Origin of the sequence: Tepidimonas sp. HKU78, assembly GCF_049860815.1 — a bacterium.
In the GTDB taxonomy this organism is placed as follows: domain Bacteria; phylum Pseudomonadota; class Gammaproteobacteria; order Burkholderiales; family Burkholderiaceae_C; genus Tepidimonas.
On sequence record NZ_CP187547.1, the window covers coordinates 2,058,201 to 2,285,899 of the forward strand.

Sequence of the window (227,699 nt, forward strand, 5' to 3'; positions counted from 1 at the left end):
CGCCAGCACGTCACCCTTGGTGACGCGACCATCCTTGCCGGTGCCGGCCACAGAGCCCGGTGCCAGGCCATGGTCGGCCATCAACTTGGCGGCAGCAGGCATCGCCACCCCGACCATACGACCGCCCTCCGCGGCAGGCGCGGCGGCAGCCGGCGCCTGCGCTGCGCTCGGGGCCGGTGTCGCGGCGGGCGCGGCCGCCGGTGCCGCGGCGGCTGCCTTGCCCTCGGTATCGACGCGGGCGATCACTTGCTCCGACACGACCGTGCCGCCGTCACCGACCACGATTTCGGCCAGCACACCGGCAGCGGGCGCCGGCACTTCCAGTACGACCTTGTCGGTCTCGATTTCGATCAGGATCTCGTCGGCAGCCACGAGGTCGCCGACCTTTTTCTTCCACTGCAACAGGGTGGCCTCCGCAACCGACTCCGACAGCTGCGGCACTTTCACATCAACGATGGCCATGGTGTGTTCTTCCTCGATCAATGCTTGAAAAGGGGGATGACAGGACCGGCGCACCCACGACGGCTCGGGCGCGCCATTGCGCCGTGACGTCTCACTTGGTCAGGATGAAGCCCTTGAGTCGGCCGAAGGCGGCTTCGACCAATGCCTTTTGTTGCTCCTGGTGCAGGTGCGCGTAGCCCACCGCCGGCGACGCCGATGCGGCGCGGCCCGCGTAGCCCAGGCGCTGGCCGTCGAGCATGTTTTCGTGGATGTTGTGCTGCACGAAAAACCACGGCCCCTGGTTTTGCGGCTCGTCCTGGCACCACACGATGTCGGTGGCGTTGGGGAAGCGCTTGAGCTCGGCGGCAAAGGCCCGATGGGGGAACGGGTAGAGCTGCTCGATGCGCACGATGGCGACGTCGTCGGCCCCCTTTTCTTCGCGTTTTTTGGTCAGGTCGTAGTACACCTTGCCCGAGCAGACGATGACGCGCTTGACACGCTGCGCGTTTTTGATCACGTCGGCGTTTTGCTCGGGGATGACGGTCTGGAAGCCCCCCTTGGTGAACTCGGACAACGGCGACGCCGCGTCCTTGTGCCGCAGCAGCGACTTGGGTGTGAAGACGATGAGCGGCTTGCGCAGGTTGCGCACCATTTGCCGGCGCAGCACGTGGAAAATCTGGCTGGCTGTGGTGGGCTGCACGATCTGCATATTGGTGTCGGCAGCCAGCTGCATGAAGCGCTCGATGCGCGCCGAGCTGTGCTCGGGCCCCTGTCCTTCATAGCCGTGCGGCAGGAACAGTGTGATGCCGTTGACGCGGCCCCATTTGACCTCGCCCGAGGCGATGAACTGGTCGATGACGACCTGCGCCCCGTTGGCGAAGTCACCGAACTGCGCCTCCCAAATCACCAGCGTGTTCGGGTCGTTGGACGCATAGCCGTATTCGAACCCGAGCACCGCTTCCTCGGACAGGATGGAGTCGATGACGACGAACGGTGCCTGGTTGTCGGCGACGTTTTGCAGCGGGATGTAGGTCCCTTCGTCCCACTTCTCGCGATTCTGGTCGTGGATGACCGCATGGCGGTGCGTGAACGTACCGCGGCCGCAGTCCTCACCCGACAGCCGCACGCCGTAGCCACTGGCGACCAGGGAGGCAAACGCCATATGCTCGCCCATGCCCCAGTCGACGGGGATCTCGCCGCGTCCCATGGCGGCGCGGTCGGCCAGCACCTTCTTGACGAGCTGATGCGGCGTGATGTTGTCCGGTACCGTGGTAATGCGCTCGGCCAGGCGTTTCCACTCCGACAACGGGATGGCAGTGTCGGCCGCGTCGGTCCACTTCTTGCCAAGGAACGGCGTCCAGTCCACCGCGTATTTGCTCTTGTAGTTGGTCAGCACCGGATCCACGGTACGGCGCCCTTCATCCAGCATGGCACGGTACGCCTTGACCATTTCGTCCGGCCCTTCCGGCGGCAGGATGCCCTGCGCCACCAGCTTGTCGCCGTAGAGCTTGCGTGTGCCGGGGTGCTGCGCGATCTTTTTGTACATCAGCGGCTGGGTCAGCGACGGCGTGTCTTGCTCGTTGTGGCCCAGCTTGCGGAAGCACACGATGTCGATGACGACGTCCTTGCGGAACGTCTGGCGGTATTCGATCGCCAGTTGCGTCGCCAACACCACGGCCTCCGGATCGTCACCGTTGACGTGCAGCACCGGGGCTTCGATCATCTTGACGACGTCGGTGCAGTACAGCGTCGAGCGGCTGTCGCGCGGGTCCGAAGTGGTAAAGCCGATCTGGTTGTTGATGACGATGTGCACCGTGCCGCCGGTGTAGTAGCCGCGCGTTTGCGCCAGTGCCAGCGTCTCCATCACCACACCCTGACCGGCAAACGCGGCGTCGCCGTGCACGAGTACCGGCAGCACTTGGTCGCCGCGCTTGTCGCCGCGCCGGTCCATACGCGCGCGGGCCGATCCCTCGACCACGGGGTTGACGATCTCGAGGTGCGACGGGTTGAACGCCAGGCTCAGGTGCACCGGGCCGCCAGGTGTGGAGACGTCGGAACTGAAACCCTGGTGGTACTTGACGTCACCGGCCGGCAGGTCTTCGGGCGCCTTGTGTTCGAACTCGGCAAACAAGTCCTTGGGCATCTTGCCCATGACGTTGACCAGGACGTTGAGGCGCCCGCGGTGGGCCATGCCGATCACGACCTCCTGCACGCCGGCAGCGCCCGCCTGCTGAATGAGCTCATCCATGGAGGCAATGAAGCTCTCGCCCCCTTCGAGTGAGAAGCGCTTTTGCCCGACGTACTTGGTGTGCAAGTAGCGCTCCAACCCTTCCGCCTTGGTGAGGTTTTCCAGGATGTGCTTCTTTTGTTCGGCGGTGAAGTTGGGCTTGCTGCGGATGCGCTCGAGCTTTTCCTGCCACCAGCGCTTTTGCGCCATGTCGGTGATGTACATGTACTCGGCGCCGATCGTGCCGCAGTACGTCTCGCGCAGCGCGTTGAGCAGCTCGCGCAGCGACATCGTCTCCTTGCCAAAGTAGGTATTGGAGACGTTGAATGTGGTTTCGAGGTCGGCGTCGGTGAAGCCGTAGAACGAGGGTTCGAGCTCGGGGATCTCGGGGCGCTCGGAGCGCTTGAGCGGATCGAGGTTGGCCCAGCGCACGCCGATGTTGCGGTAGGCCGCGATCAACTGCTGGGTAGCCACCCGCTTGCGCGCGATGTCGGAATCCGCCCCCTGGGCCGCCACGGGATGCACGACGCCCTGCTTGGCCATCTCGGCAAACGCCGCGATCACCGGCATGTGCGGGATGTCGCGAGCGTCGCTGCCATCGACCGCCGGCACGTGCTGCAGCGCATCGAAGTAATCGCGCCACGATTCGGGCACGCTGGTAGGGTCGGTGAGGTATTTCTCGTACATCTCCTCCACGTACGGCGCGTTGCCGCCAAAGAGGTACGAGTTGCCATTGAAGGCCTGGTAGACGCTCGTCGTCTCGCTCATGGAATCGCTGACCTCCGTCTCCCTGCAGGAGACTTGCTGGTTGGAACAACCTTCCGCGACACGGCTGAACCGGTTGGCGGACGCGACAGTGACACTGGAAGGAACTGTGCAGGCCGCATTGTGCCACCAAAGCTCGCGGGCCTGTCAAAAAAAAGACAACTTTTCCCGCCGCCAACGGCTCCAGCGGGTATCGCAATCGTCAAGTTCGCCGCGGTGACAGCCGCTGCTCGGCCGGCACACCCCCCGGCTCATCGAGCTCGATCGCGATCTGCGTGCAGACGGTGCGACACAGGGCAACTGCCTGCTCGCTCTGAACCCGGTAGTAGACCTGGGTGCCCTCTTTGCGCTTGGCCAAGACGCCCGCGCGGTACAGCAGATTGAGGTGCTGCGACAGGTTGGGCTGCGTCGTGTCGATTTCGGCCAATAGCTCCGACACCGACTTCTCCTTGTCGCACAGGGCGTTGAGGATGCGCAGCCGGGTCGGCGTGGCCAAGATCCCGAAAAGCTCGGCCGCTAGCTCGAAAACCCGGTTTTTGTCAACGGTGGCGTCTGTATCAGTCGATGTTTGCATCTTGAAGCAACAGGTCGGATCGTTTCGATCATACCCACGAATCGCACAAACACCAACAACATCAGACCAGGCACACGTGCACTGTGGAAGTCACCGTGAAAGACCAGGGCCGCACGCGCCGGTACATCGCCCCGCGTCACGCGATTCAGCTATCTTCTACTGGACGCACGATAAAACCGGCATATGACCTATGCGCGTCCCAATGGCCGTGGTAGACCTTAGGTGTCAGGTCCCGGACGATTACGTGGTTTGAAGATGAAAAGATCGGGGCGTTGAGGGTACCACTTTTTCAAGGCCTCCAGAGGTGTTATGTGTCCGATTGCCTTCTGGGGTAAATGATGGTTGTACAGCCAAACATAACGGGTCAAGGTAGTCTCGAGGTCCTCGGCGCTGTTGAAGTGATGGGTGGCAAGGACCTCGGCAATACGGCCGTTGAAGCGTTCGACCATGCCATTGGTCTGAGGGTGTCTGGGCTTGGTGAGGCGATGCTCGATGCCAAGGGCCTGGCAGAGCTGATCGAACTCGTGCTTCCCGGACGGTGCGCGCGCGCCTGAGGCGAAGAGGCGATCCGTGAACTCCTTGCCGTTGTCGGTGAGGATGTGCGTGATTCTGACCGGGCAGGTCTTGTGCAAGGCCTTCAGGAAGCTTCTGGCCGCGGCTGCGGTCTTGTTTGGCTTAATCTGGATGAAGACCCAACGGGTGGCGCGGTCAATGGCGACGAAGAGATAACGCCTCTGATGTTCGTCGGGCATCTGCGGCAGGTACTTGACGTCGATGTGCAGGTAGCCCGGCATGTAGGTCTTGAATGGCTTGGAAGCAGGCGCATCCTTGGCTTCACTGGGCAGTTGGGATAGGCCATGGCGCTTGAGCAGACGATACAGCCCAGAACGTGAGGCCCGGGGGTTGATGAACTCCCGTGTGACCACCAGCAGATCGTCAAGGGGTAGCTGGAGGGTCTTGCGCAGCTCCACCACCAAAAGCTCCTGCGCCGGGGTGAGCGTCGTCTGCAAACGATGCGCGGTATGCGGGCGATCTTCCACAAAGTCCCGACGCTTCCAGCGGCGGATGGTGTCTTCGGATACGCCCAACTCGGCTGCCAAGGCCGCAACCGACAAGGACGAGGACTGGATGTAGGCGCGGGTGGCGGGGGTTGTGGTGGCGTTTTTGTGTAGGCGAATAATCATGGTTGAGCGCTCCGGAGGTTGTCGATCAGCTCTCGCATCACTGCGCGACTAACGAAGAGTGCACGACGCGAAGGATCTATGCAATCGTCCGGAACCCTACACTTAGGCAAGCGGGCACGCCTCGTCTCAGCGGCCGCTGGTTCTGAACCAGCCGACTCCGGCCCTCTTTCAGGTGTTTGGCGTCTGAACCAGGTCACGAATCTGCTGCAGGGCGCTGGGATCATCCAACGTGGTCAGGTCGCCGGGGTCCCGCCCCTCACACACCGCCTGGATGGCCCGCCGCAGCAGCTTGCCGCTGCGCGTCTTGGGCAACAGGGAGACGAAGCGCACACGAGCCGGCCGCGCCACTGCCCCGAGCTGTTCGTCCACCACCTTCATGATCTCGCCCTCGAGCCGCAGCGCGTCGGCCTCGGTCGCGGCCAGCGTCGGGTCCTTGAGCACGGCAAACGCCATGGCCACCTGACCCTTGAGCGCATCGGCCACCCCAACGACGGCCACCTCGGCGACGGCGGGGTGGCTGGAGATGCTCTCCTCGATCTCGCGCGTGCCCAGGCGGTGCCCCGCGACGTTGATCACATCGTCGGTGCGCCCCAAGATGTAGTAGTAGCCATCCGCGTCGCGCACGCCCCAGTCGAACGTGCTGTACATCTGGCGGCCGGGGATGCTGGACCAATACGTCTTGACGTAGCGCGCATCGTCCCCCCAGACCGTCTGCAGGCAGCCCGGCGGTAGCGGGTACTGCACCGCGATCACGCCCTTGCGGTCGGGCTCGGAGATCTCTTCGCCGGTGTTTTCGTCGATCAAACGCACGTCGTAGCCATAGACCGCTTTCCCCGGCGAGCCGAATTTGGTGGGCGCGGGCTCGACGCCGTTGCAGATGGCCAGGATCGGCCAGCCGGTCTCGGTTTGCCAATAGTTGTCGATGACGGGTTTGCCGATCGCCTGCGCCATCCAGGTGGCCGTCGGCTCGTCCAGCGGTTCACCCGCCAGGAACAAGGCGCGCAGGCTGCTCAGGTCGTAGCGTGTCAGGTAAGCCGGGTCCTGTTTTTTGAGCACACGCGCGGCCGTCGGCGCGGTAAACATGATCGAGACGCGGTAGTCCTGCACCAGCCGCCACCAGATGCCGGCATCGGGCCGGATGGGCGTGCCCTCGTACATGATGGTGGCCATGCCGTTGATCAGCGGCCCATAGATGATGTAGCTGTGCCCGACCACCCAGCCGATGTCGCTGGTGGAGAAATAGGTCTCACCGGGCTGCGCCATGTAGATGTGGCGCATGGAGGCGGCCAGCGCCACCGCGTAGCCGCCCGTGTCCCGCTGCACGCCCTTGGGCTTGCCCGTCGTGCCACTGGTGTAGAGGATGTAGCTGGGGTGCGTGCTGTCCACCCACTCACAAGGCACCTGCGCATCCCGGTGCTGCTCGCGCAGCGCGGCGTAGTCCACGTCGCGGCCGGCCACCGGATCCAGCGCCGCCAGCCCCCGGTTGACCATCAAGACGCGCTCGGGCTGGTGGCGCGACAGGCGTATCGCCTCGTCGAGCAGGTGCTTGTACGGCACCACCTTGCCGGCGCGCATGCCGGCATCGGCGCTCACGATGACCTTGGGCATCGCGTCGTCGATGCGCGTGGCCAGGCTGTGGCTGGCAAAGCCGCCGAACACCACGGAGTGGATGGCACCGATGCGCACGCAAGCCAGCATCGCAAACGCCGCTTCCGGGATCATCGGCATGTAGATCAAGACCCGGTCACCCTTGGCCACCCCCAGCGATTGCAAAATCGCCGCCATGCGCTGCACCTCGGTTTGCAGCTCGCGGTAGGTATAGACACGCTCGGTGTTGGTTTCGGTGGAGACGTAGATGAGCGCGTTTTGGTCACCGCGGGTGGCGACGTGCCGATCCACCGCGTTGTGACACAGATTGGTCAGCCCGCCCTCGAACCAACGCACGAACGGCGGATGGTCGGTGTTGCACACGCGCGACCAAGGCTGGTGCCAGTCGATGAGGCGGGCCTGCTCGGCCCAAAAAGCATCCCGGTCATCGATCGACCGGCGATAGAAATCGGCATAGCGCTCGGCCATGGGGGTCTCCTCGCGAGGCGTTGTCAATCGCGCATCATTATGGCGTCACGCCTTGCGCGGGACTGACACACACCGCCTCCCCGCCGACGGAAGGTGCGGCAGCCGACCTTGCTGCCGCACCATCCGATCACGCCTTGGCCTGCGGCTTTCGGGGCAGAATGGCGATGTCCGACACCAGCGCCTTGATGCGGTAGCCGCCGCGCATGAGGCGATCGATCTCCTCCAGCGTGCGCTGCAGCCGCTCCTCGGACATGATGACGTAGATCACGACGTTGGAGTCACAATCGAAAAAACCCATCTGCAGCCCGTTGGACCCCGCGCCCGTCGCCGGAACGACGGTGTAGCCGCCGACACCACAGCCGCGCAGTGTTTCGACGACCAAGCGCTGCAGGTCACCGGAGGTAATGAGCGTCAACAGTTTTTTGTGTTCCAAGGGTCTCATGGGTTGGCTCCACGTGAGGGATTCCGGTGATTTCGTGCCGATCGGGGACTCACTGCCCCACGATCCAGCCGGAGAGGGCAAAGTACAACGGGATGCCCAGCAAGATGTTGAACGGGAACGTTACGGCCAGCGCCATTGTGAAGTAAATGCCCGGGCGCGCCTCTGGGATTGCATAGCGCACGATGGCCGGCACCACGATGTACGACGCGCTGGCCGACAACGCAGCCAACAAGGTCGCGTCGCCCCGAGGCAAGCCGAGCACGGCCGCCAAGCCCAGTGCCACGCACGCGTTGACCGGGGGCATGATCGCGGCGAACGCCAGCAGCCCACCGTTCAAGCGGGCCTGCGACTCACGCAGCTGCCGCGCCACCAGCAAGCCCATCTCCAGCAGGAAAAAGGCCAAAATCCCCTTGAAGATATCGATGGTGAAGGGGGCCATGATCTCTTTGCCACGATCGCCCGTGGCCCAGCCGATCAGCAGGCTGCCGATGAGCAACAGGTGCGCCCCGTCGGTAAACGCCTCGTGCAAAACTTTGCGCATCGACAGTGCGGGCAGCGGGCCATCGCTTGCCCCCTGATGCGCAGCGCGGGTACGCACCGCACTGGCGAGCAAAACCGCCATGATGATGGCAGGAGACTCCATCAGAACCATGGCCACCGTCATGTGACCGCCGAAAGCCACGCCCTGCTGCGTCAGAAATTGCTGGCTGGCGATGAAGGTGACCGCGCTGACCGAGCCGTATGTGGCGGCAACGGCCGCTGCGTCGAAAGGCGAGACGATGCGCCGCAAGATGACGAAGCTGTACGCCGGAACCAAAGCCGCCATGATCACCGCCGCCATCAGCGCCATGATCGCCGTGGCATCGAGCCCCCCTGCGGCCAAGCTGGCCCCGCCCTTGAGGCCCAGCGACACCAACAGGTAGAGCGAGAAAAACTTGGCGATCGCAGGTGGGATCTCCAGGTTGGATCGGATCAGCCCTGCGGCCACGCCAAAAACGAAAAACAAGATGGCGGGATCGAGAAGGTTTTGAAACAGTCCGCTGCTCATGGTTGCACTCCGAGGGATGGGCAGACCGCCCCACCCGTGCGGGCAGGCGGCTGTGTCGCAGCGGAGTCTAGAAAAAACCCGACAAAAACACTAATGAATTATCGACGTCCGTACCATAGCCGAAAGGCTATACATGACCAAAAACATGCCACTCCCATCCGCCGGAATGCGACACGTCACCCTGCGCCAACTGCGCACCTTCGAAGCCGTGGCCCGACTGCGCAGTTTCACGCGTGCGGCGCAGGAGCAACACGTCACGCAGCCCACGGTATCCAAGCAAATCCGCTTGCTGCAAGAAGCCGTGGGTCTGCCACTGATCGAGCAGATCGGCAAGCGCATCAGCCTGACCGAGGCTGGCGAAGCCTTGTACGCCGCCTGCACGCACTGGCTGGAGGGCTGGAGCCGCTTCGAGCAAACGGTCAGCGAGCTCAAGGGGGTCAAGCGTGGACGGCTGCGCATCGCGAGTGTGACCACCACCACCCACTTCATGCCGCGCGTGCTGGGGCCGTTTTGCGCGCAGTATCCCGGTATCGACGTGGCCCTCGAGGTGGTCAACCGCGACCGTGTGCTGGAGCGGCTGGCGCACAACCAGGACGATTTGTACGTCATGGGCGTACCGCCCGATGACTTGAACATTGTCTGCACCCCGTTTCTGGAGAACCACCTGGTGATCCTGGCGGCCAGCAACCATCCATTGGCACGGCAGCGCAATATCCCCCTGACCGGACTGGCCGGTCAGTCATTCGTGCTGCGCGAGCGCGGCTCGGGCACCCGACTGACGGTGGAGCGCGTGTTTCGGGAGCGCCAAGTGTCCTTGGACGTGCGCATGGAGCTCGGCAGCAACGAGGCGGTCAAACAGGCGGTGGCAGGGGGACTGGGATTGGGCATCCTGTCGCGCAGCACACTGTCCGCCGACCCCAGCCAAGAAGGAATTGCCATCCTCGACGTGCAGGGCTTTCCAATCCGCCGCCACTGGTATCTGGTGTGGCCCCGTGGCAAGCAGTTGTCGGTGGTGGCAAAAACCTTCTTGGATTTTCTGCAAACACGCCGCGACTGGCTGGAGACCAGCGCGCACTGACCGCGCACCCCACGAGCGCCGGTGGCGCGCGGTGAATGTGGCGTCACTGGCGTCTGCGAGACGCCATGAAAAAGCCAGCACATAGGCTGGCTTTTAAGAGGGGGTTGGTGGGTGATGCAGGGTTCGAACCTACGACCCCTGCCGTGTGAAGGCAGTGCTCTACCGCTGAGCTAATCACCCGGTCGTTATGTCGATAGGCGTGATTATAGCCGACTTTTTCAGCCACCCGCGGCCGGTTGGGCGGCGGGCTCCAGGCGACGCCACACCGTGCGGCCCTTCGACTCTTTGTCCAGCGCAGTCAGCACCGCCTCGTGCTCGGCACACTCCGCATCGCTGGCGCGCAGCACCGGCAGGGCAAAGGTGGACAGGTCGCGGCGTGCCAGCGCATCGCCACCCGCCCCGGGCATCGGCACCTCGATGACAAGTGACTCCTGCCCGCGCGTCATGTAGATGTACACGTCGGCCAGCAGCTCGGCGTCGAGCAGCGCGCCATGCAGCTGACGGCCGGAATTGTCCACGCCCAGGCGGTCGCACAGGGCATCGAGCCCGTTGCGTTTGCCCGGCCACATCTCCTTGGCCATGACCAGGGTGTCGATGACCCCGCGCACCAGGCGGCGCGTCGGCCCGAGCCCCAGGCGGCCGAATTCCGCGTCCAGAAAGCCGAGGTCGAACGGGGCGTTGTGAATGATCAGCTCGGCGCCCTGCAGATAGTCGGCCAGCTCGGCCGCGATGTCGGCAAAGCGTGGCTTGTCGGCCAAAAACTCGAGCGTGATGCCGTGCACGCGCAGCGCGTCCTCGTGGATGTCGCGCTCCGGGTTGAGGTAGAAGTGCCGGTTGTTCCCGGTGAGCTGGCGGTTGACCAGCTCGACGCAGCCGATCTCGATGATGCGGTCCCCGTCCTGCGGCGACAGGCCGGTCGTTTCGGTATCGAGCACGATCTGGCGCATGGGTCACACCAAGGTCAGTGCCGCTCGCGGGCGTGGTTGATGGAGTAGCGCGGGATCTCGATCGTGACGTCCTGCGTGCCCAGGCGTGCCTGACAGCTCAGGCGCGAGTGGGGCTCCAGCCCCCACGCCTTGTCGAGCATGTCCTCTTCCTCTTCGCTGGGCTCGTTGAGGGATTCGTAGCCCTGGCGCACCACGACGTGGCAGGTGGTGCAGGCGCAGCTCATCTCGCACGCATGCTCGATGGGGATGTCGTTGTCGAGCAGCGCCTCACAAATGGAGGTGCCAGTGGGCGCCTTGACGGCGGCGCCCTGCGGGCAGCACTCGGGATGGGGCAAGACGGTGATGACGGGCATTCAAAGATTCTCCACATGCCGGCCCGCCAGGGCCTGGGCGATGCTGCGGTTCATGCGACGGGCAGCGAAGTCTTCCGTGCCTTTGGCCAAGGCTTTGGTGGCGGCCTCGATCGCTCCCGCATCCGTGCCGGAGCGGGCCGACTCGACGGCTTGCAGCAAGCCCTCGATCGCTTGGCGTTCGCCTTCGTCCAACAAATCGCCATCGGCGGCGAGCGCGCTGCGGGTGGCCTCGAGCATCCGTTCCGCCTCGACCCGGGCTTCGATCAGCGCGCGTGTCTGCATGTCCTGCTCGGCGGTGGCGAAGCTGTCTTGCAACATACGGGCGATCTGGTCTTCGCTGAGGCCGTACGACGGCTTGACGTCGATGTGCGCTTCCACACCCGAGGTGAGCTCGCGGGCGCTGACGGTCAGCAGACCGTCAGCGTCCACGGTAAACGTCACGCGGATGCGCGCCGCGCCCGCAGCCATCGGCGGGATGCCGCGCAGCTCGAAGCGGGCCAGGCTGCGGCAGTCCTGCGCCAGATCACGCTCGCCTTGCACCACATGCAGCGCCAGCGCCGTCTGGCCATCGCGGTAGGTGGTGAAATTTTGCGCTCGGGCTGTGGGGATCGGCGTGTTGCGCGGCACGATGCGCTCGACCAGCCCGCCCATCGTCTCGATGCCCAGCGACAGCGGGATGACGTCGAGCAGCAGCAGCTCGCCGTTCGGGTCGTTGCCGGCGAGCTGGTTGGCCTGGATGGCCGCGCCGATGGCCACCACTTCGTCGGGGTTCAAATCGATCAGGGGCTCGCGTCCAAAAAACTGCGCGACCGCCTGCCGCACGACCGGCATGCGGGTCGAGCCCCCCACCATGACGACGCCCTGCACCTCGTCGGGGGCAACACGCGCATCGCGCAAGACGCGGCGCACGGCCGCCATGGTTCGCTCGGTCAACGAACGGGTCAGATCGGCGAACTCGGTCATCCCCAGCGCCAGTGTCTGCGCGGCAGCCCCACGGGGCACCAACAAGGTCACGCGCTCACCTTGGGCGCAGGCGCTCAGGGCTTCTTTGGCGCGCCGGGCCTCGGCCAGCAGCGCCGCGCGCTGCCCGGCGGGCAGTGCCGCCAGGGCCTTGCCCGGCTCGATCTGCTGCAGTGCCCAGTCGGCCAGGGCGCGGTCGTAATCGTCGCCGCCCAGGGCCGAGTCGCCGCCCGTGGCCACGACCTCGAACACGCCGCGGGTCAGGCGCAGCAGCGACACGTCGAACGTGCCGCCGCCTAGGTCATAGACCAGGTACAGTCCCTCGGAGCCGTTGTCGAGGCCATAGGCGATGGCGGCGGCCGTCGGCTCGTTGAGCAGGCGCAGCACGTTCAGGCCCGCCAGCCGCGCCGCGTCTTTGGTGGCCTGGCGCTGAGCATCGTCGAAATACGCCGGCACGGTGATGACCGCGCCGTACAGGTCGGCGTCAAAGGTGTCTTCGGCGCGCTGGCGCAAGGTCGCCAAGATCTCCGCGCTGATTTCCACCGGCGTCTTGTCGCCGGCGACGGTACGCACCACGATGCCGCCGGGCCCATCGGCCAACGTGTACGGCAGACGCGCGGCAACACCCTGAGCCTGCAGGTCGGCCAGCGAGCGCCCCATCAGCCGCTTGACCGAGCTGATGGTGTTGGCCGGATCATCGACCTGGGCCGCCAGCGCCTCGTACCCGATCTGGCGCGACGGCTGGCTGCCCGCTGGCAGGTAGCGGACGACGCTCGGCAGCAGTACCCTGCCCTGCGCATCGGGCAGGCATTCGGCCACGCCGTGGCGCACCGCGGCCACGAGCGAGTGGGTGGTGCCCAAGTCGATACCGACGGCAATGCGCCGCTGGTGCGGGTCGGGCGACGCGCCCGGTTCGGAAATTTGCAATAAAGCCATGGGTGTATTCCGGTGGTGCGGCGTCCATCAGGCCGACTCCAAGCGCGCCTGCAGCGCATCGGCAAACCGCTCGATGAACATGAGCGCACGCACCTGGCTGACGGCTGCGCGTGCATCGCCACGCTGATCGATGGCTTCGGCCAGCAGGGCCAGACGCCGCGCGCGTTCGTCTTCGACCTCCTGCAGCAAGCGGTGGAGCTGCGCTGGCGTTTGCGCTTCGTCGAGCGCCTCGCGCCATTGCATTTGCTGCATCAGAAAGTCCGCCGGCATCGCGGTGTTGGACTCGGCATCGACGGGCACGCCCTGCAATTCGCACCAATAGGCGGCACGCCGCAAGGGGTCGCGCAGACGCTGATACGCCTCGTTGATGCGCACCGACCACTGCATGGCGATGCGCTGTGCGGCAGCAGCCTGGTGGGCAAAACGATCCGGGTGCGCCAGCCGCTGCAGCTGTTTCCAGCGCTCGTCGATCTGGGCGCGATCCAGCGCAAAGCGCCGCGGCAGCCCGAACAGTGCGAAGTCGTCGTCGTGCAGCGACGGCGCGGCCTCAGACACGGAACGACTCGCCACAGCCACAGCGATCCCGCTCGTTCGGGTTGTTGAACTTGAATCCCTCGTTGAGCCCCTCGCGCACGAAATCGAGCTCGGTGCCATCGAGGTACGGCAGGCTCTTGGGATCGACCAGGATCTTGACCCCGTGCGCCTCGAACACCACGTCCTCGGGCGAGATGTCGTCGGCATACTCCAGCTTGTAGGCCAAGCCGGAGCAGCCCGTGGTCTTGACCCCCAGGCGCACGCCCACCCCTTTGCCCCGACGGGCCAAGTATTTGGAGACGTGCCGCGCGGCGGCTTCGGTAATGGTGACGGCCATGTCGTGATGGGGTATTCGATGCGGTCGAAAAAAACGCTGCCAGAGCGCGCCGCGGCACGCCCGGCGTTTGGCAAGCGCGCTCAGGCGGTGGTGGCGTGCTTCTTCTTGTAATCCTCGACCGCCGCCTTGATGGCGTCTTCGGCCAGGATCGAACAGTGTATCTTCACCGGCGGCAATGCCAGCTCCTCGGCGATCTGGCTGTTCTTGATTTGCACCGCCTCGTCCAGCGTCTTGCCCTTGACCCATTCGGTCACGAGCGAGCTGGAAGCGATGGCCGAGCCGCAGCCATAGGTCTTGAAGCGCGCGTCCTCGATGACGCCCGTTTCGGGATTGACCTTGATCTGCAGCTTCATCACGTCACCGCAGGCGGGCGCGCCCACCATGCCGGTGCCGACGTTGTCGTCGCTCTTGTCGAAGCTACCGACGTTGCGCGGGTGTTCGTAGTGGTCGATGACCTTGTCGCTGTATGCCATGGTGTGTTCTCCTGGAGGGTATACCGCGGACTCAGTGCGCGGCCCACTGAATGCTGTTGAGGTCGATGCCTTCTTTGTACATCTCCCACAGCGGCGAGAGTTCGCGCAGTTTCTCGACGTTGGCCTTGATGGCCTCGATGGCGTAGTCGATTTGCTCCTCGGTCGTCCAGCGACCGATGGTCATGCGCAGGCTGCTGTGGGCGAGTTCGTCGCTGCGGCCGAGCGCGCGCAACACGTAGCTGGGCTCGAGGCTGGCCGAGGTGCAGGCCGAGCCACTCGAGACGGCCACGCCCTTGATGCCCATGATGAGCGACTCGCCCTCGACGAAGTTGAAGCTCATGTTGAGATTGTGCGGCACACGCCGGGTCGGGTGACCGTTGAGGAAAGATTGCTCGATCTGGCTCAGGCCGGCGTAGAGCCGATCGTGCAGGCGCTGGATGCGGGGCAACTCGGTGGCCATTTCAGCCTTGGCGATGGCGAATGCCTCCCCCATGCCCACGCACTGGTGGGTGGCGAGCGTGCCGGAGCGCAGGCCGCGCTCATGCCCGCCGCCGTGCATCTGTGCCTCCAGCCGCACGCGCGGTTTGCGCCGCACGTACAAGGCGCCAATGCCCTTGGGGCCGTACGTTTTGTGCGAGGCCAGGCTCATCAGATCCACCGGCAACGTCTGCAGGTCAATGGGCAGCTTGCCCGTGGCCTGGGCCGCATCGACGTGGAAGATCACACCCTTTTCGCGGCAGATGCGCCCGATGGCCTCGATGTCCTGGATGACGCCAATTTCGTTATTGACGTACATGACGCTGGCCAAGATGGTGTCAGGCCGGATCGCATCCCGAAACGCGTCCAAGTCCAGCAAGCCGTACTGATCGACGTCCAGATACGTGACTTCGAAGCCCTCACGCTCGAGATGGCGACAGGTGTCGAGCACCGCCTTGTGCTCGGTCTTGACGGTGATGATGTGCTTGCCCTTGCCTTGATAGAAGTGCGCCGCCCCCTTGAGGGCGAGGTTGTTCGATTCGGTGGCGCCACTGGTCCAAACGATCTCGCGCGGATCGGCCCCGATCAAGTCGGCCACCTGCTCGCGGGCGTGTTCGACGGCCTTTTCGGCCTCCCAACCCCAGGCGTGGCTGCGCGAGGCGGGGTTGCCGAAGTGCTCGGTCAGCCAGGGCACCATCTTGTCCACCACGCGCGGGTCCACCGGGGTGGTGGCGCTGTAGTCCAGATAGATGGGAAAGTGCGGGGTCTTGCTCATGGAAAACTCCAAAAATCGGTTACTCGGCCAACCGCGGTCACTTCGCACCGGCCGTGGCCAGCGCAAACACGGAGTTGGGGGCGTTGACCCGCAGCGGCTTGACCACGGGGTTGGGCGAGATGGCCCGCTTGATGGACGGCGGCGGCTCCACCGCCACCCCTTTGGCGAGCTGGTCATCGACCAGCTTTTGCAGCGTGACCGAGCGCAAAAACTCCACCATACGGTCGTTGAGCTCGGCCCACAAATCGTGCGTCATGCAACGCTGGCCGTCGCCGTGGCAGTTTTCCTTGCCACCGCACTGGGTGGCGTCGATCGGCTCATCGACCGACAGAATGATGTCGGCCACCGTGATTTCGGACGCCTTGCGCCCGAGCGTATAGCCGCCACCGGGGCCGCGCGTGGACTCCACGAGGCGGTGCCGACGCAGTTTGCCGAACAACTGCTCTAAATAGGACAGCGATATGTGCTGACGCTGGCTGATGGCAGCCAGCGTCACGGGACCGCTGGCCTGGCGCAGTGCCAGATCGATCATCGCCGTGACGGCGAATCGGCCTTTGGTGGTCAGGCGCATGGCAAACTCCTGGTGAGACCCGACGGATGAGGGAATGTGCGTGCATTCCCGACTGTTTCGCTCGAGTATACCAAAAGCCGAATGTTTTGGTCGGGAATCGACCCTACCGCCAGCCGGGGCGATCGGTGGCGTCAGGCGCTCGGCTGCAGCCAGTCGGTATCCACCTCCGCGGGGCGGGCGTGCACCGCAAAGGCAAACTCGATTCCGGTGCCGGGATGGGCATCGTAGAAGCGCACGCTCGCGCCGATCTTGGCCGCGCGCGTCAAGACGTTGCGCAAGCCGCGGCCAGTGCTGTTGCGCACCTCTGGGGGCGGCAAGCCCACCCCGTCGTCCTCGATCGAGAGGATGACCTGGTCGTCGCGCTGCCAGGTGCTGACCGTGATGCGGCGGGCTTTGGCGTGTTTGACGACGTTGGCAAAAATCTCCTGCAGACAGCGAAACAGGTGCAGCACGCCGCGCGCGTCGAGCTGCTCCAGGGGGGCGACTTCTTGCACCTCCCAGCGCAGCTCGATGCCCACCCCTTCTAGTGCGGGGGCGAGGCGCCGACGCAAGGTGCCCAGAATGGCGGGCAGATCCCCCTCCATGGGCTCGAATGAGTCCAACGTCAGCCGTAGCTCGTCGAGCGCTTGGCGCAACATGGAGGCCAACGCCTCTCGGTCGAGCTGGGCAGACGGGTTACGCACCAGGTTGAGCGTCTGCACCAACTGGCTGCCCAAACCGTCGTGCATATCGCGCATCAGGCGCTGGCGCTCGGCCTCGACGGCGCGCTGACGTTCGGCCGCCTGCAACTGCATGAACGCCGCACGCAGCTCGTTTTCGCGCACCGACACGGTCTGCGACAACGTCTCGTTGAGCCGGTGCACCGTGCGCGCCCAAGCCGTGGCACGCTCGACCAGCACCCACCCCATGGTCAGGATCAGGGCGGCGCCTCCCACCGACATCCAGCGCAGGTCCCCATCGCCGGGAAAGTTCAGCTGCACGACCAGAAAGTCGCGCACGCCAGTGGCCAGCGTGAACAGTGCCGCCAGCGTCACCAACCTTTGGTTGTCGTCATAAGCGCGCCGCCGCGCCACGTCCACCACCCCCGCCAGCAGCGCGAGCGCGGCAAACACCGTCAACGCCCCCGCCCAGAGGCGAACATAGTCGTAATCCTGCGTCCACAGCGCCCAAATGATCCACAATGGCGTTGCGGCAATGGCGAGCCACGCCCCCACCCGAACCCAGCGCAGGCGATGCCCGAACAGATGCTCCACCGTCAGGATGAAAAAGCCGACGAAGGCGGCAAACATGACGCGGTGCCAGAAGAACACCATTTCGTGCGACAAGGGTGGCTCGACCACCGCGAGCAACACGGTCCGCATCGCATGCGCCAGGGCCGCCAGCGCGATGAGGATGAACAGCCGTTCACGCAGCGCGCGCCACAGAAACAGCGCCAACCCGCCCACGAAGAATGACAGCGCCGCCATGATCCACGACCCCGTGGACTGCCACAGCATCAGCACGCGGTGGCGCTGCATCAGTGCGTCGTGATCCCCCAACTGCACGGCCGACAGTCCGCTGCGCTCGAGAAAACGCCCCTGCACCTCGACACGCAAGACGTTGTCGCGTGCGCCGGACGCCAGCAAGGCCGATGGCAACGCAACCAGGTGCGGCTGCGATGCCGCCAGCACGGTGCGATCCCGGGGGGCGTACCAGCCGAACTGAAACACCTCGTGCCCGTTGAGCAGGACCCGAAACCGCGTGCCCACGCGCGGCAGCAGCAGTGCCAACCGCGTACCCTCGGGTGACGCATACGCGAGCCCCTCGGGCCACTCGAGCTGGTAATCGACCCGTTCGCGCCAGGCGGGGCTCTCGTCATCCAGCACGTGCGGCAGGGCAATGGCCCGCGGGGGCACGTGCGGATCCAGCGGCAAGCTGGCCTGTGCGTGCGCGATTCGATAGACCCCCGGCAGAGGCACCGGCTGCGACACCCAGTGCAGCGCCCCGAGCAACAGCAAAAACACCAACCCCACCCACCACGCCACACTGCCCTGGGCGGCGTCTGCGGTCGGGCGAGGTGGCTGCCCGGTGGTGGCACTCACAGCAACCCCCGGGCCTGCGCGGCGCGCACCACTTGTACGCGCGTGCGTACCGCCAGCTTGCGGTACAGGTTTTTAATGTGGGTACTCACCGTCGCCACGCCGATGCCCAGCCGTTGCGCGATTTCCTTGTTGACGTAGCCTTGCGCCACCAGGCGCAGCACGTCCGTCTCGCGCTCGGACAGCACGGGGGCAGGCCCTTTGGTGGCCGTGGCATCGCTGTCGATGGCGCGAAACTGTTTGAGCAGCATGCGCGCCAGCAACGGCGAGATGGGCGCGCCCCCCTCGCGGATCTGCTCAATCGCCGCGATCAACTCGTCTTCGGTGCAGCCCTTGAGCACATAGCCGGTGGCGCCCATCTGCAAGGCGCGAATCAGACGCGACTCGTCACCAAAAACGGTCAAGACCAACAGCTCGGCCTCGGGTTTGACCTCGGCCAGCAGGCGCAATATATCTTCCCCGCGCCCATCCGGCAGTCCGAGGTCGACCAGAAAAACGTCGGCCAGGCTGCGCGGAGCCATCATCTCGGCGTGGGCGAAGGTATCCGAATACCCCACCAGCCGCCACTGGGGCCGCTGCCGCAGGGCGCTCTCGACGAAGCGCAGAATGGTGCGGTCGTCCTCGATCAGATAGATCCTCGTGATGTCCGACATGCGTGCATTGTGGACAATTCGGCGCCGCCTTCGCCTCCCCCAAACGGGGGAGGCTGCCATCAGACGGTGGGCGGCGTGACGTTTTCCGTCCCGTGCGCGCCCAGCACCCGATCTTTCAGCCGCGCCAGTTGGTCGCGCACCCGCGCCGCCGCTTCGAACTCCAGGTTGCGCGCGTGCTCGAGCATTTGCTTTTCCAGCCGTTTGATTTCGCGCGCCAAGGCTTTTTCGTCCATCTCCTCCACCCACGCCTCGGCGGCGTGCACCGCGGCTTCCTGGCGCGCCGCCTCCATCGCCTTGTCGCTCATGACGCCGTCGATCAGGTCCTTGATGCGCTTGGTCACCCCGCGCGGCGTCACCCCGTGCGCGGCGTTGTAGGCCAGTTGCTTGGCGCGGCGGCGCTCGGTCTCGTCGATGGCGCGGCGCATCGAGTCGGTGATGGTGTCCGCGTACAAGATCGCCATGCCATTGAGGTTGCGCGCCGCGCGGCCGATGGTTTGGATCAGACTGCGCTCGGCACGCAAAAACCCTTCCTTGTCCGCGTCCAGAATGGCCACCAGGGAAACCTCTGGAATATCAAGCCCTTCCCGCAACAAGTTGATGCCCACCAGCACATCGAACGCGCCCAGGCGCAAATCGCGGATGATCTCGACCCGCTCGACGGTGTCGATGTCGGAGTGCAGGTAGCGCACGCGCACGCCGTTTTCGGTTAGGTAGTCGGTGAGCTGCTCGGCCATGCGCTTGGTCAGCGTGGTCACCAGCACCCGCTCGTTGCGCTGCACGCGCAGGTGGATTTCGTGCAGCACGTCGTCGACCTGGTGCGTGGCCGGCCGCACCTCGACCACCGGGTCGAGCAAGCCGGTCGGTCGCACCACCTGCTCCACCACCTGCGAGGAGCGGCGCAGTTCGTAGTCGCCCGGCGTGGCTGAGACGAAGATGACCTGCCGCATGCGCTGCTCGAACTCCTCGAACTTCAGCGGCCGGTTGTCCAGCGCGCTGGGCAGGCGAAAACCGTAGTCCACCAACGTCTGCTTGCGCGCGCGGTCGCCGTTGTACATCCCGGCGAGCTGGCCGATCATGACGTGGCTCTCGTCCAGAAACATCAGCGCATCGCGCGGCAAATAGTCGGTCAGCGTGCTGGGCGGCTCCCCGGGTGCGGCCCCCGAGAGGTGCCGGGTGTAGTTTTCGATGCCCTTGCAGTGGCCCACCTCGACCAGCATCTCCAGGTCGAAGCGCGTGCGCTGCTCCAGCCGCTGGGCCTCCAGCAGCTTGCCGGCGGCCACCAACTCTTTCAGGCGGGCGTCGAGTTCGAGCTTGATGCTCTCGACGGCCTGCAGCACCTGTTCGCGCGGCGTCACGTAGTGACTGCTGGGGTAGATGGTAAAGCGCGCCAGCTTTTGCCGCACGTGCCCGGTGAGGGGGTCGAACAGCGCCAGCGACTCGACCTCGTCGTCGAAGAGCTCGATGCGCAACGCCAGTTCGGAGTGTTCGGCCGGGAAGACGTCGATCGTGTCGCCGCGCACCCGAAATTTGCCACGCACGAACTCCTGCTCGTTGCGCTGGTACTGCATGCGCACCAACTGGGCGATGATGTCGCGCTGTCCCAGGCGGTCGCCCCGGCGCAGCGTGAGGATCATGCGGTGATAGTTCTCGGGCTTGCCGATGCCGTAGATGGCACTGACCGTGGCGACGATGACCACGTCGCGCCGCTCCAGCAAACTTTTGGTGCACGACAGGCGCATCTGTTCGATATGCTCGTTGATGGCGCTGTCTTTCTCGATGTAGAGGTCGCGCTGGGGAACGTAGGCCTCGGGCTGGTAATAATCGTAATAGCTGACAAAGTATTCGACGGCATTCTTCGGAAAGAACTCGCGAAATTCGCTGTAAAGCTGTGCAGCCAAAGTTTTATTGGGCGCAAAGACGATGGCCGGGCGCCCCAGGCGGGCGATCACGTTGGCCATGGTGAAGGTTTTGCCCGACCCCGTCACCCCCAGCAGGGTCTGAAATACCTCGCCTTCACGCACACCTTCGACCAACCGCTCGATCGCCTCCGGCTGGTCACCAGCGGGCGGATAAGGCTGGTGCAGCACGAATGGCGAGTCTTCGAAGGTGACGAGCTGGCCAGTAACCGGGGCATTCAAGGGGGCACTCCTGGCGAAATGAACGATCGATGGCGGCAAGTGTACGGGCACACCCCGATGGTCCAGACGCACGCGCAGTGCCCGTCTGCCCGATACAATGAGGGGTTTGTCCCAACCACCCAGGTGTTGCTGTCATGTCCCTGTTTGCTGCCGTCGAAATGGCCCCGCGCGACCCGATTCTGGGTCTGAACGAACAGTTTGCCGCCGACCCCCGGCCCAACAAAGTCAACCTCGGTGTCGGCGTGTACTACGACGACGATGGCAAACTGCCGCTGCTGCGCTGCGTGCAGACGGCAGAGCAGCGCCTGATGGAAAAGCCGACGCCGCGCGGCTACCTGCCCATCGACGGCATGCCCGCGTACGACAACGGGGTCAAGGCCTTGGTGTTTGGCGCCGACAGCGCGGCGGTTCGCGACGGCCGTGTGGCCACGGTACAGGCCCTGGGCGGCACGGGCGGCCTCAAAATCGGGGCGGACTTTCTGCACAAACTCAACCCCGGCGCACGCGTGCTCATCAGCGACCCGAGCTGGGAAAACCACCGGGCCCTGTTCACCAATGCCGGCTTCACGGTCGACACCTACGCCTACTACGACGCCGCGCGCCGCGGCGTGAACCTGGACGGCATGCTGGCGAGCCTTCGCGCCGCCGAGCCTGGCACCATCGTCGTGCTGCACGCCTGCTGCCACAACCCCACGGGCTACGACCTGACGCCCGCCCAGTGGGACGACGTCATCGCCGTGGTGCGTGAGCGCGGATTGGTGCCCTTCTTGGACATGGCATACCAGGGCTTTGGCCACGGTATCGCAGAAGACGGTGCAGTGGTGGGCAAGTTCGTGGCAGCGGGGCTGGATGTCTTCGTCGCCACGTCGTTTTCCAAGAGCTTCAGCCTCTACGGCGAGCGCGTGGGGGCGCTGTCGGTCGTGTGCGCGAGCAAAGACGAAGCCGAGCGTGTGCTGTCGCAGCTCAAGATCGTGGTACGCACCAACTACTCCAATCCCCCGACACACGGCGCGGCCGTGGTGGCCACGGTGCTCAACACGCCCGAGCTGCGCGCCCTGTGGGAGCAAGAGCTGGGCGAGATGCGCACCCGCATCAAGGCCATGCGGCAGCGGCTGGTCGATGGGCTTGCGGCCGCTGGTGTGCGGCAGGACATGTCCTTCATCACGCAGCAGATCGGCATGTTCAGCTACTCCGGCCTGAGCAAGGAGCAAATGGTGCGCCTGCGCACCGAGTTTGGCGTCTACGGCACGGACACCGGCCGCATGTGCGTGGCCGCGCTCAACAGCCGCAACATCGACCACGTCTGCCAGTCGATCGCGGCGGTGCTCTGACCCACCAAGTCGCGCCGACGGCTGTCCCCGATGTGACCCGCCATCGGGGATGAGCCGTATGGCAGGCGGAGGCACTTCCTGTTATATTTGCTGCACCGCAACAATTCCGAGCGACGGCCATGCTGTATCACCTCTACGAAGCCCAGCGCGCCCTGATGGAGCCTTTCTCCGACTTCGCGCAGGTGGCAGCCAAGCTGTTCGCCAACCCCAGCTCTCCGCTGGCGCAGACGCCGTTTTCGCAACGCATCGCTGCAGGCTACGACCTGCTGCACCGTCTGGGCAAAGACTACGAAAAGCCCGAGTTCGGCATCCGTCACATCGACATCGACGGCGTGCACGTCGCCATCCATGAGCGGGTGGAGATCGAAAAGCCGTTTTGCGAGTTGCGACGTTTCAAACGCTACGCCGACGACCCGCAAACCCTGCTGCGTCTGAAAGAGCAGCCGGTGGTGTTGATCGTGGCCCCGCTGTCGGGTCACTACGCCACGCTGCTGCGCGACACGGTGCGCACCATGCTGCGCGACCACAAGGTCTACATCACGGACTGGAAAAATGCGCGCATGGTCCCGCTGTCGCAGGGGGATTTCCACCTCGACGACTACGTCAACTACGTGCAGGAGTTCATTCGTTACCTGCAAAAGACCTATGGCCAGTGCCACGTCATGAGCGTGTGCCAGCCGACGGTGCCGGTGCTGGCGGCGGTGTCGCTGATGGCCAGCCGCGGCGAAAAAACCCCCTTGTCCATGACGATGATGGGCGGGCCGATCGACGCCCGACGCTCGCCCACGGCAGTCAACAATCTGGCCGTGCAGCGCAGCTACGAGTGGTTCGAAAACAACGTCATCTACCGCGTGCCGCCAGGGTTTCCCGGTGAAGGACGGCGCGTGTACCCGGGCTTTTTGCAGCACGCTGGCTTCATCGCCATGAACCCGGACCGCCACGTCAACAGCCACTACGACTACTTCCAGCATCTGATCCAGGGTGACAACGAAAGCGCCGAGGCGCACCGCCAGTTCTACGACGAGTACAACGCGGTGCTGGACATGGACGCGAACTACTACCTGGAGACCATCCGCACGGTGTTCCAGGAGTTCAAGCTGGTGCACGGCACCTGGGACGTGCGCGCACCCGATGGCACGCTGGAGCGGGTGCGCCCGCAGGACATCCGGAACACGGGGCTGCTGACGGTCGAAGGCGAGCTGGACGACATCTCCGGCAGCGGGCAGACGCGCGCGGCGCACGACTTGTGCACCGGTATCGCCGCGTCGCAGCGCGCGCACTTCGAAGTCGAGGGCGCCGGGCACTACGGCATCTTCAGCGGCCGACGCTGGCGCGAGAAGGTCTACCCGGTAGTGCGCGATTTCATCCTGGCGCACCAACCCAGCAGTGGTGGGGCCGATCTAGCAGCGGTTCGGGCCGAAGCGGACCTGATGGCCGCCGCCATCCGGCGTGACGACGCCGCCGAGACGCGCAGCCGCCACCGCAAGGCGCTGCCAGACGCATGAAGCCGGGGGCGCCGGTGGCTGACCCCGCCCCCGTCGCGTGGGTCGACCGCATCGACGACGCGCTGCCACAAACGCAATGCACGCGCTGCGGCTACCCGGACTGCCGCCACTATGCGCAGGCCATCGCCAGCGGTGAGGCGGACATCAATCGGTGCCCACCCGGCGGTCAAGAGGGCGTCGCCCGCTTGGCCCGTCTGACGGGGCGCGCACCCAAGCCGCTGGACCCGTCGTGCGGAAGCGAAGGGCCATTGGGGGTCGCGGTCATCGATGAGGACTGGTGCATCGGCTGTACGCTCTGCATCAAGGCCTGCCCAACCGATGCGATCGTGGGCACCAACAAGCGCATGCACACCGTGATCGAGCCCTATTGCACGGGTTGCGAGCTGTGCATTCCCGTGTGCCCTGTGGACTGCATCAGCCTGGAGAACGTGAGCGGCGCGGCCACGGGCTGGGCAGCGTGGTCGCCCAAGCAAGCGGACTTGGCGCGTTCACGCTACCAGTGGCACTTGCAGCGCACCCAGCGCGACGCTGCCGAACACCAGGACCGGCAGGACAAGAAGGCCCAGGACAAACTGGCCAACCTGGAAGAACATTCCAAGCACACCGATCCGGCCATGCTGGACAAGAAACGCGCCGTGATCGAAGCAGCCCTGGCCCGTGCGCGTGCGGCGCGGCAGGCCAAGAGCTAAACCATTTGTGGCGCGCCCGAGCCGATTCGGGCGCTTGGGCTGCGTCAGGCCACGCGCAAAGGCAGCGCGGCCAGCCCCCGGTAAAGCGGGTTGCGGTTGCGCAGCGGCACCCCATCGAGTTGCAGCCCGGGCTTGTGCACGGCCAGCGCGCGCAACACGGCTTGCGTTTCCATTTGCGTGAGCGCAGCCCCTATGCAGATGTGCGCACCGCTGCCGAACGACAGGGCGCCAGGGTTGGCGCGGTCGATTTGCAGGGCGTCAGGGTTGCTGTGGCGGGCAGAGTCGCGGTTGGCGGAGCCGATCAACGGCAGGATCAGGTCGCCCCGCTGAACGGCTTGGCCGCACAGCGTCATGGCGCGGGTGGCACGGCGGCCGGTCCACTGCACGGGGCTGTCGAAGCGCAGCAATTCACGCACGGCGTTGCCCGCCAGTTCTGGTTGCTGGCAAAGCAGGCGCCATTGGCCGGGGTGCGAGAGCAAGGCGTGTAGGCCGTTGCCCAGCAGGTTGCGGGTGGTTTCATACCCGGCGAACAGCAGCATGGCGCACTGGGCCAGCAGTTCCAGGCTGGATTCGATCTGCCCCTGCGCTTCAGCTTGCAACAGGCGGCTCACCAGGTCGTCGCCCAGGTGCTGGCGGCGCCAGGGCAACAGTTCGCGCTCGAAGTACGCGGTCATCTCCAGCAGCCTGCGCTGGGCACGCAGCAGCTGGGCATGCTCAGGCTGCGCAGCGCCAATGAATACCGCGATGTCGTCGCACCAGCGCATGAAGGTGGCGTCCAGCGCTGGGTCCACGTTCATCAAACGGCCGATGACGCGCGCGGGCAGCGGCCGCGCTATCTGCGCCATGAAGTCGAACGGGCCATCGAGCGCAAGCACACGCTCGGCCACGGTAACGTCCATCCAGGCTTGCATCTGGGCCAAGGCATCAGGCCGGAAGGCGGGCATGAGGATCTGGCGCAGACGGCCATGGTCGGGCGCGTCCAGAAAGAGCATGGCGCGCGCGAACAGGCTTTGGAAGGGGCGCAGTTCGGCCCGGCCTTGCTGCGCGGCGGCCATGACCCAGCCGCCCGTGCGCTGTGCGGAAAGCGCCGGGTCGCGCAAGGCCGCCTCAACATCGGCATGGCGGGTGAGCAGCCACGCGCCGCCAAAGAATTCGTCGCTCCACAGCATGGCGCCCTCTTCGCGCCACGCCTGGTAGGCGGGGTACGGGTTGTCGAGGAAGGCTTCGTCTATCGACGGTGCCGTGACGGCCTCGGCCAGTGTCATGCTTCGGCGCCCGCTACCTCGGTGCCCTTCACTTCGGGGCGCTCGCCCAGGGGTTTGAGGCCCAGGCGCTCGAACAGGCGGCGGTCACGCTGGGCCTGGGGGTTAGTGGTGGTGAGCAGGCGGTCACCGTAGAAGATGGAGTTGGCACCCGCCGCGAAGCACAGGGCTTGCAGGGCGTCGTCCATCTGTTCGCGGCCTGCCGACAGGCGCACCATGGTGGTGGGCATGGTGATGCGCGCCACAGCGATGGTGCGCACGAACTCGAAGGGGTCGATGGGTTCGGCGTCGGCCAGCGGGGTGCCAGGCACGGCGACGAGGTTGTTGATGGGCACGGACTCGGGGTACGGGTCGAGGTTGGCGAGCTGGGCAATGAGGGCTGCGCGCTGGGTGCGCGTCTCGCCCATACCCACGATGCCGCCACAACACACGTTGATGCCCGCCTGGCGGACGTTGTCGAGCGTGTCGAGCCGGTCCTGGTAGGTGCGGGTGCTGATGATGCTGCCGTAGTGGTCTGGCGAGGTGTCTAGGTTGTGGTTGTAGTAGTCCAAACCGGCGTCCTTGAGCTGGCGGGCCTGGTCGCCGTCGAGCATGCCCAGCGTCATGCAGGTTTCCAGGCCCAGGCCGCGAACGCCTTCGATCATGGCGGCCACGCGTTCCATGTCGCGCTCCTTGGGGCTGCGCCAGGCTGCGCCCATGCAGAAGCGCGTGGCGCCCTGCTCCTTGGCGGCGCGGGCTGCGTCAAGCACCTCGTCCAGCGGCATGATCTTGCTGGCTTGCAGCCCGGTGTCGAAATGCGAGGACTGGGGGCAATAGCCGCAGTCTTCGGCACAGCCACCGGTCTTGATGGACAACAGTGTGGAGAGCTGGACTTCGTTGGGATCGAAGTTTTCACGGTGCACCTGCTGGGCGCGGAACAGCAGGTCCATGAAAGGCAGGTCGTACAGCGCTTCCACGGCGGCCACGGTCCAGCGGGTTTCGGGCACGCCCACGTTGGCGCGGCGCAGGGACGACAGAGAGATGGGTGCGACGGTGGTCATGGTGTCACTTCAAAAGAGGGTTGCTTCAGGCCGAACAGGGTTTGCAGGCCAGCGGTAGAAAGATGCGGTGCGACGGAGGCCGCGTCTGGGCTTTCCAGATGGGGAACGACACCCAGGCAAGGCACGTGAAAACGCCGCTCAAACTCTTGCGTGAGGGTGTGGATGTTGTCTTGCAAGTGCAGCATGGCCGGGTCCAGCGTGTTGCCCACCCAGCCCGCCAGGTGCAGGCGGCGGGCAACGATGGCCTCTGCCGTGAGCAGCGCGTGGTTGATGCAGCCCAGCCGCAGCCCGACGACGAGCACCACCGGCAGGTTCAGCGCGCACATGAGGTGCGAGCTGTCCCAGTTGGGGCCTAGCGGCACACACAGGCCGCCCGCACCTTCCACCACGATCAGATCAGCGCGCTGGGCGAGTTGGCGGGCGCCTTGCTCCAGCGTGTCTCGATCGATCACACGCCCTTCGGCCTGGGCGGCCAGATGCGGCGCACAGGGTTGGCGCAACTGGCAAGGGCCCACCTCTTCAGGTTGCAGTTCGATATTGCTGGCAGCCCACAGGGTGTGCACGTCTTCGTTGACCCATTGCCCGGCGATGTTGTCCATGCCTGCTGCCACGGGCTTGTAGCCGGCCGCGCGCAGGCCGGCCTGCGCGGCACGGTGCAGCAGCCCGGCACTGACGCGGGTCTTGCCCACTTCAGTGTCGGTGCCGGTGACGAAACAGCCTTTCATGTTTGCTCCTCGTTCAGGGTTTCGGTGAGCGCGCCCAGCAGTTGGTCCACATCGGCTGCGGTGTGGCTGGCAGAAAGCGTCAGGCGCAAACGTGCCGTGCCCACGGGCACGGTGGGCGGGCGAATGGCGGGCACACGGATGCCACGCGCTTGTAGCGCGGCCTCCAGTGCCAGTGCGCGTGCGTTGTCGCCCACGATGAGGGGTTGAATGGGCGTGAAGGACGCTGGCAGCGACAGGCCCGGGTGGCGCTCTGCCAAGGCAGCCAGACCGGTGCGCAGCTGGGTGATCAGCTCGTTGAGCCGCCCGCGCCGCTCCACGCCTTCTGGGCCTTCGATCAGCGCCAGTGAATGCCCCAGCGCATGCGCCAACGCGGGCGGCATGGCCGTGGTGTAGATGTAAGGTCGGGCGCGCTGCACCAGCCATTCGACGATGACGGGGTGCGCGGCCACGAAGGCGCCCGACACCCCGGCGGCCTTGCCGAGCGTGCCCATGAAGATCAGGCGTTCGCTGCAAAGGCCGAAATGTTCCAGGCTGCCGTGGCCGTGCGCACCCAGCACACCAAAGCCATGTGCATCGTCAATGACCAGCCAGGCGTCGTATTGCTCGGCCAGGCGCAGCAACGCTGGCAGGTCGGCCACGTCGCCATCCATGCTGAAGACGGCGTCGGTGACGATGAGCTTGACCGGGGTGGTGCAGGCACGCAGTTGGCGCTCCAGCGCGTCGAGCTGCCCATGGGGGTAGCGCAACAGCTTGGCGCGGGCCAGCAAGGCGCCGTCGATGAGCGAAGCGTGGTTGAGCTTGTCGGACAGGATGGTGGCCTGCTCGTCGCCCAGTGCCGTCATCAACGCCACGTTGGCCATGTAGCCGCTGCAGAACAGCAGCGCACGTGCACCGGGAATGTGTGGTTCCAACCATTGCGCGAGGGTGGATTCCAACGCGGCATGCGCCTGGCTGTGGCCGCTCACGAGGTGCGACGCGCCGCTGCCCGCGCCCCACAGGCGGGCGCCTTCGGCCAGCGCTGCGGTCAGGGCCGGATGGTTGGCCAGACCAAGGTAGTCGTTGCTGCAGAAGGCGAGCATGCTGCCACCGCCTTGCCATTGCTGGTGCGGGCCGCACGGCGACGCACCCACCCTGCGGCGCCTGCGCAGGGCGGCAGCGTCGATGTCAAGCAGTTGACGGTTGATGTGTTCGATCAGCATCGGGCTGTTGCAACGTGTCGTGCAGGGTGGCCTGCAAGCGCTCGGACAACCAGCGCGAGAGGTCCCCGTCGAGCACGTAGGGGGGCATCAGGTACACGGTGCGCCCAATGGGGCGAACCAGCAGTTCGTGGCGGCGACCCGCCAGGTGAAACGCCTCGGCAAAGCGGCCCTGGGCAAGCTCTGCCTTGACGTCAAAGGCCCAGATCATGCCACGGCGGCGCGGGTGCTCCACCCCGGGGTATGCCATCAGCGGTGCCAGCGCCTGGTCGAGCAAGGCCGCTTGTTGGGCGTTGCGGCCCAGCACGTCCTGGGTGTCGAAACGGTCGAGCACGGCCAGCGCCGCCCGGCAGGCCAGCGCGTTGCCGGTGTAGGAATGCGAGTGCAGGAAGCCGCGCGCCACGTCATCTGACAGGAAGGCGCGGTAGATGGCATCGCGGCACAACACCAGCGACAACGGCAGAAAACCGCCAGTGATGCCCTTGGACAGGCACACGAAATCGGGCCAGATGCCCGCCTGTTCGCAGGCGAAGAAGGTGCCCGTGCGGCCACAGCCCACGGCAATCTCGTCGGCTATGAGGTGCACGCTGTACCGGTCGCACAGCGCGCGCACCCGTTGCAGGTAGGACGCATGGTGCATGGCCATGCCTGCGGCGCATTGCACCAGCGGCTCCACGATGACGGCGGCGATGTGCGCGTGGCGTTCGGCCAGCAGCGCCTCCAGATCGGCAGCGGCGCGTTGGGCCACAGCCGCAGCGTCCTCGCCTTCAGCGGCCTGGCGGTCGTCGGGCGAAGCTACCTGGTGCGAGCGCATCAGCAGCGGGTCGTAGGCGTCGCGGAAGACGGGCACGTCCGTGACGGCCAGGGCGCCCAGCGTTTCGCCGTGGTAACCCTGGCGCACGCAGATGAATTCGCGCTTGCCGCCCTGCCCCACGTTGCGCCAGTGGTGGAAGCTCATCTTGAGCGCGATTTCCACGGCGGACGCACCGTCGCTGGCGTAGAAGGCGTGGCCCAGCACGCCACCCGTGCGGGCCGACAGCCGTTCGGCCAGTTCAATGGCGGGCGCGTGGGTGCACCCGGCCAGCATCACGTGGGGCAATACGTCCAGTTGCTGCTTGAGCGCGTTGACGATGCCCTCGTCGGCATGACCGAACAGGTTGACCCACCAGCTGCTGTTGGCGTCGAAGTAGCGGTTGCCCTCCTGGTCGTACAACCAGGGGCCATGGGCGCGGGCGATGGGCAGCGGCGGCACCACGGCCGCGCGTTGCATTTGCGTGCAGGGGTGCCACACGCTGGCCTGGCTGCGGGCCTGCCAGTCGGCGTTACCTTGTACCACGTCAGCCCAGCGCCTGGATCACTTCGGGCGGTGCCTGCACCAGCTCGATCAGCACCCCCTCTCCCGCGATCGGGAACTCGTCGTTCGATTTCGGGTGCAGGAAGGCAATGTCGTAACCCGCCGCCCCCTTGCGGATGCCGCCCGGCGCAAAGCGCACGCCCTGCGCGCTCAGCCACTCCACCGCCCGGGGCAGGTCGTCCACCCACAGGCCCACATGGTTAAGCGGCGTGGTGTGCACGGCGGGTTTTTTGTCGGGGTCCAGTGGCTGCATCAAGTCGACTTCGACCTTGAAGGGGCCTGAGCCGAGGGCGCAAATGTCTTCGTCGACGTTCTCTCGCTCGCTGACGAAGGTGCCGGTGACTTCCAGGCCGAAGAGATCGACCCACAGGCGCCGCAGCCGCGCCTTGTCCGGGCCGCCGATGGCGATCTGCTGGATGCCCAATACCTTGAATGGGCGCTGGCTCATTTCTCGAACTCCACGATGGGTTGATCCACCACCAAGCTTTCGCCCTTGCTGGCCAGCACCTTGGCCACCACGCCGTCGGCACTGGCAAACAGCACGTTTTCCATCTTCATCGCTTCGATGACGGCGACGCGCTCGCCCGCCTGCACTTTCTGACCAGGCTGCACGCAGATATCGACCAGCAACCCTGGCATGGGCGACAGCACGTAGCGGCTCATGTCCGGCGGCGCCTTGTAGGGCATCAAGCGGTACAGCTCGGCCATACGCGGGGAGACGACCAGACACTCCATGCGGGTGCCGTTGTGCTGCACCACCAGCGCCAGCGGGTTTTTGGCGCTACCGCGCTCGATCTGCGCGGTGAAGGGCCGTCCGTTGACCTCGCCGGTGATCACGATGTCGCTCAGGCGCGAGGGCGAGCGAATCTGATAGCGCTTGTGCCCAACGAGCACCGTGGCCTGACCACTTTCCCCCACGAACTCATCGACGTGCACGGGCACGTAGCGATGCTGGCCATCAGCGGCCAAGCGGATGACGGTGTAGTCCTTGCCGACTTTCACGCCAAATCCCGGTAGCTGCCCGCTGATGGCGGCCGCACGCTCGCGCGATTTGCGGCGCACGAAGGCCGCCAGCGCGATCAGGAAGTCTTCGTCCTCGTGCGGCACGTCCTCGGCGCGAAAGCCGCCGCCATAGTGCTGGGCGATGAAACCCGTGTGGAAGCGCCCCGCGATGAAGTCGGGGTGGGCCAGCAACGCCGCCTGGAACGGAATGTTGCTGCTGATGCCGCGAATGACGAAGGCGTTGAGCGCGTCGCGCATCTTGTCGATCGCCTCCGCCCGGTCTTTGCCGTGCACGATGAGCTTGGCGATCATCGAGTCGTAGTACATCGGGATTTCGCCGCCCTCGAACACGCCGGTGTCCACGCGCACGCCCCAGCGATGCTCGGTGTCGGCTTGCCACATCGTCTCGACCGGGGGCTTGAAGTGCACGAGCCTGCCGGTGGAAGGCAAAAAGTTGCGGAACGGATCTTCCGCATTGATGCGACATTCGATCGCCCAACCCTCGCGCTTGACGTCGGCTTGCGTCATCGGCAGGCGCTCACCGGCCGCGATGCGAATCATCCACTCGACCAGATCCAGCCCGGTAATGCACTCGGTGACCGGGTGCTCGACCTGCAGACGGGTGTTCATCTCCAGGAAGTAGAAGCTCTGGTCCTTACCGACCACGAACTCCACCGTGCCCGCGCTCTGGTACTGCACGGCGCGGGCTAGCGCCACGGCCTGTTCACCCATGGCACGGCGCGTGGCATCGCTGATGAAGGGCGACGGCGCCTCCTCGATCACCTTTTGGTGGCGGCGCTGGATCGAGCATTCGCGCTCGTTGAGGTAGAGCACGTTGCCGTGCGCGTCGCCGAGCACCTGGATTTCGATGTGGCGCGGCTCCTCGACGAACTTCTCGATGAAGACGCGGTCGTCACCGAAGCTGTTGCGCGCCTCGTTGCGGCAGGAGGTAAAGCCCTCGAACGCTTCCTTGTCGTTGTAGGCCACGCGCAGCCCCTTGCCGCCACCGCCGGCGCTGGCCTTGATCATGACCGGATAGCCGATGCCACGCGCGATCTCGACCGCTTGCTCGGGCGTCTCGATCGGGTCGTTCCAGCCCGGGATGGTGTTGACACCCGCTTCCTTGGCCAGTTTTTTGGAGGCGATTTTGTCGCCCATGGCGGCGATGGAGTGGTGCTTCGGGCCGATGAAGGCCAGCCCTTCTTCCTCGACGCGGCGGGCGAACTCCTCGTTTTCGGACAGGAAACCGTAGCCAGGGTGAATGGCCTCGGCTCCCGTGGCCTTGGCCGCGGCAATGATTTTGTCGGCGACCAAGTAGCTCTCGCGGCTGGGGGCAGGCCCGAGCAGCACGGCCTCGTCGGCCAGACGGACATGGCGGGCTTCACGATCCGCCTCGGAGTACACCGCGACAGTGGCGATGCCCATCTTACGAGCGGTAGCGATGACGCGGCAGGCGATCTCGCCGCGGTTGGCAATCAGGATTTTTTTGAACATGGTGTGCGCTCCCCTTGCCTCACAGCGGAATGTTGCCGTGCTTGCGCCACGGGTTGTCGAGCTTCTTGTCCTTGAGCATGACGAGCGAGCGGCAGATACGCTTGCGCGTCTCGTGCGGCAGGATGACGTCGTCGATGTAGCCGCGCTCGGCGGCGACGAAGGGGTTGGCAAAGCGCCGCTTGTACTCCGCCTCACGCTCGGCCAGCTTGGCCGGGTCCTTCTTGTCCTCGCGGAAGATGATTTCCACCGCGCCCTTGGCACCCATGACGGCGATCTCGGCATTCGGCCAGGCCAGATTGACGTCACCGCGCAGGTGCTTGGAGGCCATCACGTCGTAGGCGCCGCCGTAGGCCTTGCGGGTGATGACGGTGATCTTGGGCACGGTCGCCTCGGCATAGGCGTAGAGCAACTTGGCCCCATGCTTGATGATGCCGCCGTACTCCTGCGCAGTGCCCGGCATGAAGCCCGGCACGTCCACGAAGGTGATGACCGGGATGTGAAACGCATCGCAAAAGCGCACGAAGCGCGCCGCCTTGATGCTGCTTTTGATATCCAGACAGCCTGCCAGCACCAACGGCTGGTTGGCCACGATGCCCACGGTCTGCCCATCCATGCGCGCAAAGCCCACGATGATGTTCTTGGCGTAGTCGGGCTGGATCTCGAAAAAGTCGCCGTCGTCGACCGTCTTGAGGATCAGCTCCTTCATGTCGTAGGGTTTGTTGGGGTTATCGGGCACCAGCGTGTCCAGACTGAGCTCGGCGCGATCGACGGGGTCGCCACTGGGGCGCAGGGGTGCTTTCTCGCGGTTGGACAGCGGCAGGTAGTTGAACAGACGCCGCACCATCAACAGCGCCTCGACGTCGTTGTCGAAGGCGCGGTCGGCCACGCCACTGCGCGTGGTGTGCGTGCCAGCGCCGCCCAACTCCTCGGCGGTGACCTCCTCGTGTGTAACGGTCTTGACCACTTCGGGGCCGGTGACGAACATGTACGACGTGTCTTTGACCATGAAGATGAAGTCGGTCATGGCCGGCGAGTACACCGCGCCCCCCGCGCACGGGCCCATGATGACGCTGATCTGTGGAATCACGCCCGAGGCCAGCACGTTGCGCTGGAACACCTCGGCGTAGCCCCCCAGCGACGCCACACCCTCCTGGATGCGCGCGCCGCCCGAGTCGTTGAGACCGATCACCGGCGCGCCGACCTTCATCGCCTGGTCCATGATCTTGCAGATCTTCTCGGCATGCGCCTCCGACAGCGCACCACCAAAGACGGTGAAGTCCTGGCTGAAGACGAACACCAACCGCCCGTTGATCATGCCGTAGCCGGTCACGACACCATCACCCGGAATCTTCTGGTCCGCCATGCCGAAGTCCGTGCAGCGGTGCTCGACGAACATGTCCCACTCTTCGAAGGTGCCTTCGTCGAGCAGGACTTCGATGCGCTCGCGCGCGGTGAGCTTGCCCTTGGCGTGTTGGGCGTCGATGCGCTTTTGCCCGCCGCCTTGGCGGGCAGCGGCGCGCTTGCGCTCGAGCTGTTCGAGAATCTCTTGCATGATGAGCTCCTAGGATGAAACGGAGTGCGAGCTGTGCCAATCCGTCAAAAAATCGGCCAGCGCCTGCAGACTGATGATGTCGCGCCCCCAGGGATCGCGGCGATTGGGCAAGTGGCGCAACCAAGCCAAGCGTTCGATGGCGCCGCCGATACGTTGGCGCACCTCCACCGAGATGCTGGCCTGCACCTCGGACCACGCCTGAAGCACCTGTGCGCGTGGCACGTTCACACACCACAGCGCCGACAAGAGGTAGGTGTCGGGTCCCGGATGATTCCTAACCTGTTTTGAGAACAGATGCGGATGGGAGCTGCGCCATCGTTTCATGGCCTGGAGGGGCGTGAGGTGCTGCAGAGCCTTCTGGGGCAGGTGCTCGTTGTACAGCCACACGTAGCGGTGCAGCGTGGTGGCCAGGTCCTGGGCGCTGTTGAAGTGGTGCGAGCGCAGCACCTGCTCAAGGCGCCCGTTGAATCGCTCGACCATGCCGTTGGTCTGCGGCGACTTCGGCCGGGTCAAGCGATGCTCGATGCCCAGGGCTTCGCACAGGGCGTCGAACGCATGCTGCCCCGAGGCGTCCTTGGCTTTGGAGCCGAACTGGCGGTCGGTGAACTCACGGCCGTTGTCGGTGAGCAGGGTGTGGATCTTGAACGGCGCGGCCTTGTGCAGCGCGTTGAGGAAGGATTTGGCCGCTGCGGCCGTCTTGTGGCTCTTGATGGCGATGAACACCCAACGCGTGGCCCGGTCGATGGCCACGAAGACGTAGCGCCGGGCCGTCTCATCGGCCATCTGCGGCAGGTACTTCACGTCCAGGTGCACATAGCCCGGCTCATAGGCCTTGAAGGGCTTGGACGCGCGCGCAGGGACCTCCGGGGCCGGCAGGCGCGAATGGCCTCGTCGGCGCAGCAGCCGGTCCAGCGCCGAGCGGCTCATGCCAGGTTCGATGAATTCACGCACCACCGCCAGCAGATCGTCCAGCGACAGCCTCAGCTGCGTGCGCAGATAGATCACCAACTCTTCCTGCGCGGCATTGAGCGTGGTCTGCAGCCGGTGCGGGGTGTGGCTGGCGTCAAACACGCTGTCGCGCTTGCGCCAGCGCCGGATCGTCTGGCGGCTCACGCCGTATTGCCGGGCCAGCTCGTAGTCGCTGGCCGAGGACTGCTGGATGGCCGCGCGCACGGCCGGCGTGGTGGTGGCATTCTTGTGCAAGGTGATCAGCATGCTACGCCTCCCGGACGGATGATCTTGCCAGCACGGCCCGCAGCACCTCGCGGCCCATCAGCAGGCCTCGTCGATTATGCAGCAACCAATCATCCGGGACCCGACAGGTAGGCCAGCCAATCCCGGGCCTGGGCATCCGCCAGTGACATGACCTCCAGCGGATCGTCCTCGAAATCCAGATAGACCACCCCTGGATCGGACAGCAACATGTTGCGCGCGAACGCCTGGCTCAGGTACTGACCCGCAGCATGAACCTGCGCCAGGCCGCGCAGGCCACGTTCAAACGCCGGCAGCGCCACCTCCGGCGTGTCGGTCAACAGGGCGCTCAACGGCACACCGTCCACATGCGACAACACGATGAAGTCTGGTGCTTGATGCAGCACCGCAGGCACGGGCACCCCGCTGCGGGCCAGCGCCTGCAGTCGCCGCAGCTCGGTCGCTTGCGCAGCGGCACCGCCCGGCGCCGGTACGGGGCGCAGTAGCGGGTGGCGCACAACACGCGCCAGCGAGGACATCAGCCAAAAGCGTGCCGCCGACCGCGGTGGGCGCTGCCCCTTGACCACGACCCGCCCCTCGGCCACGTCGAGGATCTCGACGCGATGGCGCCGCCAACCGGGTGACATTTCGATGCGCTGCACCGATTCCACGCTCAGCATGCACGCGCTCCGGTATCTGTCACGCACGGTATCGCAAACGCCTGCAACAACTGCCGCGCCGCCACCGACGCCACCACGCGTCCGGCCAACACCTCGGCGGTGAGCGCAGGCAGGCGGTCCTGGACGGCCGGGTGTTGGGCAAAAGCCTCTCGCAGACCACTGTCGATGCGCTCCCACATCCACGCTTTGGCCTGCTGCTGGCGGCGCACCTGCCATCGGCCGTTGGCCTGCTGCAGGTGCCGGAATTCGCTGACGAGTCGCCAAAACTCGGCCACACCCTGCCCCGACAGGGCACTGAGCTGGATGACGCGCGGATGCCACAGCGCCTCGTCGTGGTGCGCGGTGTCGGGTCGGCCGTGCAGGCCAAGCAGGCGCAGCGCCGACGTGATCTGCGCCTGGGCGCGGGTCGCGGCATCGGCGTCGAGGTCGGCCTTGTTGATCACGACCAAATCGGCCAGCTCCATGATGCCCTTTTTGATCGCCTGCAGGTCGTCACCGGCGTTAGGCAGCTGCAACACGCAAAACATATCGGTCATGCCGGCCACGGCGGTTTCGCTCTGCCCCACGCCTACCGTCTCGACGATCACGACGTCGTAGCCGGCCGCCTCGCACACCAGCATCGCTTCGCGCGTCTTGGCGGCGACACCGCCGAGGTTGCCACCACTCGGGCTGGGACGGATGTAGGCGCGCTCGTGCGTCGAGAGCCGCTCCATGCGCGTTTTGTCACCAAGGATGGAGCCGCCCGAGACGCTGCTGCTTGGGTCCACCGCCAGCACCGCCACCCGGTGCCCCAGGCCGATCAGGTGCAGGCCCAGCGCCTCGATGAAGGTGCTCTTGCCCACCCCGGGCACGCCGCTGATCCCTAAGCGAAAAGCGCGCCCGGCGTGCGGCAGCAGCGCGTTGAGCAGCGCGTCGGCCTCGCGCCGATGGTCGGGGCGGGTCGACTCCAACAACGTGATCGCCTTGGCAACGGCACGCCGCTGCGTGGCACCATCGCCATGCAGGATACCCTGCAGCCAGACCTGGGCTGGCGCTGCGCACGCCGCGTCGCTCACGCCAGCGCTTCCTTGATTTTTTCCAGCACGTCTTTGGCACTGGCCGGAATGGGCGTGCCGGGGCCATAAATGCCCTTGACCCCCGCCTCATACAGAAACTCGTAATCCTGCCGCGGAATCACGCCACCGACGAAGACGATGATGTCGTCGGCCCCTTGCTGGCGCAGCGCCTCGATGATGGCGGGCACCAGCGTCTTGTGTCCAGCGGCCAGGGTCGAGATCCCCACCGCGTGCACGTCGTTTTCGATGGCCTGGCGCGCGCACTCCTCGGGCGTCTGGAACAGCGGCCCGATATCGACGTCGAAACCGAGGTCGGCGTAAGCGGTGGCCACCACTTTGGCGCCACGGTCGTGCCCGTCTTGGCCCAGCTTGGCGATCATGACGCGCGGGCGGCGCCCGTACTGCTCGGCAAAGGCAGCGATTTCCTGTTTGAGCTTTTCCCAGCCCTCGGCGGAATCGTAAGCGGCAGCGTACACCCCGGTCACCTTTTGTGTGTCGGCGCGGTGGCGCCCAAAGACCTTCTCCAGCGCATCGGATACCTCACCCACGGTGGCACGCAGGCGTACCGCGTCGATCGTCAAGGCCAGCAGGTTGCCTTGCCCACTTTGCGCGCACGCCGTCAACGCGTCGAGCGCGCGCTGCACGGCCGCGTTGTCACGCGTGGCACGGATGTGCTGCAAGCGGGCGATCTGCGCCTCGCGCACCTTGAGGTTGTCCACCTCGAGGATCTCCACCGGATCCTCTTTGGCCAGCCGGTATTTGTTGACACCGACGATGACGTCCTTGCCCGAGTCGATGCGGGCTTGCTTTTCGGCGGCACTGGCTTCGATCTTGAGCTTGGCCCAGCCACTCTGCACCGCGCGCGTCATGCCTCCCATGGCGTCGATCTCTTCGATCAGCGCCCACGCCTTGTCGGCCATCTGCTGCGTCAGCGCCTCCATCATGTAGCTGCCGCCCCAGGGGTCGATGACGTTGGTGATGTGCGTCTCCTCCTGCAAGATGAGTTGCGTGTTGCGCGCGATGCGCGCCGAAAACTCCGTGGGCAGCGCGATCGCCTCATCGAACGAATTGGTGTGCAGGCTCTGCGTACCACCGAAGACGGCCGCCATCGCCTCGATGGTGGTGCGCACGATGTTGTTGTAGGGGTCCTGCTCGGTCAGGCTCCAGCCCGAGGTCTGGCAGTGCGTGCGCAGCATCAGGCTCTTGGGTTTCTTGGCGCCAAAGCCCTTCATGATCCGGCACCACAGCAGCCGCGCGGCGCGCATCTTGGCGATCTCGAGGTAGAAGTTCATCCCGATCGCCCAGAAAAACGACAACCGCCCGGCAAAGTCGTCGACGTCCAGCCCCTTGGCCAGCGCGGTCTTGACATACTCCTTGCCGTCCGCCAGCGTGAAGGCCAGCTCCAGCGCCTGGTTGGCACCCGCCTCCTGCATGTGATAGCCCGAGATGCTGATCGAGTTGAACTTGGGCATGTGCCGCGCCGTGTACTCGATGATGTCGCCGATGATGCGCATCGACGGCTCGGGCGGGTAGATGTAGGTGTTGCGGACCATGAACTCCTTGAGAATGTCGTTCTGGATGGTGCCGCTCAGTTGGTCCTGACGCACGCCCTGCTCTTCGGCTGCGACGATGTAGCCCGCCAGCACCGGCAGCACCGCGCCGTTCATGGTCATGCTCACACTCACCTTGTCCAACGGGATGCCATCGAACAGGATTTTCATGTCCTCCACGCTATCGATGGCCACCCCGGCCTTGCCGACATCGCCCACGACACGCGGGTTGTCCGAGTCGTACCCTCGGTGCGTGGCCAAGTCGAAGGCCACGCTGACCCCCTGGCCCCCGGCGGCCAGCGCCTTTTTGTAAAAGGCATTGGACTCTTCCGCCGTCGAAAAGCCGGCGTACTGGCGGATCGTCCACGGCCGCACGGCATACATCGTCGCCTGGGGTCCGCGGATGAAAGGCTCGAAGCCGGGCAGCGTGTCGGTGTAGGGCAAATCCCGAATATCCGCCGCGGTGTAGAGCGGCTTGACCGTGATGCCCTCTGGCGTGACCCAGTTGAGCTGCTCGAGCGGGGCACCCTTGATCGATTGGCGGGCGGCGGCCTCCCAGTCGGCCAGGGTGGCGGTGCGAAATTCGGACTTGGACATGGGTTCCCCGTGTGACGACGGATCGGCGGCTCATCGATGACGGGCAAGGGCAGAACGCCTTGCCGTCAGCGGCACGAATCAGGCCGCCATGGTGGCACAAACATCGGCAAAGCCGAAGTGTAGCGCATTCATAATTATTGATGCAGAATCTTTGATGCCGTATGATCGCGGCCATGACCGCCGTTCCCCTGCTGTCCCGCGCGTTGTATGAAGAAGTGGCTGAGTTGCTGCGGCAGCGCATCTTCAGCCGGCAACTGCCCCCCGGCGCCTGGATCGACGAGCTCAAGATCGCCGAGGAGCTGGGCATCAGCCGTACCCCGCTGCGCGAGGCGATCAAGGTATTGGCCGCCGAAGGGCTGGTGACGATGAAAGTGCGCCGCGGCGCCTACGTCACCGAGGTGTCGCAGCAGGACCTGCGCGAGGTCTATGAGCTGCTGGCATTACTGGAGGCCGACGCCGCCGAAGCCGCCTGTTGGCGCGCCACCGACGCCGATCTAGAAGAGCTCGAGCGCCTACACGCCGAGCTGGAAGCGGCGGCCGACCCCGAGCGCGGTTCGCGCGAGCGCTTCTTCGAGCTCAACGAAGCGTTTCACATGCGCGTGCTGGACCTGGGGCAAAACCGCTGGCGCAAGCAGCTCGTCAACGACTTGCGCAAAGTCATGAAACTCAACCGCCACGGCTCGCTGTTCAAGCAAGGGCGCATCGCCGAGTCGCTGGCCGAGCACCGTGCGATCCTGGATGCGCTGCGCCGGCGCGATGCGAGCGCGGCAGCACAAGCGGTGCGGGTGCACTTTGCCAACGGCTTGCAGGCTGCGGTCTGATCAAGCGACGACGGCGCCGCGCAGTGCCGCCTGGGCACGGCGCGCCACCTCGTGCGGTGACAAGTGTTTGAGACGGTGATCGCTCCACACCTGCCGCCAGCGTCGCGCACCCGGCTGCCCATGGCGCAACCCCAGCATGTGGCGGGCAATCGCGTACCAGCCGCCGGGCAACTGGGGGCCGACCCGCGCCATGTAGTCCACCATGCGCGCCTCGACCTCATCGCGGTCGATGCCGGGCGCCGAAATGCCGAAGTAGGTGGCATCCCACGACGCCAGCCACCAAGGGTGGTGGTAGGCCTCGCGCCCGACCATCACCCCATCGAGCAGCGCCAGTTGCTCCGCGATTTGGGCGTCCGTCGTGATCCCCCCGTTGACGACGATGGTGAGATGGGGAAAATCCGCTTTCAGCCGGTGCACCACCCCATAACGCAGTGGCGGCACCGTGCGGTTCTCAGCGGGACTCAAGCCATCGAGCCAGGCGTTGCGCGCGTGCACGATGAATACCTGACAACCTGCCTCGGCCACGGTGCCAACGAAGTCGCGCACGAAACCATAGTCCTCGACGCGGTCGATGCCGATGCGGTGCTTGACCGTGACGGGCACGCGCACCGCGTCGCGCATGGCGCGCACCGCGTCGGCCACCAGGCGCGGGTGCTCCATCAGGCAGGCGCCAAACGCGCCGCGCTGCACGCGCGGGCTGGGACAGCCGCAGTTGAGGTTGATCTCGTCGTAGCCCCACACCTCCCCCATCCGGGCCGCCAACGCCAACTCGCGGGGATCGTTGCCCCCCAGCTGCAGTGCCACCGGGTGCTCGATCTCATCGAACCCCAAGTGCCGCGCAACATCACCATGCAGCAGCGCGCCAGTGGTCACCATCTCGGTGTACAGGCGCGTGTGCCGCGTGAGCTGTCGGTGAAACCAACGGCAGTGGCGATCCGTCCACTGCATCATCGGCGCCACCGACAGGCGCCAGGGGGAGCGCGGATGGGTCGGCAAGAAGTCGCTCATGGGGCGCGGATTATCTCCGATCGCCCCGCCGCTACCCCACGAGGGCGTCAACCCATGTGCAGGCCGCCGTTGATCGAGAAGTCGGCCCCGGTCGCAAAGCCGGCGTCGTCGCTGGCCAACCACGCGACGATGGAAGCGATCTCGCGCGGCTCACCCAAGCGCTTGACCGGGATCTGCGCGACGATTTTCTCCAGCACGTCGGGGCGAATCGCCTTGACCATGTCGGTGGCGATGTAGCCGGGGCTGACGGTGTTGACCGTCACGCCCTTGGAGGCCAGTTCCTGCGCCAGCGCCATCGTGAAGCCGTGCATCCCCGCCTTGGCCGCCGAGTAGTTGGTCTGGCCCGCCTGGCCTTTTTCGCCGTTGACGGAGGAGATCTGGATGATGCGGCCCCACCCCCGCTCGATCATGTCGGGCACCACCTGTTTGGTGACGTTGAACATCGACGTCAGGTTGGTGTTGATGACCGCGTCCCAGTCTTCCTTGGTCATCTTGAGGAACAGCCGGTCACGGGTGATGCCGGCATTGTTGACCAGCACGTCGATGGGCCCGTGCTCCGCCTTGGCTTTGGTGAACGCCTGCACCGTCGAGTCCCAATCGGCGACGTTGCCGACGCTGGCATAGAAGGTGTAGCCCAACGCCTTTTGTTCGTCCAGCCATTTTTGATAGTCGCGCGTGGGGCCGCAGCCGGCGATGACCTTGAAGCCGGCCTTGTACAGGGCCTGGCAGATGGCGGTGCCGATACCGCCCATGCCACCGGTGACGTAAGCGACGCGTGGTTGGCTCATGGTGTGCTCCTCTGAGTGATGGGTGTGTGATGAAAAAACGGGGCGACGGATACGCCTCAGCGCTCGACACAGAGGGAGACCCCCATGCCGCCGCCGATGCACAAGGCGGCTAGCCCCTTGCGGGCGTTGCGGCGCTGCATCTCATGCAACAGCGTGACCAGGATGCGGCAACCCGATGCGCCGATGGGGTGCCCCAAGGCGATCGCGCCGCCGTTGACGTTCACCTTGGCCGGATCGACACCCAGCCCCAGGTTGACCGCGCAGGCCTGGGCGGCGAATGCCTCGTTGAGCTCGAACAGATCGACGTCGGCTACCGACCAACCGGCGCGCGCCAGCGCCTTTTGCGACGCCGGCACCGGCCCCATACCCATGGTGGCGGGATCGAGCCCGCTGGTGCCGAAGCTGGCGATGCGCGCCAGCGGTGGCAGGCCAAGCTCGGCCGCCTTGCGCGCGCTCATGACCATGACGGCCGCAGCCCCATCGTTGATGCCACTGGCGTTGCCGGCCGTCACGCTACCCGTTTTGTCGAAGGCGGGCTTGAGGCTGGCCAGCGCCTCGGCACTGGTCTTGCGGTTGATGTATTCGTCGGTGTCGAACAGCACCGGATCACCCTTGCGCTGCGGGATGCTGACCGGGACGATCTCGTCCTTGAACTTGCCCGCATCCTGCGCCGCAGCGGCTTTTTGCTGGCTGGCCAGCGCGAGCGCGTCCTGCATCTCGCGCGTGATGCCGTGCGCGCGGGCGACGTTTTCGGCGGTGATGCCCATGTGGTACTGGTTGTAGACGTCCCACAAGCCATCGACGATCATGGAGTCGATCATCTTCCAGTCGCCCATGCGTTGGCCCTCGCGGCTGCCCATCAGCACGTGCGGTGCAAGCGACATGTTCTCCTGCCCCCCCGCGATGACGATGTCGCTATCGCCCCAGGCCACCGCCTGCGCAGCCAGCATGACCGCTTTCAGCCCCGAGCCGCAGACAGCGTTGATGGTCAGCGCCGGTGTTTCCTTTGGCACGCCGGCCTTCATGGCAGCCTGGCGGGCCGGGTTCTGCCCGCAACCCGCCGCCAGCACCTGGCCCATGATGACCTCACCGACTTGGGCCGCGGGCACCCCGGTGCGCTCCAGCAGGGCACGGATGACGACCGCCCCCAGATCGGTGGCGGGCGTCTTGGCCAGGGTGCCCCCAAATTTGCCGATGGCGGTGCGCACGGCACCCACGATGACGATGTCTTGCATGACGGATTCCTTCTCTGACCTGTTGAAAACCCAATCGGCGCGGGCAGCCGCCGCGCGCCGCCTCAAACGGTGGAGCCTCCGGTGGCCAACGTGGCCAGCGCATCCTCGGCGCGCACCTTGACATAGCGCCCGGGCGCGGGCTCGATGGGCCGGTAGCGTCGGTTGCCATAGGTGCGGGGAGCCGCGACCTGCCGACCAGCCTGCGCCGCCAGCCAGGGCGCCCAATCGGTCCACCAGCTGCCCTTGTGCTCGGTGGCGGCGGCCATCCAGTCGTCCACCGCGGGCGGGAAGTGCCCCTCGGGCCCCGTCCAGAAACTGCGCTTGCCTTTGGACGCGGGATTGATCACTCCCGCGATGTGCCCCGACGCCCCCATGACGAAACGAACCGGGCCACCCAGGTGCTGCGTGCTCGCGTAGGCCCCACCGATGGGCACGATGTGGTCCTCGCGCGAGCCGTACACGTACGCTGGCACGTCGATCGCCCCCAGGTCGAGCCGCTGGCCGCAGGTGGTCAGCTTGCCGGGCTGGCAGAGTTCGTTTTGCAGATACAGGTGACGCAGATACCAGGCGTACCATTTGCCCGGCAGGTTGGTGCTGTCGCTATTCCAGTACAACAGGTCGAACGGCGGCGGCGTCTCGCCCTTGAGGTAGTTGCCCACGACGTAGTTCCAGACCAAGTCGTTGGGCCGCAGAAAGCTGAACGTGGTCGCCAGTTCCCGCCCGGGCAGCAGCCCGCCGTTGGCGAATTGCAGCTCGCGGTAGCGCACGAACGCCTCGTCGATGAAAACGTCGAGCACGCCCGTGTCGGTAAAGTCGAGCAGGGTCGTCAGGAACGTGGCGCTTTGCACCTTGCGCTCGCCGCGTGCGGCCAGCACCGCCAGCGCGGTGCCAAGCATCGTGCCGCCAACGCAAAAGCCCAGCGCGTTGATGGTCTCGGCCTTGCCGATCTCGCGCACGATGTCGATGGCGCGAATCACCGCGTCTTCGATGTAGTCGTCCCACGTGGCCTGCGCCAGCGTGGCGTCCGGGTTGCGCCAACTGATGACGAAGGTGCGATGCCCCTGCTCCACCGCGTAGCGCAGAAACGAATTGTCCGGCTGCAGGTCGAGGATGTAGTACTTGTTGATGCACGGCGGCACCACCAGGAACGGCCGCTCGTACACCTTGGTCGTGAGGGGCTTGTACTCGATGAGCTGAAACAGCGCGTTTTCGAACACCACCTGCCCTTCGGTGGTAGCGACGTTGCGTCCGACCTCGAACGCGCTGTGGTCGGTCATTGAGACGTAACCCTGTTGCAGGTCGTGCAACAGGTTCTGCACGCCGCGGGCGATGCTCTCGCCGCGCGTCTCGATGGCCTTTTGCTGCGCCTCGGCATTGTAGGCCCAGAAGTTGCTCGGCGCGCTCGCGTCGATCCACTGCTGGACGGCGAAGCGGATGCGGGCGCGCGTCTTGGCATCGGCCTGCACCGCGTCGGCCATGCGCATCAGGGTGCGGGTATGGAGCAGATACAGCGCCGCCGCGTGGGCCGCGACCGGGTTACGCGCCCAGGCGTCGCTGGCAAAGCGCCGGTCGTCGCGCGGTGGCTGTACCTGCAGGCCCTGGCGCCAGAGTTCGCCCAACTCGCGCAGGTAGTCCTGCTGGATCGCCGTCCACTGCTGGGGGTCGAGCGCCACCGGCTGGCCCGACAGACCCTGCAAGAGAGCGGACAAGCCGCCGATCTCTGCCCCGGCCCCGGGCGCGCCACCCGAAGCCAACCCGGCAGCCCCCCCTGGCATGGCCGACTGCATCGCCTGGATCCATGGCTGCCAGGCCTGCGCCGACCATGGCCCCCACGTCAATGGGTCACGGCCCGTCGTTGTCATCGCACGGTCTCCTTGTCGGTTATGGGCCACATGGTAACGCGCTGGACGGGCATTTCCGTGACAATCGCGCTCGGTGGCGTTCGGATTTTCCCGGGGGTCACGTTTCCATCGACCCTCGGCCGATGTCGAGTGTCGCTACCCAGACTTCCACGACGCTGACGGGCAGGCACCGATGTATCTCGTGATTCTGGCTTGGGGCTACGTGGTCTTGATGATGGTGCTGGCCGAGGCCCTCAGCCCCAATGGCACCCTGCTGGGCGCCTTTTTCACGCTGTTGCTCTACGGCGTGGGCCCGATGGCATTGGTCATTTATCTGATGGGCACACCGCTGCGCCGACGGCATCGGCGCAGCGTGAAAGCCGCCCAGGCCGATGCCGCCACAACCGCCACCGGTTCAGGCCAACCAGATGGCGGCAGCCTGCCGGCCACTGCCGCCCAGGACGGCGGCGTCGCGCCGGTGCGAGAAAAACCGTGACGCATCGCTGGCGGTGCACCAGGCGCGCGAGCCGTCATGACCACTGACCCGACCGAACCCCAAGCGCTGCAGGCGCCGCCGTGCCAGCAGCGGCAGGTTGGCCAGCCAGCGGTCACTGCGATTCGGTGACGGCGTGAAGGCGTCGGCGTCGGACGGGCAGACGGACACGAACGCCCGCACCACCTCGGGCCCGACCTCGAACGCCTGCTGCCCGATGGCGGCACCGATCCAGGCGCAGATGGTCTGGCGTCGCGCCGCGTCACGGGCAGCCGGCCAGTGCTCGCACAGTGCCTCCAGCACCCCCCGCCCCCCCTGCCCTGCCAGACCCCGCCAGCCGGCGTGTACCGCGGCCACCGACTGTCCATCGTCTGGCGCCAACAGAATGGGCAAACAGTCGGCCACCATCACGGTGCACGCCACCCCTGGGTGATCGGTCCAGCACGCATCAGCCTCGACGCCGTCGGGTGTATCCGGCGTCACGTGCACCACGCCGCTGCCATGGACCTGGCGCAAAAAGACGGGACGCACCCCGAGCGCGGCGGCAAACCGGCGGCGGTTGACGGCCACGGCGGCTTGCGCGTCGCCGACGTGGTCGCCCAGGTTCAGCGACGCCCACGGCCCCACGGAGACGCCGCCCGCGCGGGTGCTCATCCAGCCCTGCGCCGCCGCACCCAGGTCGGCCTGCAGGCCCGGTAGCCCGGCGCGCACCTGGAGGACCGGCGCACGGATCGCGGCGTTACTCGGCATCGGGGCAGCGGCTGGGGTGCGCACGCTGAAATGCCTCGAGCTGCATGCAGCGCTCATAAACGGCCAAGGTCCGCGGGATGCCCTCGTAGACCAAGCCGAAGCGCTGCCCGTTGACGATCTGCGGCACCAGGCAGCAGTCGGCCAACGTCGGTGTGTCGCCATACGAGTACACCGAAGGCGGCAGCCCACGCTGTGCGCGCTCGCGCTCGATCTCGGCCAAGCGCCGCTCGTAGCTGCGCAGACCCTCCATCACCCAATGGTTGTACCACGCGGCACGCTGCGCCTCGTCCAGCCCCAGCGACCCCGCCAGGTACTTGAGCACGCGCAGGTTGTTGATCGGGTGGATTTCACAGGCCACCGTCTGCGCCAGTGCCCGCACCCGTGCGCGGCCGAGGGGGTCGCGTGGCAACAGGGGCGGCTCGGGGTGGGTTTCGTCGAGGTACTCGATGATCGCCATCGACTGGCTCAGCAGCGCATGATCGGGCTGCCCCTCCACGTCGAGCACGGGCACGAGCGAGTCCGGGCTGAGGGCGCGGTACGCCTCGCCGTGTTGCTCACCGCGCGCGAGATGGACCGGGATGTAGTCATACGGCAACCCCTTGAGGTGGAGCGCGATGCGCACCCGAAACGAGGTGCCGGAGCGGAAATAGTTGTAGAGCTTCATGGGGATGGCGTGAGCACGCGAAGCGTCACAGTCTAGCGCGCGGGCTGCCCCCAGACCACCCCTACGGGAAAACCCTCATCCCGCCCCACGTGGCGGCCATCCGACCCGGGGGATCGTCTACACTGCGCCACCGATGTGCGCCGCCCTCTCCGCCGCGGCCCCCGTCGGGGCGCACAACTGTCTGCCGGGGCCCCTTCGTTACCAGGAGTTTTTCGCCATGGTTTCACGCCGTACCGTGCTGAAGTCGGGTGCCGCCGCGCTGGCCGCCCCGGGCCTGATCGGCTTTGCCCAACAGAGCGTCACGCTCAAGTTTCACACCTTCATGTCGCCGACGTCCAACGTCTGGCTCAACATGCACAAAGCATGGATGGACAAGGTGGAGCGTGAGTCGGGCGGGCGCATCAAGTTCGAAGCGTACCCGGCCATGCAGCTCGGGGGCTCGCCGGTGCAGCTGTACGACCAGGCCAAGGACGGTGTGGTCGATATCGTCTGGACACTGCCCGGCAACACCCCGGGGCGCTTTCCGCGGACCGAGGTCTTCGAATTGCCGTTCATGATGACCAACGCCGAGGCCACCTCGCGTGCCTTTTGGGAATTCATCCAGACCAAAGCCGCCGACGAGTACCGCGACATTCATCCGATCGCGTTTCAGGTACACGGGCCGGGTGTGATCCACGTGAAATCGCGGCTGGTCACCCAGCCCGACGATTTGCGCGGCCTGAAGATGCGCGGACCCACCCGGCAAATCACCAAGATGCTCGGCTATCTGGGCGCCACGCCCGTCGGTATGCCGTTGCCGCAAATTCCGGACGCCTTGTCCAAGGGGGTGATCGACGGCTGCGTCATCCCCTGGGAGGTGGTGCCGTCGGTCAAGGTGCACGAACTGGTCAGTTACCACAGCGAATTCGACCCCAAGGGTGGCGCGCTCTACACGACCACGTTCGTGATGGGCATGAACAAGGCGCGCTACCAGTCGCTGCCGCCCGATTTGCGCAAGGTCATCGATGCCAACTCCGGTATCGAGACATCGGCTTTTTTGGGTCGCGTGCAACAGTTGGGCGATGCCCCGGCGCGCAAACAGGCCGCCGAGCGTGGCAACCGTATCCACACCCTCGGGCTGGCCGAGGCACAGGAGTTCCGCCGCCGCGCGCGCCAGGTCGAAGTGGAATGGGTGCAGGACATGGACAAGCGCGGCTTCAACGGCCGCGATCTGCTGGAGACGGCACGCAAGCTGATCGAGAAGCACACCAAGGCCTGACCGCGACGTTGGCCCCGCAGCCCGTGCGCGCAAGCAGCGGGGCTTACACTAGCGCGCATGTTTCGCAGTTCCATCCGCTTTTGCCGCGCTTGCGCGACGGCGGTCGAATACCGGGTCCCCGACGACGGTGACACGCGCGTGCGCGCGGTCTGCCCCGCCTGCGGCACGATCCACTACGAAAACCCCCTCAACGTGGTGGGCACCGTGCCTTACTGGGGACCCCAGGGTGAGCAAGTGCTGCTGTGCCGGCGCGCCATCGAGCCGCGCCGGGGCAAGTGGACGCTGCCGGCCGGCTTCATGGAATTGGGCGAAACCACCGCGCAGGGCGCCCTGCGCGAGACACAGGAAGAGGCGGGCGCGGAAGTCGCGCTCGAGGGGCTGTTCACGCTGCTCAATGTGGCCCGCGTCGGCCAGGTGCACATTTACTATCGGGCCCGGCTGCTGAGTGATCGGTTCGCGCCGGGCCACGAGACGCTGGAGGCGCGCCTGTTTCACGAGCATGAAATCCCGTGGGAGGAGCTGGCCTTTCGCACCGTGCAGGAGACGCTGCGCCACTATTTCGACGATCGGCGGCGCGGACACTTCGGCGTGCACACCGGCGACATCGCATAAGGCCCGATGCACACGATGGCACGCGCTATCGCGCGGTCGGCCCGGCGCCGCGTGACATGCGTCACGAAGGCGCGATCCATTTTGATGGCATCGATCGGAAACTGCAGCACAGAGGCCAGCGACGAGTGCCCGACATCCTGCATGGCCAGGCTCTCGGCCATCTCGAGCTCGAGCAAAGAAGCGGATACAGCCGAAACCTGCAGCCAGACTTTGGCGTCTGGGCGATCGTGTCGGGATCGGCTGCGGAAGCGCTCATCTGGGATTCATCCATCCAGTGGACGGCGGCCACGCCCCCGATGGCCACCCCAAACTGCCCCACTTGTGGCCGGTCAAACTGCTCCAGGCAGGACGGTCGAATTATGAGGCTTCAGGGCTGATGGCGATGCGCGCGGCGGCCTCCTTGAGGCGGTAGCTCTTGCCCTCGAATTCCAGCATCGCGCAGCGGTGCATCAGGCGGTCCAGGATGGTGGTGGCCATGGTGGCGTCGCCCAGATACTTACCCCAGTCCTGCACCACCCGGTTGGAGGTCACCACGATCGACCTGCGCAACTTGTAGCGCTGGTGCACGATGGCCTGCAACACCTCGGCGGCGTGCTCGCTGATGCGCCGCGCCAGGAACAGGTCATCCAGGACCAGCAGGTCGGGCTGCACCCACTCCTTGAGCAGTGAGCCCCGCTCGGTGGCATTGCCCAGCGCGTAGCGGCCAAACTCGGTGTCCGCCTCCAGATAGCGCACATCGTGACCGGCCAGCGTGGCCTGGTAGGCCACCGCCTTGGCCAAGTGGCTCTTGCCCGTGCCGGGCTTGCCCACGATCAGTGCATTGGCGCCCTCTGCGATGAACTTGAGCGTGTGCAGCTCAAAGCAGGCCGATCTGGGCAGCTTGGGGTTGAAGCGCCAGTCAAAGTCGGCCAGCGTGACCTTCTCATCCAGCCCCGAGCGCTTGTAGCGGCGCTCCATCAGGCGCGTTCGGCGCCGGTCCAGCTCGTCTTGCAGCATGGCGGCGAAGGTCTCCAGGAACGGCTCCTGGCTGGCCTGGGCCTGCATCACGCGGGTCGACAGGGTCTCGGCAATGCCCGAGAGGCGCAATTCGCGCAGCGCGCGTTCGATCTCGGCCAGGTTCATGCCAGGCTCCCCGGTGCGGTGGTGGTGGCAGCGGTGGTACTGGATACGGTTGCCGTGGCCGTGGCTGCGGCGTGCGCGAAGAGATCACCGTACTCATCGACATCGCGGATGAGCCCGTGCTGCTGGGTCAGCTCTGGGGTGGTGAGCACCGCGCCGTTGTCACCGCTGGCATGGGCTTCAATGGCGGCGAGCGCCTGGGCAAAAAGACCCTCGCTCAAAGCCAGCACGCGCTTGTAGCTGTAGATGCCCTGCTCCAGGGCCTGGGCACAGGCGGCGTTGACGCAGTGGGCCGGGTAGCGCCGCACCAGAGCCACGATGCCCCAGAGCTTGCGCTGCCCGACCCGCCCCTCGATGGCAAAGAGCAGCTCACACAGACGGGCCGCATGTTCGCCGATCTCGCTGGCCTGGCGCAGGATGTAGCGGGTCTCGCGCGAGGGGTTGAACACCCGCTCGTCCTGGGGCAGCACGACAGAGCCAGGACGCTCGGCCTTGGGGTGGGTGCGCAGCAGATCGCCCGTGCTGGCCTGACGGATCTCGATGCGCTGGGCGTAGATGCGCACCAGCACCTTCGATCCGATGGCCGCCGGGCGCGCGGCGTAGCTGCTGTGCGCGACGCGCACGCAACTGTCATCGCACACCGTGCGCTCGACCTCGCTGAAATACTGCATGCCCAACAGCGGCAGCGCCTTGAGGTAGGCGCGTTCTTCCTCGAACATGGCCTGCACCTGGCGCCGCTCGGTGCCGTGGATGCGCTTGGCCGCCCAGTTCTTCTCCCAGTGCGCCAGGAACTCGTTGTGGGCCTCGATGGACTCGAAGCGCCGGCCCTTCAAGGCCGTGGCCTGGGTGTGGCCGATAGCGTGCTCGACCGTGCCCTTGCGGTTGGGGTCGCGTACCCGGGCTGGGTCGGCCACCACATGGTAGTGCGCCAGGGTGGCAGCGTAGACCTTGTTGAGTTCGGGTTCGTACAGGTCGGGCGTGATGACGCCTTCCTTGAGGTTGTCCAGCACCACGTACTGGGGGCAACCACCAAAGAAGCGAAAGGCCCGCTCGTGCAGCTCGGCCCAGATCTGGTGGCTGGACTTCCAGACCACGCAGCGAAAGCTTGCCCGCGAGTAGCGCAGCGTGGCCACGAACAGGCGGGGTTTGCGGTACCGATCAGAACCCGGCACCCGGGTGGGAGCGCCTTCGCCGTAGTCGACCTGCATCTCCTCGCCGGGCAGGAAGCTCAGGCGGTCGAACTGCTCGGGCTCCTTCTGGCGCAGTCGGGCCACGAAGCGTTTGACGGAGTTGTACTGGCCGGCAAAGCCGTGCTGGTCGACCAGGTCCTGGAAGATGGCCATGGCGTTGCGCTTGAGACGCAACTGCGCCTGGATGAACTCACGGTGGGGTTCGCACAGGGAGGAGGCCAGTGGCGCAGGGGCAACAGCAGGAGCCGGTGGCCGGGGTGGGGCAGTTTGACTGGCCACCGCCTCAGAGCCGGTGGCCACCCCGGGGCAGTTTGCCCGTTCGGCCGCAAAGCGTTGCCGGTAGGCGCGGATGGTGTGACGGGAGATACCTGTGACCCGCTCGATCTCTCGCTGGCTGGCGTTGGCCTCCAGCAGCGTCCATATGGTGGTTTGCAAGTGTGGCTTCAAGACGTTCACTCCGGTGGTCCCCTCGTTGGTGAGGGGGTGAAAGTAACGTCCTGCCTGTCGGCCAGCGGGCGACCAACATGCCAAGCTCAATGCATCAGGTCACCACTGGTCAGGTGGAGCAATTTGGGTGGCCATAAGTGGAGCACTTTGGGTGGCCGCCGGGGGCCACGCGCCATGACGCGGGCGCCACCCTCATACAATAGCACCGAAATATCGACCTTCTTGCAGGGCACGCCCATGACGGCATTCCTCGATCGAGCCAGTTTGGACGAAATGGTTACCCTGCTGGGTGACGACTTTCGCGACATCGTTCGGCTGTTCATCGAGCAACTCGGCAGCGACGTGGCCCAGCTGCAAGCGGCCCGCGCGGCGGGCGACTGGGATCGGCTGTACCGGGCGGCGCATACCCTCAAAGGCAGTAGCGGCAACGTGGGCGCGAGCGCCCTGTCCCTGAGTGCGGCGCGACTGGAACGGGCGGCGCGGATGTCCGACGCCGCGGCAGCGGACGGCGAACTGGCCGCATTACCCGCACTGGCCGAGCAAACGATGGCGGCGTTGCGCGCGGGCCGCTACGCCTGACGCGTCAACCAAACAGCCGGCGCGCCTGGGCAGATCCCGCCGGAAAGCCGCGCGCTTCCAGCGCCTCATACAGGATTTCCAATTCACCGCCGATGCGATCCAGCGCCGCGGGATCGAGTGGCTGTCCTGCATCGTCGCTGACCCAGCCATCCATGGCCGCCGCCAACGCAGCCGAGAGCTCGCGCAGGCGCTGGTAGGGGCGTTCATCCCGCGCAACATGGGTGGCCTCCAGCGTCAGCCGCACCTCGCGCAAAACGGCCAGTTCCGGGTCTTCGGCCAGCGCGGCCTGGGTTTCGAACTGCAGCACCAGCACGGGCGCCGCGCCTGGCGTGCCCCCGGGTAATACCATGCGCCCCGGCAACGCACCCGGCACGAATCCCAGCCGCGCCGCATGTTGCATCACATAGCCAGGATTCCACGCCGCCCGGCGCGCGCGCACGGTGAAGGCCAGTTGCGCGTCGTGCGCGGCGGCAAACTGGTCCAGCTCGCGCGCGCGCTGCACCACCGTCAACATGTCGGGCAAATCGGCCGCGGCTTGCAGGTGCTCGGCCCAGGTCTGTAGCTTTTGCGCAAACTCGGAGTACTCGATCTCGTTGAGCGGCCCGGCACGATTGGCGAGCTGAATGCCCGCCCGCAACGCGCGATAGCGTTGGCCCGGGCGTGGCTGCTCCCACGTGTCGTCATTGGGGGCGTCCTCTGCCAGCCCTTCGATCACGAAGGGTTTGCTGCCGATGCGGCGACTGCCCGGCAGGGCCTGCAAGACGGCGTCGCCCGACACGGGCTTTTCCAGCCGCAGCGGCACGATGACGTCGAGCCGCTCGCACAACACGCCGGGGACGGCGGCGGCCGGCACATTGCTCGCCGGCGCCATGTCGCCCTCGAGCGTGGGTTCGCGGCGCCCCTCCGCGGCATCGACGGTTGCCTCGCCCGCGGGCGGCGATGGCGCACGCCGGGGTTCGGCCCGGCGCGTTTGCCAGCGCTGGTATGCCCACACGCCCAGCAGCAGCACCACACCGGCGACGATCAAACCGATCTGCAATGGACTCATCATGGGGTCGCATTCTCCATCAGCGATGTCGCAGCCGCCAAATCCACCGCAACGATGCGTGAAACGCCCTGCTCCGGCATGGTCACCCCAATCAATTGCTCCGCCATTTCCATGGCGATGCGATTGTGGCTGATGAACAAGAATTGGGTGTCACGGCTCATGCGCGTGACCAGCCGCGCGTAGCGTTCGGTATTGGTGTCGTCCAGCGGCGCGTCCACTTCGTCGAGCAAACAAAACGGCGCCGGGTTGAGCTGGAAAATCGCAAACACCAGCGCGATGGCGGTGAGCGCCTTCTCGCCCCCCGACAACAGGTGGATGGTCTGGTTTTTCTTGCCCGGCGGCTGCGCCATGACCTGAACGCCGGCGTCCAGAATTTCCTCGCCGGTCATGATCAGGCGCGCCTGTCCGCCCCCGAAGAGCTCGGGGAACATGCGCCCGAAGTGGGCATTGACGGTCTCGAAGGTGTGCCCCAGCAGCTCGCGGGTCTCGGCGTCGATTTTGCGGATCGCATCCTCCAGCGTCTGGATGGCCTGTTGCAGGTCGTGCGACTGGCTGGCCAAAAACTGCTGCCGCTCGCGCGCGGCGCTGAGTTCTTCGAGCGCGGCCAGGTTCACCGCCCCCAGCGCGGCCATCTCGCGCTGCAGTCGGTCGATCTCGCCCTGCAGCCCCTGCAAGCGCACGCCGTCGGCCTGCACGGTGCGCGCGACTTCCTCGGGATCGACACCCGCCTCCGCCAGCCATTGGCTGTACTGGTCCAATGCCAGCTGAGCCGCTTGCTCTTTGAGCTGGAATTCGGTGATGCGCTGGCGCAACGGATCGAGTTCGCGCTCGCAGCGTAGCCGATGCTCGTCGGCCGCCCGCAGGCGGGCCGTCAACTCGTCGTAGCGGCTGCGCACCGCCGCCAGCGCCTGCTCGCGCCGCTGGCGCTCGTCGAGCGCGCCCTGCAAACCGTGGCGCGCCGCCGCGTCCGTGAGGCGCTCCAATTCGGCCTCGCACTGCGCACGATCGACCGCCAGACGTGCCTCCTGCTCGCGCGCCGCTTCCCACTGACGCTGCCACTCGGCTCGCCGGGCGGCCAGCGAGCGCTGGGCAAACGCCGCCTCTTGAGCCTGGCGCTCGATGGCGCGGGCTTGCTCGCGCGCGCCGTGCAGGCGCCGCTCGGCGTCGCCGGCCGCATCTTCGGCATACGCCAGCGCCTCCTGCGCATCGGCCAGCTGCAGGTCCAGCGCCTCGAAGCGGCCCTCGGCCTCGACGCGGCGCATTTCGATCGCCGCCAGACTCTCGTCGACCTCGGCCAGGTCGGCGTCGAGCCGCTGCAGGCGCTGGCGGGCCTGCTCGGCGGCTTGTTCTCCCTTGAGCAACTCGACTTGGACGGCATGGCGACGCTGCTGCGCCTCGGCCACATCGCGGCGCGCCTGCTGGATCTGCTGGTTCACCTCGGCCACGCGCGCCCGGGCGCGCTGCAGGCGCAGCTGCGCCTCTTCGTGGATGAGGGCCAGCGCGCGCACCTCTCGCCCGAGGTGCTCGATCTCGTGCGCCCGCGCCAGCAAGCCGGCTTGCGGATCATCCTCCGCATAAAACGCCACATCATGCGCCCCCACGCTGTGGCCCTGCGGGGTGTAGAGCCGGTGCCCGGGCGCCAGCTCGCCGCGCAGCCGCAACGCGGTCTCCAGATCGGACACGCACCACGCGCCGTGCAGCCATGCCGCCAACACCGCATGCAGCGTCGCGTCGTGCAGGCGCAGGCGCTCGGACAACGGCGTGCACCCCTGCGGACCTACCGGAGCGCTCGACACAGGCGCGCCCGACGCAGGGGGCGAAAAAAATGCCAGCTTGCCCGGCGGCGCCTCGCGCGCCAGGCCCTGCACCCCTTCGAGCTGGCGCACTTGCCGCGCCCGCAGGCGCTCACGCAGCGCGGCCTCCAGGGCCGTCTCCCAGCCCGGCTCGGTATCCAGTTGCGTCCACAGGCTGGGCATGGCGTCCAAGCCGTGGCGCTGCAACCAGGGTTGCACCCGGTCGTCGGCCTGCAGCTTTTCCTGCAGGGCCTGAAGGGCCTGTCGTCGCGCCTGCGCCTCGGCCAGCCGTCGGCCGGCCTCTTGCTCGGCCTGCAGGGCGGTGTGCTGCTCGTCTTGCGCCTCGGGCAACCGGGCCTCGGCGATGGCCAGCCGCTCTTGGGCCAGCACCCACGCTTCCTCCGCGGCCATCGCCTCGGCCTGCCAGTGCGCCAGTCGCTCACCGTCCGGCGGCACGGCAGCGGCCCGCTCACTGCCGAGCCGGTCGCGGCGCAGGCGCAATTGGCGCGCCTGCTCGTCCAGTGCCCGCTGCTCGGCAGCCAGCACGCCAAGTGACTGCTGCACGTCGCCCACGCGCTGGCGCTGCTGGGTCAGGCGCGCCTGCGCCTGGCGCCAGGCCTCCTCCAGCGCGGGCAGGCGCTGGGTCTGCTCTTCCAGCTGGGCCGCCAAGGTCTCGGCCTGTTCGGCTGCGCCGCCTTCTTGCTCATCCAGCGCCGCCAGCTCCAGTACGGCGGCTTCGGCACGGGCACGCCATTCCTGCGCCTGCTGAGTCAACGCCTGCAAACGCTGCTCGGCGCGCTGCCGCCCCTCACCCACGAAGCGAATCTCGGCTTCCAGCCGGGCCACCTCTGCCGCCGCCTCGTACAGCTGCCCCTGGGCGCGGTTGACCGCTTCGCCCGTCTCGTAATGCGCCTGGCGCAGTGTTTCCAGGTCGGCCTCGATACGGCGCAGCTCGGCCAAACCCGCCTGCAGCGCGTCGACCGCCTGCTGACCCTCGGCACGTACCTGTGCCAACTGCGTCTCGGCCTCGCGCCGCTTGAGCCACCACAGCTGGTGCTGACGGCGTGTGGCCGCCGCCTGCAGCTCATGGTAGCGGCGTGCCACCTCGGCTTGCTGCTCCAGTCGCTCCAGTTGCGCGTTGAGCTCGCGCAGGATGTCCTCGACCCGCGTCAGGTTTTCGCGCGTGTCGGCCAGACGGTTGGCGGTCTCGCGCCGGCGCTCCTTGTATTTGGATACCCCGGCTGCCTCCTCCAGAAACAGCCGCAGTTCCTCGGGTCGACTTTCGATGATGCGGCTGATCGTGCCCTGGCCGATGATGGCGTACGCGCGCGGCCCCAGGCCCGTGCCCAAAAACACGTCGTGCACGTCGCGCCGGCGCACCGGCTGCTGGTTGATGAAGTAGCTGCTGGTGCCGTCGCGCGTGAGCACGCGCTTGACAGCGATTTCGGCATACTGGTTCCAAGGGCCGCCCGCACGGCGCGCGCTGTTGTCGAACACCAGCTCCACACTGGCCCGCTGGGCGGGCTTGCGGGTGGTCGTGCCGTTGAAGATGACGTCCTGCATGGACTCGCCGCGCAGCTCACTGGCCTTGGACTCACCCAGCACCCAGCGCACGGCGTCCATGATGTTGGACTTGCCGCAGCCATTGGGGCCGACGACGCCCACCCGCTGCCCGGGCAGATGGAACGTCGTGGGATCGGCGAACGACTTGAAGCCGGAGAGTTTGATCGTTTGCAAGCGCACGGGGCGCTAGTTTACGTGTCCGCACCCGCTACCATTGCGCCCCATGACCGATGCGCTCAACCCGCTGCTGCAGCGCCTGCAGCCTTATCCGTTCGAACGCCTGCGCGCACTCACGGCCGGCATCACCCCGAACCCGGCACTGCGACCCATCAACCTGGGCATCGGCGAGCCGCGCCACCCCACCCCCGAGGTGCTCAAACGCGCCCTGCACGCGGCCATCGATGACCCCGCCGGCGGCTTGGCCGCCTACCCCGCCACCGCCGGCACACCCGCGCTGCGCCAGGCCTGCGCCGACTGGCTGCAGCGCCGCTATGGCATCGAGGTCGACCCGGCGCGCCAGATCTTGCCCACGTTGGGCTCGCGCGAGGCGCTCTTCGCACTGGCCCAGGTGGTCATCGATCCGCGTGCCTTCGCCAGCGCCGACGAGCCGGTCGTCGTCTGCCCCAACCCGTTTTACCAAATCTACGAAGGCGCGGCGCTGTTGGCCGGCGCCACGCCGTGGTTTGCGCCCAGCGACCCGGCGCGCAACTTCGCGGTGGACTGGGATCGCGTGCCCGATGCGGTCTGGGCACGCACGCGGCTGGTCTATGCGTGCTCGCCCGGCAACCCCACGGGCGCGGTGATGCCGCTGTCCGAGTGGCAGCGCCTGTTCGAATTGAGCGATCGCCACGGCTTCGTCATCGCCAGCGACGAGTGCTACAGCGAAATTTACTTTCGCGATGAGCCCCCACTGGGCGCTCTGCAAGCCGCCGCAGCGCTGGGCCGACACGATTTCCGACGCCTCATCATGCTGACCAGCCTGTCCAAGCGCAGCAATGCACCCGGGCTGCGCAGTGGTTTCGTGGCGGGGGATGCCGACATCATTCGCGCCTTCACGCTCTATCGCACCTACCACGGCAGCGCCATGAGCCTGGCCGTGCAAGCCGCTAGCGCCGCCGCTTGGGCCGACGAGTCGCACGTGCAGGACAACCGCGCGCGCTACCGCGCCAAGTTCGAGCGCGTCACCCCGCTGCTGGCACAGGTAATGGACGTGCGGCTGCCCGACGCCGGCTTTTACCTGTGGGCACGCGTGCCCGAGCGCTTCGGCGGCACGAGTGGCGGCAGTGACACCGACTTTGCCCGGGCATTGTTCGCCCAATACAATGTCACCGTGCTGCCCGGCAGCTACCTGGCGCGCGAATGGCAGGGGTCGAATCCGGGCGCCGGGCGCATCCGCATGGCGCTCGTGGCCGATGCCGACGAGTGCCTGGAGGCGGCCAGCCGCATCGTGCGTTTCATCCAGTGCTGACTCCTTTCCCACCCCCGTGTCCACGACCATGACCCACCCACTGCAGCAGATCATCGAAAACGCCTGGGACAACCGCAGCCAGCTCTCGCCTGGCAACGCCCCGCAAGAGATCATCGACGCCGTCGAGCACGTCATTGCCGAACTCAACAGCGGCCGTCTGCGCGTGGCGACGCGCCACGGTGTCGGCCAATGGACGGTGCATCAGTGGATCAAAAAGGCGGTGCTGCTGAGCTTTCGGCTGCGCGACAACGAGGTGGTGCGCGCGGGCGATCTGACTTTCTACGACAAGGTGCCGACCAAATTCGCCCATATGACCCCACAGGAGCTGGCCGCCGCTGGCGTGCGCGTGGTGCCGCCGGCCGTGGCCCGGCGCGGCAGCTACATCGCCAAGGGCGCGATCCTGATGCCGTCCTACGTCAACATCGGCGCCTACGTCGATGAAGGCACCATGGTCGATACCTGGGCCACGGTCGGCTCGTGCGCGCAGGTGGGCAAGAACGTCCACCTCTCGGGTGGCGTGGGTTTGGGCGGCGTACTCGAGCCGCTGCAAGCCAATCCCACCATCATCGAGGACAACTGCTTCATTGGCGCGCGCTCCGAGATCGTCGAAGGCGTCATCGTCGAGGAGAACTCGGTCATCTCGATGGGCGTGTACATCGGCCAAAGCACCCCGATTTACGACCGCACCACGGGCGAGATCCTCTACGGCCGCGTGCCGGCCGGCTCGGTCGTCATCAGTGGCAGCTTACCCAAGGAGGGCGGCAAGTACAGCCTGTACGCGGCCATCATCGTCAAGCGGGTGGACGCGCAAACGCGTGCCAAAACCAGCTTGAACGATTTGTTGCGCGACTGACGCGCTCCCACAGGGCAACCTCGATGGGTGTGATGGAATCCCTGCTGCGGCTGATGGCCGACAAAAAGGCGTCGGACGTCTATCTGTCGGCCTCGGCACCGGTGCTCATCAAAATCAACGGCGTGACGCTGCCGGTCAACGACCAGCCACTGCCCGCCGACGGGCCCTACCGGCTGCTGGCCGAGGTGGTCAAGCCCGAGCAGCTGCAAGCGTTCGATGGCAGCGGCGAGCTCAACATCGCCATCCCGATGCCCGACGTCGGTCGCTTTCGCATCAGCGCCATGCGCCAGCGCGGCACCTGCGCCGTGGTGATTCGATTCATCAGCGGCCAGATTCCCAAGGTGGGAGAGCTGGGCATCCCGCCCGTGCTCACGCAAATGATCATGGCCAAGCGCGGGCTGATGCTGGTGGTCGGCGCCACCGGCTCCGGCAAGAGTACGACGCTCGCCGCCCTGCTGGACCACCGCAATGAACACACCACGGGCCATATCCTGACGATCGAGGATCCGATCGAATACTTGTTCAAGAACAAGAAGTCGGTCGTCAACCAGCGCGAGGTGGGCACCGATACCGAATCGTTACAGGTGGCGCTCAAGAACGCGTTGCGCCAGGCGCCGGACGTGATCCTGATCGGCGAAATCCGCGACCGCGACACCATGTCGCAAGCCATCGCCTACGCTCAGTCGGGCCACCTGGTGCTCGCGACCCTGCACGCCAACAATAGCTACCAGGCGCTCAATCGCATCCTCAATTTCTATCCGGTCGAGGTGCGGCCGACGATGCTCAACGACCTCGCCTCGTCGCTCAAGGCCATCGTCTCGCAGCGGCTGCTGCGCACCGTCGACGGCGGCCGCACACCGGCGGTCGAGGTGATGGTCAACACGCGCCTGATCAGCGAGCTGATCGAAAAAGCCGACTTCTTCGGCGTGCGCGAGGCGCTGGAGAAGTCGATGGCCGAAGAATCGCAGACCTTCGAGGCGGACCTGGCGCGGCTGATTCTGTCTGGGCGCATCACGCGTGAGGAGGGCTTGGCCTACGCCGACTCGCCCACCAACCTGCTGTGGCGGCTGCAAAACGACGACCGGGCGCGCGCGCTCGCGCAAAGCCGGCCTGGCGGCCGTGCCGACGAACCCGGCAAAGGCGGCGGGCCCTCGTTCGAAGGTTTTCTTCCCCCCTCGACCTGAGCGCCACCCGGGCGCCGACCCCGATGACCGACACCCAACGCCTTGCCGAGGCCCTGATCCGCTGCCCCTCCGTCACGCCGCACGACGCCGGCTGCCAAACCCTGCTCGCCGAGCGACTGCGGGCACTGGGCTTTGTGTGCGAAACCATCGAGAGTGGCCCGGACGACTTTCGCGTCACCAACCTGTGGGCACTGCGGCCGGCAGCCACCCCGGACGCGCCGGTACTGGTCTTCGCCGGACACACCGACGTCGTACCCACCGGGCCGCTGGAGCACTGGAGCAGCGACCCCTTCACGCCCACGGTGCGCGACGGCAAGCTGTACGGGCGCGGTGCCAGCGACATGAAGTCGTCGCTGGCGGCCATGGTGGTGGCGTGCGAGGAGTTTTTGCGCTCGCACCCCGAGCCCGCGCTGGCCATCGGTTTTTTGCTCACCAGCGATGAGGAGGGGCCAGCGCGCGACGGCACGGTGGTCGTGTGCGATGCGCTGCGCCAGCGCGGCCAGCGCCTGGACTGGTGCATCGTGGGCGAACCCACCAGCGTGCAGCGCACCGGCGACATGATCAAAAACGGGCGGCGTGGCAGCTTGAGCGGGCGGCTCACCGTCAAAGGCATCCAAGGGCACATCGCCTACCCGCACCTGGCGCGCAATCCCATTCACCTGCTCGCGCCGGCATTGGCCGAGCTGGTCGCCACCCGCTGGGACGAGGGCAATGCCCACTTCCCGCCCACCAGCTGGCAGGTGAGCAACATCCACGGCGGCACAGGGGCCAGCAACGTCATCCCGGGCACGGTGGTTGTGGATTTCAATTTCCGGTTCAGCACTGAATCCACCGCGGAAAACCTTCAGCAGCGAGTTCACGCCTTGTTGAACAAGCATGGCATGCGCGAGGGCCAAGATTACGAACTCACGTGGACATTGGGCGGGCAGCCGTTTCTCACACCGGCAGGCACGCTTCTGGAAACCGTGCGAGCGGCGGTGTACGAGGTCACGGGGACGGAGCCCGACGTCTCTACCACCGGCGGCACCAGCGATGGCCGCTTCATTGCAAAGATATGCTCCGAAGTGATCGAGCTTGGCCCACCCAATGCGACGATTCATCAAATCAACGAATACGTCGATCTGTCGGATCTGCACACGCTGCAACGCATGTATCATCTCGTGCTATCGAAATTGAGTGCGCTGGCACTATCATCATCAACCGTCCACGATAAAACATGAAGGTGAGCCGCATGAATACGCTTACTGGCACTCTACGGTCCTGGCTGGCAACCGCCATCGGCATCGGTTCGGTGGCCGTGTCACTCCACGCCCTCGCCGACCCGATCGACACCATCATCAACCTCTACCGTTCCGGGAAGACCGCACAAGCACTTTCGCTTGTTGACGAGCGACTTTCGACCTCGCCCAAAGATCCACAATTGCAGTTGCTCAAGGGTGTGATTTTGGCTGAAATGGGACGCAGCAAGGACGCGCGCGCTATTTTCCAAGCACTCATCGTCGACCACCCCCAACTACCCGAGCCTTACAATAACTTGGCCGTATTGTATGCTGCCGAAGGGGATTACGAAAAAGCACGCACCGTACTGGAAATGGCCATCAAAACCAACCCCAGCTACGCCACAGCGTATGAGAATCTCGGCGATATTTATGCGAAATTGGCCAGTGACTCCTACGCCAAGGCCTTAAACCTTCAGCCCAAGAAAGAGGTACAACCCAAGCTGCGCTTGATTAACCAGGTTGTCGCCATGACTCCCTCGGCGGGCGCGAGCGCGAAAGCCGTACCTAGCACACCGGCAGTCACCGCTGCAGCATCCGCTACCTCTGCCAGCGAACCGGCAACCGTCGCGCGTGCGAGCGAAGAAAAAGCAGGCATCGATAATGCGACCAACGATGCGATTCGCCAAGCAATCGAACGCTGGCGCCGATCTTGGTCTGAGCGCAATATTCAAGGCTATTTAGATAGCTATGACCCTGGGTATAAGCCAAATCCCAACGTCACGCGAGAACAGTGGATCAAAGAGCGTACCGCCCGTATCGTACCACGTAAATTTATCGAAGTGACCATCGATGATTTGCGCTTGGAACCCGGCAACGATGATACCGTCATCGCCCGATTTACCCAGCATTACCGCTCGGACAGCCTCGAAACTCGGACGAAAAAGGAGCTGGTATTTTCGCGCCGCAATGGCGCGTGGCTTATCGTGAGCGAGCGTAGCCGTTGATTCATGTCCCGCCGCCCACACTGGCATGTCGTTCTGCTGCTATTGATCACTCCATTCGTTGGAGCTGGTTGTTGGTGGCTGCTTTACGATGACAGCCCGCCTAGCCTTACATCTTCCGCCGCCAAAGTCCCGCCTGGCGACGGAGAGATGCCACGGCCTCGCGTTACACCACAAGAGGTACTGGTTGACGCGGAATTGGCGCTTCTGCGCGCGACAGACGCGCTGATAGAGGCTCGGCTGACCGATGCCGAAGCGTTGCTGCATGACGCACTCAAACAGGAGCCGCACTTTCGTTTGGCTCATGCGTTGCTCGGCGATATCCTGCGCGCCCGTAGCGGATTACCGTCAAAATTGCATGGCGACGAGCAAAGCGCTGCGATGAGCATAATTCAGCAAGAGCTGAAGCATCGAATACAGGCGCCCGAGATGTTACCTCCAACGGATGTATGGCCACAGGGCTTGGTTAGCTTTTCTCCATTTAGCCCGCACGCTTTCGTGGTCGATGCGCAGGCATTGCGAATGTATTGGCTTCGTAAGAATGAGCGCCCCGAAGATCCGCCAAGAGTGATCGCGAGTTTTTATGTTTCGGTCGGTAAAGCGGGGGTCGGAAAGCAAACTGAGGGGGACAATAAAACACCCTTGGGCGTCTATCACATCACCCATCGCCGCACGGGGCGCGACCTGCCAGCTTTTTATGGTGCCGGTGCATTGGTTCTTGATTACCCCCATGCCGTCGATCGCCTCCTGGGGCGCACGGGGAGTGGCATTTGGCTGCACGGCAGCCCGCCCAACACCTACACTAGAGACCCGCTGGCGTCCGAAGGATGCGTGGTGCTCTCCAATAGCGACATGCAGCAATTGATGCAACTCGAAGATGCACTGGGCAGCCCGGTTCTTATCTTACCAGAATTGAAATGGGTCAGTGCTGCCACCCATCGGCAACAACGCGAGGAGGCCATCGACATTCTTCGCTCATGGGCGCGCCAACACTATGGGCTCGATCTTTTACCCGACGCGCTAGGCATTCAACGCTGGTTCGATCGTGACGGGCATTGGTATTGGCGAGTCGAGTATCGCGTACCTGGGGCGGATCGCATGCGATACACATGGTTTTTTCGCGAACAGGAAGATGGTTTGATACATGTCGCCGGCAATTTGCCACCCCCAGCTGACAATACAGCCGCGACCGCTAAAAACGATAAAGGCGTTGATAGCAATGAAACACCCACTTCGCCCACTCGCCAACCTGCAACCACGACCAATGTTGAACAAGACATCCTAAAAATGCTACATGGATGGGCAAGCGCCTGGGCGAGGCGTGATTTGAATGCCTATTTTTCTTACTATCACCCCAATTTTTCACCCAAGGGCCTGTCGCAGGCGGCGTGGAAAGAGCAGCGCCGAGATCGCATCATGGGACGACCTCGCCTGCGCATCGACATCGAACAGCCACGGATTCGGGTTCAACAGAACAGGGCCACCGTCACGTTCATTCAACGTTATCAAGCCGACAACCAGCCCGAGCTGCGCACCCGCAAAACCCTGCATCTTGAACGCGTTGGCTCTCAATGGCGGATTGTGGAGGAGCAGGCGCCGTGACATCGCCAACCTTACACGCACTGGTCATGGAGGCGCGGCAGCGGCTGGTGACGGCGGGCATTCACTTTGGGCATGGGACCACCAATGCTGATGATGAAGCCGCATGGCTCGTCCTATGGAAATTGGGGGAGCCACTCGACTTGGACCTGGCGGCACATGGCGATCGCCCGTTATCGCCCGCCCAAGTCGAGGCGGCCCTCGCCGTCGTTGAGGAACGAATTCGCACCCGCAAGCCCGCCGCCTATCTGACCGGTGAGGTGTGGCTGCAAGGCGTCGCGTTTTACGTCGACGAGCGGGTGATCGTGCCGCGCAGCCTGATCGCCGAACTCATCGCTGCCGCACCGCAAGCAGACGAGCTCGACCCTTGGCTGTCGCCGCATACGCACCGCGTGCTCGACCTGTGCACGGGCAACGGCTCGCTGGCGGTGCTGGCCGCCATGGCTTGGCCCGACGTGCAGGTGGACGCCAGCGACATCAGCACCGATGCCCTGGCGGTAGCGGCGCGCAACGTTCAGCGGCACGGCCTGCAGGATCGCATCCGGCTGTTGTACAGCGACGGCTGGCGAAACCTCACCGACCGCTATGACCTGATTGTGTGCAACCCGCCGTACGTCAACCGTGCCAGCATGGCGGCGTTGCCACCGGAATACCGGGCCGAACCCGCACTGGCGCTCGACGGGGGCGAAGACGGCATGGACTTCGTACGCCACCTGTTGGCGCACGCGCTCGAACACATGACCGACGACGCGGTATTGGTGCTGGAGATCGGCCACGAGCGCGTGCATTTCGAGCGCGCGTTTCCCACCCTACCGGTGGTGTGGCTGCGCACCAGTGCGGGCGCGGACTCGGTGGTGCTCATCACGCGCGAGGCGCTGGCCCTGGCTCACGACGACCTGCCGCCCGATCCCCGCCCCGCACCATGATCACGCTGCGCGACGTCACGCTGCGCCGTGGGGCCAAGGTGGTGCTCGACGGCGCCAGCGTCACCCTCCATCCCGGCGAGAAGGTCGGACTCGTGGGCCGCAATGGCGAGGGCAAATCGAGCCTTTTCGCGTTGTTGCTGGGGGGGTTACACGAGGACGCGGGCGAAGTGAGCGTGCCGCGCCACTGGCGCATCGCCCACGTGGCGCAATCGATGCCCGAGGGCAACACCCCGGTGACCGATTTCGTGCTGGTCGGCGACACCCGCTTGCAAGAGGCGCAGGCGCAGCTGCACGCCGCCGAGGCGACTGGCGATGGCGACGCCATCGCCCTGGCGCACGCCGCCTTGGCCGACGCGGGCGCCCACGATGCGCGCGCCCGCGCCCAGGCACTGTTGTTGGGCTTGGGATTCGCCCCCGCCGAGTTGGATCGACCGGTGGACGCCTTCTCCGGTGGCTGGCGCATGCGGCTACAGCTGGCGCGGGCCCTGATGTGCCCGAGCGACTTGCTGCTGCTCGACGAACCCACCAACCACTTGGATCTGGACGCCGTGGTTTGGCTGGAGGGGTGGCTGCAACGCTACCCCGGCACGCTGGTGGTGATCAGCCACGACCGGGAATTGCTCGATGCCGTCACCCGCGTCACCCTGCACCTGGAGCAAGGACGCCTGACGCGCTACGGCGCCTCGGTCACGCGCTTCGAGCAGATGCGGGCCGAGCAACTGCAACAGCAGCAGACGGCCTACCTGCGCCAGCAAGAGCGCATCGCGCACCTGCAGCGCTTCATCGATCGCTTTCGCGCCAAAGCCACCAAAGCCCGCCAGGCGCAAAGCCGCCTCAAGGCGCTCGAGCGCATGGAGCGACTTGCGCCCGTGCTGGCTGAGGGCGATTTCGGTTTCGAGTTCGCCGACCCTGGCGCGCTGCCCAACCCGATGCTCATGCTGCAGGACGTGACCGTTGGCTACCGAGGCGACACCGACCACGCGGTCGTGCAAGCAGTGCGCTGCAGCATCCTGCCGGGGCAGCGCATCGGCATACTGGGCGCCAACGGGCAGGGGAAATCGACCTTGGTCAAGACCATCGCCGGGGTGCTGCCGCCGCTGGCGGGCCGGGTGGTGCCGGGCAAGGGCCTGCGCATTGGCTACTTTGCCCAGCATGCGCTGGACATCCTGCGCCCCGACGAAACCCCGCTGCAGCACCTGCTGCGCTGGGCCCGCGACGCGCAGGCCCAAGGCACGCTCGCGGGGCAATCCACCCGCGAGCAGGATCTGCGCACCCATCTGGGCACCTTTTTGTTCGGTGGCGACAGCGCCGCACAGCCCGTGGGCACGCTCAGCGGCGGCGAAAAGGCCCGCCTGCTGCTTGCGCTGTTGGTCTGGCAGCGGCCCAACTTGCTGCTGCTGGACGAGCCCACCAACCACCTCGATTTGGCCACACGCGAGGCGCTGACGTTGGCGCTCGGCACCTTCGAGGGCACCGTGCTGCTGGTCAGCCACGACCGCGCCCTGCTGCGCAGCGTGTGCGACCAGTTCTGGCTGGTCGCAGACGGACGACTGTCCCCCTTCGACGGCGATGTGGATGACTATCAGCACCACCTGCTGGAAGTCGCTCGGTTGCGCCAAGAGCGCCTGCGCCGCGAACGCCCCGACACGCCCGACACGAACGGCGCTGTGGCCGCGACGCGCACCAGCCCGCAGGAGCGCCGACGGCTGCAAGCCCAACGTCGCCAGCAACTGGCCGAACGGCTCAAGCCCCACCGGCGCGAGCGCGAGGTGCTCGAGGCGCGACTCGAGGCGCTGCACGCCGAACAACTTGCCTTGCACGAACGACTGGCCAGCACAGCCCAGGCCGCGGATCTGGCCGACGCCGGACGGCGCCTGAAGGCGGTGCAAGCCGAACTGGCCGAGGTCGAGGAACGCTGGCTCGAGGTGGCGGATCTGATCGAGCGTTGGGAGCGCGAAGCCAGCGATGCCGATGCCTGAGCACCCCCCCGAGGCCCGCGCCGACCTCCCCCCGCTGCCGCCGGCCTTCGACACTTTGTTGCGCGCCGTCATCTCCCCCGAATGGCTGCCCGTGGTCGAGGCGAGCTACACCGCACCAAAGGCCGTCGTCTTTCGCGTCAACCCCCTGCGCCTGAGCGATGTGGAGCCTGCATTGGCGGCGTTGGCCCCCTTGCAGCCACAGCCCATCGCCGGCGCGCCCGGGGTCTATCGCGTTGCGGCGGAGCACCGCGCCACCCTCACCCACCATCCGCTGGCCAGTGACGGCAGCCTCTACATTCAGGGCATCGCGAGCATGGCCGCGGTCTGGGCGCTCGATCCCCAACCGGGCGAAGAAGTGCTGGACCTGGCCGCCGCACCCGGTGGCAAAACCGCGCTCATCGCCGCTTGTATGCGCAACCAGGGACGGATCGCGGCGGTGGAGCCGGTGCGCGCGCGGTTTTTTCGGCTCAAGGCCAACTTGCAACGCCTGGGGGTGCGCAACGCCCAGCTCTACCTCAAGGACGGCTGCCAGGTCGGCCGTCTCGTGCCATCTCGCTTCGACCGTGTGTTGCTCGACGCCCCTTGTTCGTCCGAAGCGCAGTTCACCCGGCTCGACCCCGCATCGTGGGCGCACTGGAGCCCGAAAAAAGTACGCGCCAGCGCCATGCTGCAAGCACGCCTGCTGCGCTCGGCCGCGGACGCGGTCAAACCCGGTGGCGTCTTGGTCTACAGCACCTGCTCCCTCTCGCCAGAGGAAAACGAGGAGGTGCTCGATGGCCTGCTGCGCGAACGCGACGACCTGATACCGGAGCCCCTGCCCTGGCTGGTGGACATCCCCGCGCAACCGGGCCTGACCGCCTGGAACGGACGAACGCTGCATCCGGGGCTGTCGCTGGCGCGCCGTATCGTGCCCACCGACTGGAGCGACGCGTTTTTCCTCTGCCGCCTGCGTCGGCAAGCCTGAGTGCCGCACTGCGCCTCGCGCGCACGGCTCAGGTGCGTGCCGCCTGCTCGCCCGTACGCCGCCCCACGGCCAGCGCCGCCGCCACCGCGAGCAACAGGGTGGCGGCACCACCCGCCAGCGTGGCGGCATACCAGCCGTGGTCCATCCACACGCCAAACACCAGCGGCGCCAGGGCAAATCCCGTATCCAAACCGGAATAGACCGTGCCGTACACGCGGCCCGTGGCCCCTGGGGGCGTGGCGCGTTTGATGAGCAGATCCCGGCTCGGCCCGCCGATCCCGATGGCAAAGCCCGTCACGGCGAGCAACACCATCGACCCCACGCCACCCAGCCATCCGGTGGCGGCCACCGCCATCAACGCGGCGCCAGCCGCAAGCGTCCAGGCCACCACGCGGTCGGCGTGCCGCGTACGCGCGGCGACGAACCCGCCGCCCAGCATGCCCACCGCTCCGGCCAGCATGTATGCCGTCACGGTCACGGCAGCGGTGGCCAAGGGAATCCCGTGCATCGCTTGCAGGATCGACGTGGCGTACGTCTGCACGACGGCCAGCGTCATCGTCGACAGCAAGAAAAATCCAAAACACCCCCACACGACCGGCAGGCGCAAAAACGCCAGATCGTCGGCCCGCGACCGTCCGGGCGGGCGCGGCACGGCCACCGTGTGCAGATGGTCCCGCTGCCACCACAGGACGGCCAGCACCACCGCATAAACCGCGATGGCCGCCCAGTACGCCAAGCGCCAAACATCGATGGCCGCGATGCCGACCAAAAACACCGGTGCCAAAGCCCAGCCGAGATTGCCGGTCAGCCCATGCGCGCTGAAGGCGTATCCGAGTCGAGGGGCCGAGACACGTTGGTTGAGGATGGAAAAATCCACCGGGTGAAACGGTGCGTTGCCCAGGCCCGCGAGCACCGCCGCGAGCAACAATCCGCCGTAGCCTTGGGCCAACGCCGCCGACAAGGCCGACGCCATGAACAGCCCGATGGAGGCGAACAGCACAGGGCGGGCCCCCACCCGATCGACCAAAAAACCCGACAGCGCCTGGCCCACTCCAGAAATAAGGAAAAACAGGCTGGTCAGCAACCCCACCTGAGAAAAGCTCAAGCCGAACTCGCGCATGAACACCGGAAACAGCGGCGCGAGCAACAGGTGCGAAAAGTGGGAGGTGGCGTGCGCCAGCCCCACGAGGCCGATGACGAGCGCATCGCGCTGCCACGGCACGGTAGCCGACCGGTCCACGGCAGCCACGTTACTGAGCGGGGAAGACATGGGCGGGGATCCTACACGGTTGAGCACCGCCCTGCCGCCCCGGCCCGCCACACAGGCGACAGGGCAGGCACAATAGCCGCATATGAACATCGTGATCCTCGACGATTATCAGGACGCCGTGCGCAAGCTCGCCTGCGCGCACAAGCTCGACCCGTACCCGGCCAAGGTCTACACCAACACCGTCAAAGGGGTCGGGCAACTCTCCGTGCGTCTGCGCGACGCCGATATCGTCGTGCTGATCCGCGAGCGCACGGTCATTACCCGTGCCTTGCTCGACAAACTGCCGCGGCTCAAACTCATCGCGCAAACCGGCCCCGTTGGCCGCCACATTGATGTGCAAGCCTGCACGGAACACGGCGTGGCAGTGGCCGAAGGCGTGGGGGATCCCGTCGCCCCCGCCGAACTGACCTGGGCACTGATCATGGCGGCCATGCGCCGCATTCCGCAATACGTGAGCCACCTCAAGCATGGGGCCTGGCAGCAGTCGGGGCTCAAGGCGGCGTCGATGCCGCCAAACTTCGGCCTCGGGGTCGTGCTGCGCGGGCGCACGCTGGGCATCTGGGGCTATGGGCGAATCGGGCAGCAGGTGGCCAGTTACGGACGGGCGTTTGGCATGCGCGTGGTGGTCTGGGGCAGCGACGCAAGCCGTGCCCGCGCCGTCGCCGACGGCTATGAAGTGGCGGACAGCAAGGCCGCCTTGTTTGCCGACAGTGATGTATTGAGCTTGCACCTGCGCCTCGACGAGCGCACGACGGGCTGTGTCAGCCTGGACGATCTCTCGCGCATGAAGCCGACCGCCCTGCTGGTCAACACCGCGCGCGCCGAACTCATCGAACCCGACGCGCTCGTGGCAGCCCTCAACCGTGGGCGCCCCGGCATGGCTGCGGTCGACGTCTTCGAGTCAGAGCCGATTTTGCAGGGCCACGCCCTGCTGCGGCTGGAAAACTGCATCTGCACGCCCCACATCGGTTTTGTGGAGCTCGACAGTTACGAAAAATATTTCTCGGCGGCGTTCGACAACGTGGTCAACTACATCCGCGGGACACCGACCAACATCGTCAATCCGGGTGCATTGCAGATGCGCCGCTGAACCTCGAGGCGGCCGCACACCGGCAGCCGCCATCAGCCGCGAGGCGGTGCCTTGCTCTCGGCCGGCGGCTCCCAGCCGCTGAGGTCGAAATCGAGCCCTTCGTCAGCACCGGGTGTGGCAGAGGTGGTATCGCCCACTGCCTCGCTTGGCGGCACGACCTCGGCGATATCGGGCAGTTCAAGGTCGAGGCCAGCTGCTGTAGGGGCCAGGGCCGCGGATGCCGCTGCCGCCACACCCGGGACAGCGTCACCACCCGCTTTCATTGCCGTCGCCTCCGGCATGGGGCCGAGCACGGGCAATAGGTCGAGCACCCCGTGCAGGGTGATGAGATCGTCGAAGGCTGCCAGGGTGCGCACGTGCAGGGGCGAGCCGGGGTCACCCGGCTGGGACGCCAGTGCTGCAACGACGATGGCGCGCGCCTGCTCGCCGGGCCAAGTGGCCGTCAATGCCTGCATCAACGCGGCATCGGCCTCGAGACCGGCGTCGGCGTCGTCCACCACCAGCAGCCGGTGGTAATGCTGCTCATAGAGCGTCTGCAGCGTGCGGCTATCCAGCCCATGCCGACGCGCCAGCGTCCACCAGCGCAGATACGGTGCCTCGCTCGCACGCGGGTGAGCGCGCACGAACGCACTCAGCGCGGCGATGGCGTCCCCGGCCTGACCCAGCGAATCGAAAAAGTCCACCTGCTCCCATAAGTCGTGCAGTGCTGCCACATCAAGTGTAATCAATGACGAATCAGGTTCACGAACCATCCCGATACCTTGGTTGGTCTCGGCGGTTAGCGCCCCCGGGGGAAAAGGGGGTATCTTTTCGGATGGGATCGAATCGACATCGGGGAAATCAAGACTGTCCCCGATGACGGAGACTGCAACCGCTTCCTTGTTCGTATTATCAGATTTGGCGGTAATCGGCTGGGCATCCGCAATTTCTTGACGCCCGGAACCACGGGGAATCCACCACTGATCGCTTTTCCGCAAACGCCCAGACAGTAGACGGCGCCAACGATCACGAGCCAGCCATGCCGCGACAACCAATGCGACCGCTGCGAACATCCCTAAAAGTACCCGTTGCCCGACAGCGATCTCGGCTTGGGCTTGAGACAGTTCCTGTCCGAGCTCTTCTATCCGCTGATATAGCCGCGTCCGCTCCTCTCGAAGGGTGAGTACCTCGCGCTGCAGCTCTGATTCGGGCCCCACCGGTTCAGCGTCCGCTACCCCTCGCCCCCTCGCATCAGCCGCTGTCGATCCACTGGCGCCCGACCGCTCGACGGGAGCATTATCGACGCCAAGATCCCGGCGTGCGCGAGCGAGCAAAAACTCGAAGAAGTCCTCGTCGGACGTGAATGCAAGGGGTTGTACATCCAACCGCGGACTGCCTTGGTCGTTGGCTGGTGCCACCAATGGGACTCCGGTAGCCAAAGACAATCGCGCAAACCATGACGTCGGCCGCGCAGAGGGCTGCAGCCCCATGGGCCGAGTCTTGGCGGCACTCGCTCTTCTATTTATCTTATTCGTCGCCAAGTCTCTGCCAATGGTTGAAATGCGCTGGGGCCGCGCCGCCGGGACGCTCAAAGCATCACGTGTCTCGGGTACGTCAACCGCAGCCACGACCGCTGGTGTGGCAATCGGCGATTCGACGTCTGCCAACATCGTGTAGACGCGCACGAAACGCGACGGACAGCCGATGCGCACCTCCACCGTCACGAAGGGCTCATTGACCGCGGGCCGAGCCTGCACCCGGATCGCGCCATCCCTTTGCCCGACCTGTGGCTCGAGACGGACACTGACATCCGACGGCCCCAGCCGCGTCTCGCCGTAGCGGACCTCGGCCTGCACGCACAGGGCGGTGGCGTCGTCGGACGCCAGTCCCGGGCTTTGCACCACAATATCGAGCGGCCGACCGATAATCACCGCACCCTGCGCCGCACCCAAGGTCTGAGCATGGCCGTTGACGGCCGACACGAGCAGCAAGCTGGCCAAGGCGGATTTGGTGTGCATGCGGGTTTGTCCTGTGGACGCGGTCTCGAGCGTGTCCTTGTGCCGATTCTGTCATATCCGTCGTCAACCCTACGCAAATACCCATGCCTGCCACCGTCGACCGTCTCACTTTTCGCAACATCGGCATCGTGGGTGCCGGCGCCATGGGGCGCGGTATCGTCCAGATCGCTGCCCAGGCTGGCTGCACCGTGCATCTGCTCGACGCCCAACCGACCGCGGTCGAGGCCGCCTGCGCAGCGTTGCACGATACCTGGAACAAACTGGTCGCCAAAGGCCGTATGAGCGCGGACGAGGCTGCGGCGTGCCTGGCGCGGCTGCAGCCCGCCCCCGACGTCGAGGCGCTGGCGCCGTGCGAGCTGGTGATCGAAGCCATCGTCGAGCGGCTCGACGCCAAGCAGGCGCTGTTTGCACGACTCGAGGACGTCGTCGGCGCGGATGCGGTGCTGGCGACCAACACGTCGTCGCTGTCGGTGACCGCGATCGCCAGCCGCCTGCGGGCGCCGCAGCGGTTGGCAGGCTTTCACTTTTTCAACCCGGTGCCGCTGATGAAAGTGGTCGAGGTCGTCTGCGGCCTCAAGACCGACGTGGCCGTCGCCGAGCGGCTGGCCACGTTCGCGCGCGAGATGGGCCACACCCCCGTGAGGGCGCAGGACACGCCGGGCTTCATCGTCAATCACGCGGGGCGCGGCTACATCACCGAGGCGCTGCGTATCGCCGGTGAGCGCGTGGCCGACTTTGCCACCATCGACCGCATTCTGAAAGACCAGATGGGCTTTCGCCTCGGGCCGTTCGAGCTGCTGGATCTGACGGCGCTGGACGTCTCGCAGCCGGTGATGGAGTCGATCTACCACCAGTACTACGAGGAGCCGCGCTTTCGACCCAGCGTGATTGCCGCCCAGCGGCTGGCAGGGGGCGTGCTCGGCCGCAAGGTGGGCGAGGGTTTTTACCGCTATGTGGACGGGCGTGCCGAAGTGCCGCCTGAGCCGCCGGTGCCAACGGTGTCGGCACTGCCCCCCGTGTGGGTGCCGGGCCGAGCGGCGCGTCGGGCCGAGCTGCTGCAGTTGCTCAAGGACCTGGGCGCCTCCATCGAAACCGGCGCGCAGCCGTCGCCACACGCGTTGATCGTCGTTGCGCCCCTGGGCCACGACGTGACCACGGTGGCGGCGGTCGAGCGGCTGGACCCGGGGCGCACGGTCGGCATCGACATGCTGCTGCCGGATGCGGCCGTGCGGCGCCGCGTGCTGGCCACCAACCCGGCCACCCGCAGCGACATGCGCGATGCAGCGCACGCCTTGTTCGCGCGCGACGGCAAGGCGGTCAGCGTCATCCGCGACAGCGGCGGCTTCGTCACGCAGCGCGTGGTGGCCACCATCGTCAACATCGCGTCGGACATCTGCCAGCAGGGCATTTGCACGCCGGCCGATCTGGAGACGGCCGTCACGCTCGGCCTGGGCTACCCGGCGGGCCCGCTGGCGATGGGCGACCGCGTGGGGGCAGCCAGCATGCTCGAGATCCTGTTCAATCTGCAGACCGTCTACGGCGACATGCGCTACCGGCCCTCGCCCTGGCTGCGCCGCCGTGGGGCATTGGGCTTGAGCCTGCTGCACACCGAGGAATGATGCGATGACCGCCACACTCAAAAGCCAGTGCCACGGCAGCACCCTCGTGCTCACCATCCACAACCCGGAGCACCGCAACGCGCTCGGCCCCGAAATCTACGTGGCCGGCATCGAGGCGCTGATCGCGGCCGAGCGCAACGCCGACATGCGCTCCGTCGTCATCACCGGCGAGGGCGGCACGTTTTGCGCCGGCGGCAACCTGCAACGGCTGCTCGCCAACCGCCAGCAGCCGCCCGAGGTACAAGCCGAGAGCATCGAAGCCCTGCACAGCTGGATCGAAGCCGTGCGCAGCTTTCCCAAACCGGTCGTCGCGGCCGTCGAGGGCGCGTGTGCCGGCGCGGGATTTTCGCTCGCCCTGGCGTGCGACTTGGTCGTCGCTGCGCGCGACGCGGTGTTCGTGATGGCCTACGTGAACGTGGGGCTGTCGCCCGACGGGGGCGCGACCTGGCAGCTGCTGCGACAGCTGCCCCGCGCCACGGCCATGCAGATGCTGCTGCTGGGCGAGCGCGTGGGCGCGGAACGGTTACACCAGCTCGGTCTGGTCACATCCGTCAGTGCGCCGGGCGAAGCGTTGGCACAGGCGCTGCGCCTGTGCGAGCGGCTCGACGCCAAAGCGCCCAACGCGCTGGCCAGCATCAAGGCCCTGGCCAACGAGGCGCTGACGCAATCCTTGAGCGCGCAGCTGCGCGACGAGCGCGACCACTTCGTGCGCAACCTGCATCACGCCAATGCCGGGGAGGGCATTCGCGCCTTTCTCGACAAACGCCCCCCACACTATCGCTGACGGCCGCGGCCGACGCCCCACCGCCCGCGCCACGCTCAGCGTCACCGAGGAGACTCTCGCATGACCGTCCAGTCGCTCACACGACAGCCGCTCGACGAACCCATTCTGACAATGGAGGAACGCGAGGCGATCAACCATGGTCGCTGGTTTTCCAGCCTCTCTCCTTCCCTGCGACACGACATTCTGCGATGCGCTTTCGTCCGACGGTACCAAGATGGCGAGCTGATCGCCGCCCGCGGCGACCCGCCCACGGTGTGGAGCGCGGTCGCCAAAGGTGCCGTGCGCGTGAGCTCCACCTCGATCACGGGCAAGCAAATTACCCTGACCTACGTGGAGCCGGGGGTGTGGTTTGGCGACGTGGCGATGTTCGATGGCGACGCCCGCACCCACGACGCCTACGCGCACGGCCCCACGACGCTGTTGTGCGTGGCGCGCAGCGACTTTCGAAAAATCCTGGAGCAGCACGTCGAACTCTACGAGGCGTTGCTGCGCCTGCAGGCGCGGCGCATCCGCACCCTGTTCGGGCTGGTGGAAGACCTCAACACCCTGCCCTTGCGCGCGCGCCTGGCCAAGCAACTGCTGCACCTGAGCCGCTCTTACGGCGTGCCCTGTCTGGCCCACGGCCACGAAATCCGTATTGGTCTGCAACTGGCGCAGGAAGAATTGGCGCAATTGCTGGGCGCATCGCGCCAACGCGTCAACCAAGAACTCAAGACCATGGAGCGCGAGGGCGCCATCCGCATCGAGCCCGGTGGCCTGGTGGTGCGCGACCGCGCGCTGCTCATGCGCATCATCGAAGCCGAGCCCTGACCCGCCGCTGCGCTGGCGGGTCGCAGCCATTGACCCGTCAGCCATGACCGCATCCCCTACCCCCTCCCCTTCCGCCGCCCACGCCCTGGACGCGGCCGTGCTGCAGCGCTGGCTGCAGGCCCACCTGCCGGGCTTCGAGGGGCCCCTGAACGTCGAGAAATTTGCCGGTGGCCAGTCCAACCCGACCTATCGCCTGCAAACACCGGGTGCCCGCTATGTGATGCGCACCAAGCCGGGGCCTGCCGCCAAGCTGCTGCCCTCCGCGCATGCGATCGAGCGCGAATTTCGCGTCATGCAGGCACTCGCCGGCACCGGTGTGCCGGTGCCGCGCATGCACGTGCTGTGTACCGACGAGTCGGTCATCGGGCGCGCGTTCTACATCATGGAATACGTCGACGGGCGCGTGCTGTGGGACCCGACCCTGCCCGGCATGACGCCCGAAGCGCGCCGCGCGCATTACGCCGACATACTCCGGGTGCTGGCGACGCTGCACCGGGTGGACACCGCAGCCGTTGGCTTGGCCGACTATGGCAAGCCAGGCAACTATTTCGAGCGCCAGATCGCGCGCTGGAGCAAACAGTACCAGGCCTCCATCACCGACCCCATCCCCGAGATGGACGCCCTGATGGACTGGCTGCCACGCCACCTGCCCGAGACCGCCCGAGACGAGCGGCTGGTCAGTGTCGTGCACGGCGACTACCGGCTCGACAACCTGATGTTCGCCCCCGATGCGCCCCGCGTCGTTGCCGTGCTGGACTGGGAGCTATCCACGCTCGGGCACCCGTTGGCGGACTTCAGCTACCACTGCCTGGCCTGGCACGTCGCGCCCGGCGTGTTTCGCGGCATGGCCGGGCTGGACTTGGCCGCGTTGGGCATTCCGTCCGAGGACGATTACATCGCCCAGTATTGCGAGTACACCGGATTCGCCACGCCCGAAGCGCTGCGCCGCGACTGGCCTTTTTACCTGGCCTACAACGCCTTTCGCCTGGCGGCGATCCTGCAGGGCATCGCCAAGCGGGTGGAGCTGGGCATCGCTTCGAGCGCGCAGGCACGCCAGAGCGCCGCCGGTGCGCGCCCCCTGGCCGAACTGGCCTGGCAGTTGGCCCAACAGACGCGCTGAATGCACGGAGCTGAAGTCGGACCCGCCATCGCCCCCGAGACCCCAGACCCCGGAGACCCCCGAATGGACTTTGCCTACAGCCCCCGCGTCCAGGCCTTGCGTGAACGCCTGATGGCCTTCATGGACGAACATATCTACCCCAACGAAGAACGCTACGAGGCCGAGGTCGAGGCCAACCGCGCGGCGGGCAACGCGTGGGTGCCGACTCGGCTGATCGAAGAACTCAAGCCCAAGGCGCGTGCGGCCGGTCTGTGGAACCTCTTTCTGCCCAACTCCCCGCGCGCCCCCGAGGGCCTGAGCAACCTGGAATACGCGCCACTGTGCGAGATCATGGGCCGCGTCACGTGGGCGGCGGAAGTCTTCAACTGCTCCGCGCCGGACACGGGCAACATGGAAACGCTCGAGCGCTACGCCAGCGAGGCGCTCAAGGACCGCTGGCTGGAGCCGCTGCTGCGCGGCGAGATCCGCTCCGCTTTTCTGATGACCGAACCCGACGTGGCGTCGTCGGACGCCACCAACATCCAGTGCCGCATCGAACGCGACGGCGAGTACTACGTCATCAACGGACGCAAGTGGTGGTCGTCTGGTGCGGGTGACCCGCGCTGCGCGGTGTATATCGTCATGGGCAAGACCAACCCCGACGCGCCCCGACACCAGCAGCAATCGATGATCGTGGTGCCGGCAGACACACCGGGCATCCGCGTGGTGCGGGCGCTGAGCGTCTTTGGCTACGACGACGCGCCGCACGGGCACATGGAAATCGAGCTGCGCGACGTGCGCGTACCGGCCGATCACATCCTGCTAGGCGAGGGACGCGGCTTCGAGATCGCGCAAGGTCGGCTGGGGCCAGGACGCATCCACCACTGCATGCGCTCCATCGGCGCCGCCGAGCGCGCGCTCGAGCTCATGTGCCAGCGTCTGAACCAGCGCGTCGCCTTCGGCAAGCCGATCGCCGCCCAGACCATCTGGCACGAGCGCATCGCCGAAGCGCGCTGCCTGATCGAGCAGGCCCGACTGCTGGTGCTAAAGGCCGCGTACATGATGGACACCGTCGGCAACAAAGGCGCCAAGGCCGAAATCGCCATGATCAAGGTCGTGGCACCGAACGTCGCTTGCCAAGTCATCGATTGGGCGATCCAGGCCTGGGGCGGCGCTGGCGTGTCACAGGTCACGCCGCTGGCGCGCAGCTATGCGCACCAGCGCACACTGCGCCTGGCCGACGGCCCGGACGAAGTGCACCGCAACGCGATTGCCAAGCTCGAGTTGGCCAAGCACATGGTGCGCGCCCCTGAGGTGGAGCTGCCCATCACGCGCGGCTGCTGAACGCGGGGTGGCGCCGCCGGGCGTCCGTCACACGTTGCTGTTGGCGCGCACTTCGGCCAGCGTGGTCAGCCCGGCGAGTACCTTCTCGATGCCGTCTTGGCGCAGGGTGCGCATGCCTTCCCGCACGGCCTGCGCCTGGATCTCCGCCGGCCGGGCCCGGGTCTGGACCAACTGCCGAATGTCGGCGCTGGCCACCAGCAACTCATGCACCGCCAAGCGCCCGCGAAACCCCGTCTGGCCGCATTCGGTACAGCCGGGCGCATGACCCAGAACCAGCCCCCCATCACGGCTGAAGCGCTGACGCCATTCGCGCTCCAGCACGTCGTCATCCTGCCAGGGGTGATCGGCCGGCAGCTGCGCTTGGTAGTCGCGAATCAACTCGCGCAGCCGCGGCGGCGCCATGGGCTCGGTCTCGACACAAGCCGGGCACAGGCGCCGCACCAACCGCTGTGCCAGCACCCCCTGCAGCGAATCCGCGAACGAAAACGGATCGACCCCCAGATCGTGCAGGCGCAAAATGGTCTCAGCCGCGGAGTTGGTGTGCAACGTCGACATCACGAAGTGGCCGGTCAACGATGCCTCGATGGCCATCTCTGCCGTCTCGGCATCGCGGATTTCCCCCACCATGATGACGTCGGGGTCGGCGCGCAGCAGCGAGCGCAGGGCCTGTGCGAACGTCCAGCCGATTTTGGGGTTGACCTGGATTTGGCGCAGCCCGCGCTGGGTGATCTCGACCGGATCCTCGGCGGTCCAGATCTTGCGGTTGGGCGTATTGAGGCGCTGCAACGCTGCGTGCAGCGTGGTCGTCTTGCCCGACCCCGTGGGGCCCACACACAAAAACAGCCCATACGGACGCGACAGGATCTGCTCGATCGCCGCCAGGTTGCGGGCGCTCAGATGCAGCCCCTCTAACGGCAGCGGGACGGACGAGTTGAGGATGCGCATCACGACATCCTCCAGGCCGCCCGCCGTCGGGATGGTGGCCACGCGCAACTCGATGGGTAACCCACCAAAGCGGCGAAAATGGATCTTGCCGTCCTGGGGCTTGCGCCGCTCAGAGATGTCGAGATTGCACATCACCTTGATGCGGGCGATGAGCGCATGGCGATAGCTGGGAGGCAGCTCCAGGTACGGGCGCATCTCGCCGTCCACGCGAAACCGGATGACCACCTTGTCGCGCCCCGGGTAGGGCTCGATGTGGATGTCCGATGCCCGCTGGTGGAAAGCCTCGATGATCATGGTGTTGACCAGCTTGACCAGCGTGTTGTCCGACTGCTCGAGGGGGCGTTCGTCCGTTCCGTCGCCCTGGGCTTCGTCGGTCAACTCTGCGGCCAGCTGCCACGCCGCTTGGTCGGCCACCGGGCCCGTGCCTGGGACGGCCGCCTCCGTCGCCGGTGCCGGTGCGCCATCCTTGGCCATGCCCAACGCGCGGTACACCTCGGCAATGCGCGCGCGCAGATCCGCGGCTGGGCTGACCACTGGAATCACTTTGCGCTGGGCGGTGAACTCCAACTCGTCGATCGCCTTGAACTGCAGCGGATCGGGCATGGCGACCACGATGGCCGATCCCATGAGCGCGATCGGCAGCACCTGCAAGCGGGTGGCCAGCGCGATTGGCACCAGCCGCAGCGCGGCGGGATCGACGGGGTAGTGGCGCACATCCACGAACGGGTAGCCCATCTTGCGCGCCAGCGCCGTTTGCAGATCGTCGGACTGGATCAAGCCCATGTCGATCAGCGTCTGCCCCAGCGGTCGGTCGGGCTGGGCCCGTTGGCGCGCCAGCGCCAGCGTCAGCTGCTCTGCCGTGATCTTGCCCAACCCTAGCAACGCCTCGCCAATAGGTACCGGCTTGAGCGTAGCCTGCCGCTCCAACGCGGCTTTGAGCGCCTCGGGGGTGGTCACCATGGACGATTCGATCCGTCCCAGCGCTTCGGGTGTGAGCTCTTCGTCGCTGCCCAATAACGTCGCGCTAAAGCCACTGTCCGCGGCCAGCCCGCCGTCACTGCGCTGGACCTCGTACGCCTTGATGCTGTTCTTGGGAATGAAGACGCGCTCCGGATCGCCCTCGCGCGCCACGCGCGGAAAAATCCACAGCCCCTCGGGAGTGCGGCGACAGTCGTGGCACAGACCGGAGTACACCGATCCGTCGCGCAACTGGATCACGAACGGTCGCAGTGCCTCGTCACCCAGGACGGAGGCCGTCTGCACCACCCGGCTCGGGTCGAGCGGTGGCATGCGCAGGCGCTTGACCTGGTTGAAGCGCAACGCCAACGGCTGCCGAGTACCGGCCGGCAAGATCTTGAGGTTGCCCGCCTCCGGCTGAAAATCGACCAACTCGCCGTCGACGACCCGCCCATTCCAGCCCTCGACCGAAGCCGGCAGACGCGACTCGCCGGCCACATGCGCCTCATCCCCCGCGCGACCGGGAATCACAAACTGTCGGTGCGTCGTCATGATCACTGCTTTACCGTTGACGGGGTCAATTGGCGTGCTACAGCCCCAAAACCCACTGAATCACGTTCTTGGCCACAAATCCCAGAATTCCCAAGGACAGCACCAAAAACAGCACGAAGGTGCCGAACTTGCCGGCCTTGGATTCGCGCGCCAGGTTCAGGACGATGAACAGCATGTAAAGAATGAACGCGCCCACGCCAAAGGTGAGACCGAACTGCGCCACCTGCGCCTCGCTGTAGCCAAACAGGGTTCCATCCATCGCGCCATCATCCCGCGAGCGGCCGGACCAGCCCGGCGCGCTGAAAATCCCGATACGCGTGCCAACTGGCGTACGCGATGACGGGCACCGTCAACACCAATCCGACCATCGCCAGCGCCATGCCCAGCCCCACCAGTGCCACGATGCACAGGGCCCAGATGGCCATGACGACGGGGCGGCTGCCCACGGCACGCCAACTCTCGCCCACCGCGTGCCACAAGGGACTGGGGGTATCGACCAGCATCGGCAGCGCGATGACGCTGGAGGCAAACACCGGCGCTGCCAGCCACGCGCCCAGCAGCAGCCAGACCTCGAACAAACCCAGCTCCGGTGCCAGCACCACATGGCGCAGAAAGTCCACCGGCCGCGTGATCGGCACCGGTGACCACAGGGTGATGAGCGCCGCCGACGTCAGCACCCACCCGGTACCTGCCAGTCCCAGCAGCAAACCAAATCCCATCAATCGCCGGTCGCCCGACGTCCACAGCGCCACCACTTCGGCGCAACACACCTTTTGTCCACGCTCCAAATAGCGACTGACCGCATACAGGCCCGACGCCAGCACGGGCGCGATGATGAGAAACCCGGTAAACGCCCCGGCCAGCAACCAAAAATGGTCACGCAGGGCCACCCACACAATGAGGCCGAACAACGCCATCATGCCGCCATGCAGGACGCCGGGCAGCGGATTGGTCCAATAATCGCGCAGGCCCAGGCGCAACCAGCGCAGCGGCGCGCTCGGGCCAATGTCCGGGGGCGGATCGCCGGCAGCAGCGGGCGACGGAGGCGACATCGTCGTCATGGGAAACCCTCTATCTGGACGGGTAAAACACGGCGCGGGCGGGATACCCGCTCCAGCAGCACACCCGATTATCCACGGTGGCCGCGATCGGCCGCATCGTCCACGGACGCGGCGCTGGCCAACAACTCGCGGGTGTAGGGGTCACGCGGTGCGCGCAACACCTGCTCGGCCGGCCCCGATTCCACCACCTGGCCGCGGCGCATGACCAGCACCTCGTGCGCCATGGCCCACACCACGTCCACGTCGTGCGTGATGAGCAGATACGACAAGGCGCGCTCGCGCTGCAGGCGCAGCAGCAGCGCGAGCACCTGCTGCTGCACCGTGACGTCGAGCGCGCTCGTGGGCTCATCGAGGACCAGCAGACGCGGCTGCACGATGAGTGCGCGCGCGATCGCGATGCGCTGGCGCTGCCCTCCCGAAAACTCGTGCGGGTAGCGCTGCAACCAGGCCTCGGCCTCGCCCACCGTCACCCCCGAGGGCAGCAGCCCCACCTCTTGCAACACCGCCACCACGCGCGCGCGCCGCTCGGCGGGAAGCAGGCGCGGCTCGTGCACCCGCAGCCCTTCTTCGACGATTTGCCCCACGGTCAAGCGCGGTGACAACGACGAATAGGGATCCTGGAACACCACCTGTACCTGGCGGCGCAAGGGACGATCGACCCTGCCGCCGGTCCACGACTGCCCCATGACGCGCAACTGGCCGTCGGCGGGCAGCAGCCCCAGCGCCGCCAGCGCCAGCGTGGACTTGCCCGAACCGGACTCCCCCACTACCCCGAGCGTGCGACCCGGGGCCAGACGGGCGCTGACGTCGCGCACGGCCACGAACTGCCCGGCGCGAAACCACCCGCGCCAGCCGGGCCGCGGCACGGGGTAGCGCACACTGACGTTTTCCAGCTCGAGACAGGGCGGACCAGCGTCCGCGGGTGCCGCCGCCAACAGCGCCGCGTCGCGCCGCGGGCGGCTGGCCAGCAAGCGCTGCGTGTACGGGTGCGTCGGCGCCGCAAACACCTGCGCCACCGGCCCCGTCTCGACCACGTGGCCGCGCTCCATCACCACCACGCGGTCGGCGAAGCGCCGCACCAGGTGCAAGTCGTGCGTGATGAGCAGCACCGCCAGACCCAGCCGGCGCTGCAAATCGCCCAGCAGCGCCAGCACTTGCAAGCGTAGGCTGGCGTCCAGCGCCGTCGTTGGCTCGTCGGCGATCAACAGTCGCGGCTCGCCCGCCAGCGCCATCGCGATCATCGCGCGCTGCCGCTGGCCGCCGCTGAGCTGGTGAGGGTACTGCTGCGCACGGCGCGCCGCCTCATCGATGCCGACCTGTTCCAGCGCCGCCACCGCACGCGCCCACGCCTCGCGCGGCGACAGCGCGCGCTTGAGCCGTAGCACCTCGGCGATTTGCTCCCCCACCGGGTACAGCGGGTTGAGCGCCGTCATCGGCTCCTGAAAAACGTAGGCCACCGCATCACCTCGCAGGGCACGCAAGGCGCGCTCGGGTAAGGCAAGCAGCGACTGCCCATCGAAGCGCACCTCCCCCGCGACCTGCGCGTCGGGCAACAAGCGCAGTAGGCTCAGCGCCGAGACCGTCTTGCCCGAACCCGACTCGCCCACCAGCGCCACCTTCTCCCCCGCGGCGACGTCGAAATCGATGCCGTGCACCACGGGCTGGCCACCGAAGGCGATGCGCAGATCGCGCACGGTCAACAAAGGGGCGGTACGGTGGTCCATCAGTCGGCCTTGCGGGGATCGAGTGCGTCGCGCAGCGCATCGCCCATGAACGTCAATAGCGTCAAGGTCAGCACCAACACGCCGAACGTGGACAGCGAAATCCACCAGGCGTCGATGTTGTTCTTGCCCTGCGCCAGCAGTTCGCCCAAGCTGGGGGTGCCCGGTGGGACGCCCAGCCCCAAAAAATCCAGCGACGTCAGCGCGAGAATCGCCGCGCTCATGCGAAACGGCAAGAACGTCACCACCGGCGTCAGGCTATTGGGCAGCACGTGGCGCCAGATGATGGCGCCGTGACCCAGGCCCATGGCGCGGGCCGCGCGCACATAGTCGAGTTGGCGGTTGCGCAAAAACTCCGCCCGCACATAGTCGGCCAGCCCCATCCAGCCAAAGAGGCTCAACAAAATCAGCAACAACGCCACGCTGGGCGCAAACACCGCACTGAAGATGATCAGCAGGTACAGCTCGGGCATGGAGCCCCAGATTTCGATCAAACGCTGCAGCGTCAGGTCGATGCGCCCGCCGAAATACCCCTGCACCGCCCCGGCCAACACCCCCAGCACCACACCGATCGCCGTCAACGCCAGTGCGAACAGCACGCTCACCCGAAAGCCGTAGATCAGTTGCGCCAGCAAGTCGCGCCCGCGGTCGTCCGTACCCAGCCAGTTGGTCGCGCTCGGCGGCGACGGGTGCGGATCGGGGGCGTAGTAGTTGAGCGTACGCGGGCCATAGGGGTTGAGCGGATAGATGGCCCAGTTGTCGCCCGCCGAGAGACGCTCGCGGATGAAGGGATCGAGGTAGTCGGTGGGGGTCTCGAAGTCGCCGCCGAAGGTCGTCTCGGGATAGTCGTGCAGCAGCGGTACATACAGCCGCCCCTCGTAGCGCACCAGCAGCGGCCGGTCGTTGGACAACACCTCGGCCAGCAGGCTCAGCCCCACCAGGGTGACGAATAGCACCAGGCTCCAGAACCCGAGCCGGTTGCGCGCAAAACGCCGCCATGCCCGCCGCGCCGGGCTGGGACTGGGCGTCGCCGATTGGGGGGCGTCAATCGAATTTGACACGGGGGTCCACCCACACGTAGCACAGGTCGCTGATGAGCTTGGTCACCAGGCCGATGAGCGTAAACAGATAGAGCGTGCCCATCACCACGGGATAGTCGCGCCGGATCACGCTCTCATAGCTCAGCAGCCCCAGGCCATCCAGAGAAAAGAGCGTCTCGATGAGCAGACTGCCGGTAAAAAACGCGCCGATGAAAGCGGCCGGAAAGCCCGTAACGATCGGGATGAGGGCGTTGCGCAGCACGTGCTTCCACAGCACCTGGCGCTCGCTCAGGCCCTTGGCGCGCGCCACCAGCACGTACTGCTTGCGGATTTCCTCCAGAAACGCGTTTTTGGTCAGCATGGCCGTGACCGCAAAGCTGCCCAGCACCATCGACAACACCGGCAGCGTGATGTGCCACAAATAGTCCACGATGCGCGCGCCCCACGACAGTTCATCCCAGTTGTCGCTGACCAAACCGCGCAGAGGAAACCACTGCAACTGGCCGCCAAAGACCACCAGCAACGCCACCCCGAGCACGAAGCCCGGAATGGCGTACGCCACCAGAATGATGATCGAGGTCACGATGTCGAACCGGGTGCCCGCCCGCACCGCCTTGGCCACACCCAGCGGGACCGCCACCGCGTAGCTGATCACGAACGTCCACAGCCCCAGGCTCATCGACACCGGCAGCTTCTCCCAGATGAGCTGTGCCACCGGCTTGTTCTGGAAAAAACTGGCGCCCAAGTCGAAGCGGGCAAACTGCTGCAGCATCTGCCAGAAGCGCTCGTGGGCGGGCTTGTCGAAGCCATAGAGCGCCTTGATCTGCTCCAGCCGCTTGGGATCCACCCCTTGCGCGCCCCGGTAGGCCGCCCCGCCCCCTTCCGCACCGTGCCCCAGGCCGGCGCGGGCTTCGGCCAGGTACTGGTCGACCGGCCCGCCAGGCACGAACTGGATCACCACGAACGTCACGAGCAGCACCCCAAACAGCGTCGGGATCATCAGCAACAGGCGTTTGAGGATATAGGCCCACATGGTTCGCCCCTTCGAGTCAGCGCGGCGCTGCGCCGGGTTGAGCCCACCAGGTTTCGATCGCCCAACCCTCGCCGCTGGCATACGGGGGCATCTGGTCGGGGCGCGCCAGTCGCCAGGCGTTGTAGGCCAGCCGATGCGTGGGCGCGGACCACTGCGGAATCAGCACGTGACTGTGCGCGATCACGCGCTCCAGCGCCCGGCACGCGGCCAGAAAATCGGGCTCGGACTGCGCCCGCACCATGCGCGCGATCAGATCGTCCACCGCCGGGTTGGCCAGGCCGCTGAAATTGCCCGAATCCTCGGTGCGCGCCGCCACGCTGCCAAACAGGTCGGCGTACTCCGCCCCCGGGCTGTGCGTGCCCTGGAACGCGAGGCTGATGATGTCGAAGTCGAAGGTGCGCAGCCGCTGTTGGTACAACGCGAAATCCACCGGACGAAAACGCAGCTCGACCCCGATGCGCGCCAGGTTGCGCGCCCAAGGCGTGACCACGCGCGCGCCCGCCTCGTTGCTGTCCAGGTATTCCAGCACCAGCGGCTGCCCTTGCGCATTGCGCAGCGCGCCGTCGCGGTACGTCCAGCCGGCCTCACGCAGCAACGCTTGGGCGCGTTTGAGGTTGTCGCGCAAACCCGCCGGGCCGTCGGTGCGCGGCGGCTCGGCCATGGGGCCAAACACCTCGGGCGGGATGTGGGCACGCCACGGCGCCAGCAGTGCCCGCTGCGCGGCGTCGGGCTCGCCCTGCGCGGCACAGGCCGTGTTGCCAAAGAGGCCGCGCACCCGCCGGTAGCTGCCGTAGAACAGCCGCTGGTTCATCCACTCGAAGTCCAACGCCAACCCCAGCGCCTGCCGCACCCGGATGTCGTCCAACGGCGCTCGCCGCGTGTTGAGCACGTAGCTCTGAAATCCTGTGGGCAGGCGGTGTTCGAACTCCCCCTTGACCAGCTCACCCGTGTCGAAGCGTTTGCCCTTGACCCGCCGCGCCCAATCCCCGGCCGAGAAGAACCGCATCAGGTCGAACTCACCCGCCTTGAGCGCCTCCAGCCGCGCGGTGTTGTCGCGGTAGATCTTGACGGTGACGCGGTCGAAGTTGAAGGTGCCGCGCCGCACCGGCAGGTCGCGCGCCCAGTAGTTCGGGTCGCGAACATAGGTGATGTCCTTGCCGAACTTGACCGGGCCGATGCGGTACGGACCGCTGCCGATGGGGATGTCCATCACCACCTGGTCGAAGGTCTTGCGCTGGCCCGTCTTGGGGTCGATGGTGTTGCCCCACTCGCGGCTGAAAATGGGCAGCGCGCCCACCGTCAGCGGCAGCTCGCGGTTGGGCTGGCGGAAACGAAAGCGCACTGTGCGCTCGTCGATCACATCGACGCCGGCCACGTCGGCCAGTACGGTTTTGTACGCCGGCGACGTGTGTGGGCCGATCAAGGTCTCGAAGGTGTGGCGCACGTCGTGGGCCAACACCGGTCGGCCATCGTGAAAGCGCGCTTCACGCCGCAGGCGGAAGGTCGCGCTCAGCCGGTCGGGGGCCACCTGCACGTCCTCGGCCAGCAGGCCGTAGGCGGCGCCCACCTCGTCGGCCGCGCCCACCAGCAGCGTGTCGAACATCAGGTCGGCCAAGTACGCCGGGGCGCTGCCGCGCAGCGTGAACGGGTTGTACTTGTCGAAGGTGGAGGTGCGCAGGTTGCTCACCAGGCGCAGCTCGCCCCCCTTGGGCGCGTCGGGGTTCACATAGTCGAAGTGCGCAAACCCCGGGGGATACTTCAGCTGCCCCCAAAGCGCGTAGCCGTGCGCCGCCCACGCCAGCGGGGCCAGCCACCCCAGCACAGCCACGATGACCAACGCGCGCCCCAACGCGCCACGACCCGCCGCGCATGTGCGGGTCCACGGGCGAGGCGGGCCGGAAATCGGTCGCAGGTCGTGCATGCGACAATTCTGCCGGATTTTTTTCCACTCACGAGGAGCATCGACGATGGGTTTTCTGGCCGGCAAAAAACTGTTGATCACCGGCGTGCTGTCCAACCGCTCGATCGCCTACGGCATCGCGCGCGCCTGCCGCGCGCAGGGGGCCGAGCTGGCGTTCAGCTACGTGGGCGAGCGCTTCAAAGACCGCATCACCGAATTTGCCGCCGAGTTCGGCTCGCGGCTGGTGTTCGAATGCGACGTCTCGGACGACGCGCAGATCGAGCGCCTCTTTGCCGATCTGTCGCAGCACTGGCCCACGTTCGACGGCTTCGTGCACAGCATCGGCTATGCGCCGCGGGAGGCGATCGCGGGCGACTTTTTGGAGGGTTTGAGCCGAGAGGGCTACCGCACCGCGCATGAGATCAGCGCCTACAGCTTCCCCGCCATGGCCAAGGCGGCGCGCCCCTACCTGAACGACCACGCCGCCCTGTTGACGCTGACCTACCTGGGCGCGGTGCGCATGGTGCCCGCCTACAACACCATGGGTCTGGCCAAGGCCAGCCTGGAGGCCAGCGTGCGCTACTTGGCTGAATCCTTGGGTAGCCAGCGCCGCGGCTGGCGGGTCAACGCCATCTCGGCCGGGCCGATCAAGACGCTGGCCGCCAGCGGCATCAAGGGCTTCGGCAAGATTTTGGGCGTGGTGGAACAAAACGCCCCTATCCGCCGCAACGTCACCATCGACGACGTTGGCAATACGGCCGCTTTCTTGCTGAGCGACCTGGCCGCCGGCATCAGCGCCGAGGTGGTGTATGTGGACGGGGGCTTCAGCCACGTCATGGGCGGCCTCGGCGCCGACGACGCGGACTGATCGTCACTGCAGATTGCCCAGATACGCGGCCACCGCCTCCAGCTCCAGTTCGCTCAGGCGGTGCGACATGACGCGCATGATGGCGCTGTCGCGCGACCCGTTGGCTTGCTTGAACGCCTGCACCTGGCGCATCAAGTACTGCGGATGCTGACCCGCCAAGCGCGGCAGTTCGACACTGCCCGCCGCCTGCTTGCCATGACAAGTGGCGCACGGCGGCAGCCCCGAGTGGCGATTGCCGCGCTCGTAGATGAACTGCCCCACCGCCAGCAACAGCGTATCGCCGCTGGGCGTATGGCCGGGCTTCTGGCTGGCGTAGTACATGGCCACGGCCTCGCGGTCCTCGGCACTGAGGCCCTTGACCTTTTCCGCCATGGCGGGGTCCTTGCGCTCCCCGCGCGCGAACGCCTCCAGTTGCGTCATGAGATAGCCTGCGTTTTGCCCCGCCAGCCGAGGAAAGTTCGGTGCCACACTCTGGCCACACGCCCCGTGGCAAACGGCGCAATGCTCGCGCGCGACGCGCTCCCCACGCGCTAGGGGATCCGCCCCCTGCGCCGGCGCGACGACGGGCGCGACGAGGACACTGGCCACCAAGGCCCACGAAAACAAGGCGTGCCCAGGGCGCGCACGCACGACGGCTTTCATTTTCACCCTCCTATCGATGCATCCGAATGGTCGAATGCACCCATCGTAGGGCGATACGGGGCGCGCCTATTGACGCCGATCAAGCCTCGTGCAGACGCCCCTGACCCGCAGCAGGGGTATCAGCGCCGCACGGGCGGCAAGTCGGTACAACTGCCGTGCGCGGCCTCGGCCGCCATGCCGATGCTCTCGCCCAGCGTCGGGTGCGGGTGGATCGTCTTGCCGATGTCCACCGCATCCGCCCCCATCTCGATGGCCAGCGCCACCTCGCCGATCATGTCGCCCGCGTGGGTACCCACGATGCCACCACCGACGATGCAATGGGTCTGGGCGTCGAACAACAGCTTGGTGAAACCCTCGTCGCGTCCGTTGGCAATCGCGCGGCCCGACGCGCTCCACGGAAACAGCCCTTTTTGCACAGCAACACCTTGCGCTTTGGCCTGCTCCTCGGTCAGCCCAACCCAGGCGATCTCGGGATCGGTGTAGGCCACGCTCGGGATGACGCGCGCCTCGAACGCCGTGCGCGCCAGCCGTTCATCGCCCCGCAGCTCGCCCGCGATCACCTCGGCGGCGACGTGCCCCTCGTGCACTGCCTTGTGCGCCAGCATCGGCTGACCAACGATGTCGCCAATCGCGAAGATGTGTGGCACGTTGGTGCGCATCTGGCGATCGACGCGGATGAAGCCGCGCTCGTCGACGGCCACCCCGGCGTGCTCGGCACCGATCTTGCGCCCATTCGGGGCGCGCCCCACCGCTTGCAGCACGAGGTCATAGACGCCGTCGCTGGTCGTACCATCCGCGCCTTCGAAGCGCACGCGGACCCCATCGGCAACGACTTCGGCTGCCACGGTCTTGGTGCGCAAGCGGATGTGGTCGAAGCGGTGCGCGTTCATCTTTTGCCACACCTTGACCAAATCGCGGTCGGCACCCAGCATCAGGCCGTCGGCCATCTCCACCACCTCCAGGCGCGCGCCCAGCGTGCTATAGACAGTGCCCATCTCCAGCCCGATGATGCCGCCGCCGATGACCAGCATGCGCTTCGGCACCGAGGCCAGCGCCAGCGCGCCGGTGCTGTCGACGACGCGCGCATCGTCGGGCAAGAAGGGCAACCGCACCGCCTGCGATCCGGCCGCGATGATGGCGCGCTGAAACGCGATGCGCTGCGTGCGCCCGGTCTTATCCTGGCCGTCGCCCGTGGTTTCTTCGACCTGCACCACATAGGGCCCGACGAAGGCCCCGTAGCCGCGCACGACGGTTACCTTACGCATGCGCGCCATCGCCGCCAGCCCGCCCGTGAGCTTGCCGATCACTTGCTGCTTATGGCGACGCAGGCGGTCGATATCGAACGTCGGCTCGCCGTAGGCGATGCCGACGTCGGCCATGTGGCGCACCTCGTCCATCACCGCTGCCACGTGCAACAGTGCCTTGGATGGGATGCAACCCACGTTGAGGCAGACACCGCCCAACGTTGGGTAGCGCTCGACCAGCACGACCCGCAGCCCCAGATCGGCGGCGCGAAACGCCGCCGAATATCCCCCCGGGCCGCCACCGAGCACCAGCACGTCACAGTCGAGATCGGCGCCGACCGCTGGCGCGGACGCCGCTGCCGGCGCGACACTCGGCGCGACTGAAGCCGCCACAGCGGGCGCTGATGGGGCAGATTCCACCGGCGCCGGTCCGGCAACCGGCCCTGAGGCGGCGGCGGTGGCGGCATCGGCCACGTCCAGCGTCAAGATGACCGAGCCCTCGCTGACCTTGTCGCCCAGCGCCACCTTCAGCTCGCGCACCACCCCCGCATGGCTCGATGGAATCTCCATCGACGCCTTGTCCGATTCCACCGTGATCAGCGACTGATCCACCGCCACCAGATCCCCCGGCTTGACCAGCAGTTCGATCACCGCCACATCCTTGAAATCCCCAATGTCCGGGACCCTGACATCCACCGTTGCCATGCTCAGCCCTCCCTCACAGCAGCACACGGCGGAAGTCCGCCAGAATCTGGCCCAAATAAGCGTTGAAGCGCGCCGCCGCCGCCCCGTCGATCACGCGGTGATCCCAGGTCAGTGATAGCGGCAGCATCAGCCGCGGCACGAACTGCTGGCCGTCCCACACCGGCTCCATGCGCGCCTTGCACACACCCAAAATCGCCACCTCGGGGGCGTTGATGATGGGCGTGAAATAACGCCCACCGATGCCGCCCAGGCTCGAAATGGTGAATGTGGCGCCGCTCATTTCCGCCGGGCTGAGCTTGCCCTCGCGAGCTTTCTTGGCCAGTTCGGCCAACTCCTGACTGATTTGCAAAATGCCTTTTTGGTCGGCATTCTTGATCACCGGCACCACCAGGCCGTTGGGGGTGTCGGCCGCAAAACCGATATGCCAGTATCGCTTGAGAATGAGTGCGTCGCCCCCGCCCTCGACGTCGATGGAGCTGTTGAACTCCGGAAACTTCTGGAGGGCGGCCACACAGGCTTTGATCAGAAAAGCCAGCATCGTGACCTTGACGCCGCTCTTTTCGTGCTCCTTGTTGAGTTGGAGCCGAAACGCCTCCAGCTCGGTGATATCGGCGTCGTCGTGGTTGGTGACGGCGGGGATCATCACCGCGTTGCGCATCAGGTTGGCGCCGCTGATCTTCTTGATACGGCTCATCGCCTGGCGCTCGATCGGGCCAAACTTGGCAAAGTCCACCTTCGGCCACGGCAACAGCCCCAAGGCGGCGCCATCGCCGCCACCCTGCGGCGCGCGGGCCGCCTGGGCACGCGTGGTCTGCTCACCAGCCATGACGGCGCGGGTGAACGCCTGCACGTCTTCCACAGTGATGCGCCCCTTGGGCCCGCTGCCGCGCACCTCCTCCAGCGGCACACCCAGCTCACGCGCCAGCTTGCGCACCGAGGGCGACGCGTGCGGCAACCCCACCGGCGGGCGGGTGGGGTCGTGCGCGCCCACGTCCGATGCTCCCGCCGCTGGCGCAGTGGCGGCGGCGACGGCCGCTGGCGGTGCACCCACGGGAGCAGGGGCGACAACCGGTGCCGGCGCGGCCACCTCCACGACGGCGGGCGCCGCAGGCGCCGCGCTTGGCGCTGCAGCCGCTGCTTCCTGCGCTTCCAGCAGCGCGATCACCGAGCCCTCGCTGACCTTGTCGCCCAGCGCCACCTTCAGCTCGCGCACCACCCCCGCGTGGCTCGACGGAATCTCCATCGACGCCTTGTCCGACTCCACCGTGATCAGCGACTGATCCACCGCCACCCGATCCCCCGGCTTGACCAGCAGTTCGATCACCGCCACATCCTTGAAATCCCCAATGTCCGGGACCTTGACTTCTACCAGTGCCATGTCGTGCTCCCCGGATTAGGCGTACAACGGGTTGATCTTGTCGGCGTCGATGCGGTAGCGCGCGATCGCTTCGGCCACGCGCTCACGCGGCACACTGCCCTCATCGGCCAGGGCCTTGAGTGCCGCGACCACGATGTAGTGGCGGTCGACCTCGAAGTGCCGGCGCAGCCGCCAGCGGAAGTCACTGCGACCAAAGCCGTCGGTGCCCAGCACCCGATAGCTGCGGCCTGCGGGGATGAAGGGGCGGATCTGCTCGGCAAACGCGCGTACGTAGTCGGTAGAGGCCACCACCGGCCCTGGGTGCGGTGTCAACTGCTGGGTCACGAAGGGCGCGCGCGGCGTTTCGGTCGGGTGCAGCATGTTCCAGCGCTCACAGTCGTGCCCCTCGCGCGCCAGTTCGGTAAAGCTCGGGCAGCTCCAGACGTTGGCCGCCACGCCCCAATCCGTGGCCAGCAACGTTTGTGCCGCCAAGCTCTCGCGCAGAATGGCGCCGCTGCCCAAGAGCTGCACGCGTGGCGTGAGCTTCGGCCCTTCTTGCAGCAAGTACATGCCGCGGATGATTTGCTCCTCGGTGCCTGGCTTGAGGCCGGGCATCGGGTAATTCTCATTGAGCAAGGTTACATAGAAAAAGACGTTATCCTGCCGCTCGACCATGCGCTTCAAGCCGTGGTGCAGGATGACGGCCACCTCGTGCGCAAACGTCGGGTCGTAGCTGATGCAGTTGGGAATCGTCGCCGCGATCATGTGGCTATGGCCGTCTTCGTGCTGCAGCCCCTCGCCATTGAGCGTGGTGCGCCCGGAAGTGCCGCCCAGCAAGAAGCCGCGCGCCTGCATGTCGCCTGCCGCCCAGGCCAAGTCGCCAAAGCGCTGGAACCCGAACATCGAGTAATAAATGAAAAACGGGATCATGATGCGGTTGTTCGTCGAGTACGACGTCGCCGCGGCAATCCACGAACTCATGCCGCCCGCCTCGTTGATTCCCTCTTGCAGGATCTGCCCGGCCTTGTCCTCGCGGTAGTACATGACCTGGTCTTTGTCGACCGGGGTGTAGAGCTGACCCTTGGGGTTGTAGATGCCGATCTGCCGGAACAACCCTTCCATGCCAAAGGTGCGCGCCTCGTCCACCAGGATGGGCACGACGCGCGGCCCGAGCGCCTGATCGCGCAGCAGCTGCGTCAGAAAACGCACGTAGGCCTGCGTGGTGCTGATCTCGCGCCCCTCGGGCGTGGGTTCGAGCACGGCCTTGAACGTCTCCAGCGACGGTACGGTGAACTGCTCGTCACTGCGGACCCGGCGCTTGGGCAGGTAGCCCCCCAGCGCGCGGCGGCGCTCGTGCAAATAGCGCATCTCCGGCGTGTCGTCGGCCGGCTTGTAAAACGGGATCTTGGGCAGCTCGCTGTCGGGGATCGGGATGTTGAAGCGATCGCGGAAGTAGCGGATGTCCTCGTCCGTGAGCTTCTTTGTCTGGTGCGCGGTATTTTTGCCTTCACCCGCACGCCCCATGCCATAGCCCTTGACCGTCTTGACCAGAATGACGGTCGGCTGCCCTTGGTGATGGTAGGCACGATGAAACGCCGCGTACACCTTCTGGGCATCGTGCCCGCCGCGGCGCAACGCCCAAATCTCTTCGTCGCTCATCTTGGCCACCAGCTCCAGCGCCTTGGGATGGCGGCCAAAGAAGTGCTGGCGTACATAGGCGCCGTCGTTGGCCTTGAACGCTTGGTAATCCCCGTCCAAGGTCTCCATCATGATTTTGCGCAGGATCCCCTCCTTGTCGCGCGCGAGCAGTGGATCCCAGTTGCTACCCCACAGCAGCTTGATCACATTCCAGCCCGCACCGCGAAAGTCGCCCTCGAGCTCCTGGATGATCTTGCCGTTGCCACGCACGGGGCCATCGAGCCGCTGCAGGTTGCAGTTGACGACGAAGATCAGGTTGTCCAACCCCTCTCGCGCGGCCAAGCCGATGGCGCCCATGCTCTCGGGCTCATCCATTTCGCCGTCGCCGCAAAACACCCACACTTTGCGCCGCGAGGTGTCGGCGATGCCGCGCGCATGCAAATACTTCAGGAAGCGCGCCTGATAGATGCCCATGATGGGCCCCAGCCCCATGGAGACGGTCGGAAACTGCCAGAACTCCGGCATCAGCTTGGGGTGTGGATAGCTCGACAGCCCTTTGCCCTCGACCTCCTGACGGAAGTTGAGCAGCTGCTCCTCGGTGATACGCCCTTCCAGGAAGGCGCGCGCGTAAATACCGGGCGCGCTATGCCCCTGGATGTAGAGCAGGTCGCCGCCGTGCGTGCCCCCGCTGTCCGTGTCGTCGGCGTGCCAGAAGTGGTTGAAGCCACACGCCAGCAAATGCGCCAGCGATTGAAACGAGCTGATGTGCCCACCCAGCTCGCTGCCGTCGGGTGACTCGAGCCGGTTGGCCTTGACCACCATGGCCATCGCGTTCCAGCGCATGTACGCGCGCAACCGCCCTTCCAGCTCCAGGTTGCCCGGGCTGCGCTCCTCTTCGTCGGGCTCGATGGTGTTGACGTAGCCAGTGGTCGCCGAAAACGGCAGATCGATGCTGTGCTCGCGCGCCTCTTCCAGCAACTGTTCGAGCAGAAAGTGCGCCCGCTCGGGACCTTCGCGCTCGATGACCGCATCGAGCGCGTCGAGCCACTCGCGCGTCTCTTGTGGATCGGCGTCGGGGGCCACCAGTGGGGAAATGGGGGGCAAGGCTTGGGACATGGGTCGTCTCCTCGATGGAATGCGAAGGGTACGGCGGCGCAAAGCGCCTGTCCATGGAGTGTCGCACGAAATCGCCAAACTTCCAAACTGTGGTTACTAATTTCGTTATGTGAAACAATCACATGGCGCATCGATTCGGGTTTGCCCTAAACTGTCGCCATGGCCGCGAAGGCAACGACGCACGATCGCACTTCAACCCGGCGGTGGTGGCTGGCGCCCCGCCGTTGGTGGGGGCAATGGTGGGACCGCCTGCCCCCCAACCGGCAGGACCAGCTCGCCGTCCTAGGGCCGCTGTTGTCGGTGGTGCTGTTCCTGACGGCCATTTTTACGGCGCTGGTGTACTTCACGCGCGAGGAGGTCAGTCGCGAGCAGGAAGCGGTCGTGCGCGACACCGAATACGCCCAGCAACGCCTGCGCTTGCGGCTGCTGGAGCGCCAGGAACAGCTGATGCGGCTGGCACGCGACATCGCCAACCGAACGTTGGAGGAGACCGAATTCGTCTTCCAGGCCGAAGCCCTGGTGCTGCAACACCCCGAGCTGCTGGCGGTGCACTGGATCGGTCCCTACCGCGAAGTCGTCACCGGTTACACGTCGCCCAGCGCCCCGCCGCACAGCCAGCGCCGGGCGGGCGAGACCCTGCCGCCCCACGACACGGACGGCGCCTTCGAGCTGGCCCGGGATCTGCACCAGCCCATTTATTCACGCCCGCTGAAGTGGTCCGATGGCGGGGCGACCCTGCTGCTCGTCGTGCCGTTCGAGGGACACCGCCGTTTTGGTGGAGCGGTGCTGGCCGAATACTCCATCGAGGCACTGTTGCGCTACGCCATACCGACCGAAGTGCTGGCTCGCTACGCGGTGACATTCGTCGATGAGGAGGGAACGGTATGGGCCGGAACGCCGCTGCCGCCGGTGCGGAATTCGTCGCTGTGGCTGCCCTGGATGGCGCGTGCCCAGCGCCACGAGCTGCCTGTCTCGCCGATTGGCAACAGCCTGCTGGTGCGGGTTGAGGGACTTCGTGTCACGCGTGATGCCGGCAGCGAGGCGTTGTTCTGGATCGTGGGAGCAATGAGCGTGGCCACGATCTGGATGCTGCTGGGCAACATGCGCCACACCCGCCGGCGCCTGCAGGCGCAACGCGCGCTGGTGGCCGAGACGAACTTCCGGCGCGCGATGGAAAACTCGATGCTCACCGGCATGCGCGCGCTCGACCTGGAAGGGCGCATCACCTACGTCAACCGCGCGTTTTGCAGCATGACGGGCTGGAGCGAGGAAGACCTCATCGGCGCCACCGCGCCCTTCCCCTATTGGCCCGAATCGGAACACGAAACCCTCATGGCACGGCTACAAGACGAGATCTCTGGCCGCAATGCCCCCGGCGGCTTCGAGGTCCCCGTCAAGCGCAAGAACGGCAGCATCTTCTATGCGCGCATGTACGTCTCACCGCTGATCGACGCGCAGGGCCGCCAGACGGGCTGGATGACGTCCATGACGGACATCACCGAGGCCAAACGCATCCGCGAGGAACTGACCGCCTCCTACGAGCGCTTCGCGACCGTGCTCGACAGCCTGGACGAGGCAATCTCGGTGGCGCCCCTGCACAGCAGCGAACTCTTGTTTGCCAACCACATCTACCAGCGCTGGTTTGGGACGGGCTCCGCAGGGCATGAGCGCATGTTGGAGTTGTGCGCCTCCGTCCCCGTGCTGCCACCGCAAGACCACTCCGACTTGGTGGACGGCTTGGTAGGCCTGCCTGCCGATGCACTGGTCGAAGCCATTGCGGAGCACACGGAAATCTTCGTGCCGGAACTGGACAAATGGCTGGAGGTGCGCACACGCTACCTGACCTGGGTGGACGGGCGGCTGGTGCAAATGCTCATCGCCAGCGACATCACCGCGCGCCGTCACGCCGAGCAGCAAGCGGCGCTGCAAGCCGAGCGCGCCGAGGCAGCCAGCCGCTTGATCACCATGGGTGAGATGGCCTCCAGCGTCGCGCACGAACTCAACCAACCGCTGACCGCGATCAGCAACTACGCCAGCGGCATGATCGACCGCCTGCAAAAGGGCGCGATGTCGGCGGACGACCTGTTGGGCGCGCTGCAAAAGACAGTGCGTCAGGCGCAGCGGGCGGGCAACATCATCCAGCGCATCCGCGCCTTCGTCAAACGCAGCGAGCCGCACCCAACCCTTTCGGACGTGGCGCAGATGGTGGCCAACGCCACCGAACTGGCCGAAATCGAGCTGCGGCGACACATGGTGCGCCTCAACATCTACGTCGCGGCACGCCTGCCACGCTTGCTGGTGGACCCCATTCTGATCGAGCAAGCGCTCATCAACCTGCTCAAGAACGCCGGCGAGTCGATTCAGTGCGCAAAGCGCCCACCGGGACAGCGCCTGGTCGAACTGCGCGTGGTGCCGCGCACGATAGACGGTCGGGAGACCGTCTCGTTCACGGTGCGTGACAACGGCTGCGGCATCCCGCAAGAGCAGCTCGACCGCATTTTCGAGGCGTTCTACAGCACCAAGGCCGAAGGCATGGGCATCGGCCTGAAGCTGTGCCGCTCGATCATCGAATCGCACCACGGCAGGCTCGCCGCGCGCAACCTCTACAATGGTGCCGAGGTTGCCGGGTGCGAGTTCACCTTTTGGATCCCCGTGCCCACCGAGAACGCGGCGGCAGACAACCCGCCCTCTGCACAGAACAACGAAGCGCAGACGCCCGAAGGACGATGATGAGCCTGATCCCCAAACGCGGAACTGTGTATGTGGTCGATGACGACGAGGCCGTGCGCGATTCACTGCAATGGCTACTCGAGGGCAAGGACTACCGCGTCAAAACCTTCGAATCGGCCGAGGCGTTCCTGGCCCGCTATGACCCGCGCGAGGTTGCCTGCCTGATCGCCGACATCCGCATGGGTGGCATGAGCGGCATGGAACTGCAGGACCGGCTGCTGGAGCGCCATTCGCCGCTGCCCATTTCCTTCATCACTGGGCATGGCGATGTGCCGATGGCGGTCGCGTCCATGAAAAAGGGCGCGCTCGACTTCATCCAAAAGCCCTTCGACGAGCAGCAGCTCATTGCCCTGGTCGAGAAAATGCTCGATGTGGCACGCGAGTCGTTCGCGGTGCATCAGCAGGCCGCCAACCGCGAAGCGCTGCTGGCCAAGCTGACCACGCGGGAATCGCAGGTGCTCGAGCGCATCGTGGCCGGGCGGTTGAACAAGCAGATCGCCGACGACCTCGGCATCAGCATCAAGACGGTGGAGGCGCACCGCGCCAACATCATGGAAAAACTCGGCGCCAACACCGTGGCCGACCTGCTCAAGATCGCGCTGGCGCCCATCCCCCCGAAAGTGTGACGCTCCCATGACCGCTCAACTCATCGACGGTGTGGCGCTGGCGCGCCTGTGGCGCGAGCGCGTGCGCGAACGCACCGTGGCCCTGCAGACTCGCGGCATCCAGCCGGGTCTGGCCGTGATTCTGGTGGGCGACAATCCCGCCAGTCAGGTGTATGTGCGCAACAAGGTCAAAGCGTGCCAGGAAGTGGGCTTCCACTCGGTGCTGGAGACGCACCCCGCCCACCTGAGCGAGGACGCGCTACTGGCACGCGTGCGTGCCCTCAACGCCGACCCGACCATCCATGGCATCCTGGTGCAGCTGCCGCTGCCGCCTCATATCGACGCGCAGCGCGTGATCGAAACCATCGCCCCGGAAAAAGACGTGGACGGCTTTCATGTCGCCAACGCCGGCGCGCTGATGGTGGGTCAACCGGGCTTCTGGCCCTGCACGCCCTATGGCTGCATGAAAATGCTGGAGCACATCGGCTTCGACCCCCGCGGCAAGCACGCGGTGGTCATCGGTCGCAGCAACATCGTGGGCAAGCCCATGGCGCTGATGCTGCTGCACGCGCACGCCACCGTCACCATTTGCCACAGTGCCACGGTGGATCTGGCACAGCACACGCGCCAAGCCGACGTGATCGTGGTCGCCGTGGGCAAGCGGGGCGTGCTGACCGCCGACATGGTCAAACCGGGCGCGGTCGTGATCGACGTCGGTATGAACCGCGACGAAGCCGGCAAGCTATGCGGCGACGTGGATTTCGAGGGCGTGCGCCAGGTTGCGGGGTGGATCACGCCGGTGCCCGGCGGTGTCGGCCCCATGACCATCACCATGCTGCTCGTCAACACGCTACAGGCGGCCGAGCGCGTGGCCACCTGACTGCGTGGGCACCTGCGCCACGGACGGCGCCCCGGGCTGCCCTCTCACCCCTGACCGCGCCGCCCCGCCAGCCACCACAGGCTGCGCAGGGCGCACAGCCACTGCAGCCCCACGAGCAGGCTGCCCAGGCCGTGCCAGAGCGCGAGGTTGGCGCCGGTCTGGCGCGCGGTCAAAATCTTTTGAGCCACGCCAAACTCCTGTACCAGACCAGCCAGTGCCCCCAACAGCAACCAAGGCAGCAGCGCCCAACTGGCGTCGCCCGCTGCACCGCGCCCACGCTGGGCACGCCCCCAAAGCAAAAGCGCCAACGCGGCCGCTACGCTCCAATACGACTGCACCTCAAACAAGCGTGCGGCCATGCCGCCGGCCACTGCGGGGTTGTTGAAGTGGTGAAACAGCAGTGGCACGGCAACGAAACTCAACCCCGTGGTCACCCCCCACCACAGGGCCGCGACCAACAGCGGCCAGCGCTCGTGCCACGCGGCCATTGCCCCCGCACTCCCCGTCATTCGTAGCGCACGGCGACGATCTCGTAGCGCCGCACGCCGTTGGGAGCCTGGACTTCGGCCACGTCGCCCTCTTCCTTGCCAATGAGCGCGCGCGCGATCGGGCTGGAGACGTTGATCAGGCCCAGCTTCAGGTCGGCCTCGTCCTCGCCGACGATCTGGTACGTCACCTGCTCGCCCGTGTCTTCGTCGGCCAGTTCGACGGTGGCGCCAAATACCACGCGGCCGCCGGCATCGAGCGCCGATGGGTCGATCACCTGCGCTGCCGCGAGCTTGCCTTCGATTTCCTTGATGCGGCCCTCGATGAAACCTTGGCGGTCCTTGGCCGCGTCGTACTCGGCGTTTTCGCTCAGGTCGCCTTGCGCCCGCGCCTCCGCGATCGCCTGGATGACGGCGGGTCGCTCCACGGTTTTGAGACGATGCAGCTCTTCCTTGAGCCGCTCGGCCCCGCGTTTGGTCAATGGAATGGTTGGCATGGCGTTCAGGGTTCCAAAAGGCAAACCGCCGAGCGTTGCCGGTCGGCGGTTTGCACTGTACGATGGACGCAATGATAACCGGTTTGACGCGCTGCACCAGCCCCGCCGCTCAGGCCAGCTGCGCGTGGAGCTCGGCCAGGGCGTAGACCGGCAAGTCGTTCATCACCTTCATGCCCTCCACCGCGGCCTCGGCGCCAAAAATCGTGGTGAAGGTCGTCACACGGTGGGCCAGCGACGCGATACGGATGTGGCGCGAGTCGGCGATCGCGTTGCGTCGCTCCTCCACCGTGTTGATGACCATGGCGATCTCGCCGTTTTTGATCATGTCCACGACGTGGGGACGGCCCTCGGTGACCTTGTTGACGACCTCACAGGCGATGCCCGCGGCCTGGATGGCCGCTGCCGTGCCGCGGGTAGCGACCAACTCGAAACCCATGGCGGCCAGCTCGCGTGCGATGGGCACGACGCGCGCCTTGTCCCCCGGCTTGACGGAGAGAAACACGCGCCGCACCGCGTCATCGGGCCGCGGCAATCGCACGCCCGCGGCCAGCTGTGCCTTGACGAACGCCTCGCCAAAGCTGCGCCCCACTCCCATGACCTCGCCAGTGGACTTCATCTCCGGCCCCAGGATGGTGTCCACGCCCGGGAACTTGACGAATGGGAAGACCGCTTCTTTCACGCTGAAGTAGGGCGGCATCACCTCGGCCGTCACGCCTTGCTGGGCCAGCGTCTGCCCCGCCATGCAGCGCGCCGCCACCTTGGCCAGTGCGATGCCGGTGGCCTTGGAGACGAACGGCACCGTGCGGCTGGCGCGGGGGTTGACTTCCAGCACGTAGATCACGTCCTGTTTTCCCCCCAGGCCGTCGTCGACCTCCTGGATGGCAAACTGCACGTTCATCAGGCCCACCACCTGCAACGCCTCGGCCAGCGCCGCGGTCTGGCGCTTGATCTCGGCCACCGTCGCGGCCGACAAGTAGTACGGCGGCAGCGAGCAAGCGGAGTCGCCCGAGTGCACGCCGGCTTGCTCGATGTGCTCCATCACGCCACCGATGAGCACTTGGCCTCTCGCGTCGCGCACGCAATCGACGTCACACTCGATGGCGTCGTTGAGGAAGCGGTCGAGCAAAACCGGCGAGTCGTTGCTGACCTTGACCGCCTCGCGCATGTAGCGCTCCAGATCGCGCGGTTCGTGCACGATCTCCATCGCCCGCCCGCCCAGCACATAACTCGGCCGCACCACCAGCGGGTAGCCCAGCTCGGCCGCTTTGTCCATCGCCTCGGCTTCCGTGCGGGCGGTGGCGTTGGGCGGCTGCTTCAGGCCCAGGCGGTGCAGCATTTGCTGGAAGCGCTCGCGGTCCTCGGCGGCGTCGATCATGTCGGGGGACGTGCCGATGATGGGCACCCCCGCGCGCTCCAGCCCCAGCGCGAGCTTCAGCGGCGTCTGCCCGCCGTACTGCACGATCACCCCCTCGGGCCGCTCCTTGGCCACGATCTCCAGCACGTCCTCCAGCGTCAACGGCTCGAAATACAGCCGATCACTGGTATCGTAGTCGGTGGAGACGGTCTCTGGGTTGCAGTTGACCATGATGGTCTCGAAGCCGTCTTCTCGCAGCGCCAGTGCCGCGTGCACGCAGCAATAGTCGAACTCGATGCCCTGGCCGATGCGGTTCGGCCCACCCCCCAGCACGACGATCTTGCGCCGCTGGCTGGGTTCGGCCTCGCACTCGTCTTCGTAGGTCGAATACAGATAGGCGGTGTGGCTGGCGAACTCGGCCGCACAGGTGTCCACACGCTTGTACACGGGCCGAATGCCCAGCGCGTGGCGGTGCGAGCGCACCGCCTCCTCGGTGCTGGCGAGCAGTTTGGCCAGCCGCCGGTCTGAAAAGCCCTTGCGCTTGAGGGTGCGCAGCGTGGTGGCATCCAGTGCGTCGAGCGCGCGCGCCCCATGCTGCGCGGTGTGGGCATCCAGCGCCAGCTCGATCTGCACGATCTCTTGGATTTGCGCCAAAAACCATGGGTCGATTTTGGTGAAGTGGTGCACTTCCTCGAGCGACCAACCCGCGGCAAACGCATCGCCCACGTACCAGATGCGCTCGGGCCCCGGCTCGCCCAGCTCGCGCTCCAGCGTTTCGCGGTCCTGGGTCTTTTCGTTCATGCCGTCGACGCCCACCTCCAGCCCGCGCAAGGCCTTCTGGAAGCTCTCTTGGAAGGTGCGGCCGATGGCCATCACCTCGCCCACTGACTTCATCTGGGTGGTCAGGCGGTCGTTGGCCTGCGGAAACTTCTCGAACGCAAAGCGCGGGATTTTGGTGACGACGTAGTCGATCGTGGGCTCGAACGACGCCGGCGTGGCGCCGCCGGTGATTTCGTTGCGCAGCTCGTCGAGCGTGTAGCCCACGGCCAGCTTGGCCGCTACCTTGGCGATCGGAAAGCCCGTCGCCTTGGATGCTAGCGCTGAGGAGCGGCTCACGCGCGGGTTCATCTCGATGACGATCATGCGGCCGTCCTTGGGGTTGACCGCAAACTGCACGTTCGAGCCGCCAGTGTCCACCCCGATCTCGCGCAGCACCGCGATCGATGCGTCGCGCATGATCTGATATTCCTTGTCGGTCAGCGTCTGTGCCGGCGCCACCGTGATCGAGTCGCCCGTGTGCACGCCCATGGGGTCGAGGTTTTCGATCGAGCACACGATGATGCAGTTGTCCGACTTGTCGCGCACCACCTCCATCTCGAACTCTTTCCAACCCACGAGCGACTCTTCGATGAGCAGCTCGCTGGTCGGCGAGGCCTCCAGGCCGCGCTTGCAGATGGTCTCGAACTCCTCGGGGTTGTAGGCGATACCGCCGCCCGTGCCCCCCAGGGTGAAACTGGGGCGAATGACGGCTGGAAAGCCCACGGTGCGCTGCACTGCCCACGCCTCCTCCATGCTGTGGGCGATGCCGGAGCGCGCCGACTCCAGCCCGATGCGCGTCATCGCTTCTTTGAACTTGAGGCGGTCTTCGGCCTTGTCGATCGCCTCGGGCGAGGCGCCGATGAGCTCACAGCCGTACTTGTGCAGCACCCCCTGACGCCACAAGTCCAGCGCACAGTTGAGCGCGGTCTGCCCGCCCATGGTGGGCAAGATGGCGTCCGGGCGCTCTTTGGCGATGATTTTTTCCACCGTCTGCCAGGTGATGGGCTCGATGTAGACCGCGTCGGCCGTGGCCGGATCGGTCATGATGGTGGCCGGGTTGCTGTTGATCAGAATGACGCGATAGCCCTCCTCGCGCAGGGCCTTGCAGGCCTGCACGCCGGAGTAGTCGAACTCGCACGCCTGACCGATGACGATTGGCCCGGCGCCGATGATGAGAATGCTGCGAAGGTCGGTACGCTTGGGCATGGGTCAGTTTCCAGCGGCCATGAGGGCGGTGAAACGGTCGAACAGATACGCGATGTCGTGCGGACCGGGCGAGGCTTCGGGGTGGCCCTGGAAGCCGAACGCCGGGCGGTCGGTACGGGCGATGCCCTGCAAGGTGCCGTCGAACAGGCTGACGTGGGTGGCGCGCAGCGTCGCCGGCAGCCGCTCGGCATCGACCGCGAAGCCGTGGTTTTGGCTGGTGATGCTCACGCGCCCGGTGTCGAGGTCCTTGACCGGATGGTTGGCCCCGTGGTGGCCGAACTTCATCTTGAACGTGCGCGCGCCGCTGGCCAGCGCCAAGATCTGATGCCCGAGGCAGATCCCAAACGTCGGCACGCCCGCGTCGACGACGCGCGCAGCGGCGTCGATGGCATAGTCACACGGCTGGGGGTCGCCCGGGCCGTTGGAGAGAAACACCCCGTCGGGCTGCAGCGCCAGCACGTCGGCCGCCGGCGTGCGCGCCGGCACCACGGTGATGCGGCAGCCCCGCTCCGCCAACATGCGCAGGATGTTGCGCTTGACACCAAAGTCATACGCCACGACGTGAAAACGCGGCGCCGTCTGACGCCCGTAGCCGGGCGTGCCATCCGCACGCCGCAGGCGCCATTCGGTTTCGGTCCACTCATAGGGCGCGGCAGTGGTCACCGCCTGCGCGAGGTCCAACCCGGCCATGCTGGGGGCTGAGCGGGCCAGCTCGCACGCCTCCGCCCGCACCGCATCGGTCAGAGGCTGACCGACGGGTAGCGCCACGATCGCGCCATTTTGCGCGCCATGCTCGCGCAGGCGGCGCGTCAGCGCGCGCGTATCGAGCCCGGCCATGGCCACGATGCCCTGCTCGCGCAGGTAGTCCGACAGGCTGCGTTCGGCGCGGAAGTTGGAGGCGAGCAGGGGCAGGTCTTTGATGATCAGGCCGGCGGCTTGCACGGCGCCGGACTCGACATCCTCGGCGTTGACCCCAACGTTGCCAATGTGCGGATACGTGAGGGTCACGATCTGCTGGCGGTAGCTGGGGTCGGTGAGGATTTCCTGATAGCCGGTGATGGCGGTGTTGAACACCACTTCCCCGACGGTGTGCCCGGGCGCGCCGATGGACACACCTTCAAAGACCGTGCCGTCTGCGAGCGCGAGAAGGGCGGGTGCGAAGACGGGAAACACGGACACTCTCTCCAGGATGGTTGACGCGCGCCCGCACCCGCCCGGCCCCGTCCGCTGCAGCAGACATCAGCCCGCTGGCAGGACAGACGCCGAGTGTGCGCGGACGGTCTGGGTAAACTTTTCGATTATAGCCGCCGCGCTAGCGGCCAAGACGGCGTCAACGACGGCTCGCGCACCCCATCGCCGCGACGGCGCTGGCGTGCAGACAGATCGCCGCCGCCGCGGCAACGTTGAGCGATTCTTCGCCACCGGGCTGCGCGATGCGCACCACCAACCCCGCCTGCGCCATGAGATCTGGGGACACGCCCTGCCCTTCATGCCCCAGCAGCCATGCGCACGGCCAGGGTAGCCGCGCGGCGTGCAAAAACTCGCCCTGGTGCGAGCTGGTCGCCAGCAGCGGCACGCCTAGCCCCGCCAGTGCCGACGCCTGCGCGCCTTCGACCAGTTGCAAGGCGAAGTGCGCGCCCATGCCGGCGCGCAGCACTTTCGGTGCCCACAGCGCCACCGTGCCGCGCAACGCCAGCACCTGTCGAAACCCGAAGGCGGCGGCGCTGCGCAGGATGGAGCCCACATTGCCAGGATCTTGCAACCGATCGAGCACCACGGTGGGCAGCCCGGCCGTGACCGCGGCCGGCGCGCCAAGCGGCGCCAAGAACGCCACGGCCGGCGGTGACTCCAGCGGACTGATCCACGCCATCAGCGCATCCGTCACCTCCCACACCGCGACCTGCCGATCCAGCCGACCGGCGGCTTGCTGCGCCCCCACCCAAGCCAAGCCCGCTTGGGTGCACACCACGGTCTCGGGCTGGCGGCCGCGCGCCAGCATCGCGCCGCAGAGATGATCCCCTTCGATCCACACCCGGCCGTCGCGGCGATAGGCAGCGCCGTCAGCCACCAAACGACGCAAGCGTTTGAGGCGCGGGTTGTCGCGCGAAGCGATCGTCTCTACGGTCATACCAGCCCCCGCTCGCGCAGCACCTGCGCCACGGGCGCGAAGCTGCGCCGATGCCACGGCGTGGGCCCCAGCGAGCGCAGCGCCTGCAGGTGCTGCGGCGTGCCGTAGCCGCGGTGGCGGTCGAAGCCATACGCGGGGTAGGCCGCATGCGCTTCGTCCATCACGCGGTCGCGCGTGACCTTGGCCACGATCGATGCCGCGGCAATGGCGGCGACCGTCGCATCGCCGCCGACGATGGCCTCGGCCCGCACGGGCAGCGTGGGCAGCCGGTTGCCATCGACCCTGACCAACTGCGGCCGCAGCCGCAACGCCGCCACCGCGCGCTGCATGGCCGCCAGCGTGGCCTGCAGGATGTTGATCTGGTCGATCTCCTCCACGCTGGCCACGCCCACGCCCACGCTGAGCGCGTGCGCCCAGATGCGGTCGTGCAGCTGCTCACGCTGCGGGGCTGTGAGCGCCTTGGAATCGGCCACGCCTTCGATGGGCACGCTGGGATCCAAAATAACGGCCGCTGCCACCACCGGCCCCGCCAGCGGGCCGCGCCCCGCCTCGTCGACACCGGCGACCAACCCGTCGTCGCCGCCCCAGTCGAGCGTGGCCTGCACCCCGCGCAGCCCCGCCCCAGCGCGGGTCTGGCGTGGCGCTGCCATGGCGCGAGCCCTGGTTTGCACCCGACTCATGCGCCCCCCTTGGCAGCCAGCACGTCAGCGATGGCCGCCTGCGCCAGCCCCACGGTGTCGCGGCGCAGTTCGGCGTGCAGCGCGTCGAAGCGCTGCTGCAGCCGCTCGCGCCGCCGCCGTGCCGGTGCATCCTCGTCCAGCCAAGCCAAGGTTTCGCGTGCCAGCGCCTCAGGCGTGGCCGCGTCTTGCAGCAGCTCGGGCACGACGAATTCGCGCGCCAAAATGTTGGGCAACCCCACCCACGGCTGGCGCATCTGGCGCCGCGTGATCTGCCAGGACAGCCAGTGCATGTGGTAAGCGATGACCATGGGGCGCTTGAACAGCGCCGCCTCCAGGGTGGCCGTGCCACTGGCCACGAGCACCGCATCGCATGCGGCCAGCGCGGTGTGCGAGCCCCCCTGCAGCACCGTCACTGCGGTGGCCACTTCGCTCGCGGCCACGGCCGCCGCGATCGGCGCGTGCAGCGCGGGGACGGCGGGCAGCACGAAGCGCAACCCGGGCCGCGCCTGCCGCATGCGCGCCGCCGCCGACAAAAACCGCGGCAACAGATGCGCCACTTCGGCCCGGCGACTACCCGGCAACAGCGCCACGACCGGGGCGGCGACGTCCAGACCCAGTTGCCGTCGCGCGGCGCTGGCATCGGGGCGCTGCGGGATGACCGCCGCCAACGGATGCCCCACGTAAGTGGCGGCGATACCGTGCTCGGCCAGCAGCGCTGGCTCGAAAGGAAAAATGCACAGCACGTGGTCGCAAGCGCGGCGAATGAGCGTCACGCGCTCGGGCCGCCAGGCCCAGATGGCCGGGGCCACGAAATGCACGGTGGGAATACCCGCCGCGCGCAGGTCGGCCTCCAGCGGCAGGTTGAAATCGGGAGCATCGACCCCGATGAACAGGCGCGGGGGCTGGGCCAGCAAACGCGCACGCAGCTGGCGACGAATCCCCACGATCTCGCGGTAGTGGCGCAGCACCTCGACGTAGCCACGCACGGCCAATCGGTCGCTGGACCACCAGGCCTGAAAACCCTGCGCTTGCATCGCCGCCCCGCCGATGCCGACGGCCCGCCAATGCGGCCAACGGCGATGCAGCCCTTGCAACAACTGGGCCGCGAGCACATCGCCCGAGGCCTCGCCCGCCACCATCGCCAGCTCGGCAGCCTCACCACCGCTGCTCGGCGTGGCCCCATCGGTACCGCTGGCCGCCGTCAACGCACGATCCCTCGCTGCGGATCCACGCCCGCCAAAAAGTCGTGCATCAGCGCCACGTCGGCCACGGCCTCGGGGTGGGTATCCACCAAGGCCTCGATGCGCGCCACCGCCTGCTCCAACGTCAGCCCCTCGCGGTAGAGCGCCTTGTGCATGGCCTTGACGGCGGCGATGCGCTGCGGGCCAAAGCCGCGGCGGCGCAATCCTTCGTAGTTCATCGATCGCGCCTGCGCGGGCTGGCCCTGTGCCATCACGAACGGGGGCACATCGGCAAACAGCAGGGCGCACATCGCGGTCATGGCGTGGGCCCCGATGCGCACGAATTGGTGCACAACCGTAAAACCACCCAAAATGGCCCAGTCGCCCACCTGCACATGGCCAGCCAGTTGGGCGTTGTTGGCAAAAATGGTGTGGTTGCCCACCACGCAGTCGTGCGCCAAGTGCGTGTAGGCCATCATCCAGTTGTCGTTGCCCAGCCGGGTCACGCCGCCGCCTTGCACCGTGCCGATGTGGTAGGTGCTGTATTCGCGGATGGTATTGCGGTCGCCGATCACGAGTTCGCACGGCTCGCCCGCATATTTTTTGTCCTGGCTGGGCAGCCCCAAGCTGACGAAGGGGTAAATGCGGTTGTCGCGCCCCAGCGTCGTGCGCCCCTCCAGCACGCAGTGGGCGCCGATGCGGGTGCCGGCACCGACGCGCACCTGCGGGCCAATGAGGGTGTAGGGGCCAACCTCGACATCGTCGTCCAGCTCGGCCTTGGGGTCGACCAGGGCAGTGGGGTGGATGCGGGCCATGGCCGCCTCAGGCGATGGTGCGCATGGTGCACATGAGCTCGGCCTCGCAGGCGATCTCATCGCCCACGCGGGTCGTTCCCTTGAACTTGAAGATACCGGCCTTCATGCGCTCCAGCGTCACGTCCATGATGAGTTGGTCGCCCGGCTCCACCGGCCGCTTGAAGCGCGCGCCATCGATGCCAGCAAAGTAGTAGACCGTTTTGTCGTCCGGCGTCACGCCCAGCGTCTCGAACGCCAGCAGCGCCGCGGTCTGCGCCAGCGCCTCCAGCATGAGCACGCCAGGGAAAACGGGCCGATGCGGAAAGTGCCCCGTAAACACCGGCTCGTTGATGGTCACGTTTTTCAGCGCCCGGATCGAGACGCCCTTTTGCACCTCCAGCACCCGGTCCACCAGCAGGATCGGGTAGCGGTGTGGCAGTCGTTTGAGGATGTGGTGAATGTCCATGCTCATGTCAAGCGTCGCTCCAGGGCTCTGAGCCGCTCACGCAACCCGTGCAACTGGCGCAGGGTGGCGGCATTTTTTTCCCAGGCGCGATTGTCGTCGATCGGAAAGACCCCGCTGTAGTGGCCCGGCTGCAAAATCGAGCGCATCACCACCGACGCGGCAGAAATATGCACATGGTCGGCCAGCTCCAGGTGCCCCAGCACGATCGCCCCGCCCCCTAGGGTGCAATGGGCACCGATGCGCGCCGAGCCGGCGATGCCGACACAGCCGGCCATGGCGGTGTGGCGGCCCACGCGCACGTTGTGGCCGATCTGGATCAGGTTGTCGAGCTTGACGCCATCTTCCAGCACCGTGTCGCCAAGCGCGCCGCGGTCGATGCAACAGTTGGCGCCGATCTCGACGTCGTCGCCGATGCGCACGGCGCCCAGCTGCTCGATTTTGACCCAAGCCTTGCCGCTGCCATCCGGCAACGGGGCGGGCGCGAAGCCGAAGCCGTCGGCCCCGATGACCGTACCCCCATGGACGATGCCGCGCGCACCGATGCGGCAGTCGTAGCCCAGCACGACCCCGGGCCCCAGGCGCGTGCCCTCCCCCACTGACGCGCGCGCCTGCACCACGGCGTGTGCCCCGATGTGGGCCTCGGCCCGTACCACGGCACCGCTTTCCACCACCGCCATCGGCCCCACGGAGGCGCTGGGGTGCACCTCGGCATCCGGCGCGAGATAGGCCGTCGGATGCACCCCGGACGACTCTGGCCGTGGCTGCACGTGCCGACGCCACCACTGGGTCAGGTGAGCAAACGTCAGATAAGGGTCGGGGCTTGCCCAACAGGCCCAGCCAGACTCGGGCGGATCGGGGCGCGCCATGACGTCGGCCACCAGGTCGGGCGGCGCCAGGATCACCCCGGCGCGCGAGTGCGCCACCGCGCCCCGGTAGCGCGGATGCGCGACGAACGCCAGCGCGTCCTCGGTGGCCTCGGCCAGTGGTGCGATGCGGTGCACCACGCGATCGGCCGCGCCATGCAAAACGCCGCCCAAGGCGGCGTGCAGCGTGCGCAGGGTGGCGCTCACTTGGCGCTGTTCAGGCCATTGATGACCTTGTCCGTGATATCGTGCTTGGGCGCGATGTACACGGCCTCTTGCAAGATGAGGTCGTATTTTTCGGCCTCGGCAATCTGCTTGATGACGCGGTTGGCGCGCTCGATGACTTGCTGCAGCTCCTCGTTGCGGCGCTGCGCCAGGTCTTCCTGAAACTCGCGGCGGCGACGCTGGAAGTCGCGGTCGAGCTCGGCGAGCTGGCGCTGGCGCGCGGCGCGTTGCGACTCGGACAGGGTCGGGGCGTCCTTCTCAAACTTTTCGCTCGCCTGGCGCAGTTGGTTGCCCAGCGCCTCGATCTCGCGCTCGCGACGGGAGAATTCTTGTTCCAGCCGCGTCTGCGCGGCCTTGGCCGCGTTGGAATCGCGCAGGATGCGCTCGGTGCTCACGAAGCCAATCTTGATGTCCTGGGCCAGCGCGGAAGCGGCACTCGCCGCGGCCAGCGCCGCCATCAGCACCCAGCGGGCGCCCCAAGTCCGGGTCGTGTGTTTCATCAGAATGCGGTACCGATCGAGAATTGAATGGATTGCGTCTTGTCGCCGGTCTGCTTACGCACCGGCTTGGCAAAGGCGATTCTAAGCGGGCCGACGGGCGAGATCCAGCTCACGCCGATACCAGCCGAGGCGCGCAAGTCGGAGAGCGTGAACTTCTGTTCAGGCGCGTACACGTTGCCGATATCGAAAAAGCCAAACAGACGCAGCGTGCGGTCGTTGCCAGCGCCGGGGAACGGCGCGATCAGCTCGGTGTTGAGTAGCACCATTTTGGTCCCACCGAGGTAGGCGCGGTCGGCGCTGCCGACGATGGCGCTGGTGCCGCCGAGCGTGCCCGATTCGAACCCGCGCACCGACCCCAAACCGCCGCCGTAGAAATGCTTGAACAATGGCACCGGCTTGCCCCCCAGGCCCTTGGCCCACCCGGCCTCGGCGTTGAAGGCGAGCGTAAATTTCTTGTTCAGCGGCAGGTACTGCTGGTACTGGGCACTGCCCTTGACGTAGCGGGTATCGCCCGCGATACCCAGCTCACCGTTGAGGCGCTTGAGCGTCCCGCGCGATGGCACCAACGCGCTGTCGCGCTCGTCGCGGGCCCAGCCGACCGTGACCGGTACCGACAGCGGGGAGTCGCCAAACTGGGCGATGAAGTCGTTGTACGCCACGGGCATGCGGTTGCCGGGCTCGATCTTGGTCTGCTCGACGCCGATGCCGAAGTAGACCGTATCCGTTTCGGTAAATGGCACGCCAAAGCGGATCGATGCGCCCGGCGTCACGAGCCGGTAGTCGCCATCTTGGGCATCGAACGGCCGCGTGGTGCGGTAGTACACATCGAGCGTGCGCGACACGCCATCGTCGGTGAAGTAAGGGTTGGTCGTGCTGAGCACCAACTGGCGGTTGAACTTGCTGGTGTTGACGTTCAACCCCAGGTAGTTGCCCGTGCCGAACACGTTTTCCTGTTGGATGCCTGCCAGCAGCGAGAGCTTTTCCGACTGCGAGTAACCCGCTCCCACGGTCAGGTTGCCAGTGGGCTTTTCCACCACGGTCATGACCAGATCCACCTGGTCCGGCGCGCCGGGCACCTCCTGCGTGTCGACGCGCACCTCGGTGAAGAAGCCGAGCCGGTCCACCCGGTCGCGTGACAGGCGGATCTTGTCGCTGTCGTACCACGCCGATTCGAGCTGGCGAAACTCGCGCCGGATGACTTCGTCGCGCGTGCGGTTGTTGCCTTCGATCTGGATGCGACGCACATACGCCCGCCGCGAGGGCTGCGCGCGCAGCACGATGGCGACACGGTTTTTCTCGCGGTCGATTTCGGGCACCGCCTCGACCCGGGCGAAGGCGTAGCCAAACGCGCCGAAGAAGTCGGTGAATGCCTTGACGGTCTGCTCGACGTGCTCGGCGTTGTAAGGCTGCCCGGGCTGGATGCGGATGAGCGACTGGAACTCCGCCTCCTTGCCCAGGTAGTCGCCCTCCATGCGCACCGCCGACACCAGGTAGCGCGGCCCCTCGGTGATATTGATCGTGAGGGTAAGCGACGACTTGTCCGGCGACAGCGCGACCTGGGTCGAATCGATGTTGAACTCGAGATAGCCACGCGTCAGGTAGTACGAGCGCAGCGTCTCCAAGTCCGCGTTGAGTTTGGCGCGCGAATAGCGGTCACTCTTGGTGTACCAGCTCAGCCACCCGCCCGTGTCCAGGTCGAACAGGTCGAGCAGCGTTTTCTCGGAAAACGCCTGCGCGCCGACGATGCGGATCTCGCGAATCTTGGTAACGTCACCCTCGACCACGTTGAAATTGAGGTTGACGCGGTTGCGCTCGATCGGCGTGACGGTGGTAGTCACCTGCACCGCATACATGCTGCGGTTGAGGTATTGGCGCTTGAGTTCCTGCTCGGCGCGGTCGGCCAACGACCGGTCGAAGGGCCGCCCCTCGGTCAGCCCGATGTCGCGCAGGGCCTTGCGCAATACGTCCTTGTCGAACTCCTTGATGCCCGTAAAACTGACGTCGGCCACCGTCGGGCGCTCCTCGACGATGACGACCAACACGTCACCGTCGACCTGCAGGCGCACGTCCGAGAACAATCCAAGCCCGAACAGAGCCCGGATCGCGGCAGCGCCTTGCTCGTCCGAGTAGGTGTCACCGACCCGAAACGGCAACGAGGCAAAGACGGTGCCGGGCTCGACCCGCTGCAGCCCCTCGACGCGAATGTCGCGAACGGTGAACGGATTGACGGCCCAGGCCGGCAAGGCAGTGGCCAGCGACGCCAGCAAAACGCCGGCGCGCACGCGCCAAGTGCGCTGTGAGATGGGTTTCATGCGATGCGATCCGGCTCGGGGTCAACCGAGCAATCGGGCAAGGTCGTTGAAGATGGCCAGCGACATCAGGGCGATCAGCACTGCCATACCACCCCGCTGCAGCCGGTCCATCCAAACGTCGGACAGCGGCCGGCCAGCCACCGCTTCCCAAAGATAATACAACAGGTGACCCCCGTCGAGGACGGGCAGCGGCAACAGATTGAGCACGCCCAGGCTGACGCTGACCAACGCCAAGAACGACAAAAACGGTACCCACCCCAAGCTGGCCGAGCGCCCGGCGTAGTCGGCGATCGTCAACGGCCCGCTGAGGTTGCTCAACGACGCCTGCCCGGTCAGCATCTTGCCCATCATTTGCAGCGACAACACCGAAACCTCCGCCGTTCGGCGCAGCCCCTCGCCCAGCGCTTGCAGCGGGCCATGCGAGACCGTCGTCATCGCTGGCGCGGCGCCAATCATGGCCCCCACCCGTCCGACCCAGGCATCGCCCTGACGCTGTGCTTGCGGCGTGACGACGACGTCGATCACCTCGCCCGCACGCTCGATGCGCCAGCGCTGTGGGCGCGCGTTACCGCTGGCATCGACCGCCGCGCGAATGCGCGCACGCAGCTGCTGCGCATCGGCGATCGGCTCACCATCGACGGCCAGCACGCGATCACCCGGGCGCAGCCCGGCCGCAGCGGCGGCGCCGTCGGGCATGACCTCTCCCACCTCGGCGGCAGACCAGGGCGCGACGATGCCGATGCGCTCGAACAGACGCGCATCGACCTCCCGCGCCTGCAGCGTCGACAGCGGCAACCCCACCTCACGGCCAGGGGCATCCGGCGCCTCGGCCAGCCACAGGCGCACGTCGCTGCCGTCGAGCGCCGCCCGGGTCAAGACCCAGCGCACATCCTCGAACGACCGCACGGGCTCGGGCTCCGCGCCCGACAGCGCCGCGGCCGTCACCCATTCACCGCCCCGAATGCCGGCCTGCTCGGCCAAGGACGCCGCCGTCGGGCTGCCCAGCACCGGTTGCGCTTGTGGCACGCCCCACCACGCGACGAACGCGTACAGAACAACGGCCAGCAGCAGGTTGGCGGCTGGCCCGGCGGCCACGATCGCCGCCCGGCGCGCCAACGGCTGCGCGTCGAACGCCAGGTGCCGCTGCGCGGCGGGCACCGGGCCTTCACGCCCGTCGAGCATGCGCACATAGCCGCCCAAGGGCAGCGCGGCCAGCACGAATTCCGTGCCGTGGCGGTTGCGCCATGTCAGCAGCGGTCGGCCAAACCCGATCGAAAACCGCGACACCGGCACGCCGCAGGCCACCGCCATGCGGTAGTGCCCCCACTCGTGCACCGCGATCAGGATGGCAATCGCCACCAGAAACGACAGAAGGGTCAACATGTCAATGTCCGTTGTGCCGCAGAAACCATCAGCCCACCGCCAACGCCTGCACGCGCGCCGCTGCGTGTGCGCGCGCCTCACGGTCGATGGCCAGCAAATCCGCCAACGACTCGGGCTTGGAGGGCACAAACGCCTCCAGCGTTCCGCGGTTGACGTGGTAGATGCGGTCGAAGCGCAGCCGACCCTGCAAAAAGGCATCGACCGCCACCTCGTTGGCAGCGTTGAGGACGGCCGTGGTGCCCGCGGGGGCGCACAAGGCCTCCCAAGCCAGATACAAACCCGGAAAGCGCTGCCGGTCGGCCGGCTCGAAGGTCAGCGCGCCCAGCGTGGCGAAGTCCAGCGCCTCCGCCCCCGATTCGATGCGCTCGGGCCAGCTCAGCCCATACGCGATCGGCACGCGCATGTCGGGCGTGCCCAACTGGGCGACGACGGAGCGGTCGCGAAATTGCACCATCGAGTGCACCACGCTCTGGGGGTGGATGACGACCTCGATCTGCTCGGGCGCAAAACCAAACAGGTACCGGGCCTCGATCACCTCCAGGGCCTTGTTCATCATGGTGGCCGAGTCGACCGAAATCTTGCGCCCCATGACCCAGTTCGGGTGTGCGCAGGCTTCCTCGGGCGTCACCGTCGCCAGCGTTGCCGGATCGCGCTGCCGAAACGGGCCACCGGAGGCGGTCAGCACGATCTTCTCGACCCGCTGCGGCCAGTGCGACGGATCCTCCGGCAACGCCTGAAAAATCGCCGAGTGCTCGCTGTCGATCGGCAGCAGCTGGGCACCGCCACTGCGCACCGCGTCGACGAACAGCTCGCCACCGACGACCAGCGCTTCTTTGTTGGCCAGCAGCAACCGCTTGCCCACGCGCGCAGCCGCCAGGCACGGCGCCAGACCGGCGGCGCCGACGATCGCGGCCATCACGGTATCCACTTCCGGGTGGGCGGCGATCGCCTCCAGCCCCTGCGGCCCTACCAGGGGCTCGGTGGACAGCCCGCGAGCGCGCAGCCCGGACGCCAACGCGGCCCATCCAGCCGCACCAATGACCGCCCAGCGCGGCCGAAAACGCTCGCACAGTTCAAGCAGCGCATCGACTTGCCGCTCGGCGCTCAAGGCCACGACCTCGAAGCGTTGCGGATGGCGCGCCACCACGTCGAGCGTGTGGCTGCCGATGGAGCCGGTGGCGCCAAGGACGGCCAGGCGCTGCCGCTGCGGTGTGCGATCATGGAGCGGATGGGGGGTCATGACGGAAAAGACAGGAAAATCTCCAACGCAGCGCCGCCGCGCGAACGGTCGGCTTCAGGCGGGGCGCGACATCAACAGCGCCATCACCAAGGGCAACACCGGCAACAGGGCATCGACGCGATCGAGCACCCCGCCGTGACCGGGCAACAAACCGCTGGAGTCCTTCACGCCCGCGCTGCGCTTGACCAGCGACTCGAACAAATCGCCCGCGATGCTGGCCGCCGTCAGCACCAGCAGGGCGGGCAACGCCAACCCAACACCCTGCGCCGCCAGCCAGGGATACAGCGCCGCCCCCGCCGGTGGCCAGACGGCCGCCACGGCCGTCCACCCCAGCGCCAGCACCAGAACCGCCAACGCCCCGCTGGCGGCACCTTCCCAACTCTTGCCCGGGCTGATGCGCGGCGCCAGTTTGCGCCGACCGAAGGCCTTGCCGCCGAAATACGCCGCGATGTCTGCCACCCACACCAGCAGCAACGCGCTCAGCAGCATGCCGACGCCGTGCGTGTGCAGACTGACCAGTGCCCACCACGCGGCCGCCAGCGTCAGCCATCCGAAACCCAAGCGCGGCCAACGCGGCCAACGGCCCCAGGCATCCACCCCCTGCCGCAGCGAGACCGCCAACACCAGGCCCCAGGCGGCACTCACCGCCCACCACCACGGCGCCGACCCGGCATGCCCTCCCGTGTGCCACCAGGCGACGCCAAGCACGAAGCCGACGAGCAGCGCGCTGCCCACCGATGCCAGCGTCCCGAGTCCATGCAAGCGCGACCACTCCCAGACGGCGGCGGCCATCAGCACACCCGTGACGAGGGCAAACGGCAGCGGCGCCGGGTAGAACATCGCTGGCAGCAGCACCAGCAGCAACACGACCGCGGTGATGACACGTGGCAGCAGCATGGTCGATCCGGGCAATCGCCACTCACACCGTCGCCGGAGCCGACGCTTGCTGCACCTGCTCGGGCGTGCGCCCGAAGCGGCGCTGTCGCTGCGCGTAATCGGCCAGGGCGCGGTCAAACGCGGCTTCGTCGAACGCCGGCCACAACCGATCGGAAAACACCAGCTCGCTGTAAGCGATCTGCCAGAGCAAAAAATTGCTGATGCGCTGCTCGCCACCGGTGCGGATCACCAAGTCCGGGTCGGGCACGTGCGACAACGCCAAGGCCGACGCCAGCGACGCTTCCGTGATCGACTCGCCTCGGGCGGCCACGGCACGCGCGGCCTGCACGATGTCCCAGCGTCCACCGTAGTTGAAGCAGACATTGAGCACCAAGCGATCGTTACCCGCCGTGCGCCGCTCGGCGTCGGCGATGCCGTCGGCCAGCGCCTGCGGCAGCCCGCTGCGCTCACCCGGCACGTGCAGCCGCACGCCTGCGTCGTGCAGGCGCGGCACTTCCTCCATCAGCGCCTGCACCATCAGGCGCAAAATGCCGCTGACCTCGTCCGCCGGGCGGCTCCAGTTCTCGGACGAAAAGGCAAAAACCGTCAACACCTTCACGCCGCGCTGGATGCACCAGCCCACGACGCGGCGCAGCGTCTCCATGCCCGCGCGGTGCCCGGCGACCCGAGGCAGCAACCGCTGGCGCGCCCAGCGACCGTTGCCATCCATCACGATGGCCACGTGCCCGGGCACCTGGCTGACGGTGACACCGACGCCCTGCCCGGATGGCTTGGCCTGGGAATCGGACATGCGCGTGCCCGCCACTCAAATGGCCATGATGTCCGCCTCTTTCGACGCGACCATCTTGTCCACTTCGGCGATCATGCGATCGGTCAGTTTTTGGATCTCGTCCTGCGCGCGTCGCTCCTCGTCCTCGGACGCGAGCTTGTCCTTGACCAGGCGCTTGACGTGTTCGTTGGCGTCGCGGCGCAGGTTGCGGATCGCCACCTTGGCGTGTTCGCCCTCGGCCTTGACGACCTTGGTCAACTCCTTGCGGCGCTCCTCGGTCATGGGCGGGATGGGCACGCGAATGAGGTCGCCGTGCGACGCCGGGTTGAGCCCCAGGTCCGACTCGCGGATGGCTTTCTCGATCTTGGCGCCCATGCCCTTTTCCCAGGGCGACACCCCGATCGTACGCGCGTCGAGCAACGTCAGGTTGGCGACCTGGCTCAACGGCACCATGCTGCCGTAATACTCCACCTGCACCGTATCCAGCAGCGCCGGGTTGGCGCGGCCCGTGCGCACCTTGGCCAGATTGGCCCGCAGCGCCTCCAGCGACTGCTGCATCTTTTGCTCGGCGGTTTTTTTGATCTCGGGAATGCTGCTCATCGAATGGCCTCTCGTGGTCTCAGACGTGCACCAGGGTCCCCTCGTCCTCGCCCATGACGACGCGCTTGAGCGCGCCGGGCTTGAAGATCGAGAACACCCGCACCGGCAGGTTCTGGTCACGGCACAGCGCAAACGCGGTCGCGTCCATCACCTGCAGTTGGCGCACCATGGCTTCGTCGAAACTGATGCGCGGATATCGGGTCGCCGTGGGATCTTTCTTGGGATCGGCCGTATAGACGCCATCGACCTTGGTCGCCTTGAGCACGATCTGGGCGCCGATCTCGGCGCCCCGCAGCGCGGCCGCGGTATCCGTGGTGAAAAACGGATTGCCCGTGCCCGCCGCGAATACGACCACCTTGCCCTCTTCCAGATACTGCAGCGCCTTCGGGCGCACGTAGGGCTCGACGACCTGATCGATCGCGATAGCCGACATCACGCGCGCCTTGGTACCGCCGCGCTCCAGCGCGTCACCGATGGCCAGCGCATTCATGACGGTGGCCAGCATGCCCATGTAGTCGGCGGTGGCGCGATCCATGCCGACGGCACCGCCCGCCACCCCGCGAAACAGGTTACCCCCACCGATGACGATGGCGACCTGCACCCCCAGGCGGTTGACCTCGGCCACCTCGGCGACGATGCGCTCGATGGTGCCGCGGTGGATGCCGAAGGCCTCGTCGCCCATCAGGGCTTCACCGGAGAGCTTGAGAAGAATGCGCTGCAAAGCGGGCATGGCGGGGTCTCGCAATCTGGCTGGGGATTGTACGGGGGTTGGACGGTCGGCAACGATCGCCCTGTAAAAACGGCCGGCCCCTGAACAGGAGCCGGCCGTCGGCAGAACAAACGCGTGCGTCAGGCTTTTTGCGCGGCCGCCACCTGCGCAGCCACTTCGGCGGCGAAGTCGTCTTGCTTCTTCTCGATGCCTTCGCCCACCACGTAGAGGGTGAAGCCCTTGACCGTGGTATTGGCACCCTTGAGGTACTGGCCGACAGTCTGCTTGCCGTCCGCGGCCTTGACGAACACCTGGTCCAGCAGCGAGACTTCCTTGAGGAATTTCTGCACCGCACCATCCACCATCTTGGCGATGATCTCGGCGGGCTTGCCGGATTCGGCCGCCTTTTGCTCGGCGATCGAGCGCTCCTTGGCGACCAGCTCGGCCGGCACCTCGGCCGACGACGTGGCCACCGGCTTCATGGCCGCGATGTGCATGGCCACGTCCTTGGCTGCCGTCGCGTCGCCCTCGTACTCGACCATGACACCGATGCGCACGCCATGCAGATAGGCCGCCAGCTGGCCGCCGCCCGCGTAACGCTTGAAGCGGCGGATCGTCATGTTTTCACCGATCTTGCCGATCAGCCCCTTGCGCACGTCTTCCACGGTGGGGCCAAAACCCTCCATCGACAGCGGCAACGCCGACAGCGCCGCCACATCGGCCGGGTCGCGCTCGGCGACCAGCTTGGCCAGCGCCTGGCAAAAGCTGCCGAACAGTTCGTTCTTGGAGACGAAATCGGTCTCGCAGTTGACTTCGATGAGCGCGCCGGTGTTGCCATCGATGTGCGACGCCACGACCCCTTCGGCGGTGACGCGGCTGGCCGCCTTACCGGCCTTGTTGCCCAGCTTGACGCGCAGGATTTCCTCCGCCTTTTCCATGTTGCCGTCGGCCTCGGTAAGGGCCTTCTTGCACTCCATCATGGGGGCGTCGGTCTTGGCGCGAAGTTCCGCGACCATGCTAGCGGTGATAGCTGCCATTGTGTTGCTCCTTGGGGCGGCGTGCGCCACCCGAGTGTGGATCAGGGGTATGTCCAGACGGTGACAAAAAAGGGGCACGCAGCCCCTTCGTCGCCGGTGACGCGGGGCGTCAGGCCTCCTCGACCTCGACGAACTCGTCGCCGCCCGCACGCGCGGCCTGCACGACCTGCTCGACAGCAGCACTGCGGCCTTCCAGCACGGCGTCGGCGATGCCGCGCGCGTAGATGGCCACCGCCTTGGCCGAGTCGTCGTTACCCGGGATGACGTAGTCGATACCTTCGGGCGAATGGTTGGTGTCGACCACGCCAATGACGGGGATGCCCAGCTTCTTGGCCTCGGCCACGGCGATCTTGTGGTAACCCACGTCGATCACGAAAATCGCATCCGGCAGCGCGGTCATGTCCTGAATGCCGCCGATGTCCTTTTCCAGCTTGGCCAGCTCGCGATTGAACAGCAGCTGCTCTTTCTTGGACATCCCCTCCAGACCGGCTTCTTTTTGCGCCTGCATATCCTTGAGGCGCTTGATGGACGTCTTGACGGTCTTGAAGTTGGTCAGCATGCCGCCCAGCCAGCGCTGATCGACATACGGCATACCGGCGCGTCGCGCCTCGGTGGCCACGATCTCGCGCGACTGGCGCTTGGTGCCCACCATCAGCACCGTGCCGCCGTTGGCGGTGAGCTGGCGCACGAACTTGCGCGCCTCCTCGAACAGCGGCACCGTCTTTTCGAGATTGATGATGTGGATCTTGTTGCGATGGCCGAAGATGTAAGGGGCCATCTTGGGGTTCCAGAAGCGCGTCTGGTGCCCGAAGTGGACACCGGCTTCCAGCATTTCGCGCATGGAAATCGACATGGTGGTCTTTCTATTCCGAAGGTTGGGTCTGAAGACGGCCCGGATCACGCGGCAAGCGACAAGGCTCGACCGACGCGACACCTGGGATGGGCCGGCTCGCGATTGCTTTGCGACTGCCAACGCGCACCTCGGCCAACGAGTCGCAAAACCTGTCGATTATAGGGGGATGTCCTGTTTTTTGTGTGTGGGGCGGTTTCTGAATCTGTCCTCGTGTCGTTCAGCGTGGTGCGAGGGTGAAGCGGTCGCCGTATAGTATCGCGAACTGGTTCATCGCCGATTTCCACTCCTTGCTCGCCCGCTTCCAGTCCGCGGTGATGTTGCGCAAGGCCAGCCAGATCAGCTTGGTGGCCGCCTCGTCGCTTGGGAAGTGCCCGCGGCTCTTGATGATCTTGCGTAACCGCGAATGCACGCTCTCGATGGCGTTGGTGGTGTAGATGATCCGCCGCACTTCGGGCGGGAACGCGAAGAACGGGATCACCCGGCTCCACGCCCGCCGCCAGGCCGCGACCACGGTCGGGAAGCGCTGGCCCCACGGCCCTGCCTCGAACGCGTCCAGCGCGCGCTCGGCGGCCTCCGCGCTCGGTGCGGTGTAGATCGGCTTGATCGCCGCGGCCAGCGCCTTACGGTCCTTCCAGCTCGCATAGTCGAGGCTGTTGCGGATCAGGTGCACGATGCAGGTCTGCAGGGTCGTGGCCGGAAACACCGCCTCCAGTGCCTCCGGCAGGCCCTTCAGGCCGTCGGCCACGCCGATCAGCAGGTCCGTGACCCCGCGGGTCTTGAGATCGTTGAACACCTTCATCCAGAACTTCGCGCCTTCGGTGTTCTCGATCCAAAGCCCCAGAATGTCGCGGGTCCCGTCCGGCAGCACGCCCAAGGCCAGATACACCGCCTTGTTGCGCACCACGCCGTCCTCGCGGATCTTCACCCGCAGGGCATCGAAGAACACCACCGGGTACATCGGCTCCAGCGGCCGGGCCTGCCAGGCCCCCACCTCGGCCATCACCGCGTCGGTGACGGCGCTGATGAACTCCGCTGACACCTCGATGGCGTACATCTCGGCCAGATGGCCCTGAATCTCGCGCACCGACATGCCGCGGGCATACATCGAGATGATCCGGTCGTCAAAGCCGGCAAACCGGCGCTCATGCTTCGGGATCAGCTGCGGTTCGAAGCTGCCGGCCCGGTCGCGGGGCACCTCGATCCGCAGCGGCCCGCCGTCGGTCAGCACGGTCTTGCCGCTGCGGCCGTTGCGATGGTTCCCGCAGCCGCCCTCGGGGCTGGCCAAGTGCACGCCCAGCTCAGCCCCCAAGGCGCGCTCGATCACGGCCTTCTTCAGCTTCTGGAACACGGCCTCGACGCCGGCGGCGTCCATCGGTCCGGGGATCAGCTTCTCAAGCAGCTCGTCGGGAAGAATGGCGTCCGGCTTCGCGGCGGGGGTGGTCTTCTTGCGTGGCATGGGGGCTCCTGAACATCGTCATGGTAGGCCCCTCACACAAAAATCCTGACACCCTCGATTATAGCGCGTCGCATCGAACTATAGCGCGTCGCATCGAACTGCGATGCACGCGTGCGGTGCCCGGGCCCGCGGCCTATACTGGCTCCATGCCCCTGCAACGACTGCTGCCACCGCCCGCCGATACACTCACCACGCCCTTGCACCGCCGCTGGCCGCTCTACGGGGTGAGGGCCTCGCGAACCATCGAGCGCCGGGCAGCGGCTGCCCTGCCCGCCCACACGCTGATGGCGCGCGCCGGGACGGCCGTGGCGCGCCTGGCGCGCGCGTGGCAACCGCACGCGCGCCGCGTCACGGTGCTGGCCGGCGGCGGCAACAACGGCGGCGATGGCTGGTTTGCCGCCGCGCTGCTGCAGCGCCATCTGGCACGGGTGCCGGGTGCGCAGGTGCGGGTCGTCAGCCTGTTGAGCGACCCGACCCGGCTACCCGACGATGCCCGCTGGGCGCGCGCGACGGCGCTGGAGGCAGGTGTGACCGCGGTCCACGATTTATCGGGTCTGGACGAGGGGGCGGATCTGGTCATCGACGCAGTGTTCGGCCTGGGTCTGTCGCGCCCGGTCACGGGTGTCGCGCTGGTCGCGCTGCGCTGGCTGCAAGCCTGCCCCGCGCCCACACTGTGCGTGGACCTGCCCAGCGGGCTGGATGCTGACAGCGGGCGCTGGTGGGCCGACGCCCCGCCGCATGCGTGCGGCCCGCGCGTGACGTTGGCCTTGCTGACCCTCAAGCCGGGCTTGTTCACCGGTGTTGGGCGCGCCTGTGTGGGATCAGCCCTCTGGTTCGACGATCTGGGTGTCACCGCCACCGAGGCGCCTGATGCCTGGCTGGCGTGGGACGACGCCTGGCCGCAGGTTCCCACTTTGCGGGCTGACCACGCCAGCCACAAAGGGCAACGCGGTGATGTGCTGATCATCGGCGGTCAGCTACCGACGACCGGCGACGGCATCGGCATGACCGGTGCCGCGCTGCTGGCCGGTCGTGCTGCCTTGCGCGCGGGCGCGGGTCGCGTCTATGTGGGCTTGCTCGGCGACGCCGACACCGTGCCGGCTGTCGACCCGGGGCAGCCCGCGCTGATGCTGCGCACGGCACGAGCGGCGCTGCAGTCGCCGCTCGTCGAGCAGGCCGTGGTGGTGGCGGGCTGTGGTGGCGGCCGTGCCATGGCCGATGCGCTGCCCCCGCTGCTGGCGCGCGCCCCCCGGCTGGTGCTGGACGCGGACGCGCTCAATGCGCTGGGTGCTGCGGCGGCGGCCGACGCCGCGCCCGACCCGGTCTGGGCCCGGCGCCGAGCCGCTGGCTGGTGCACCGTGCTGACCCCGCACCCGCTGGAGGCGGCGCGCCTGCTCGGGACCGACAGCGCCGCCGTGCAATCCGACCGCGTGCGCGCTGCCGCCACACTCGCGCAGCGGCTCGGCTCGGTGGTGGTACTCAAAGGCAGCGGCACCGTGATCGCCGCACCCGGGGTCACCCCGATCATCAATGCCAGCGGCGACGGGCTGTTGGCCACCGCCGGCACCGGCGACGTGCTGGCCGGCCTGATCGGCGCCCGGCTGGCCAATGTCCACGCCGAACCGCCCGACGTGCTGGACAGCGCCGTGGCACAAGCCGTTGCAGCCCACGGCGACCTCGTGCGATACTGGGCCTCACGGTGGCCCCCGACGGCGACCGATCTCGTCGCCTGATTCCCTGCGCGTTGCTCTAGGAGTCGTCTCGATGCCCATCGATGATCGCGACCTGCCCCGCTGTGCGGCCAATCATGTGCCGCTGACGCCGCTGTCGTTTCTGGAGCGCACCGCGCAGGTGTACCCTCAACGCCCGGCAATCGTCTACGGGTTGAGGGAATCGGCGCTGCGGCAGACGTGGCAGGAGACCGAACGACGCTGCCGGCGGCTGTCCAGTGCGCTGCAACGCAGCGGTATTGGACGGCGGGATACGGTCGCGACGCTGTTGCCCAATACCCCCCCAATGGTGGAGGCTCACTTTGGCGTGCCGATGGCGGGCGCGGTACTCAATGCCATCAATACCCGCCTCGACGCCGCGGCGGTGGCCTTCATGCTCGACCACGGCGAAGCGCGCGCGTTACTGGTGGACCCAGAGTTTGCCGCGCTGGCCGCCGAGGCGCTGCGCCTGCGGCAGCGCCGCGAACCGCCGCTCGTCGTGCTGACCCGCGACGCGTCGTTCGGACCGCCGACAGCAGCGCTCGACGCCATCGACTACGAGGATTTCCTTGCCAGCGGCGACCCGACCGCCCCCTGGGTGCTACCCGAGGACGAATGGGATCCGATCGCGCTGAACTACACCAGCGGCACCACAGGCAACCCCAAGGGAGTGCTGTACCACCACCGGGGGGCGGCCCTCAATGCGCTGTCCAACATACTGGAGTGGGACATGCCCAAGCACCCCGTCTATCTGTGGACGTTGCCGATGTTCCATTGCAACGGATGGTGCTTTCCGTGGACGCTGGCCGCGCGCGCAGGTGTCAACGTGTGCCTGCGGCGGGTAGAGGCGGCCGCAGTGTTCGAGCTGATGCGCACACACGGCGTCACCCACTACTGTGGCGCGCCGATCGTGCACGCCATGCTGGCCAACGCGCCCGAACCCATGAAGGCCGGACTGCCACGGGGCATCCGGGGCATGGTCGCGGCATCGGCCCCGCCAGCGGCGCTGCTGGAGGCGATGGAGCGCATGGGCATCGAGCTGACCCACGTCTATGGCCTGACCGAGGTCTATGGCCCTGCCACCGTCTGCGCGCCGCAACCCGATTGGGCCGATCAGCCACTGGCGCAGCGCGCGCGGCTCAACGCCCGCCAGGGCGTGCGCTATCACCTCCAGCAGGACGCGCGGGTGCTCGACCCCGGCACGATGCAGCCGGTGCCGTGGGATGGCGAGACGATCGGTGAGATCATGTTCCGCGGCAACATCGTCATGAAGGGTTATCTGAAAAACCCACAGGCGACGGCCGAGGCATTCGCCGGCGGCTGGTTTCACACGGGTGACCTGGCGGTGCAATACCCGGACGGCTACATCAAGATCAAGGACCGCAGCAAGGACATCATCATCTCCGGCGGCGAGAACATCTCTTCGATCGAGGTGGAGGACGTCCTCTACCGCCATCCGGCGGTGCAGGCCGCGGCAGTGGTCGCCAAGCCCGACCCCCGCTGGGGCGAGACACCGTGTGCGTTCGTCGAGTTGCGAGACGGCGCGCAAGTCACGGCCGAGGAATTGATCGCCCACTGCCGGGCCCACCTGGCCGCCTTCAAAGTCCCGCGTGCGGTGGTGTTTGGCGAGCTCCCCAAGACCAGCACTGGCAAGATCCAGAAGTTCGAACTGCGCAAGCGCGTTGGCTCCGTCCAAGCCATCGACGTCTGACCTCGTGGTGGTCCTGCGGTGACGTCACGGGCTGCTCACATCCGGAGCCAAGCCGTGCCCCGGATGCGCGCCATCGGCATGGGCCGAAGGGATGCGCCGCTGGCGCCGCCACTGCCACGGTGGCACGGCATCCGCATGCTGCCAAAGGCCACGACGGCCCCACCGTGCCTGCGCTTCGGCCAGCGCATACTGCCACCGTTCGGGCAGTGGCTGTTCATCGGCATGTGCCCGGTAGTGCCACGCCAGCCCTTGCTCCAGCAGCCACAGCGACAGATCGGTCGGCGCCAACGGTCCATCCGGCACCCACACCACGGCCAACAGGCGGCCGTAGCGGTCGTGTCCGCGCGGCTCCAGCCGCACGAGCCGCCCTTGCGCCAGCGCGCGAACCGCGTCGCGCGCCTGCTCGCCAAACGGCTGCGCGATTTCTGGCGCGTCGATGACCGCCAACCGCACAGTCCGCTCGCGCCCCGTGCCATCGCGCACGCGCAAGGTGTCGCCGTCGTGCACGGCGATGACGGTAACCGCGAGCGCGCCCGCGCCGTCGGCTGCTGGCGGTGCGCCACTGCAACCCAGCAGCACCCCCAGCCATACCGACAGAATCAGCCAGCGACTGCCGAGCCGAGCCACGAAGCGCACTGTCGGAATCCCCTTCAATGGCGATGGGGCGGCTGGCTGTTAGCGCTTGCGCCGCGCCTGCGGGGTGCGCGGCGCGCGGCGCGTCGGCTCCTCGGCCCCGGTGGCGCGCGGCGGCAGCCCGGTGTGTTGGGTCAACAGCCGCCCGCGGGGCGGTGGCGCCTCGGCCGCCGTGGCTTGCCCGGGCGCGCGCGCCTTGGCCGCCGGTGGCGTGGAATTGGCGCCTCGCGGCGCGCGGTAGCCGCCATCGGTGACGGGCTGGTACGCAGGCACCAGGTGGTGTTTGCCGTTGCCGATCAAATCGGCACGGCCCATGGCCTTGAGCGCCTCGCGCAACAGCGGCCAGTTGTTGGGGTCGTGGTAGCGCAAAAACGCCTTGTGCAAGCGCCGGCGCCGCTCGCCGCGCACCACATCCACCTTCTCGGTGCGCTCGTCGCGGTGGATGCCCTTGAGCGGGTTGAGCCCCGTGTGATACATCGCGGTGGCCGTGGCCATGGGGCTTGGATAGAAGGTTTGCACCTGGTCGGCGCGAAAGCCGTTGCGCTTGAGCCACAGCGCCAGGTTCATCATGTCCTCGTCCGTGGTGCCCGGGTGGGCGGCGATGAAGTACGGGATGAGGTACTGCTCCTTGCCTGCCTCGCGCGAGTAGCGGTCGAACATCTGCTTGAAGCGGTCGTAAGTGCCGATGCCCGGCTTCATCATTTTGGACAGCGGCCCGGGCTCGGTGTGTTCGGGCGCGATCTTCAGATACCCCCCAACGTGGTGCTGCACCAGCTCGCGCACGTATTCAGGGCTGCGCACCGCCAAATCGTAGCGCAGGCCCGATCCGATCAGAATCTTTTTGACGCCCGGCAGCGTGCGCGCACGGCGGTACAGCTGCACCAGTGGTCCATGGTCCGTGTGCAGGTTGGCGCAAATGTCCGGGTAGACGCAACTGGGCTTGCGGCAGGCGGCCTCGATGGCCGGGCTGCGACACCCCAGGCGGTACATATTGGCCGTGGGGCCACCCAGGTCCGAGATGACACCGGTAAACCCTGGCACTTTGTCGCGAATTTCCTCGATTTCGCGCAGGATGGACGCCTCGGAGCGGCTCTGAATGATGCGCCCCTCGTGCTCGGTGATGGAACAGAAGGTGCAACCGCCAAAACAGCCCCGCATGATGTTGACGCTGAAGCGGATCATCTCCCAAGCGGGGATCTTGGTCGGCCCATCGTGGCGGCCGTTCGCATCGGCATACGCCGGGTGTGGGCTGCGCGCATACGGCAGGCCGAACACCCAATCCATCTCGGCCGTGGTCAGGGGAATGGGCGGCGGGTTGATCCACACGTCCCGTGCCGAAGGGCCGCTGCCATGCGCCTGCACCAACGCACGCGCGTTGCCGGGGTTGGTCTCCAGGTGCAGCACGCGGTTGGCGTGCGCGTACAGCACCGGGTCGGCCTTGACCTGCTCGTAGCTGGGCAGGCGGATGACGGTGCGCTCGCGCGGCAGCCCTCCTCGGCGGGCCAGCGCCGGATTGGGCATGAAGCGCACAGGCGCCACGGGCGACCGTGCCGCGGACGCCGTGTTGGCTGCCTCGGCCTGGGCCTGCGCCTCGGCCTCGCGCGCACAGGTCTGTCCCTGCGCCTGGGCCTGCTCCGAGACCATCAGGTAGGGGTTCACGTGCGCCTCCACCCGGCCGGGGCGGTCCACCTCGGTCGAGTCGATCTCGAACCACCCCTCGGGTGTGCCGCGGCGCACGAAGGCAGTGCCCCGCACGTCGGTGATGGATTCGATCGGCTCACGGCGCGCCAGACGGTGCGCCACCTCGACCAGCGCGCGCTCGGCATTGCCATAGAGCAGCAGATCGGCCTTGGCGTCGAGCAGGATGGAGCGGCGCACGGTCTCGCTCCAATAGTCGTAGTGAGCGATGCGGCGCAGGCTGGCCTCGATGCCGCCCAGGATGATCGGGACGTCCTTGTACGCCTCGCGACAGCGCTGGGCATACACGATGCAGGCACGATCCGGCCGCTTGCCCGCCACGCCGCCAGGGGTGTAGGCATCGTCGGAGCGAATCTTGCGATCCGCTGTGTAGCGGTTGATCATGGAGTCCATGTTGCCCGCCGTCACGCCCCAGAACAGGTTGGGCCGGCCCAGGGCTTTGAACGGCTCGGCGCTGTGCCAATCAGGCTGGGCAATGATGCCGACGCGAAAGCCCTGCGCCTCGAGCACGCGACCGATCACCGCCATGCCAAAGCTCGGGTGGTCGACGTAGGCGTCACCCGTGACCAGAATCACGTCGCACGAATCCCAACCCAGCGCCTCCATCTCGGCGCGGCTCATGGGCAGGAACGGCGCCGTGCCGAAGCGCTTGGCCCAGTATGGCTTGAAGCTGGTCAGCGGCTTGGCATCGCGCGGAAAGAAAGAGACGTCGAGCGGAGCGTTCATCGGGCGCAGGCGTCCATGGAAAAAAGCTTTTCAGTTTACGCGCGCGCAGCGCTGCAGGCGCACGCTTGCCGCATCCGCCCTTTTTGCATCAGGGAGACTCGCGCGATTCCCCTACGATACCCCACGCACCGCGCAGCGCGCGCGCCGCATCGGCAAGGGCCTGCTGGGCCTCGGGCACGGCCCGCCCCATTTTGATGAATTCGTGCGTGACGCCGCGGTAGATTTCCAGCTCGAACGGCACCGCTGCCATGCGCAGCCGATCGGCCAGCTCGACGCCCTCGTCCACCAGCGGATCGCACTCGGCCAGACCGATCCACGCCGGCGCCACGCCATCGAAGTCCGGCGCCAGCAACGGCGCAAAGCGCCAATCTTCGCGCTGCGCGTCATCGACATAGTGGCGAAAAAACCACTGGATCGTCTCGGCCTCGAGCACGAAGCCATGCCCAAAGCGGCGGTGCGAGCGGGTGTCTTGCCACGCGCTGCAACCCGGATAGAACAAGAGCTGCAGCGCCAGCGGCCAGCCGGCATCGCGCGCATGGAGGGCGACCACCGCCGCCAGGGTGCCTCCCGCGCTGTCGCCCCCCACGGCGATACGGCCAGGGTCCAACCGCAGGTCAGCCGCAGCCCCGCGCAGCCAGGCCAGCGCATCGACCGCATCGTGCACCGCGGTGGGAAAGCGGTGCTCGGGCGCCAACCGATAGTCGAGCGACAGCACCGCGCAGCCCGCGAGCGCCGCCAAACGTCGGCACAGGGCCGCATGGGTACGCACGCTGCCCACCACGAAGCCGCCCCCGTGAAAATACAACAACACCGGCAACGGCGCCTGCCCGGTCGCGGGCGGCGCGACGAGCTCAGCGCTCAACACGGCGCCATCGCGCGCGGGCACCGACAAGCACTGCTCACGGGCCATGGGTGGCGGCGGCAGCTCCAACACCTCGGCGCCCGCCTCGTAAAACGCGCGCGCTTGCGCCACCGTCAGGGTGTGCAGCGGCGGGCGGCGGGCGCGCGCCATGCGCGCCAGCACGCCGCGCATGGCGGGGGTCAACAGGTGGTGTGGGTCCCCATTCGACATGGGCACGATTGTCACCCCAATGCCCACCCGCGTTGTCACGCACGCACTTGCCGGCCCACCCGCAGTGGCGTTACCGTCGGCCACCGCACAATACGAACACCACCCCCAAACAAAAGGCAAGGAGACTCCATGGCCGAGATTCGCTACCTCACCACCATCCAGGTCGAAGCGGGAGCGTTGCGCCTGCTGCCTGCCGAATGCGCCCGCGTCGGCATGCGGCGCCCGCTCATCGTCACCGACGCGGGGGTGCGCGACGCGGGCCTACTGGCGCGTGCGCTGACCGTGCTGGGCGACGCCCTGCCCTGCGCGGTCTTCGATGGCACCCCGCCCAACCCGACGGAAGCGGCGGTGCGCGCCGCCGTGCAGCGCTTCCGCGACCACCGCTGCGACGGGCTGATCGCGCTCGGTGGCGGCAGCGCCATCGACTGTGCCAAAGGCGTGGCCATCGCCGCCACGCATGACGGCCCGCTCAAGACCTACGCCACCATCGAAGGCGGCTCACCCCTGATCACCGATCGCGTACCGCCGTTGATCGCTATCCCCACCACCGCCGGCACGGGCAGCGAAGTCGCGCGCGGCGCCATCCTGATCGTCGACGATGGCCGCAAACTGGGTTTTCACAGCTGGCACCTGCTGCCCAAGGCCGCCATCCTGGACCCCGAGCTGACCGTCGGCTTGCCCCCGCGCCTGACCGCGGCCACCGGCATGGACGCGATCGCCCACTGCATCGAGACCTTCCTGGCCCCGGCCTTCAACCCTCCGGCGGACGGCATCGCGCTCGACGGTCTGACGCGTGGCTGGGCCCACATCGAGCCAGCCACGCACAACGGGCGTGACCTCGACGCCCGGCTGCACATGCTGTGCGCCAGCATGCAGGGGGCTATGGCGTTCCAAAAAGGGCTGGGCTGCGTGCACTCCCTCAGCCACAGCCTGGGCGGGCTCGATCCCACCCTGCACCATGGCACGCTCAACGCGATCTTTTTGCCCGCGGTCATCGCCTTCAATGCCGACGCCGAGAGCGTGCGCCGCGAACGCCGCTTGGAACGCATGGCCCAAGCCATGGGCCTGGCCGCCCCGGAAGACATCGGCCCGGCCATCCGTGCGCTCAATGCCCGCTTGGGCCTGCCCCGCGGGTTGACCGAGCTGGGTGTACGACGCGACCAATTCGAGCGCATCATCGACGGGGCGCTTGCCGACCACTGCCACCGCACCAACCCGCGCACCGCCTCACGCGAGGACTACCGCGCAATGTTGGAGGCGTCGATGTAACGCGCGCCGCTCACAGCGGCTCGACCCGGCTGGGGTCGGGTTGCTCGAGCCAGGCAGCAAATTCGTCGACCAGGCGCTGCGCCTCGCGCACGGCCGTCTGCCACACCCGCATGCGCTCGGACAGGTGGTGGCCGTAGCGCTCGAAGTCCGTGCGGTCGGGCAGCTTGCCGTTGGGCAACGACCGCACCCACGCCGGGTCGGGCGCCAGCACGATGGTGCGATCGAGCGCCGACGTGGGCCGGTGGCGCCAGCGCAATCCCTTGTCCAGCCAACCCGGGATGACCTGACGCTGAAAATGCGGGTAGAGCACCAAGCCGCGCTCGGGCCGCCAGCGCAGGTGCAGGTGGTAGTCGGTGATGCCGCCGTCCCAGTACGCCCCCGGCGGCGCGCCGGGGATGTCGTGCACAGCCCGCAGCACGAAGGGGATGGAACAGCTCGCCTGCAGCGCGGGCATGAAGTTGCCGCCGTCGAGCGGCACCTGCCGGGTCCGGTAGTCCGACGAGTCGAACGGCAGCGCCGGCAGCCCACCCACCCCCGGCGACGCCGCCGATGGCGCGGAGAACACCACCCGCTCCAGCCAAGCCCCCATCGCACGGCGGTGTGCCACGTTGGCCACGAAGGCAGCCGCGTAACCGGCCGCCGTGCGCCATGGGCCCTCTCGTCGTAACACGTGCCGCCCGCGCGTGGTCACGATGTGCAGACGATAGCGCGGGTGCTGCAGCAGTCCGGGCAGATGCGGGCCGAAAAAGTCACGCAAATTGCGCGCAAAGGCCTCACTGACGTGCTCGGGCAGCGGGCGGCGCCGCCCCGGCTCCACCTCGTACGCCTGCGCGATGTAGTCTCGCTCCAGTCGCTCGAACGCCGCCACGGGGTCGGGCAGGCACGCCGTGGCCATGCGCCAAGCACCGATGGAAGCGCCCACCAGGTCGACGGAGTGCCCGCCGCGCGGCAACCATTGGCCAAACAGAAACCGGTCCAGCGGCCCCAGGATGAGCCCTTTCGGCCCGCCTGCGGCCCCCGGGATGATGCCCACCGCGCTCGGCTGCAAGCCCTCACGCTGCAGGTGGGCCAACGCGGTCGGGCCGGCGTGGATGCGCAACGCACGCATCAGACCAGGCCCTCCGTCTCCACGATACCGGGGTCGACCAGCACGTCGGGGTCGAGCGCCAGCAACTCTCCGACCGCATCCGGGTAGGTATGGATCAGCACGTCGCGTTGGTTGCCCAGCGCCCACACCCGCGCCCGCCAGGCGGCCATGTGCACGACGGCCGCCAACGGGTCGGCCACATCGCGGTGCAGCGGATCGACGTGCTGCTCGACCGCTTGCACCAACACCCGCGGCAAGCGCCAGTGCTGGCACAGGGCAGCCCCGACCTCGGCATAACAATACCCGAGGGCTTGATATTCGGCCCCGGCACGGTCCAGCGCGTACCAGGGTCGGTCGTGCGGCAGCTCCCGCATCACCTGAGGCATGGCTTGATGCATCACCAGCTCTCCCACGGCGTGCAGCAACGCGGCGGTGAAGGCGACGGCATCATCGAGCCGACGCGGCGCACACACGAGGCGTGCCACCGACGCCGCCACCACGCTGTACGACCAGAAGCGCTCCAGATCGATGCCCGGCGGCGCCGGGAAGCGGCTTTGCACGGCGGCAGCCAGCACCAGCGCGCGCACCCGGTTGAGCCCCAGCACCATCACCGCATCGCGCACGCTGTGCACCGGGCGCAGCAAGCGCAAGAAGGCCGAATTGGCTTGGCGCAGCAACCGCGCAGCCAACGCCGGATCCCGCTCGATATCGGCGGTGATGGCGGCCAGATCCACCTCGTCCTGACCAAACGTGGCGATCAAGCGCGCCGCCACCTCGGGCACGACGGGCAACGCCTCCGGGGTTTGCAGCAAGTCTTGCAAACGCATGCGGCGACGTCAGTGCAAAAAGGCCGCCAGCTCGCCCGCAGAGGCCCACTCCTGCGGGTCTTTGTCGAGCACGGTCTGCAAGTCCAGCCCCAGCAGGAGGGCCACCACGTCCGGAAAGGTGGCGGCCATGGCATCGCGATCCATGTTCATCTCTTGCGCACGGGCGCGCCACGACGCCATGTGCACCACCCCGGCGAGCGGCTCGTACAGATCCCCCTCGAACGGCACCAACTGATGCCGCAGCGCCGTCACGATGACGTCCGGAAAGTCCCAGCGCTGCGCAAACGCCGCACTGACATCCGCGTAGGTGTAGCCCAACACCGAGCGCTCGACCTCGGCACGCTTCATGTCGAACGGCGACACCCGCCAATCGATCTTGGCCACCACGTCGGGCATTCCGATGTGCATGACCAGATCGCCCACCGCATGCACCAAGCCGGCGGTGAAGGCCGCGCCGTCGGGCAGCTTCAGGCTGCGCGCCAGCGGCCGGCAGATCTTGGCGGTGTTGAGGCTGTAGCGCCAAAACTGCTCCAAGTTGACGCCCGGCACGCTCTTGAAACTGGCCCCGAGCGCGACCGCCTGCACCAGCGTGCGCAGGTGGTTGAAGCCCAGCACGGTGATGGCCTCGCCCACGCTGTCGATTTGGCGCGTCAGCCCAAAGAACGCCGAATTGGCCAGCTTGAGCAGCCGCGCCGTCAGCCCGGGGTCGGTGGCCACCAGTTCCGCGATTCGGCGCGCATCTGGCTCGTCCCGGTCCAGCTCGGCCGTGACCTCGGAGACGACGCGCGGAATGCTCGGGATGGCCTTGGCCTGTTGCAGCAGTTCGTCCAGTGTCATGGCGCACAGTTTATCGGCCCTCGCCCCGGCTGTCCGCCCCTGTCGCGACAATTCAGCGCCGCTGCGCCTGCCACTTGGCAAACGCACTGGCCATCGCGGTGGGGGCGGGCGCCTCCTGCCGCGGGCGACCGGCGCGCGCGGCACCCGCCTGCACGCGCGGGCGCATCCCGCCATCGACCGCGGGCGACGCGTCCAACCGCATCGTCAACCCGATGCGCCGGCGCGCCACGTCCACTTCCAACACCTTGACGCGCACGATGTCGCCGGCCTTGACGACCTCGCGCGCGTCGGCCACATAGCGGTTGGCCAGTTGGCTGACGTGCACCAGACCATCCTGGTGCACGCCGATGTCGACGAAGGCACCGAACTGCGCCACGTTGGTCACCGTACCCTCCAGCACCATGCCGGGCCGCAGGTCGTCGAGACTGTGCACCGCCTCGTCGAACTGCGCCACGCGAAACGTTGGGCGCGGGTCACGCCCGGGCTTTTCCAGCTCGGCCAGGATGTCACGCACGGTCACGGGCCCGAAGCGCTCGTCAGCCAAGCTTTCCGGGCGCAGCGCGCGCAGCACCTCGGGCTTGCCCATCACGGCCTCGATCGGCTGGCCGGCCGCCGCCAGGATGCGTTGGACCACCGGGTACGTCTCCGGGTGCACACCGGTCATGTCCAGCGGATCGTCTCCGCCACGGATGCGCAAAAACCCGGCGCATTGCTCGAACGTCTTGGGGCCGATGCCCGTGACCTCCAACAGCTGCCGTCGATGGCGAAACGCCCCGTGCGCATCGCGCCAGCGCACCAGCGCCCGCGCGGTCGCGGGCGACAGGCCCGCCACGCGGGCCAGCAGGGGCACGCTCGCGGTGTTGAGATCCACCCCCACCGCGTTCACGCAATCTTCCACCACCGCGTCCAGCGTGCGCGCCAGCGCCGCTTGGTTCACGTCGTGCTGGTACTGCCCCACGCCAATGCTCTTGGGGTCGATCTTGACGAGCTCGGCCAGCGGGTCTTGCAGTCGGCGCGCGATGCTGACCGCGCCGCGCAGACTCACGTCCAGCTCGGGCAACTCCTGCGCGGCGACTTCGCTAGCGCTGTAGACCGACGCCCCCGCCTCGCTGACCACGACCTTTTGCGGCACGCGCTGGGCGTCGCGGGCACGCAGCCGCTGCTGCAGCTCGCCCACCAGACGGTCCGTCTCGCGGCTCGCGGTGCCGTTGCCGATCGCGATCAGCTCCACCCCATGCCGCAGCACCAACGCGGCCAGCGTCGCCAATGCCCCCTCGACATCGCGCCGGGGCTCGAACGGATAGACGGTGGCCGTGTCCACCACCTTGCCCGTGGCATCGACCACGGCCACCTTGACGCCGGTGCGAATGCCGGGATCCAGGCCCATGGTCGGCCGCGGCCCGGCCGGGGCGGCCAACAGCAGGTCGCGCACATTGGCACCAAACACCTGGATCGCCACCGCCTCGGCCGCCTCGCGCAAGCGGGCAAACAAGTCGCGTTCGATCGACAGGCTTAACTTGACGCGCCAGGTCCAAGCCACGCAACGGCGCAGCCAGTCATCCGCGGCGCGCCCTTGGTGCGACCAGCCCAGCAGCCGGGCCAATCGGCCCTCGGCCAGCGACGGCTGGCCGGGTTCGGGCTCTTGCGGCTGCGCCAGGCGCAGGTCCAACACCTCCTGCGTCCGCCCGCGAAACATGGCCAGCGCCCGGTGCGACGGCACACGCGCGATCGGCTCGTCGTGCTCGAAATAATCGCGAAACTTGGCCACCTCGGGGTCGTTGGGGTTGCGCGCGTCGATGCGGCGGCTGCGCAGCAACCCCTCCTGCCACAGCCACTCGCGCAGGGGCTGCACGACGGCCGGATCCTCTGCCCAGCGCTCGCTCAAGATGTCGCGCGCACCATCCAGCACCGCGGCCATCGTGGTGAAGTCGCCGCCCTCCTCGCCCGGCGCGGGTTTGACGTAAGCCTGAGCGGCCGCCTGCGGGTCGAGCGTGGGGTCGGCCCACAGGGCGTCAGCCAACGGCTCCAGGCCCGCTTCGCGCGCGATTTGCGCCTTGGTGCGGCGCTTGGGCTTGTAGGGCAGGTACAGGTCCTCCAAGTCCTGCTTGGTCGGTGCCGCCTCGATGGCGGCGCGCAGGGCGGGGGTGAGCTTGCCCTGCTCCTCGATGCTGCGCAGGATGGCCGCGCGCCGGTCCTCCAACTCACGTAGGTAGGCCAGGCGCTGCTCGAGCTGGCGCAGCTGCGTGTCGTCCAGGCCGCCGGTGGCCTCTTTGCGGTAGCGTGCGATGAAGGGAACGGTGGCACCGCCATCGAGCAGGTCCACCGCGGCCTGCACCTGGGCGGCGCACACGCCGAGCTCGTCGGCGATGCGTTGCACGATCGTCGTCATGGATGGGCATGGGTTGTCCGTGAGCGCGGGAGTGTGCCACAGGACCCGGCGCCCTCAACCCATCGCACGCAGGGCAGCACGCAGCTGCGCGCCCACCTCCGGCCGGTCGGCAAACGGGTCGGGCGGCTCGCGCCCCTCGACGATGGCCTGCATGCGGGCCGCCACGGGTGCCAGCGCGTGCGGGTGGCTGTAGATGTAGAAGCGACCCTGCTCCATCGCATCGAACACACGCTGCGCCACTTCGGCTGCCGTTACTTTGCCGCTGCTGACGGCCTTTTCGCTCATGGCCTGGCCGATGAGCTGGCTGCGCGTGGGCGCGGCAGGCGGCAGCTCGGCAGGACGGTTGCGCTGACTCTGGCTGATACCGGTGGGCACGAAGTACGGGCACAGCACGCTGGCGCTGATCTGATCGGTCACGAGTCGCAAGTCCTGGTACAACGTTTCGGTCAAGGCGACCACCGCGTGCTTGCTGACGTTGTACACGCCCATGTTGGGCGGCGTCAGCAACCCGGCCATGCTGGCCGTATTGACGATGTGCCCGCGCCAGTGCGGATCGGCGCTCGCCGCCGCCAACATCATCGGGGTGAACAGGCGCACCCCGTGGATCACCCCCCACAGGTTGACGCCCAGTACCCACTGCCAGTCGGCCACGGTGTTTTCCCACACCAGACCGCCTGCCGCCACGCCCGCGTTGTTGAATACGAGATGCGGGGCGCCGAAGCGCTCGCGCACGGCATCCGCCAACGCCTCCATCTGCGCGCCGTCGGACACATCCACGCGCCGCGCGAGCACGTCGGTGCCCTGCGCGCCCAGTTCTTGCGCCGCGGCATCGAGCGCGTCGGCCTGGACATCCACCAGCACGAGCTTCATGCCCCGCAATGCTGCCAGACGGGCGACTTCGAGCCCGAGACCCGATCCAGCACCGGTCACGACGGCCGTTTTGTCCTTGAAATCTCGCATCATCGGCACATTCTCCTGAGGGCGTTCGGTGATACGTCGGCCCGGCGGCGCCATCAACGCGGGCGAGCGCGCTCGAGGATGGCCGCAAAGTCCGTGCCGCTGGGCAAGGTGCCAAAGCTGCCGCCCCAATCCCCTGCCAAGCGCGAGTCACAAAACGCGCGAAAAACCTCCCCCGGTGCGGTCTGCACGAGCAGGGCCGCCTGCACGGCGAGCGCCACGTCTTGCGCGAGGCGACGGGCCTCCACCTCGTTGGCCATCATCTCCACGCGGGTGGGCAAGCTCGCGGCAAGCTGGTCGAGCGCGGGATGCATGCCTCGAGCCGGAGCCAGTTCCTGCGCGAGCGCCGCGGCGGCATCCGCCTTGCGCACCGCGCGCAGCAGGTCGAGCGCCATGATGTTGCCCGCGCCTTCCCAGATGCTGTTGACGGGCATCTCGCGGTAGATGCGGGCCATGATGCCCTCGCCACCCTCTTCCACATAGCCATTGCCACCCAGACATTCCATGGCCTCTTGAGCAAAGGCGCTGCCGCGCTTGCAGATCCAGAACTTGGCAATGGGGGTCAGCAGGCGCTGGATCACGCGCTCGTGCTCGTCGCTGATCGAGCGGTCGAAGCTGCGCGCAAGACGCAAAGCCAGTGCCGTCGCAGCCTCCGACTCGAGCGCGAGGTCGGCGAGCACGTTGCGCATCAGCGGCTGCTCGATCAGGGGCTTGCCGAAGGCCATGCGCTGGCGCGTGTGGTCCAAAGCGAGCGAGAGCGCCTGCCGCATCAGGCCGCTGGTGCCGAGCGCGCAATCGAGCCGCGTCAGCGTCCCCATGGCCAGGATCTGCGGCACGCCCCGCCCTTCTTCGCCGACCAGCCAGGCCGTCGCGCCGGCAAACTCGACTTCGGAGCTGGCATTGGCCTTGTTACCGAGCTTGTCCTTGAGGCGCTGGATCTGCAGCGCGTTGCGCGTGCCGTCGGGCAGGATACGCGGCAGAAAGAGGCACGACAGGCCACTGGCTGTCTGCGCGAGGATCAGGAAGGCGTCGCACATGGGCGCGGAGAAAAACCACTTGTGCCCGGTCACGGTGTAGCGCCGGCCCCATCCGTCCTCGCCCGCGGGGACGGCTTGCGTGGTGTTGGCGCGCACGTCCGAGCCGCCTTGCTTTTCCGTCATGCCCATGCCCATGGTGACGCCGGCTTTGTCGCGCCAGAGGACCAGCCGGGGGTCGTAGGCGCGGCTCGTGAGCTGCGCCGACCAGTCACGGTAGATGGCCGGGTTGTCTTTGAGCGCGGGGGTAACCGCATAGGTCATGGAGATGGGACACAGCACCGAGGGCTCGAGCTCGGTAAACAGCATGAAGGCGGCGGCGCGCTGCAGGTGCGCATGACCGCTCGCCTGTTGTTCGGGCGCAAAGGGCGTGCCGTGCAGGCCCGCGGCGGTCGCGGCGCGCATCAAATCATGGTAGCTCGGGTGAAACTCCACCTCGTCGATGCGCCGACCGAAGCGATCGTGGCTGCGCAGCTGTGGCGCATGGACATTGGCCAGGCGCGCGTGCCTTTGCATCTCGGCCGTCCCCACGAGGGCGCCCAGCGCGTGCAAGCCCGAGGTGTCGAGCTCTGGCGCATGGAAGCGCAATGCGTCCTGCAGCGGGCGATTCGCCTCGAACAGGTTGACGTCGACCAGCGGCTCGGGCTGGTTGAACACCTCGTGCGTGACGATGGGCATGGCATTCTCCGGGCAAGCGCGAGACGCTCTCAAACCAGCTTGACGAGCTGCTTGCCGAAGTTGCGCCCCTTGAGCAAACCCAAGAACGCCTCGGGGGCGGCTTCGATGCCTTGCGCGATGGTCTCGCGGGGGCGGAAACGTCCGCTGCCGACCAGCTCGCCCAGTTCGGCCAGCGCCTGCGGCCAGACCTCCATGTGCTCGCTGACGATGAAACCCTCGATGCGCATGCGGTTGACGAGGATGAGCGACGGGTTGAGCATCGGCAGGGGCTGGCCGTCATAGCCCGCGATCATGCCGCACATGGCCACGCGAGAAAAGGCGTTGGCGCGCAGCATGACCGCGTCCAACACCGTGCCGCCGACGTTCTCGAAGTGACCGTCGATGCCGTTCGGGCAGGCCGCTTTGAGCGCCGCCGCCAGCGAGCGCAAGTCGGGGTACTGGCGGTAGTCGACACAGTCGTCGAAGCCCAGCTCGTCGCGCACGTAGGCGCACTTGTCGGGGCCGCCCGCGATGCCCACCACGCGGCAGCCGCGCTGCTTGGCCAGCACGCCCACGGCGCTGCCCACCGCACCGGCAGCCGCGCTGACCGTTATGGTCTGGCCAGGCTTGGGCTCGATGATTTTGACCAGGCCGTACCACGCCGTCACCCCCGGCATGCCCACCGCGCCCAGGTAATGGCTGGGCGGAATGCGCGAGACATCCACCTTGCGCAACGCACCCGGCTGGTCGGCATCGACCACGCTGTACTCCTGCCAACCACCCATGCCAACCACCCAGTCGCCCGGGGCGTAGCGCGGGTGGCGGCTCTCCACCACCTGACCGACCGTGCCGCCAATCATCACTTCGCCTAGCGGCTGGGGAGCGGCGTAGCTTTTGCCCTCGTTCATGCGCCCGCGCATGTAAGGGTCCAGGCTCAGATAATGGTGGCGCACCAGCACCTGGCCCTCCGACAGCGCGGGGATTTGCGTCTCAACGAGACGAAAGTTTTCGAGGCTGGCCTCGCCCTGGGGGCGGCTGACCAGAAGAATCTGCTTGTTCGACGGCATGGACTTGGCTCCAGGTAAAACGATGCAAGGACCGATGAGCGCCCGGCGCCCTTTCAACCACCGATGACGGCGCTGACCCCGCCATCGACCGCGAGCCACTGACCCGTGATGTGTTTGCCCGCGTCGGACGCAAACAGCACTGCGGCCCCCTTGAGGTCCTCATCGTCACCCAAGCGGCGCAGGGGCGCGTGCGCGGCCAGCCGTTCCTCGCCCATCGCCTGCAGGGTGCCGCGCGTCATCTTGCTGGGAAAGAAGCCAGGGCAGATGGCGTTGACGCGGATGCCGTAGGGCCCCCACTCCGCCGCCAGCGCGCGCGTGAAGTTGATCACCGCGCCCTTGGACGTGTTGTAGGCGATGGTTTTCATCTCGGGCGGGTTGCCGCCCAGCCCGGCGATAGAGGCGACGTTGACGATACTGCCCCGCCGCCGCGCGATCATGCTGTGCTTACCCACTGCCTGGCTGAGCAGGAAGTAGCCACGGATATTGAGGTTCATGACCTTGTCCCAGGCCTCCAGCGGGTGGTCTTCGGCCGGCGCCCCCCAAGCCGCCCCGGCGTTGTTGACCAGGATATCGATGTCGCCCAGGCGCTGCAGGGTCTCACTGACCAAGCGCTGGATATCCTCCTCGCGCGCGCAGTCGGCTGCCATCCAGCGGGCATCGATGCCCTGCGCCTGCAGCTGCTGCACCGCGCCTTCCAGCTCATCGGCTTTGCGCGCGGTCAGCATCAGCTTGGCGCCCGCCTCGCCCAGCGCTTGGGCGATTTGCAGGCCCAGGCCGCGCGAGCCCCCGGTCACGAGCGCGGTGCGCCCCGTCAGGTCGAACAGTTGTGTGATGCTGCGGGTCATGCGGTATCTCCTCGAAACGGGGGCCACGTGCGCGGCCCACCAGGCTCAGAAAGCGTCTTCGGGCATCTCGGCGCAGGTGCTGTCGCGCGTGCGCACCACCTGCAGCCACGGCCCGATCTTGGGCAGTTCGTAATGAAAAAAGTAGTCGTCCCTGAAAAATTCATTTTCACGCCGCCCTTAGCCGCAGCTGGGCAGGGTTGGCGCCACTGGTCTCGGTTGGCCGCCGCTGGGCGAGCCACCGGCCGATGAGGCGCACGGCCGCAATGAGGCGCAAAAAAGCTCGCCTCAAGAAGGGCACGCCCTTGTTGGCGATCATGCGCAGCAGCCAGCGGATGTTGTAGCCCGCCGCGCACAGCACCGCGTGCAGCCGGTCACCCTGCTCGCCCTTGAGGTGGCACCTGTCCATGCGGTGATCCTGCTTCAAGTGCCCGATGACCGGCTCGATGGCCTGGCGGCGCTTGAGCAGTCTGCGCTCCTCGTGCGTCAGGCGCTTGATCTTGCCGCGGTGCACCAGGCGCACATCCGCAATGTCGGCCTCCACCCCGCGGTAGCCCAAGTCGGCATAGGCCGTGTTGGGCTTGATGCCGCTGTCCTGCATCAGGATCGTGGCCTGCTCCAGCTGCGCTTGCAGCGTGTGCCCGTCGTAGGGGTTGCCATGGAAGGCCCGGGCTCCGACGATGAGGCTGTGCTTCAGGGTGCTGGCAATGCCGACCTTGACGCCGAACTCGTAAGGGCAGCGGGCCTTGCCCTTGTTGATGCACTCCACCTCCGGCGCGTGCCAGGCGTAGAGCTTTCGAGTCCCGTCGGCGGTCTTTCGGTTGGCAGTCTGCGCCACCAGACGCGCTGCCTTGTTGAGGGTGTGGCCAAGAGCGCTCTGGATGGCCTGCCCCAGGCGGCTGGCCTTGCGCTCGATCTCCCGCTGCAGCCTGGCCACGATGGTGCGCTGACGCTTGATGACCCGGCGCATGCGCGCAAACTGCCGCGCGTGCGCATAGCGTCCTGCCTTGCGGGCCAGCTCCTTGCCTTCCTTGGCAAAGGTCTGCTTCAAGGCGATGCCGGCGGCCTTGGCCGCCTCCACCAGCTTGGTGCGTGCCGTCTCCAGCAGCCGGCTGTCGGTCGGATGGGCCACCGCCTTGGGTTGTACGGTGGTGTCCACCACCACGCGCTTGAGTTCCTGCGGCTTGATGAGTCCGGTTTCCACCGCCACGTTGATCGTCTGCGCCAGGAGTTCTTCCACCCCCTCCTCGCCCAGCAGCCGGCGAAACTTCACCAGCGTCGTGGCGTCACACGGCAGCCGGTCCTCGTAGTAGGCCAGACCCGAGAAGTACTGCCAGCGCGGCGTGTCGCGCCAACGCTCCACCACCCCTTCGTCCGACTCGTTGAAGGCGTGCTTCAGATACAGCAGCGCGATCATCACGCGCAGCGGCACGCGGGGTCGGCCTGCGTTGGACGCCCGAGCTGCGCGCACCGGAGATTCGCCAAAGAGGTCCAGATCGGGCATGGCCACCCCAGAGCGCGCTTTGCGCATGAACAGGTGCGACAGCCTTGCTTCCAACTCCTGCCACGGCATGCGTGAGGACAACACCGCCAGCGGATGGCGCAGGTCGATCATCTGATCGAGCCGGGCGCGGAAGAAGTCCTCGGTGGCGGGGCAGGCAAACATCGCAAAACTCCCAGAAAACGGCGCATCAGACCATCAAATCTGGGGGAAATTGTACTCGCAAACAGACAATAACACAAGAAAAATCATGAGGTTATGAATATTTCAGGGGCGACAAAGTAGCGGCACGCCTGCAAGCGCCCGCGGCTGGCGGCGTCGTCGCGGCCGACCGCCGCCAGCGCCACGTCCAGCCAGATCCACGCCAGCACCGTGTGCCCCAAGGCCTGCAGGTACGGCACGGCATTGGCCAGCGCGGCGACCGGATCGCCATCGGCCCAGGCAGCGCGCGTGGCGTCGGCCACCTCGTCAATGGCCCGCGCCAGCGCCTGCGCGTGCGCCGCCAGCGTGGGCACGGCACGGGCGCGCGCCACGGTGGTCTGCATCCGCTGCGCCAGCAGCGACAAGCCACGGCCATCCTCCACGCGCACCTTGCGGCCCAGCAAATCCAGGGCCTGGATGCCATGCGTGCCTTCGTGGATCATGTTGAGGCGGTTGTCGCGCCAGTATTGCTCGACCGGAAAGTCGCGCGTGTAGCCATAGCCGCCGTGCACCTGGATGGCCAAGCTGTTGGCCTCCAAGCACCATTCGCTGGGCCAGCTCTTGGCGATCGGCGTGAGCACCTCGAGCAGCAAGCGCGCGTCGTCGGCTGCTCGCGCGTCGCCCGTGCGCTGCTCGTCGACCAGCCGGGCGCAATACAGCGCCAACGCCAGCGCCCCCTCGCAGTACGCCTTTTGCGCCAGCAGCATGCGTTTGACGTCGGCGTGCTCGATGATGCGCACCGGCGGCTGAGCAGGGTCCTTGCCCGCGGGACCCGGCAAGCGCCCCTGCAGCCGCGTGCGCGCGTAGTCGAGGCTGGCCAGATAGCCCGCCATACCCAACATGGTGGCGGCCATGCCAACGCCGATGCGCGCCTCGTTCATCATGTGAAACATACAGCGCAAGCCGTCGCCGGGCGCGCCCACCCGGTAGCCGATGGCGCCCGCGCCGCGCCCATCCAGCCCGGGGGCACGCACCGGGTAGCGCCCCTCGCCAAAGTTGAGCAGCGTGTTGGGTGTACCGCGCCAGCCGCACTTGTGGTTGAGACCCGCCAGCGCCACATCGTTGCGCTCGCCGGTCAGTCGGCCTTGCGTGTCCACCAGCCACTTGGGCACGATGAACAGCGAAATCCCCTTGACGCCGGGCGGCAGCCGACCGTCAGCCCCCGGAATCTTGGCCAGCACCAGGTGAACGATGTTGTCGGTTAGCTCGTGCTCGCCGGCCGAGATCCACATCTTGTTGCCGCGCAAGCGGTAGCGGGGCCCCAGGGGATCGCTCTCGAAATCGTCGCCGTCGGGGACGGCCCGGGTCGCGATATCGCTCAGGCTAGAGCCGGCCTGCGGCTCGCTCAGGCACATGGTGCCCGCAAACCGCCCTTGCAGCTCAGGCTGCGCAAACGCGCGGCGCTGTGCCTCGGTGCCGTGCGCCATCAACAGGTTCGCGTTGCCCACCGTGAGCATGCCCGCGCCGATACTGACCGAAGCCGCGGCAAAAAACGCATTGCCCGCCGCCTCGATCGTGTAGGGCAGCTGCATGCCGCCCACGTCGTAGTCCTGCGACGCGCTCAGCATGCCGCTGGCCGCATAGGCCTGCCACGCCTCGTGTGTCGCAGCGGGCAGCACCACCCGCTCGCCGTCGAAGCGCGGCTCCTCGGTATCGACGAGGCGGTTGAAGGGGGCGTACTTCTCACGCGCGATGCGCTCGCAGGTGTCGAGCACCGCATCGAACGTCTCGCGCGTATGCTCGGCGTGGCGCGCTCGCTCGGTCAGGGCCTGCACGCGCAACCAGTCGTAGAGCAAAAAATCGATGGTGGCGCGCAGACCCGGGTTCATCACAGCACCTCGAACACGCCAGCTGCGCCCATACCGCCACCGATACACATGGTCACGCACACCCGCTTGGCGCCACGCCGCTTGCCTTCGATGAGTGCATGCCCGGTCAGGCGCTGCCCGGACACACCGTACGGGTGGCCAATCGCAATCGCGCCGCCGTTGACATTGAGGCGGTCGGCCGGGATGCCCAGGCGGTCGCGGCAGTAGAGGACCTGCACCGCGAACGCCTCGTTGAGCTCCCAGAGATCGATGTCATCCACCGTCAGGCCCAGCCGCTGCAACACCTTGGGCACGGCAAACACGGGGCCGATGCCCATCTCGTCGGGCTCGCACCCCGCCACGGCAAAGCCCAGAAACCGCCCCAGCGGCTGCAAACCCTTGCGCTCGGCCACTTTTTCGTCCATCACGACGCACGCACCCGCCCCGTCGGAGAACTGGCTCGCATTGCCGGCAGCGATAGTGCCGCCGGGCAGCGCAGGCTTGATGGCGGCGATCGCTTCCTTGGTGGTACCCTCTCGCAGCCCCTCGTCACGCGACACGGTCACCTGCTGCGTGATGAGCCCACGCTGCTTGTCATAGATGCCAGCCGTGACCGTGATCGGCACGATCTCGTCGTCGAACTTGCCGGCCGCCGCCGCTGCACAGGCTTTTTGCTGACTGGCCGCGCCGTACTCGTCCATCGCGTCGCGGCCGATACGATAGCGCTTGGCCACCTGCTCGGCGGTCTGCAGCATGGTCCAATAAATCTCGGGCTTGCGCTCCAGCAGCGCGGGGTCGGTCATCATGTGCTTGTTCATCTCGTTTTGTACGCACGAGATGCTCTCGACCCCACCGGCCACATAGATCTCGCCCTCACCTGCCATGATGCGCTGGGCAGCCAAGGCGATCGTCTGCAACCCCGACGAGCAGAACCGGTTGACGGTCAGACCCGACACCGTGACCGGGCACCCTGCGGCCAAGGCGATCTGGCGCGCAATGTTCCAGCCCGTGGCCCCTTCCGGGTTGGCGCAGCCCATGATGACGTCTTCGACCTCGGCTGGGTCCAGGCGCGCGCGCTCGATGGCGGCGCGCACCACGTGACCGCCCAGCGTGGCACCGTGCGTCATGTTGAAGGACCCCTTCCAGCTCTTGGCCAAGGGGGTGCGTGCGGTAGAGACGATGACAGCGTTGCTCATGTTCGGTCCTGGGTAACGTGTATATGGCGGCGACGGCTCAGGCGGCAGCGAATCCCTTGCCTTCGGCGACGAGGCGCTGGATGAGGGGGGCGGGCTGCCAGAACTGGGCATCGTCGTGCGGGTTCTTGGCAAAGCGCTTCATGGCCTGCACCACGTTGAACAAGCCGAATTGCTCGGCGTAATGCATCGGCCCGCCGCGCCAGGCCGGAAAACCGTAGCCGGTCAGGTACACCATGTCGATGTCACTGGCGCGCGCCGCGATCTTCTCCTCCAGGATGTGCGCACCCTCGTTGACCAGCGCGAACACCAGGCGCTGCACGATCTCCTCGTCGCTGATCTGGCGCGGGGTGATGCCCTGTTCGCGGCGAAAGTCCTCGATCATTTGATTGACGACGGAGCTGGGTATCGCGTCACGCTTGCCCGGCTGGTAGTCATACCACCCCGCCCCGGTCTTTTGGCCAAAGCGCCCCATCTCGCACAGGCGGTCGGCAATCTTGCTGTAGCGCAGGTGCGGTTTCTCGACATAGCGACGCTTGCGGATGTACCACCCCACGTCATTGCCGGCCAGGTCGCCCATGCGGAAGGGCCCCATCGCGAAGCCAAAGCGCTCGATGGCGCGATCCACCTGCTCGGGCGTGCAACCCTCCTCCAGCAGAAAACCGGCCTGCCGGCTGTACTGCTCGATCATGCGGTTGCCGATGAAGCCATCGCACACCCCCGAGACGACGCAGGTCTTCTTGATCTTTTTGCCCAGGGCCATGATGGTGGCCAGCACGTCCTTGGCGGTGGCCTCACCGCGCACCACCTCCAGCAGCTTCATCACGTGCGCCGGGCTGAAGAAGTGCGTGCCGATGACGTCTTGCGGCCGCTTCGTAAACGACGCGATCTTGTTGACGTCCAGCGTCGACGTGTTCGTGGCGAGGATCGCCCCCGGCTTCATGACGGCGTCGAGCCGCTCGAACACCTGGCGCTTGACTTCCAAATCCTCGAAAACCGCCTCGATCACCAAGTCTGCCTCGCGGATGTCGTCGTACGACAGTGTCGTGCGCAGCAGGCCCAGGCGCTGCTCCATCTGCTCGGGCTTGAGCTTGCCTTTCTTCACTTGCCCTTCGTACACCGACCGAATGTTCGCCACCCCGCGCTCCAGCGCCGCCTGCTGGGTCTCCAGCAGCGTGACGGGCAGGCAGATGTTGAGAAAGTTGATCGCGATGCCAGTGCCCATCGTGCCAGCGCCGATGATGGCGACCTGGCGGATCTCGCGCTGGGGGGTGTCCTCCGGCACGTCGGCAATCTTGCCCGCGGCGCGCTCGGCCACGAACAGGTAGCGCAGCGCGATGCTGACGGGCGTGTTCATCAGGTTGACGAACGTCTCGCGCTCAAACGCCATGCCATCGTCGAAGCGGCGCGTGGTGGCCGCCTGCACGGCGTCGATGCACTTCAGCGGCGCGGGATAGTGCTTGGTCTGCGCGCCGACCATGTTCCGGGCGAACTGGAAATACGCCTCGGCCTGCGGATGCCGACACGGCAGGTCGCGCACCCGTGGCAGCGGGGCGCCGTCCGCGTGGCGCTGCGCCACCTCACGCGCCAACGCCAGCGCCTCGTCCAACAGGGTCTCGGCCGATGCCGCCAACTTGTCGAACAGCTTTTGCCCCGGAATGGTGGCCAACAGCTCGCTGGGCACGGGCTCACCACTGACGATCATGTTGAGCGCGGCCTCCACGCCAATGACGCGCGGCAGGCGTTGCGTGCCCCCCGCCCCGGGAATCAGACCCAGCTTGACCTCGGGCAGCGCCACTTTGGTGCCGGGGGCGGCGATGCGGTAATGCGCCCCCAACGCCAGCTCCAGCCCACCGCCCATGCACACGCTGTGGATGGCGGCCACCACCGGCTTGGGTGAATGTTCGAACGCGCCGATGAGGCTGAGCAGGTTCGGATCCTGGTAGGCCTTGGGCGAACCGAACTCCTTGATGTCAGCCCCGCCAGAGAAGGCCTTGCCGGCGCCGGTCACGACAATGGCGCGCACGGCCGGATCGTCGATCGCCCGATCCAGCCCCTGGGCCACGGCCTGGCGGGTCGACAAGCCCAACCCGTTGACGGGCGGGTTGTCGAGCGTGATGACGGCCACGTCACCGTGGACCTGGTAATGAGCGGTCATGATGCCTCCTGCAAAACGATAACGAAAAAGTGAACGGTCGTTCGATTTTGTCTTGATTCTAGGGTGCACGCTGCCGATTGCCCATAGGCAGGTGTCGCGTATTTGTCTGTCGCGGTAGCGCTCAGCCCACCTCCAACCACTCGCGGCGCACATAGGGGTTGGCTTTGAGCTCGTCGGGCGTGCCGTCGAAAACGATGCTGCCGTGCCCCATGACCAGCGCCCGGTCGGAAATCTGCAGCGCGATGGTGAGCTTTTGCTCGATCAACAGCACCGAGACGCCCTTGGCTTTGAGGGTACGCAGATACTGCGCCACCAGCTCCACGATCTTGGGCGCCAACCCCTCGGTCGGCTCGTCGATGATGATGAGATCGGGATCGCCCATGAGCGAGCGGCACAGCGTCAGCATTTGCTGCTCCCCGCCCGAGAGCACCCCCGCCTCGGTGTGCTGGCGCTCCTTGAGGCGCGGAAACATCGCATACATGTCGTCGAAGCTCCAGCGCCCCGGCTTGCGGGGATTTTTCTGGCCCAGCATCAAGTTCTGGTGCACGGTGAGCTTCGGAAAGATGTCGCGGCTCTCGGGCACGTAGCCGATCCCCAAGTGCGCGACCTCGTAGGGCTTGAGCCCGGTGATGCGCTGTCCCTGCCAGCGGATGTCGCCCTCGGCGTCGACCAAGCCCATGATGGCCTTGGCGGTCGTGGAGCGCCCGGAGCCGTTGCGGCCCAGCAACGCGACAATCTGACCGGGTTCGACCCGGAAATGCACGCCGTGCAGCACGTGGCTTTTGCCGTAGAAGGCGTGAAGGTTGTCGATCTCGAGCATGGTGTGGCGCAGATGTGGTGGGATACGAGAAACGTCAATGCGCGGCTTCGGCCGCCTGCTGCTCGGCCAGCACCGAGCCCAGATACGCCTCCTGCACACGCGGGTTGGCCTTGACCGCCTCCGGGGTGTCGAAGGCGATCACCTCGCCATACACCACCACGGCAATGCGATCCGCCAGGCCGAACACCACCCCCATGTCGTGCTCGACGGTCAGCAGCGTTTTGCCCTCCGTCACCTCGCGGATGAGTTCGATGAAGCGCCGCGTCTCGCTCTTGCTCATGCCCGCCGTCGGCTCATCGAGCAGGATGACCTGCGCCCCGCCCGCGATCGTGATGCCGATCTCGAGCGCGCGCTGCTCGGCGTAGGTCAGATTCATGGCCAAGGTGTCGCGTTTCTTGGTCAAGCCGATGCGCTCGAGCAAGTCCTCGGTGCGCTCGTTGGCGTCGTCCAGATCGGCCAGAAATTTGAACAACGTGTAGCGATAACCCAGGCTCCAGAGCACGCCACAGCGCAGGTTCTCGAACACGCTGAGCTTGGGGAAGATATTGGTGATCTGAAAGCTGCGCGCCAACCCCATCCGGTTGATTTCGAATGGCTTTTTACCGTCGATGCGCCGCCCGCCGAGCAGGATCTCGCCGCTCGTGGGCGCAAAGCGCCCGCTGATGAGGTTGAACAGGGTCGATTTGCCCGCGCCGTTGGGGCCGATGACCGCGACGCGCTCGCCCGCGCGCACCGCCAGATCGACACCACGGATGATCTCGGTCTTGCCGAAGCGCTTGCAGACACCGCGCAATTCGAGCGCTGGGGTGTCGTGCGATGCCGAAGTGTTGGGTGTGGTGGACATGTCAGGCCATCTCCCGCCGCTTGATTTCCTTTTCGATATCGACCTGGATGTCGCTCCAGTGCTCGCGGAAGCGCCGGCGCGCAACCTCGAACAGACCAATGCCGGTCAGCATCACGAACGCCGAGCCGAACCAGCTCTGCGCCGATCCGGTGTCGAGCGTAGCGCCCAGGTACTGAACCTGCGGGCCGATCGCCGCGTTGAGCTGCAGGTGGTAGATCATCTCGATGATGCCACCCGCCCCCAGCAACGCCACCAAGCCCGTCCCTCCCAGCGCCAAGTAGCTCACCCACAGCTCGCGCAGCCGGCCGAAGGCCGCCACGCGCAGGTTCATCATGATCAGGCTGGCGATGCCACCCGGCGCGTACATGACCATGAACATGAACACCAACCCCAGGTACAGCAGCCACGCCTTGGTCAGCTCCGACAGCAGCACCAGCGCCAGCACCATCAGCACGCCACCGATGATGGGCCCGAAGAAAAACGTCGCCCCGCCCAGGAAGGTGAACAGCAGATACGCGCCCGAGCGCAGCGGGCCGACCACCTCGGCCGTGACGATTTCGAACTGGATCGCCGCCAGACCGCCGGCGATACCGGCAAAAAACCCCGAGATCATGAACGCCAGATAGCGCACGACCTGCGTGTTGTAGCCGATGAACTCGACGCGCTCCGGGTTGTCGCGCACGGCGTTGAGGATACGCCCCAGCGGCGTGCGCGTGAAAGCGAACATGGCCGCCACGCACACGAAGGTATAGACCGCGATCAAGTAATACACCTGCACCGCTGGCCCATACGTGATGCCGAACACGGGCTCGCCCACCACCCGGTTGGCGGTGATGCCCGCCTCGCCACCGAAGAAGTCCGAAAACATCAGCGACAGCGCAAACACCAGCTCGCCCACGCCAAGCGTAATCATGGCAAACGGGGTGCCGGCCTTCTTCGTCGTGACGTAGCCAAACAGCATGGCAAAGAACAGTCCCGCCAATCCGCCGACCATGGGCAGCAACGACACCGGCACCGCCAGCGTGCCCTGCCCCACCATCAGCAGTGCGTGGATCGCGACGTAAGAACCCAGGCCGCTGTAGACCGCGTGCCCGAAGCTCAACATGCCCCCCTGCCCGAGCAACAGGTTGTACGACAGGCAAGCGATGATGGCGATGCCCATCTGCGCCAGCATGCTGATGGACAAGTTGCTGGTGAACAGTTGCGGCGCCACCAACAACACCAGCGCGAACAGGGTCCAGACGACCCAGCGCCCGACGTTGTAGGGAGTGAACTGATAGTACGCCTTGCTCATGGTCTGGTCGTTCAAGTTTGAGTCATTGGTCGCGCGTGCCCAGCAAGCCCTTGGGGCGGAATATCAGGATCAGCACCAAAAACAGGTACGGCAACACCGGCGCCACCTGCGACAGCGTGAGCTTGAGGAAGTCCTTGTCGCGCATCGCATCCGACAGCGCGAGCCCCATGCCCTGCAGCAGCGACCCGATCGAGTGATCCATCGCCACCGCAAACGTCTGGATGACGCCGATCAGCAGCGACGCCAAAAACGCGCCCGGCAGCGACCCCAGGCCACCGATCACCACCACGGCAAACACCAGCGATCCGAGCGTGGCCGCCATCGCCGGTTCGGTCACGAACGTGCTGCCCCCGATCACGCCGGCCAGACCGGCCAGCCCGGTGCCCACGCCAAACACCATCATGAAGACGCGCGGCACGTTGTGCCCGAGCGCCTCCACCATCTCGGGGTGGGTCAAGGCGGCTTGGATCACCAGCCCCACGCGGGTGCGGGTGATGAGCAGCCACAAACTCACGAGCATGGCCACCGCCACACCCATCATGAAGGCGCGCGTCGCGGGAAACGGCGTGCACGCCGCGGCCTGGCACAGGTCTGCTGCCGCTCGGCCCCAGACGAAGGCCATGCGGTCATCGGCGGTATGGATGAGGGTGAACGCTGGCCCCTGCAGCAGCTCCGGCGGCCGGAAGTTGACCGCGGTACGGCCCCAGACCAGTTGCACCAGCTCCAAGATCACATAGGACAGCCCAAAGGTGATCAGCAGCTCCGGCACGTGGCCAAACTTATGCACCTTGCGCAGGCTGTATTTCTCGAACAGGGCGCCCGCCAGCCCCACCAGCACTGGCGCCACCAGCAGCGCTGGCCAAAAGCCCACGATGCCGGACAACGCGTAGGCGAAATACGCGCCCAGCATGTAGAAGCTCGCGTGGGCAAAGTTGAGCACGCCCATCATCGAAAAGATCAGGGTCAGCCCGGAGCTGAGCATGAACAGCAACAAGCCGTAGCTGACACCGTTGAGTAAAGAGACGAGGACGAATTCCATGATCAGGGGCGTCGTGGGGAATCATCGGGGTCAGACACTCCGGACGGCCAGGCGCAGCTGGCCACCGGCGGCGTCGATTCAACCGATCGATGGGCCCGGCCCGAGTGGGCGGGGCGGAAAACGGTGGCGCAGACCCGACCCGCGCGCACGGTCCGCGCCACGGGCCAAGCCGCCGTCAGTTGGGGCGCTGCATGTTGCAGCTGGTGGGCGTGCTGGCGATGTACGCCGGGAACTCCTTCACGAGCGCGAACGTCATGCCGGTGTTCTCCACGCTGTACGGGAACTTCGCGTCCGCCTTTTGCCAGCGCGTCAGGTACAGCGGCTGTTGCAGCTGGTGGTCGGTCTTGCGCATCTCGACTTCACCGTTGTAGCTGGTGAACTTGAGCCCCTCCAGCACCTTGGCCACTTGCACCGGATCGGTGCTCTTGGCCTTGGCCATCGCCTCGGACAGGCCACGGAAGATGTGGATGACCGAGCCCGTGTAGAAGTCGGCATTGAACTTCTGCTTGAACTCGTTTTGCCACTGCTGCATCTCGCCGCCCATGTTGTAGTGGTTGTACGAGACTTGGTACACCCGGCCTTCGGCGCTTTGGCCGAGAGCGGTCGGCGTGCCCGTCACCCCCGCGTAGTAGGTGTAGAACTTGCCCGTGAACCCCCCCTCGTTGGCCGCCTTCACCAGCAACGCCAAATCTGAGCCCCAGTTGCCGGTGATGACGGTGTCCGCCCCCGAGGCCTTGATCTTGGCGATGTAGGGGGCAAAGTCACGCACCTGCGCCAGTGGATGCAGGTCTTCGCCGACGATTTGGATGTCGGGGCGTTTGCGCGCCAGCAGCTCTTTGGCGTACTTGGCCACCTGATGACCGTGCGAGTAGTTCTGGTTGAGCAGATACACCTTCTTGATGTCGGGCTGATCCTTCATGAAGGTGGTCAGCGCCTCCATCTTCATCGAGGTGTCGGCGTCGAAGCGGAAATGCCAGTAGTTGCACTTGCTATTGGTGAAATCCGGATCGACCGCCGAGTGGTTGAGGAAGACGACTTCCTTGCCCGGGTTGCGCGCGTTGTGGCGCGCCACCGCTTCGATGAGGGCCCCAGCCACCGACGACCCGTTGCCCTGCGTGATGTAGCGGATGCCCTGGTCGATGGCTGACTGCAGGGCCGTCACGCTCTCGGCGGGGCTGAGCTTGTTGTCGAAGGGCACCACCTCCCACTTGACCCCGGCGGGGTTGTGCTTGTTGGGGCCGCTGAACTTCTCGGCAAAGAACTGAAAGCTCTTGACCTGGTTCGACCCCACCGGCGCCATCAACCCCGACAGAGGGTCGATCCAGGCGATCTTGACGGTCTGGCCCGCCAGCGGCGCCGCACCCGCGGCCGCGGCCTGATCCCGCTTGGCTTGGCGGGCGCTCTGGGCCTGGGCGAGGCCGGTCAGCGCCACACCGAACATGGCGGCCACCGCGAGGGTTTTGAAGGCGAATTTCATGCGCTTGTCTCCTTGTGTTGGCATGGTGGGGGAACGGTTTTGAGCTTAGCGGTCTGGTGCAGCGCAGCGATCAGGGAAACCCCGCAGACTTATCACCTAGGCGACTGTCCATTGGATGACACTCGAGCGGCGCGCACTCACAGTCCTGGCAACCGGTAGTCGGCCAGCATTTCGCGCAGCTTCATCTTCTGCATCTTGCCGGTCGCGCCCAGCGGGATCGCGTCCACGAACACCACGTCGTCGGGAATCTGCCATTTGGCGAGCTTGCCCTCGTAGAAGGCGAGCAGCTCTTCGCGGGTGACGTCGTGTCCGGGCTTCTTTACCACGACGACGATCGGGCGCTCGTCCCACTTCGGGTGTTTGACGCCAATGCAGGCGGCCATGAGTACCGCCGGGTGCGCCATCGCGATGTTTTCCACGTCGATCGAGCTGATCCACTCGCCACCAGACTTGATGACGTCCTTGCTGCGGTCGGTGATCTGCATGTAGCCGTCCCGGTCGATGGTGGCGACGTCTCCGGTCGGGAACCAGCCGTCGATCAACGGGCTCGGTTGGCCGCTGCGGTAGTAGTCCCGGATGACCCAGGGGCCGCGTACCAACAGGTCGCCCTGGGTCTTGCCGTCCCACGGCAGTTCACGACCGTCGGCATCGACGATCTTCATGTCGATGCCAAAAATCGCGCGTCCCTGCTTGAGGCGAATCTTCATTTGCTCCTCTTCGGGCAGCGACAGGTGTTTGTTCTTGAGCGTGCACAGCGTGCCCAGCGGGCTGAGCTCCGTCATGCCCCAGGCGTGCAGCACTTCCACACCGTACTGCTCCCGAAACGCTTGGATCATCGCGGGCGGGCAGGCCGAGCCGCCGATGACCGTGCGCTGCAGGTGCGGCAGCTTCAATCCGTTGGCTCCCATGTGGGTCAGCAGCATCTGCCACACCGTCGGCACGCCCGCCGCGAACGTCACCCGTTCGGCATCCAGCAACTCGTAGACCGACTTGCCGTCGAGCTGGGCGCCCGGAAACACCAGCTTGCAGCCGACCGCCGCTGCCGAATACGGGATGCCCCACGCGTTGACGTGAAACATCGGCACCACCGGCAGCACGCAATCGCGCGCGCTCAGGCACATCACGTCCGGTAGTGCCGACGCGTAGGCGTGCAGGATGGTCGACTTGTGGCTGTACAGGGCGGCCTTGGGGTTGCCGGTGGTGCCACTGGTGTAGCACATGCTGCTGGCCGTCTCGTCCGAAAAGCGCGGCCAATCGTAGCGGGTGGGATACCCGGCGATCCAGGACTCGTAGCCGATCAGGTTGGGTATGCCGCCCTCGGCGGTCAGTCGCGCCAGATGCTCGTCGTCGCACAGCGCCACCCAACGCTGCACGGTGGGGCAATGGGCGTGGATCGCTTTGATGATGGGCCAAAAGGTCGTATCGAACGCCAGCACGCGGTCTTCGGCGTGGTTGACGATCCACGCAATCTGATCGGGCAACAACCGCGGGTTGATCGTGTGCAGCACGCGCCCCGAACCGCTGACCCCGTAGTACATCTCGAAGTGGCGGTAGCCGTTCCACGCCAACGTGGCCACGCGCTCGCCCTGCTCCAGCCCCATGGCGTCGAGCGCCTGCGCCAGTTGCCGCGCGCGCGCCGCCGCATGCGCGTAGGTCGTGCGGTGGATGTCACCCTCCACGCGCCGCGAGACGATTTCCACGTCGCCGTGGTGGCGTGCCGCGTGTTCGATCAAATCCGAAATCAACAGGGGTCGTTCTTGCATCAGGCCAAGCATTGGGAGCACTCCTCTTTTCGAATGGGATGGGAAACGGCCGTCCGCGACGACCGACTCCGCTAAGCTTACGACTATGGCAAGTCCCATCCAACGTCGTCATCCTGACAAACCCGAGGTCACGGGTCCATTTGTCGCCCACTCGACAGCCGGTACCGTGCCCCATTTGTCCCACTTGCGTCGATCATGACCCTCGACAGCCGAACGCCCGCGCGTGTCTTTTTGTCCCAGCAGCCCTGGTTCGGCAGTATGGACCCAAGCCTGCGCGAGACCCTGATCAACGACATGCTGTTGCAGCGCGCCAGCCGCGGCGAGTTGCTGGTCCGCCGGGGCACACCGGTCGATGCCTGGTGGGCGGTGTTGTCCGGCATGGCCAAGCTGCAGACCGAAGGGCGGGATGGCCGTGTCTCTGCCTTCCTGGGTGTCCCGGCCGGCGACTGGTTTGGCGAAGGCACGGTCCTCAACGGCGGCCCGTGGCGGTACGACGTGGTGGCCTTGCGCGACACCACGCTGATCGGCCTGCCGCTGGCGCACTTTCGCCATCTGTACCAAACGCATCTACCGTTCAACCACTACCTGATCGCGCGCCTGAACCTGAGGCTGGGGCAAGCCATGACGGCCATCGAAGCCGGTCGGCTGCGCACCCCCGAAGAGCGCGTGGCGCAGTACCTGGTCATGTTCCTGGGCTCGGGGATACGCAAGATCACCCTGTCGCAGGAGGACTTCGGCCACCTGACCGGCTTGTCACGGCAGACGGTCAACCGTGTGCTCAAGGCGTTGGAAGCCAAGGGCTGGATCTCGCTCGAGTTCAGCCGCATCGAGGTGTTACAGCCCGACGCACTCCAAGCCCTGCTGAACCGCCGCTGAACCCCTGTGCACGACAAGGGTGTCGCGCGCGTTGAACAATTCATCCATGACGTTTCCGATCGAAAAATCCGATGCCGAGTGGCGCGCCTTGCTCACCGAAAAGATCGCACGCGGCGACGCCGAGCCCCTGGCCTTCGACGTCACCCGCCGCGCTGCGACCGAACCGCCCTTCACAGGACGCTATGAATCGTGGTGGCAGCCTGGCCGCTACCACTGCATCGCCTGTGGAGCGCATCTGTTCGACAGCGACACCAAGTTCGACGCCGGTTGCGGCTGGCCCAGTTTCTGGCAGGCGCGCCCCGGCGCCATCGTCGAGCGCACCGACCGCAGCCACGGCATGGTGCGCACCGAAACCCTGTGCGCCGGCTGTGGGGCGCACCTGGGCCACGTGTTCGACGATGGGCCACCGCCCACGGGCTTGCGTTTTTGCATGAATTCGGCGGCCCTGCAGTGGCACCCGCTGTGACGCGCGCTGCACCGATAATCCGGACATGCGCCTGTTGATCGACTTCTTCCCCATCGCCCTCTTCTTTCTCGCCTACCAGTGGCAGGGCATCTACGCGGCCACCGCCGTGCTGATGGCCGCCACGGTGGTGCAGATGGGCCTGATCTACGCCATCGACCGTCGTCTGCAAGCGGTGCAAAAAATCACGCTGCTGCTGGTGCTGGTGTTCGGCGCGCTCACGCTGCTTCTACACGACGATCGCTTCATCAAGTGGAAGCCCACCGTGTTGTACGGCGCCATCGCGCTGGCGCTGGCCGCCGCGCTGTGGGGCTGGAAGAAGAACGTGCTGCAACTGCTGCTGGGCAGCCAGCTGCAGTTGCCGACCCACGTTTGGTCGCGGCTGACGCAGGCTTGGATCGGCTACTGCCTGTTCATGGCCGCCCTCAACGCCTACGTCGCGGCGTTTTACTCCACCGATGCCTGGGTGGACTTCAAGCTCTGGGGTTATATCTTCCCCGTGCTGTTCTTGGTCGGGCAGGGGTTCTACGTCGCGCGCCATCTGAAGGATGACACACCATGACGACAGACACGGATGGGACCACGACCCAGGCGATCGAGCAGCTGCTGCGCCACGCGCTGCAGCCCACGCGGCTGGAGGTGATCGACGAGAGCGCTGCCCACGCCGGGCATGCGGGCGCGAATGGTCGGGGACAAGGCACGCACTTTCGCGTACGCATCGCCGCGCCGGCGCTGGAGGGCCGCAGCCGCGTCACCGCCCACCGACTTGTGTATGATGCACTGCAACCGGCGTTCGACGCCGGCTTGCACGCGCTGGCCATCGAGGTGCTGCACGAGTAACGGTAGCCGGCGACACGCAACGTCTTTCCCCTCGGTTTTTTCGGACACATCCCTCCCATGAATATCCTGTTGTCGCGCGTGGCCGTCGCCGCGTGTCTGGCGGCTGGCCTGGTCCTGCCAGCGCACGCCCAAAATCTCGCCATCGTCAACGGCAAGCCCGTCCCCTCGGCCCGCCTCAAGGCGCTCGAGCAGCAGGTCGCCCGCTCGGGACGCCCCATCGACGACAACGTGCGCCAACAGTTGCGCGAAGAGGCCATCCTGCGTGAGATCTTCGTGCAAGAAGCCGAGCGGCGCGGCCTGCGCGCGTCGCCGGAGGTCAAGGCCCAGCTCGAACTGGCCACCCAGACCATCCTGATCCGCGAGCTGTTTGCCGACCAGCAACGCCGCCATCCCGTCACCGAAGCGGAGCTGCGCGCCGAGTATGACCGCATTGCCCAAGCCATGGGGCAGGAGTACCGCGTCCGCCACATCTTGGTCGAGAGCAAGGAAGCGGCTGAAGCGGTGCTCGCCGAGCTGGCCAAGGGCGCCAAGTTCGAGGACCTGGCGGCCAAACGCTCCAAGGACCCGGGGTCGGCCAAGCGCGGTGGTGATCTGGACTGGGCAACGCCCGATGCGTTCGTGCCGGAGTTTGGTCAGGCGATGGCCAAGTTGGGCAAGGGCGAGACGACCCGCGAGCCGGTGCAGACCCAGTTCGGCTGGCACATCATCCGCGTCGATGACGTGAGAGCCGCGCAAGTACCCCCGTTCGAGGACGTCAAACCTCAGATCGAGCAGCAGCTGCAGCAGCAAAAACTCGCGCAGTTCCAAGAAGAGCTGCGCAAGAAAGCCAAGATCCAGTAAGCGATCGGCCGGGCGGGCACCCGGGAGTCCGCCGCGGGCTCAACGCCGGCCGTCTGCCGCTGCGTCGGCGTCCCCGTCCCCAGCGCTGCTCGGCAGCAGTGCCAGCGGCGCTTGGGTGACGGGCGCCAGCCCGTAGAGCACCGAAGCCGCAACGGCCGCCGGTGCGTCGATCCCCAGTGGCACCAGCACCGCGACGGCGGCGGCCTCGCGCGTACCCCAGCCACCAAAGCTCACCGGTAGTGTGGCCAGTACGAAGATCGGCACCGCGGCCAGCGCCACACCCGCCCACGGCAGGGGCGCGCCCACCGCATGCAGCCCTGCAAACAGCGTGGTGACACTGGCGGCCTGCACGGCCAAAGAACCCACGAGCTGCTGCCCCCAGTGACGCGCCGGCGCATGTGTGGCGAGTTGCCGCCACCAGCGCCACGCGGGCCGCTGCAGCTGCGCCCAGTACATGCCATGGCTGGCACTGACACGCAACACCACATACGGTGACAGCGCCATGGCCACGGCCAGCGCGGCCGCCACGACAACCACCACCGGCAAAAAGCCCGACAACCCTAAGGCGTGCAGCGCCCTTTGCAGCCCATCGCCGTGCCCGCTGATGCGGCCCACGGCGAGCACCAGGCACCCCAGCAATCCCAACCCCCACAGGCCACTGAGGCGATCCAGCACGACCGACACGCCGGCCTCCAGCACCGGCACACCGCGCCGGTGCAGGCTCCAGGCGCGCAGCATGTCGCCCCCTAGCACCGCCCCGGGCAACACCACGTTGGCCGCCACGCCCCGAAAGTACACCGGCAGCGCCCAGCGCAGGGGTACCTCAAAGCCCAGCCAGCGTACCCCCGCACGCCAGCGCCAGGCCGACAGCGCGTTGGCCGCGGCGCTGCTGAGCAGCCCGGCCAACAGCCAGCCGCCATCGGCCCGCTGCAACTCGGCCCACACGCGCTCGGGCTCCACCCACCACAGCACGGCCGCCAGCAGCGCCAGCGCGGCCGCCAGCCGCCATGGGCGCCGCCCCTGCGGGCGAGCCGCGCCCCGGGTTGGGCCCAGGCTCATGGCTGCGTGGCAGTCCCGGGGTGAGCGGGCGGCAACCCCCGGGTGTGGTACTGGGGACGGCCCGACCCCTCGTGGTAGATGCGGATGAGTAACTCACCCGTCAGGCCCGCCACGATGAGCTGCGCCCCCATCAGCACCAGCATCACCCCGGCGATGAGCAGCGGGCGACCGCCAATATCCTCGCCTGCCAGTTTGACCGCGAGCAGATACCCGAGGATCACCACCCCGGGCGTCATGAGCCACAGGCCCAGCCCACCAAAGGCGTGCAGAGGTCGCTGCCGGTAGCGCAAAAAGAACACGATCAACACCAGGTCCAGAATGACGCGGAAGGTGCGATCGATGCCATACTTGGACTGCCCGCGCGTGCGCGCGTGGTGGCGCACCGGCACTTCCACGATGCGCGCGCCGGCTTCGCGCGCCAGCGATGGGATGAAGCGGTGCAACTCGCCGTAGAGCCGGATGCGCTCGATGATCTCGCGCCGATACGCCTTGAGCGCGCAACCGTAGTCGTGCAGACGCACCCCCGTGGCCCAGGAAATCAGCCGGTTGGCCAGCACCGAAGGCAGGCGGCGCGACAACGCCTTGTCCTGGCGCTGCTGGCGCCAGCCCGAGATCATGTCCACCGACGGATCGGACTCCAACCGCTCGATGAGCGCGGGAATGTCCAGCGGGTCGTTTTGCAAATCCCCGTCCAGCGTGACGATGTAGCGGCCCCGCGCGCGCTCGAAGCCGGCCTGCAACGCCGTCGATTGACCGTAGTTGCGCGCCAGGATGACCGGGTGCAGCCACGGCGTCGTCGCCGCCAGTTCGGCCAGGATGGCGGGGCTGGCGTCACGCGAGCCGTCATCCACGCAGATCAGCTCGAAGGTCCAGCGTGTGGGCCCGAGCGCCTCGCCCACCCGCGCCACCAGCTCACGTAGGTTGTCCTCTTCGTGATAGACCGGGATGACGACCGAGATGTCTGGGGCTGCCTCGGCGCGAGGCGCAGGGCGGGTGGGAGCGCTGGTGGGAGCTGGCGTCATGGTGATGGGGCACGAAAAAGCCGGGCAGGCGGCTGATCCGCCCTACCCGGCTGGCATTGTAGTCAGCGCCCGTGACGCTTTTTAGTGCACCGTGCGCCCGAAGAGGAACTGCCCCGGCGCGCGCACCGGATCCACGTCCACCGGGATCTCGCTCTTGGGGGGGAAGCGCCCTTCGAGGATCAGCTTGGACAGCGGGTTCTCGATGCGCTGCTGGATCGCGCGCTTCAGCGGCCGCGCGCCGAACACCGGGTCGTAGCCGACCTTGGCCAGCTCCTCCAGCGCCGCGTCGGTGAACGTCAGCGTCAGGTCGAGCTTGGCCAGCCGCTCCTGCAGCGTGCGCAGCTGGATGCGGGCGATGTTCTTGATGTGCTCGCTGCCGAGCGGATGGAACACCACCGTCTCGTCGATGCGGTTGAGGAATTCGGGGCGGAAGTGCGCCTTGAGCTCCTCCCACACCGCGTCCTTGATGTCCTCCATGTCGTGGCCCCGCTGCGCCAGCTGCTGGATGCGCTGCGAACCGATGTTGGAGGTCATCACGATGACGGTGTTCTTGAAGTCCACCGTGCGGCCCTGGCCGTCGGTCAGCCGCCCGTCGTCCAGCACCTGCAGCAGCACGTTGAACACGTCCGGGTGCGCCTTCTCGACCTCGTCGAGCAGCACGACGCTGTAGGGCTTGCGCCGCACCGCCTCGGTCAGGTAGCCGCCCTCCTCGTAGCCGACATAGCCCGGCGGCGCGCCAATCAGGCGGCTCACCGAGTGCTTCTCCATGAATTCGCTCATGTCGATGCGGATCATGTGCTGCTCGCTGTCGAACAGGAAGGCCGCCAGCGCCTTGCACAGCTCGGTCTTGCCGACCCCCGTCGGACCGAGGAACAGGAAGCTGCCCAGCGGCCGGTTCGGGTCGCTCAGGCCCGCGCGGGCGCGGCGGATGGCATTGGAGACGGCGGCGATCGCCTCGTCCTGGCCGACCACGCGCTCGTGCAGCCGCGCCTCCATCTGCAGCAGCTTGTCGCGCTCGCCCTGCATCAGCTTGCTGACCGGGATGCCGGTGGCGCGCGAGACCACCTCGGCGATCTCCTCCGCGCCGACCTGCGTGCGCAGCAGTTTGAAGCCCTTGGCGCCGTCCTTGCCGGCCTCGCGCGCCTGCGCCTCCTGCAGCCGGCGCTCCAGCTCCGGCAGGCGGCCGTACTGCAGCTCGGCGACCTTGTTGAAGTCACCCTTGCGCTTGAGCTCCTCGATCTGGAAGCGGATGCGGTCAATCTCCTCCTTGATCTGCGCCGAGCCCTGCACCTGCGCCTTCTCGGCCTTCCAGACCTCCTCCAGATCGGCGTACTCGCGCTCCAGCCGCGCGATCTCCTCCTCGATCAGCTCCAGCCGCTTGCGCGAGGCCTCGTCGGTCTCCTTGCGCACCGCCTCGCGCTCGATCTTGAGCTGGATCAGGCGCCGCTCCAGCCGGTCCATCACCTCGGGTTTGGAGTCGATCTCCATCTTGATGCGGGCCGCGGCCTCGTCGATGAGGTCGATGGCCTTGTCTGGCAGGAAGCGGTCCGTGATGTAGCGGTGCGACAGCTCGGCTGCGGCAACGATGGCCGGGTCGGTGATCTCCACCCCGTGGTGCAGCTCGTACTTCTCTTGCAGACCGCGCAGGATGGCGATCGTGGCCTCGACGCTGGGCTCGTCGACCAGCACCTTCTGGAAGCGCCGCTCGAGCGCCGCGTCCTTTTCGATGTACTTGCGGTACTCATCCAGCGTGGTGGCGCCGATGCAGTGCAGCTCGCCGCGCGCCAGCGCCGGCTTGAGCATGTTGCCCGCGTCCATGGCGCCTTCGGCCTTGCCCGCGCCCACCATGGTGTGGATCTCGTCGATGAAGAGGATGATGCGCCCTTCCTCGGCCGCGATCTCTTTGAGCACCGCCTTGAGGCGCTCCTCGAACTCGCCGCGGTATTTGGCGCCGGCCAGCAGTCCCGCCATGTCCAGCGCCAGCACGCGCTTGTCCTTGAGCGTCTCGGGCACCTCGCCGTTGACGATGCGCTGCGCCAGCCCCTCGACGATGGCGGTTTTGCCCACACCGGGCTCACCGATGAGCACCGGGTTGTTCTTGCTGCGCCGCTGCAGGATCTGGATGGTGCGGCGAATTTCGTCGTCGCGCCCGATGACGGGGTCCAGCTTGCCCTGACGGGCGCGTTCGGTCAGGTCGAGGGTGTATTTTTTCAGCGCCTCGCGCTGGTTTTCGGCTTCGGGGTTGGTCACTTTTTCTCCTCCTCGCACGGCTTCGATCGCCGCCTCTAGGGACTTGCGCTGCAGGCCCGCCTGCCGCGCGGCATCGGCCAGCGACGTCTTGGCATCGGCCAGCGCCAGCCAGAACAACTCGCTAGCGATGAACTGGTCACCGCGCTTGATGGCCTCTTTTTCCATCGCCTGCAGCACGGACACCAAATCGCGGCTGGCCTGGACTTGCTCCTGGCCCTGCACCTGGGGCAGGCGGTTGACGGCGTCTTCGGCCGCCTTGCGCAGCGCCCCGATGTTGACCCCGGCACGCGTGAGCAAGCCGCGCGAGGTGTCTTGCTGCAGCAGGGTCAGCGCCACGTGCGCCGGCTCGATGTACGCATGATCCTTGCCCAGCGCGAGCGATTGCGCGTCGGACAAGGCCTCTTGAAACGAACGGGTGAATTTTTCGATGGACATGGAAAGCTCCGTGATTCGACTGTGCTTCCATGTGGGGGGTTGTGCCGCGTTTTCAAGGCCGCGGCCTTGATCGCCATCAAAAACGCGCCACGTGACGGGCACTCAGGCGTTGCGCGCGGCAATGCCCCAGCGCGCCAGCGCCGCGTCGTCGCTGACGCGCGCATCGACCCAACGCGCCCCCTGTGGGGTGTGCTCTTTTTTCCAGAACGGCGCCTGGGTCTTGAGGTAGTCCATCAAAAACTCGCACGCCTGGAATGCCTGGCCGCGATGCGCCGAGGCCACGGCCACCAGCACGATTTGGTCCTGCGGCTGCAGCGCCCCCACGCGGTGGATGACGCGCACACCCAGTATGTCGAAGCGCCGTGCCGCCTCATCGATCATGGCGTCGATGGCGCGCTCGGTCATACCCGGGTAATGCTCCAGCTCCATGGTGGCCACCGAGGCCCCGTCGTTGCGATCACGCACCGTGCCCACGAAGGCGCACACCGCGCCCACGGTCGGCTGGCCGGCGCGCAGGGCGGTCACCTCACGCGCCAGGTCGAAGTCCTCGCTCTGGATGGCGATAAAACGGTGCGCGAGTGCCATGGGCCTATCCTCCAGTGACGGGCGGGAAGAAGGCCACTTCGGCGCCATCGTGCAGCGGCGTACCCTCGTCCGCCATGACCTGATCGACCGACACGCGCACGGCGCGCCCGCGGCCCAATGCCTCGGCCCAGACGCCACCGCGCGCAATCAGCGCGTCGCGCAACGCGCCGACGTGGGATGCGTCGGTGTCCAGCACCTCGGCGGCAGTGCCCACGGCCTCGCGGATGGCGGCAAAGTAGCGCAGTTGGATCTTCATGGACGGTCGTTGAATGAGGGTCAGGGTACCTATGCGGTGCTCGTGACCACGATCATAGCTTGGGCATTTGGCCCGCGGGCACGGCGAGCCAGGCCGACAACGGGCATGCCGGCGCCCACAGGTATCCCTGCGCACGCCGCACGCCGCGCTCGGCCAGAAAATCGCGCTGGGCCACCGTCTCGACCCCCTCCGCCACGAGCTCCAAACCGACCGCACGCCCGAGCTGGATGAGCGACTCGACGAGCGCGTCGGCCTGCGCGGACGTCCCGATGTCGCGCACGAAGCTGCCGTCGATCTTGATCGTGTCCAGCGGCAGGGCACGCAGATACGCCATCGAGGCATAGCCAGTGCCAAAGTCGTCCACCGCCAATCGCACCCCGCGCGCCTCCAGCACGCGCAGGCGGTCCCGCGCCGGTTCGCTGTCGAGCAGCACACTCTCGGTGATTTCCAGCTCCAGCCGGTGGGCAGGCCAACCGCTGCGCGTCAGGCGCGACAACACCTCGTCCACGAACCGTTCCACCTGGAGCTGACGGGGTGAGACGTTGACCGCCAGCCGGCCGAGCGTCCAGCCGGCCGCGTCCAGGCGCTGCCCGTGCTCCAGTGCCAGATCCAGCACCAGCAAACCCAGGCGCTCCATCAGTCCGCCATCCTCTGCCAAGGGAATGAAGGTCGAAGGCGACACCCAGCCCCACTGGGGATGCTGCCAGCGCAGCAAACCCTCGGCAGCCACGATGCGGCCGTCCTGCAAATCCACCTGGGGCTGCCACCACAGCTCGATGGTGCGCTCGGCGATCGCCTGTGCCAACGCTTCGCGCATGGCGCGCGCCTCGTGTGTGGCGTGGCTGAATCCCGCCTCGTACGCGACCACGCGACCGCGTCCCCCTGTTTTGGCGCGGTACATCGCCTCGTCCGCATGGCGCAACAGCGTCACGGCGTCCAGCCCATCACGCGGTGCCAGGGCGATACCAATGCTGGCCGAGATGTGGCAGACCCGCCCGCCCAAGTCGATCGGATTTTGCAGCGCCACCAGCACCGCGTGGGCGCGTTCGGCGGCAATGTCGGCCGTCACATCCTCCAGCACGAGGACAAACTCGTCTCCCCCCAGCCGTGCCACGGTGTCGCCACCGCGCACTTGCGCACGCAAGCGTTGCGCCACCTCGACCAATAGCGCGTCGCCGGCCTCATGCCCCCACTCGTCGTTGATTTCCTTGAAGTGGTCCAGATCGACGTATAGCACCGCCGTCATCGACCGGTGACGATCGGCGCGCGCCAGTGCATGCTCGATGCGCTCGAGGAGCAAACGGCGGTTGGGCAGATCGGTCAGCGGATCGTGTAGGCCGACATGCAGCAAGCGCTGTTCGGCCGCCGTCAGCGCCAACACCTCGCGGCGCAGCTGCGCTTCGCGGCGCTGCAAGCGGCGTTGGTAGATGCGCAGCCGACGCCGTGATTCGTTCATGGCCCGAGCCAGCGCGTGGACCTCACGGGTGCGCCAGTCGGTACGGATCGGCTGTGCCAGCGACAGCTGGCCCACCGCCTGCGCGGCCTGCGCCAAATACTCCAAGGGCTCGGCCAACTGACGAGCAGCGCGGCGGGCGATCCACGCCGCCGCGAGGGACACCGCGATGCCAAACCCCACCAAGGCCGCCAGCCAAACGGTCAGCCCTGGCACGAAGTCCCACCATGGGGCCGCCATCCACAGGGTCAGTGGCAGCTCGCCCAACACGATGGTGTGCTGCACCACCAACCAGTGAAGGCCCGGCATCGCCCAGCGGCTCCCGTCGAGCACCTGCCCTCCCTGCTCTATGGCCTGCCGCAGCAACGGTTGGCCGACCTCGTCGAGGCGCGGCAAGCGCCAGCTGCCCTCTGGCGTTGGCGTCAGCGTCAATGGGGCAAACGACTGTCCCAGCACGTGCCCGCTGGCGTCGGCGACCAGCGTCAGGCCGTGGGCACTAGGGGTCAACGTCTTGGCCAAGGCGTCGATCTCATTGGCGCGCAGATCGAACCCCACGGCCCACGGCAATCCGTCGGCATCGTGCCAACCCAGGGTGACCGTTACCCCCGGCTCGCGCGTGGTAAACAGCACGTATGGCGTGGTCCAGCGTGGCTCGCCCGGTTTTTCCTGGGCCAACCGATACCAAGGCCGCGTCCGTGGATCGTAGGGCAGCTGCTCGCGCCATTCCCGCAACGGGCGCCACTGCGCGTCGAACGACAGAAAGCGCTGTTCGTCCCCCCAACGGGTGCGGTCCGTGATGCGCACGAGCCACTCGCGCTGCTCGGGCCGCCACAGCAGCAACCAGCCTTGGCCCGCGCCATTGCCTGCCACCACCGAGGTGACCAACGGCATGGCGGCCATGGCCAGACGCGCCCGCTCGACGAAGCTCGTCGGACTATCCGCCGATGGTGGTAATGCCTGCAGCCCGTGACCAAACACCTGCAACGCAGCCTGGGTCGAGCCAAGGTTGGCTCGCAGCCGGGCATCTGTCTCACGGGCCACCGAGTCGAACGACGCCCGGGCCGCCTGTTGCGCCATCGGTGCGATGACGCCCACTGCCACCAACAGCGCCATCGCGACGATCAGCGCCAGCGCGCCGCCAATCAGACGGCGACGCAACAGCGAGCGGAACCCGACCCGCTCTGCGGCCATCTTCGACGTTCGGGCAGTGGCGAGCGGGGAGGTCATGCGCACTCCTGAACGTTCGATCCGCCGCTCAGTCCCACCACTCCGCCAGCGGCAGATAGGCCACCACGTCTCCACGCCGTATGACTGCCCCGGCAGGTTTATCCACCAGACCATCGGCCCAGACCATGGAGGTCAGCACGGACGAGTTTTGATTGGGAAACAGGTCTAAACCGCCCTGCGCGTTGCGGCGCACGCGCAAAAACTCGCGCCGTTTGTCGGGGTGCGGCACGTCGAAATGCGCCACCAGCGGCAGCGCCGGTGGCAACGCGGGCGCCACGTCGACCCCTGACAGCCGCAGCAAAAACGCCCGCGCGAGCAGCAGAAAGGTCACGAAGCTGGAGACCGGATTGCCCGGCAGGCCCAACACATGGCAGCGCCCTTGGTCACCCAGCGGCGCACGATCGATCCAACCCTGTGCAAACGGCTTGCCGGGCTTCATGGCAATCTGCCATAAGTCCAGGCCACCCAGCGCCTGCACCACGGGTTTGACGTGGTCTTCCTCGCCCACGGAGACACCGCCCGTGGTCACGATCACGTCGTGCGCGAGCGCGGCGCTGGCCAAAGCCGAGCGCGTCGCCTCGCGATCATCGGGAATGCGCGACAGCACGGTCACGTCGCAGCCCAGGCGCTGCAGCAGCGGCTCCAGAAAATAGCGGTTCGACTCGAAAATCGCCCCCGGTGGCAGGCCCTCGGGCGGCCGCTCCCCCGGGCGGATCAGCTCATCGCCCGTGGCGGCCAGGGCCACGCGCAACCGACGCCGCACGGTCAGCTCGGCCACCCCGATGGAGGCGACCAAGCCCAGATCGGCCGGGCGCAGGCGCCGGCCCGCGGGCAGCACGACGGCACCGACGTGCACATCTTCGCCGCGGCGGCGCACCCACTGGCCCGGCACGGGCACCACGGTCAAGCGCACCCAGCCATGGGGCGCCAGTGCGGCATCCGCATCGGGCGGCGCCTCCGCCGGCGCGGCGTCCTCTTGCATCACGACGGCGTCAGCCCCATCCGGCAGTGGCGCACCGGTAAAGATCCGCGCCACCGCGCCCGGGGGCAGCACCGCGCCACCGTGGCCCGCCGGGATGCGCAGGGCCACCGGCAGCGGCCGACCCGCGGCCACGGCTTGCTGTACCTCCGCACAACGCACGGCGTAGCCATCCATCTGGCTGTTGTCGAAGCCGGGTACGTCCAGCGCCGAGACGACCGGCTCGGCCAGTACGCGGCCGGCAGCCGACTGGGTGGGTACGCGCTCCACCTCCGCCACCGGGGCGACGTCGGCCAGCAGCCGCTGCAGGGCATCTTCCAGCGCCATCAAGCCGGGCCGTGCGGACGCGGTCGGTGACGTCGTCGCCATGGCCTGCCCCTCACCCCGCCGCGCACACCATTTCGATGTACGCCTTGACGCGCTGGGCGTCCGCGGGCAGCACCTGCACCCGCTTGGGTCGGTCCTCGATGCCCTGGTAGCGGGCGGGCCGCTCGGGCTCGCGCCCGAGGGCTTCGACGATGGTGGCGGCAAACTTGACCGGCAACGCCGTCTCGAGCACGATCATGGGCACCCCGGGCTGCCGGTGCTCACGCGCTACCTTGACCCCGTCCGCGGTGTGGGGGTCGATCATGACACCGAAACGCTGCCACGTGTCGCGGATGGTGGCGATGCGGTTGGCGTGCGTGCTGCGGCCACTCAAGAATCCGAAGCGGCTGCGCGCCAGCGCAAACGCCGGGTGGGCCGACAAATCGAAGCGCCCATGGCGCGCCAGCTCATCGGCAAACAGGGCGCGCGTCGCCGCCGCATCGCGCCCCAGCAGGTCGAACACGAAGCGCTCGAAGTTGCTGGCCTTGCTGATGTCCATCGACGGGCTGGACGTCTCGTAGGTGTCGGCGCTGCCCCGCACCCGGTAGACCCCGGTGCGGAAAAACTCGTCGAGCACGTCGTTTTCGTTCGTCGCCACCACCAGGTGGGCAATGGGCAGGCCCATCATGCGGGCGATGTGCCCCGCGCACACGTTGCCGAAATTGCCGCTGGGCACGGCAAAGCTCACGGGCTCGTCGTCGCGCGTGGTGGCCTGGATCCAGCCCGCAAAGTAGTACACCACCTGCGCCAGCAAGCGCGCCCAGTTGATGCTGTTGACGGTGCCGATCTTGAAGCGCCGCTTGAAGTCGAGGTCGTGGCTGACCGCCTTGACGATGTCCTGACAGTCGTCGAACACGCCCTCGATGGCGATGTTGTGGATGTTGGCATCCATCAGGCTGTACATCTGCGCCTGCTGAAACGGGCTCATGCGCCCATGCGGGCTGAGCATGAAGACGCGGATGCCACGCTTGCCGCGCATCGCGTACTCGGCGGCGCTGCCGGTGTCGCCGCTGGTGGCGCCCAGAATGTTGAGCGTCTCACCCCGGCGCGCGAGCTCGTACTCGAACAGGTGGCCCAGCAGCTGCATGGCCATGTCCTTGAAGGCCAACGTGGGCCCATTGGACAGTGCTTCCAGCCAGAGGCCGTCTTCCAAGTGACGCAAAGGCACGATCTCGCCCGTGCCGAACACCTCGGCCGTGTAGGTTTTGGCGCACAGCGCGCGCAGGTCGTCGGCCGGGATGTCGTCGATATAGAGCGACAGGATCTGGAACGCCAGCTCGGCGTAGCCTTGCTCGTGATAGATGCGGCGCCAACGCGCCAGCGTCGCCGCATCGACCTGGGGATACGACTCGGGCAGGTACAAACCGCCGTCGGGCGCAAGGCCCTCGAGCAAAATGTCGCTGAAACGCCGCCGCTCGGGGTGGCCACGGGTCGAGAGGTAGCGCATCAGGCCAACTCCTCCTTACGGATGCGTACCACGGGCGCCAGCACGGTGGGCAGGGCTTGGATGGCATCGAGCGCCTCGTTCATGGTGCCCTCGCTCGTGTCGTGCGTCAAGATGATGAGGTCGGTTTGCGTGCTGCCCTCGCCGCCCACCTCGTCGGCCTCGCGCTGCAGAACGGCGTCGATGCTGATGCCCGCACGCGCCAGCAGCCCCGTCACCTCGGCCAACACACCGGGCTGGTCGGCGACACGCAAGCGCAGGTAGTAGCTCGTGACCACTTGCGCCATGGGCACGATGCGCAGGTCACTCATCGCATGCGGCTGGAACGCCAGGTGCGGCACGCGGTGCTGCGGGTCAGCGGTGTGCAGGCGTGTCACGTCTACCAGGTCGGCGATCACGGCGCTGGCGGTCGGCTCGCTGCCCGCGCCTTTGCCGTAGTAGAGCGTGGTGCCCACCGCGTCGCCCTGCACCACCACGGCGTTCATCGCGCCCTCGACGTTGGCGATCAGGCGCCGCGCCGGCACCAGCGTCGGGTGCACGCGCAGCTCCACGCCACCGGCCACGCGCTTGGTGATGCCCAGCAGCTTGATGCGGTAGCCCAGCTGCTCGGCGTAGCGGATGTCGGCCGCCTGCAGCCGTGTGATGCCTTCGACATACGCCTTGTCGAACTGCACCGGAATGCCAAACGCCAGCGCACTCATCAGCGTGGCCTTGTGTGCGGCGTCGATGCCCTCGATATCGAAGGTGGGATCGGCCTCGGCGTAGCCCAGGCGCTGCGCCTCTTTGAGCACGACGTCGAAATCCAGCCCCTTGTCGCGCATCTCGGACAGGATGAAATTCGTGGTGCCGTTGATGATGCCGGCCACCCACTGGATCTGGTTGGCGGTCAACCCCTCGCGCAACGCCTTGATGATAGGAATGCCGCCGGCCACCGCCGCCTCGAACGCCACCATCACCCCCTTGGTCTGGGCGGCGGCAAAGATCTCGGTGCCGTGCACCGCCAACAATGCTTTGTTGGCCGTGACCACGTGCTTGCCGGCGGCGATCGCCTCCAGCACCAGCGTCTTGGCAATGCCATAGCCGCCGATGAGCTCGACCACGATGTCGATGGAGGGATCGGCGATGACGGCGCGCGCGTCACCCACCACCTGCACCCCGTCGCCGACGATGGCGCGCGCCCGCTCGACGTCGAGGTCGGCCACGGTGACGATGTCGATGCCGCGCCCGGCGCGGCGACGGATTTCTTGCTGGTTGCGCTGCAGCACGCGAAAGACGCCGCTGCCGACGGTGCCGATGCCCAGCAGACCAACGCGGATGGGGGGAAGCGAACTCATGGTGGTGATGTCTGTGAATAGATCGTCGATCGGTGGCGGGAGCGCCCCCGCGCAGGGTCAGTCCGTTCCGTAGCGGCGGCGCAGATGCCCCAAAAAACGCGCAATGCGGCCAATCGCCTCGGCCAGATCGTCTTCGTGCGGCAAAAAGACGAGGCGGAAATGGTCGGGCGTCGGGTAGTTGAAGCCCGTGCCTTGCACGATCAGCACCTTTTCCTCGGCCAGCAGTTCGTAGGCGAATTGCTGGTCGTCCTCGATCGGGTAGATCGCCGGATCCAGGCGCGGAAACATGTACAGCGTGGCCTTGGGCTTGACGCAGGTCACGCCGGGGATGGCTGTCAACAACCGGTGCGCCAGGTCGCGCTGTCGGCACAGACGCCCCGTGGGCGCGACCAAATCGTTGATGCTCTGGTAGCCGCCCAGCGCGGTCTGGATGGCCAGTTGCCCTGGCGTGTTGGCGCACAGGCGCATCGAGGCCAACATATTCAGCCCCTCGATGTAGTCCTTGGCGCGCCGCTTGTCGCCCGAGACGATCATCCAGCCCGCACGGTAGCCGCACGAGCGGTAGTTTTTGCTCAGCCCGTTGAAGGTGACGAACAGCACGTCGTCGGCCAGCGAGGCGATCGACGTGTGGGTGTGGCCGTCGTAGAGCACCTTGTCGTAGATCTCGTCCGCAAAGACGATCAACCCGTGCTGGCGCGCCAGCGCCACGATGGCCTGCAGCACCTCCACCGGATACAGCGCCCCGGTCGGGTTGTTGGGGTTGATGACGACGATGCCCCGCGTGCGCGGCGTGATCTTGCGCGCCATGTCCTCCAGATCGGGGATCCAATCGTTGGCTTCGTCGCACAGGTAGTGCACCGGCGTGCCGCCCGACAGCGACACCGACGCCGTCCACAACGGGTAGTCGGGCGCGGGAACCAAAATCTCATCGCCCGCGTTGAGCAGCGCGTTCATGCTCATGGTGATGAGCTCACTGGCGCCGTTGCCCAGATAGACGTCGTCCACCGTCACGCCAGGAATACCCTTTTGCTGCGTGTAGTGCACGATCGCTTTGCGCGGGGCAAACAGCCCCTTGCTGTCCGTGTACCCGGCCGCGTGCGGCAGGTTGCGGATCATGTCCTGCACGATCTCATCGGGCGGCTCGAGCCCGAACACAGCCAGGTTGCCGATGTTGAGCTTGATGATCTTGTGGCCATCCTCCTCCATCTGGCGGGCCTTCTCCAGCACAGGCCCCCGGATGTCGTAGCAGACGTTGGCGAGTTTGGCCGATTTGTGGATGACGGGAAACGGCATGGCGCACGGGGTTGGGCGGGTGGAACCTATAATTTCACCACAGTTTGGCCGCCTTTCCGTGCGCGCCGTGCGCCACCGATGAAGTTTCAACCCGACCGCATCGACACCCTGTCCATCCAGGCCCACGGCCCGGGGTGGGTGGTGATCGCGGGCCAGCGGTTCGAGCACAGCGTGGTGGTCAGCGCCAGCGGCCGCCTGCAGGTGTGGGACTGCCGGGCGCACGCCGATCTGACCGCCGCCCACTTCGACCTCCTGGCCGAGGAAGAACCGGAAGTCGTGCTCTTCGGCAGCGGCCAGCGCCTGCGCTTCGTCGCCCCTGCCCTGCTGCGCGGCCTGATCGAGCGCGGCATCGGCGTGGAAACCATGGACACGATGGCCGCGGCGCGCACCTACAACATCCTGGCCGGCGAAGGCCGCCGGGTGGTGGCAGCCCTGTTGATCGAACCCCACGACACGACGCCGGCGGGCTGACTTTCGATCGCCTCCACCCGCCAGACCCGCCCCTCGAATGCGGTAAAATTAGCAAAATGTCCGGCGCAGCCCATCCTGCCGCGCTGCCACGCTCGGCACCCGCTCCACGCGCGAATGGGGCTCAGGGTGTGTGATGGACAGGCCGTCTTTTTCCGGACGCATCCGATCAGCCAATCAGACAGGGGATACGCTTCATGGCCGTCGTCGTCAACAAACCCATTCCCGAGTTCGAAGCGCAAGCGACCGGCGGCGTCAAGGTCACCCACCAGTCCCACCTGGGCAAGACCCTGGTGCTGTACTTCTACCCGAAAGACCACACCCCCGGCTGCACCACCGAGGCGCTACAGTTCCGCGACCAGTATCAAGAGTTCGTCGCCGCCGGTGCCGAGGTGTTCGGCGTCTCGCGCGACAACCTGAAGTCGCACGAAGATTTCAAAGCCAAGCTGGAGCTGCCCTTCGAGCTGATCGCCGACACCGAAGAAAAGATGTGCCACATGTTCGGCGTGGTCAAGAACAAGATCATGTACGGCAAGAAGGTCAAGGGCATCGAGCGCAGCACCTTCTTGATCAGCCCCGAGGGCATCCTGCTGCAAGAATGGCGCGGCGTCAAGGTGCCTGGGCACGTGGACGAAGTCCTGCAGGCCGTCAAGATGCTCAAAAAGGTGGCCTGACGGCAAAACGTCTCGTCGGAAGAAACGGTCCAGCCTAGCGCAGGCAGGGGCGGTGGGCATTCGAGCCAGCTGTCGCCGTCAAGAGAGGAGCGCTCAAAGGATGGGCGTGAACAGTCGGGCGGCTCGGTCGCGCAGCCGCACCGTCAAGGGCTGGGCATGCCATTGTGCCAGGGTGACCAGGTGTGATTCGGCCCGGCGTTCAAAGAAATCGTCTTCGAGCTGGGCCGCAAGGGCGGGATCGTAGACCTCGAGGTTGAATTCGAAATTGAGCCTCAAACTGCGCGTGTCCCAGTTGGCCGAGCCGAGGCTGACCCAATGGCGATCGATCAGCATCAGCTTCGTATGGTCGAAAGGGCCTGGCCGTTCGAAGACACGCACGCCAAACTCGAGCACCTGGGCATAGCTGGCGCGGCTTGCCCATCCGACAAAGGCATGGTCGCAGCGCTGCGGCACGATCACCTCGACTTCCACGCCGCGCAAGGCAGCGGTAGACAGGGCCGTGAGCAAGGTGGTTTCGGGCACGAAATAGGGCGTCCGAATTCGCACGCTGTGCTGTGCGCTCGCAAGCGCGCCGGACCAGGTCCAGAGCAAGCGGTCGATCGTATCGTCGGGGCCAGCTTCGATGCCGCGTGCAAGGGCGCCGCCGCAGCGGTCGCGGTCGCCCGCGGGCCATGCTGCAGCGGAGTCCGGGCCCCCACGCCAGAAGGAGGATTCGAGCCATTCGTCGCTGCTGTCGAACCAGTCGCGCGTGAAGGTCAGCATCATGTGTTCCAGCACCGGTCCTTCGACGCGGAAGTGCAGGTCCCGGAAGGCCGCTTCGGGCTTGTCCGGCGACCAGTAGGACGCTTGAATATTCATGCCGCCCGTGAAGCCGACACACCCATCGACCAGCAGCAACTTGCGGTGGTTGCGCAGCTGAACCGCATGCAGCCGCGCGGGAATGAACGGCGGGTTGAATGAGGCGACGGGCACGCGCTCGCGGACGAGCGCGCGGTAAGCCGTCTGGCGCGAAAGCCGGACATTCACGTCATCGATCAGCACGCGCACGGCCACGCCCCGGCGGTGCGCGCGCGTGAGCGCGTCGACGAAGGCGCCACCGATGCCGTGGCCGTCAAAGATGTAGCTGGCCAGGGCGATGCTGTGACGCGCCTCGTCGATGGCCCGCAGCATCTCGGGGTAGGCGGTCGCACCGCCGTGCAGCGGTTCGATTGCATTTCCCGCCGTCAGTGGCAAGCCCGTGGCCGACTCGACCAGGTGCGCCAAACCCTTAAGGAAGGTCTGCAAAACCTTCCTGCCAGACTGCCGGGATGGGACAATAGCGACATGAAGCAGATGAGTCTGGAGGCGCCGATGTATACGGGCTTTGAGCTGCGCGCCAAGCGCACCCGCAAGCGTGCGTTTTTGGAGCAGATGGACCGTGTGGTGCCGTGGGCAGAGTTGGTCGCACTCATCGAGCCGTATGCGCCGAAGGCGGGTCCCAAGGGTGGGCGGCCACCCTTTGCGGTAGAGAAGCTGCTGAGGATTCATTTTTTGCAGCAGTGGTTTGGTCTGTCGGACCCGGCGGTGGAGGAAGCCTTGTACGACACGCCGCTGCTGGCGAGCTTTGTTGGTCTGGACCTGGGGGTGGATGTCGTGCCGGATGAGAGCACCATCCTGCGCTTTCGCCACCTGCTGGAGCAACACGGCCTGAGCCAGCGTATCCTCGAGACGGTCAATCGCATCCTGACCGAGCGTGGCCTCATGCTCAAGAGCGGCACCATCGTGGATGCCACGCTCATTGCTGCTCCCAGCTCGACCAAGAACGCCCGCCGTGAGCGCGACCCTGAGATGCACCAGACGAAGAAGGGCAACCAGTGGTACTTCGGCATGAAAGCGCACGTTGGGGTCGACGCCGAGACAGGGCTGGTACACACGGTGGTGGCCACCGCTGCCAACGTCTCGGATGTGACGCAGGCGCATCGGCTCTTGCACGGGCAAGAGACCGACGTCTTTGCCGATGCGGGCTATCAGGGAGTGGACAAGCGAGCGGAAAACCAGGGCAAGCAAGTCGCTTGGCACGTGGCCATGCGGCCGGGCAAGCGCCGGGCATTGGACAAGCGCACTTTTCTTGGCCAGGTGATGGATGCCTTGGAACGCACCAAGGCGCGCATTCGTGCCAAGGGTGAGCATCCGTTTCGGGTACTCAAATGCCAGTTTGGCTACCGCAAGACGCCCTATCGAGGCTTGGCCAAGAACGGCGCGCAGCTCAACGTCCTGTTTGCGCTGGTCAATCTGTGGCTGGCGCGCAAAGCCTTGCTGGCTGCGACGGGATAAGTGCGCCCGCAGTGGGCTCACTGGGGCCGGATGAGGCTGCAGAGGGCCCACGAAGGGGCTTGCTGGAGCCCAAGAACCGTTCAGCATCTGTTTCGATCCCATCCTACGAAACGATATTGACCCTGAACTCGTCGCCACGAACGAGTGGGCGGGGTAGTGCAGAGGTTCCCTTGCTCGCCCGCTTCCAGTCCGCGGTGATGTTGCGCAAGGCCAGCCAGATCAGCTTGGTGGCCGCCTCGTCGCTTGGGAAGTGCCCGCGGCTCTTGATGATCTTGCGTAACCGCGAATGCACGCTCTCGATGGCGTTGGTGGTGTAGATGATCCGCCGCACTTCGGGCGGGAACGCGAAGAACGGGATCACCCGGCTCCACGCCCGCCGCCAGGCCGCGACCACGGTCGGGAAGCGCTGGCCCCACGGCCCTGCCTCGAACGCGTCCAGCGCGCGCTCGGCGGCCTCCGCGCTCGGTGCGGTGTAGATCGGCTTGATCGCCGCGGCCAGCGCCTTACGGTCCTTCCAGCTCGCATAGTCGAGGCTGTTGCGGATCAGGTGCACGATGCAGGTCTGCAGGGTCGTGGCCGGAAACACCGCCTCCAGTGCCTCCGGCAGGCCCTTCAGGCCGTCGGCCACGCCGATCAGCAGGTCCGTGACCCCGCGGGTCTTGAGATCGTTGAACACCTTCATCCAGAACTTCGCGCCTTCGGTGTTCTCGATCCAAAGCCCCAGAATGTCGCGGGTCCCGTCCGGCAGCACGCCCAAGGCCAGATACACCGCCTTGTTGCGCACCACGCCGTCCTCGCGGATCTTCACCCGCAGGGCATCGAAGAACACCACCGGGTACATCGGCTCCAGCGGCCGGGCCTGCCAGGCCCCCACCTCGGCCATCACCGCGTCGGTGACGGCGCTGATGAACTCCGCTGACACCTCGATGGCGTACATCTCGGCCAGATGGCCCTGAATCTCGCGCACCGACATGCCGCGGGCATACATCGAGATGATCCGGTCGTCAAAGCCGGCAAACCGGCGCTCATGCTTCGGGATCAGCTGCGGTTCGAAGCTGCCGGCCCGGTCGCGGGGCACCTCGATCCGCAGCGGCCCGCCGTCGGTCAGCACGGTCTTGCCGCTGCGGCCGTTGCGATGGTTCCCGCAGCCGCCCTCGGGGCTGGCCAAGTGCACGCCCAGCTCAGCCCCCAAGGCGCGCTCGATCACGGCCTTCTTCAGCTTCTGGAACACGGCCTCGACGCCGGCGGCGTCCATCGGTCCGGGGATCAGCTTCTCAAGCAGCTCGTCGGGAAGAATGGCGTCCGGCTTCGCGGCGGGGGTGGTCTTCTTGCGTGGCATGGGGGCTCCTGAACATCGTCATGGTAGGCCCCTCACACAAAAATCCTGACACCCTCCTTTTGCGGGGACATCTCGTGGACATCGAGATGGCACAGCGCATCGAACTCGCCCATACGGCGCTTGCTGATCAGTCCTGCGCTGTACAGCCCACGCGCGGTCTCGTGCATTTCATCCAGCATTCGACTCTTACGCTTCGTCGTTGCCATGACACACCTCCACGATCTCGCCCGCCATCAGAGCGGTCGCCAGTTGCCGGTCATCGAAACCCAACAGTTCCTTTGCCATCTCCCGGAACACCCTCTTTGAACCACCACAGCCACCCAACCCGTTGCGCGGGCAGGTGCTTGCGGTCGATCCAGCGGTAGATCGAGTCGCGCGTGACACCCAGATGCTCGGCGATATGGTCTACACCGACGAGCGCACACATGTCTATCGGCGGTGCGACCATCACACGGTGTCAGGCGCCTGCATCCACGCTGGGATGTCCCGCTGGCCGTGCAGTACGCGCCAGACGTCGATGTGATCGGGGCGCTCGACGTAAAACACGAGGTACGGGTATCGCGTGAGTGGCCAGGCGCGCAGGCCGGGCAAGTTGAGTTCGTGCGCGTAGCGGGGAGAGCCCGTTGCCGGATGGCGGGCGATGTGGCTGTAGGCCTTCTCCAGTGCATCAATGAAGCCAAGCGCCACGGCCGCATTGGCTTGCGTCAGATAGTGGGCAATGGCCTCATCGACATCGCGGTTGGCCTGCTCACGCGGGACGACTGGTTTGCGCTTCACGCCTTGGCGTTGGTGTTGGCAGCCTTGCGCACCCGATCCCGCAGACCATCGAAGTAGCCAGCATCGGCGGGTGTCGCCGGGTTGGATGCCGCACCGGCCAACAGCAAGCCACGCAGTTGTAGGCGATCCTGGTCCTTGCGGATCAACTCGCGCACGTACTCGCTGCTCGTGCCGTAGCCGCGCCGGCTGACCTGCTCATCCACGAAGGCCTTCAGGGTCTCGGGGAGGGAGATGTTCATCGTACTCATGGTGCAAGTATGGGTTCTTTGGCAAACTTTGGCAAGACCGTTGTATGAGTCCAGTGCCTTTGGCACTCGGTGATGATCGCATCGAGCAGGCGCTTCAAGCCCTTCTTGTGGTCGTTCATGCCCGAGCCGAGATTGGCGATCACCTCGAACGTCCAGCCTTGGCGGGCGCAGTAGAGTTCGAGCACCTGCTTTTGCCGCTCCAGGTCGTCCTTCTGATCGTGGCTGGAAACTCGTGCGTAGGCGATGGTGCGGCGCGGCGTCTCCGGTGCGCGGAATTGCTCTGGACGAAGCCGCGCACCCGGTCAACTTCTATTTGAGCTGTTCGAACCCCTCGGCCACACCACCCGAGCCCAGCACTTTCCCGACCTTTTCCAGGTCCATTCCTTCGGTCGGCGGGGTACCGTCCCGGCACAGGTTGAAGTCGTAGCTGAACACGACTTCCCCTTGTTTACCATCCTTACCTGTCATACCGCCTTGCCGCAAGCGAAGCTGGAGTCGCTTGCATCCTTCCTGTTGAAAGCTCTTGATGGTGCTGACATCGGCAAGAACGGGGGCGCTGGAGCCGGTCGCCTGTCGGAACCGCTCCGCCACCGGCCCCACGATTTCTCCGCTGGCCTTGCCGTCGGGCGCATCGATGGCCTGCATGAGCAGGGCTTTGGGGCTGTCGTACTGGGCGGCCTTTGCCAGAGTTGCGACGCATGCGAGCGCCGCAGCGCATGCGATCACGCGATAAGCGTTGACCATTATTTCTCTACTCCATTGGGCTCCCGTCCACTTGCTGCAGAAGGCGGCGAGGCGTTTGCGCGATCCAGCTCGCCGAGCGCCTCCGCCAGCGCCGCCTCGACGAGTGGCAGCGGCAACAGCTTCCTGTCCGATGTCGAGGCCGCCACTGATAGCGATCCCAAGGGCGCTCCGCTGGCCTGCCGCACCGACAGCGTGATGGCGGCTGTCTGCTTGTATTCGCAGCCCCGGAAGCAGAATCCATCAGGATCGCCCGCGACCAGGTTGTTGAACCACCCACGAAAACCGCTCGCATCTGCAACGGCGCTCAGAAGGTTCGCCGCAACTGTGGCTTGCGCCGCATCGAGCGCTGCCCCTCCATGAGAAAACATCACGTCTTGACGCAGCCCTGTCGTCTGCACGGCCCCCGCCTTCTCGAATACCTCGCCGACATCGGCCTGCGCGCGCCGGTTTCCATACTCGCGTGCGGCCTTGAACTCGCCTTTCGCCTCTATCCAAACGTCTGCTTCACTGCCGGTCGTCACGACAACCGCGCCGAGCGACTGTGCACGGCGCGCGAGAAGTGTCGAGAGCCTGGGGCTGTTTTGGAACTCGACGTAGGCGCGCTTTCCTGCCAGGTCGATGGCCCCGAGGCCCCCGTCTCGCAGCATGGTGACGGGAGGCCCTTTGTAGGCCGTGGACGTGTCGTTCTCTCCCTGTGCATGCGCAGCACCGGATGCGGCCACGACCAAACAAAGAAGGGCACCGATCCTTGGCATTACTGGCTTCCCCGCTGATAGTAGTTTTGGACTCGACGCTGCACCTCTGATTGTACGCCCTGCCCCATTGCGCCCACATCCGGCATCTTCACGTTTGCCATCACCTCGGCCATGAACTCTGACAGGTCCATTTGTGAGAAGTCCAGCCGCTCGAACTCGGCGGGCGTGAATCCAGAACAATCTGGATTCCTTGGGTTGCCCCACGACTTACCGATCTGAGCACGACCTTGAACGTTGATGATCCGAGCAAGTCGGCTGTTGTAGCAGCAATACGATTTCGTTTTCTCGATACAGGTTTTCACGATTGGCAAACGCTTCGAACAATAATCACCAATCTCGACGCACAGGTTTTGCCCGCGCCTCAGCGCAAGAATTTGCTCGCTTTGATCGCAACTCAAGATGTCTTGCAGGATCATGAGCCCGACCTGGATAGCGAAGGACACCGGATCAAAGCTAACAAATTGCAACCCCGCCGTCGCCGAATAGGAGAACGTCACCCCATAAAAGCTGGCGGTCGATGTCCACGCGGTCGCGCTCCACGCATCAATGGCGCGATTGACGAGAAACGGTATGTCAGACGCGAACATTGCATCGTACACATACGGCGACCCAAAAAACTTGGCTCCCTGCACCGCAGCCCCAAGCGCCATCGATGCGTTACTCATGCCGGCGCCACCGCTTTTTTTCTTGCAGCAGTTGACCAGTCCAAATAGCTTGACCTTGCATCGTGAGTCGAAGCCCTTGAAAATCTCCAGCGAATTGGGGTCCATGTATGTCCCGGCCTGCCTGGCTGCTTCCATCGCGGTGATTGCCTTGGCGAAATCGTCGTCATTCTCGTAGCCAGTATCAAAGCATTGGCCGTCCCTGCAGAACGCCTGGCCCGAGCAATCGGTCACGGTCGTGCTTTGCTCGGGCCGCGACACGCATCGATATGTTTTTTTCTCATCGATGCACTTGCCCGCAACCACGTCTTCAGGGGCACAGGGCTGCGTCGATTGCAGGGTGCAGCTTGGATTGGTCGAGTAGCTATCGCAGTCAGACGAATCTACGCGACCGGTCAGGCACGCATAGGTGTTCTGCTTCTGATAGCAGCCATCGGGAGCGACCTGCGATGGACTGATGCCTGGTGGCAGGGGAAACGGCGGAGTGGTCGATACACATCTGCTCTCCGCGATTTGACAGTTGGTATTCGTGTCGAGCGACTGGCATGGGCCTGGATCGTAATTGCTCGATATGAGCGTATAGGTATCATCGAGACGGATCGTGTTTGGCGGCGTTGGTTGCGACGGATCGCTACAACGATAGGTCTGCGTATATTTCATGCAGCCTGAGCCCAGGATGCTGTCCCACTGGGCACATGTTGAATTTGTCTGCCAGCAACCAGCATTGATCAAGGGTTGGCAGTAGTTGATTGCGTTGGGCTTGAGGCAGGTGTAAGTATCCTCGTATTCCCAACACGAGATATTCAATTGCGACAAACAAACCTGTGCGCCAGAAATCGTCTTGCACGGAGTAGAATCTACGCACACAGAACCGGTGCGCTTGCAGTCGCCAGCAATGGCGCTGCCCCATGAAACGATCAACACGAACACCAAGCCTAGCAAGCGAAACATTATCGTGCCCTCGCCTCAAGACCTGCACAGCCATTTCGCAGAATCGCGCTGCAATTCAAGGGGCAGTATGCCAATGTTTTGAATCGGACGATTCCGTCGCCGTTCTTTCCCACAACCAGCTTTAGTCGGACATGATTTGTCCCATTTACCAGCAGATGTTTCAGCTCCGCCCCTCCGTAAGAGTAAATATTGGACCCGCCTTCAAAAAAACTACTGCTGCATGTTCGCCCGTCAGTTATATGTTGATAGGTAATGCCATCTTCCGTAACAGTGCAGTAATTGAAGTCATTTCCGCCGGTGCTGTGATAAATGAGGTTGCCATTCAACCAAACCGCGATGTTGTCGTCATATAAAATCTGATCCAGAAAAAACGTCGCAATATTGTCCTTGTTCGTTATATCAAAATATATATCCGACTGAAAGATTTGAAGGAATGTGCCACTGAACATGTAGTTGTTTATCCATGATCCGTCCGGCGCTATCGTGCCAGCAGAGAGGTACCAATAGTTATTTCCAGCTTGATGGAGCAAAATTCGTCCAAAACCGCTGATCGTCGCTGTTCCAGTATTTATGCCGGATGGAGCGCATCCTGTACCGCCGCCGGTACAACTGACTTCATAAGTCCTTCTGCACTTCAGCGTTTCGTATGCGTTGATGGTCTGATCGCATTGGAAGTTTGAGTCAGCATCAATCTTGATGACCCGCCCCATCGTGCATTGCTGTTCCCCAACCTCGCGGATCGACGAACATGTGTCCGTGCTGTATTGGGCGGGGGTCGTGATGGTGCGCGGCACACATTGCGTGGTGCTGCCCGTGCCGCCCATGCCGAGTGAGGCGAAGATGTTTTCCGCGTTGTTGCGGATGTTCTTCGCTCTAGCGAACATCGGGTTGTTGCTCAGGTCGAACTGCGGGCGGGTGTTGGGGTTGCGAGCTAGAAAGTTGACGGCTTCGCATTCCTGGCGCTTGATGGGATCGGAATCCGGCGTGGCCGTCGCGCAGGTCTGCATCTTGGTGATTCCGTGACCCGACAGCTCGCCTCGTCCGCCTTGGAAGTAATTGGTTTCAGGCGCGCTTGCTCCATACGATGGCACCTTGCCCGTGGCGCTGCCCGCGCTGATTTGCGATGCCGCTTGCTGCCTCGATCCTGCTCCGAGTGTCTTGCCAGCCTGAAATGCTTGATCGGTACTTGCTGCGGCGATTCCGACCATTAGCCCAGACAACACTGCGACGATGACTCGCATCAGCGAATTCCCCCAACGATCTTGCTGCGATAGTGCTTGGCCCACGCTGCCCAGGCGGGGCTTTTGCGCTCGATGTAGTCCAAGGCGTAGTCAAGAGTGACATCGCCCGTCACCTTGACAAAGGTCTCCGGTCGCGCGCAGCCGTTTTCGAGCACCTCCCCTGCTTCCGCCCCAGCAATCACCACCGCTGGTACACGGGTTACGCTGAACTGCTGAAACGCTGGCGGGTGGATGGCGGCGGAGACGTTGCGCTGACCGATGAGTTTTTGAAGCTCTTCGCCCATGCGGTTCATCGAGCCGTCCTTGAGGCCCCGAAACACCAGCGTCGCACCGGCGCGTTCAGCTTGCTCGATGATGCGCTCCAGTGCCTGCTTCGGCATGGACAGGGAGACGAGAACCAAAAGATCGGGCTGCGCCGACGTCGGGGCTTGCGGCTTGCTCAAGTGCTGGTACTTTTGCGCGATAGATGCGAGGTCAGGCGCAGCCACCGGCGGCTGAGGAATGGCGTCGATTTTGGGCAGCGCGCCCCCATAGGCTTCCTGCGCTGCTGCGGCCCCGGGCAAGCGACTCATCGCCTCTCGGGCGGCTTGCTGGGCACGCATGACGGCTTCGGTGGTCGGTACCGGCGCCGCGCTCGATGACTGGGCAGCGGCATGGTGGCACAGCGCACCAACCACGAGCGCAAGCAACGATGGCGAAACGATTGCTCTCATCGCGGGGGCACTCCATCAGCGATGCTCAACGCCCCTTGGCAGCAGTTGCGCTTGCGGAAGATTTGGTAGGCGAAATCCTCCCCTTTGTAGGGAAATTCGCGCCCCGAACCCCAAAGCGCGGTTGTGCGGCCCAGCGGCTGACAACAGCGACTCACCAGGGTTTTTCCTGTTCCAGGGGGACCAGGGGTCTTGCTGGTTTGGGGTATGGGGTACAGCATGTGATATTTATAGGCAGTCTTGTCCATGATGGGGATGGGATAGTATCCACATAGCCCGTCATTGCCGTGCGCGCCCCACATCAGGCCCTCGCGGTGCATTTTCCCGATGATGCGCTGCAACAATAAGGACGATGCCTGCACGCCACCCACGTGCGCCCCGACGTTACCATTGAGAGGGTACATCGACCCCTGGCAGCCTGCGCACCAATAGAATAGGTTATTTGGAAATCCCGCCGACGCCGCCACACAATCGGCTGCACAGGCAGCGCGTGCAGGGAGATTGGCAAACAGATAGACATCGGGATTCAAGATGCGCGTGAGTTCATCGTCCTTCCACATCGGGTCGAGCTCCGTCAGGTACGCGAGATCGAACCCGGTGTTTTCCAGGCAGCCGCTATCGAGCACGACTTGAATGTAGTACATGATCGGATCGACATACCAATGCACCTGGTAAAAAGACGACTGATCACCGCCGTCGCGCCTTTCCTGCTTCGCCTCCGGCGCGTCAAAGCCAGGATTTAGCTTTATGCCGCCGAGACTGACCATGCAAAACGGCTCGCGCGAAACATCAACCCGGCGTACTGGCTCCCAAAAGCTGACTTTCATTCCGATCTTCGGCGGGTTTTTGCAGTAACAAAGTGGATTGCCGCCGGGATTTTGTGTGTCCTCTTGCCCCGACGAAATAAGGGTCGCCCCGCCAATGCGGATGGGGAAGATGCACGACCAGCAAATATCCGTGATCGGATTGGCGAACTTGCCCTTGCAAGTCGCCGCCTGTGCCGTGATACACGCCAGAACGACGCTGAGCGTTGTCAATGCCTTATGGACGAACTTCATCGACGCGAATCCTCTTGCCTTCCTGACTGACCACGGCTGGGGTCTGCTTGATCAAAAAGCGCTGTGATAGTGCCCCACCCTGGTCGTAAAAAACTTCGCGCTTCCATTCCCGCATCAGTTTGAGCGGCTCGCCACCAACCAAAATAGGCTTGACGGGCATTTTCGATTGCGCCATGTACCGCTTGGCGAATTCGACCTGATTTTTCTTCGACCCATCGAAGAAAAGCAACACCTTGGACATGCGGTCGTAATCGAATGGATTGACCTTGGTCCCGGCGGGGAACAGAATGCGCCCGTGTTCGTCTTGGATGTGCCGATCCAGCGTGTAGGTGGGATCGATGTAGAACGTGCGAGCGGTCTCCGTTGGCTTGATACCGGAAACCGGTCGGGGCTTTTCGATGCCCTCGATCACGCGGCGCCGATACTCTTCTTCGTGGCGGGCCAGTTCACCCGTCGCCTGCATCTGCCGCAGACGGCTTTGGATGGCCTCGATCAGGTCGCGCTCGGCGATGTCGTAGGTCGGGCCAATGACGCCCAGGTCTTGGGCGAAGAGGGAGCCCCCGAGTGTAGCCCAGAGGGTTGCGGCGACAATCGTGGATCGTGCGTGCATGCGCCCGATATTGGCACAACCGACACCATAAATCCACAGTCAAATCGAGACATTTCCGGTCGCTTTTCGGATCAAGGGCGCACTCGAAGGGTCAGGCCGTCCATACCAATCCGCCCCTGCGATTCCTTGATCAAATCCGTAAGGCGGCGATGTGTAATGCGCAACCCACGGCGCTTGCAGGCATCCATCACAAGATGCCTTGTGGTCTGGATGCTGCCATCCGCCTGCACCTGGGCTTGCAGATCGGTAACGATCACGGCAATCAAGTCTTCAAGTGACACTTCTTCTTCTGTCCGTCGGTCATCGGCACTCTTTTTTGCTGGCGAGCCGGTGGTCGGGCTTTGCGGGGCTCGCCGCGCGGCTGTGGCCTCAGCCGGGGGCTGCTCCGCGTGGTTGGCGATGGAGGCAAGATTGGTCGCGGTCGGCGTTGCCGCCTCGTGCGCCACTGCCAGATGCTGGGTCAATTCCGGCTTCGATGCGCCTTGTGCGCTCACGGCGGCGTCTGCCGAAGCGGGCCTGGGGCCGGGTTTGGCTGCCTGCTCTTCATCGCCTGGTCGCTGCGCCTGCGCGGGCCTGCTTGCGGTCAGTGCTCTGCTGATCGTTGGCGTCAGGGCTATGCACTTGACCGACTCCGCTCCGAAGGTGGCCTCTTGCACCTTCTTCAGCGGCGCCAACGGGTCGATCCACAGCCACTCGTTGGCTGTGAGTTCGTCCAGTATCGCCTTGGGCGTCAACCCGTAACCCGCGAATGCGTCCGGCCAGCGCAGCAACAAGCGGCCCTGCTCGTCGAGCAGCGCGTCTCGTCCCCATGACTTCGCTCCCGCAGCCAGGTCTTGCAGGAGCGCCTTGAGGGCCTCGCCCGCCGGACCATCGAGGGAGATGTCGTCCGCCTGACCACCATGAGATTGGCCCTCGCGCAGCCGGGGCGATGACGATGGCAGCTTGACGCCGCTTTTTGCTTTCTGTTTCCCCCGCGCTGGCACTGTAGCGCTGGGGCGCTGCGGATGCGCTGCGGGCTTTTGCGTCTCTGCGAATGCCCGCTCATCCGCCGGGCCGCCCGTCTCGTCAGCCTGCTGCGCAGCGGGCGCTTCTTCATCAGCCGTGGGCGGATGCTCCACACTGTCGGTCTGCGCGGTGTCGTCGATGATCCTGCCCTCGATCGGCGGGATGGGCACAGACGACACCATCGCGTCATCGCGCAGCCTGATGGCGTAGAGCTTGATGTCCGGTATTTTGGCGGCAAGGCAGGCAGGAGCGATTTTCCAGAGCCGATCTTCAGGCGCAGCACCCTCTCTCAGGAACGCAATTTGGCGCTCGACGAGCATGTCCAGTATCCCGTCGGGTGTCCGTGGTATGCCGGGTATGCCATCTTCGCGAACCTGTCTGGCAAGGTCTTCACCCCCAGCGGGCCACACCAGATAGACGTGGCCGCCGATGTTCCAAAGCCGCGCACCTGGCTCGTTGACCAGCCACACGCCCTCTCGCACGAAGCGCCGCATGACATCGGTCAGATGCCTCTCGACAGGCACGCCGATGTCATAGCCTGCCATCGCCACTCCCAACGTGCGAAGGTCGCGCTCGACACTGGTCTGGTCGGCCTTGACCACCAGATCGTGAAGCCGGTTGGCGGCACTTGGGTTGCAGGTGAGTGACTCCATCAGCCAGACGATGAGGTCGGTGCCTGTCTCGCCAATCCACTCCAGGGCCTGAACACCGATGATGCGGTCAGCGATCATGCTGGAGAGCGCTGTGTGTTGTCTTGCCCGCCCGTCTCGCCATTCCAGGAAGTACGCGTCGGTAGCCGTGCGCGCGGCCCAGGTGTAGAGGTCCTCCCGTATCGGCTTCCACGTCTGCGATCGGTCGCTATTGGTGACGATCACATCCGTCACAGGCTTGCCCGCGTCGTGGCACAGCGCCGCCACAAACACCGCGAACTGCCAGCGAGGTTCCCGTTCGCGCCGCTGCGACGGCGTGCCCGTGATGTCCAAGAGCACTTTGTCCGCCGCCTGCAACGCCCAGTACGCGACTTCCAACGAGTGCCGAAACAGCCCCCCTGCCCCTCGATGATGGTGGGCCTGCGATGCGGGCAGCAGGTGTACGAATGACGCGAAGCGCTCGATAACAGGCAGGAACAGGCGCCGAAAATCCTCCGGCGGCAAGACAGAGGTATTAGCGATGCGCTCTATCAGTTCCTGTTGCGTCTCCAAGATGCGATCCGGGGGCACTGCGGGCAGCCCCTTCATGAAGGGCGGGTAGCGCGGGATGTCATCAGCCGACCAGTGGTAGATCGGCTCCACCGTGCGCTGCACCGGTGCCCGGTTCTTCTTCTTGAGCCAGGACAGCAGCATACTCAGAACAGGCGGTACGCCTTGCCCACGATTTGGTCCTGCGCCACCCAACCGATTGCATCGTAGCGCGAGTCGAAGCTGTCGGGGTGATCCGCTGCCATGTAGTAGTGCTCTGGTGGGATCACCCCTTCTGGGCCGGGCTTCAAGGGTTCGCCGCTGCGTGATACAGGCTTGGCGCGCCCGACGAACCGACCATCGACGAAGTAGTCTCGAAAACCCGCCCCTGAGTCCTTGGCGGTCACCATCGAGCCGGGCACGCCCGCGATGCGCTTCAAAAACAGCGACCCTGCCACGTACCCCCCGCCGCCAGTATGGCGAAACGCCGCCATATCGCCCAATTGAGGCATGGCCCCCTTGTGGACGAGGAACAACGTCCCAGGTATCGAGTGGGACACGTTGATGCTGAGGTAGAAGTTCCGGCCAAGGACGATGATGGCCACCAGTAGCCAGGCGTACAGTGGCGCCCGCTTGCTCAGGTGGACATAGACGCGATCCGCAACGCTTGTCATGCGGGCTCTCCCTTGGGGCGAGCGCCGCAGAAGGCGCAGCGGTCACCGTGGCGCCGACGGTGCTCGTCGTACAGGTATCTTGCGCCACACTGCGGGCATCGCACGAGGCGCATGATGCCCGCGCGCACATCGCGCACTGCGTAGTAGGCGGCGTTGATGTCGATGGGGCCGCATATCCAGCGAAACCGCTCACAGGCATCGAGCAGGTGGTCACCCTTGACTGCCGCCCCATACACCGCGCGATAAAAGCAAGCAAATGCCGCGAGTGTTGCCGCGTCGCCACGACTTTCGATAAAGGCCAATACCGAATCCGGTAGCTTCCCGTTGCTAGGTCGCGTGCCATGGATTTCTTTCCACCACGCCCTCAGCGTGCGCACGCCAACACCTGTCATGTGGGTGATGACGGACAGCCGCATGCCTGCGCGCACCAAGCGGTGAGCCAGATCGAGGTTGGAGAGCTCTGCCAATGCCACCATCAGGCCACCTCCCCCGCCAGCACCGACACTGCGTATGCGCCGCGGGCGCTGGGTGGCAACGACGCGAGACGATCGAGCGCGGCGTCGTCCAGGCGCAGTGTGATGAGGCTGACGCCTCCCATCGACCGCGCCAGTTCCTCGATCTCGTCGAGGGTCATCGCCGCTATACGCTCCAGCGCCCGAGGCGATAGACCGGTGGCGATCTGCGCGCAATCTTTTCCTGCGCGCGCAGCTTCTCTTGCCATAATCAAAAAAGATCGAGTGATCGAAACACTGTCTTCCATGGCGCATCTCCGGCGGTCTGCGCCATTATATACCGTTTGCGGAATCTTACAAGTGAAAAGCGACCAAAAATGCACTCCCTTACCCCGATCGCTCGGGGAGCGTCTCAAGGTGTGGCGCGATCACTTGGGGCTCAACCAGCAGCAGTTCGCCGATTTGCTAAAGATGAACATCGGAACGCTGCGCAAGTATGAGCTGTCCATCAACTTGCCCGGCAGTGAAGCACTGGCCGCGTTCGGCACCACGGGCGTGAGTCTCGACTGGCTGGTCCTGGGACGGGGCGAGATGCGTGCTCAGCCCTCGGAGTCCGGCGACGTTGAGTGGAAAGGGAAGCTGGAAGCACTCAAGGAGGTCGTCGCCTCCCTGGACGAGGAAAGGCGCAGCGTCGTACTCGATGACGCCATCGCCCGCGCCCGCGACGCTATCCGCATGGCGCGTCTCGAACGGATCGTGCAGGAGCTCAACCAGCGGTTCGGCTGATGCCGTCCCGCGCTTGCGTCGCGCTTGCAAGTGGTACTGCATGCCGTCGCCGTTGGCGCTTGGACTGCCAGTGGTGATGGTCCTTCACAGCATTACCAGCGCGGAAGCCCCCGACTTCAGTCGGGGGAGGAAGCGCGGCCCCCATGGGTTGGCATATTGAACCAATCCGCCTATAATTGCATGTATGAAGCTGACCTTGCAGACGCAACTTCTGCCTACCTCGGAGCAAGCCGCTTTGCTCGAGGCGACCATGCGCGCCTTCAACGAAGCAGCCAACTGGTTGGCCGGCGAGGCGTTTGCAAGAAAGACCGCCAACAAAATCCTGCTGCAAAAGCTCTGCTACGCTCAGTTGCGCGAGAGATTCGGGCTGTCGGCCCAGATGGCGGTGCGCTGCATTGCGCAAGTCTGCGAAGCCTACAAGCGGGACAGGTCCAAGCGACCGCAGTTTCGTCCGCTTGCCGCTGTCCCCTATGACCAGCGGTTGATGAGCTTCAAGGGCATTGACCGCGTGTCGCTTTTGACGCTCTCGGGTCGCATTCTCGTGCCCATGGTCATGGGCAAGTATCAGCAAGAACGGTTTACCGCCGCCAAGGGGCAATGTGATCTCGTCCTGCGCAAGGATGGCAAGTGGTTCCTGCTTGTGACCGTCGATCTGCCAGACGGCACCAAGCCGCCAACGACCGACTTCATCGGCGTCGATCTCGGAGTGGCCAATATCGCCACCGACAGCGACGGGCAGCACTACAGCGGCGATGCGGTCGAAGCCGTCAGGAGTAGGCAGTACACACTGCGCGCCAGTCTCCAGAGGGCTGCTTCTGCCAAAAAGCGGCGAGGCATGCGTCCGAAGAACATCCGGCGCAAGCTCAAGCGCTTGAGCGGGAAGGAAAGGAGATTTCGCGCCAACGAGAATCATCGCATAGCCAAATCGCTCGTTGCTAAGGCCAAAGGCACCGGTCGCGGGCTTGCCCTGGAGAAACTCAAGGGCATCCGCAACCGGACACGGTTTCGCAAGGCGCAGCGGGCGAAGATGGGTGGGTGGGCTTTTGCGCAACTTCGTGCATTTGTCGAATACAAAGCCAGGCTGGCAGGCGTTGAGGTCGTCTACATCAACCCTGCCTATACCAGCCAGACGTGCGCGGTTTGCGGGCATGTATCCAAAGCCAACCGCCCATCGCAAACGGAGTTTCGCTGCGTGGCCTGTGGGCACGCCGACCACGCAGACGTGAACGCGGCGAGGAACATCCGTTGCCTCGCCAGGGCGTCTGTCAATACGCCTAAAGTCTCGGAACCGCATCAGGACCTTCTGGTTGCGTAGTACAGGGACAAGCCCCCGACTTCAGTCGGGGGTAGTTGACGGCCAGCCTCACGATACGCTCACGCAGCGATGCCGTCAGCCTTTCTTGATCCGACTCGGGATCAAACAACAGCCCGAGGTCGAGCGTGTCAAGTGTCGTGACGACATCGGCGCACGAACCGTCCATGCGCCCGATGCGCGTATCGTCGGCAGCAAAGAGCACCACCGTCGTGATCCTTTGCTCGATGCCGTTTTTATCCAGCCAGCGTTGCAGCGGCGTGGCGGCCTTGAGAAGCTGCATGTCTGGGGCGCGCGGCAGCGTCTTGATTTCTAGCAAGTCGCCACGACGCCCATAGCGCTTGGCCCACCAGTTTCGTCCGTCGGACTCGATCACGCCTCGGTTGCCTTTGATCTCGATGGCGTAGATTCCATACGGGCCGATAAGGATGCGGTCGATTTCCCCACCAGGCCCACGATAACCGGCGATCAGTGTCCAGCGCTCACCCAGCGCTGACGCCAAAAACGCATCGACTCGGCACTCGGCTTCGCTGCCTGCCTGGGCCTGCATCTCTTCAACGCTGGTTTGAAGGGGAGCAGGTTTGTAGTCCCGAATCTCGCGCAGCGATTTTTCCAGCCTGGCGACCCGCCTCCACTGCTGCCAAGCCTGAAGCAATTGCAACCGCAGCAAGGCTTGCTTGAGTCCACCTATGTACTCTCGTCGCCGCTGATCGAATGCGTTCGCCATGGCAGCCTGCGCGGCCACCTGTTGTTCGTACTGCGCGATACGCGCATGTCGTAGTTTGTGCGCCAACTGGCCCGGATAATCGGACAGTACGATCCTGCGCATGCCTCGACCAACGACTTCCGTCGTAGCCGCGCTTTCGCTATCCATCGCAGCGTTCACTGCTCGATCCCCAGCGCGACGTAAAGCTCGCCGACCAACTCTTGCGCAAGTGTGGCCGCCATGATGGACTCGCTATTGGCGCTTTTGAACACCGAGTGACGTGTTTCCTTGCCATCTTTGGGTTGTCGCGCAATCACGAGTAGCGCTTCTTGCTGATAGCCACCGCTCTTTTGAACCGCGCCCGCAGGCGCCGGTTGCCCCTGAGCAGCCGCCGCGCCAAGAAGAAAGCGGCTCAATCCCTGCGAGAGGGTGCCGGTGATTTTCTTGGCGGGCGGCTCGATCGCCCTGTCTGGCGACTGGAGAAGGTTGCCAAACGCCAGGGTCATGCCTTCGTGGTTTTTGGTCTCAGGAATCGAAAACTCGCCCTCCACGATGTACACCACGTCGGCGTCTTCTTTCGTTTCGACGACACGGTGTCCGTTGGCTGCTAGCCGCTGCCGAAGTTTGCTCGTTTCCTCAGAGGAACCGACGAACTCGATGAAGATACGACGCCCAAGGTCGGGGGTGAAGGCGTTTGGCTCAGCCTGCACAGCGGCTGCGGTTGACTCGCTGGTGACGGTTGATCTCTCCAAACGAGGTCTGGCGACATCTGCGGCATCGGACGCAGACTCGATCGCCACCGCAGCCTCGTTGATGTCGGTGCCGGCTTGCGCCATTTCCTTGGCAGCCTCGACCACCGCCTGGGTCGCCGCTTTCTGAGCGCCCGTTTGCTGCAACATGTCTGCTTGCGCCAAGACTGCCTTTGCCTTGGCCTGCGGGATGCCTGCCTCAACCTGGGCGTTGGCCTGGGCGAAGATGATCTCGTTGTTCAAGCGCTGCTGCGCGCGCCAGAGGGGGTTTTCCGTCATCAGCTTGGCTTGGGCGACCACGGCACTCGGGCTGCTCATCGCGGCATCGGCCACGACACCAAGAAAGCCGCTGGTGGTAAAAATCTTGTCCCGCTCGGCTTTCTGTCGAGCCTCTGCGGCCTCCGCCATCGCTTGCACCTGCTGCGCCCACTGCTGCTGGCGACGCAGCTTGAGAATCAGGCGTTCCCGGTCGATGGGGCGCAAGTTGCGCTCGGCCTCGATTTGCTCTACTTGCTTTTGAAATGCCTCGGCCAGTTTGCGCTCCTGTTCTGCCTTTGCCTTGGCCTCCGCCTCTGGATCGCGCATCGATTCCTTTACGCTATCGACCGCCTTACTGACGGCGGCCCCCGCAAGCTCGGCGCCCGCACGCAGGCCGATTCCAATCAGGTCGCCAACGCCGAAAGCGTGTGCTGGGTTTGCGGCGATGAGACCGACTATCGTGGACAAAACAACGGTTCTTTTCACGACACTCTCCCGAGATAAGCTATCCGATCTACTACTCTCGGGCTTGCTGGCCCGTTTGTTCTTGCGCTTTTCCTGCCGTGGTCGAATGCCGACCCAGGCCCACCGACTCCAGCATTTTCCCTGCCACCCGCTCACCTTGGTCCCATGCGCCTTTCGCGGCCCGAGAGACGGGGTTTTCGGTGCAGCCGACCACGGCTATCGATGCCACCAGCCCGGCAGCCGCGAGACGACCGAATGCGGGGCGTGCTCGCATCACTGACGCCCTTTAGCCTTTCCTTGCGCGTCGAGCGCGCGCTGTATATCCTCGCGCACTTTGCGGTACTCATCCAGCAGCAGTTCGAGCAACTCTGCCACGGCTAGCGGTTCGCGCTTCGCCTGTGGATCGATGAGTGCGATAGCAGTCTGAAAGGCCGTAAAGACCCGGTGCTCACGGTCGATCAGGTCAATGTGGTTAGGCGTGTATTCAAACATGGCTGACAGCTCCCGTTCGTGAATGACGCCCATTATAGGCACATTTCGGCGGCGCGCAAGTGCTTTACCGGGGGGCTGGCGGTAGCATTGATTGCTCGGGTTGGGGGGAGGAAGCCGTATATATATAAATAGCGGCGATCGACCGTTCGTCGGATTCCCAGCGGCACCCCTCTCGTACTCTGGAAGGGCGGCTTTTTCGCCGCAGCAGTCGTTTCGTTGCTGCCGTGCTCGCGCTACGGAATAGCGCTGAGCCGGTGCGCGGCAAGCCCCACCGTTCAGGGCCAGCCTTGCCGGGTCGCCTTAGGAATCTCTGGCCTACGGGGCGAAGAGGATGTCAGGGCGCGCGATGCGGGCTGCTTGAACAGCGGGGCCAGAATGGTCCGCAGCGACCCGCCTTTGCGTAACGGCAAGGTCGCCCGCCGCCCGCTCTGCGTAGTGCCGCACAACCCCTTGTACCCATGCGCGAGATGCGTTATGATGCCTATAACGACTCTTTTTGGAGGACGTCATCATGACGGAGAAGCAATTCATTTCGGCGTTCTTTGCGAGCTTTTTTGTGCCTCTGATCTTTTCCATCCCGTTCTGGCCGCGCCTGCTTGAGCGTTATACGTTTGGCGGGATTTTCGGTGCTTTCTTGTCGTTTGGGGTTGCCTTGTCTAGTATCGTGGCTAGCGTTGAAACGATATTGAACCCGGCTACCGTTGGTGCAACATTGCAGACAGAAGGCTATGTATTCATGTTCCTTTTTCTCGCTGTCATCTCCATTATTACCGGGCTGTTTTGGCTGAAAACAAGCAAGCACCCGGTTAGCGAGCGCCGTTTCAGCATCGTCGATGCTGCGATCCAAGGCCGCTGGGACTTGCTTGAGCAAGCTGGCGTTCCGAAGCACGAGATAGAGCAACTCCAACGGCTCACGCCTCAGCAACGTGCCGACTTGCTCATGCCCTTGAAGAAGCGGGTTGATGAGGTGTTAGAAGCAAATAAGGAAAACAGGAAGAACAAAAATGTCCCCCCTGAAGACATCACGATCTTCCCTGGTAGCCTGTGCAATGATCTTGAGTGTCGAGGCCGAGTATCGAGCTAAGGAAGGTCTGCAAAACCTTCCTGCCAGACTGCCGGGATGGGACAATAGCGACATGAAGCAGATGAGTCTGGAGGCGCCGATGTATACGGGCTTTGAGCTGCGCGCCAAGCGCACCCGCAAGCGTGCGTTTTTGGAGCAGATGGACCGTGTGGTGCCGTGGGCAGAGTTGGTCGCACTCATCGAGCCGTATGCGCCGAAGGCGGGTCCCAAGGGTGGGCGGCCACCCTTTGCGGTAGAGAAGCTGCTGAGGATTCATTTTTTGCAGCAGTGGTTTGGTCTGTCGGACCCGGCGGTGGAGGAAGCCTTGTACGACACGCCGCTGCTGGCGAGCTTTGTTGGTCTGGACCTGGGGGTGGATGTCGTGCCGGATGAGAGCACCATCCTGCGCTTTCGCCACCTGCTGGAGCAACACGGCCTGAGCCAGCGTATCCTCGAGACGGTCAATCGCATCCTGACCGAGCGTGGCCTCATGCTCAAGAGCGGCACCATCGTGGATGCCACGCTCATTGCTGCTCCCAGCTCGACCAAGAACGCCCGCCGTGAGCGCGACCCTGAGATGCACCAGACGAAGAAGGGCAACCAGTGGTACTTCGGCATGAAAGCGCACGTTGGGGTCGACGCCGAGACAGGGCTGGTACACACGGTGGTGGCCACCGCTGCCAACGTCTCGGATGTGACGCAGGCGCATCGGCTCTTGCACGGGCAAGAGACCGACGTCTTTGCCGATGCGGGCTATCAGGGAGTGGACAAGCGAGCGGAAAACCAGGGCAAGCAAGTCGCTTGGCACGTGGCCATGCGGCCGGGCAAGCGCCGGGCATTGGACAAGCGCACTTTTCTTGGCCAGGTGATGGATGCCTTGGAACGCACCAAGGCGCGCATTCGTGCCAAGGGTGAGCATCCGTTTCGGGTACTCAAATGCCAGTTTGGCTACCGCAAGACGCCCTATCGAGGCTTGGCCAAGAACGGCGCGCAGCTCAACGTCCTGTTTGCGCTGGTCAATCTGTGGCTGGCGCGCAAAGCCTTGCTGGCTGCGACGGGATAAGTGCGCCCGCAGTGGGCTCACTGGGGCCGGATGAGGCTGCAGAGGGCCCACGAAGGGGCTTGCTGGAGCCCAAGAACCGTTCAGCATCTGTTTCGATCCCATCCTACGAAACGATATTGACCCTGAACTCGTCGCCACGAACGAGTGGGCGGGGTAGTGCAGAGGTTCCCTAACGATTTGTTCACAGCATCACCGGCGCGGAAGCCCCCGACTTCAGTCGGGGGAGGAAGCGCTGCTCCATGGGTTGACATATTGAACCAATCCGCCTATAATTATAGGCATGAAACTGACCTTGCAGACGCAGCTTCTGCCTACCTCGGAGCAAGCCGCTTTGCTCGAGGCGACCATGCGCGCCTTCAACGAAGCAGCCAACTGGTTGGCCGGCGAGGCGTTTGCAAGAAAGACCGCCAACAAAATCCTGCTGCAAAAGCTCTGCTACGCTCAGTTGCGCGAGAGATTCGGGCTGTCGGCCCAGATGGCGGTGCGCTGCATTGCGCAAGTCTGCGAAGCCTACAAGCGGGACAGGTCCAAGCGACCGCAGTTTCGTCCGCTTGCCGCTGTCCCCTATGACCAGCGGTTGATGAGCTTCAAGGGCATTGACCGCGTGTCGCTTTTGACGCTCTCGGGTCGCATTCTCGTGCCCATGGTCATGGGCAAGTATCAGCAAGAACGGTTTACCGCCGCCAAGGGGCAATGTGATCTCGTCCTGCGCAAGGATGGCAAGTGGTTCCTGCTTGTGACCGTCGATCTGCCAGACGGCACCAAGCCGCCAACGACCGACTTCATCGGCGTCGATCTCGGAGTGGCCAATATCGCCACCGACAGCGACGGGCAGCACTACAGCGGCGATGCGGTCGAAGCCGTCAGGAGTAGGCAGTACACACTGCGCGCCAGTCTCCAGAGGGCTGCTTCTGCCAAAAAGCGGCGAGGCATGCGTCCGAAGAACATCCGGCGCAAGCTCAAGCGCTTGAGCGGGAAGGAAAGGAGATTTCGCGCCAACGAGAATCATCGCATAGCCAAATCGCTCGTTGCTAAGGCCAAAGGCACCGGTCGCGGGCTTGCCCTGGAGAAACTCAAGGGCATCCGCAACCGGACACGGTTTCGCAAGGCGCAGCGGGCGAAGATGGGTGGGTGGGCTTTTGCGCAACTTCGTGCATTTGTCGAATACAAAGCCAGGCTGGCAGGCGTTGAGGTCGTCTACATCAACCCTGCCTATACCAGCCAGACGTGCGCGGTTTGCGGGCATGTATCCAAAGCCAACCGCCCATCGCAAACGGAGTTTCGCTGCGTGGCCTGTGGGCACGCCGACCACGCAGACGTGAACGCGGCGAGGAACATCCGTTGCCTCGCCAGGGCGTCTGTCAATACGCCTAAAGTCTCGGAACCGCATCAGGACCTTCTGGTTGCGTAGTACAGGGACAAGCCCCCGACTTCAGTCGGGGGTAGTTGACCTTGGTTTCGGCAAATCCTCGGTCTTGATGCTTGGCTGCTGCGCCGCCGCAGGTTGCGCCTGTGGCGGCGTTGCTTTTTGGCCGCCCAACAGTTTCTCTATGCTTGATCTGCCAGACTGCCCCGCGAAGACGGTTCCCTGATCCGCGAAGAGCGGCTGTACCTGCGGCTGCTGCGGCTGCTCAATGCGCGGCTGCTGCTGGGGTTGCGGTTGCGGCAGGCCCGCTTCGGCACGCTGCGGCTGCTGCACCGCACCGGCTTCAGTGCGCTGCTGGGGTTGCGGTTGCGGCAGGCCCGCTTCAGTGCGCTGCTCGGTCTGCTGCCCGATACCGGCTTCAGCACGCTGCGGCTGCTGCGGTTGTTGCGGCTGCGACAGGCCCGCTTCAGCGCGCTGCGGCTGCTGCACCGCACCGGCTTCAGTGCGCTGCTGGGGTTGCGGTTGCGGCAGGCCCGCTTCGGCACGCTGCGGCTGCTGCACCGCACCGGCTTCAGTGCGCTGCTGGGGTTGCGGTTGCGGCAGGCCCGCTTCGGCACGCTGCGGCTGCTGCGGCCCCCGGCGGCCACCCAAAGTGCTCCACTTATGGCCACCCAAATTGCTCCACCTGACCAGTGGTGACCTGATGCATTGAGCTTGGCATGTTGGTCGCCCGCTGGCCGACAGGCAGGACGTTACTTTCACCCCCTCACCAACGAGGGGACCACCGGAGTGAACGTCTTGAAGCCACACTTGCAAACCACCATATGGACGCTGCTGGAGGCCAACGCCAGCCAGCGAGAGATCGAGCGGGTCACAGGTATCTCCCGTCACACCATCCGCGCCTACCGGCAACGCTTTGCGGCCGAACGGGCAAACTGCCCCGGGGTGGCCACCGGCTCTGAGGCGGTGGCCAGTCAAACTGCCCCACCCCGGCCACCGGCTCCTGCTGTTGCCCCTGCGCCACTGGCCTCCTCCCTGTGCGAACCCCACCGTGAGTTCATCCAGGCGCAGTTGCGTCTCAAGCGCAACGCCATGGCCATCTTCCAGGACCTGGTCGACCAGCACGGCTTTGCCGGCCAGTACAACTCCGTCAAACGCTTCGTGGCCCGACTGCGCCAGAAGGAGCCCGAGCAGTTCGACCGCCTGAGCTTCCTGCCCGGCGAGGAGATGCAGGTCGACTACGGCGAAGGCGCTCCCACCCGGGTGCCGGGTTCTGATCGGTACCGCAAACCCCGCCTGTTCGTGGCCACGCTGCGCTACTCGCGGGCAAGCTTTCGCTGCGTGGTCTGGAAGTCCAGCCACCAGATCTGGGCCGAGCTGCACGAGCGGGCCTTTCGCTTCTTTGGTGGTTGCCCCCAGTACGTGGTGCTGGACAACCTCAAGGAAGGCGTCATCACGCCCGACCTGTACGAACCCGAACTCAACAAGGTCTACGCTGCCACCCTGGCGCACTACCATGTGGTGGCCGACCCAGCCCGGGTACGCGACCCCAACCGCAAGGGCACGGTCGAGCACGCTATCGGCCACACCCAGGCCACGGCCTTGAAGGGCCGGCGCTTCGAGTCCATCGAGGCCCACAACGAGTTCCTGGCGCACTGGGAGAAGAACTGGGCGGCCAAGCGCATCCACGGCACCGAGCGGCGCCAGGTGCAGGCCATGTTCGAGGAAGAACGCGCCTACCTCAAGGCGCTGCCGCTGTTGGGCATGCAGTATTTCAGCGAGGTCGAGCGCACGGTGTGCGATGACAGTTGCGTGCGCGTCGCGCACAGCAGCTACGCCGCGCGCCCGGCGGCCATCGGATCGAAGGTGCTGGTGCGCATCTACGCCCAGCGCATCGAGATCCGTCAGGCCAGCACGGGCGATCTGCTGCGCACCCACCCCAAGGCCGAGCGTCCTGGCTCTGTCGTGCTGCCCCAGGACGAGCGGGTGTTCAACCCCTCGCGCGAGACCCGCTACATCCTGCGCCAGGCCAGCGAGATCGGCGAACATGCGGCCCGTCTGTGTGAGCTGCTCTTTGCCATCGAGGGGCGGGTCGGGCAGCGCAAGCTCTGGGGCATCGTGGCTCTGGTGCGGCGCTACCCGGCCCACTGCGTCAACGCCGCCTGTGCCCAGGCCCTGGAGCAGGGCATCTACAGCTACAAGCGCGTGCTGGCTTTGAGCGAGGGTCTTTTTGCCCAGGCGCTCGCCGCCATTGAAGCCCATGCCAGCGGTGACAACGGCGCGGTGCTCACCACCCCAGAGCTGACCCAGCAGCACGGGCTCATCCGCGATGTCGATGAGTACGGTGATCTCTTCGCGCACGCCGCAGCCACGGCCACGGCAACCGTATCCAGTACCACCGCTGCCACCACCACCGCACCGGGGAGCCTGGCATGAACCTGGCCGAGATCGAACGCGCGCTGCGCGAATTGCGCCTCTCGGGCATTGCCGAGACCCTGTCGACCCGCGTGATGCAGGCCCAGGCCAGCCAGGAGCCGTTCCTGGAGACCTTCGCCGCCATGCTGCAAGACGAGCTGGACCGGCGCCGAACGCGCCTGATGGAGCGCCGCTACAAGCGCTCGGGGCTGGATGAGAAGGTCACGCTGGCCGACTTTGACTGGCGCTTCAACCCCAAGCTGCCCAGATCGGCCTGCTTTGAGCTGCACACGCTCAAGTTCATCGCAGAGGGCGCCAATGCACTGATCGTGGGCAAGCCCGGCACGGGCAAGAGCCACTTGGCCAAGGCGGTGGCCTACCAGGCCACGCTGGCCGGTCACGATGTGCGCTATCTGGAGGCGGACACCGAGTTTGGCCGCTACGCGCTGGGCAATGCCACCGAGCGGGGCTCACTGCTCAAGGAGTGGGTGCAGCCCGACCTGCTGGTCCTGGATGACCTGTTCCTGGCGCGGCGCATCAGCGAGCACGCCGCCGAGGTGTTGCAGGCCATCGTGCACCAGCGCTACAAGTTGCGCAGGTCGATCGTGGTGACCTCCAACCGGGTGGTGCAGGACTGGGGTAAGTATCTGGGCGACGCCACCATGGCCACCACCATCCTGGACCGCCTGATGCACCGCTGCGCGATGCTGGAATTCGAGGGCAAGAGCTACCGCCTCAAGGAGGCCGCCGCGCGCATCGCCATCAGCCCTGAAGCCTCATAATTCGACCGTCCTGCCTGGAGCAGTTTGACCGGCCACAAGTGGGGCAGTTTGGGGTGGCCATCGGGGTCGATGCCGTGTCGACGATCCTGACCAAAACTGGGCCTCGGATGTCCTCCTCGAGAAGGAGGCCGATACCTACGCATCTCATCTGTTGATGCCCACCTCGATGTTCAACCCCCGCGTTAGGGCCCTGGGTAACCCTGGCTTTCGCGAGATCGAGGATTTGTCGGAGGTGTTCGCGACGAGCATTTTGGCGACCTGCATGCGAATCGCGGATATCAACACGCTGCCAGTCATCCTTGCATGTTATGGAGCGCATGGCGATCTTCGTTGGCGAAAGGTTGCTGCGGACGTGAATGGGCGCTGGTGGCTTCGACAGCATCTAGATGACGACAGCTTCGCGTACGACCTACTGCGCAATGGTAAACCGCACCCAAGCCCGGGCAAACAGCCGGCCGAAGTGTGGTTTGAGAACTTGGACGCAGACCAATACGAGATGCTGGAGTGCTGTATGCCAAGCCGCGCAGGTGAGGTCATCGCCCTGCTTTACCTTAGCACTGACATGCTCGACGCCCGTTACGACCCACACGTCGGCAAGCGGAAGTTCAATGAGCACGGATCGCGCGTCACTCGCAATTAGCGGCGCACCGCTCCATCCCGTCAATTGCGGGCAAGGATCGTCGGCACGGAAGCGCTTGTGTCCCCGCGCAAATGAAGCAGATCAGGGTTGGAAGATCCACGGTAAATGCAGATAAGGGCGCTGGCCCTTTCACGGCAGCAAGTCGATGCCGAAGGGGCGCACCGCCCAAGCCAGAACAGCAAAGCACAGGACCGTCACGAGCGCGGAGACGGCCAAGGTGGGCCAGAAGCCCAGCCGCTGCAGCAGCGCAGGAAACAGCAGGAACATCGGCAGCGTCGGCAGCACGTACCAGAAGGTGTATTTCGCGTGGTTGCCAATTTGCGCGGGCGGGCGTCCTTCAACCTGCAGCCAGATCAGCGTGAGGATGGTGACCAGCGGCAGGGCCGCGATCAGACCCCCTAGCCGGTCACTGCGCTTGGCAGCTTCGGAGACCAGCACGACCACCGCGGCCGTGATGAGGTACTTCACCGCAATCCAGCCCATCGCGTCTGCTCCCGCTGTTCCGCCGTCGTGTCCAGTCACTTCACGGTGAAGCGGACCGTCACCACCTTCTTGCTCGGCAACGTCAAGGCAGCCACCACTTTCGCCCCGGCGTTGAGCTTCACACCCTTGGCCTCCAGCTTGTTGTCACCCGCCGGCGTCAGTTCTGCCTCGCTCTTGTCGCTGCCGTTGAGCACGGTCAGCTTGCCGGTGGTGCCCTGAACGGCAAAAGGCTTCCCATGGTCTTCGACGTACAGCGTAGCGTTGCCATCCTTGGCCACCAGCTCGAAGCCCAGGTCGTTCGCGCTTTGCACGATCCCGCCGTGCTTGGCCTCGCCAGGTCCGTGGGCGTGCGCGGTGTTCAGGGCCAGCACCGCCGCGGCGGCGGCCAGGGTGTTCAGCAGTCTGTTCATGCGATTTCTCCTTCTTGGCAGCGTCTTTAAGGCGTCGCTGCGTTGGCCCATTCATGCCTCAGAACGCCTCGGCGTCCTCGCGTTGCAACAGCCTCTCCAACGGACGACGGCCCACGGCGGCAAACATCAGCGGCGTGATCAAGGTGTCCAGCAGTGTCGAACTGATCAAGCCGCCAAAGATCACCACCGCCACCGGGTGCAGGATCTCCTTGCCGGGCGCATCAGCGGCCAGCAGCAGCGGCGTCAGCGCAAAGGCCGCCACCAGCGCCGTCATGAGCACCGGCGTCAGCCGCTCCAAGGAGCCGCGCACGATCATCGGCTGGCCGAAGGTCTCGCCTTCGAACTTGCACAGGTTGATGTAGTGGCTGACTTTCAGGATGCCGTTACGCGTGGCGATGCCGGCCAGCGTGATGAAACCCACCATCGAGGCCACCGACAGGCTCACGTCGGCGATCCACATCGCCAGCACGCTGCCGATCAGCGCGAGCGGGATGTTGGCCATGATGACGCCGGCCAGCACCGCGGAGCGGTAGCGGGTGTAGAGCACCAGGAAGATCAGCGCCAGCGAGACCAGCGACAGCAGCACGATCAGCTGGGTGGCCTGCTCCTGTGCCTGGAACTGGCCTTCCAGGCTGACGAAGTAGCCGCCGGGGAGCTTGGTCTCGGCCACCGCCCGGCGGATGTCGCCGACCACCCGGCTCATGTCGGAGCCGTCGGTGTTGGCGTAGACGACGATGCGTCGGCGGCCGTTCTCGCGGCCGATCTGGTTCGGACCGTCACCTTCCTCGACCGAGGCGAAGCTCGACACCGGCACGCGGCCAGCGGGGGTGTCCACCACCAGGTTGGCCAGGTCCTTCGGCCCTCGGCGCTCGTCGGGCAGCCGCAGCACCAGCTCGTAGCGGCGGGCGCCGTCGACGATCTGGGCCAGCTCGCGTCCGTCGGTCAGCGTCTGCAGCGCTTCGACCGCCTGACCTGGGGACAGCCCAAGCTGCGCGGCCTTGCGGTGGTCGATGCGCAGCTTGATCTGCGGGATCAGCACCTGCCGCTCGACGGTCAGGTCCACCAGCCCGGGCACCGTGCCGAGCCGTTGCCGCAGCTGCTCGGCGACGCCGCGCAGCGTGTCCACGTCGTCGCCATACAGCTTGAGCGCGATCTGTGCACGCACACCGGACAGCAAGTGGTCCAGGCGGTGGGAAATCGGCTGGCCGATGGCCACCGCGGCCGGCAGCTGCGCGAGCCGGTCGCGGATGTCCGCCATCACCGCCTCGCGGCCGCGCTCCGAGCGTTTCAGGTCCACATCGATCTCGGCCGAGTGCACCCCCTCGGCGTGTTCGTCCAGCTCGGCGCGCCCGGTGCGGCGGCCGACCTGCACCACCTCCGGCACTTCGGCGATCAGCTTTTCGGCGACAGCGCCGATGCGGTTGGCTTCCTGCAGCGAGGTACCAGGGTTCAACAGCAGCGACAGCACTAGCGAGCCTTCGTTGAATGCCGGCAGGAAGCTGCGTGGAAAGAACGGGACGCTGGCCGCCGCGATCAAAGCGGCCACGGCGGCCGCACCAATCAACAGGCGAGCCCGCGGAAACGACCACACCAGCAGGCGCTCGTCGCGGCGCTTCAGCCATGCCACCAGCGGGCTGTCGCCGTGTTCAAGCCGCTTCATCTTCGGCAGCAGGTAGGCCGACAGCGCCGGCGTCACCGTCATCGACACCAGCATCGACGCGAGGATAGAGACGATGTAGGCGATGCCCAGCGGTGCAAACAGCCGCCCCTCGATGCCCGGCAGCGCAAACAGCGGCACGAACACCAGCACGACGATCAGCGTCGCGTAGACGATGCCCGAGCGCACCTCGACGCTGGCCTGACGCACCACCTCCAGCACCGGCAGCGGCTGGGCCGCCACCCGGTTTTGCTTGAGCCGCCGCACGATGTTCTCGACGTCGACCACCGCGTCGTCCACCAGCTCGCCGATCGCGATCGCCAGCCCGCCCAGCGTCATCACGTTGATCGACTGGCCCAGCAGCTTGAAGATCAAGGCGGTGACGGCCAGCGACAGCGGGATCGCCAGCAGCGAGATCAGTGTCGTGCGGGCCGACAGCAGGAAGGCGAACAGCACGATCGCCACCATCACCGCGCCGTCGCGCAAGGCCTCGGCCACGTTGGTGATCGAGGCGCGGATGAAGTCGGCCTGGCGGAACAGCACCTTCGGCGCGGCCAGGCCTGGCGGCAGGCCGGGTTGCAGTTCGGCGAGTGCAGCCTCGATCTCGCGGGTGAGCTTCACCGTGTCGGCGGTGGGCTGCTTTTGCACGCTGACGATCACTGCTGGTGCGCCGTTGTAGCCGGCGTCGCCGCGCTTGAGCGCTGGCGCAAAGCGCACGGCGGCCACCTGTTCCAGCAGGATCGGCCGTCCCTCGCGGAAGGCGACCGCAACGCCGGCCAGGTCCTCAGGCCGCGTGGTGCGGCCGATGTGCCGGATCAGGTACTCGCGGCTGTGCAGGTCGATGAAGCCGCCGCCCGCGTTGGCCGCGAACCCGCGCAGCGCGTCCTCGACCTGCTGCAGCGTCACGCCGAACTGCGCCATCCGCGCGGTGTCGGGCTCCACGCGCAGCTGCCGCACCTCGCCACCGATCGGAATCACCTGCGAAACCCCGGCAATCGACAGCAGCCGCGGGCGCAGCACGAAGTCCGCGTACTCGCGCGCCTGCATCGGCGTGGCCGGCGCCACCTTGGCCCCTGCAGGGGCGCTGATCGGCAACGCGACCAGCATCACCTCACCCATGATCGACGACACCGGGCCCATGACAGGCGCGATGCCGGCCGGCAGCTGCTCACGCACCAACGCCAGCCGCTCGGCGACGAGTTGCCGGTTCAGGTACTGGTTGGTGCCCCAATCGAACTCGGCATAGACGATCGACAGACCCACACCCGAGGTGGAGCGCACGCGCGTCACGCCCGGCATGCCGTTGAGCGCCGTCTCGATCGGAAAGGTCACCAGCTGCTCGACCTCCTCGGGCGCCATGCCGCCGGCCTCCGTCAGCACCGTGACCAGTGGCTTGTCGAGCGCGGGGAACACGTCCACCGGCGTGCGGGTGGCGGTGAGCGCGCCATAGGCCATCAACAGCACGGCCACCGCCAGCACAAACAGCCGGTTGGCCAGGCTGGCACGAACGATCCAGTTGAACATCGTCGCCCCGTGCCGTTCAGCGGATCTGGTTGACCAGGGCCGCGCCCTGCACGACCACGCGGTTGTCGGGAGCCAGGCCTCGGGTCACGATCACCGTGTTCGCGTCCAGCGGGCGGGCCTCGATGGGCTGCGGGATGAAGCGCTCGGCGCCGGACTTGATCCACACCACCGGTTCGTTGGCTGGGCTGCGGACCACGGCCGCCGCCGGCAGCACGACGCCTTTGACCTGTTCGGTGAGCTGCGCGATCACGGTGACCGGCTGACCAACCGCCAGCGCCACAGTGCCAGCTGGCGCGGTGGCCTTGAAGGTCAGGGGCAGCACACCTTCGCGCAACGAGGCTGCCGCGCCTACCAGCTGCAGCCGGTAGGCCGGCAACCCGGCAAGCTGCGCGCTGCGCAGGCGGCCGGCGAGCCCCGGATCGGCCGTCGTCGCCTCGACCATCAGCCGCGACGGGTCGACGATCTCGAACATCGTTTCGCGCGCCTCGACGACCTGGCCGGTCTGCACATCGGCACGCGCGATCACGCCCGCCACCGGCGCGACGACCGCTTCGCGTGCACGCAGGCTGCCGCCGATGCTGGCCTCGCGTGCCCTCAGGCTGGCCAGCTCGGCCCGCGCCGCCTCGATCTCCTTGCGCGGCGTCGTGCCTTCCAGCGATTCAAGCCGCCGCACCCGCTGCTCGGCGATCTGTCGGTCGGCGCGCAGTTTTGCCAGTTCCGCACGCTGGTTGGCTTCGGCAAACGGCTCGGCATGGTGGCGCAGATAAGCCAGCACCTGGCCGCGCTTGACCGCCTGGCCGGCCACCGGCAGTCCCTGTGGTCCGGCTTCGACCCGGCCGCCATGGATCGCCTGCACACGGCCACCGGCGTTCGGATCGACGATGACCCGGCCGTTCAGCTCCACCGTGGCGGCGGCTTGCGACATCGGCGCCAGCACCGTGCGCAGCTGCATCCGGCGCTGCGCCAGCTTCGGCACGTTGACGCTACCGTCGGGCAGCCGCATCAGCCCGGAGCCGGTGGACGCAGCGGGGCCGTCCAAGTGCTCGCCGTTTGGTCCGTGGGCGCCGGGAGCCGCATGCGCGGCGGTCAGCAGGGACACCAGCGTCACCAGCACGAAGCCGCGGGGACTACGACGCAACCAGGTCATGCGGCGCTCCTGGACAACGAAGACCCGCGCCTGCGGGACCACCAGACAAGGCCAAGCAGCACGGCCGCCACCAGCACCCCGACTGCCCACGCCCAGCTCTGCCAGGTCGCGGCAGCGTGATCCTTGTGCTCCGCCGGCGTCACCTTCAGCACGCCATCGAGCAGGTCGTTGTCGTTGGCTGCGGTGATCGTGATGACCAAGGGGTGCTCGCCGGGCTGCGAGATCGCCTTCAGAAATGCCTCGTCTGCCACCGCGTAGTCGCCGTGGTCGGCGTGGAATTTCGCCACCGCCTTGGCTTTGCCGGCTTCCACCTCTACCTTGGCGTTCAGCACCGGCTCGTTGGTGGCGTAGCGGTCGATCAGAAGGGACAGCTCTCCATCGGCCAGCGTGGCAACCAGTTCGAACAGGTCCGAGTGCGCTTCGACGCGCGGTGCGTCGGTGGCGGGACCATGGGCGTGGCCGCCAGGACCGTCCAGGTGTTCACCGTTGGGGCCATGCGCGCCGGGCGCGGCCAATGCCAGCCACGGGGCGAGCAACAGGGCGGCGAGCCAGCGCCGCGCGGAGATGCGGGTCATGGGGTGATTCCTTGTGCTTGGAGCAGGCGTGCACGGGCCAAGCCGAGCGCCGCCTGTGAGCGCTCGAGGTCGGCTTGGGCCGCGGCGGAGGCAGCCAGCGCGCGCAGCAGTTCCGGCAGGCTGTGATCGCCGGCGTTGAAGGCGCGCTGGACGAGCGCCGCCCGCTCGCTGACGAGCGCATGGCGCTGGCGATCGGCAGCCAGCCGCTCCAGCGCGGCGACATGGGCGTCCTCGGCTTGTTTCAGGGTGGCGTCCACCTGGGCGCGGACGACCTCCAGTTGCCGCTGCGCGACCAGCAGCGTGGAGGACGCCGCGGCCTCCAGCGGCCGGTTGCGCACGTCACCGCCCAGCGGAATTCGCACGCCAACACCGACGCTGTTGCGGGCCTGTGAATCGACACCGCCCGCTTCCTGGCGGTAGCGCAGCAGCAACTCCGGCGGGTCGCGCCGGTCGGCTGCGACTGCAGCCTGCTGACGTTGGGCGTGCTCGACCTGGCGTTCGGCCAACTGCAGATGTGGGTGAGACCCAGTCCCCGCCGCTGAGACCGGCACAGGCTCGTCCAGTTGTTCTGCGGCCGGCGCCGGCATGCCCGCCAGCACCACCCACTGCCGTTCCAGCTCGGTCAGGCGGAGTTGCGCATCGCGCACCGAGGCGACTGCCGAGAGCGCTTCGGCCCGGGCGGCTAGCGCGTCGGAACGCGCCAGGTCACCGGCCTGGACCCGGCGGTCCACGTCTGCGGCCAGCCGCTCAAGCATGTCCCGCTGGGCTTGCGCCTGCCGCAGCTCTGCCCGCGCCCCGACGACCCGCCACGCGAGTTCGCGCACCTGGCCGGCAATCTGCCAACGGCTGAAGGCGGCAGCAGCCTGGGCCATGGCGGTTTGCGCTTCAGCGGCCGCGGTCCGCTTGGCCCGCTGCCCGGGCATCCACAAGGGCAGCGCCGCAGCCAGCTCGGTTTCGCGGCCGGCGCCCGGCGCGCGCTCTAGCCACCGCTCATCGCGGTGCGACAGCTCGATCGCCGGGACAGCCGGCAACAGGCTGGAGGCCGCTGCTCGACTGGCTTCGGCCCTTAAAACCTGGCCCTGTGCCTCGGCGGCTTCCTGGGCGCGTTGCCATGCCGCGTCCACAGCTGTGCGCAGCGCAGAGGCCGAAGGCGCCGGCTGTTGAGCACTGGCAGCGAGGACGGCCAGCGCAAGAGGTATCGCACGCAAGCTGCGCACGGCCCGTGCAAGAAGGGGTTTCACGGTGTTCCGTTGACTCGTGGCCCTCCAGCGCCAAGCGGCACGGGAAGGCGCGACACCAAAGTCACTGCGGCGCGATGCCGCAGCGCGACTTGAAGCCTAGTCAGCGGAGGAGCGTGGAGGTCGCCTGGGCCCTTCGAGGTAGGGCGTAGGTATGCGTGAGATGGAATGGTCGGGGGGCGACGCGGCGACCAAGCGCAGGTGCGGCAGTGCGGGAGGCTCTGCCGGCATGGCTGGAGCGCCCAGCCACTGGTCGACCATCACGTGCTGCACCGACTCGTCGCTGTCATCGACGTGCACGCTGCCGTCGTCGTGGTGGTGGTGGGCCTGCTCCAGCAGGTGCGCCACGGCGTGGTCATCGCCGCTTGTCAGCACGAGCGCCTTCGCCACGGCGGCGAAGCCGTAGCAGGACAGCACGAGACTGAGAATGAAGGCGACAAGCCGGCGAGGCATGTGGGAATTGTACCGGCTCTTCGTCATTTCGTGTGGAACCCAACAGTCACAATGACTCCTGGTCGTCGAGCCCGGTGGGCATGTGTGCAGGCCGCTGGCCGGCCTGTGCACATGTCCACGAGGCCCCGGCGGCCACCCAAAGTGCTCCACTTATGGCCACCCAAATTGCTCCACCTGACCAGTGGTGACCTGATGCATTGAGCTTGGCATGTTGGTCGCCCGCTGGCCGACAGGCAGGACGTTACTTTCACCCCCTCACCAACGAGGGGACCACCGGAGTGAACGTCTTGAAGCCACACTTGCAAACCACCATATGGACGCTGCTGGAGGCCAACGCCAGCCAGCGAGAGATCGAGCGGGTCACAGGTATCTCCCGTCACACCATCCGCGCCTACCGGCAACGCTTTGCGGCCGAACGGGCAAACTGCCCCGGGGTGGCCACCGGCTCTGAGGCGGTGGCCAGTCAAACTGCCCCACCCCGGCCACCGGCTCCTGCTGTTGCCCCTGCGCCACTGGCTTCCTCCCTGTGCGAACCCCACCGTGAGTTCATCCAGGCGCAGTTGCGTCTCAAGCGCAACGCCATGGCCATCTTCCAGGACCTGGTCGACCAGCACGGCTTTGCCGGCCAGTACAACTCCGTCAAACGCTTCGTGGCCCGACTGCGCCAGAAGGAGCCCGAGCAGTTCGACCGCCTGAGCTTCCTGCCCGGCGAGGAGATGCAGGTCGACTACGGCGAAGGCGCTCCCACCCGGGTGCCGGGTTCTGATCGGTACCGCAAACCCCGCCTGTTCGTGGCCACGCTGCGCTACTCGCGGGCAAGCTTTCGCTGCGTGGTCTGGAAGTCCAGCCACCAGATCTGGGCCGAGCTGCACGAGCGGGCCTTTCGCTTCTTTGGTGGTTGCCCCCAGTACGTGGTGCTGGACAACCTCAAGGAAGGCGTCATCACGCCCGACCTGTACGAACCCGAACTCAACAAGGTCTACGCTGCCACCCTGGCGCACTACCATGTGGTGGCCGACCCAGCCCGGGTACGCGACCCCAACCGCAAGGGCACGGTCGAGCACGCTATCGGCCACACCCAGGCCACGGCCTTGAAGGGCCGGCGCTTCGAGTCCATCGAGGCCCACAACGAGTTCCTGGCGCACTGGGAGAAGAACTGGGCGGCCAAGCGCATCCACGGCACCGAGCGGCGCCAGGTGCAGGCCATGTTCGAGGAAGAACGCGCCTACCTCAAGGCGCTGCCGCTGTTGGGCATGCAGTATTTCAGCGAGGTCGAGCGCACGGTGTGCGATGACAGTTGCGTGCGCGTCGCGCACAGCAGCTACGCCGCGCGCCCGGCGGCCATCGGATCGAAGGTGCTGGTGCGCATCTACGCCCAGCGCATCGAGATCCGTCAGGCCAGCACGGGCGATCTGCTGCGCACCCACCCCAAGGCCGAGCGTCCTGGCTCTGTCGTGCTGCCCCAGGACGAGCGGGTGTTCAACCCCTCGCGCGAGACCCGCTACATCCTGCGCCAGGCCAGCGAGATCGGCGAACATGCGGCCCGTCTGTGTGAGCTGCTCTTTGCCATCGAGGGGCGGGTCGGGCAGCGCAAGCTCTGGGGCATCGTGGCTCTGGTGCGGCGCTACCCGGCCCACTGCGTCAACGCCGCCTGTGCCCAGGCCCTGGAGCAGGGCATCTACAGCTACAAGCGCGTGCTGGCTTTGAGCGAGGGTCTTTTTGCCCAGGCGCTCGCCGCCATTGAAGCCCATGCCAGCGGTGACAACGGCGCGGTGCTCACCACCCCAGAGCTGACCCAGCAGCACGGGCTCATCCGCGATGTCGATGAGTACGGTGATCTCTTCGCGCACGCCGCAGCCACGGCCACGGCAACCGTATCCAGTACCACCGCTGCCACCACCACCGCACCGGGGAGCCTGGCATGAACCTGGCCGAGATCGAACGCGCGCTGCGCGAATTGCGCCTCTCGGGCATTGCCGAGACCCTGTCGACCCGCGTGATGCAGGCCCAGGCCAGCCAGGAGCCGTTCCTGGAGACCTTCGCCGCCATGCTGCAAGACGAGCTGGACCGGCGCCGAACGCGCCTGATGGAGCGCCGCTACAAGCGCTCGGGGCTGGATGAGAAGGTCACGCTGGCCGACTTTGACTGGCGCTTCAACCCCAAGCTGCCCAGATCGGCCTGCTTTGAGCTGCACACGCTCAAGTTCATCGCAGAGGGCGCCAATGCACTGATCGTGGGCAAGCCCGGCACGGGCAAGAGCCACTTGGCCAAGGCGGTGGCCTACCAGGCCACGCTGGCCGGTCACGATGTGCGCTATCTGGAGGCGGACACCGAGTTTGGCCGCTACGCGCTGGGCAATGCCACCGAGCGGGGCTCACTGCTCAAGGAGTGGGTGCAGCCCGACCTGCTGGTCCTGGATGACCTGTTCCTGGCGCGGCGCATCAGCGAGCACGCCGCCGAGGTGTTGCAGGCCATCGTGCACCAGCGCTACAAGTTGCGCAGGTCGATCGTGGTGACCTCCAACCGGGTGGTGCAGGACTGGGGTAAGTATCTGGGCGACGCCACCATGGCCACCACCATCCTGGACCGCCTGATGCACCGCTGCGCGATGCTGGAATTCGAGGGCAAGAGCTACCGCCTCAAGGAGGCCGCCGCGCGCATCGCCATCAGCCCTGAAGCCTCATAATTCGACCGTCCTGCCTGGAGCAGTTTGACCGGCCACAAGTGGGGCAGTTTGGGGTGGCCATCGGGGGCGTTGGTTGCGACGGATCGCTACAACGATAGGTCTGCGTATATTTCATGCAGCCTGAGCCCAGGATGCTGTCCCACTGGGCACATGTTGAATTTGTCTGCCAGCAACCAGCATTGATCAAGGGTTGGCAGTAGTTGATTGCGTTGGGCTTGAGGCAGGTGTAAGTATCCTCGTATTCCCAACACGAGATATTCAATTGCGACAAACAAACCTGTGCGCCAGAAATCGTCTTGCACGGAGTAGAATCTACGTGTCAGGTCCCGGACGATTACGTGGTTTGAAGATGAAAAGATCGGGGCGTTGAGGGTACCACTTTTTCAAGGCCTCCAGAGGTGTTATGTGTCCGATTGCCTTCTGGGGTAAATGATGGTTGTACAGCCAAACATAACGGGTCAAGGTAGTCTCGAGGTCCTCGGCGCTGTTGAAGTGATGGGTGGCAAGGACCTCGGCAATACGGCCGTTGAAGCGTTCGACCATGCCATTGGTCTGAGGGTGTCTGGGCTTGGTGAGGCGATGCTCGATGCCAAGGGCCTGGCAGAGCTGATCGAACTCGTGCTTCCCGGACGGTGCGCGCGCGCCTGAGGCGAAGAGGCGATCCGTGAACTCCTTGCCGTTGTCGGTGAGGATGTGCGTGATTCTGACCGGGCAGGTCTTGTGCAAGGCCTTCAGGAAGCTTCTGGCCGCGGCTGCGGTCTTGTTTGGCTTAATCTGGATGAAGACCCAACGGGTGGCGCGGTCAATGGCGACGAAGAGATAACGCCTCTGATGTTCGTCGGGCATCTGCGGCAGGTACTTGACGTCGATGTGCAGGTAGCCCGGCATGTAGGTCTTGAATGGCTTGGAAGCAGGCGCATCCTTGGCTTCACTGGGCAGTTGGGATAGGCCATGGCGCTTGAGCAGACGATACAGCCCAGAACGTGAGGCCCGGGGGTTGATGAACTCCCGTGTGACCACCAGCAGATCGTCAAGGGGTAGCTGGAGGGTCTTGCGCAGCTCCACCACCAAAAGCTCCTGCGCCGGGGTGAGCGTCGTCTGCAAACGATGCGCGGTATGCGGGCGATCTTCCACAAAGTCCCGACGCTTCCAGCGGCGGATGGTGTCTTCGGATACGCCCAACTCGGCTGCCAAGGCCGCAACCGACAAGGACGAGGACTGGATGTAGTCGCCCCTGAAATATTCATAACCTCATGATTTTTCTTGTGTTATTGTCTGTTTGCGAGTACAATTTCCCCCAGATTTGATGGTCTGATGCGCCGTTTTCTGGGAGTTTTGCGATGTTTGCCTGCCCCGCCACCGAGGACTTCTTCCGCGCCCGGCTCGATCAGATGATCGACCTGCGCCATCCGCTGGCGGTGTTGTCCTCACGCATGCCGTGGCAGGAGTTGGAAGCAAGGCTGTCGCACCTGTTCATGCGCAAAGCGCGCTCTGGGGTGGCCATGCCCGATCTGGACCTCTTTGGCGAATCTCCGGTGCGCGCAGCTCGGGCGTCCAACGCAGGCCGACCCCGCGTGCCGCTGCGCGTGATGATCGCGCTGCTGTATCTGAAGCACGCCTTCAACGAGTCGGACGAAGGGGTGGTGGAGCGTTGGCGCGACACGCCGCGCTGGCAGTACTTCTCGGGTCTGGCCTACTACGAGGACCGGCTGCCGTGTGACGCCACGACGCTGGTGAAGTTTCGCCGGCTGCTGGGCGAGGAGGGGGTGGAAGAACTCCTGGCGCAGACGATCAACGTGGCGGTGGAAACCGGACTCATCAAGCCGCAGGAACTCAAGCGCGTGGTGGTGGACACCACCGTACAACCCAAGGCGGTGGCCCATCCGACCGACAGCCGGCTGCTGGAGACGGCACGCACCAAGCTGGTGGAGGCGGCCAAGGCCGCCGGCATCGCCTTGAAGCAGACCTTTGCCAAGGAAGGCAAGGAGCTGGCCCGCAAGGCAGGACGCTATGCGCACGCGCGGCAGTTTGCGCGCATGCGCCGGGTCATCAAGCGTCAGCGCACCATCGTGGCCAGGCTGCAGCGGGAGATCGAGCGCAAGGCCAGCCGCCTGGGGCAGGCCATCCAGAGCGCTCTTGGCCACACCCTCAACAAGGCAGCGCGTCTGGTGGCGCAGACTGCCAACCGAAAGACCGCCGACGGGACTCGAAAGCTCTACGCCTGGCACGCGCCGGAGGTGGAGTGCATCAACAAGGGCAAGGCCCGCTGCCCTTACGAGTTCGGCGTCAAGGTCGGCATTGCCAGCACCCTGAAGCACAGCCTCATCGTCGGAGCCCGGGCCTTCCATGGCAACCCCTACGACGGGCACACGCTGCAAGCGCAGCTGGAGCAGGCCACGATCCTGATGCAGGACAGCGGCATCAAGCCCAACACGGCCTATGCCGACTTGGGCTACCGCGGGGTGGAGGCCGACATTGCGGATGTGCGCCTGGTGCACCGCGGCAAGATCAAGCGCCTGACGCACGAGGAGCGCAGACTGCTCAAGCGCCGCCAGGCCATCGAGCCGGTCATCGGGCACTTGAAGCAGGATCACCGCATGGACAGGTGCCACCTCAAGGGCGAGCAGGGTGACCGGCTGCACGCGGTGCTGTGCGCGGCGGGCTACAACATCCGCTGGCTGCTGCGCATGATCGCCAACAAGGGCGTGCCCTTCTTGAGGCGAGCTTTTTTGCGCCTCATTGCGGCCGTGCGCCTCATCGGCCGGTGGCTCGCCCAGCGGCGGCCAACCGAGACCAGTGGCGCCAACCCTGCCCAGCTGCGGCTAAGGGCGGCGTGAAAATGAATTTTTCAGGGACGACGATGTAGGCGCGGGTGGCGGGGGTTGTGGTGGCGTTTTTGTGTAGGCGAATAATCATGGTTGAGCGCTCCGGAGGTTGTCGATCAGCTCTCGCATCACTGCGCGACTAACGAAGAGTGCACGACGCGAAGGATCTATGCAATCGTCCGGAACCCTACAACTAACGAAGAGTGCACGACGCGAAGGATCTATGCAATCGTCCGGAACCCTACACCTACCGCTACTACGTCCCCTACCTGCACAAGCGCCGCAACGCGGGCGCGAGCCTGGCGCCGGACGCCCCGGACGTCGGCCACCTGCCCGCGGCCGAGATCGAGAACGCGGTGCTGACGCAGATCCACGCGGCGCTCTCGGCGCCGGAGGTGCTGATCGGCACCTGGCGGGCGTGCCAGCGCCACCCGGCCGGTGCCGCCCTCGATGAGGCGCAGGTGGTGGTGGCGATGCGACGCATCGGCGACGTGTGGGCGCAGTTGTTCCCGGCCGAGCAGCAACGCATCGCGCGGCTGCTGATCGAGCGGGTCCAACTGCATGAGCACGGACTCGACATCCTCTGGCGCGAGGACGGCTGGCTGGGATTGGGGCCCGAGATCGGCGCGCATCCCTTGGTCGGCGAGTGCCGCGCGAGCGCCGAGGAGGTCTTGGCATGACCCGCTCGCCTCCCGATCCGACGCCGAACTCCCGCCGCCGCGCGATCCGGGTCGAGGTCGGCAACGACGCGCGCAGCTACGTCAGCGACGGGCAGCGGGTGACCCTGGTGCCCCTGACGATCAAGCGCCGGCAAAACCGCAAGCTCCTGATCCCGCCGACGCCCGAGTCCGCAGCCGCAGCCATGGGCGGCCTGGATGCGCCGATGATCAAGACGCTGGGCAAGGCCTTCTACTGGAAGCGACTGCTCGACGAGGGGCGCTATCCCACGACGACCGAGCTGGCACGCTCCCTGAAGTTGGAGCCCGGCTGGGTGGCCGAGGTGCTGCGCCTGACCCTGCTGGCCCCCGACATCGTCGAGGCCATCCTGGACGGGCGCCAGCCCCGCCATCTGAACCTGCAGACCCTGCGTGGCCGGCACGATCTGCTGCCCCGCGACTGGGCCGAACAGCGCCGGCTGCTGGGTTTTCCGCCACCGGCCCAGTGACCGGCCGCACGGGTGCGGTGCAGGCGCGGCTTGCGCTGCGGACGCTCGGTGGTGTCCTCGTACACGCCGTCGAGCCACAGCATGTGGAAGTGGATGTTGAGATTCAGCGCGCTGCCGAAGCGCTGGATCAGGATCACCGCACCGCATTGCGCCGTATCCCGCGGCACGCCGGCCTGATCGGCAAGCCAACCGGCGATCACACGATGCACGATGCCCAGCACCGGGCCGATCGCCTCAGGCTTGCTGGCGAACAGGAAGCGCAACGGGTACGGAAAACTCAGCACCCATTGCCGCACCGGCCGCGGGCCGAACACCTCGTCCACCAGGTGCCGCGCGCTCTCGGCCATGCGCCGCGCCCCGCAGCTGGGGCAGAAGCCGCGCTTCTTGCAGGAATACGCCACCAGCCTCTCGGCACGACAGTGCTCGCAGACCACGCGCAGGAAGCCGTGCTCGAGCACGCCGCAACGCAGGTAGGCATCGAACTCCTCGCGCACATACTCGGGCAGCGGGCGGTCTTCGGCCTCAAGACGCGCGAGAAAGTCCGGCCAATGCGCCTGCACCAGCGAATACAGCAGCGTGCGCTCGGGCAGGTGGCGCGCGTAACGCGCAGCGGCGTGGGCGGCCGGCAGTGGCGCGCACACCTCGGCCTGCCGCCGGGGTGCGGTCAGGCGCGGCACGCAGCGCTCCGTTGCAGGGACGGCTGCTCAGGGTTGCGCCCGCGAGCACGCGTTCATATCGGCGTTTTCTGATCTTCGCGTCAGACATTGCCGCGGGGCGGGTAGGAAGTCTCCCGCCTCGGACGCCAGAACGCACAAAGCCCGGCACGAGGCCGGGCTTTGTGGTCTTGCTTGATGGATCGCGGGGCTTAGAAATCCATGTCGCCCATGCCGCCCATGCCGGCGCCGGCGGCCTTCTCGTCCTTCTTCGGCAGCTCGCCGACCATCGCCTCGGTGGTGATCATCAGGCCGGCGATCGAGGCGGCGTTCTGCAGCGCGGTGCGGGTCACCTTGGTCGGGTCGAGGATGCCCATCTCGAGCATGTCGCCGAACTGGCCGGTGGCCGCGTTGTAGCCGAAGCTGCCGGTGCCTTCCTTCACCTTGTTGACGATGACGGACGGCTCCTCGCCGGCGTTGGTGACGATCTCGCGCAGCGGCGCTTCCATCGCGCGCAGCGCGATCTGGATGCCGTGATTCTGATCCTCGTTGGCGCCCTTGAGCTCGGCGATGGCCGCACGCGCGCGCAGCAGCGCCACGCCGCCGCCCGGCACGATGCCTTCCTCGACCGCCGCGCGGGTCGCGTGCAGCGCGTCCTCGACGCGCGCCTTCTTCTCCTTCATCTCGACTTCCGTCGCGGCGCCGACCTTGATCACCGCCACGCCGCCGGCGAGCTTCGCCACGCGCTCCTGCAGCTTCTCGCGGTCGTAATCGGAGGTGGTCTCCTCGATCTGCGCCTTGATCTGCTTGATCCGCGCCTGGATCGCGTTGCCGTCGCCGGCGGCAGCGCGGCGGCGACCACGATGTCCGCCCATCCGGAGCCGGTCAGCCAGACCGCGCCCGCCGTCAGCAGAACGGCGACGCCTTCCATCACGTCGTTGCGGGAGCACTCCCAGGACGACGCCATGTTGATGTCGCCATGCCGGAAGGGTGTGAGCAGTCGCAGGCAATAGACGTTCGCCGCCAGGTTCAGTACGGCCGCCACGGACATCGTGTCCAGTGCCGGGGCCGAGGGCTCGCCGATGCGGATGGCGAGCTGGACGGCGACGCCCATTGCCGCAGCGAGAATCAACGCCGCCTTGAGCAGGCTGACTCGCGCCTTCCAGGGGGCCGGGCGGCCGACGACAGCGAGGCTTGCGCCGTACGTCAGCGCATCGCCCAGGTTGTCCAGCCCACCCGACAACAGGGACACCGATCCGCTCGCCAGCGACGCGACCAGCATCATCGCGAAGGTAGATGCATTGATCGCGAGCACGATCTTGAGCGCCCGCCGCTGCTCCGCCTGCAGGCGTTCGACGTCGGGCCCGGGCCCGCAACATGCCTTACCCATGGATCGCTTCCTCCGTCACGTCGCTTGTCGCCTGTCCACCGCACTCACTTCCGGCCGCCATCGGGGACCAGGCGCGGAATCACGGCGGTCACGAACAGAGCCACGCCCGTGGCGATGATCGCCAGGAGCGCATTGCCGAGCCCGGCAGCGACGCCGATCGCCGAGGTGAGCCAGATGCTCGCCGCGGTGGTCAGCCCTTCGACACGCATGTCCCGCTGCAGCTTGAGGATCGCGCCGGCGCCGAGGAAACCGATACCCGACACCACGCCCTGGACGACCCGCGTGTTGTCGGCCTGCGAAACGCCTGCGTAGAGCGGCGCCATCACGAACAGCGCCGAACCAACGGACACCAGGATGTGAGTCTTCAGCCCTCCCGATCGCTCCTTCTTCTCGCGCTCGTACCCGATGGCGCCGCCGAGCACCGCCGCCAGCAGCAGTCGAAGGCTGCTGACCAGCATGACCCTAGAAACGGCAGTTGACCGCTCGCTATCCTTGGGCAACCTGCATGAATGCTGACTTTCACGGCTTCGGTCGCGTTCACCTGTTGGGTGAGCGCGCTATGCACCCGATCGCACCGCGCTGGTCGCGCCATGCGGCGTTGCTCGTCCTCGCAGGCACGGGCCTGCCGCGTCCTCACGCCTTGCCTGACGCGCCCATCACGGCACGCTCGGGCGCATCCAACTGCCGTTTCTAGGATGACCGAAGCGCCGGGCATAGCGAACTCCGCCGCCAGTGCAGCCGTGAGGTCGGTGGGCATGTTCATGACACCGCCCGGTTCATCGGGCAGCCGTGCGGGCAGGCTCGCCGGCCCGACGCCATTCGAAGGGCCGAGTGCGGCACGTATCCGCCTCGCCGGCTCATCGAGCGGCCTCCCGATAGGCAAGCAACCGCAGCGCATTGAACACGACCAGCAGCGTGGAGCCCTCGTGCACCGCTACCGCGGGCCCGATGCCCAATCCGAAGATCGTGGCGGGAACGAGAACGGCGACGATGCCGAGGCTCACGTACACGTTCTGCAGGATGATCGCGCGGGTCTTCCGGCTGAGCCCGACCGCGAACGGCAGGTTCGACAGGTCATCGGCCATCAGTGCGACGTCGGCGGTCTCCATCGCCACGTCGGACCCGGCGGCGCCCATCACCACGCCCACGGTCGCGCTAGCCATGGCGGGCGCATCGTTGACGCCGTCGCCGACCATAGCCACCTTCTGTTCGGCCCTCAGCTTCTTGATCGCCTCGACCTTGTCCTGTGGCATCAGATCGCCCCAGGCCTCATCCAGCCCGACCTCCCGGGCGATGGCCTCGGCCACCTTCTGATGGTCGCCGGAGATCATGATCATCCGCCGGATGCCCATCGCCTTGAGCCGAGCGAGCGCCGCCCTGGCTGCTTCGCGGGGCGTATCCATGAGGCCGATCGCGCCGAGGTCGTCGCGGCCGCGACGCACGACCATGCTGGTGCGCCCCTGCTCCCGAAGCGCGGCAATCGCGGCGGCCATCTCGTCCGACAGCGGCGCGATCCCATCCGTGCCGAACATCTCGGCCTTGCCGATGTAGACCGTTTCGCCCGCGAGTTGCGCTTTGACGCCGCGGCCAATGAGGTTTTCGAGGTCGGTGGCCGGGGGCACGTCGGCGCCGCCGAGGCGTGCGCGCCCGTCGGTCGCGATCGCGCGAGCCAGCGGATGATCGCTGAGGCTCTCGACCGCGACCGCGACGCGGAGCAGCTCGGCGGGGTCCACGCCGCTGGCTGGGACCACATCGGTGATGCGAGGCTTCCCCTCGGTCAGCGTGCCGGTCTTGTCGAACGCAATGGCCGACACGGATCCGAGGTTCTCCAGCGGTCCCCCGCCTTTCACCAGCACGCCGCCGCGCGCTGCGCGGGCGATGCCGGACAGCACGGCGCTGGGCGTCGCGATCGCCAAAGCGCACGGGCTGGCCGCCACCAGCACGGCCATCGCGCGATAGAAGCTGTCCCGGAACGGTTCGTCCACCACCACCCAGGCGAACAGCAACAGCACCGCCAGCACGAGCACCGCCGGCACGAAGACGCGCTCGAAGCGGTCGGTGAAGCGTTGCGTCGGCGACTTCTCCGTCTCCGCCTCGCTGACCATTCGGACCACCTTCGACAGCACGCTGTCGCTGGACTTGCGCGTGACCTCGATCTCGATGACGCCGCTTCCGTTGATCGTGCCCGCAAAGACGCGGTGCGCGGCATCGATGCCGTCCGGATTGGCGCGGGCCGCTGCCGGGTCGGGGACTGCACGCTTGTCGACCGGAATGCTCTCCCCGGTCACCGGCGCCTGGTCGATGCTGCTGTCGCCGGCGATGATGAAGCCGTCGGCCGGCAGGCGGGAATTGGGCTTGACGACCACGACGTCGCCGAGCGCGAGCTCCTCCACGGGGATGTCGACCAAGGCCCCGCCACGCCGCACGGTCGCGGTCCGCGGCGCGAGTTCGGCCAGCGCCTCGATCGCCCGCTTCGCGCGCCCCATGGCGTAATGCTCGAGGGCATGCCCGAAGCTGAAGAGAAACAGCAGGAGGGCGCCCTCCGCCCACTCACCGAGCGCGGCCGCGCCCCCCGCTGCAACGAGCATGAGGGTGTCGATCTCGAACCGCTTCATTCGCAGGTTGTCGAGCGCCTCGCGCGCCGTGAACCAGCCGCCGAACCCATAGGCACCGACGTAGGCGGCGAGCGGGATCCACGTCGGCACCGTCGCGAAGCGCTCGAGCAGGAACCCGATCAGCAGTAGCACGCCGCACGCCAGCGCGAAGCGCAACTCCGTCCCCGACCAGAAGCCGCCGTCGCCGTGGGAATGGCCGTGCTCGTCGCCCTTGCCGTGCTGGTCGCGTTCATCGGGCGCCGCTTGATCGGAGTGCCCATCCCGCGTGCCGCGCCCGCCATGCGCCGACTCATCGATCCCGGCGCCCCGACCCCCTGCGGTCGTAGCTGCCACGCCAGTCGCGCCTGCAAGGCGCTCGAGTTCTGCGCGGATGGCCTCCTCCGAGCTGACGGTTCGATCGAACTCCACGCGCGCCACGCCGCTCGCGCTGACCGCGCCATCCAACACCCCCGGGATCGACCGCAGGTGCTCGGTAAGCGAACGCGCCCGCCGGGCGTGCGGCGCACCGACATGCCAGATCGCGTGCCCGAACTGCGCCGAAACCTGCGCGCCTGCGGCGATCACCAGCTGACGGATCCGCGGCAGCGTCAGCACCGACGGGTCGTAATGCACGCACAGTTGTGGGGGCGCGGACTCGCTCGCCGCAACGACGTGCGCCTTAGAAACGCCCTCTCGCGCCTGCAGGTCGGCGAGCAGCCGGCCGACACAGCGATCGGCTGCGTCGGTCACCTCGGGGAGGACGAGGGGAATGTCGATGCGAAGCGGGTCGGTCATGGGCGATGTCCTCGGTTCTCGACGCGGTGGCCGGTGGGTCGAAAGGGAAACGCGAAGGGTATAGGAAGTTCAACCGCCCTTTTTTGCGAATCTGGCGGGTAGGAAGCGGCCGCGCAAGCGCCGCTTTGGGCACAGATCGGGCACAGATCGGGGGTTCATGCGTGGGTTTTCGACATCGCGGGGCCACGCAGCGGCTCAGTGCGTAGCCATTTCTCACCGAATCCCGGCACAGGGCCGAGCGCAGCCCTGCGGGGTCGTGGCCGCATCGGATCGGATTCTGCTTTCGCTTCCGGTTGAGTGGCCGGCACCTCGTCACGCGGCCGGCGGCGGGGCGCGCGCTGCGGGCCGGTAGTGCGCTTGCTCCAGCGCGCCGTGCTTCTCGAAGTGGGCGAGGATGGCGCGGATGGCGGTGGGTTCCTCGATGCTGGCGACGATCCGTACCGCGCCGCCGCAGTGGGCGCAGGTGGTGATGTCGATGGAAAAGACCCGCTTGAGCCGTTGCGCCCAGCTCATCGCACGGCGCTTCTGCTCGGGGCTGCGCGGCTCGTCGTGGGCGCTGACGTCCACCGGCACTGCATCGCTCGCAGGCCGCCTGCCGCGCCCCGAGGGCGTCAGCTGCGCGCGCAGATTCGCGTTCGGGGCGAATACGCCGTGGAAGCGGGTGAGATGCGCGCGTGGCGGCGGGACCAGTGCCGCCAGCTTGGCGATGAAGTCCACCGCATCCCATTCGACATGCGTGGTCCCATTGCGCCACGGCGTCTTGAGCTGATACCGCACCCTACCCTGCGATGAGATCGATAGCCGCTGCTCGCTGATCGCCGGGCGCGTGATGTAGCGGCACAGCTTTTCGAGCTTGTGGCTCTCGTGTGCTTCCGCGGCCACGCCGGCATGCAGCGAGAAGCCGCCGACCTTGCCGGCGTCGCCGTCCAGAGAACCCGCATCACCGGGTAGCGTTTTCAGGGTGACGACCTTGCGGCCAGCGTCGCGACCGGTGGCGATGCGGTAGGTGATCGAACTCATCCGCAGCGCGTCCATGCCGTCGTCGCTACCCGCGCTGTCGGACAGAAACACGGATTCGTCCTCGCCTTCCAGCCAGCCTTTGCGCGTCAGGTGCCGGCACACGCGATGCGCGATGGTGCCGGCCAGTTCCGTCAGTTGCGCCGATGTGGGCCGCTGACCATCCCCCTGTCCCCAAGAACGGCGAGCCGCGTGCTCGCCGTTTTGGCATGGACGCGTGCGGATTGGCGAACCCGAAGTTTGCGCGTGGTTCGCCATTGCGTCCCTCGTATGTTCGCCACCCGAAGCCTGCAATGACACCTGTTCCTCAACAGCGTCATAGGAGGCTTCCATGCCGACAACGGCAAGCACCATCACCCGGTCGCCGGTCGATGCGATCAACAGCCTGTCTCCCGGCGACCGTCGGGTCCTCAACGAGAACGAGCTCGCGCAGCGCTGGGGCCTGAGCCCCAAGACCCTGCAGCGCTGGCGCAGCGAAGGGCGGGGCCCGCGCTACCTGAAGCTGTCCAAGCGCGTCGGCTACCCCCTGGAGTCGGTCATCGAGTTCGAGCGTGGCGCCCTGCACGACTCGACCTCCGAGCGCGCGGCGCGCTGAAGGGGGATGCGATGAGCGATTTGACCCTCTACCCCGCCGACATCGCCGCGATGTCCGTCGGCCAGCTCGCCGCGCTTCCGCCCGCCCAGAAGGCGGAGATCAGCCGCCACCTGGACGAAGCGCTCGCCTGGCTCAAGCAAGCCCGCGCGAAGTTCGACGCCGCGCTGGAGGCCGCCTACGGCGAGCAGGCCCGTGCTGCACGCCTCGAGGCCGGCAAGGACTTCGGCGTCGTGCACCTGAACGACGGACCGCTGCGCGTGACGGTCGATGTCCCGAAGCGCGTGTCCTGGGACCAGGTGCAACTGGCCGCCATCGCCCGGCGCATCGCCGCCGCCGGCGAGAAGGTCGAGGACTACCTGGACGTCGAGTACTCCGTCTCGGAATCGCGCTTCTCCAACTGGCCGCCGGCACTGCGCGCCGGGTTCGAGGCCGCCCGCACCGTCAAGCCCGGCAAGCCCACGTTCCGGCTGGCCCTCGTCTCGGAGGAGTGATCCATGAGCACCGAACTGATCCCGTTTGATTTCGAAGGCCGTCCGGTCCGGGTCGTCACGGATGCCCAAGGCGAACCGTGGTTCGTCGCGGCGGATGTGTGCGCGGTTCTTGAACTGCCGAACACCACCCGCGCCCTGGCGCGACTGGACCCTGACGAGCAAGCCCTGATCTCAATTCAGGGCATCTCGCGCGGCAATGACCAGGTCAACGTCGTCAACGAGCCCGGCCTCTACAGCCTGGTGCTGGGTAGCCGCAAGCGCGAGGCCAAGCACTTCAAGCGCTGGGTGACACACGAGGTGCTGCCGGCGATCCGCAAGACGGGCAGCTACACGGTGCCAAGTGCACGCCCGGCACTGCCCGCGCCCACCCAGGACCGCGTCACCGCCCTCCTGCTGATCGGCGAGGCCGTGGCCAAGGTGCCGGGGGTCAAACCCGGCATCGCGATGGCGGCCACGCTCACCTGCATCCAGGAGAACACGGGCCTGGCGGTCGAGACGCTGCGCCGCGCCCTTCCTGCCAGGGACACCGCCGCGAACGAGGCGATCTGCTCGCTCAACGCCACCCAGCTCGGCAGGCTGCTCGGCCTGTCGGCCAAGGCCACCAACCAGCGTCTGGCCGCGCACGGCCTGCAGTTGCGCAACGAACGCGACGAGTGGGAACTGACCGAGGCCGGCGAGGCCTGGGCCGAGGCGATGCCTTACTCCCGCAACGGGCACTCCGGCTACCAGATCCTCTGGAACCCCGCCGTCGCTGAAGTGCTGAAGGAGGTGGCGTGATGGCCCTCCCCATCATCACCGCCGACCAGCGGCTGCGCGAGAAGCAGGGCGTGAAGCTCGTGCTTCTAGGCAAGAGCGGCATCGGCAAGACCAGCCAGTTGAAGACCCTGCCCGAAGCCTCGACCCTGTTCGTCGACCTCGAGGCCGGGGATCTGGCCGTCAAGGACTGGCGCGGCGACTGCGTGCGCCCGAGCACCTGGCCGGAGTTCCGCGATCTCGTGGTGTTCCTCGCCGGCCCGAACCCGGCGCTGCCCGCCGACGCGCCGTTCTCCGAGGCGCACTACCGGCATGTGTGCGAGCGCTACGGCGATCCCGGTCAACTCGCCAAGTACGACACCTACTTCGTCGACTCGATCACGGTACTCGCGCGCCTGGCGCTCGTCTGGGCCAAGACCCAGCCGCAGGCCTACAGCGAGCGCACCGGCAAGCCCGACACCCGGGGCGCCTACGGCCTGCTCGGCTCGGAACTCATCGGGGCGCTGACCCACCTGCAGCACGCGCGCGGCAAGCACGTGGTGTTCGTGGCCATCCTCGACGAGCGCCTGGACGACTTCAACCGCAAGGTCTTCGTGCCGCAGATCGAGGGCGCCAAGACCGCGGCGGAACTGCCCGGCATCGTCGATGAAGTCGTCACCTTGGCCGAGATCAAGGCCGAGGACGGCTCGTCCTACCGCGCCTTCGTCTGCCACACGGTGAACCCCTACGGCGTCCCGGCCAAGGACCGCTCCGGCCAGCTCGAGTTGCTGGAGCCGCCGAACCTGCGCGCGCTGATCGACAAGTGCGCCGCCGCCACTCGAATCCCGCCATCCCCCACTGCATCCCAGGAGTAAGCCATGACCCATTGGTCCGATTTCAACGACGCCGAACAGCAGCAGCACTTCGACCTGATCCCCAAGGGCACGCTCGCCCGCGTGCGCATGACCCTCAAGCCCGGGGGCTTTGATGACCCGGCCCAGGGTTGGACCGGCGGCTACGCCACGCAGAGCTTTGAAACTGGCTCGGTGTATCTGGCGGCCGAGTTCGTGGTGCTGGAGGGCGAGTACGCCCGGCGCAAGCTGTGGTCGAACATCGGCTTGCACAGCGCGAAGGGCCCGGCCTGGGGCCAGATGGGGCGCAGCTTCGTGCGCGCCGTGCTCAATTCCGCCCGCAATGTCCATCCCCAGGACATGAGCCCGCAGGCCGCCGCCGCGCGTCGCATCCAGGGCTTCCACGAGCTCGACGGCATCGAGTTTGCGGCCCGCATCGACGTCGAGAAGGACGGCCGCGGCGAGTTGAAGAACGTCATCCGAAACGCCGTCGAGCCCGACCACCCGGACTACGCCCGCCTGATGGGGCTGCCGCCGAAGAACCCCGGCAGTGGTTCCACCGGCGCACCCGCCGCAGCAACCCCGCCGCGCACGACGCCGCCCGTCAACCCGCAACGCCCCGCCGTGCCGGGCAAGCCGGCCTGGGCGCAGTGAGAGGAGGGTCAGTGAAGTGTTGGGTCTGCAAACGACAGGCGCGCGGCTACGGCCACTCGGACCTTCGGCATCCGGTGGGCGATGCCCGGCGCTATCCGATCGACTGGGTGTTCTGCTCGCGGCGTTGCCAGCAGGTGTTTCATGCGCTCTACGGCCACTGGCTGCGCGTGCAGGAAGGACACACGCCCAAGACGGAGGTGGCCATGATCGATCCGTCTGACGTCGAACTGGCCGCGATGAAGAAGTGCCTCAAGGCCTTCGGCGCGGCGGCAGAACGCATCGGCTTCGACAAGCCGCTGGGCGACTACTCCGAGGCCGAGGCGCTCCAGGTGATCGACGCCATCGTCACCTGCTACACGGAGGCGATGGTCGAGCACCACGAAGCGACCAAGTACCCGCCGGTGCGGGGCTTGAAAGACCCGGTGTCCGACCCGTTCGCCGACCTCGAGGACGATCTGCCGTGGGAGGAGCCGAAGGCTCAAGCGCAGACGGCACGCACGGCAGCACCCAAGGAGGCGCGGCGATGATGGACTTCAACGCCTCCAAGAGCCTGTCGGGTCAGATCACGGCGCTGATCGACGCCGGGCTGCAGCAGTCTCGCGCGGCGCAGCCTCGCCGCACCTACCTGGGCGCCTCGCGCCTCGGGGTCGCCTGCGAGCGCGCGCTGCAGTACGAGTTTGCCGACGCCCCGGTCGATCCGGGTCGCGAGACCGACGGCCGCCTGCTGCGCGTCTTCGATCGCGGCCACGTCATCGAGGACTGCATGGTCGGATGGCTGCGCGCGGCGGGCTTCGAGTTGCGCACGCGCGACGACGCGGGGGAGCAATTCGGCTTCTCGGCGCTCGACGGGCGCCTGCAGGGCCACGTCGATGGGGTGCTCGTCGCCGCGCACGCCGGTGAGCTGGATGATGTGGTAGCCGAATTCGGTCTCCACCACGTCGCTGATCTGCCCGGGCTTGAGGGCGAAGGCAGCCTCCTCGAAGCGCTTGGTCATGGCCTCGCGGCCGAACCAGTCCAGGTCGCCGCCGTTGGGTGCGGAGCCGACGTCGTCGGAGTTCTTCCTGGCCAGCTCGGCAAAGGAGGCCGGCGCCTTGCGGGCCTGCTCCAGCAGCGACTCGGCCTTGGCCTGCGCGGCCTGGCGCTGCTGCGGCGTGGCTGACGAATCCACCTTGACGAGGATGTGGCTGGCACGGCGCTCCTCGGGCGAGGCGAAGCGGGCGGCGTTCTGCTCGTAGTAGGCCTTGACGTCCTCGGCCGCGAGCTTGATGCCGCTCTTGAGCGAGGCCTGGTCCAGCACCAAGTACTCCACCCTGGCCTGCTCGGGCGCCTGGAACTGCGCGGCATGGGCCGGGGCGTCGTAGTAGGCGCGCAGCTGGGCCTCGGTGGGCTGCACCTGGGCCGCGAAGGGCTGGGCGTCGATGCGGGCGATCTGCACCTCGCGGCGCTGGAAGACGGCGTCTAGCGCAACGCGGCTGGCGGCCTGCGGCACCATGCCGGTGTCGGCGATGCCGGCCAGCACCTGACGCAGCGAGTACTGCTGGCGCAGCAGGGCCTCGATGGTCAGCGGGTCGCGGCCCTCGGCGGCCAGCAGCTCGGTGTTCCACTTGCCGTCGGGCTTGATGTAGGGAGCGACCTGCGGGTCGGAGACGATCAGGCGAGCCAGGCGCGCATCGGGCGTGACCAGGCGCAGGTCCTGCGCCGCATGCAGCAGCACGCGCTGGCGGATGAGGTCGTCGAGCACGCGCTGCTTGAAGGCGGGCGTGTCGAAGAAGGCCGCGCCGATGCCGGGCATCTGCTGGCGCACCACGTCGGCCTGCTGGCGCAGCGCGTTGTCGAACTCCGACTGCGTGATCGGCTGGCCGGCCACGTGGGCCAGGCCCTTGTCCTTGCTGCGGAACTGCAGGAAGCCCTCCAGTCCGCCCAGGACGAATGACACCGCGATCAGGGCCAGCAGGACGAACATCACGACCTGCACCACTCGCGTCTTGTTGCGCACGAAACTGAACATCGGAGGACCTCACACGTGCCGCTGGAGGCGCACGCCTGGCTCAAGAAGTAGCGAAGGCGAACCGGGGTCCGCCTTGCCTGGAGAGGCCCGCTGGAGGGGCCTGGGCCACCGACCTTGCCGCCGCCCCGCCGCTGCTGCGGGGCCTGGTGGGTGCTGACGGGATCGAACCGCCGACCTACGCCTTGTAAGGGCGCCGCTCTACCAGCTGAGCTAAGCACCCGGCCGAAACCGGTGACGAAAACAAGAGATCAGTTCAGCGCGTCCTTGAGCGCCTTGCCCGGACGGAACTTGGGGATCTTGGCCGACTTGATCTTGACCGGATCGCCGGTGCGCGGGTTGCGGCCGGTGCGCGCGGCGCGCTTGGTCACGGCAAAGGTGCCGAAGCCGACCAGCGACACGCTGCCGCCCTTCTTCAGCGTGACCTTCACGCCGCCGATCACGGCGTCCAGCGCGCGCGCGGCGGCCGCCTTGGAAATGTCGGCCTGCTTGGCAATGTGTTCGATCAGCTCGGACTTGTTCACGAAGAAACCCTCTTTGGACACCGCGCGGGGCGCGCGGCTACGACTTGAACGGAGTTGCGCACCGGTGTGCGGGCCGCACGTGACGGCACAGGACGGCCGGTTGCGGGCGCAAATGCGGCGCCGATTCTATGCCGCCGTGCCTGGCCCGCTTGCCCTGGGAAGCTGGCCGGTATCCGCCGCTTTAGCGACCGGCCGCGGAGCGGCGGATGGCCGGCAGCGCGCGCTGCAGGTAATAGACCATGGACCAGATGGTCAGCACCGCGGCGATGACCAGCAGCACCGTGCCCCAGGCGCGCGTGTCGATCGCGCCGGCCAGACGGCCGTCGTAGAGCAGGAAGGTGATGGCCACCATCTGCGCGGCCGTCTTCACCTTGCCCAGCATGTGCACCGCCACGCTGGCCGACGCGCCGATCTGCGCCATCCACTCGCGCAGGGCCGAGATGGCGATCTCGCGGCCGACGATGATCAGCGCCAGGATGGCATGCACGCGGCCGAGCTGCACCAGGATCAGCAGCGACGCGCAGACGAGGAACTTGTCGGCCACCGGGTCCAGGAAGGCGCCGAAGGACGAGGTCTGGTTGAGCCGGCGCGCCAGCCAGCCGTCCAGCCAGTCGGTGAAGGCCACCACGATGAAGAGCACCGTGGCGATCAGGTTGGCATGGGCGGCGGGCAGGTCGAGCGCATAGATGCCGACGATGAGCGGGATGGCGACGATGCGCGCCCAGGTCAGCAGCGTGGGCAGATTGAAGAACAGCAACTGGCGCAGCGTGGCGTTTTCCTTGCTGACCTGACCGACCATGGTCGTGCCTTCGGTCACCTCGAACTCGAGGTCGGCGGCGGTGAGGCCGTGGCGTTGCAAGGTTTCCTGCAGGTCCTCGACCAGGGCCTTGTCGGCCAGTTGCCGCATCGAGACGTCGAGGCTGACGTAAGGCAGCACCAGGCCCTCCTTGCGCAGGTTCACGAGGTCTTCACAGACCAGGCCGATGACGTGCTTGCCCAGCGGCACGATGAGGCCGCTCTGTTCGGCGATCGACATGAACTCATCCGGCGGGATCAGGCCACGCACCGGGTGACGCCAGCGCACCATGGCTTCCACACCACGGATCTGGTCCTTGCCGTCGAACTGCGGCTGGTAGACCAGGAAGAACTGGCGTGCATCGATGGCCTGCTTGAGCTCACCCTGGATCTGGGCGCGGCTGCGGGCCGAGTCTTCCATGGACTCGTGATAGAACACCAGCCTCCCGCGGCCGGCGCGCTTGGCCTCGTACATGGCCAGGTCGGCGCGGTGCAGCATCTCGCCCACCGTCAGCGTGCCTCGCTTGATCATGTAGGCCCCGATGCTCAGGCCCACCCATTCCTTGACATCGTCGATGGGAATGGGCTTGGAGACCTGCTCGATGAGCACGCGGCAGATGGTTTCGATGTTGCCCTTCGAGGACACATCGGTGATCAGGGCGGCGAACTCGTCACCCCCCAGGCGACCGATCAGCACCCCGCCACCCAGGGTGTAGCGCAGGCGTTGCGAGACGGTGCGCAGCACGGTGTCGCCGGCGATGTGGCCATAGGTGTCGTTGATGAGCTTGAAGCGGTCGAGGTCGAAGTACATCAGGCAGCCATCGACTTCAAGGGCGCTGAGGTTCTCGGCCTCGTTGTGGCGCTTGAGGGCGGCCTCGAAGGCCACACGGTTGAGCAGGCCCGTGAGCGCATCGCGCTCGTTGGACTTGGGCCCTCCCCCTGGGGCGGCGCCCTCGGCCGGCGCCGACGCCTGGCTGGTGGCCGACGAGGCCCGCGAGGTGCGCACCCGGGCAAAGGCCAGCAACACCCCGACCATGAGCACCAGACAGGCAACGGCCTGCTCGGCCGCGGCCAGCCAGGTGGCCCCCAAGGCAAAGCCCACCCGAACGGCGTCTTCCGGTCGCGAAAGCGAAGGCACGGCTGTGCACAGGGTGGTCAGGCTGAAGCCCGTCGCGCAGGCCGTGGCGCCGTCGCGGGCAAAAAGCGTTTCGCACTGCCCCGGGGTGTTGGCAGGGCAATGGGCCACCGACTGCACCGACACCTGCGGCTCGACGGCGGCGGCGACCACCGGTTGCGTGACAGACGTCACACCCTGGGCGGCATCGACCAGGTTGACCACGGCAGCGCCCACCGCTCGGGCCTGTCGTTGTGCGTCCAGCCAGCGCAAGCCCGTCAGGAGCAGACAGAACACCACGGTCAGCACCACGGTCACGCGCGTGGCGCGCAACCAACCGCGCTTGACGGCCGGATCGAGCAAAACCGGGGCGGCCGGCGCAGCGGGCTCGGCAGAGGGGGTGGGGGTCGGTTCAGAAGCCATGGGTGGATATCGGCCCAGGCTGGCGGCAAATTGAGGGCAGGTGGGCCACGGGGTGGTACAAATTCGCCCCATGCCTGCTCCCCCGCCCGACCTCGCCTTCCTGAGTTTCGACGCCAGCACCGACACGGACGGCGTGCACACCTTCGACGCCCTGGCGTCGACCTCGGCCGAGCGCCACGCCGAGGTGCACGCCGAGGCGCAGGCGGTGCTGGCCTGGGCCGAGCGGCGTTTCCCGGATGGCCCGGGCGACCTCGACGACGGCGCGAGCTGGTGCCACGACCTGCAGGTCAGCCAAGAGAGCAACTGGGTGACGGTGAGCCTGTCGTTGAGCGGCACCGAGGCCTTCGGGGCGGCGTTCACCCGCGCCTTCGGTGGCGCCATCGGTCAAGGCGACGAGTGAGCCCAGGCCGAGGCCCCTTGCAAGGCCTCATCGTGCGCGTGCAGCAAGGCCACGAATT

The 227,699-nt window shown here is 66.2% G+C and carries 198 protein-coding genes, 2 tRNA genes and 8 pseudogenes (2 of these 208 cut by a window edge); 61 read left to right on the forward strand and 147 right to left on the reverse strand.

Annotated features, from left to right (window positions below; genetic code table 11):
* The 7 genes from odhB to ACPYIS_RS10285 form a co-directional block, all read right to left on the reverse strand.
* On the reverse strand, positions 1-462 hold the 5' end (the start) of the coding sequence (gene odhB / locus ACPYIS_RS10255) for a 2-oxoglutarate dehydrogenase complex dihydrolipoyllysine-residue succinyltransferase (RefSeq protein WP_424859254.1). 822 nt of this gene lie to the left of the window's left edge; only the first 462 of its 1,284 coding nucleotides appear in the window; its start codon is at positions 460-462; the stop codon falls past the left edge of the window.
* Positions 463-553: 91 nt separating this feature from the next.
* On the reverse strand, positions 554-3,436 hold the full coding sequence (locus ACPYIS_RS10260; protein WP_299018380.1) for a 2-oxoglutarate dehydrogenase E1 component: 2,883 nt from the start codon (positions 3,434-3,436) through the stop codon (positions 554-556).
* A gap of 199 nt (positions 3,437-3,635) precedes the next feature.
* Positions 3,636-4,007, reverse strand: coding sequence for an ArsR/SmtB family transcription factor (locus tag ACPYIS_RS10265; protein WP_299018378.1), 372 nt, complete (start codon positions 4,005-4,007; stop codon positions 3,636-3,638).
* A gap of 218 nt (positions 4,008-4,225) precedes the next feature.
* Positions 4,226-5,191 (reverse strand): IS481 family transposase, encoded by a 966-nt coding sequence (locus tag ACPYIS_RS10270; protein ID WP_424894388.1) that lies wholly within the window; start codon positions 5,189-5,191, stop codon positions 4,226-4,228.
* Positions 5,192-5,359: 168 nt separating this feature from the next.
* Positions 5,360-7,267, reverse strand: coding sequence for a propionate--CoA ligase (locus ACPYIS_RS10275; RefSeq protein ID WP_424894630.1), 1,908 nt, complete (start codon positions 7,265-7,267; stop codon positions 5,360-5,362).
* Positions 7,268-7,394: 127 nt separating this feature from the next.
* Positions 7,395-7,709 carry a P-II family nitrogen regulator gene (locus tag ACPYIS_RS10280; RefSeq protein WP_424894631.1) on the reverse strand — a complete coding sequence of 105 codons (315 nt, stop codon included), beginning with the start codon at positions 7,707-7,709 and terminating at the stop codon, positions 7,395-7,397.
* 49 nt (positions 7,710-7,758) lie between these two features.
* Positions 7,759-8,757, reverse strand: a complete 999-nt coding sequence (locus tag ACPYIS_RS10285) for a sodium-dependent bicarbonate transport family permease (RefSeq protein ID WP_424894632.1) — start codon at positions 8,755-8,757, stop codon at positions 7,759-7,761.
* A gap of 166 nt (positions 8,758-8,923) precedes the next feature.
* On the opposite strand from ACPYIS_RS10285, the gene ACPYIS_RS10290 reads away from it, so the two are divergent.
* On the forward strand, positions 8,924-9,835 hold the full coding sequence (locus ACPYIS_RS10290) for a LysR family transcriptional regulator (protein WP_424894633.1): 912 nt from the start codon (positions 8,924-8,926) through the stop codon (positions 9,833-9,835).
* Positions 9,836-9,940: 105 nt separating this feature from the next.
* Here ACPYIS_RS10290 and ACPYIS_RS10295 read toward each other — a convergent pair.
* The 12 genes from ACPYIS_RS10295 to uvrB all read right to left on the reverse strand — a co-directional run bounded on the left by ACPYIS_RS10295 (position 9,941) and on the right by uvrB (position 21,067).
* A tRNA-Val gene (locus ACPYIS_RS10295) sits at positions 9,941-10,015 on the reverse strand.
* Between the two features lie 38 nt (positions 10,016-10,053).
* Complete coding sequence (dnaQ, locus tag ACPYIS_RS10300; RefSeq protein WP_299018374.1) at positions 10,054-10,782, reverse strand: DNA polymerase III subunit epsilon; 729 nt, start codon at positions 10,780-10,782, stop codon at positions 10,054-10,056.
* Positions 10,783-10,796: 14 nt separating this feature from the next.
* On the reverse strand, positions 10,797-11,135 hold the full coding sequence (fdx, locus tag ACPYIS_RS10305; protein WP_299018372.1) for an ISC system 2Fe-2S type ferredoxin: 339 nt from the start codon (positions 11,133-11,135) through the stop codon (positions 10,797-10,799).
* A complete protein-coding gene (gene hscA / locus ACPYIS_RS10310) occupies positions 11,136-13,031 on the reverse strand; it encodes a Fe-S protein assembly chaperone HscA (protein ID WP_424859248.1) in 1,896 nt (631 codons plus the stop codon).
* 27 nt (positions 13,032-13,058) lie between these two features.
* Positions 13,059-13,586, reverse strand: a complete 528-nt coding sequence (gene hscB, locus ACPYIS_RS10315) for a Fe-S protein assembly co-chaperone HscB (protein ID WP_299018368.1) — start codon at positions 13,584-13,586, stop codon at positions 13,059-13,061.
* Positions 13,579-13,902 carry an iron-sulfur cluster assembly protein IscA gene (gene iscA / locus ACPYIS_RS10320; RefSeq protein ID WP_299018366.1) on the reverse strand — a complete coding sequence of 108 codons (324 nt, stop codon included), beginning with the start codon at positions 13,900-13,902 and terminating at the stop codon, positions 13,579-13,581. The genes hscB and iscA overlap by 8 nt, the downstream gene beginning before the upstream one ends.
* A gap of 80 nt (positions 13,903-13,982) precedes the next feature.
* The gene (iscU, locus tag ACPYIS_RS10325) at positions 13,983-14,375 is read right to left on the reverse strand and encodes a Fe-S cluster assembly scaffold IscU (RefSeq protein ID WP_299018363.1); all 393 of its coding nucleotides are present in this window, start codon (positions 14,373-14,375) and stop codon (positions 13,983-13,985) included.
* 31 nt (positions 14,376-14,406) lie between these two features.
* A complete protein-coding gene (locus ACPYIS_RS10330) occupies positions 14,407-15,627 on the reverse strand; it encodes an IscS subfamily cysteine desulfurase (protein WP_299018361.1) in 1,221 nt (406 codons plus the stop codon).
* A 37-nt stretch (positions 15,628-15,664) separates the two neighbouring features.
* On the reverse strand, positions 15,665-16,198 hold the full coding sequence (gene iscR / locus ACPYIS_RS10335) for a Fe-S cluster assembly transcriptional regulator IscR (RefSeq protein WP_299018358.1): 534 nt from the start codon (positions 16,196-16,198) through the stop codon (positions 15,665-15,667).
* Between the two features lie 131 nt (positions 16,199-16,329).
* On the reverse strand, positions 16,330-18,279 hold the full coding sequence (locus ACPYIS_RS10340) for a sensor histidine kinase (protein ID WP_424859247.1): 1,950 nt from the start codon (positions 18,277-18,279) through the stop codon (positions 16,330-16,332).
* Positions 18,276-18,929: a LuxR C-terminal-related transcriptional regulator gene (locus tag ACPYIS_RS10345; RefSeq protein WP_424859246.1), complete on the reverse strand. Its 654-nt coding sequence runs from the start codon at positions 18,927-18,929 to the stop codon at positions 18,276-18,278. Before ACPYIS_RS10345 ends, ACPYIS_RS10340 begins: the two co-directional genes overlap by 4 nt.
* A 59-nt stretch (positions 18,930-18,988) precedes the next feature.
* Positions 18,989-21,067, reverse strand: a complete 2,079-nt coding sequence (uvrB, locus tag ACPYIS_RS10350) for an excinuclease ABC subunit UvrB (protein WP_299018351.1) — start codon at positions 21,065-21,067, stop codon at positions 18,989-18,991.
* A 134-nt stretch (positions 21,068-21,201) separates the two neighbouring features.
* Here uvrB and ACPYIS_RS10355 point away from each other — a divergent pair, with 134 nt between their 5' ends.
* The 3 genes from ACPYIS_RS10355 (at position 21,202) to rsxB (ending at position 24,592) form a co-directional block, all read left to right on the forward strand.
* Entirely contained in the window at positions 21,202-22,398 is a 1,197-nt protein-coding gene (locus tag ACPYIS_RS10355; protein WP_299018349.1) for an amino acid aminotransferase, read from the forward strand.
* Between the two features lie 119 nt (positions 22,399-22,517).
* Complete coding sequence (locus ACPYIS_RS10360; protein ID WP_424859245.1) at positions 22,518-23,903, forward strand: polyhydroxyalkanoate depolymerase; 1,386 nt, start codon at positions 22,518-22,520, stop codon at positions 23,901-23,903.
* On the forward strand, positions 23,900-24,592 hold the full coding sequence (rsxB, locus tag ACPYIS_RS10365; protein ID WP_424859244.1) for an electron transport complex subunit RsxB: 693 nt from the start codon (positions 23,900-23,902) through the stop codon (positions 24,590-24,592). The genes ACPYIS_RS10360 and rsxB overlap by 4 nt, the downstream gene beginning before the upstream one ends.
* Before the next feature lie 44 nt (positions 24,593-24,636).
* Here the strand turns inward: rsxB and ACPYIS_RS10370 are convergent, their stop codons facing one another.
* The 12 genes and pseudogenes from ACPYIS_RS10370 to scpA all read right to left on the reverse strand — a co-directional run bounded on the left by ACPYIS_RS10370 (position 24,637) and on the right by scpA (position 39,290).
* A complete protein-coding gene (locus tag ACPYIS_RS10370) occupies positions 24,637-25,857 on the reverse strand; it encodes a cytochrome P450 (RefSeq protein ID WP_424859243.1) in 1,221 nt (406 codons plus the stop codon).
* Entirely contained in the window at positions 25,854-26,894 is a 1,041-nt protein-coding gene (bioB, locus tag ACPYIS_RS10375; protein WP_424859242.1) for a biotin synthase BioB, read from the reverse strand. The genes ACPYIS_RS10370 and bioB overlap by 4 nt, the downstream gene beginning before the upstream one ends.
* The gene (gene bioD, locus ACPYIS_RS10380; protein ID WP_424859241.1) at positions 26,891-27,619 is read right to left on the reverse strand and encodes a dethiobiotin synthase; all 729 of its coding nucleotides are present in this window, start codon (positions 27,617-27,619) and stop codon (positions 26,891-26,893) included. Before bioD ends, bioB begins: the two co-directional genes overlap by 4 nt.
* Positions 27,616-28,818 (reverse strand): 8-amino-7-oxononanoate synthase, encoded by a 1,203-nt coding sequence (gene bioF, locus ACPYIS_RS10385; RefSeq protein ID WP_299018587.1) that lies wholly within the window; start codon positions 28,816-28,818, stop codon positions 27,616-27,618. Before bioF ends, bioD begins: the two co-directional genes overlap by 4 nt.
* The gene (bioA, locus tag ACPYIS_RS10390; protein WP_299018585.1) at positions 28,784-30,151 is read right to left on the reverse strand and encodes an adenosylmethionine--8-amino-7-oxononanoate transaminase; all 1,368 of its coding nucleotides are present in this window, start codon (positions 30,149-30,151) and stop codon (positions 28,784-28,786) included. The genes bioF and bioA overlap by 35 nt, the downstream gene beginning before the upstream one ends.
* A 1-nt stretch (position 30,152) precedes the next feature.
* On the reverse strand, positions 30,153-30,617 hold the full coding sequence (locus ACPYIS_RS10395; protein ID WP_299018583.1) for a VOC family protein: 465 nt from the start codon (positions 30,615-30,617) through the stop codon (positions 30,153-30,155).
* A complete protein-coding gene (locus ACPYIS_RS10400; RefSeq protein WP_424894635.1) occupies positions 30,614-32,665 on the reverse strand; it encodes an acetyl-CoA carboxylase biotin carboxylase subunit in 2,052 nt (683 codons plus the stop codon). The genes ACPYIS_RS10395 and ACPYIS_RS10400 overlap by 4 nt, the downstream gene beginning before the upstream one ends.
* Positions 32,666-32,684: 19 nt before the next feature.
* On the reverse strand, positions 32,685-34,217 hold the full coding sequence (locus tag ACPYIS_RS10405; protein WP_299019164.1) for an acyl-CoA carboxylase subunit beta: 1,533 nt from the start codon (positions 34,215-34,217) through the stop codon (positions 32,685-32,687).
* A gap of 255 nt (positions 34,218-34,472) precedes the next feature.
* Positions 34,473-35,432 (reverse strand): annotated as a pseudogene (locus tag ACPYIS_RS10410) (IS481 family transposase); the annotation flags it as partial.
* Positions 35,433-35,521: 89 nt separating this feature from the next.
* On the reverse strand, positions 35,522-36,088 hold the full coding sequence (locus ACPYIS_RS10415) for a hypothetical protein (RefSeq protein WP_425973550.1): 567 nt from the start codon (positions 36,086-36,088) through the stop codon (positions 35,522-35,524).
* Positions 36,082-37,143 carry a methylmalonyl Co-A mutase-associated GTPase MeaB gene (meaB, locus tag ACPYIS_RS10420; RefSeq protein ID WP_424859237.1) on the reverse strand — a complete coding sequence of 354 codons (1,062 nt, stop codon included), beginning with the start codon at positions 37,141-37,143 and terminating at the stop codon, positions 36,082-36,084. Before meaB ends, ACPYIS_RS10415 begins: the two co-directional genes overlap by 7 nt.
* Positions 37,140-39,290 (reverse strand): methylmalonyl-CoA mutase, encoded by a 2,151-nt coding sequence (gene scpA / locus ACPYIS_RS10425; protein WP_424859236.1) that lies wholly within the window; start codon positions 39,288-39,290, stop codon positions 37,140-37,142. The genes meaB and scpA overlap by 4 nt, the downstream gene beginning before the upstream one ends.
* A gap of 173 nt (positions 39,291-39,463) precedes the next feature.
* On the opposite strand from scpA, the gene ACPYIS_RS10430 reads away from it, so the two are divergent.
* On the forward strand, positions 39,464-40,111 hold the full coding sequence (locus ACPYIS_RS10430; protein ID WP_299019798.1) for a GntR family transcriptional regulator: 648 nt from the start codon (positions 39,464-39,466) through the stop codon (positions 40,109-40,111).
* Here the strand turns inward: ACPYIS_RS10430 and dusA are convergent, their stop codons facing one another.
* From dusA to phaC, 4 genes are all read right to left on the reverse strand, one after another.
* Positions 40,112-41,119: a tRNA dihydrouridine(20/20a) synthase DusA gene (gene dusA, locus ACPYIS_RS10435; RefSeq protein WP_424894637.1), complete on the reverse strand. Its 1,008-nt coding sequence runs from the start codon at positions 41,117-41,119 to the stop codon at positions 40,112-40,114.
* 47 nt (positions 41,120-41,166) lie between these two features.
* Positions 41,167-41,907: an acetoacetyl-CoA reductase gene (phbB, locus tag ACPYIS_RS10440; protein WP_424859337.1), complete on the reverse strand. Its 741-nt coding sequence runs from the start codon at positions 41,905-41,907 to the stop codon at positions 41,167-41,169.
* A gap of 56 nt (positions 41,908-41,963) precedes the next feature.
* Positions 41,964-43,142, reverse strand: coding sequence for an acetyl-CoA C-acetyltransferase (locus ACPYIS_RS10445; RefSeq protein WP_299020621.1), 1,179 nt, complete (start codon positions 43,140-43,142; stop codon positions 41,964-41,966).
* A gap of 62 nt (positions 43,143-43,204) precedes the next feature.
* On the reverse strand, positions 43,205-44,929 hold the full coding sequence (gene phaC, locus ACPYIS_RS10450) for a class I poly(R)-hydroxyalkanoic acid synthase (protein WP_299020630.1): 1,725 nt from the start codon (positions 44,927-44,929) through the stop codon (positions 43,205-43,207).
* A 286-nt stretch (positions 44,930-45,215) separates the two neighbouring features.
* Between phaC and ACPYIS_RS10455 the strand changes: the two genes are divergently transcribed.
* Positions 45,216-45,479: a hypothetical protein gene (locus tag ACPYIS_RS10455; RefSeq protein WP_424894638.1), complete on the forward strand. Its 264-nt coding sequence runs from the start codon at positions 45,216-45,218 to the stop codon at positions 45,477-45,479.
* On the opposite strand, the gene pgeF is transcribed toward ACPYIS_RS10455, so the two are convergent.
* Positions 45,399-46,226 (reverse strand): peptidoglycan editing factor PgeF, encoded by an 828-nt coding sequence (gene pgeF, locus ACPYIS_RS10460; RefSeq protein WP_424894639.1) that lies wholly within the window; start codon positions 46,224-46,226, stop codon positions 45,399-45,401. The two genes, ACPYIS_RS10455 and pgeF, sit on opposite strands and share 81 nt — an antisense overlap.
* Positions 46,216-46,890 carry a maleylacetoacetate isomerase gene (gene maiA, locus ACPYIS_RS10465; RefSeq protein ID WP_424859339.1) on the reverse strand — a complete coding sequence of 225 codons (675 nt, stop codon included), beginning with the start codon at positions 46,888-46,890 and terminating at the stop codon, positions 46,216-46,218. The genes pgeF and maiA overlap by 11 nt, the downstream gene beginning before the upstream one ends.
* Before the next feature lie 217 nt (positions 46,891-47,107).
* Here maiA and ACPYIS_RS10470 point away from each other — a divergent pair, with 217 nt between their 5' ends.
* The gene (locus tag ACPYIS_RS10470) at positions 47,108-48,148 is read left to right on the forward strand and encodes a TRAP transporter substrate-binding protein (RefSeq protein WP_299021359.1); all 1,041 of its coding nucleotides are present in this window, start codon (positions 47,108-47,110) and stop codon (positions 48,146-48,148) included.
* Between the two features lie 57 nt (positions 48,149-48,205).
* Positions 48,206-48,760: an NUDIX hydrolase gene (locus ACPYIS_RS10475; RefSeq protein WP_424894640.1), complete on the forward strand. Its 555-nt coding sequence runs from the start codon at positions 48,206-48,208 to the stop codon at positions 48,758-48,760.
* A 357-nt stretch (positions 48,761-49,117) separates the two neighbouring features.
* Here the strand turns inward: ACPYIS_RS10475 and istB (ACPYIS_RS10480) are convergent, their stop codons facing one another.
* Together istB (ACPYIS_RS10480) and istA (ACPYIS_RS10485) are read right to left on the reverse strand one after the other, a co-directional pair.
* Positions 49,118-49,882 carry an IS21-like element helper ATPase IstB gene (gene istB, locus ACPYIS_RS10480; protein ID WP_045786199.1) on the reverse strand — a complete coding sequence of 255 codons (765 nt, stop codon included), beginning with the start codon at positions 49,880-49,882 and terminating at the stop codon, positions 49,118-49,120.
* Positions 49,879-51,525, reverse strand: a complete 1,647-nt coding sequence (istA, locus tag ACPYIS_RS10485) for an IS21 family transposase (RefSeq protein ID WP_424894389.1) — start codon at positions 51,523-51,525, stop codon at positions 49,879-49,881. Before istA (ACPYIS_RS10485) ends, istB (ACPYIS_RS10480) begins: the two co-directional genes overlap by 4 nt.
* A 228-nt stretch (positions 51,526-51,753) precedes the next feature.
* On the opposite strand from istA (ACPYIS_RS10485), the gene ACPYIS_RS10490 reads away from it, so the two are divergent.
* Positions 51,754-52,095 (forward strand): Hpt domain-containing protein, encoded by a 342-nt coding sequence (locus ACPYIS_RS10490; RefSeq protein ID WP_424894641.1) that lies wholly within the window; start codon positions 51,754-51,756, stop codon positions 52,093-52,095.
* Positions 52,096-52,099: 4 nt separating this feature from the next.
* On the opposite strand, the gene ACPYIS_RS10495 is transcribed toward ACPYIS_RS10490, so the two are convergent.
* Positions 52,100-53,146, reverse strand: a complete 1,047-nt coding sequence (locus ACPYIS_RS10495) for a cell division protein FtsZ (RefSeq protein ID WP_424894642.1) — start codon at positions 53,144-53,146, stop codon at positions 52,100-52,102.
* Positions 53,143-56,679, reverse strand: coding sequence for a chromosome segregation protein SMC (smc, locus tag ACPYIS_RS10500; protein WP_425973552.1), 3,537 nt, complete (start codon positions 56,677-56,679; stop codon positions 53,143-53,145). Before smc ends, ACPYIS_RS10495 begins: the two co-directional genes overlap by 4 nt.
* A 43-nt stretch (positions 56,680-56,722) precedes the next feature.
* On the opposite strand from smc, the gene dapC reads away from it, so the two are divergent.
* The 9 genes from dapC to ACPYIS_RS10545 all read left to right on the forward strand — a co-directional run bounded on the left by dapC (position 56,723) and on the right by ACPYIS_RS10545 (position 67,693).
* Positions 56,723-57,967, forward strand: coding sequence for a succinyldiaminopimelate transaminase (gene dapC, locus ACPYIS_RS10505; RefSeq protein WP_424894644.1), 1,245 nt, complete (start codon positions 56,723-56,725; stop codon positions 57,965-57,967).
* Positions 57,968-57,995: 28 nt separating this feature from the next.
* Positions 57,996-58,820, forward strand: a complete 825-nt coding sequence (dapD, locus tag ACPYIS_RS10510) for a 2,3,4,5-tetrahydropyridine-2,6-dicarboxylate N-succinyltransferase (protein WP_299018485.1) — start codon at positions 57,996-57,998, stop codon at positions 58,818-58,820.
* Between the two features lie 23 nt (positions 58,821-58,843).
* The gene (locus tag ACPYIS_RS10515; RefSeq protein WP_424894645.1) at positions 58,844-60,004 is read left to right on the forward strand and encodes a PilT/PilU family type 4a pilus ATPase; all 1,161 of its coding nucleotides are present in this window, start codon (positions 58,844-58,846) and stop codon (positions 60,002-60,004) included.
* A 23-nt stretch (positions 60,005-60,027) separates the two neighbouring features.
* Complete coding sequence (gene dapE, locus ACPYIS_RS10520; protein WP_425973553.1) at positions 60,028-61,224, forward strand: succinyl-diaminopimelate desuccinylase; 1,197 nt, start codon at positions 60,028-60,030, stop codon at positions 61,222-61,224.
* Positions 61,221-62,228, forward strand: a complete 1,008-nt coding sequence (locus ACPYIS_RS10525; protein ID WP_424859347.1) for a L,D-transpeptidase Cds6 family protein — start codon at positions 61,221-61,223, stop codon at positions 62,226-62,228. Before dapE ends, ACPYIS_RS10525 begins: the two co-directional genes overlap by 4 nt.
* 147 nt (positions 62,229-62,375) lie before the next feature.
* Complete coding sequence (locus ACPYIS_RS10530) at positions 62,376-63,827, forward strand: L,D-transpeptidase family protein (protein ID WP_424894647.1); 1,452 nt, start codon at positions 62,376-62,378, stop codon at positions 63,825-63,827.
* Positions 63,797-64,750 carry a 50S ribosomal protein L3 N(5)-glutamine methyltransferase gene (gene prmB, locus ACPYIS_RS10535; RefSeq protein WP_424859351.1) on the forward strand — a complete coding sequence of 318 codons (954 nt, stop codon included), beginning with the start codon at positions 63,797-63,799 and terminating at the stop codon, positions 64,748-64,750. Before ACPYIS_RS10530 ends, prmB begins: the two co-directional genes overlap by 31 nt.
* Positions 64,747-66,729 carry an ABC-F family ATP-binding cassette domain-containing protein gene (locus ACPYIS_RS10540; protein WP_424859352.1) on the forward strand — a complete coding sequence of 661 codons (1,983 nt, stop codon included), beginning with the start codon at positions 64,747-64,749 and terminating at the stop codon, positions 66,727-66,729. Before prmB ends, ACPYIS_RS10540 begins: the two co-directional genes overlap by 4 nt.
* The gene (locus tag ACPYIS_RS10545) at positions 66,716-67,693 is read left to right on the forward strand and encodes an RsmB/NOP family class I SAM-dependent RNA methyltransferase (protein ID WP_425973555.1); all 978 of its coding nucleotides are present in this window, start codon (positions 66,716-66,718) and stop codon (positions 67,691-67,693) included. Before ACPYIS_RS10540 ends, ACPYIS_RS10545 begins: the two co-directional genes overlap by 14 nt.
* A gap of 28 nt (positions 67,694-67,721) precedes the next feature.
* Here ACPYIS_RS10545 and ACPYIS_RS10550 read toward each other — a convergent pair whose 3' ends face one another.
* The gene (locus ACPYIS_RS10550) at positions 67,722-68,963 is read right to left on the reverse strand and encodes an MFS transporter (RefSeq protein ID WP_425973556.1); all 1,242 of its coding nucleotides are present in this window, start codon (positions 68,961-68,963) and stop codon (positions 67,722-67,724) included.
* 82 nt (positions 68,964-69,045) lie between these two features.
* On the opposite strand from ACPYIS_RS10550, the gene ACPYIS_RS10555 reads away from it, so the two are divergent.
* On the forward strand, positions 69,046-70,053 hold the full coding sequence (locus ACPYIS_RS10555) for a D-2-hydroxyacid dehydrogenase family protein (protein ID WP_425973557.1): 1,008 nt from the start codon (positions 69,046-69,048) through the stop codon (positions 70,051-70,053).
* Between the two features lie 32 nt (positions 70,054-70,085).
* On the opposite strand, the gene ACPYIS_RS10560 is transcribed toward ACPYIS_RS10555, so the two are convergent.
* The gene (locus ACPYIS_RS10560) at positions 70,086-72,050 is read right to left on the reverse strand and encodes a hypothetical protein (protein WP_425973558.1); all 1,965 of its coding nucleotides are present in this window, start codon (positions 72,048-72,050) and stop codon (positions 70,086-70,088) included.
* Between the two features lie 83 nt (positions 72,051-72,133).
* Between ACPYIS_RS10560 and ACPYIS_RS10565 the strand changes: the two genes are divergently transcribed.
* The 5 genes from ACPYIS_RS10565 (at position 72,134) to ACPYIS_RS10585 (ending at position 77,706) form a co-directional block, all read left to right on the forward strand.
* Positions 72,134-73,669 (forward strand): 3-hydroxyacyl-CoA dehydrogenase, encoded by a 1,536-nt coding sequence (locus tag ACPYIS_RS10565; protein WP_424894649.1) that lies wholly within the window; start codon positions 72,134-72,136, stop codon positions 73,667-73,669.
* Positions 73,670-73,673: 4 nt separating this feature from the next.
* On the forward strand, positions 73,674-74,453 hold the full coding sequence (locus tag ACPYIS_RS10570) for an oxepin-CoA hydrolase, alternative type (protein ID WP_424859357.1): 780 nt from the start codon (positions 73,674-73,676) through the stop codon (positions 74,451-74,453).
* 60 nt (positions 74,454-74,513) lie between these two features.
* The gene (locus ACPYIS_RS10575) at positions 74,514-75,263 is read left to right on the forward strand and encodes a Crp/Fnr family transcriptional regulator (protein WP_424859358.1); all 750 of its coding nucleotides are present in this window, start codon (positions 74,514-74,516) and stop codon (positions 75,261-75,263) included.
* 43 nt (positions 75,264-75,306) lie between these two features.
* Positions 75,307-76,383 (forward strand): phosphotransferase, encoded by a 1,077-nt coding sequence (locus tag ACPYIS_RS10580; protein ID WP_424859359.1) that lies wholly within the window; start codon positions 75,307-75,309, stop codon positions 76,381-76,383.
* A gap of 63 nt (positions 76,384-76,446) precedes the next feature.
* The gene (locus ACPYIS_RS10585; protein ID WP_424859360.1) at positions 76,447-77,706 is read left to right on the forward strand and encodes an acyl-CoA dehydrogenase family protein; all 1,260 of its coding nucleotides are present in this window, start codon (positions 76,447-76,449) and stop codon (positions 77,704-77,706) included.
* Positions 77,707-77,733: 27 nt separating this feature from the next.
* On the opposite strand, the gene ACPYIS_RS10590 is transcribed toward ACPYIS_RS10585, so the two are convergent.
* From ACPYIS_RS10590 to ACPYIS_RS10620, 7 genes are all read right to left on the reverse strand, one after another.
* Positions 77,734-80,160 (reverse strand): GspE/PulE family protein, encoded by a 2,427-nt coding sequence (locus tag ACPYIS_RS10590; protein ID WP_425973559.1) that lies wholly within the window; start codon positions 80,158-80,160, stop codon positions 77,734-77,736.
* 37 nt (positions 80,161-80,197) lie between these two features.
* On the reverse strand, positions 80,198-80,419 hold the full coding sequence (locus ACPYIS_RS10595; protein ID WP_299020941.1) for a DUF2788 domain-containing protein: 222 nt from the start codon (positions 80,417-80,419) through the stop codon (positions 80,198-80,200).
* 7 nt (positions 80,420-80,426) lie between these two features.
* Positions 80,427-81,221 carry a DUF2189 domain-containing protein gene (locus ACPYIS_RS10600; protein WP_299020951.1) on the reverse strand — a complete coding sequence of 265 codons (795 nt, stop codon included), beginning with the start codon at positions 81,219-81,221 and terminating at the stop codon, positions 80,427-80,429.
* Between the two features lie 68 nt (positions 81,222-81,289).
* Positions 81,290-82,945 carry an ABC transporter ATP-binding protein gene (locus tag ACPYIS_RS10605; RefSeq protein WP_424859362.1) on the reverse strand — a complete coding sequence of 552 codons (1,656 nt, stop codon included), beginning with the start codon at positions 82,943-82,945 and terminating at the stop codon, positions 81,290-81,292.
* Complete coding sequence (locus ACPYIS_RS10610) at positions 82,945-84,003, reverse strand: ABC transporter permease (protein ID WP_299020955.1); 1,059 nt, start codon at positions 84,001-84,003, stop codon at positions 82,945-82,947. Before ACPYIS_RS10610 ends, ACPYIS_RS10605 begins: the two co-directional genes overlap by 1 nt.
* Positions 83,987-85,015, reverse strand: a complete 1,029-nt coding sequence (locus ACPYIS_RS10615) for a microcin C ABC transporter permease YejB (protein WP_299020959.1) — start codon at positions 85,013-85,015, stop codon at positions 83,987-83,989. The genes ACPYIS_RS10610 and ACPYIS_RS10615 overlap by 17 nt, the downstream gene beginning before the upstream one ends.
* Before the next feature lie 16 nt (positions 85,016-85,031).
* Entirely contained in the window at positions 85,032-86,936 is a 1,905-nt protein-coding gene (locus ACPYIS_RS10620; protein WP_299020961.1) for an extracellular solute-binding protein, read from the reverse strand.
* Between the two features lie 46 nt (positions 86,937-86,982).
* On the opposite strand from ACPYIS_RS10620, the gene fabI reads away from it, so the two are divergent.
* Positions 86,983-87,783, forward strand: coding sequence for an enoyl-ACP reductase FabI (gene fabI, locus ACPYIS_RS10625; protein WP_299020963.1), 801 nt, complete (start codon positions 86,983-86,985; stop codon positions 87,781-87,783).
* A gap of 3 nt (positions 87,784-87,786) precedes the next feature.
* On the opposite strand, the gene ACPYIS_RS10630 is transcribed toward fabI, so the two are convergent.
* The 4 genes from ACPYIS_RS10630 to aceE form a co-directional block, all read right to left on the reverse strand.
* Positions 87,787-88,425, reverse strand: a complete 639-nt coding sequence (locus ACPYIS_RS10630) for a c-type cytochrome (protein WP_299020965.1) — start codon at positions 88,423-88,425, stop codon at positions 87,787-87,789.
* A gap of 119 nt (positions 88,426-88,544) precedes the next feature.
* Entirely contained in the window at positions 88,545-90,374 is a 1,830-nt protein-coding gene (gene lpdA / locus ACPYIS_RS10635; RefSeq protein ID WP_424859363.1) for a dihydrolipoyl dehydrogenase, read from the reverse strand.
* 13 nt (positions 90,375-90,387) lie between these two features.
* Complete coding sequence (aceF, locus tag ACPYIS_RS10640) at positions 90,388-91,752, reverse strand: dihydrolipoyllysine-residue acetyltransferase (protein ID WP_424859364.1); 1,365 nt, start codon at positions 91,750-91,752, stop codon at positions 90,388-90,390.
* Positions 91,753-91,767: 15 nt separating this feature from the next.
* Positions 91,768-94,485, reverse strand: a complete 2,718-nt coding sequence (gene aceE, locus ACPYIS_RS10645; protein WP_424859365.1) for a pyruvate dehydrogenase (acetyl-transferring), homodimeric type — start codon at positions 94,483-94,485, stop codon at positions 91,768-91,770.
* A gap of 159 nt (positions 94,486-94,644) precedes the next feature.
* Between aceE and ACPYIS_RS10650 the strand changes: the two genes are divergently transcribed.
* The 3 genes from ACPYIS_RS10650 to folD are packed head-to-tail and all read left to right on the forward strand — an operon-like array spanning position 94,645 to position 98,700.
* Entirely contained in the window at positions 94,645-97,215 is a 2,571-nt protein-coding gene (locus ACPYIS_RS10650) for a PAS domain-containing sensor histidine kinase (RefSeq protein ID WP_424894651.1), read from the forward strand.
* Positions 97,215-97,841 carry a response regulator transcription factor gene (locus ACPYIS_RS10655; RefSeq protein ID WP_424859367.1) on the forward strand — a complete coding sequence of 209 codons (627 nt, stop codon included), beginning with the start codon at positions 97,215-97,217 and terminating at the stop codon, positions 97,839-97,841. Before ACPYIS_RS10650 ends, ACPYIS_RS10655 begins: the two co-directional genes overlap by 1 nt.
* A gap of 7 nt (positions 97,842-97,848) precedes the next feature.
* Entirely contained in the window at positions 97,849-98,700 is an 852-nt protein-coding gene (folD, locus tag ACPYIS_RS10660) for a bifunctional methylenetetrahydrofolate dehydrogenase/methenyltetrahydrofolate cyclohydrolase FolD (RefSeq protein ID WP_424894652.1), read from the forward strand.
* Between the two features lie 44 nt (positions 98,701-98,744).
* On the opposite strand, the gene ACPYIS_RS10665 is transcribed toward folD, so the two are convergent.
* The 21 genes from ACPYIS_RS10665 to ACPYIS_RS10765 all read right to left on the reverse strand — a co-directional run bounded on the left by ACPYIS_RS10665 (position 98,745) and on the right by ACPYIS_RS10765 (position 121,154).
* Positions 98,745-99,188 carry a DUF4149 domain-containing protein gene (locus ACPYIS_RS10665; protein ID WP_424859369.1) on the reverse strand — a complete coding sequence of 148 codons (444 nt, stop codon included), beginning with the start codon at positions 99,186-99,188 and terminating at the stop codon, positions 98,745-98,747.
* A gap of 17 nt (positions 99,189-99,205) precedes the next feature.
* The gene (gene greA / locus ACPYIS_RS10670) at positions 99,206-99,682 is read right to left on the reverse strand and encodes a transcription elongation factor GreA (protein ID WP_424859370.1); all 477 of its coding nucleotides are present in this window, start codon (positions 99,680-99,682) and stop codon (positions 99,206-99,208) included.
* A 109-nt stretch (positions 99,683-99,791) separates the two neighbouring features.
* Positions 99,792-103,061 carry a carbamoyl-phosphate synthase large subunit gene (gene carB, locus ACPYIS_RS10675; RefSeq protein ID WP_424894653.1) on the reverse strand — a complete coding sequence of 1,090 codons (3,270 nt, stop codon included), beginning with the start codon at positions 103,059-103,061 and terminating at the stop codon, positions 99,792-99,794.
* Positions 103,062-103,064: 3 nt separating this feature from the next.
* Positions 103,065-104,234: a glutamine-hydrolyzing carbamoyl-phosphate synthase small subunit gene (gene carA / locus ACPYIS_RS10680; RefSeq protein WP_424859372.1), complete on the reverse strand. Its 1,170-nt coding sequence runs from the start codon at positions 104,232-104,234 to the stop codon at positions 103,065-103,067.
* 157 nt (positions 104,235-104,391) lie between these two features.
* Complete coding sequence (locus ACPYIS_RS10685; protein ID WP_299023058.1) at positions 104,392-105,189, reverse strand: TrmH family RNA methyltransferase; 798 nt, start codon at positions 105,187-105,189, stop codon at positions 104,392-104,394.
* Positions 105,186-105,839, reverse strand: a complete 654-nt coding sequence (gene rnhB / locus ACPYIS_RS10690) for a ribonuclease HII (protein ID WP_424894654.1) — start codon at positions 105,837-105,839, stop codon at positions 105,186-105,188. Before rnhB ends, ACPYIS_RS10685 begins: the two co-directional genes overlap by 4 nt.
* 26 nt (positions 105,840-105,865) lie before the next feature.
* Positions 105,866-107,008 (reverse strand): lipid-A-disaccharide synthase, encoded by a 1,143-nt coding sequence (gene lpxB / locus ACPYIS_RS10695; protein ID WP_424895250.1) that lies wholly within the window; start codon positions 107,006-107,008, stop codon positions 105,866-105,868.
* Between the two features lie 62 nt (positions 107,009-107,070).
* Positions 107,071-107,865, reverse strand: coding sequence for an acyl-ACP--UDP-N-acetylglucosamine O-acyltransferase (gene lpxA, locus ACPYIS_RS10700; RefSeq protein WP_299023060.1), 795 nt, complete (start codon positions 107,863-107,865; stop codon positions 107,071-107,073).
* Between the two features lie 7 nt (positions 107,866-107,872).
* A complete protein-coding gene (gene fabZ / locus ACPYIS_RS10705; RefSeq protein ID WP_299023087.1) occupies positions 107,873-108,310 on the reverse strand; it encodes a 3-hydroxyacyl-ACP dehydratase FabZ in 438 nt (145 codons plus the stop codon).
* A 2-nt stretch (positions 108,311-108,312) separates the two neighbouring features.
* A complete protein-coding gene (gene lpxD / locus ACPYIS_RS10710) occupies positions 108,313-109,380 on the reverse strand; it encodes a UDP-3-O-(3-hydroxymyristoyl)glucosamine N-acyltransferase (RefSeq protein WP_425973560.1) in 1,068 nt (355 codons plus the stop codon).
* On the reverse strand, positions 109,377-109,898 hold the full coding sequence (locus ACPYIS_RS10715; RefSeq protein WP_299023062.1) for an OmpH family outer membrane protein: 522 nt from the start codon (positions 109,896-109,898) through the stop codon (positions 109,377-109,379). The genes lpxD and ACPYIS_RS10715 overlap by 4 nt, the downstream gene beginning before the upstream one ends.
* Complete coding sequence (bamA, locus tag ACPYIS_RS10720) at positions 109,898-112,210, reverse strand: outer membrane protein assembly factor BamA (RefSeq protein ID WP_424859376.1); 2,313 nt, start codon at positions 112,208-112,210, stop codon at positions 109,898-109,900. Before bamA ends, ACPYIS_RS10715 begins: the two co-directional genes overlap by 1 nt.
* A 21-nt stretch (positions 112,211-112,231) precedes the next feature.
* Positions 112,232-113,593 (reverse strand): RIP metalloprotease RseP, encoded by a 1,362-nt coding sequence (gene rseP, locus ACPYIS_RS10725; RefSeq protein WP_299023064.1) that lies wholly within the window; start codon positions 113,591-113,593, stop codon positions 112,232-112,234.
* Between the two features lie 28 nt (positions 113,594-113,621).
* Positions 113,622-114,833, reverse strand: a complete 1,212-nt coding sequence (locus ACPYIS_RS10730; protein WP_425973562.1) for a 1-deoxy-D-xylulose-5-phosphate reductoisomerase — start codon at positions 114,831-114,833, stop codon at positions 113,622-113,624.
* Positions 114,834-114,887: 54 nt separating this feature from the next.
* Positions 114,888-115,730 carry a phosphatidate cytidylyltransferase gene (locus tag ACPYIS_RS10735; RefSeq protein ID WP_299023068.1) on the reverse strand — a complete coding sequence of 281 codons (843 nt, stop codon included), beginning with the start codon at positions 115,728-115,730 and terminating at the stop codon, positions 114,888-114,890.
* Positions 115,731-115,752: 22 nt separating this feature from the next.
* Positions 115,753-116,520, reverse strand: coding sequence for a polyprenyl diphosphate synthase (gene uppS / locus ACPYIS_RS10740; RefSeq protein ID WP_425973564.1), 768 nt, complete (start codon positions 116,518-116,520; stop codon positions 115,753-115,755).
* A gap of 15 nt (positions 116,521-116,535) precedes the next feature.
* Positions 116,536-117,099: a ribosome recycling factor gene (gene frr / locus ACPYIS_RS10745; RefSeq protein WP_314226652.1), complete on the reverse strand. Its 564-nt coding sequence runs from the start codon at positions 117,097-117,099 to the stop codon at positions 116,536-116,538.
* Positions 117,100-117,118: 19 nt separating this feature from the next.
* Positions 117,119-117,829: a UMP kinase gene (pyrH, locus tag ACPYIS_RS10750; RefSeq protein ID WP_299023072.1), complete on the reverse strand. Its 711-nt coding sequence runs from the start codon at positions 117,827-117,829 to the stop codon at positions 117,119-117,121.
* Between the two features lie 119 nt (positions 117,830-117,948).
* On the reverse strand, positions 117,949-118,845 hold the full coding sequence (gene tsf / locus ACPYIS_RS10755) for a translation elongation factor Ts (protein ID WP_299023073.1): 897 nt from the start codon (positions 118,843-118,845) through the stop codon (positions 117,949-117,951).
* A 109-nt stretch (positions 118,846-118,954) separates the two neighbouring features.
* Positions 118,955-119,698, reverse strand: a complete 744-nt coding sequence (gene rpsB, locus ACPYIS_RS10760) for a 30S ribosomal protein S2 (protein WP_424859380.1) — start codon at positions 119,696-119,698, stop codon at positions 118,955-118,957.
* A gap of 217 nt (positions 119,699-119,915) precedes the next feature.
* On the reverse strand, positions 119,916-121,154 hold the full coding sequence (locus tag ACPYIS_RS10765; RefSeq protein ID WP_132963481.1) for an IS256 family transposase: 1,239 nt from the start codon (positions 121,152-121,154) through the stop codon (positions 119,916-119,918).
* Between the two features lie 146 nt (positions 121,155-121,300).
* Between ACPYIS_RS10765 and ACPYIS_RS10770 the strand changes: the two genes are divergently transcribed.
* Both ACPYIS_RS10770 and ACPYIS_RS10775 read left to right on the forward strand, forming a co-directional pair.
* Positions 121,301-122,887, forward strand: a complete 1,587-nt coding sequence (locus ACPYIS_RS10770; RefSeq protein ID WP_425973566.1) for an NAD(P)H-hydrate dehydratase — start codon at positions 121,301-121,303, stop codon at positions 122,885-122,887.
* A gap of 31 nt (positions 122,888-122,918) precedes the next feature.
* On the forward strand, positions 122,919-124,574 hold the full coding sequence (locus ACPYIS_RS10775) for an acyl-CoA synthetase (RefSeq protein ID WP_299023077.1): 1,656 nt from the start codon (positions 122,919-122,921) through the stop codon (positions 124,572-124,574).
* Positions 124,575-124,598: 24 nt separating this feature from the next.
* On the opposite strand, the gene ACPYIS_RS10780 is transcribed toward ACPYIS_RS10775, so the two are convergent.
* From ACPYIS_RS10780 to ACPYIS_RS10790, 3 genes are all read right to left on the reverse strand, one after another.
* Complete coding sequence (locus ACPYIS_RS10780; protein WP_424859383.1) at positions 124,599-125,210, reverse strand: thermonuclease family protein; 612 nt, start codon at positions 125,208-125,210, stop codon at positions 124,599-124,601.
* 39 nt (positions 125,211-125,249) lie between these two features.
* Entirely contained in the window at positions 125,250-127,631 is a 2,382-nt protein-coding gene (locus ACPYIS_RS10785) for a YgiQ family radical SAM protein (protein WP_424859384.1), read from the reverse strand.
* Positions 127,632-127,719: 88 nt separating this feature from the next.
* Entirely contained in the window at positions 127,720-128,703 is a 984-nt protein-coding gene (locus ACPYIS_RS10790; RefSeq protein WP_424859385.1) for an alpha/beta hydrolase, read from the reverse strand.
* Between the two features lie 129 nt (positions 128,704-128,832).
* Between ACPYIS_RS10790 and ACPYIS_RS10795 the strand changes: the two genes are divergently transcribed.
* Entirely contained in the window at positions 128,833-129,972 is a 1,140-nt protein-coding gene (locus tag ACPYIS_RS10795) for an iron-containing alcohol dehydrogenase (protein WP_299023083.1), read from the forward strand.
* Between the two features lie 10 nt (positions 129,973-129,982).
* Here the strand turns inward: ACPYIS_RS10795 and ACPYIS_RS10800 are convergent, their stop codons facing one another.
* The 18 genes from ACPYIS_RS10800 to ACPYIS_RS10885 form a co-directional block, all read right to left on the reverse strand.
* Positions 129,983-131,080 (reverse strand): phospholipase, encoded by a 1,098-nt coding sequence (locus ACPYIS_RS10800; protein WP_424859386.1) that lies wholly within the window; start codon positions 131,078-131,080, stop codon positions 129,983-129,985.
* On the reverse strand, positions 131,080-131,886 hold the full coding sequence (locus ACPYIS_RS10805; protein WP_314227157.1) for an HDOD domain-containing protein: 807 nt from the start codon (positions 131,884-131,886) through the stop codon (positions 131,080-131,082). Before ACPYIS_RS10805 ends, ACPYIS_RS10800 begins: the two co-directional genes overlap by 1 nt.
* A gap of 9 nt (positions 131,887-131,895) precedes the next feature.
* Positions 131,896-132,723 (reverse strand): HDOD domain-containing protein, encoded by an 828-nt coding sequence (locus ACPYIS_RS10810; RefSeq protein ID WP_424859387.1) that lies wholly within the window; start codon positions 132,721-132,723, stop codon positions 131,896-131,898.
* 52 nt (positions 132,724-132,775) lie between these two features.
* The gene (locus tag ACPYIS_RS10815) at positions 132,776-135,112 is read right to left on the reverse strand and encodes a Tex family protein (protein WP_424859388.1); all 2,337 of its coding nucleotides are present in this window, start codon (positions 135,110-135,112) and stop codon (positions 132,776-132,778) included.
* Positions 135,113-135,166: 54 nt separating this feature from the next.
* Positions 135,167-136,075 carry an SDR family oxidoreductase gene (locus ACPYIS_RS10820; protein WP_424859389.1) on the reverse strand — a complete coding sequence of 303 codons (909 nt, stop codon included), beginning with the start codon at positions 136,073-136,075 and terminating at the stop codon, positions 135,167-135,169.
* 50 nt (positions 136,076-136,125) lie between these two features.
* Positions 136,126-137,781, reverse strand: a complete 1,656-nt coding sequence (locus ACPYIS_RS10825) for an isovaleryl-CoA dehydrogenase (RefSeq protein ID WP_424859390.1) — start codon at positions 137,779-137,781, stop codon at positions 136,126-136,128.
* Between the two features lie 29 nt (positions 137,782-137,810).
* Entirely contained in the window at positions 137,811-138,827 is a 1,017-nt protein-coding gene (locus ACPYIS_RS10830; RefSeq protein WP_299020672.1) for an NADP-dependent oxidoreductase, read from the reverse strand.
* Between the two features lie 53 nt (positions 138,828-138,880).
* Positions 138,881-139,672, reverse strand: coding sequence for an SDR family oxidoreductase (locus tag ACPYIS_RS10835; protein ID WP_424859391.1), 792 nt, complete (start codon positions 139,670-139,672; stop codon positions 138,881-138,883).
* A 166-nt stretch (positions 139,673-139,838) separates the two neighbouring features.
* Positions 139,839-141,335 (reverse strand): IS5 family transposase, encoded by a 1,497-nt coding sequence (locus ACPYIS_RS10840; protein ID WP_425973569.1) that lies wholly within the window; start codon positions 141,333-141,335, stop codon positions 139,839-139,841.
* Between the two features lie 83 nt (positions 141,336-141,418).
* On the reverse strand, positions 141,419-143,200 hold the full coding sequence (locus tag ACPYIS_RS10845; RefSeq protein ID WP_425973571.1) for an acyl-CoA dehydrogenase: 1,782 nt from the start codon (positions 143,198-143,200) through the stop codon (positions 141,419-141,421).
* Positions 143,200-144,375, reverse strand: coding sequence for an acetyl-CoA C-acyltransferase (locus ACPYIS_RS10850; protein ID WP_314226473.1), 1,176 nt, complete (start codon positions 144,373-144,375; stop codon positions 143,200-143,202). Before ACPYIS_RS10850 ends, ACPYIS_RS10845 begins: the two co-directional genes overlap by 1 nt.
* A gap of 37 nt (positions 144,376-144,412) precedes the next feature.
* Positions 144,413-146,530 (reverse strand): 3-hydroxyacyl-CoA dehydrogenase NAD-binding domain-containing protein, encoded by a 2,118-nt coding sequence (locus ACPYIS_RS10855; RefSeq protein ID WP_424894657.1) that lies wholly within the window; start codon positions 146,528-146,530, stop codon positions 144,413-144,415.
* Between the two features lie 121 nt (positions 146,531-146,651).
* Positions 146,652-147,350, reverse strand: coding sequence for an ABC transporter ATP-binding protein (locus ACPYIS_RS10860; RefSeq protein ID WP_424894658.1), 699 nt, complete (start codon positions 147,348-147,350; stop codon positions 146,652-146,654).
* Positions 147,351-147,384: 34 nt separating this feature from the next.
* Positions 147,385-148,194 (reverse strand): ABC transporter ATP-binding protein, encoded by an 810-nt coding sequence (locus ACPYIS_RS10865; protein ID WP_424859395.1) that lies wholly within the window; start codon positions 148,192-148,194, stop codon positions 147,385-147,387.
* Between the two features lies 1 nt (position 148,195).
* Positions 148,196-149,488 carry a branched-chain amino acid ABC transporter permease gene (locus ACPYIS_RS10870; protein WP_424859396.1) on the reverse strand — a complete coding sequence of 431 codons (1,293 nt, stop codon included), beginning with the start codon at positions 149,486-149,488 and terminating at the stop codon, positions 148,196-148,198.
* A gap of 22 nt (positions 149,489-149,510) precedes the next feature.
* A complete protein-coding gene (locus ACPYIS_RS10875) occupies positions 149,511-150,527 on the reverse strand; it encodes a branched-chain amino acid ABC transporter permease (RefSeq protein ID WP_299021036.1) in 1,017 nt (338 codons plus the stop codon).
* Positions 150,528-150,702: 175 nt separating this feature from the next.
* A complete protein-coding gene (locus ACPYIS_RS10880) occupies positions 150,703-152,004 on the reverse strand; it encodes a branched-chain amino acid ABC transporter substrate-binding protein (RefSeq protein ID WP_299021039.1) in 1,302 nt (433 codons plus the stop codon).
* 137 nt (positions 152,005-152,141) lie between these two features.
* The gene (locus ACPYIS_RS10885) at positions 152,142-153,779 is read right to left on the reverse strand and encodes a 3-(methylthio)propionyl-CoA ligase (RefSeq protein WP_424894659.1); all 1,638 of its coding nucleotides are present in this window, start codon (positions 153,777-153,779) and stop codon (positions 152,142-152,144) included.
* Between the two features lie 183 nt (positions 153,780-153,962).
* On the opposite strand from ACPYIS_RS10885, the gene ACPYIS_RS10890 reads away from it, so the two are divergent.
* Genes ACPYIS_RS10890 through ACPYIS_RS10910 form a run of 5 tightly spaced genes read left to right on the forward strand, consistent with a single transcriptional unit; the run spans position 153,963 to position 156,786 of the window.
* Positions 153,963-154,643 (forward strand): Crp/Fnr family transcriptional regulator, encoded by a 681-nt coding sequence (locus ACPYIS_RS10890; RefSeq protein WP_424859398.1) that lies wholly within the window; start codon positions 153,963-153,965, stop codon positions 154,641-154,643.
* A gap of 46 nt (positions 154,644-154,689) precedes the next feature.
* A complete protein-coding gene (gene msrB, locus ACPYIS_RS10895) occupies positions 154,690-155,109 on the forward strand; it encodes a peptide-methionine (R)-S-oxide reductase MsrB (RefSeq protein ID WP_424859399.1) in 420 nt (139 codons plus the stop codon).
* Positions 155,110-155,134: 25 nt separating this feature from the next.
* Positions 155,135-155,668 carry a septation protein A gene (locus ACPYIS_RS10900; protein WP_299021050.1) on the forward strand — a complete coding sequence of 178 codons (534 nt, stop codon included), beginning with the start codon at positions 155,135-155,137 and terminating at the stop codon, positions 155,666-155,668.
* On the forward strand, positions 155,665-155,946 hold the full coding sequence (locus ACPYIS_RS10905) for a BolA family protein (RefSeq protein ID WP_299021053.1): 282 nt from the start codon (positions 155,665-155,667) through the stop codon (positions 155,944-155,946). The genes ACPYIS_RS10900 and ACPYIS_RS10905 overlap by 4 nt, the downstream gene beginning before the upstream one ends.
* A 57-nt stretch (positions 155,947-156,003) precedes the next feature.
* Positions 156,004-156,786 carry a peptidylprolyl isomerase gene (locus ACPYIS_RS10910; protein WP_299021056.1) on the forward strand — a complete coding sequence of 261 codons (783 nt, stop codon included), beginning with the start codon at positions 156,004-156,006 and terminating at the stop codon, positions 156,784-156,786.
* A 39-nt stretch (positions 156,787-156,825) separates the two neighbouring features.
* Here the strand turns inward: ACPYIS_RS10910 and ACPYIS_RS10915 are convergent, their stop codons facing one another.
* The 10 genes from ACPYIS_RS10915 to ACPYIS_RS10960 form a co-directional block, all read right to left on the reverse strand.
* Positions 156,826-157,845 (reverse strand): lysylphosphatidylglycerol synthase transmembrane domain-containing protein, encoded by a 1,020-nt coding sequence (locus ACPYIS_RS10915; RefSeq protein ID WP_424859400.1) that lies wholly within the window; start codon positions 157,843-157,845, stop codon positions 156,826-156,828.
* Positions 157,842-158,867: a glycosyltransferase family 2 protein gene (locus tag ACPYIS_RS10920; protein WP_299021060.1), complete on the reverse strand. Its 1,026-nt coding sequence runs from the start codon at positions 158,865-158,867 to the stop codon at positions 157,842-157,844. Before ACPYIS_RS10920 ends, ACPYIS_RS10915 begins: the two co-directional genes overlap by 4 nt.
* Positions 158,868-158,948: 81 nt before the next feature.
* Positions 158,949-161,552, reverse strand: a complete 2,604-nt coding sequence (clpB, locus tag ACPYIS_RS10925; RefSeq protein ID WP_424859401.1) for an ATP-dependent chaperone ClpB — start codon at positions 161,550-161,552, stop codon at positions 158,949-158,951.
* A 102-nt stretch (positions 161,553-161,654) separates the two neighbouring features.
* Positions 161,655-162,137, reverse strand: coding sequence for a molybdenum cofactor biosynthesis protein MoaE (locus tag ACPYIS_RS10930; protein WP_299021064.1), 483 nt, complete (start codon positions 162,135-162,137; stop codon positions 161,655-161,657).
* 4 nt (positions 162,138-162,141) lie between these two features.
* Positions 162,142-162,393, reverse strand: a complete 252-nt coding sequence (locus tag ACPYIS_RS10935; RefSeq protein ID WP_299021066.1) for a MoaD/ThiS family protein — start codon at positions 162,391-162,393, stop codon at positions 162,142-162,144.
* Between the two features lie 52 nt (positions 162,394-162,445).
* Positions 162,446-165,073 (reverse strand): bifunctional diguanylate cyclase/phosphodiesterase, encoded by a 2,628-nt coding sequence (locus ACPYIS_RS10940; protein WP_424859402.1) that lies wholly within the window; start codon positions 165,071-165,073, stop codon positions 162,446-162,448.
* Positions 165,074-165,101: 28 nt separating this feature from the next.
* Positions 165,102-166,421, reverse strand: coding sequence for a gephyrin-like molybdotransferase Glp (gene glp / locus ACPYIS_RS10945; protein WP_425973577.1), 1,320 nt, complete (start codon positions 166,419-166,421; stop codon positions 165,102-165,104).
* Positions 166,422-166,431: 10 nt separating this feature from the next.
* Positions 166,432-167,865: a threonine synthase gene (gene thrC, locus ACPYIS_RS10950; protein ID WP_424859404.1), complete on the reverse strand. Its 1,434-nt coding sequence runs from the start codon at positions 167,863-167,865 to the stop codon at positions 166,432-166,434.
* Positions 167,865-169,196, reverse strand: a complete 1,332-nt coding sequence (locus ACPYIS_RS10955) for a homoserine dehydrogenase (protein ID WP_424859405.1) — start codon at positions 169,194-169,196, stop codon at positions 167,865-167,867. The genes thrC and ACPYIS_RS10955 overlap by 1 nt, the downstream gene beginning before the upstream one ends.
* A 57-nt stretch (positions 169,197-169,253) precedes the next feature.
* Complete coding sequence (locus tag ACPYIS_RS10960) at positions 169,254-170,489, reverse strand: pyridoxal phosphate-dependent aminotransferase (RefSeq protein WP_424894662.1); 1,236 nt, start codon at positions 170,487-170,489, stop codon at positions 169,254-169,256.
* Between the two features lie 78 nt (positions 170,490-170,567).
* On the opposite strand from ACPYIS_RS10960, the gene ACPYIS_RS10965 reads away from it, so the two are divergent.
* Positions 170,568-170,960 (forward strand): Mth938-like domain-containing protein, encoded by a 393-nt coding sequence (locus ACPYIS_RS10965; protein ID WP_299021079.1) that lies wholly within the window; start codon positions 170,568-170,570, stop codon positions 170,958-170,960.
* A gap of 194 nt (positions 170,961-171,154) precedes the next feature.
* Positions 171,155-171,631, forward strand: a complete 477-nt coding sequence (locus ACPYIS_RS10970; RefSeq protein WP_299021081.1) for a peroxiredoxin — start codon at positions 171,155-171,157, stop codon at positions 171,629-171,631.
* A 93-nt stretch (positions 171,632-171,724) separates the two neighbouring features.
* Here ACPYIS_RS10970 and ACPYIS_RS10975 read toward each other — a convergent pair whose 3' ends face one another.
* Complete coding sequence (locus ACPYIS_RS10975; RefSeq protein ID WP_425973579.1) at positions 171,725-172,894, reverse strand: phospholipase D-like domain-containing protein; 1,170 nt, start codon at positions 172,892-172,894, stop codon at positions 171,725-171,727.
* A 60-nt stretch (positions 172,895-172,954) separates the two neighbouring features.
* Between ACPYIS_RS10975 and ACPYIS_RS10980 the strand changes: the two genes are divergently transcribed.
* Positions 172,955-173,944 (forward strand): IS5 family transposase, encoded by a 990-nt coding sequence (locus ACPYIS_RS10980; protein WP_066708478.1) that lies wholly within the window; start codon positions 172,955-172,957, stop codon positions 173,942-173,944.
* A 103-nt stretch (positions 173,945-174,047) separates the two neighbouring features.
* Here the strand turns inward: ACPYIS_RS10980 and ACPYIS_RS10985 are convergent, their stop codons facing one another.
* The 17 genes and pseudogenes from ACPYIS_RS10985 to ACPYIS_RS11065 all read right to left on the reverse strand — a co-directional run bounded on the left by ACPYIS_RS10985 (position 174,048) and on the right by ACPYIS_RS11065 (position 186,656).
* A complete protein-coding gene (locus ACPYIS_RS10985) occupies positions 174,048-175,283 on the reverse strand; it encodes an IS256 family transposase (RefSeq protein WP_424894664.1) in 1,236 nt (411 codons plus the stop codon).
* 32 nt (positions 175,284-175,315) lie between these two features.
* Positions 175,316-175,489: a hypothetical protein gene (locus ACPYIS_RS10990; protein ID WP_424894665.1), complete on the reverse strand. Its 174-nt coding sequence runs from the start codon at positions 175,487-175,489 to the stop codon at positions 175,316-175,318.
* A 50-nt stretch (positions 175,490-175,539) separates the two neighbouring features.
* The gene (locus ACPYIS_RS10995; RefSeq protein ID WP_424894666.1) at positions 175,540-175,731 is read right to left on the reverse strand and encodes an excisionase family DNA-binding protein; all 192 of its coding nucleotides are present in this window, start codon (positions 175,729-175,731) and stop codon (positions 175,540-175,542) included.
* Entirely contained in the window at positions 175,731-176,060 is a 330-nt protein-coding gene (locus tag ACPYIS_RS11000; RefSeq protein WP_144327717.1) for a type II toxin-antitoxin system RelE/ParE family toxin, read from the reverse strand. Before ACPYIS_RS11000 ends, ACPYIS_RS10995 begins: the two co-directional genes overlap by 1 nt.
* Complete coding sequence (locus tag ACPYIS_RS11005) at positions 176,057-176,308, reverse strand: ribbon-helix-helix domain-containing protein (protein WP_144327716.1); 252 nt, start codon at positions 176,306-176,308, stop codon at positions 176,057-176,059. Before ACPYIS_RS11005 ends, ACPYIS_RS11000 begins: the two co-directional genes overlap by 4 nt.
* A gap of 73 nt (positions 176,309-176,381) precedes the next feature.
* A pseudogene (locus ACPYIS_RS11010) lies at positions 176,382-176,559 on the reverse strand (recombinase family protein); the annotation flags it as partial.
* A gap of 58 nt (positions 176,560-176,617) precedes the next feature.
* Positions 176,618-177,052, reverse strand: coding sequence for a hypothetical protein (locus ACPYIS_RS11015; RefSeq protein ID WP_424894667.1), 435 nt, complete (start codon positions 177,050-177,052; stop codon positions 176,618-176,620).
* The gene (locus tag ACPYIS_RS11020) at positions 177,052-177,774 is read right to left on the reverse strand and encodes a hypothetical protein (RefSeq protein WP_424859234.1); all 723 of its coding nucleotides are present in this window, start codon (positions 177,772-177,774) and stop codon (positions 177,052-177,054) included. The genes ACPYIS_RS11015 and ACPYIS_RS11020 overlap by 1 nt, the downstream gene beginning before the upstream one ends.
* 32 nt (positions 177,775-177,806) lie before the next feature.
* Positions 177,807-179,420 carry a conjugal transfer protein TraN gene (locus ACPYIS_RS11025; RefSeq protein ID WP_144327713.1) on the reverse strand — a complete coding sequence of 538 codons (1,614 nt, stop codon included), beginning with the start codon at positions 179,418-179,420 and terminating at the stop codon, positions 177,807-177,809.
* Entirely contained in the window at positions 179,420-180,661 is a 1,242-nt protein-coding gene (locus ACPYIS_RS11030) for a hypothetical protein (RefSeq protein ID WP_424859233.1), read from the reverse strand. The genes ACPYIS_RS11025 and ACPYIS_RS11030 overlap by 1 nt, the downstream gene beginning before the upstream one ends.
* Positions 180,661-181,374: a type-F conjugative transfer system pilin assembly protein TrbC gene (trbC, locus tag ACPYIS_RS11035; RefSeq protein ID WP_424859232.1), complete on the reverse strand. Its 714-nt coding sequence runs from the start codon at positions 181,372-181,374 to the stop codon at positions 180,661-180,663. The genes ACPYIS_RS11030 and trbC overlap by 1 nt, the downstream gene beginning before the upstream one ends.
* Positions 181,371-182,429, reverse strand: a complete 1,059-nt coding sequence (gene traU / locus ACPYIS_RS11040; protein ID WP_424859231.1) for a conjugal transfer pilus assembly protein TraU — start codon at positions 182,427-182,429, stop codon at positions 181,371-181,373. Before traU ends, trbC begins: the two co-directional genes overlap by 4 nt.
* The gene (gene traW / locus ACPYIS_RS11045) at positions 182,413-183,039 is read right to left on the reverse strand and encodes a type-F conjugative transfer system protein TraW (protein WP_424859230.1); all 627 of its coding nucleotides are present in this window, start codon (positions 183,037-183,039) and stop codon (positions 182,413-182,415) included. The genes traU and traW overlap by 17 nt, the downstream gene beginning before the upstream one ends.
* Before the next feature lie 71 nt (positions 183,040-183,110).
* Positions 183,111-185,387, reverse strand: coding sequence for a MobH family relaxase (gene mobH / locus ACPYIS_RS11050; RefSeq protein ID WP_424859229.1), 2,277 nt, complete (start codon positions 185,385-185,387; stop codon positions 183,111-183,113).
* 2 nt (positions 185,388-185,389) lie between these two features.
* Positions 185,390-185,896, reverse strand: a complete 507-nt coding sequence (locus ACPYIS_RS11055) for a S26 family signal peptidase (RefSeq protein ID WP_424894669.1) — start codon at positions 185,894-185,896, stop codon at positions 185,390-185,392.
* Positions 185,893-186,372 (reverse strand): FlhC family transcriptional regulator, encoded by a 480-nt coding sequence (locus ACPYIS_RS11060; RefSeq protein ID WP_424859227.1) that lies wholly within the window; start codon positions 186,370-186,372, stop codon positions 185,893-185,895. The genes ACPYIS_RS11055 and ACPYIS_RS11060 overlap by 4 nt, the downstream gene beginning before the upstream one ends.
* Positions 186,372-186,656 (reverse strand): hypothetical protein, encoded by a 285-nt coding sequence (locus ACPYIS_RS11065; protein ID WP_424859226.1) that lies wholly within the window; start codon positions 186,654-186,656, stop codon positions 186,372-186,374. Before ACPYIS_RS11065 ends, ACPYIS_RS11060 begins: the two co-directional genes overlap by 1 nt.
* 52 nt (positions 186,657-186,708) lie before the next feature.
* Here ACPYIS_RS11065 and ACPYIS_RS11070 point away from each other — a divergent pair, with 52 nt between their 5' ends.
* Both ACPYIS_RS11070 and ACPYIS_RS11075 read left to right on the forward strand, forming a co-directional pair.
* Positions 186,709-187,134 carry a helix-turn-helix domain-containing protein gene (locus ACPYIS_RS11070; RefSeq protein WP_424859225.1) on the forward strand — a complete coding sequence of 142 codons (426 nt, stop codon included), beginning with the start codon at positions 186,709-186,711 and terminating at the stop codon, positions 187,132-187,134.
* A 184-nt stretch (positions 187,135-187,318) separates the two neighbouring features.
* Positions 187,319-188,449, forward strand: coding sequence for an RNA-guided endonuclease InsQ/TnpB family protein (locus tag ACPYIS_RS11075; RefSeq protein WP_424859218.1), 1,131 nt, complete (start codon positions 187,319-187,321; stop codon positions 188,447-188,449).
* Here ACPYIS_RS11075 and ACPYIS_RS11080 read toward each other — a convergent pair.
* The 3 genes from ACPYIS_RS11080 to ACPYIS_RS11090 all read right to left on the reverse strand — a co-directional run bounded on the left by ACPYIS_RS11080 (position 188,409) and on the right by ACPYIS_RS11090 (position 191,116).
* On the reverse strand, positions 188,409-189,332 hold the full coding sequence (locus ACPYIS_RS11080) for a nuclease-related domain-containing protein (protein ID WP_424859223.1): 924 nt from the start codon (positions 189,330-189,332) through the stop codon (positions 188,409-188,411). The genes ACPYIS_RS11075 and ACPYIS_RS11080 overlap by 41 nt on opposite strands.
* Complete coding sequence (locus ACPYIS_RS11085; RefSeq protein ID WP_424859222.1) at positions 189,329-190,645, reverse strand: hypothetical protein; 1,317 nt, start codon at positions 190,643-190,645, stop codon at positions 189,329-189,331. The genes ACPYIS_RS11080 and ACPYIS_RS11085 overlap by 4 nt, the downstream gene beginning before the upstream one ends.
* A gap of 252 nt (positions 190,646-190,897) precedes the next feature.
* Positions 190,898-191,116, reverse strand: a complete 219-nt coding sequence (locus ACPYIS_RS11090) for a hypothetical protein (protein WP_424859221.1) — start codon at positions 191,114-191,116, stop codon at positions 190,898-190,900.
* Between the two features lie 511 nt (positions 191,117-191,627).
* On the opposite strand from ACPYIS_RS11090, the gene ACPYIS_RS11095 reads away from it, so the two are divergent.
* The 7 genes from ACPYIS_RS11095 (at position 191,628) to ACPYIS_RS11125 (ending at position 198,445) form a co-directional block, all read left to right on the forward strand.
* The gene (locus ACPYIS_RS11095; RefSeq protein WP_424894671.1) at positions 191,628-192,200 is read left to right on the forward strand and encodes a hypothetical protein; all 573 of its coding nucleotides are present in this window, start codon (positions 191,628-191,630) and stop codon (positions 192,198-192,200) included.
* 52 nt (positions 192,201-192,252) lie between these two features.
* Entirely contained in the window at positions 192,253-193,242 is a 990-nt protein-coding gene (locus ACPYIS_RS11100) for an IS5 family transposase (protein WP_066708478.1), read from the forward strand.
* 280 nt (positions 193,243-193,522) lie between these two features.
* Positions 193,523-194,653 carry an RNA-guided endonuclease InsQ/TnpB family protein gene (locus ACPYIS_RS11105; RefSeq protein ID WP_424859218.1) on the forward strand — a complete coding sequence of 377 codons (1,131 nt, stop codon included), beginning with the start codon at positions 193,523-193,525 and terminating at the stop codon, positions 194,651-194,653.
* A gap of 249 nt (positions 194,654-194,902) precedes the next feature.
* Complete coding sequence (locus ACPYIS_RS11110; RefSeq protein WP_424859217.1) at positions 194,903-195,307, forward strand: hypothetical protein; 405 nt, start codon at positions 194,903-194,905, stop codon at positions 195,305-195,307.
* A gap of 90 nt (positions 195,308-195,397) precedes the next feature.
* Positions 195,398-197,044: an IS21 family transposase gene (gene istA / locus ACPYIS_RS11115; RefSeq protein ID WP_424894389.1), complete on the forward strand. Its 1,647-nt coding sequence runs from the start codon at positions 195,398-195,400 to the stop codon at positions 197,042-197,044.
* Entirely contained in the window at positions 197,041-197,805 is a 765-nt protein-coding gene (gene istB / locus ACPYIS_RS11120) for an IS21-like element helper ATPase IstB (RefSeq protein WP_045786199.1), read from the forward strand. The genes istA (ACPYIS_RS11115) and istB (ACPYIS_RS11120) overlap by 4 nt, the downstream gene beginning before the upstream one ends.
* Before the next feature lie 166 nt (positions 197,806-197,971).
* Complete coding sequence (locus ACPYIS_RS11125; protein ID WP_424894692.1) at positions 197,972-198,445, forward strand: hypothetical protein; 474 nt, start codon at positions 197,972-197,974, stop codon at positions 198,443-198,445.
* 129 nt (positions 198,446-198,574) lie between these two features.
* On the opposite strand, the gene ACPYIS_RS11130 is transcribed toward ACPYIS_RS11125, so the two are convergent.
* From ACPYIS_RS11130 to ACPYIS_RS11160, 7 genes are all read right to left on the reverse strand, one after another.
* The gene (locus ACPYIS_RS11130) at positions 198,575-198,928 is read right to left on the reverse strand and encodes a DUF3147 family protein (RefSeq protein WP_424859215.1); all 354 of its coding nucleotides are present in this window, start codon (positions 198,926-198,928) and stop codon (positions 198,575-198,577) included.
* Positions 198,929-198,963: 35 nt separating this feature from the next.
* A complete protein-coding gene (locus ACPYIS_RS11135; protein ID WP_424859214.1) occupies positions 198,964-199,338 on the reverse strand; it encodes a hypothetical protein in 375 nt (124 codons plus the stop codon).
* Between the two features lie 58 nt (positions 199,339-199,396).
* Positions 199,397-202,519 (reverse strand): efflux RND transporter permease subunit, encoded by a 3,123-nt coding sequence (locus tag ACPYIS_RS11140; RefSeq protein WP_424859213.1) that lies wholly within the window; start codon positions 202,517-202,519, stop codon positions 199,397-199,399.
* Positions 202,520-202,535: 16 nt separating this feature from the next.
* Positions 202,536-203,666, reverse strand: a complete 1,131-nt coding sequence (locus tag ACPYIS_RS11145; RefSeq protein ID WP_424859212.1) for an efflux RND transporter periplasmic adaptor subunit — start codon at positions 203,664-203,666, stop codon at positions 202,536-202,538.
* Positions 203,663-204,241 (reverse strand): hypothetical protein, encoded by a 579-nt coding sequence (locus tag ACPYIS_RS11150; protein ID WP_424859211.1) that lies wholly within the window; start codon positions 204,239-204,241, stop codon positions 203,663-203,665. Before ACPYIS_RS11150 ends, ACPYIS_RS11145 begins: the two co-directional genes overlap by 4 nt.
* Positions 204,238-205,482: a TolC family protein gene (locus ACPYIS_RS11155; RefSeq protein WP_424859210.1), complete on the reverse strand. Its 1,245-nt coding sequence runs from the start codon at positions 205,480-205,482 to the stop codon at positions 204,238-204,240. The genes ACPYIS_RS11150 and ACPYIS_RS11155 overlap by 4 nt, the downstream gene beginning before the upstream one ends.
* Before the next feature lie 96 nt (positions 205,483-205,578).
* Positions 205,579-205,932, reverse strand: coding sequence for a hypothetical protein (locus ACPYIS_RS11160; protein ID WP_424859209.1), 354 nt, complete (start codon positions 205,930-205,932; stop codon positions 205,579-205,581).
* Positions 205,933-206,210: 278 nt separating this feature from the next.
* Between ACPYIS_RS11160 and istA (ACPYIS_RS11165) the strand changes: the two genes are divergently transcribed.
* Together istA (ACPYIS_RS11165) and istB (ACPYIS_RS11170) are read left to right on the forward strand one after the other, a co-directional pair.
* The gene (gene istA / locus ACPYIS_RS11165) at positions 206,211-207,857 is read left to right on the forward strand and encodes an IS21 family transposase (protein ID WP_424894389.1); all 1,647 of its coding nucleotides are present in this window, start codon (positions 206,211-206,213) and stop codon (positions 207,855-207,857) included.
* Complete coding sequence (istB, locus tag ACPYIS_RS11170; protein ID WP_045786199.1) at positions 207,854-208,618, forward strand: IS21-like element helper ATPase IstB; 765 nt, start codon at positions 207,854-207,856, stop codon at positions 208,616-208,618. The genes istA (ACPYIS_RS11165) and istB (ACPYIS_RS11170) overlap by 4 nt, the downstream gene beginning before the upstream one ends.
* On the opposite strand, the gene traN is transcribed toward istB (ACPYIS_RS11170), so the two are convergent.
* Positions 208,599-208,889, reverse strand: a complete 291-nt coding sequence (gene traN / locus ACPYIS_RS11175) for a conjugal transfer protein TraN (RefSeq protein ID WP_425973586.1) — start codon at positions 208,887-208,889, stop codon at positions 208,599-208,601. The genes istB (ACPYIS_RS11170) and traN overlap by 20 nt on opposite strands.
* A 41-nt stretch (positions 208,890-208,930) precedes the next feature.
* Positions 208,931-209,842, reverse strand: a complete 912-nt coding sequence (locus tag ACPYIS_RS11180) for an IS481 family transposase (protein ID WP_425974114.1) — start codon at positions 209,840-209,842, stop codon at positions 208,931-208,933.
* A 116-nt stretch (positions 209,843-209,958) separates the two neighbouring features.
* On the opposite strand from ACPYIS_RS11180, the gene ACPYIS_RS11185 reads away from it, so the two are divergent.
* From ACPYIS_RS11185 to ACPYIS_RS11195, 3 genes are all read left to right on the forward strand, one after another.
* Positions 209,959-211,455, forward strand: coding sequence for an IS5 family transposase (locus tag ACPYIS_RS11185; RefSeq protein ID WP_425973569.1), 1,497 nt, complete (start codon positions 209,959-209,961; stop codon positions 211,453-211,455).
* A 191-nt stretch (positions 211,456-211,646) separates the two neighbouring features.
* Positions 211,647-212,123 (forward strand): hypothetical protein, encoded by a 477-nt coding sequence (locus tag ACPYIS_RS11190; RefSeq protein WP_425973588.1) that lies wholly within the window; start codon positions 211,647-211,649, stop codon positions 212,121-212,123.
* Positions 212,120-212,608: a hypothetical protein gene (locus ACPYIS_RS11195; protein WP_425973589.1), complete on the forward strand. Its 489-nt coding sequence runs from the start codon at positions 212,120-212,122 to the stop codon at positions 212,606-212,608. The genes ACPYIS_RS11190 and ACPYIS_RS11195 overlap by 4 nt, the downstream gene beginning before the upstream one ends.
* A 5-nt stretch (positions 212,609-212,613) precedes the next feature.
* Here the strand turns inward: ACPYIS_RS11195 and ACPYIS_RS11200 are convergent.
* The 5 genes and pseudogenes from ACPYIS_RS11200 to ACPYIS_RS11220 all read right to left on the reverse strand — a co-directional run.
* Positions 212,614-213,237, reverse strand: a pseudogene (locus ACPYIS_RS11200) (transposase zinc-binding domain-containing protein); the annotation flags it as partial.
* Between the two features lie 236 nt (positions 213,238-213,473).
* Positions 213,474-214,106, reverse strand: a pseudogene (locus tag ACPYIS_RS11205) (TCP-1/cpn60 chaperonin family protein); the annotation flags it as partial.
* A gap of 589 nt (positions 214,107-214,695) precedes the next feature.
* Positions 214,696-215,109 (reverse strand): MgtC/SapB family protein, encoded by a 414-nt coding sequence (locus ACPYIS_RS11210; protein WP_141056746.1) that lies wholly within the window; start codon positions 215,107-215,109, stop codon positions 214,696-214,698.
* A gap of 399 nt (positions 215,110-215,508) precedes the next feature.
* The gene (locus ACPYIS_RS11215) at positions 215,509-218,040 is read right to left on the reverse strand and encodes a heavy metal translocating P-type ATPase (RefSeq protein ID WP_141056745.1); all 2,532 of its coding nucleotides are present in this window, start codon (positions 218,038-218,040) and stop codon (positions 215,509-215,511) included.
* A gap of 312 nt (positions 218,041-218,352) precedes the next feature.
* Positions 218,353-219,210, reverse strand: a pseudogene (locus ACPYIS_RS11220) (transposase); the annotation flags it as partial.
* Positions 219,211-219,388: 178 nt separating this feature from the next.
* Between ACPYIS_RS11220 and ACPYIS_RS11225 the strand changes: the two are divergent.
* The 7 genes and pseudogenes from ACPYIS_RS11225 to ACPYIS_RS11255 all read left to right on the forward strand — a co-directional run.
* Positions 219,389-219,652, forward strand: a complete 264-nt coding sequence (locus ACPYIS_RS11225) for a helix-turn-helix transcriptional regulator (RefSeq protein WP_424894687.1) — start codon at positions 219,389-219,391, stop codon at positions 219,650-219,652.
* Between the two features lie 11 nt (positions 219,653-219,663).
* Complete coding sequence (locus tag ACPYIS_RS11230; protein WP_424894686.1) at positions 219,664-220,143, forward strand: hypothetical protein; 480 nt, start codon at positions 219,664-219,666, stop codon at positions 220,141-220,143.
* A gap of 3 nt (positions 220,144-220,146) precedes the next feature.
* Positions 220,147-220,920, forward strand: a complete 774-nt coding sequence (locus ACPYIS_RS11235) for a BRO-N domain-containing protein (RefSeq protein WP_424894685.1) — start codon at positions 220,147-220,149, stop codon at positions 220,918-220,920.
* Complete coding sequence (locus tag ACPYIS_RS11240; RefSeq protein ID WP_425974116.1) at positions 220,920-221,750, forward strand: ATP-binding protein; 831 nt, start codon at positions 220,920-220,922, stop codon at positions 221,748-221,750. The genes ACPYIS_RS11235 and ACPYIS_RS11240 overlap by 1 nt, the downstream gene beginning before the upstream one ends.
* A gap of 3 nt (positions 221,751-221,753) precedes the next feature.
* Complete coding sequence (locus ACPYIS_RS11245) at positions 221,754-222,380, forward strand: hypothetical protein (RefSeq protein WP_425973590.1); 627 nt, start codon at positions 221,754-221,756, stop codon at positions 222,378-222,380.
* A gap of 11 nt (positions 222,381-222,391) precedes the next feature.
* A complete protein-coding gene (locus ACPYIS_RS11250) occupies positions 222,392-222,907 on the forward strand; it encodes a DUF6511 domain-containing protein (protein ID WP_217105352.1) in 516 nt (171 codons plus the stop codon).
* A pseudogene (locus ACPYIS_RS11255) lies at positions 222,904-223,269 on the forward strand (hypothetical protein); the annotation flags it as partial. The gene ACPYIS_RS11250 and the pseudogene ACPYIS_RS11255, both read left to right, overlap by 4 nt.
* Positions 223,270-223,320: 51 nt before the next feature.
* Here the strand turns inward: ACPYIS_RS11255 and ACPYIS_RS11260 are convergent.
* The 5 genes and pseudogenes from ACPYIS_RS11260 to ACPYIS_RS11280 all read right to left on the reverse strand — a co-directional run.
* Positions 223,321-224,388, reverse strand: a pseudogene (locus ACPYIS_RS11260) (SurA N-terminal domain-containing protein); the annotation flags it as partial.
* A 144-nt stretch (positions 224,389-224,532) separates the two neighbouring features.
* Positions 224,533-224,608: transfer RNA gene (locus ACPYIS_RS11265), tRNA-Val, on the reverse strand.
* Between the two features lie 28 nt (positions 224,609-224,636).
* Complete coding sequence (locus ACPYIS_RS11270) at positions 224,637-224,909, reverse strand: HU family DNA-binding protein (RefSeq protein WP_424859171.1); 273 nt, start codon at positions 224,907-224,909, stop codon at positions 224,637-224,639.
* Between the two features lie 181 nt (positions 224,910-225,090).
* Positions 225,091-225,663 (reverse strand): CDP-diacylglycerol--glycerol-3-phosphate 3-phosphatidyltransferase, encoded by a 573-nt coding sequence (gene pgsA, locus ACPYIS_RS11275; RefSeq protein WP_424860194.1) that lies wholly within the window; start codon positions 225,661-225,663, stop codon positions 225,091-225,093.
* 57 nt (positions 225,664-225,720) lie between these two features.
* A pseudogene (locus ACPYIS_RS11280) lies at positions 225,721-227,313 on the reverse strand (putative bifunctional diguanylate cyclase/phosphodiesterase); the annotation flags it as partial.
* On the opposite strand from ACPYIS_RS11280, the gene ACPYIS_RS11285 reads away from it, so the two are divergent.
* Positions 227,312-227,641 (forward strand): hypothetical protein, encoded by a 330-nt coding sequence (locus ACPYIS_RS11285; protein ID WP_424859170.1) that lies wholly within the window; start codon positions 227,312-227,314, stop codon positions 227,639-227,641. The pseudogene ACPYIS_RS11280 and the gene ACPYIS_RS11285 sit on opposite strands and share 2 nt — an antisense overlap.
* Here ACPYIS_RS11285 and ACPYIS_RS11290 read toward each other — a convergent pair.
* Positions 227,626-227,699, reverse strand: partial view of a LysR family transcriptional regulator gene (locus ACPYIS_RS11290; RefSeq protein WP_424859169.1) — the 3' portion only. Its footprint extends 877 nt past the window's final position; 74 of the gene's 951 nt are visible here — the last part of the coding sequence; the start codon falls outside the window, past its right edge — the gene reads right to left on this strand; the stop codon is at positions 227,626-227,628. The genes ACPYIS_RS11285 and ACPYIS_RS11290 overlap by 16 nt on opposite strands.

What these genes read in the sequence shown, in the direction of transcription:
- ACPYIS_RS10965 (WP_299021079.1), top strand. Translation starts at nt 170,568, where the DNA reads ATGAAGTTTCAACCCGACCGCATCGACACCCTGTCCATCCAGGCCCAC.
- ACPYIS_RS11135 (WP_424859214.1), bottom strand. Translation starts at nt 199,338, where the DNA reads ATGAACAGACTGCTGAACACCCTGGCCGCCGCCGCGGCGGTGCTGGCC.
- lpxB (WP_424895250.1), bottom strand. Translation starts at nt 107,008, where the DNA reads ATGGTGGCGGGCGAGGCCTCGGGCGATGTGCTCGCGGCCCAGTTGTTG.
- lpxA (WP_299023060.1), bottom strand. Translation starts at nt 107,865, where the DNA reads ATGGCCCGCATCCACCCCACTGCCCTGGTCGACCCCAAGGCCGAGCTG.
- ACPYIS_RS10415 (WP_425973550.1), bottom strand. Translation starts at nt 36,088, where the DNA reads ATGCTGAGCGTGGAATCGGTGCAGCGCATCGAAATGTCACCCGGTTGG.
- ACPYIS_RS11215 (WP_141056745.1), bottom strand. Translation starts at nt 218,040, where the DNA reads ATGACCGACCCGCTTCGCATCGACATTCCCCTCGTCCTCCCCGAGGTG.
- dusA (WP_424894637.1), bottom strand. Translation starts at nt 41,119, where the DNA reads ATGAGCGACTTCTTGCCGACCCATCCGCGCTCCCCCTGGCGCCTGTCG.
- istB (WP_045786199.1), bottom strand. Translation starts at nt 49,882, where the DNA reads ATGAACCTGGCCGAGATCGAACGCGCGCTGCGCGAATTGCGCCTCTCG.
- ACPYIS_RS10265 (WP_299018378.1), bottom strand. Translation starts at nt 4,007, where the DNA reads ATGCAAACATCGACTGATACAGACGCCACCGTTGACAAAAACCGGGTT.
- ACPYIS_RS10765 (WP_132963481.1), bottom strand. Translation starts at nt 121,154, where the DNA reads ATGCCACGCAAGAAGACCACCCCCGCCGCGAAGCCGGACGCCATTCTT.
- ACPYIS_RS10870 (WP_424859396.1), bottom strand. Translation starts at nt 149,488, where the DNA reads ATGAGCAAGGCGTACTATCAGTTCACTCCCTACAACGTCGGGCGCTGG.
- ACPYIS_RS10885 (WP_424894659.1), bottom strand. Translation starts at nt 153,779, where the DNA reads ATGCTTGGCCTGATGCAAGAACGACCCCTGTTGATTTCGGATTTGATC.
- uppS (WP_425973564.1), bottom strand. Translation starts at nt 116,520, where the DNA reads ATGTCCGATTCCCAGGCCAAGCCATCCGGGCAGGGCGTCGGTGTCACC.
- msrB (WP_424859399.1), top strand. Translation starts at nt 154,690, where the DNA reads ATGACGTTTCCGATCGAAAAATCCGATGCCGAGTGGCGCGCCTTGCTC.
- ACPYIS_RS11240 (WP_425974116.1), top strand. Translation starts at nt 220,920, where the DNA reads ATGGCCCTCCCCATCATCACCGCCGACCAGCGGCTGCGCGAGAAGCAG.
- ACPYIS_RS10355 (WP_299018349.1), top strand. Translation starts at nt 21,202, where the DNA reads ATGTCCCTGTTTGCTGCCGTCGAAATGGCCCCGCGCGACCCGATTCTG.
- ACPYIS_RS10495 (WP_424894642.1), bottom strand. Translation starts at nt 53,146, where the DNA reads ATGATGAGTCCATTGCAGATCGGTTTGATCGTCGCCGGTGTGGTGCTG.
- ACPYIS_RS11160 (WP_424859209.1), bottom strand. Translation starts at nt 205,932, where the DNA reads ATGCCTCGCCGGCTTGTCGCCTTCATTCTCAGTCTCGTGCTGTCCTGC.
- ACPYIS_RS10665 (WP_424859369.1), bottom strand. Translation starts at nt 99,188, where the DNA reads ATGGCCGCGTGGCACGAGCGCTGGCCGCTGTTGGTCGCGGCCCTGTGG.
- ACPYIS_RS10730 (WP_425973562.1), bottom strand. Translation starts at nt 114,833, where the DNA reads ATGACCCCCCATCCGCTCCATGATCGCACACCGCAGCGGCAGCGCCTG.
- ACPYIS_RS10585 (WP_424859360.1), top strand. Translation starts at nt 76,447, where the DNA reads ATGGACTTTGCCTACAGCCCCCGCGTCCAGGCCTTGCGTGAACGCCTG.
- ACPYIS_RS10920 (WP_299021060.1), bottom strand. Translation starts at nt 158,867, where the DNA reads ATGACGCCAGCTCCCACCAGCGCTCCCACCCGCCCTGCGCCTCGCGCC.
- ACPYIS_RS11130 (WP_424859215.1), bottom strand. Translation starts at nt 198,928, where the DNA reads ATGGGCTGGATTGCGGTGAAGTACCTCATCACGGCCGCGGTGGTCGTG.
- ACPYIS_RS10550 (WP_425973556.1), bottom strand. Translation starts at nt 68,963, where the DNA reads ATGTCTTCCCCGCTCAGTAACGTGGCTGCCGTGGACCGGTCGGCTACC.
- bamA (WP_424859376.1), bottom strand. Translation starts at nt 112,210, where the DNA reads ATGAAACCCATCTCACAGCGCACTTGGCGCGTGCGCGCCGGCGTTTTG.
- ACPYIS_RS10445 (WP_299020621.1), bottom strand. Translation starts at nt 43,142, where the DNA reads ATGCAAGACATCGTCATCGTGGGTGCCGTGCGCACCGCCATCGGCAAA.
- ACPYIS_RS10290 (WP_424894633.1), top strand. Translation starts at nt 8,924, where the DNA reads ATGCGACACGTCACCCTGCGCCAACTGCGCACCTTCGAAGCCGTGGCC.
- ACPYIS_RS10990 (WP_424894665.1), bottom strand. Translation starts at nt 175,489, where the DNA reads ATGGCAACGACGAAGCGTAAGAGTCGAATGCTGGATGAAATGCACGAG.
- ACPYIS_RS10600 (WP_299020951.1), bottom strand. Translation starts at nt 81,221, where the DNA reads ATGACGACGATGTCGCCTCCGTCGCCCGCTGCTGCCGGCGATCCGCCC.
- phbB (WP_424859337.1), bottom strand. Translation starts at nt 41,907, where the DNA reads ATGAGCCAACCACGCGTCGCTTACGTCACCGGTGGCATGGGCGGTATC.
- scpA (WP_424859236.1), bottom strand. Translation starts at nt 39,290, where the DNA reads ATGTCCAAGTCCGAATTTCGCACCGCCACCCTGGCCGACTGGGAGGCC.
- ACPYIS_RS10980 (WP_066708478.1), top strand. Translation starts at nt 172,955, where the DNA reads ATGAAGCAGATGAGTCTGGAGGCGCCGATGTATACGGGCTTTGAGCTG.
- ACPYIS_RS10890 (WP_424859398.1), top strand. Translation starts at nt 153,963, where the DNA reads ATGACCCTCGACAGCCGAACGCCCGCGCGTGTCTTTTTGTCCCAGCAG.
- ACPYIS_RS10900 (WP_299021050.1), top strand. Translation starts at nt 155,135, where the DNA reads ATGCGCCTGTTGATCGACTTCTTCCCCATCGCCCTCTTCTTTCTCGCC.
- fabZ (WP_299023087.1), bottom strand. Translation starts at nt 108,310, where the DNA reads ATGGACATTCACCACATCCTCAAACGACTGCCACACCGCTACCCGATC.
- ACPYIS_RS10560 (WP_425973558.1), bottom strand. Translation starts at nt 72,050, where the DNA reads ATGCACACCAAATCCGCCTTGGCCAGCTTGCTGCTCGTGTCGGCCGTC.
- ACPYIS_RS11150 (WP_424859211.1), bottom strand. Translation starts at nt 204,241, where the DNA reads ATGACCCGCATCTCCGCGCGGCGCTGGCTCGCCGCCCTGTTGCTCGCC.
- clpB (WP_424859401.1), bottom strand. Translation starts at nt 161,552, where the DNA reads ATGTCCATCGAAAAATTCACCCGTTCGTTTCAAGAGGCCTTGTCCGAC.
- ACPYIS_RS10735 (WP_299023068.1), bottom strand. Translation starts at nt 115,730, where the DNA reads ATGCTGCTGCCACGTGTCATCACCGCGGTCGTGTTGCTGCTGGTGCTG.
- ACPYIS_RS10775 (WP_299023077.1), top strand. Translation starts at nt 122,919, where the DNA reads ATGCCCATCGATGATCGCGACCTGCCCCGCTGTGCGGCCAATCATGTG.
- ACPYIS_RS10790 (WP_424859385.1), bottom strand. Translation starts at nt 128,703, where the DNA reads ATGTCGAATGGGGACCCACACCACCTGTTGACCCCCGCCATGCGCGGC.
- traW (WP_424859230.1), bottom strand. Translation starts at nt 183,039, where the DNA reads ATGCACGCACGATCCACGATTGTCGCCGCAACCCTCTGGGCTACACTC.
- ACPYIS_RS11060 (WP_424859227.1), bottom strand. Translation starts at nt 186,372, where the DNA reads ATGGTGGCATTGGCAGAGCTCTCCAACCTCGATCTGGCTCACCGCTTG.
- aceE (WP_424859365.1), bottom strand. Translation starts at nt 94,485, where the DNA reads ATGTCCCAAGCCTTGCCCCCCATTTCCCCACTGGTGGCCCCCGACGCC.
- greA (WP_424859370.1), bottom strand. Translation starts at nt 99,682, where the DNA reads ATGCCAACCATTCCATTGACCAAACGCGGGGCCGAGCGGCTCAAGGAA.
- ACPYIS_RS10805 (WP_314227157.1), bottom strand. Translation starts at nt 131,886, where the DNA reads ATGCGTTTGCAAGACTTGCTGCAAACCCCGGAGGCGTTGCCCGTCGTG.
- lpdA (WP_424859363.1), bottom strand. Translation starts at nt 90,374, where the DNA reads ATGGCAACGGTGGATGTCAGGGTCCCGGACATTGGGGATTTCAAGGAT.
- ACPYIS_RS11210 (WP_141056746.1), bottom strand. Translation starts at nt 215,109, where the DNA reads ATGCTGGTCAGCAGCCTTCGACTGCTGCTGGCGGCGGTGCTCGGCGGC.
- ACPYIS_RS10850 (WP_314226473.1), bottom strand. Translation starts at nt 144,375, where the DNA reads ATGAGCAACGCTGTCATCGTCTCTACCGCACGCACCCCCTTGGCCAAG.
- pyrH (WP_299023072.1), bottom strand. Translation starts at nt 117,829, where the DNA reads ATGCCCGCTTTGCAGCGCATTCTTCTCAAGCTCTCCGGTGAAGCCCTG.
- ACPYIS_RS10490 (WP_424894641.1), top strand. Translation starts at nt 51,754, where the DNA reads ATGACGGCATTCCTCGATCGAGCCAGTTTGGACGAAATGGTTACCCTG.
- ACPYIS_RS10270 (WP_424894388.1), bottom strand. Translation starts at nt 5,191, where the DNA reads ATGATTATTCGCCTACACAAAAACGCCACCACAACCCCCGCCACCCGC.
- istB (WP_045786199.1), top strand. Translation starts at nt 197,041, where the DNA reads ATGAACCTGGCCGAGATCGAACGCGCGCTGCGCGAATTGCGCCTCTCG.
- ACPYIS_RS10935 (WP_299021066.1), bottom strand. Translation starts at nt 162,393, where the DNA reads ATGAAGATCCAACTGCGCTACTTTGCCGCCATCCGCGAGGCCGTGGGC.
- ACPYIS_RS10580 (WP_424859359.1), top strand. Translation starts at nt 75,307, where the DNA reads ATGACCGCATCCCCTACCCCCTCCCCTTCCGCCGCCCACGCCCTGGAC.
- phaC (WP_299020630.1), bottom strand. Translation starts at nt 44,929, where the DNA reads ATGCAGTCGGCCATGCCAGGGGGGGCTGCCGGGTTGGCTTCGGGTGGC.
- ACPYIS_RS10555 (WP_425973557.1), top strand. Translation starts at nt 69,046, where the DNA reads ATGAACATCGTGATCCTCGACGATTATCAGGACGCCGTGCGCAAGCTC.
- ACPYIS_RS10515 (WP_424894645.1), top strand. Translation starts at nt 58,844, where the DNA reads ATGGGTGTGATGGAATCCCTGCTGCGGCTGATGGCCGACAAAAAGGCG.
- ACPYIS_RS11145 (WP_424859212.1), bottom strand. Translation starts at nt 203,666, where the DNA reads ATGACCTGGTTGCGTCGTAGTCCCCGCGGCTTCGTGCTGGTGACGCTG.
- ACPYIS_RS11090 (WP_424859221.1), bottom strand. Translation starts at nt 191,116, where the DNA reads ATGTTTGAATACACGCCTAACCACATTGACCTGATCGACCGTGAGCAC.
- thrC (WP_424859404.1), bottom strand. Translation starts at nt 167,865, where the DNA reads ATGCGCTACCTCTCGACCCGTGGCCACCCCGAGCGGCGGCGTTTCAGC.
- ACPYIS_RS10830 (WP_299020672.1), bottom strand. Translation starts at nt 138,827, where the DNA reads ATGCCGTCGAACAAGCAGATTCTTCTGGTCAGCCGCCCCCAGGGCGAG.
- ACPYIS_RS10475 (WP_424894640.1), top strand. Translation starts at nt 48,206, where the DNA reads ATGTTTCGCAGTTCCATCCGCTTTTGCCGCGCTTGCGCGACGGCGGTC.
- ACPYIS_RS10955 (WP_424859405.1), bottom strand. Translation starts at nt 169,196, where the DNA reads ATGAGTTCGCTTCCCCCCATCCGCGTTGGTCTGCTGGGCATCGGCACC.
- ACPYIS_RS10595 (WP_299020941.1), bottom strand. Translation starts at nt 80,419, where the DNA reads ATGGATGGAACCCTGTTTGGCTACAGCGAGGCGCAGGTGGCGCAGTTC.
- ACPYIS_RS10940 (WP_424859402.1), bottom strand. Translation starts at nt 165,073, where the DNA reads ATGACCTCCCCGCTCGCCACTGCCCGAACGTCGAAGATGGCCGCAGAG.
- ACPYIS_RS11015 (WP_424894667.1), bottom strand. Translation starts at nt 177,052, where the DNA reads ATGGTCAACGCTTATCGCGTGATCGCATGCGCTGCGGCGCTCGCATGC.
- ACPYIS_RS10260 (WP_299018380.1), bottom strand. Translation starts at nt 3,436, where the DNA reads ATGAGCGAGACGACGAGCGTCTACCAGGCCTTCAATGGCAACTCGTAC.
- ACPYIS_RS11100 (WP_066708478.1), top strand. Translation starts at nt 192,253, where the DNA reads ATGAAGCAGATGAGTCTGGAGGCGCCGATGTATACGGGCTTTGAGCTG.
- fdx (WP_299018372.1), bottom strand. Translation starts at nt 11,135, where the DNA reads ATGCCCGTCATCACCGTCTTGCCCCATCCCGAGTGCTGCCCGCAGGGC.
- ACPYIS_RS10785 (WP_424859384.1), bottom strand. Translation starts at nt 127,631, where the DNA reads ATGAACGCTCCGCTCGACGTCTCTTTCTTTCCGCGCGATGCCAAGCCG.
- ACPYIS_RS10855 (WP_424894657.1), bottom strand. Translation starts at nt 146,530, where the DNA reads ATGACCGCTCATTACCAGGTCCACGGTGACGTGGCCGTCATCACGCTC.
- ACPYIS_RS10910 (WP_299021056.1), top strand. Translation starts at nt 156,004, where the DNA reads ATGAATATCCTGTTGTCGCGCGTGGCCGTCGCCGCGTGTCTGGCGGCT.
- carB (WP_424894653.1), bottom strand. Translation starts at nt 103,061, where the DNA reads ATGCCCAAGCGTACCGACCTTCGCAGCATTCTCATCATCGGCGCCGGG.
- ACPYIS_RS11030 (WP_424859233.1), bottom strand. Translation starts at nt 180,661, where the DNA reads ATGCGAGTCATCGTCGCAGTGTTGTCTGGGCTAATGGTCGGAATCGCC.
- ACPYIS_RS11230 (WP_424894686.1), top strand. Translation starts at nt 219,664, where the DNA reads ATGAGCGATTTGACCCTCTACCCCGCCGACATCGCCGCGATGTCCGTC.
- trbC (WP_424859232.1), bottom strand. Translation starts at nt 181,374, where the DNA reads ATGAGAGCAATCGTTTCGCCATCGTTGCTTGCGCTCGTGGTTGGTGCG.
- rsxB (WP_424859244.1), top strand. Translation starts at nt 23,900, where the DNA reads ATGAAGCCGGGGGCGCCGGTGGCTGACCCCGCCCCCGTCGCGTGGGTC.
- ACPYIS_RS10590 (WP_425973559.1), bottom strand. Translation starts at nt 80,160, where the DNA reads ATGACGACGCACCGACAGTTTGTGATTCCCGGTCGCGCGGGGGATGAG.
- ACPYIS_RS10800 (WP_424859386.1), bottom strand. Translation starts at nt 131,080, where the DNA reads ATGCGTGCGTTGCGCATCCACGCCGGCCCGACCGCGTTGGCCCACCTG.
- glp (WP_425973577.1), bottom strand. Translation starts at nt 166,421, where the DNA reads ATGGCGACGACGTCACCGACCGCGTCCGCACGGCCCGGCTTGATGGCG.
- ACPYIS_RS11225 (WP_424894687.1), top strand. Translation starts at nt 219,389, where the DNA reads ATGCCGACAACGGCAAGCACCATCACCCGGTCGCCGGTCGATGCGATC.
- ACPYIS_RS11105 (WP_424859218.1), top strand. Translation starts at nt 193,523, where the DNA reads ATGAAACTGACCTTGCAGACGCAGCTTCTGCCTACCTCGGAGCAAGCC.
- ACPYIS_RS10655 (WP_424859367.1), top strand. Translation starts at nt 97,215, where the DNA reads ATGAGCCTGATCCCCAAACGCGGAACTGTGTATGTGGTCGATGACGAC.
- mobH (WP_424859229.1), bottom strand. Translation starts at nt 185,387, where the DNA reads ATGCTGCTGTCCTGGCTCAAGAAGAAGAACCGGGCACCGGTGCAGCGC.
- ACPYIS_RS10405 (WP_299019164.1), bottom strand. Translation starts at nt 34,217, where the DNA reads ATGCAAGAGATTCTCGAACAGCTCGAGCGCAAGCGCGCCGCTGCCCGC.
- rseP (WP_299023064.1), bottom strand. Translation starts at nt 113,593, where the DNA reads ATGTTGACCCTTCTGTCGTTTCTGGTGGCGATTGCCATCCTGATCGCG.
- ACPYIS_RS10615 (WP_299020959.1), bottom strand. Translation starts at nt 85,015, where the DNA reads ATGTGGGCCTATATCCTCAAACGCCTGTTGCTGATGATCCCGACGCTG.
- ACPYIS_RS10525 (WP_424859347.1), top strand. Translation starts at nt 61,221, where the DNA reads ATGAAGGTGAGCCGCATGAATACGCTTACTGGCACTCTACGGTCCTGG.
- ACPYIS_RS10930 (WP_299021064.1), bottom strand. Translation starts at nt 162,137, where the DNA reads ATGGCACTCGCGCACCGTTTTATCGCCATCCAGAGCGAGGACTTCGAC.
- ACPYIS_RS10860 (WP_424894658.1), bottom strand. Translation starts at nt 147,350, where the DNA reads ATGCTCGAGATCGACAACCTTCACGCCTTCTACGGCAAAAGCCACGTG.
- frr (WP_314226652.1), bottom strand. Translation starts at nt 117,099, where the DNA reads ATGAGCAGCATTCCCGAGATCAAAAAAACCGCCGAGCAAAAGATGCAG.
- ACPYIS_RS10815 (WP_424859388.1), bottom strand. Translation starts at nt 135,112, where the DNA reads ATGACGACGATCGTGCAACGCATCGCCGACGAGCTCGGCGTGTGCGCC.
- ACPYIS_RS10825 (WP_424859390.1), bottom strand. Translation starts at nt 137,781, where the DNA reads ATGCCCATCGTCACGCACGAGGTGTTCAACCAGCCCGAGCCGCTGGTC.
- ACPYIS_RS10865 (WP_424859395.1), bottom strand. Translation starts at nt 148,194, where the DNA reads ATGTCCACCACACCCAACACTTCGGCATCGCACGACACCCCAGCGCTC.
- maiA (WP_424859339.1), bottom strand. Translation starts at nt 46,890, where the DNA reads ATGAAGCTCTACAACTATTTCCGCTCCGGCACCTCGTTTCGGGTGCGC.
- tsf (WP_299023073.1), bottom strand. Translation starts at nt 118,845, where the DNA reads ATGGCAGCTATCACCGCTAGCATGGTCGCGGAACTTCGCGCCAAGACC.
- rpsB (WP_424859380.1), bottom strand. Translation starts at nt 119,698, where the DNA reads ATGTCGATTTCCATGCGCGAAATGCTGGAAGCCGGTGTCCACTTCGGG.
- ACPYIS_RS10845 (WP_425973571.1), bottom strand. Translation starts at nt 143,200, where the DNA reads ATGAACCCGGGTCTGCGCGCCACCATCGATTTTTTGCTCTACGACTGG.
- ACPYIS_RS11075 (WP_424859218.1), top strand. Translation starts at nt 187,319, where the DNA reads ATGAAGCTGACCTTGCAGACGCAACTTCTGCCTACCTCGGAGCAAGCC.
- aceF (WP_424859364.1), bottom strand. Translation starts at nt 91,752, where the DNA reads ATGGCACTGGTAGAAGTCAAGGTCCCGGACATTGGGGATTTCAAGGAT.
- fabI (WP_299020963.1), top strand. Translation starts at nt 86,983, where the DNA reads ATGGGTTTTCTGGCCGGCAAAAAACTGTTGATCACCGGCGTGCTGTCC.
- iscR (WP_299018358.1), bottom strand. Translation starts at nt 16,198, where the DNA reads ATGCGCCTGACCACCAAAGGCCGATTCGCCGTCACGGCGATGATCGAT.
- ACPYIS_RS11005 (WP_144327716.1), bottom strand. Translation starts at nt 176,308, where the DNA reads ATGAGTACGATGAACATCTCCCTCCCCGAGACCCTGAAGGCCTTCGTG.
- dapC (WP_424894644.1), top strand. Translation starts at nt 56,723, where the DNA reads ATGACCGATGCGCTCAACCCGCTGCTGCAGCGCCTGCAGCCTTATCCG.
- ACPYIS_RS10330 (WP_299018361.1), bottom strand. Translation starts at nt 15,627, where the DNA reads ATGAGCAAGACCCCGCACTTTCCCATCTATCTGGACTACAGCGCCACC.
- ACPYIS_RS10530 (WP_424894647.1), top strand. Translation starts at nt 62,376, where the DNA reads ATGCCACGGCCTCGCGTTACACCACAAGAGGTACTGGTTGACGCGGAA.
- ACPYIS_RS10345 (WP_424859246.1), bottom strand. Translation starts at nt 18,929, where the DNA reads ATGTCGGACATCACGAGGATCTATCTGATCGAGGACGACCGCACCATT.
- ACPYIS_RS11025 (WP_144327713.1), bottom strand. Translation starts at nt 179,420, where the DNA reads ATGTTTCGCTTGCTAGGCTTGGTGTTCGTGTTGATCGTTTCATGGGGC.
- rnhB (WP_424894654.1), bottom strand. Translation starts at nt 105,839, where the DNA reads ATGGCAGCGCCACGCCAGACCCGCGCTGGGGCGGGGCTGCGCGGGGTG.
- ACPYIS_RS10540 (WP_424859352.1), top strand. Translation starts at nt 64,747, where the DNA reads ATGATCACGCTGCGCGACGTCACGCTGCGCCGTGGGGCCAAGGTGGTG.
- ACPYIS_RS10685 (WP_299023058.1), bottom strand. Translation starts at nt 105,189, where the DNA reads ATGACCGTAGAGACGATCGCTTCGCGCGACAACCCGCGCCTCAAACGC.
- ACPYIS_RS10565 (WP_424894649.1), top strand. Translation starts at nt 72,134, where the DNA reads ATGCCTGCCACCGTCGACCGTCTCACTTTTCGCAACATCGGCATCGTG.
- ACPYIS_RS10810 (WP_424859387.1), bottom strand. Translation starts at nt 132,723, where the DNA reads ATGACACTGGACGAACTGCTGCAACAGGCCAAGGCCATCCCGAGCATT.
- hscA (WP_424859248.1), bottom strand. Translation starts at nt 13,031, where the DNA reads ATGGCTTTATTGCAAATTTCCGAACCGGGCGCGTCGCCCGACCCGCAC.
- ACPYIS_RS10995 (WP_424894666.1), bottom strand. Translation starts at nt 175,731, where the DNA reads ATGGTCGCACCGCCGATAGACATGTGTGCGCTCGTCGGTGTAGACCAT.
- ACPYIS_RS10575 (WP_424859358.1), top strand. Translation starts at nt 74,514, where the DNA reads ATGACCGTCCAGTCGCTCACACGACAGCCGCTCGACGAACCCATTCTG.
- ACPYIS_RS10370 (WP_424859243.1), bottom strand. Translation starts at nt 25,857, where the DNA reads ATGACACTGGCCGAGGCCGTCACGGCACCGTCGATAGACGAAGCCTTC.
- ACPYIS_RS11095 (WP_424894671.1), top strand. Translation starts at nt 191,628, where the DNA reads ATGACGGAGAAGCAATTCATTTCGGCGTTCTTTGCGAGCTTTTTTGTG.
- ACPYIS_RS10605 (WP_424859362.1), bottom strand. Translation starts at nt 82,945, where the DNA reads ATGGACCACCGTACCGCCCCTTTGTTGACCGTGCGCGATCTGCGCATC.
- ACPYIS_RS11235 (WP_424894685.1), top strand. Translation starts at nt 220,147, where the DNA reads ATGAGCACCGAACTGATCCCGTTTGATTTCGAAGGCCGTCCGGTCCGG.
- ACPYIS_RS10470 (WP_299021359.1), top strand. Translation starts at nt 47,108, where the DNA reads ATGGTTTCACGCCGTACCGTGCTGAAGTCGGGTGCCGCCGCGCTGGCC.
- ACPYIS_RS10915 (WP_424859400.1), bottom strand. Translation starts at nt 157,845, where the DNA reads ATGAGCCTGGGCCCAACCCGGGGCGCGGCTCGCCCGCAGGGGCGGCGC.
- ACPYIS_RS11140 (WP_424859213.1), bottom strand. Translation starts at nt 202,519, where the DNA reads ATGTTCAACTGGATCGTTCGTGCCAGCCTGGCCAACCGGCTGTTTGTG.
- iscA (WP_299018366.1), bottom strand. Translation starts at nt 13,902, where the DNA reads ATGGCCGTCACCATTACCGAAGCCGCCGCGCGGCACGTCTCCAAATAC.
- istB (WP_045786199.1), top strand. Translation starts at nt 207,854, where the DNA reads ATGAACCTGGCCGAGATCGAACGCGCGCTGCGCGAATTGCGCCTCTCG.
- ACPYIS_RS10970 (WP_299021081.1), top strand. Translation starts at nt 171,155, where the DNA reads ATGGCCGTCGTCGTCAACAAACCCATTCCCGAGTTCGAAGCGCAAGCG.
- bioF (WP_299018587.1), bottom strand. Translation starts at nt 28,818, where the DNA reads ATGCTGATCGAACACATCAACCGTCAACTGCTTGACATCGACGCTGCC.
- ACPYIS_RS10770 (WP_425973566.1), top strand. Translation starts at nt 121,301, where the DNA reads ATGCCCCTGCAACGACTGCTGCCACCGCCCGCCGATACACTCACCACG.
- ACPYIS_RS10875 (WP_299021036.1), bottom strand. Translation starts at nt 150,527, where the DNA reads ATGGAATTCGTCCTCGTCTCTTTACTCAACGGTGTCAGCTACGGCTTG.
- ACPYIS_RS10840 (WP_425973569.1), bottom strand. Translation starts at nt 141,335, where the DNA reads ATGTTTGCCTGCCCCGCCACCGAGGACTTCTTCCGCGCCCGGCTCGAT.
- ACPYIS_RS10280 (WP_424894631.1), bottom strand. Translation starts at nt 7,709, where the DNA reads ATGAGACCCTTGGAACACAAAAAACTGTTGACGCTCATTACCTCCGGT.
- ACPYIS_RS11125 (WP_424894692.1), top strand. Translation starts at nt 197,972, where the DNA reads ATGTTCAACCCCCGCGTTAGGGCCCTGGGTAACCCTGGCTTTCGCGAG.
- ACPYIS_RS11285 (WP_424859170.1), top strand. Translation starts at nt 227,312, where the DNA reads ATGCCTGCTCCCCCGCCCGACCTCGCCTTCCTGAGTTTCGACGCCAGC.
- pgeF (WP_424894639.1), bottom strand. Translation starts at nt 46,226, where the DNA reads ATGCCGAGTAACGCCGCGATCCGTGCGCCGGTCCTCCAGGTGCGCGCC.
- ACPYIS_RS10395 (WP_299018583.1), bottom strand. Translation starts at nt 30,617, where the DNA reads ATGAGCCAGCGCCCATTCAAGGTATTGGGCATCCAGCAGATCGCCATC.
- ACPYIS_RS10650 (WP_424894651.1), top strand. Translation starts at nt 94,645, where the DNA reads ATGGCCGCGAAGGCAACGACGCACGATCGCACTTCAACCCGGCGGTGG.
- ACPYIS_RS10430 (WP_299019798.1), top strand. Translation starts at nt 39,464, where the DNA reads ATGACCGCCGTTCCCCTGCTGTCCCGCGCGTTGTATGAAGAAGTGGCT.
- traU (WP_424859231.1), bottom strand. Translation starts at nt 182,429, where the DNA reads ATGAAGTTCGTCCATAAGGCATTGACAACGCTCAGCGTCGTTCTGGCG.
- ACPYIS_RS10620 (WP_299020961.1), bottom strand. Translation starts at nt 86,936, where the DNA reads ATGCACGACCTGCGACCGATTTCCGGCCCGCCTCGCCCGTGGACCCGC.
- ACPYIS_RS10880 (WP_299021039.1), bottom strand. Translation starts at nt 152,004, where the DNA reads ATGAAATTCGCCTTCAAAACCCTCGCGGTGGCCGCCATGTTCGGTGTG.
- ACPYIS_RS11065 (WP_424859226.1), bottom strand. Translation starts at nt 186,656, where the DNA reads ATGGAAGACAGTGTTTCGATCACTCGATCTTTTTTGATTATGGCAAGA.
- ACPYIS_RS10985 (WP_424894664.1), bottom strand. Translation starts at nt 175,283, where the DNA reads ATGCCACGCAAGAAGACCACCCCCGCCGCGAAGCCGGACGCCATTCTT.
- ACPYIS_RS10570 (WP_424859357.1), top strand. Translation starts at nt 73,674, where the DNA reads ATGACCGCCACACTCAAAAGCCAGTGCCACGGCAGCACCCTCGTGCTC.
- ACPYIS_RS11195 (WP_425973589.1), top strand. Translation starts at nt 212,120, where the DNA reads ATGACCCGCTCGCCTCCCGATCCGACGCCGAACTCCCGCCGCCGCGCG.
- ACPYIS_RS10795 (WP_299023083.1), top strand. Translation starts at nt 128,833, where the DNA reads ATGGCCGAGATTCGCTACCTCACCACCATCCAGGTCGAAGCGGGAGCG.
- bioB (WP_424859242.1), bottom strand. Translation starts at nt 26,894, where the DNA reads ATGACCACCGTCGCACCCATCTCTCTGTCGTCCCTGCGCCGCGCCAAC.
- ACPYIS_RS10715 (WP_299023062.1), bottom strand. Translation starts at nt 109,898, where the DNA reads ATGAAACACACGACCCGGACTTGGGGCGCCCGCTGGGTGCTGATGGCG.
- ACPYIS_RS10275 (WP_424894630.1), bottom strand. Translation starts at nt 7,267, where the DNA reads ATGGCCGAGCGCTATGCCGATTTCTATCGCCGGTCGATCGATGACCGG.
- ACPYIS_RS10835 (WP_424859391.1), bottom strand. Translation starts at nt 139,672, where the DNA reads ATGACCCGCAGCATCACACAACTGTTCGACCTGACGGGGCGCACCGCG.
- ACPYIS_RS10400 (WP_424894635.1), bottom strand. Translation starts at nt 32,665, where the DNA reads ATGTTCAAAAAAATCCTGATTGCCAACCGCGGCGAGATCGCCTGCCGC.
- dapD (WP_299018485.1), top strand. Translation starts at nt 57,996, where the DNA reads ATGACCCACCCACTGCAGCAGATCATCGAAAACGCCTGGGACAACCGC.
- ACPYIS_RS10545 (WP_425973555.1), top strand. Translation starts at nt 66,716, where the DNA reads ATGCCGATGCCTGAGCACCCCCCCGAGGCCCGCGCCGACCTCCCCCCG.
- ACPYIS_RS11185 (WP_425973569.1), top strand. Translation starts at nt 209,959, where the DNA reads ATGTTTGCCTGCCCCGCCACCGAGGACTTCTTCCGCGCCCGGCTCGAT.
- iscU (WP_299018363.1), bottom strand. Translation starts at nt 14,375, where the DNA reads ATGGCATACAGCGACAAGGTCATCGACCACTACGAACACCCGCGCAAC.
- ACPYIS_RS11245 (WP_425973590.1), top strand. Translation starts at nt 221,754, where the DNA reads ATGACCCATTGGTCCGATTTCAACGACGCCGAACAGCAGCAGCACTTC.
- ACPYIS_RS10905 (WP_299021053.1), top strand. Translation starts at nt 155,665, where the DNA reads ATGACGACAGACACGGATGGGACCACGACCCAGGCGATCGAGCAGCTG.
- folD (WP_424894652.1), top strand. Translation starts at nt 97,849, where the DNA reads ATGACCGCTCAACTCATCGACGGTGTGGCGCTGGCGCGCCTGTGGCGC.
- prmB (WP_424859351.1), top strand. Translation starts at nt 63,797, where the DNA reads ATGGCGGATTGTGGAGGAGCAGGCGCCGTGACATCGCCAACCTTACAC.
- bioD (WP_424859241.1), bottom strand. Translation starts at nt 27,619, where the DNA reads ATGAAAGGCTGTTTCGTCACCGGCACCGACACTGAAGTGGGCAAGACC.
- dnaQ (WP_299018374.1), bottom strand. Translation starts at nt 10,782, where the DNA reads ATGCGCCAGATCGTGCTCGATACCGAAACGACCGGCCTGTCGCCGCAG.
- ACPYIS_RS10455 (WP_424894638.1), top strand. Translation starts at nt 45,216, where the DNA reads ATGATGGTGCTGGCCGAGGCCCTCAGCCCCAATGGCACCCTGCTGGGC.
- ACPYIS_RS10285 (WP_424894632.1), bottom strand. Translation starts at nt 8,757, where the DNA reads ATGAGCAGCGGACTGTTTCAAAACCTTCTCGATCCCGCCATCTTGTTT.
- ACPYIS_RS10960 (WP_424894662.1), bottom strand. Translation starts at nt 170,489, where the DNA reads ATGCCGTTTCCCGTCATCCACAAATCGGCCAAACTCGCCAACGTCTGC.
- ACPYIS_RS11055 (WP_424894669.1), bottom strand. Translation starts at nt 185,896, where the DNA reads ATGACAAGCGTTGCGGATCGCGTCTATGTCCACCTGAGCAAGCGGGCG.
- ACPYIS_RS10360 (WP_424859245.1), top strand. Translation starts at nt 22,518, where the DNA reads ATGCTGTATCACCTCTACGAAGCCCAGCGCGCCCTGATGGAGCCTTTC.
- ACPYIS_RS10630 (WP_299020965.1), bottom strand. Translation starts at nt 88,425, where the DNA reads ATGAAAGCCGTCGTGCGTGCGCGCCCTGGGCACGCCTTGTTTTCGTGG.
- ACPYIS_RS10820 (WP_424859389.1), bottom strand. Translation starts at nt 136,075, where the DNA reads ATGATGCGAGATTTCAAGGACAAAACGGCCGTCGTGACCGGTGCTGGA.
- dapE (WP_425973553.1), top strand. Translation starts at nt 60,028, where the DNA reads ATGACCGACACCCAACGCCTTGCCGAGGCCCTGATCCGCTGCCCCTCC.